Annotated in this window: 169 protein-coding genes and 2 pseudogenes; 82 read left to right on the top strand and 89 right to left on the bottom strand. The window is 63.4% G+C overall.

The genetic code is table 11. From position 1 onward, the window contains the following. Together AC1D1L_RS23905 and AC1D1L_RS23900 are read right to left on the bottom strand one after the other, a co-directional pair. Window positions 1–173, bottom strand: a pseudogene (locus AC1D1L_RS23905) (IS5/IS1182 family transposase); the annotation flags it as partial. A gap of 253 nt (window positions 174–426) precedes the next feature. After that, on the bottom strand, window positions 427–2,031 hold the full coding sequence (locus tag AC1D1L_RS23900; protein ID WP_477343899.1) for an ABC transporter substrate-binding protein: 1,605 nt from the start codon (window positions 2,029–2,031) through the stop codon (window positions 427–429). Between the two features lie 373 nt (window positions 2,032–2,404). Here AC1D1L_RS23900 and AC1D1L_RS23895 point away from each other — a divergent pair, with 373 nt between their 5' ends. Further along, entirely contained in the window at window positions 2,405–3,595 is a 1,191-nt protein-coding gene (locus AC1D1L_RS23895) for a M24 family metallopeptidase (RefSeq protein ID WP_477343898.1), read from the top strand. A gap of 175 nt (window positions 3,596–3,770) precedes the next feature. Here AC1D1L_RS23895 and AC1D1L_RS23890 read toward each other — a convergent pair whose 3' ends face one another. The 3 genes from AC1D1L_RS23890 to AC1D1L_RS23880 are packed head-to-tail and all read right to left on the bottom strand — an operon-like array spanning window position 3,771 to window position 6,249. Then, on the bottom strand, window positions 3,771–4,190 hold the full coding sequence (locus AC1D1L_RS23890) for a cupin domain-containing protein (protein ID WP_477343896.1): 420 nt from the start codon (window positions 4,188–4,190) through the stop codon (window positions 3,771–3,773). Between the two features lie 3 nt (window positions 4,191–4,193). Continuing rightward, the gene (locus AC1D1L_RS23885) at window positions 4,194–5,042 is read right to left on the bottom strand and encodes a phosphoenolpyruvate hydrolase family protein (RefSeq protein ID WP_477343895.1); all 849 of its coding nucleotides are present in this window, start codon (window positions 5,040–5,042) and stop codon (window positions 4,194–4,196) included. Window positions 5,043–5,052: 10 nt separating this feature from the next. After that, entirely contained in the window at window positions 5,053–6,249 is a 1,197-nt protein-coding gene (locus AC1D1L_RS23880) for a Tm-1-like ATP-binding domain-containing protein (RefSeq protein WP_477343894.1), read from the bottom strand. Between the two features lie 113 nt (window positions 6,250–6,362). On the opposite strand from AC1D1L_RS23880, the gene AC1D1L_RS23875 reads away from it, so the two are divergent. From AC1D1L_RS23875 to AC1D1L_RS23845, 7 genes are all read left to right on the top strand, one after another. Continuing rightward, a complete protein-coding gene (locus AC1D1L_RS23875; RefSeq protein ID WP_477343893.1) occupies window positions 6,363–7,046 on the top strand; it encodes a TetR/AcrR family transcriptional regulator in 684 nt (227 codons plus the stop codon). Between the two features lie 356 nt (window positions 7,047–7,402). Then, entirely contained in the window at window positions 7,403–8,719 is a 1,317-nt protein-coding gene (locus AC1D1L_RS23870) for an ABC transporter substrate-binding protein (protein WP_477343892.1), read from the top strand. A 69-nt stretch (window positions 8,720–8,788) separates the two neighbouring features. Further along, window positions 8,789–9,694, top strand: a complete 906-nt coding sequence (locus AC1D1L_RS23865) for a carbohydrate ABC transporter permease (protein WP_477343891.1) — start codon at window positions 8,789–8,791, stop codon at window positions 9,692–9,694. 1 nt (window position 9,695) lies between these two features. Next, the gene (locus AC1D1L_RS23860; protein ID WP_477343890.1) at window positions 9,696–10,655 is read left to right on the top strand and encodes a carbohydrate ABC transporter permease; all 960 of its coding nucleotides are present in this window, start codon (window positions 9,696–9,698) and stop codon (window positions 10,653–10,655) included. Further along, window positions 10,652–10,888 carry a hypothetical protein gene (locus tag AC1D1L_RS23855; protein WP_477343889.1) on the top strand — a complete coding sequence of 79 codons (237 nt, stop codon included), beginning with the start codon at window positions 10,652–10,654 and terminating at the stop codon, window positions 10,886–10,888. Before AC1D1L_RS23860 ends, AC1D1L_RS23855 begins: the two co-directional genes overlap by 4 nt. After that, the gene (locus tag AC1D1L_RS23850) at window positions 10,885–11,988 is read left to right on the top strand and encodes an ABC transporter ATP-binding protein (protein WP_477343888.1); all 1,104 of its coding nucleotides are present in this window, start codon (window positions 10,885–10,887) and stop codon (window positions 11,986–11,988) included. Before AC1D1L_RS23855 ends, AC1D1L_RS23850 begins: the two co-directional genes overlap by 4 nt. After that, window positions 11,988–13,091, top strand: coding sequence for an ABC transporter ATP-binding protein (locus AC1D1L_RS23845; RefSeq protein WP_477343886.1), 1,104 nt, complete (start codon window positions 11,988–11,990; stop codon window positions 13,089–13,091). Before AC1D1L_RS23850 ends, AC1D1L_RS23845 begins: the two co-directional genes overlap by 1 nt. 57 nt (window positions 13,092–13,148) lie before the next feature. Here AC1D1L_RS23845 and AC1D1L_RS23840 read toward each other — a convergent pair whose 3' ends face one another. Further along, window positions 13,149–13,580, bottom strand: a complete 432-nt coding sequence (locus AC1D1L_RS23840; RefSeq protein WP_477343885.1) for a DUF4437 domain-containing protein — start codon at window positions 13,578–13,580, stop codon at window positions 13,149–13,151. 129 nt (window positions 13,581–13,709) lie between these two features. Beyond that, the gene (locus tag AC1D1L_RS23835) at window positions 13,710–14,681 is read right to left on the bottom strand and encodes an AraC family transcriptional regulator (protein ID WP_477343884.1); all 972 of its coding nucleotides are present in this window, start codon (window positions 14,679–14,681) and stop codon (window positions 13,710–13,712) included. Window positions 14,682–14,772: 91 nt separating this feature from the next. Here AC1D1L_RS23835 and AC1D1L_RS23830 point away from each other — a divergent pair, with 91 nt between their 5' ends. Then, window positions 14,773–15,987: an MFS transporter gene (locus AC1D1L_RS23830; RefSeq protein ID WP_477343882.1), complete on the top strand. Its 1,215-nt coding sequence runs from the start codon at window positions 14,773–14,775 to the stop codon at window positions 15,985–15,987. 84 nt (window positions 15,988–16,071) lie between these two features. On the opposite strand, the gene AC1D1L_RS23825 is transcribed toward AC1D1L_RS23830, so the two are convergent. Then, on the bottom strand, window positions 16,072–16,419 hold the full coding sequence (locus AC1D1L_RS23825) for a GFA family protein (protein WP_477343880.1): 348 nt from the start codon (window positions 16,417–16,419) through the stop codon (window positions 16,072–16,074). Window positions 16,420–16,550: 131 nt separating this feature from the next. Here AC1D1L_RS23825 and AC1D1L_RS23820 point away from each other — a divergent pair, with 131 nt between their 5' ends. Next, window positions 16,551–17,849, top strand: a complete 1,299-nt coding sequence (locus tag AC1D1L_RS23820; protein WP_477343879.1) for an amidase — start codon at window positions 16,551–16,553, stop codon at window positions 17,847–17,849. Window positions 17,850–17,855: 6 nt separating this feature from the next. Here AC1D1L_RS23820 and AC1D1L_RS23815 read toward each other — a convergent pair whose 3' ends face one another. The 5 genes from AC1D1L_RS23815 to AC1D1L_RS23795 form a co-directional block, all read right to left on the bottom strand. Continuing rightward, window positions 17,856–18,230, bottom strand: coding sequence for a hypothetical protein (locus AC1D1L_RS23815; RefSeq protein WP_477343878.1), 375 nt, complete (start codon window positions 18,228–18,230; stop codon window positions 17,856–17,858). A gap of 42 nt (window positions 18,231–18,272) precedes the next feature. Next, the gene (locus tag AC1D1L_RS23810) at window positions 18,273–19,253 is read right to left on the bottom strand and encodes an NAD(P)-dependent oxidoreductase (RefSeq protein WP_477343877.1); all 981 of its coding nucleotides are present in this window, start codon (window positions 19,251–19,253) and stop codon (window positions 18,273–18,275) included. 88 nt (window positions 19,254–19,341) lie between these two features. After that, a complete protein-coding gene (locus AC1D1L_RS23805) occupies window positions 19,342–20,058 on the bottom strand; it encodes a FadR/GntR family transcriptional regulator (RefSeq protein ID WP_477343876.1) in 717 nt (238 codons plus the stop codon). A 2-nt stretch (window positions 20,059–20,060) separates the two neighbouring features. After that, window positions 20,061–21,230: a mandelate racemase/muconate lactonizing enzyme family protein gene (locus AC1D1L_RS23800; RefSeq protein ID WP_477343875.1), complete on the bottom strand. Its 1,170-nt coding sequence runs from the start codon at window positions 21,228–21,230 to the stop codon at window positions 20,061–20,063. 56 nt (window positions 21,231–21,286) lie between these two features. Then, window positions 21,287–22,174 carry a sugar phosphate isomerase/epimerase family protein gene (locus AC1D1L_RS23795; RefSeq protein WP_477343874.1) on the bottom strand — a complete coding sequence of 296 codons (888 nt, stop codon included), beginning with the start codon at window positions 22,172–22,174 and terminating at the stop codon, window positions 21,287–21,289. 401 nt (window positions 22,175–22,575) lie between these two features. Here AC1D1L_RS23795 and AC1D1L_RS23790 point away from each other — a divergent pair, with 401 nt between their 5' ends. The 3 genes from AC1D1L_RS23790 to AC1D1L_RS23780 all read left to right on the top strand — a co-directional run bounded on the left by AC1D1L_RS23790 (window position 22,576) and on the right by AC1D1L_RS23780 (window position 26,035). Then, window positions 22,576–23,631 carry a sugar phosphate isomerase/epimerase family protein gene (locus AC1D1L_RS23790; protein WP_477343873.1) on the top strand — a complete coding sequence of 352 codons (1,056 nt, stop codon included), beginning with the start codon at window positions 22,576–22,578 and terminating at the stop codon, window positions 23,629–23,631. A gap of 147 nt (window positions 23,632–23,778) precedes the next feature. Next, window positions 23,779–24,969, top strand: a complete 1,191-nt coding sequence (locus tag AC1D1L_RS23785) for a Gfo/Idh/MocA family protein (RefSeq protein WP_477343871.1) — start codon at window positions 23,779–23,781, stop codon at window positions 24,967–24,969. A gap of 214 nt (window positions 24,970–25,183) precedes the next feature. After that, complete coding sequence (locus AC1D1L_RS23780) at window positions 25,184–26,035, top strand: sugar phosphate isomerase/epimerase family protein (protein ID WP_477343904.1); 852 nt, start codon at window positions 25,184–25,186, stop codon at window positions 26,033–26,035. Between the two features lie 156 nt (window positions 26,036–26,191). Here AC1D1L_RS23780 and phnE (AC1D1L_RS23775) read toward each other — a convergent pair whose 3' ends face one another. The 10 genes from phnE (AC1D1L_RS23775) to AC1D1L_RS23730 form a co-directional block, all read right to left on the bottom strand. Next, window positions 26,192–27,556 carry a phosphonate ABC transporter, permease protein PhnE gene (gene phnE / locus AC1D1L_RS23775; protein WP_477343870.1) on the bottom strand — a complete coding sequence of 455 codons (1,365 nt, stop codon included), beginning with the start codon at window positions 27,554–27,556 and terminating at the stop codon, window positions 26,192–26,194. Between the two features lie 2 nt (window positions 27,557–27,558). Continuing rightward, complete coding sequence (gene phnE, locus AC1D1L_RS23770) at window positions 27,559–28,518, bottom strand: phosphonate ABC transporter, permease protein PhnE (RefSeq protein ID WP_477343869.1); 960 nt, start codon at window positions 28,516–28,518, stop codon at window positions 27,559–27,561. A gap of 55 nt (window positions 28,519–28,573) precedes the next feature. Further along, entirely contained in the window at window positions 28,574–29,482 is a 909-nt protein-coding gene (gene phnD, locus AC1D1L_RS23765; RefSeq protein WP_477343868.1) for a phosphonate ABC transporter substrate-binding protein, read from the bottom strand. 87 nt (window positions 29,483–29,569) lie between these two features. Then, window positions 29,570–30,418 carry a phosphonate ABC transporter ATP-binding protein gene (gene phnC, locus AC1D1L_RS23760; protein ID WP_436261435.1) on the bottom strand — a complete coding sequence of 283 codons (849 nt, stop codon included), beginning with the start codon at window positions 30,416–30,418 and terminating at the stop codon, window positions 29,570–29,572. Window positions 30,419–30,553: 135 nt separating this feature from the next. Next, window positions 30,554–31,264 (bottom strand): DUF1868 domain-containing protein, encoded by a 711-nt coding sequence (locus AC1D1L_RS23755; RefSeq protein ID WP_477343867.1) that lies wholly within the window; start codon window positions 31,262–31,264, stop codon window positions 30,554–30,556. Between the two features lie 67 nt (window positions 31,265–31,331). Further along, window positions 31,332–31,823: an N-acetyltransferase family protein gene (locus AC1D1L_RS23750; protein ID WP_477343903.1), complete on the bottom strand. Its 492-nt coding sequence runs from the start codon at window positions 31,821–31,823 to the stop codon at window positions 31,332–31,334. A gap of 209 nt (window positions 31,824–32,032) precedes the next feature. Then, window positions 32,033–32,650 carry a DapH/DapD/GlmU-related protein gene (locus AC1D1L_RS23745; RefSeq protein ID WP_477343866.1) on the bottom strand — a complete coding sequence of 206 codons (618 nt, stop codon included), beginning with the start codon at window positions 32,648–32,650 and terminating at the stop codon, window positions 32,033–32,035. Then, the gene (phnL, locus tag AC1D1L_RS23740; RefSeq protein WP_477343865.1) at window positions 32,647–33,354 is read right to left on the bottom strand and encodes a phosphonate C-P lyase system protein PhnL; all 708 of its coding nucleotides are present in this window, start codon (window positions 33,352–33,354) and stop codon (window positions 32,647–32,649) included. The genes AC1D1L_RS23745 and phnL overlap by 4 nt, the downstream gene beginning before the upstream one ends. Before the next feature lie 2 nt (window positions 33,355–33,356). Next, window positions 33,357–34,133, bottom strand: a complete 777-nt coding sequence (gene phnK, locus AC1D1L_RS23735) for a phosphonate C-P lyase system protein PhnK (protein ID WP_477287560.1) — start codon at window positions 34,131–34,133, stop codon at window positions 33,357–33,359. Continuing rightward, window positions 34,130–35,011 (bottom strand): alpha-D-ribose 1-methylphosphonate 5-phosphate C-P-lyase PhnJ, encoded by an 882-nt coding sequence (locus AC1D1L_RS23730; RefSeq protein ID WP_477343864.1) that lies wholly within the window; start codon window positions 35,009–35,011, stop codon window positions 34,130–34,132. The genes phnK and AC1D1L_RS23730 overlap by 4 nt, the downstream gene beginning before the upstream one ends. Window positions 35,012–35,076: 65 nt before the next feature. On the opposite strand from AC1D1L_RS23730, the gene AC1D1L_RS23725 reads away from it, so the two are divergent. After that, window positions 35,077–35,295, top strand: a complete 219-nt coding sequence (locus tag AC1D1L_RS23725) for a hypothetical protein (RefSeq protein ID WP_477343863.1) — start codon at window positions 35,077–35,079, stop codon at window positions 35,293–35,295. Between the two features lie 2 nt (window positions 35,296–35,297). Here the strand turns inward: AC1D1L_RS23725 and AC1D1L_RS23720 are convergent, their stop codons facing one another. The 3 genes from AC1D1L_RS23720 to phnG are packed head-to-tail and all read right to left on the bottom strand — an operon-like array spanning window position 35,298 to window position 37,485. Beyond that, complete coding sequence (locus AC1D1L_RS23720) at window positions 35,298–36,410, bottom strand: carbon-phosphorus lyase complex subunit (RefSeq protein WP_477343862.1); 1,113 nt, start codon at window positions 36,408–36,410, stop codon at window positions 35,298–35,300. 2 nt (window positions 36,411–36,412) lie between these two features. Continuing rightward, window positions 36,413–37,024: a phosphonate C-P lyase system protein PhnH gene (phnH, locus tag AC1D1L_RS23715; RefSeq protein ID WP_477343861.1), complete on the bottom strand. Its 612-nt coding sequence runs from the start codon at window positions 37,022–37,024 to the stop codon at window positions 36,413–36,415. Continuing rightward, window positions 37,024–37,485 (bottom strand): phosphonate C-P lyase system protein PhnG, encoded by a 462-nt coding sequence (phnG, locus tag AC1D1L_RS23710; protein WP_477343860.1) that lies wholly within the window; start codon window positions 37,483–37,485, stop codon window positions 37,024–37,026. The genes phnH and phnG overlap by 1 nt, the downstream gene beginning before the upstream one ends. 118 nt (window positions 37,486–37,603) lie before the next feature. Here phnG and phnF point away from each other — a divergent pair, with 118 nt between their 5' ends. Continuing rightward, window positions 37,604–38,353: a phosphonate metabolism transcriptional regulator PhnF gene (phnF, locus tag AC1D1L_RS23705; RefSeq protein ID WP_477343902.1), complete on the top strand. Its 750-nt coding sequence runs from the start codon at window positions 37,604–37,606 to the stop codon at window positions 38,351–38,353. 150 nt (window positions 38,354–38,503) lie between these two features. On the opposite strand, the gene AC1D1L_RS23700 is transcribed toward phnF, so the two are convergent. The 6 genes from AC1D1L_RS23700 to AC1D1L_RS23675 form a co-directional block, all read right to left on the bottom strand. Beyond that, complete coding sequence (locus AC1D1L_RS23700; protein ID WP_477343859.1) at window positions 38,504–39,520, bottom strand: zinc-binding alcohol dehydrogenase family protein; 1,017 nt, start codon at window positions 39,518–39,520, stop codon at window positions 38,504–38,506. Window positions 39,521–39,587: 67 nt separating this feature from the next. Then, window positions 39,588–40,553 carry an ABC transporter permease gene (locus tag AC1D1L_RS23695; protein WP_477343858.1) on the bottom strand — a complete coding sequence of 322 codons (966 nt, stop codon included), beginning with the start codon at window positions 40,551–40,553 and terminating at the stop codon, window positions 39,588–39,590. Beyond that, window positions 40,550–42,103 carry a sugar ABC transporter ATP-binding protein gene (locus AC1D1L_RS23690; protein ID WP_477343857.1) on the bottom strand — a complete coding sequence of 518 codons (1,554 nt, stop codon included), beginning with the start codon at window positions 42,101–42,103 and terminating at the stop codon, window positions 40,550–40,552. Before AC1D1L_RS23690 ends, AC1D1L_RS23695 begins: the two co-directional genes overlap by 4 nt. A 166-nt stretch (window positions 42,104–42,269) precedes the next feature. After that, window positions 42,270–43,262: an ABC transporter substrate-binding protein gene (locus AC1D1L_RS23685; RefSeq protein WP_112562796.1), complete on the bottom strand. Its 993-nt coding sequence runs from the start codon at window positions 43,260–43,262 to the stop codon at window positions 42,270–42,272. A 296-nt stretch (window positions 43,263–43,558) separates the two neighbouring features. After that, a complete protein-coding gene (locus tag AC1D1L_RS23680) occupies window positions 43,559–44,557 on the bottom strand; it encodes an aldo/keto reductase (protein WP_352585626.1) in 999 nt (332 codons plus the stop codon). Between the two features lie 56 nt (window positions 44,558–44,613). Beyond that, window positions 44,614–46,119 carry a UxaA family hydrolase gene (locus AC1D1L_RS23675; protein WP_477343856.1) on the bottom strand — a complete coding sequence of 502 codons (1,506 nt, stop codon included), beginning with the start codon at window positions 46,117–46,119 and terminating at the stop codon, window positions 44,614–44,616. 262 nt (window positions 46,120–46,381) lie between these two features. On the opposite strand from AC1D1L_RS23675, the gene AC1D1L_RS23670 reads away from it, so the two are divergent. The 6 genes from AC1D1L_RS23670 (at window position 46,382) to gndA (ending at window position 52,203) form a co-directional block, all read left to right on the top strand. Further along, a complete protein-coding gene (locus AC1D1L_RS23670) occupies window positions 46,382–47,281 on the top strand; it encodes a GntR family transcriptional regulator (RefSeq protein WP_477343855.1) in 900 nt (299 codons plus the stop codon). Window positions 47,282–47,399: 118 nt separating this feature from the next. Beyond that, window positions 47,400–47,756 (top strand): DUF2946 family protein, encoded by a 357-nt coding sequence (locus AC1D1L_RS23665; RefSeq protein WP_477343854.1) that lies wholly within the window; start codon window positions 47,400–47,402, stop codon window positions 47,754–47,756. 101 nt (window positions 47,757–47,857) lie between these two features. Next, window positions 47,858–48,397 (top strand): copper chaperone PCu(A)C, encoded by a 540-nt coding sequence (locus AC1D1L_RS23660; RefSeq protein ID WP_477343853.1) that lies wholly within the window; start codon window positions 47,858–47,860, stop codon window positions 48,395–48,397. A 37-nt stretch (window positions 48,398–48,434) separates the two neighbouring features. Then, window positions 48,435–48,953, top strand: coding sequence for a YcnI family copper-binding membrane protein (locus AC1D1L_RS23655; RefSeq protein ID WP_477343852.1), 519 nt, complete (start codon window positions 48,435–48,437; stop codon window positions 48,951–48,953). 53 nt (window positions 48,954–49,006) lie between these two features. Beyond that, complete coding sequence (locus AC1D1L_RS23650; RefSeq protein ID WP_477343851.1) at window positions 49,007–50,629, top strand: copper resistance CopC/CopD family protein; 1,623 nt, start codon at window positions 49,007–49,009, stop codon at window positions 50,627–50,629. A gap of 146 nt (window positions 50,630–50,775) precedes the next feature. Then, complete coding sequence (gene gndA / locus AC1D1L_RS23645) at window positions 50,776–52,203, top strand: NADP-dependent phosphogluconate dehydrogenase (protein WP_477343849.1); 1,428 nt, start codon at window positions 50,776–50,778, stop codon at window positions 52,201–52,203. 11 nt (window positions 52,204–52,214) lie between these two features. Here gndA and AC1D1L_RS23640 read toward each other — a convergent pair whose 3' ends face one another. Beyond that, window positions 52,215–53,258 (bottom strand): LacI family transcriptional regulator, encoded by a 1,044-nt coding sequence (locus AC1D1L_RS23640; RefSeq protein WP_477343848.1) that lies wholly within the window; start codon window positions 53,256–53,258, stop codon window positions 52,215–52,217. A gap of 393 nt (window positions 53,259–53,651) precedes the next feature. On the opposite strand from AC1D1L_RS23640, the gene AC1D1L_RS23635 reads away from it, so the two are divergent. The 8 genes from AC1D1L_RS23635 to AC1D1L_RS23600 all read left to right on the top strand — a co-directional run bounded on the left by AC1D1L_RS23635 (window position 53,652) and on the right by AC1D1L_RS23600 (window position 61,703). Next, complete coding sequence (locus AC1D1L_RS23635; protein ID WP_477343846.1) at window positions 53,652–54,890, top strand: ABC transporter substrate-binding protein; 1,239 nt, start codon at window positions 53,652–53,654, stop codon at window positions 54,888–54,890. A gap of 82 nt (window positions 54,891–54,972) precedes the next feature. After that, window positions 54,973–55,866 carry a carbohydrate ABC transporter permease gene (locus AC1D1L_RS23630; RefSeq protein WP_112562776.1) on the top strand — a complete coding sequence of 298 codons (894 nt, stop codon included), beginning with the start codon at window positions 54,973–54,975 and terminating at the stop codon, window positions 55,864–55,866. Beyond that, window positions 55,859–56,794, top strand: coding sequence for a carbohydrate ABC transporter permease (locus AC1D1L_RS23625; RefSeq protein ID WP_477343845.1), 936 nt, complete (start codon window positions 55,859–55,861; stop codon window positions 56,792–56,794). Before AC1D1L_RS23630 ends, AC1D1L_RS23625 begins: the two co-directional genes overlap by 8 nt. 5 nt (window positions 56,795–56,799) lie before the next feature. After that, on the top strand, window positions 56,800–57,894 hold the full coding sequence (locus AC1D1L_RS23620) for an ABC transporter ATP-binding protein (protein WP_112562938.1): 1,095 nt from the start codon (window positions 56,800–56,802) through the stop codon (window positions 57,892–57,894). A 77-nt stretch (window positions 57,895–57,971) separates the two neighbouring features. Next, entirely contained in the window at window positions 57,972–58,718 is a 747-nt protein-coding gene (locus tag AC1D1L_RS23615; RefSeq protein ID WP_477343844.1) for a sugar phosphate isomerase/epimerase family protein, read from the top strand. Window positions 58,719–58,729: 11 nt separating this feature from the next. Next, window positions 58,730–59,872: a Gfo/Idh/MocA family protein gene (locus AC1D1L_RS23610; protein WP_477343843.1), complete on the top strand. Its 1,143-nt coding sequence runs from the start codon at window positions 58,730–58,732 to the stop codon at window positions 59,870–59,872. A 57-nt stretch (window positions 59,873–59,929) separates the two neighbouring features. After that, complete coding sequence (gene mgrA, locus AC1D1L_RS23605) at window positions 59,930–60,976, top strand: L-glyceraldehyde 3-phosphate reductase (protein ID WP_477343842.1); 1,047 nt, start codon at window positions 59,930–59,932, stop codon at window positions 60,974–60,976. A 322-nt stretch (window positions 60,977–61,298) separates the two neighbouring features. Next, complete coding sequence (locus tag AC1D1L_RS23600; protein WP_112562754.1) at window positions 61,299–61,703, top strand: Fur family transcriptional regulator; 405 nt, start codon at window positions 61,299–61,301, stop codon at window positions 61,701–61,703. Window positions 61,704–62,266: 563 nt separating this feature from the next. Here AC1D1L_RS23600 and polA read toward each other — a convergent pair. Then, the gene (gene polA / locus AC1D1L_RS23595; RefSeq protein ID WP_477343841.1) at window positions 62,267–65,215 is read right to left on the bottom strand and encodes a DNA polymerase I; all 2,949 of its coding nucleotides are present in this window, start codon (window positions 65,213–65,215) and stop codon (window positions 62,267–62,269) included. Window positions 65,216–65,654: 439 nt separating this feature from the next. On the opposite strand from polA, the gene AC1D1L_RS23590 reads away from it, so the two are divergent. From AC1D1L_RS23590 to AC1D1L_RS23565, 6 genes are all read left to right on the top strand, one after another. Continuing rightward, window positions 65,655–67,040, top strand: coding sequence for a M20/M25/M40 family metallo-hydrolase (locus tag AC1D1L_RS23590; RefSeq protein WP_477343839.1), 1,386 nt, complete (start codon window positions 65,655–65,657; stop codon window positions 67,038–67,040). Window positions 67,041–67,120: 80 nt separating this feature from the next. Beyond that, entirely contained in the window at window positions 67,121–67,741 is a 621-nt protein-coding gene (locus AC1D1L_RS23585) for a ribonuclease D (RefSeq protein WP_112562932.1), read from the top strand. Between the two features lie 90 nt (window positions 67,742–67,831). Next, window positions 67,832–68,038 carry a hypothetical protein gene (locus AC1D1L_RS23580; RefSeq protein WP_477343838.1) on the top strand — a complete coding sequence of 69 codons (207 nt, stop codon included), beginning with the start codon at window positions 67,832–67,834 and terminating at the stop codon, window positions 68,036–68,038. Between the two features lie 106 nt (window positions 68,039–68,144). Continuing rightward, window positions 68,145–68,399, top strand: a complete 255-nt coding sequence (locus AC1D1L_RS23575; RefSeq protein ID WP_112562748.1) for a GlsB/YeaQ/YmgE family stress response membrane protein — start codon at window positions 68,145–68,147, stop codon at window positions 68,397–68,399. A gap of 79 nt (window positions 68,400–68,478) precedes the next feature. Then, window positions 68,479–68,625: a hypothetical protein gene (locus tag AC1D1L_RS23570; RefSeq protein WP_023686592.1), complete on the top strand. Its 147-nt coding sequence runs from the start codon at window positions 68,479–68,481 to the stop codon at window positions 68,623–68,625. Between the two features lie 168 nt (window positions 68,626–68,793). Next, window positions 68,794–69,174 carry a hypothetical protein gene (locus tag AC1D1L_RS23565; RefSeq protein WP_352585672.1) on the top strand — a complete coding sequence of 127 codons (381 nt, stop codon included), beginning with the start codon at window positions 68,794–68,796 and terminating at the stop codon, window positions 69,172–69,174. 640 nt (window positions 69,175–69,814) lie between these two features. On the opposite strand, the pseudogene AC1D1L_RS23560 reads toward AC1D1L_RS23565, so the two are convergent. From AC1D1L_RS23560 to AC1D1L_RS23545, 4 genes and pseudogenes are all read right to left on the bottom strand, one after another. Beyond that, window positions 69,815–70,024: pseudogene (locus AC1D1L_RS23560) on the bottom strand (hypothetical protein); the annotation flags it as partial. A gap of 36 nt (window positions 70,025–70,060) precedes the next feature. Further along, window positions 70,061–70,513, bottom strand: coding sequence for a thermonuclease family protein (locus AC1D1L_RS23555; protein ID WP_477343837.1), 453 nt, complete (start codon window positions 70,511–70,513; stop codon window positions 70,061–70,063). 113 nt (window positions 70,514–70,626) lie between these two features. Next, window positions 70,627–70,959 carry a hypothetical protein gene (locus AC1D1L_RS23550; protein WP_477343836.1) on the bottom strand — a complete coding sequence of 111 codons (333 nt, stop codon included), beginning with the start codon at window positions 70,957–70,959 and terminating at the stop codon, window positions 70,627–70,629. A 94-nt stretch (window positions 70,960–71,053) separates the two neighbouring features. Next, a complete protein-coding gene (locus AC1D1L_RS23545) occupies window positions 71,054–71,416 on the bottom strand; it encodes a hypothetical protein (protein ID WP_477343835.1) in 363 nt (120 codons plus the stop codon). Window positions 71,417–71,463: 47 nt separating this feature from the next. Here AC1D1L_RS23545 and AC1D1L_RS23540 point away from each other — a divergent pair, with 47 nt between their 5' ends. Continuing rightward, window positions 71,464–73,737 (top strand): transglycosylase domain-containing protein, encoded by a 2,274-nt coding sequence (locus AC1D1L_RS23540; RefSeq protein ID WP_477343834.1) that lies wholly within the window; start codon window positions 71,464–71,466, stop codon window positions 73,735–73,737. Between the two features lie 63 nt (window positions 73,738–73,800). Then, window positions 73,801–74,553 carry an SDR family NAD(P)-dependent oxidoreductase gene (locus AC1D1L_RS23535; RefSeq protein WP_192259182.1) on the top strand — a complete coding sequence of 251 codons (753 nt, stop codon included), beginning with the start codon at window positions 73,801–73,803 and terminating at the stop codon, window positions 74,551–74,553. 9 nt (window positions 74,554–74,562) lie between these two features. Here the strand turns inward: AC1D1L_RS23535 and AC1D1L_RS23530 are convergent, their stop codons facing one another. Further along, window positions 74,563–75,480: a zinc-binding dehydrogenase gene (locus AC1D1L_RS23530; protein ID WP_477343833.1), complete on the bottom strand. Its 918-nt coding sequence runs from the start codon at window positions 75,478–75,480 to the stop codon at window positions 74,563–74,565. Between the two features lie 110 nt (window positions 75,481–75,590). Between AC1D1L_RS23530 and AC1D1L_RS23525 the strand changes: the two genes are divergently transcribed. After that, the gene (locus AC1D1L_RS23525) at window positions 75,591–76,397 is read left to right on the top strand and encodes an AraC family transcriptional regulator (RefSeq protein WP_352585679.1); all 807 of its coding nucleotides are present in this window, start codon (window positions 75,591–75,593) and stop codon (window positions 76,395–76,397) included. A 24-nt stretch (window positions 76,398–76,421) separates the two neighbouring features. Here the strand turns inward: AC1D1L_RS23525 and AC1D1L_RS23520 are convergent, their stop codons facing one another. From AC1D1L_RS23520 to AC1D1L_RS23510, 3 genes are all read right to left on the bottom strand, one after another. Further along, window positions 76,422–78,212: a cation:proton antiporter domain-containing protein gene (locus AC1D1L_RS23520; protein WP_477343832.1), complete on the bottom strand. Its 1,791-nt coding sequence runs from the start codon at window positions 78,210–78,212 to the stop codon at window positions 76,422–76,424. A gap of 207 nt (window positions 78,213–78,419) precedes the next feature. Then, complete coding sequence (locus tag AC1D1L_RS23515) at window positions 78,420–78,869, bottom strand: host attachment family protein (RefSeq protein ID WP_352585682.1); 450 nt, start codon at window positions 78,867–78,869, stop codon at window positions 78,420–78,422. A gap of 221 nt (window positions 78,870–79,090) precedes the next feature. Next, a complete protein-coding gene (locus tag AC1D1L_RS23510; RefSeq protein WP_477343830.1) occupies window positions 79,091–79,291 on the bottom strand; it encodes a hypothetical protein in 201 nt (66 codons plus the stop codon). On the opposite strand from AC1D1L_RS23510, the gene cysG reads away from it, so the two are divergent. The 7 genes from cysG (at window position 79,290) to AC1D1L_RS23475 (ending at window position 86,699) form a co-directional block, all read left to right on the top strand. Next, a complete protein-coding gene (cysG, locus tag AC1D1L_RS23505; protein ID WP_477343829.1) occupies window positions 79,290–80,741 on the top strand; it encodes a siroheme synthase CysG in 1,452 nt (483 codons plus the stop codon). The two genes, AC1D1L_RS23510 and cysG, sit on opposite strands and share 2 nt — an antisense overlap. After that, window positions 80,738–81,031: a DUF2849 domain-containing protein gene (locus tag AC1D1L_RS23500; protein WP_477343827.1), complete on the top strand. Its 294-nt coding sequence runs from the start codon at window positions 80,738–80,740 to the stop codon at window positions 81,029–81,031. The genes cysG and AC1D1L_RS23500 overlap by 4 nt, the downstream gene beginning before the upstream one ends. Window positions 81,032–81,066: 35 nt before the next feature. Continuing rightward, a complete protein-coding gene (locus tag AC1D1L_RS23495; protein WP_112562728.1) occupies window positions 81,067–82,737 on the top strand; it encodes a nitrite/sulfite reductase in 1,671 nt (556 codons plus the stop codon). After that, entirely contained in the window at window positions 82,712–83,476 is a 765-nt protein-coding gene (locus AC1D1L_RS23490) for a phosphoadenylyl-sulfate reductase (RefSeq protein WP_352559683.1), read from the top strand. Before AC1D1L_RS23495 ends, AC1D1L_RS23490 begins: the two co-directional genes overlap by 26 nt. A gap of 170 nt (window positions 83,477–83,646) precedes the next feature. Further along, entirely contained in the window at window positions 83,647–84,180 is a 534-nt protein-coding gene (locus tag AC1D1L_RS23485) for a DUF934 domain-containing protein (protein ID WP_477343826.1), read from the top strand. Window positions 84,181–84,276: 96 nt separating this feature from the next. After that, window positions 84,277–85,884: a GMC family oxidoreductase gene (locus AC1D1L_RS23480; protein ID WP_477343825.1), complete on the top strand. Its 1,608-nt coding sequence runs from the start codon at window positions 84,277–84,279 to the stop codon at window positions 85,882–85,884. Window positions 85,885–86,078: 194 nt separating this feature from the next. Continuing rightward, window positions 86,079–86,699 (top strand): DJ-1/PfpI family protein, encoded by a 621-nt coding sequence (locus tag AC1D1L_RS23475; RefSeq protein ID WP_142868981.1) that lies wholly within the window; start codon window positions 86,079–86,081, stop codon window positions 86,697–86,699. A 48-nt stretch (window positions 86,700–86,747) separates the two neighbouring features. Here the strand turns inward: AC1D1L_RS23475 and AC1D1L_RS23470 are convergent, their stop codons facing one another. Together AC1D1L_RS23470 and AC1D1L_RS23465 are read right to left on the bottom strand one after the other, a co-directional pair. Further along, the gene (locus tag AC1D1L_RS23470; protein WP_477343824.1) at window positions 86,748–87,770 is read right to left on the bottom strand and encodes a fatty acid desaturase; all 1,023 of its coding nucleotides are present in this window, start codon (window positions 87,768–87,770) and stop codon (window positions 86,748–86,750) included. 84 nt (window positions 87,771–87,854) lie between these two features. Then, window positions 87,855–88,055, bottom strand: coding sequence for a hypothetical protein (locus tag AC1D1L_RS23465; RefSeq protein WP_436261394.1), 201 nt, complete (start codon window positions 88,053–88,055; stop codon window positions 87,855–87,857). 239 nt (window positions 88,056–88,294) lie between these two features. Here AC1D1L_RS23465 and grpE point away from each other — a divergent pair, with 239 nt between their 5' ends. Both grpE and AC1D1L_RS23455 read left to right on the top strand, forming a co-directional pair. Beyond that, window positions 88,295–88,924 carry a nucleotide exchange factor GrpE gene (gene grpE, locus AC1D1L_RS23460; RefSeq protein ID WP_112562714.1) on the top strand — a complete coding sequence of 210 codons (630 nt, stop codon included), beginning with the start codon at window positions 88,295–88,297 and terminating at the stop codon, window positions 88,922–88,924. Window positions 88,925–89,024: 100 nt separating this feature from the next. Beyond that, window positions 89,025–89,663, top strand: a complete 639-nt coding sequence (locus AC1D1L_RS23455; RefSeq protein ID WP_477343823.1) for a trimeric intracellular cation channel family protein — start codon at window positions 89,025–89,027, stop codon at window positions 89,661–89,663. A gap of 74 nt (window positions 89,664–89,737) precedes the next feature. On the opposite strand, the gene olsB is transcribed toward AC1D1L_RS23455, so the two are convergent. The 6 genes from olsB to AC1D1L_RS23425 all read right to left on the bottom strand — a co-directional run bounded on the left by olsB (window position 89,738) and on the right by AC1D1L_RS23425 (window position 96,752). Beyond that, complete coding sequence (olsB, locus tag AC1D1L_RS23450) at window positions 89,738–90,613, bottom strand: l-ornithine N(alpha)-acyltransferase (RefSeq protein ID WP_477343901.1); 876 nt, start codon at window positions 90,611–90,613, stop codon at window positions 89,738–89,740. A 175-nt stretch (window positions 90,614–90,788) separates the two neighbouring features. After that, window positions 90,789–93,080 (bottom strand): response regulator, encoded by a 2,292-nt coding sequence (locus AC1D1L_RS23445; RefSeq protein WP_477343822.1) that lies wholly within the window; start codon window positions 93,078–93,080, stop codon window positions 90,789–90,791. Between the two features lie 145 nt (window positions 93,081–93,225). Next, window positions 93,226–94,215: an acrylyl-CoA reductase (NADPH) gene (acuI, locus tag AC1D1L_RS23440; protein ID WP_477343821.1), complete on the bottom strand. Its 990-nt coding sequence runs from the start codon at window positions 94,213–94,215 to the stop codon at window positions 93,226–93,228. An 83-nt stretch (window positions 94,216–94,298) separates the two neighbouring features. Further along, window positions 94,299–94,787 carry a signal peptidase II gene (gene lspA / locus AC1D1L_RS23435; RefSeq protein ID WP_477343820.1) on the bottom strand — a complete coding sequence of 163 codons (489 nt, stop codon included), beginning with the start codon at window positions 94,785–94,787 and terminating at the stop codon, window positions 94,299–94,301. Next, complete coding sequence (locus tag AC1D1L_RS23430) at window positions 94,784–95,641, bottom strand: TrmH family RNA methyltransferase (RefSeq protein WP_477343819.1); 858 nt, start codon at window positions 95,639–95,641, stop codon at window positions 94,784–94,786. The genes lspA and AC1D1L_RS23430 overlap by 4 nt, the downstream gene beginning before the upstream one ends. Before the next feature lie 34 nt (window positions 95,642–95,675). Then, a complete protein-coding gene (locus AC1D1L_RS23425; protein ID WP_477343817.1) occupies window positions 95,676–96,752 on the bottom strand; it encodes an RsmD family RNA methyltransferase in 1,077 nt (358 codons plus the stop codon). Window positions 96,753–96,879: 127 nt separating this feature from the next. Here AC1D1L_RS23425 and AC1D1L_RS23420 point away from each other — a divergent pair, with 127 nt between their 5' ends. The 4 genes from AC1D1L_RS23420 (at window position 96,880) to AC1D1L_RS23405 (ending at window position 99,032) form a co-directional block, all read left to right on the top strand. Further along, on the top strand, window positions 96,880–97,578 hold the full coding sequence (locus AC1D1L_RS23420) for a helix-turn-helix transcriptional regulator (RefSeq protein ID WP_477343816.1): 699 nt from the start codon (window positions 96,880–96,882) through the stop codon (window positions 97,576–97,578). Window positions 97,579–97,669: 91 nt separating this feature from the next. Next, window positions 97,670–98,050, top strand: coding sequence for a VOC family protein (locus AC1D1L_RS23415; protein ID WP_477343815.1), 381 nt, complete (start codon window positions 97,670–97,672; stop codon window positions 98,048–98,050). After that, entirely contained in the window at window positions 98,047–98,481 is a 435-nt protein-coding gene (locus AC1D1L_RS23410; protein ID WP_477343814.1) for an EVE domain-containing protein, read from the top strand. Before AC1D1L_RS23415 ends, AC1D1L_RS23410 begins: the two co-directional genes overlap by 4 nt. Window positions 98,482–98,597: 116 nt before the next feature. Next, a complete protein-coding gene (locus AC1D1L_RS23405; RefSeq protein ID WP_477343813.1) occupies window positions 98,598–99,032 on the top strand; it encodes a VOC family protein in 435 nt (144 codons plus the stop codon). On the opposite strand, the gene lhpI is transcribed toward AC1D1L_RS23405, so the two are convergent. The 4 genes from lhpI to sppA all read right to left on the bottom strand — a co-directional run bounded on the left by lhpI (window position 99,022) and on the right by sppA (window position 101,739). Continuing rightward, window positions 99,022–99,987 (bottom strand): bifunctional Delta(1)-pyrroline-2-carboxylate/Delta(1)-piperideine-2-carboxylate reductase, encoded by a 966-nt coding sequence (gene lhpI / locus AC1D1L_RS23400; RefSeq protein WP_477343812.1) that lies wholly within the window; start codon window positions 99,985–99,987, stop codon window positions 99,022–99,024. The genes AC1D1L_RS23405 and lhpI overlap by 11 nt on opposite strands. Before the next feature lie 31 nt (window positions 99,988–100,018). Beyond that, on the bottom strand, window positions 100,019–100,363 hold the full coding sequence (locus tag AC1D1L_RS23395) for a DUF1049 domain-containing protein (protein ID WP_477343810.1): 345 nt from the start codon (window positions 100,361–100,363) through the stop codon (window positions 100,019–100,021). A gap of 54 nt (window positions 100,364–100,417) precedes the next feature. Further along, window positions 100,418–100,702: an integration host factor subunit beta gene (locus AC1D1L_RS23390; protein WP_006200394.1), complete on the bottom strand. Its 285-nt coding sequence runs from the start codon at window positions 100,700–100,702 to the stop codon at window positions 100,418–100,420. A gap of 80 nt (window positions 100,703–100,782) precedes the next feature. Beyond that, on the bottom strand, window positions 100,783–101,739 hold the full coding sequence (gene sppA, locus AC1D1L_RS23385; protein ID WP_352559668.1) for a signal peptide peptidase SppA: 957 nt from the start codon (window positions 101,737–101,739) through the stop codon (window positions 100,783–100,785). 296 nt (window positions 101,740–102,035) lie between these two features. Here sppA and lptC point away from each other — a divergent pair, with 296 nt between their 5' ends. From lptC to ptsN, 6 genes are all read left to right on the top strand, one after another. Further along, entirely contained in the window at window positions 102,036–102,749 is a 714-nt protein-coding gene (gene lptC / locus AC1D1L_RS23380; protein WP_477343809.1) for an LPS export ABC transporter periplasmic protein LptC, read from the top strand. Continuing rightward, window positions 102,736–103,320: an LptA/OstA family protein gene (locus tag AC1D1L_RS23375; RefSeq protein WP_352559666.1), complete on the top strand. Its 585-nt coding sequence runs from the start codon at window positions 102,736–102,738 to the stop codon at window positions 103,318–103,320. Before lptC ends, AC1D1L_RS23375 begins: the two co-directional genes overlap by 14 nt. Beyond that, window positions 103,317–104,135 (top strand): LPS export ABC transporter ATP-binding protein, encoded by an 819-nt coding sequence (lptB, locus tag AC1D1L_RS23370; protein WP_112562685.1) that lies wholly within the window; start codon window positions 103,317–103,319, stop codon window positions 104,133–104,135. Before AC1D1L_RS23375 ends, lptB begins: the two co-directional genes overlap by 4 nt. Window positions 104,136–104,350: 215 nt before the next feature. Beyond that, on the top strand, window positions 104,351–105,877 hold the full coding sequence (gene rpoN / locus AC1D1L_RS23365) for an RNA polymerase factor sigma-54 (protein WP_477343807.1): 1,527 nt from the start codon (window positions 104,351–104,353) through the stop codon (window positions 105,875–105,877). Window positions 105,878–106,171: 294 nt separating this feature from the next. Beyond that, on the top strand, window positions 106,172–106,756 hold the full coding sequence (hpf, locus tag AC1D1L_RS23360) for a ribosome hibernation-promoting factor, HPF/YfiA family (protein ID WP_112562681.1): 585 nt from the start codon (window positions 106,172–106,174) through the stop codon (window positions 106,754–106,756). A gap of 82 nt (window positions 106,757–106,838) precedes the next feature. Beyond that, window positions 106,839–107,303 (top strand): PTS IIA-like nitrogen regulatory protein PtsN, encoded by a 465-nt coding sequence (gene ptsN, locus AC1D1L_RS23355; RefSeq protein ID WP_006200387.1) that lies wholly within the window; start codon window positions 106,839–106,841, stop codon window positions 107,301–107,303. Window positions 107,304–107,398: 95 nt separating this feature from the next. Here the strand turns inward: ptsN and AC1D1L_RS23350 are convergent, their stop codons facing one another. Then, a complete protein-coding gene (locus tag AC1D1L_RS23350; protein WP_112562677.1) occupies window positions 107,399–107,656 on the bottom strand; it encodes a BQ00720 family protein in 258 nt (85 codons plus the stop codon). 65 nt (window positions 107,657–107,721) lie between these two features. After that, the gene (locus AC1D1L_RS23345) at window positions 107,722–108,147 is read right to left on the bottom strand and encodes an Hsp20 family protein (RefSeq protein WP_023770615.1); all 426 of its coding nucleotides are present in this window, start codon (window positions 108,145–108,147) and stop codon (window positions 107,722–107,724) included. A gap of 143 nt (window positions 108,148–108,290) precedes the next feature. On the opposite strand from AC1D1L_RS23345, the gene AC1D1L_RS23340 reads away from it, so the two are divergent. Further along, entirely contained in the window at window positions 108,291–109,232 is a 942-nt protein-coding gene (locus AC1D1L_RS23340) for a nucleoside hydrolase (RefSeq protein WP_477343806.1), read from the top strand. 61 nt (window positions 109,233–109,293) lie between these two features. Here AC1D1L_RS23340 and AC1D1L_RS23335 read toward each other — a convergent pair whose 3' ends face one another. The 6 genes from AC1D1L_RS23335 to AC1D1L_RS23310 form a co-directional block, all read right to left on the bottom strand. After that, on the bottom strand, window positions 109,294–109,665 hold the full coding sequence (locus AC1D1L_RS23335) for a hypothetical protein (RefSeq protein WP_477343805.1): 372 nt from the start codon (window positions 109,663–109,665) through the stop codon (window positions 109,294–109,296). A 57-nt stretch (window positions 109,666–109,722) separates the two neighbouring features. Further along, the gene (locus AC1D1L_RS23330) at window positions 109,723–109,995 is read right to left on the bottom strand and encodes a hypothetical protein (protein ID WP_477343804.1); all 273 of its coding nucleotides are present in this window, start codon (window positions 109,993–109,995) and stop codon (window positions 109,723–109,725) included. A gap of 149 nt (window positions 109,996–110,144) precedes the next feature. Beyond that, entirely contained in the window at window positions 110,145–110,759 is a 615-nt protein-coding gene (locus AC1D1L_RS23325) for a LysE family translocator (RefSeq protein ID WP_352559662.1), read from the bottom strand. 125 nt (window positions 110,760–110,884) lie between these two features. After that, on the bottom strand, window positions 110,885–112,345 hold the full coding sequence (locus AC1D1L_RS23320) for an amidase (protein ID WP_477343803.1): 1,461 nt from the start codon (window positions 112,343–112,345) through the stop codon (window positions 110,885–110,887). After that, entirely contained in the window at window positions 112,342–113,250 is a 909-nt protein-coding gene (locus AC1D1L_RS23315) for a ribokinase (protein ID WP_477343802.1), read from the bottom strand. Before AC1D1L_RS23315 ends, AC1D1L_RS23320 begins: the two co-directional genes overlap by 4 nt. Window positions 113,251–113,399: 149 nt before the next feature. After that, window positions 113,400–114,305, bottom strand: a complete 906-nt coding sequence (locus AC1D1L_RS23310; RefSeq protein WP_192259147.1) for a methylated-DNA--[protein]-cysteine S-methyltransferase — start codon at window positions 114,303–114,305, stop codon at window positions 113,400–113,402. A gap of 115 nt (window positions 114,306–114,420) precedes the next feature. On the opposite strand from AC1D1L_RS23310, the gene AC1D1L_RS23305 reads away from it, so the two are divergent. Then, window positions 114,421–115,236: a class I SAM-dependent methyltransferase gene (locus tag AC1D1L_RS23305; RefSeq protein WP_477343801.1), complete on the top strand. Its 816-nt coding sequence runs from the start codon at window positions 114,421–114,423 to the stop codon at window positions 115,234–115,236. A gap of 9 nt (window positions 115,237–115,245) precedes the next feature. On the opposite strand, the gene AC1D1L_RS23300 is transcribed toward AC1D1L_RS23305, so the two are convergent. Continuing rightward, entirely contained in the window at window positions 115,246–115,740 is a 495-nt protein-coding gene (locus tag AC1D1L_RS23300; RefSeq protein WP_477343800.1) for a DUF2244 domain-containing protein, read from the bottom strand. 22 nt (window positions 115,741–115,762) lie between these two features. On the opposite strand from AC1D1L_RS23300, the gene nth reads away from it, so the two are divergent. Next, entirely contained in the window at window positions 115,763–116,569 is an 807-nt protein-coding gene (gene nth, locus AC1D1L_RS23295; protein WP_477343799.1) for an endonuclease III, read from the top strand. Here nth and AC1D1L_RS23290 read toward each other — a convergent pair. From AC1D1L_RS23290 to AC1D1L_RS23275, 4 genes are all read right to left on the bottom strand, one after another. Next, window positions 116,566–118,074: a tripartite tricarboxylate transporter permease gene (locus AC1D1L_RS23290; RefSeq protein ID WP_477343798.1), complete on the bottom strand. Its 1,509-nt coding sequence runs from the start codon at window positions 118,072–118,074 to the stop codon at window positions 116,566–116,568. The two genes, nth and AC1D1L_RS23290, sit on opposite strands and share 4 nt — an antisense overlap. A gap of 9 nt (window positions 118,075–118,083) precedes the next feature. Then, window positions 118,084–118,557: a tripartite tricarboxylate transporter TctB family protein gene (locus tag AC1D1L_RS23285; RefSeq protein WP_477343797.1), complete on the bottom strand. Its 474-nt coding sequence runs from the start codon at window positions 118,555–118,557 to the stop codon at window positions 118,084–118,086. Window positions 118,558–118,646: 89 nt separating this feature from the next. Next, complete coding sequence (locus AC1D1L_RS23280; protein WP_477343796.1) at window positions 118,647–119,624, bottom strand: tripartite tricarboxylate transporter substrate-binding protein; 978 nt, start codon at window positions 119,622–119,624, stop codon at window positions 118,647–118,649. Window positions 119,625–119,803: 179 nt separating this feature from the next. Beyond that, on the bottom strand, window positions 119,804–120,259 hold the full coding sequence (locus tag AC1D1L_RS23275) for a DUF2214 family protein (RefSeq protein ID WP_477343795.1): 456 nt from the start codon (window positions 120,257–120,259) through the stop codon (window positions 119,804–119,806). Window positions 120,260–120,504: 245 nt separating this feature from the next. Here AC1D1L_RS23275 and AC1D1L_RS23270 point away from each other — a divergent pair, with 245 nt between their 5' ends. Next, a complete protein-coding gene (locus tag AC1D1L_RS23270) occupies window positions 120,505–121,044 on the top strand; it encodes a GNAT family N-acetyltransferase (protein ID WP_352585757.1) in 540 nt (179 codons plus the stop codon). Window positions 121,045–121,164: 120 nt separating this feature from the next. Then, entirely contained in the window at window positions 121,165–122,265 is a 1,101-nt protein-coding gene (locus AC1D1L_RS23265; protein ID WP_477343793.1) for an OmpA family protein, read from the top strand. Window positions 122,266–122,290: 25 nt separating this feature from the next. On the opposite strand, the gene AC1D1L_RS23260 is transcribed toward AC1D1L_RS23265, so the two are convergent. Both AC1D1L_RS23260 and AC1D1L_RS23255 read right to left on the bottom strand, forming a co-directional pair. Next, a complete protein-coding gene (locus AC1D1L_RS23260) occupies window positions 122,291–124,777 on the bottom strand; it encodes an EAL domain-containing protein (RefSeq protein WP_477343792.1) in 2,487 nt (828 codons plus the stop codon). A 334-nt stretch (window positions 124,778–125,111) separates the two neighbouring features. After that, the gene (locus tag AC1D1L_RS23255) at window positions 125,112–125,864 is read right to left on the bottom strand and encodes an IclR family transcriptional regulator (protein ID WP_477343791.1); all 753 of its coding nucleotides are present in this window, start codon (window positions 125,862–125,864) and stop codon (window positions 125,112–125,114) included. Window positions 125,865–126,169: 305 nt separating this feature from the next. On the opposite strand from AC1D1L_RS23255, the gene AC1D1L_RS23250 reads away from it, so the two are divergent. The 5 genes from AC1D1L_RS23250 to AC1D1L_RS23230 all read left to right on the top strand — a co-directional run bounded on the left by AC1D1L_RS23250 (window position 126,170) and on the right by AC1D1L_RS23230 (window position 131,381). Beyond that, a complete protein-coding gene (locus AC1D1L_RS23250; protein ID WP_142869019.1) occupies window positions 126,170–127,147 on the top strand; it encodes a Bug family tripartite tricarboxylate transporter substrate binding protein in 978 nt (325 codons plus the stop codon). A gap of 127 nt (window positions 127,148–127,274) precedes the next feature. Beyond that, window positions 127,275–127,811: a tripartite tricarboxylate transporter TctB family protein gene (locus tag AC1D1L_RS23245; protein ID WP_477343790.1), complete on the top strand. Its 537-nt coding sequence runs from the start codon at window positions 127,275–127,277 to the stop codon at window positions 127,809–127,811. Window positions 127,812–127,815: 4 nt separating this feature from the next. Next, window positions 127,816–129,339 (top strand): tripartite tricarboxylate transporter permease, encoded by a 1,524-nt coding sequence (locus tag AC1D1L_RS23240; protein ID WP_477343789.1) that lies wholly within the window; start codon window positions 127,816–127,818, stop codon window positions 129,337–129,339. 15 nt (window positions 129,340–129,354) lie between these two features. Next, a complete protein-coding gene (locus tag AC1D1L_RS23235; RefSeq protein ID WP_477343788.1) occupies window positions 129,355–130,533 on the top strand; it encodes a CaiB/BaiF CoA transferase family protein in 1,179 nt (392 codons plus the stop codon). Then, window positions 130,530–131,381 (top strand): citryl-CoA lyase, encoded by an 852-nt coding sequence (locus AC1D1L_RS23230; RefSeq protein ID WP_477343787.1) that lies wholly within the window; start codon window positions 130,530–130,532, stop codon window positions 131,379–131,381. Before AC1D1L_RS23235 ends, AC1D1L_RS23230 begins: the two co-directional genes overlap by 4 nt. Window positions 131,382–131,384: 3 nt before the next feature. Here the strand turns inward: AC1D1L_RS23230 and AC1D1L_RS23225 are convergent, their stop codons facing one another. Both AC1D1L_RS23225 and AC1D1L_RS23220 read right to left on the bottom strand, forming a co-directional pair. Continuing rightward, a complete protein-coding gene (locus AC1D1L_RS23225) occupies window positions 131,385–131,861 on the bottom strand; it encodes an NUDIX hydrolase (RefSeq protein WP_477343786.1) in 477 nt (158 codons plus the stop codon). A gap of 123 nt (window positions 131,862–131,984) precedes the next feature. Continuing rightward, window positions 131,985–132,257 (bottom strand): hypothetical protein, encoded by a 273-nt coding sequence (locus tag AC1D1L_RS23220; protein ID WP_192259130.1) that lies wholly within the window; start codon window positions 132,255–132,257, stop codon window positions 131,985–131,987. A gap of 225 nt (window positions 132,258–132,482) precedes the next feature. On the opposite strand from AC1D1L_RS23220, the gene AC1D1L_RS23215 reads away from it, so the two are divergent. Next, a complete protein-coding gene (locus tag AC1D1L_RS23215; RefSeq protein ID WP_477343785.1) occupies window positions 132,483–133,061 on the top strand; it encodes an invasion associated locus B family protein in 579 nt (192 codons plus the stop codon). A gap of 8 nt (window positions 133,062–133,069) precedes the next feature. On the opposite strand, the gene AC1D1L_RS23210 is transcribed toward AC1D1L_RS23215, so the two are convergent. The 7 genes from AC1D1L_RS23210 to AC1D1L_RS23180 form a co-directional block, all read right to left on the bottom strand. Beyond that, window positions 133,070–133,762 carry a response regulator transcription factor gene (locus AC1D1L_RS23210; RefSeq protein ID WP_192259127.1) on the bottom strand — a complete coding sequence of 231 codons (693 nt, stop codon included), beginning with the start codon at window positions 133,760–133,762 and terminating at the stop codon, window positions 133,070–133,072. Next, window positions 133,759–136,485, bottom strand: coding sequence for a DUF4118 domain-containing protein (locus tag AC1D1L_RS23205; protein WP_477343784.1), 2,727 nt, complete (start codon window positions 136,483–136,485; stop codon window positions 133,759–133,761). The genes AC1D1L_RS23210 and AC1D1L_RS23205 overlap by 4 nt, the downstream gene beginning before the upstream one ends. Before the next feature lie 67 nt (window positions 136,486–136,552). Further along, entirely contained in the window at window positions 136,553–137,116 is a 564-nt protein-coding gene (gene kdpC / locus AC1D1L_RS23200) for a potassium-transporting ATPase subunit KdpC (RefSeq protein WP_112562623.1), read from the bottom strand. Window positions 137,117–137,128: 12 nt separating this feature from the next. Further along, window positions 137,129–139,222 (bottom strand): potassium-transporting ATPase subunit KdpB, encoded by a 2,094-nt coding sequence (kdpB, locus tag AC1D1L_RS23195; protein ID WP_477343783.1) that lies wholly within the window; start codon window positions 139,220–139,222, stop codon window positions 137,129–137,131. Beyond that, window positions 139,219–139,434 (bottom strand): hypothetical protein, encoded by a 216-nt coding sequence (locus AC1D1L_RS23190; RefSeq protein WP_477343782.1) that lies wholly within the window; start codon window positions 139,432–139,434, stop codon window positions 139,219–139,221. Before AC1D1L_RS23190 ends, kdpB begins: the two co-directional genes overlap by 4 nt. A gap of 8 nt (window positions 139,435–139,442) precedes the next feature. Then, entirely contained in the window at window positions 139,443–141,146 is a 1,704-nt protein-coding gene (kdpA, locus tag AC1D1L_RS23185) for a potassium-transporting ATPase subunit KdpA (protein ID WP_477343781.1), read from the bottom strand. A gap of 24 nt (window positions 141,147–141,170) precedes the next feature. Next, a complete protein-coding gene (locus AC1D1L_RS23180; RefSeq protein ID WP_023669708.1) occupies window positions 141,171–141,260 on the bottom strand; it encodes a K(+)-transporting ATPase subunit F in 90 nt (29 codons plus the stop codon). 403 nt (window positions 141,261–141,663) lie between these two features. Here AC1D1L_RS23180 and AC1D1L_RS23175 point away from each other — a divergent pair, with 403 nt between their 5' ends. Continuing rightward, entirely contained in the window at window positions 141,664–143,469 is a 1,806-nt protein-coding gene (locus AC1D1L_RS23175; protein WP_477343780.1) for an NAD(P)-binding domain-containing protein, read from the top strand. 143 nt (window positions 143,470–143,612) lie between these two features. On the opposite strand, the gene AC1D1L_RS23170 is transcribed toward AC1D1L_RS23175, so the two are convergent. Further along, window positions 143,613–144,839, bottom strand: a complete 1,227-nt coding sequence (locus tag AC1D1L_RS23170; protein WP_477343779.1) for an amidohydrolase/deacetylase family metallohydrolase — start codon at window positions 144,837–144,839, stop codon at window positions 143,613–143,615. Window positions 144,840–144,868: 29 nt separating this feature from the next. Then, window positions 144,869–145,234, bottom strand: coding sequence for a RidA family protein (locus AC1D1L_RS23165; RefSeq protein ID WP_112562601.1), 366 nt, complete (start codon window positions 145,232–145,234; stop codon window positions 144,869–144,871). Between the two features lie 187 nt (window positions 145,235–145,421). Here AC1D1L_RS23165 and AC1D1L_RS23160 point away from each other — a divergent pair, with 187 nt between their 5' ends. Continuing rightward, window positions 145,422–145,907, top strand: coding sequence for a hypothetical protein (locus AC1D1L_RS23160; protein WP_477343778.1), 486 nt, complete (start codon window positions 145,422–145,424; stop codon window positions 145,905–145,907). A 43-nt stretch (window positions 145,908–145,950) separates the two neighbouring features. Here AC1D1L_RS23160 and AC1D1L_RS23155 read toward each other — a convergent pair whose 3' ends face one another. Together AC1D1L_RS23155 and AC1D1L_RS23150 are read right to left on the bottom strand one after the other, a co-directional pair. After that, window positions 145,951–146,205, bottom strand: a complete 255-nt coding sequence (locus AC1D1L_RS23155) for a DUF982 domain-containing protein (protein WP_436261350.1) — start codon at window positions 146,203–146,205, stop codon at window positions 145,951–145,953. Between the two features lie 152 nt (window positions 146,206–146,357). Next, window positions 146,358–146,588 carry a hypothetical protein gene (locus tag AC1D1L_RS23150; protein ID WP_477343777.1) on the bottom strand — a complete coding sequence of 77 codons (231 nt, stop codon included), beginning with the start codon at window positions 146,586–146,588 and terminating at the stop codon, window positions 146,358–146,360. Window positions 146,589–146,740: 152 nt separating this feature from the next. Between AC1D1L_RS23150 and AC1D1L_RS23145 the strand changes: the two genes are divergently transcribed. The 3 genes from AC1D1L_RS23145 (at window position 146,741) to AC1D1L_RS23135 (ending at window position 150,116) form a co-directional block, all read left to right on the top strand. Next, complete coding sequence (locus AC1D1L_RS23145) at window positions 146,741–147,382, top strand: glutathione S-transferase family protein (RefSeq protein ID WP_477343776.1); 642 nt, start codon at window positions 146,741–146,743, stop codon at window positions 147,380–147,382. Between the two features lie 136 nt (window positions 147,383–147,518). Further along, window positions 147,519–149,021, top strand: a complete 1,503-nt coding sequence (locus AC1D1L_RS23140) for a helicase HerA domain-containing protein (protein WP_477343774.1) — start codon at window positions 147,519–147,521, stop codon at window positions 149,019–149,021. Between the two features lie 129 nt (window positions 149,022–149,150). After that, window positions 149,151–150,116 carry a hypothetical protein gene (locus AC1D1L_RS23135; protein WP_477343773.1) on the top strand — a complete coding sequence of 322 codons (966 nt, stop codon included), beginning with the start codon at window positions 149,151–149,153 and terminating at the stop codon, window positions 150,114–150,116. 78 nt (window positions 150,117–150,194) lie between these two features. On the opposite strand, the gene AC1D1L_RS23130 is transcribed toward AC1D1L_RS23135, so the two are convergent. After that, window positions 150,195–150,638, bottom strand: coding sequence for an SRPBCC family protein (locus tag AC1D1L_RS23130; RefSeq protein ID WP_477343772.1), 444 nt, complete (start codon window positions 150,636–150,638; stop codon window positions 150,195–150,197). Between the two features lie 408 nt (window positions 150,639–151,046). Between AC1D1L_RS23130 and eglC the strand changes: the two genes are divergently transcribed. The 3 genes from eglC to AC1D1L_RS23115 are packed head-to-tail and all read left to right on the top strand — an operon-like array spanning window position 151,047 to window position 155,570. Further along, a complete protein-coding gene (eglC, locus tag AC1D1L_RS23125; protein WP_477343771.1) occupies window positions 151,047–152,471 on the top strand; it encodes an endo-1,3-1,4-beta-glycanase EglC in 1,425 nt (474 codons plus the stop codon). Next, window positions 152,472–154,244 (top strand): type I secretion system permease/ATPase, encoded by a 1,773-nt coding sequence (locus AC1D1L_RS23120; protein ID WP_477343770.1) that lies wholly within the window; start codon window positions 152,472–152,474, stop codon window positions 154,242–154,244. A gap of 6 nt (window positions 154,245–154,250) precedes the next feature. Beyond that, the gene (locus AC1D1L_RS23115) at window positions 154,251–155,570 is read left to right on the top strand and encodes an HlyD family type I secretion periplasmic adaptor subunit (RefSeq protein WP_477343900.1); all 1,320 of its coding nucleotides are present in this window, start codon (window positions 154,251–154,253) and stop codon (window positions 155,568–155,570) included. Here the strand turns inward: AC1D1L_RS23115 and AC1D1L_RS23110 are convergent. The 3 genes from AC1D1L_RS23110 to AC1D1L_RS23100 form a co-directional block, all read right to left on the bottom strand. Beyond that, window positions 155,557–155,868: a type II toxin-antitoxin system RelE/ParE family toxin gene (locus AC1D1L_RS23110; RefSeq protein WP_477343769.1), complete on the bottom strand. Its 312-nt coding sequence runs from the start codon at window positions 155,866–155,868 to the stop codon at window positions 155,557–155,559. The genes AC1D1L_RS23115 and AC1D1L_RS23110 overlap by 14 nt on opposite strands. Next, window positions 155,865–156,143 carry a type II toxin-antitoxin system ParD family antitoxin gene (locus tag AC1D1L_RS23105; protein ID WP_352585811.1) on the bottom strand — a complete coding sequence of 93 codons (279 nt, stop codon included), beginning with the start codon at window positions 156,141–156,143 and terminating at the stop codon, window positions 155,865–155,867. Before AC1D1L_RS23105 ends, AC1D1L_RS23110 begins: the two co-directional genes overlap by 4 nt. A gap of 92 nt (window positions 156,144–156,235) precedes the next feature. Continuing rightward, on the bottom strand, window positions 156,236–157,225 hold the full coding sequence (locus tag AC1D1L_RS23100) for a GlxA family transcriptional regulator (RefSeq protein WP_477343768.1): 990 nt from the start codon (window positions 157,223–157,225) through the stop codon (window positions 156,236–156,238). Window positions 157,226–157,460: 235 nt separating this feature from the next. Between AC1D1L_RS23100 and AC1D1L_RS23095 the strand changes: the two genes are divergently transcribed. The 4 genes from AC1D1L_RS23095 to AC1D1L_RS23080 all read left to right on the top strand — a co-directional run bounded on the left by AC1D1L_RS23095 (window position 157,461) and on the right by AC1D1L_RS23080 (window position 161,041). After that, the gene (locus AC1D1L_RS23095; RefSeq protein ID WP_477343767.1) at window positions 157,461–158,609 is read left to right on the top strand and encodes an amidohydrolase; all 1,149 of its coding nucleotides are present in this window, start codon (window positions 157,461–157,463) and stop codon (window positions 158,607–158,609) included. Between the two features lie 137 nt (window positions 158,610–158,746). Beyond that, window positions 158,747–159,058 carry a hypothetical protein gene (locus AC1D1L_RS23090; protein WP_477343766.1) on the top strand — a complete coding sequence of 104 codons (312 nt, stop codon included), beginning with the start codon at window positions 158,747–158,749 and terminating at the stop codon, window positions 159,056–159,058. Between the two features lie 196 nt (window positions 159,059–159,254). Beyond that, complete coding sequence (locus tag AC1D1L_RS23085) at window positions 159,255–160,130, top strand: alpha-1,2-fucosyltransferase (protein ID WP_477343765.1); 876 nt, start codon at window positions 159,255–159,257, stop codon at window positions 160,128–160,130. 41 nt (window positions 160,131–160,171) lie between these two features. Further along, complete coding sequence (locus tag AC1D1L_RS23080; protein WP_477343764.1) at window positions 160,172–161,041, top strand: glycosyltransferase family protein; 870 nt, start codon at window positions 160,172–160,174, stop codon at window positions 161,039–161,041. Here AC1D1L_RS23080 and AC1D1L_RS23075 read toward each other — a convergent pair. From AC1D1L_RS23075 to AC1D1L_RS23065, 3 genes are read right to left on the bottom strand one after another with little or no spacing between them, the layout of a single operon-like run. Beyond that, window positions 161,038–161,850: a cytochrome P450 gene (locus AC1D1L_RS23075; RefSeq protein WP_477343763.1), complete on the bottom strand. Its 813-nt coding sequence runs from the start codon at window positions 161,848–161,850 to the stop codon at window positions 161,038–161,040. The genes AC1D1L_RS23080 and AC1D1L_RS23075 overlap by 4 nt on opposite strands. A 47-nt stretch (window positions 161,851–161,897) precedes the next feature. Beyond that, a complete protein-coding gene (locus AC1D1L_RS23070) occupies window positions 161,898–162,239 on the bottom strand; it encodes a hypothetical protein (protein ID WP_477343761.1) in 342 nt (113 codons plus the stop codon). A gap of 13 nt (window positions 162,240–162,252) precedes the next feature. Continuing rightward, on the bottom strand, window positions 162,253–162,921 hold the full coding sequence (locus AC1D1L_RS23065) for a hypothetical protein (protein WP_477343760.1): 669 nt from the start codon (window positions 162,919–162,921) through the stop codon (window positions 162,253–162,255). Between the two features lie 199 nt (window positions 162,922–163,120). Here AC1D1L_RS23065 and AC1D1L_RS23060 point away from each other — a divergent pair, with 199 nt between their 5' ends. Together AC1D1L_RS23060 and AC1D1L_RS23055 are read left to right on the top strand one after the other, a co-directional pair. Then, the gene (locus tag AC1D1L_RS23060; protein ID WP_477343759.1) at window positions 163,121–164,119 is read left to right on the top strand and encodes a hypothetical protein; all 999 of its coding nucleotides are present in this window, start codon (window positions 163,121–163,123) and stop codon (window positions 164,117–164,119) included. Window positions 164,120–164,365: 246 nt separating this feature from the next. Then, a complete protein-coding gene (locus tag AC1D1L_RS23055; RefSeq protein ID WP_477343758.1) occupies window positions 164,366–164,806 on the top strand; it encodes a hypothetical protein in 441 nt (146 codons plus the stop codon). The last annotated feature ends 342 nt before the right edge of the window (window positions 164,807–165,148 follow it).

Genomic DNA, 165,148 nt, shown 5'->3' with positions numbered 1-165,148 from the left:
GAATTGTACGCAGGCCGCCCTGGCCCCGCCGGCGAGCGCAGCCGCGCAAGGATCTTCTCGAAGCGATACCACTTCACCAGCGACGACAGCCGGTCCAGCCGACCACTCCGACCAAGACCCTGTGGCAGCAGAGCCTCCACAAAACTGAACTGACCGCTCGGCTTCGTCGTCATCGCAAAATCCCCGTTTCAAAAACAGGGAATCACATCCATCCAATTTTGCAACAGTCCCACAAGGGGGGAGATCAGCTGTCATCGCTGCCTTCGCCAATCTCCAACGTTGCAGGACTGAGCGGGCGGCAGAAACTGCCAATCTCCCCCCTCGTGGGGGAGATGTCCGGCAGGACAGAGGGGGGCGCGAAGGAACTCTCATCCCTGATGATGAGCACTCGCTCAAACGATGCGCAAGCATCGCGTGCGGATCGCGCTAGCCCGCCAGATACGTGTCCGCCCAGTTCGAAACCGCCCAGCGCGGATTGTTGGCGATATTCCCCACCGTGTCGCGCGCGACGCTGATAAAACTCCACTCCGCAACGTTGATCAGCGGCAGGTCGGCGGCCACCTCCTTCTGGAATTCCTTGTACAGATCGGTGCGCGCTGCGGTGTCGAGCGTTTCCGATGCCTTGGCGATCAGCGCATCGAGCGCATCGTTCTTGTAGCCGCCCTGGTTGGAGAACGGCACGCCGTCCGGAATCCCGCTCTGCACCAGGATGGTGGTCGAGATCGCCGGGTCGCCGCGGAACACTGGCGGGCCGACGGCGAGGTCGAAGGCGTGGTCGGTGTAGACGGCCTTGATGTGCGCGGGCGCATCGTTGTTGACGATCTCGGCGTCGATGCCGATGGCAGCTAGCGCCTGGCGCAGATAGTCGCCGAATTGTTTGGTCTCGTTGAAATAGGGCGCCGGCAGGAGTTTGAGCGCAAAGCGCTTGCCATCATCGGCTTTGGCGTAGCCGGCCTCGTCGAGCAGTGCGTTGGCCTTGGCGACGTCGAACGGATAGGTCGGCACGTCGGCGGTGTAGAATTGCGGATCGTTCTTCGGCACCGGGCCGGTGGCGGTCGCGGCATAGCCGAGGAACACCGTCTTGACGACGAAATCCCTGTCGATGGCATGCGCGATCGCCTGGCGCACCTTCACGTCGGCCAGTTCCTTGCGGCGATGGTTGATCTCGACGACCAGCTGGTAGGTTAGCCCCTCATAGCCCTTGGAGATGACCTTCAGGCCCGGCACTTTGGAGATGCGGTCGAGGTCGGCCAGTGGCACGGCGGAGAAGGCGGCAAGCTGGATCTCTTCGGCCTCGAGCGCGGACGCGGCCGAGGTGCGGTCGGGCAGCACCTGATAGATGATCTCGTCGAGATAGGGCTCGTCCTTGCCCCAGTAGTCCGCGTTCTTCGTGAGCTTGTAATACTGGCCGGCCTTGTACTCGCCGAACTTGAATGGGCCGGTACCGATCGGCGCGTTGTTGGCCGGGTTGTCCTCGATCTTGCCAACCTCGTAAATGTGCTTTGGCACCACGCTCGACAGCGCCGGCAAGGCGTTGCGGATGAGCTGGAACGGAGTCGGCTTGGCGAACTTGAATACGGCGGTGAAGTCGTCCGGGGTATCGACGCTGGCCAGATCCTTGAACACGGTGCGGCCGAGATTTTGCAGCGGCTTCCAGATCTGGAGCGCCGAGAAGGCGACGTCGGCCGACGTGAACGGCTTGCCGTCATGCCATTTGACGCCCTCGCGTAGCTTGAAGGTCACCGACAGCCCATCGGCGGCGCCTTCCCAGGAGAGAGCAAGGCGCGGCTCGAGCCCATCCTTGCCGTCAAACGAGGCTTCGGCCAGCGTCTCGACGATCTTGCTGGAGATGAAGAAAACGCCGTTGGAGGCGACGATCGCCGGATTGAGATTGCGCGGCTCGGAATCGGCGGCGAGCACGAGGCGGCCGCCCTTCTTCGGTGTCTGCGCCCAGCCCAATGTCGGCATGGCGGTGGAGGCCAGCAGCAGGGCCGCCCCCGAAAGCAGCGTGCGTCTAGAAATATCTGACATGATCGAACTCCGTCCTCTCCGCGACCCTGCCGGGTGCACCAATCCCCCTCGGATACCAGCGGGTCCGCCAGCCTCCTTGTAGCGCCGATTATGGGCCTTGTCCGGGGTTTCGCCAGAGACGGAATTGGCGCATCCTTGCTTGGCTTTGAAATTTTCGTCCGCTGGACCAGTTAGAAGAAGTGGCTCCATCCAACTATTCTGGTAGGACCAGATTGGCTGGGTAGCCGACGAATGATGATTTGCTGACTGGCCTGGTGACGCCATTTCCCTGTTTCTGGCTGGACCAGAGTGAGCAAAATGGTGCAGATTTGATCGACAGCCAAGGGATCGGGCGCAGCGCGACCGACGATCCCAAGCAATCAGGGAGAGAAAGATGAACATCGCCCCGGGCAAGAATGCCGTCAGCAATATCCCGTTCGACCAGGTACGGGTCGACCGGCTGATGGAAGAAGCCGGCATCGATGTGCTGCTGGCGACGTCCAAGCACAACACGCAATATCTGCTCGGCGGCTACAAGTTCATCTTCTTTGCCGCCATGGATGCGATCGGCCACAGCCGCTATCTGCCCGTTGTCGTCTACGAAAAGGGCGGGCCGGAGCATGCTGCCTATATCGGCAACCGTATGGAGGGTGCGGAACACCAGAACAATCCGTTCTGGACGCCGACGCTGCATGCCGCCTGCTGGGGCACGCTCGACGCCGCCAATCTTGCGGTGGAGCATATCGGCAAGATCGGCAAGGCCGGCGCGCGCATCGGCATCGAGCCGGCCTTCCTGCCATCGGACGCCTATGCGCTGATCCGCAAGGCGTTGCCGGACGCCAAGCTGATCGATGCGACCGACATGCTGGAGCGCATGCGCGCCATCAAGACCGATGCCGAGCTGGAAAAGTTGCGCATCGCTTCCGAGCTGATCACCGATTCCATGCTGGCGACCATCCAATGGGCGCGCGAAGGCACCACCAAGGCCGATATTATCGAGCATCTGCGGCGCGAGGAAACCAATCGCGGTGCGCATTTCGAATATTGCCTGCTGACGCTCGGCTCCAGCCACAATCGGGCGGCGTCACCGCAGGCGTGGAAGAAGGGCGAGGTGCTGTCGATCGATTCCGGCGGCAATTACCATGGCTATATTGGCGATCTCTGCCGCATGGGCATTCTCGGTGAACCCGATGCCGAACTGGAAGATCTGTTGGCCGAGGTCGAGACGGTGCAGCAGGCGGCCTTCTCCAAGGTCAAGGCAGGCACCATTGGCGGCGACATGATTTCGCATGCCGAGGGGGTGCTGAAGGCCTCCAAGGTTGCGCCCTATACGGATTTCTTCGCCCACGGCATGGGGCTGATCACGCATGAAGCGCCGTTCCTGATGACCAACCATCCGGTGACGTACGAAGGCACTTACGCCGCCAAGCCCCTGGAAAGGAACATGGTGCTGTCGGTGGAGACGACCATGCTCCACCCGACGCGAGGGTTCATCAAGCTGGAGGATACGCTGGCGGTGACGGATACGGGGTATGTGATGTTTGGTGATCGGGCCAGGGGGTGGAATAGGGGTGGGATTTCATAGGGCCGAAAGTAGGCGCCGCCCCTCATCCGCCTGCTGGCACCTTCTCCCCGTAGAGCGGGGAGAAGAGGGCAGCTTCGGCGATTTGCGAAATCGTTGATGACAGCGTCTTTCTCCCCGTCACTATACGGGGAGAAATGTCCGGCAGGACAATGAGGGGCGGCGCTGCCCTATAAGGTTATTTCCCACCCGCCGGAATCAGCCTGAAATCCGGCAGCTCCCGCAGCACCAGCTCCGGCCCGGCCGGCGAATAGACAACAAAGAGCTGCATCGGTCCGTCACCTGTGTTCAGCGTCGAATGAAAGCGGCTCTCAGGGACATAAACGGTGCATCCAGGGCCGACCTTGGCGACGACCGGGTTGCCGTTCTCGTCCTCGACCATCTGCTCGCCATTCCCCGAAATGACGAAGATGATCTCTTCCGCGCCGGGATGATTGTGGCGGGTGTGGCCCTTGCCTGAGGGCAGGTCGACGACGCCGCCGGAAAAGCGCGTCGCGCCATTCACTTCCGGAGCGACCGTCAGCGCCAGCTTGCCCCAGTCGAAGCCGAAGGCGCTGACGTCCTTCGGGTAGACAAACACCTTGCTCTTGTGGGTCATCTCTCATCCCTCCTTCTGGTCGTGCAGCGTGACGGCTTTGAAATCCGCCGTCTGTCTGGCGATCGCGGCTTCGGCCGGCAGCCGCTCCATCGAGCTTGCGCCATAGAAACCATGCAGGCCCTTGCAGCGGTCAAGGATGTAGCGGGCGTCGTCCGGCATTGAGATCGGTCCGCCGTGGCAAAGCAGGATGACATCCTTGCGCACCGAACGCGCGGCATTGGCGATGGCGTCGATCTCGACCACGCAGTCGTCGAGCGACTTCGCCGACGTCGCGCCGATCGAGCCGCCTGTCGTGACCCCCATATGGGCGACGATGATGTCGGCGCCGGCTTTTGTCATGGCGCGGGCCTCGTCGGGGTTGAAGACATAGGGCGTGGTCAGAAGGTCGAGCCTGTGCGCCTCGGCGATCATGTCGACCTCGAGCCCGAAGCCCATGCCGGTTTCCTCGAAGCTCTGCCGCATGCTGCCGTCGAACAGGCCGATGGTGGGGAAATTCTGCACGCCTGAAAAGCCCATCGTCTTCAACTCGGTGAGAAGCAGCGGCATGATGACGAAAGGATCGGTGCCGTTGACGCCGGCCAGCACCGGGGTCTTCTTGACCACCGGCAGCACCTCATAGGCCATTTCCTTGACGATCTCGTTGGCGTTGCCATAGGCAAGCAGACCGGCGGCGGAGCCGCGCCCGGCCATGCGGTAGCGGCCGGAATTGTAGATGATGATGAGGTCGATACCGCCGGCCTCCTCGGCCTTGGCCGACAGGCCGGTGCCGGCGCCGCCGCCGACGATCGGTACGCCGTCGGCGATCATCGCCTTGAACTTCTTCAGTATGTCCTTGCGCGGTATGGCGGCCATGTCTGGGCTCTCACTGTCTGGCGATGTCGAGGAAGGCCGCGGTTGCGGCCCTGGCAAATTGTGGATCGTTGATGTGCAGCGGCAGCCGCGTGACGCGGCGCGTGGCATTCGGCTGGATGGTTCGCTCGATGGCGTCGAACAGGATGGCGTCAGCTTGCGGATCGAAGAAGGCGCCGCCCTCAATGTCGAGCGCCGATACACCTTTTTCCGGGATCAGGAAATGCACCGGTCCCTCGCAACGGCTCAGCTTCTCGCCGATCCATTCGCCGATGCTGCGGCATTCGTCGGCTGTCGTGCGCATCAGCGTGACGTTGGGATTGTGCTCGTAAAACAGCCGGCCGCGATATTTCCCGGGAATGGTCGGTGGCGCCCAGAAATTGACCATGTCGAGCGCGCCGACAGAACCGACATAGGGGAGCTTGGTGCGAGCAACGGCGCCGAAGCGATCTTCCGTCGCCGGCAACACGCCGCCGAACAGCAGGTCGCAGACCTCCGTCGTGGTGATGTCGATGACGCCGGCGAGCAGGCCACTGTCGGCGAGCTTCTCCATCGAGCGGCCACCGGTGCCGGTGGCGTGGAAGACCATGCAGTCGTAGTTTGCCCGGAGCTGGTCGGCGATGGCCGTCACGCAAGGGGTAGTGACGCCGAACATGGTCAGCCCGAGCGCTGGTTTGCCGGTTGCAGCCGGCGCGGGTTTCGACGCCATGCCCGCGATGGCCTGCGCCGCATTGTGCAACACCGTGCGGGAGAGCCGGTTCAGTCCCGCCATATCGGTCACCGAGGGCATCATGATGATGTCGGAGACGTCGACATAGGGCGCTGTGTCGCCGGAGGCGAGCGTCGAGACCATGATCTTTGGGACGCCCAGCGGCAGTGCGCGCATGCCCGATGTGACGATCGAAGTGCCGCCGCCACCGCCAATGCCGATCACGCCGGATATGTCGTCGCGCGACAGGATGAAGCTGGTGAAGGCGGCGCCCATTCCTGCCACCGCGGTACCTCGGTCGTCGATGCCGAGCACGGCGCTAGCTCCGCCCGGGTGATGCGCGGCGACCTCGCTGGCTGGAATATCGACCGGCACGGTGGCGCCGCGCGTGCCGATGTCGACGCGGGCTACCGAACTGCCGGTGGCGGCAATCGTATCGGCCAGGAAGGCAAGTTCTTCGCCCTTGGTGTCGGCTGTGCCCACCACATAGATGCGTTTCATCGCGTTCTCCCGTCGCCGGCTGACCCCGCGTTGAGCCGCCCGCCGCTCACTTGCCCGGCCCTTCGTTGAACGAAGGCCATTGCAATTTTTTGAGACGCGCGTATCGTATTGATATGGATGTCTCACGTCAACAAGCTGCAGCAGGCGACGACGCCAAAGAGGCTGGCGAACGCGGCCCGCGCGCCCGCACGAGGCGGCTGATGCTGGAGACGGCGACGCGGCTGATGCAAGCGGGCGTCACGCCCTCGGTCAGCGAAGTCGCGGAGGCGGCTGAAGTCTCGCGCGCCACCGCTTATCGCTATTTCCCGAGCCAGGCAGCCCTGGTGCATGCCGTGGTCGACGAGGGGCTCGGGCCGATCCTGACCTGGCAATCGGCTTCGAAAGATCCGCAACGCCGCGTTGCCGACTTGTTCGACACGGCCATGCCACGCATCGAGGCTTTCGAGGCAACCTTCAAGGCGGCGCTGAAACTGTCGCTCGACCAGTGGGCGCAGCGCCAGGCAGGCACGCTGGGGGGCGAGCCGCAGTTCACACGCGGTCATCGCGTCCAGCTGCTGAAGGATGCAATTGCGCCGCTCAAGGGGCAGCTGCCGCCGCGCGAATTCAAGCGCCTGGCGCAGGCGCTGTCGATGATGTTCGGCGTCGAAGTGCTGATCGTGCTGAAGGACATATGGGGGCTCGACAGCCGCGGCATGCGGTCGGTCGCGCAATGGGCGGCGTGCGCCCTGGTACGCACGGCAATGGCGGAATCGATGACAGAGGCTGATGCGGTTCGGTCGGCGGCAGCGGCGAAATAGCGCCAATCTGGTTCGACCAGATTTGCGCAACTACTACTGATGTTAACCTGGATGTGGGTACCGCAACAAGGCTCTCCTATATCAAGGAGTAGGAAAATTAAGGTAAAACAGTCAGATACATGAGAAATCCGGTTATGCAAGCTCCGGCTGTGGTCCAAGAAAGAGCTTGACGGCTATCCAAAATTGGTAATACCAGATCAGGACAGAAAAAGCGGATCGAAAGTGAGAGCTGCGGTCCATTTTCCGGCAAAGCGGAGGCTTGGAACCGGAAAGGCGCGATCTCGGGAGGAACTACCAGGCCGGCCCCGTTGCCGGCTCGCATGATACGGTAGAATGCGCACAAGGGAGGAAACATTATGCGCAAGACAATGACCAGCCTGCTTGCTGGTATCGGCTTAGTGCTTGCCTGCGGAACGTCTGTTTACGCGCAGGATAAATCGCTCACCATCTTCTGGGCGGAATGGGATCCGGCCAATTACCTGCAGGAACTCGGCAACGAGTACGAGAAGGAAACCGGCGTCAAGATCACGGTGGAAACCACGCCATGGTCCGACTTCCAGACCAAGGCCTTCACCGAGTTCAACGCCCATGGCGACGCCTACGATATGGTCGTCGGCGACTCGCAATGGCTCGGCGCCGGCTCCACCGGCGGCCACTATGTCGACCTGACCGACTTCTTCAACAAGCACAAGGTTGGCGAAGTGATGGCGCCGGCGACGGTGAAATACTACGCCGAGTATCCAGGTGGCAGCAGCAAGTACTGGGCCATACCGCTTGAAGGCGACGCCGTCGGCTGGTCCTATCGCAAGGACTGGTTCGAGGACCCGAAGGAAAAGGAAGCCTTCAAGGCCAAGTACGGCTACGATCTTGACGTGCCGAAGGATTTCAAGGCGCTGCGCGACATCGCCGAATTCTTCTACCGGCCGGATCAGAAGAAATACGGCATCGCCATCTACACCGACAATTCCTATGACGCGATGGCGATGGGCTTCGAGAACGCGCTGTTCTCCTACGGCGGCGAACTGGGCGACTACAAGACCTACAAGGTTGACGGCATCGTCAACTCCGACAAGGCCATAGCGGCGCTCGACGCCTACAAGGAGCTCTACAAGTTCACGCCTCCGGGCTGGGCCAAGTCGTTCTTCGTCGAGGACAACCAGGCGATCACTGAAAACCTGGCCGCGATGAGCATGAACTACTTCGCGTTCTTCCCCTCGCTGATCAACGAGGCGTCGAACCCGAACGCCAAGAACACCGGCTTCTTCGCAAATCCTCCCGGCCCCGACGGCGACCAGTTCGCAGCGCTCGGCGGTCAGGGCATCTCCATCGTTTCCTACTCCAAGAAGCAGGAAGAGGCGACGAAGTTCCTTGAATGGTTCATCAAGGACGAGACCCAGAAGAAGTGGGCAGCACTCGGCGGCTACACCTGCAGCGCCGCCGTGCTCAAATCGCCTGAATTCCAGAACGCCACGCCGTATAACAAGGCCTTCTACGAGACCATGTTCAAGGTGAAGGACTTCTGGGCAGTGCCGGAATATGCCGAACTGCTGCAGCAGCTCAACCAGCGCGTCTATCCCTACATGATTGGCGGCGAAGGCACCGCCAAGGAAACGCTGGACGCACTTGCAGCCGACTGGAACGCGACGTTCAAGAAGTACGGCCGCGTCCAATAAGCAGCATTTCTCGCGGAGGAGGCATCCGTGCCTCCTCCGTTCTTTTTTTCCGAAACGGGAGCAGGGGTCTTGGCGACCACGATGATCACCACGCTGGACAGGTCCTCGCGAGCCGCCGCACGCGGCCTCAGCGACATGTCGATCCGCAATCTCTTCATCATTCCGACGATCCTGTTCCTGATCGTCTTCAACATTTTCCCGCTGATCTATTCGCTGGGTTACTCCTTCACCGATTTCCGCGCCTCGACCAATGCGCCGGCCAATTTCGTCGGGCTGCAGAATTATCGCGACCTGCTCAACGATCCCTATGTCTGGTCGAATTTCGCCATCACCGCCAAATACGTCATTGTCTCGGTCACCGGCCAGCTGCTGGTCGGCTTCGGCGTGGCGATGCTGCTCAACCGGGATATCCCGCTCAAGGGCCTTATCACCACGCTGCTGCTGCTGCCGATGATGCTGTCGATGGCTGTTGTCGGCCTGTTCTGGAAGCTGCTCTACGACCCATCATGGGGCGTCATCAACTATGCGCTCGGGCTTGGCAATTTCGAGTGGCTGGCAGATCCCAAGATGGCACTCTACGCCGTAGCGCTGACCGACATCTGGATGTGGTCGCCCTTCGTCATGCTGTTGTCGCTGGCCGGTCTGTCGGCCGTGCCGAAGCATCTCTACGAGGCCGCCGCGATCGACCGCGCCGGGCCGTTCTACACCTTCTTCCGCATCACCCTGCCGCTGGTCGCGCCGATCCTGATGATCGCCGTCATCTTCCGCACCATGGAAGCGTTCAAGACCTTCGACCTCGCCTACATCCTGACCAGCCAGCCGACGGCCGAGCTAATCTCGATCCGCCTCTACAAGATGGCGTTCCAGGAATGGCAGACCGGACGCTCCTGCGCCATGGCCTACATCGTGCTGCTCATGGTGTTGGCGATCACCAACATCTACGTGAAGTATCTGAACAAAGTGAAGGAGCGCTAAGATGGCAGCTGTGCGCACTTCTTCCGAGGTCGCCTTCAACCGCGCCGCAATCGTCGTTGTGCTGGTGGTGACGATCATCTTCCTGGCCCCGATCTACTGGATAGCCTCGACGGCGTTCAAGCCGCGCAATCTCGCCACCACGATCCCGCCGACGGTGGTGTTCCAGCCGGAGATATCGCCCTTCGTCAAGCTGTTCACCAAGCGCTCGCAGCTGCGCAGCCCGCCATCGCCGGAAGAGTATGCTGCGGCGCCCTGGTGGGAGCGCGTCGTCTTCGACGGCGGCGAAAAGATCGTGCGCGACGGCAAGGGCGACGTGCAGTGGTCCGGCTATCCGAACCGCTTCCTGAATTCGCTGATCGTCGCCATCACGTCGACGGTGCTCGCGGTCGGCATGGGCACCTTCACCGCCTATGGCTTCTCGCGCTTCAAGGTGAAGGGGGAGGCGGACCTGCTCTTCTTCATCCTGTCGACACGCATGCTGCCGCCGGTGGTCGTCGCCATTCCGATGTTCCTGATGTACCGCGCGGTCGGCCTCAACGATTCCCATATCGGCCTGATCATCCTCTACACCGCGTTCAACCTGTCCTTCTCGGTCTGGCTGATGAAAGGCTTCATGGACGAGATTCCGAAGGAGTATGAGGAAGCAGCCCTGGTCGACGGGTACACGCGCATGGAGGCCTTCTTCAAGATCGTGCTGCCCGAGGCCGCGACCGGCATCGCCGCCACGGCCGTGTTCTGCTTCATCACGGCGTGGAATGAATATGCCTTCGCGCTGATCATGACCAACCGCCGCGCCCAGACGGCACCGCCCTTCATTCCCAGCCAGGTCGGCGCCGGCCTGCCGGACTGGACGGTGATCGCCGCCGGAACGTTCCTGTTCCTGCTGCCGGTCGCAATCTTCACCTTCCTGCTTCGCAACCATTTGCTGCGCGGCATGTCCTTCGGAGCGATCCGCAAATGAGCTTTCGCGCCATCAACCAGAAATATCTCGAACCGGGCTCGCAGATCCTGATGGTGCTCGGCATCATCGCGCTCTGCCAGCCCTGGAACATGCTGCTGCATAGCTATGGCGTGACCATCATTCTGATCGGCCTGATCGGCTTCAACATCACCTCGAAGATCGCGCCGGAAGAGGAAGCCGGCACAGGCCATGGCGCGGACGCGCCGGCGCGAAATCCGGGAGCACCGCATTGACCCAGATCGAGCTTCGCGGCGTCCAGAAATTCTTCGGCGCCGTCCAGGTCATCAAGGACCTCAATCTCAAGATCGACGACAATGAGTTCATCGTGCTGCTCGGCCAGTCCGGCTGCGGCAAGACGACGACGCTGCGCGCCATTGCCGGGCTGGAGACGATCGATGGCGGCGATATCCTCATCGACGGCAAGCCGGTGCAGCATCTCAAGGCCGCCGACCGCGACATCGCCATGGTGTTCCAGTCGTTCTCGCTCTATCCGCATATGAGCGTCTACGAGAATGTTGCTTTCCCACTCAGGGCAACGCGCAAGAGCAAGGCCGAGATCGACCAGGAAGTGCGTTCGGTCGCCAAGACGCTGCAGATCACAGACCTGTTGGGCAAGAAGCCGTCGGCGCTGTCGGGCGGCGACATGCAGCGCGTCGCCATCGGCCGGGCGCTGGTGCGACGCCCGAAGGCGATGCTGATGGACGAACCGATCGGCGCGCTCGACGCCAAGCTGCGCGAGGAGATGCGGGCCGAGATCAAGCGGCTGCATATCAAGCAGGGCTCGACCACCATCTATGTCACGCACGACCAGATCGAGGCGATGAGCCTCGCCGACCGCATCGTCATCATGCATGAGGGCGTGCTGCAGCAGGTCGGCTCGCCGGACGAGGTCTATTCGCGGCCGGCCAATCTGTTCGTGGCGCAGTTCGTCGGCAGCCCGGTGATGAATGTCGCCGATGCGGCGGTCACTGAAACGGCTTCGTCGGCCTCGGTCACCGTCGGCGGCGCTGCCGCCGGTTTCGAATTCCCGCGCGCGCTTTTGTCCAAGCTCAATGGCCATGCCGGCGGCCAGCTGGCGCTTGGCATCCGGCCCGAAGGCGTGCTGGTGCGCCATGAAGCAGCGGAAGGTTTCCTGCCGGTCGAGACGCAGATCGTCGAGCCGCTCGGCTCGTTCGACATTGTCGACCTCAAGGTCGGCTCCAAGATGCTGCGCGCCCGCACCAAGAGCGGCTTCGTCGGCGGCCCCGGCGAAAAGGTCTTCGCCCGGATCGATCCGACGCAGGCGCATTTCTTCGACACGGCAAGCGGCAAGTCGCTTGGAGTGAGGCTCTGATGGCGCATATCCAGCTCAAGAATATCTCGAAGAGCTTCGGCAACCACACGGCGTTGACCGGGCTCAATCTCGAGATCGCCGATGGCGAGTTCTTCGTGCTGCTCGGCGAGACTGGAGCCGGCAAGACGACGACGCTGCGCATGGTCGCCGGCCTCGAAAAGCCGACGGAAGGCCAGGTGTTCATCGACGGCGTCGATGTCGCCGACTGGGGTGCGGCCGAGCGCGACGTGGCGCTGGTGCTGCAGCAATATTCGCTCTACCCGCGCTATACGGTGCGCGAGAACCTCGAATTCCCGCTGAAGCCGAAGATCCGCCGGCTGCCCGATGCCGAGATCAAGGACCGCGTTGCGCGGGCCGCCAAGACACTGCGGATCGAGCATCTTCTCGACCGCAAGACCGATCGCCTCTCAGGCGGCGAAATGCAGCGCGTTTCGATCGGCCGCGCCATCGTGCGCAAGCCGCGCGTGTTCCTGATGGACGAGCCGCTGTCGGCGCTCGACGCCAAGCTGCGCGAGGCGCTACGCACGGAACTGAAGAACCTGCAGATACAGCTCGGCGCCACCTTCCTGTTCGTCACCCATGACCAGATCGAGGCGATGTCGATGGGCGACAAGGTCGGCGTGTTGAACCACGGCCGCATCGTGCAGACCGGCACGCCGCACGAGATCTACAACAATCCGCGCGATACCTATGTGGCGAGCTTCGTCGGCTCGCCGCCGATGAACCTCATCGACGGCCGGCTGGTCAACAATCGCGCGGTGATGGCGCCGATGAATTTCGAGCTGCCGCTTTCAGGGGGAGCCAAGGGTTTTGGAGGGGCGAAAGCGGGCGCGGCGACCGAAGGGCGGCCGCTCGTCTTCGGCATCCGTCCGGAAGACGTCTATCTGGAAAGTGGTGCACCGGTCGAGGCGCGCGTCCACGATGTCGAGAACCATGGCGTGGAAAAGATCCTGACGCTGCGGGTCGGCGACACGACGCTACGCGCCACCGTGCCGGCCAGGACCGATGTGGCGATCGAGCAATCGGTGCGCTTCGCGTGGAATGCGGACAAGGTCGTGCTGTTCGACAAGGGCAGCGGCGTAAGCCTGCGCCACGCCAGCTAGGCTCTCCTGCAGACTTAAGCCGGCGCCAATCCGCTGGCGAAAATCTGCAGGCGCCTTCTATTTCTGGAAATAGGTCTCGTAGGGCGTGTCGTTGATCAGCAGGATCACGCACTCCGTCTCCGACAGGCAGGCGTCGTCATGCATCTCATTGGCCTTCTGGGTCCAGTAGGACCCCGGCGGCAGTTCGACCTTGCTCGCTTCGCCGCCCTCCATCTGCCAATGCGCCCACAATCCCTTGATGACCACCGCACGGTAGTCGGCGGTGTGCGCATGGACCGGTGCGCGCCAGTTGCCGGGAACCTTCAGCAATGTGCCGGCCGGGCCCTTGGCCCGCTCGCCCCACAGCGGCCCAAGGCGATGCGGCTGGTCCGGCACTTCCGCGACATAGGGGATCTTGTCGGCCGGGAGGTAGCTGTCCTCGAGGGCGAAGGCGCGTGCGGGAAAGACGAATAGAATGGCGAGCGCTAGAAACGCAGAACGACTGGACATGGTGGGTTCCTCCGCCTGCCAGACTATGGTGGTTGGGCTCGCGTGCAATGACATGCCGTCCAAAAGATTTGGCAATTTCTCCAGCCCCGCACAGGCTGGCGGGACATCCAGAATCTCAGGAGTGCCATCTCAGGGGTGGATGTCGCCGTCGCCGGTGTTGCGCAGATGGCTCGGCGCTACGCCCATCACCCGCTTGAAGGCGCGGCTGAAGGAAGCTTCCGAATCGTACCCCAGTTTCGCCGCCACCACCGACACTCTCAGGCCGTCGCGGGTGAGCCATTGCCGCGCCTGGTGCATGCGCACGCGCAGCACATATTTGGCCGGCGTTTCGCCGACGACGGTGGCAAAGCGCTGGGCGAAGGCGGAGCGCGAGGCGCCCATCAGCCTTGCCAGCGCCTCGACTGTCCAGTCGCGGTCGGGCTGCAGGTGAATGGCGGCGAGCACCTTGCCGACATCGGGATTGCGCACGGCGGCAATCCAGCCGGAGGCATCGCCGCAGCCATTCTCCACCCAGGAGCGGATGATGGTGGCGGCGAGCACGTCGGCAAGACGCGCCAGAATGCCGCCGGAGCCGACCCGGTCCATCGTCACTTCGCCCGCCATGGCATCGAGCAAATGCTGGATGCCCGGCGCGTTGGTCATGAGCTTATGCGCCTGCATCAGATTGGGCATCATGTCGAGCAGCGGGTGCGAACCGTCGAGGTTGAAATGCATGCTGCCGCAGAACAACAACGTCTTGCAGCCCTCGCAGCCGTTGGAGACGTCGTAGATGTTCTCGCATACCGGTTCGATCGAGTAGCGGCCGATCGGAACGGGCGGCACGCCTGGAGCGCTGGCCAGAATATGCTCGTCGCCGCGCGGGATCAGCAGCGCGTCGCCGACCGACAGTTCGATCCACTCCTTCGACGGCGAGAACAGCCAGCAGCTTTGCTGTCCAATGAAATGGAACCGCGCCGCTTTCTGCGCGGGAAAGGATACGGCCCAGGGCTCGCCAAGCACGCAGCGGCCATAGTCGACACCGTCGAGGCGCAAGCCGCGCAGCATGTCGGTCAGCGGATCGCCGGACGCTGGTAAAGCGGCTTTGGACGAATTGTAGTTCATTTCGGTGTTTCTAACATGGAAACTCCAGACCGTCACTCCCTATGTTGCAGTGCAGCCAAATGTTGCGCCGCAAACAGACCGGAGACTGACCATGGCCGAACCCGCGACGGGCGTCATCGACGCCACAGTTCTCAACCCCGCGGAAGCCGACGAACGAACCGAGCCTGTCTGGGGCGCCGTGGTCTCGCTGGCGCTTGGTGTGTTCGGCCTCGTTACAGCGGAATTCCTGCCCGCCAGCCTGCTGACGCCGATGGCTGCCGATCTCGGCGTCAGCGAAGGCGTGGCCGGGCAGGCGGTAACGGCGACCGCTGTTGTCGGCGCCATTGCGGCGCCCACCATGGCGATCATCACCAGGCGGATGGACCGCCGTCTGGTGATGTGGATGCTGTCGAGCTTCCTTATCGTCTCCAATCTTCTTGCGGCCTTTGCTTCGTCGCTGCCCATGCTGCTCATCGCCCGCGTCATACTCGGCGTGGCGCTCGGCGGCTTCTGGGCGATGTCGGCGGCCATGGCGCTGAGGCTGGTGCCGATGCGGCTGATGCCGCGCGCCATGTCGATCATCCTGACCGGCGTTTCGCTGGCCACCGTCACCGCCGCGCCGGTCGGCGCCTATGTCGGCGACATCTGGGGTTGGCGCACGGCGTTCATGATCGCGACCATCGTCGGCGGCCTGGCGCTGCTGGTGCAGCTGGTCACGATCCCGCGGCTGCCGCCCCTGGGCGTGGCGAGCTTCCGCACCTTGCTCGAAGTGCTGGAGCGGCCGTCGATCCGGGTGGCGCTGCTGGTCGTGCTGTTGGTCGCTTCCGGCCACTTCGCCGGCTTCACCTATGTGCGCCCGTTCCTTGAGAAGGTGCCGCTGCTGCACATCGAAACGATCTCGCTGGTGCTGCTCGCCTACGGCATTGGCGGCTTCTTCGGCAACATCGTCGGCGGCATCGTGGCCGAGCGCAGCCTGAAGGCGGCCGTGGCGCTGGCGCCGCTTCTGATCGCCCTGGCTGCGGCCTCAATGCTGGTCTTCGGCACTTCGCCGACGATAGCTGCCGCTTCGGTTGCGGCCTGGGGCTTTGCCTTCGGCGCGGTTCCGGTCGGGCTGCAGAGCTGGCTGGTGCGGGCGGCTCCCGACCAGGCCGAAAGCGCCGGCGGGCTGATGGTGTCGACCTTCCAGGTGGCGATTGCGCTGGGCGCTGTCTTCGGCGGCCTGCTGGTCGACAATGCCGGTGTGGCCAGCGCCCTCGCCTATTGCGGCGCTGCGACCTTGCTGGCGGCGATCCTGGTGTTCGCGCGCGGCCCGAAAAGCGCTGAGTAATCTAGCCCAAAAACCATCGCTGGCAGCGCCCCGAGGGCCATCGCGGTTTTCGGGCTGCTGTTGTGATGAAGCTATCGATAGGTTTCAGAACGAGCGGCCGTCGAAGTCAAAGATCGACAGGGAGGATGGGTCGATATCGGCGACGCAGTTGATGTTGATATAGGCCCTGCGTTCACTGCCTTCGCGAACATCCTCGGCAAAGGGATGGATGCCGCAGGTGCGGCAGAAGCGATGGGCCATCGCATGATTGCCGAATGTGTAGGTGCCGAGATCATCACCCCAGGCCAGCACGGTCAGGCTGGCATGCGGGATAGCGCATAGAAGCGCGCCCTTGCGCGAGCAGATCGAACAATTGCACCGCACGGCGCCGGTCAGCTCTGCCTTGAATTCGAACGCCACCTTGCCGCAGTGGCAGCTGCCTTTGTACAGCATCAGTCTCTTCCTATCGCTGGCAGGTGCAAAGGCACGCTGGCCGGGTTATCCCTTCCGCAGGCCCAACCGGCCGCTTGAACTCTCTGTGCTTGCTTTAAAGACGTTGCATCCTGGCGGAGTCCGACATCGACATGCAATCAATCCGCGATCATCTCGAAATCATCCTGTCACGTCTTGCCAATCGTGCGGCAGAAGAGAAGGTCTACACCAAGGTCTATGCCGAGGCCGCGCGGGCCGCGGCCAATGCCAGCGATGCCCGCAAACGGGCCGGCGTGAGCCTCGGGCCACTCGACGGCACCATTGTCTCGATCAAGGATCTGTTCGATGTCGCCGGCGAGCCGACCACAGCCGGTTCGCTGATGCTGAAGAGTGCAGCACCTCCCCTGTGGGACGCGGCAATCGTCAACCGGCTGCGGCAGGCCGGCGCTATCATCATCGGCAAGACCAACATGACCGAATTCGCCTTCACCGCGATCGGCGACAACCAGCACTACGGCACACCCGGCAATGCCGCCGACGCGAGCCGCATTCCCGGCGGCTCGTCCTCGGGCGCCGGCGTTTCCGTGGCCGAGGGCACATGCGACATCGCCATCGGCTCCGACACCGGCGGCTCGGTGCGCATCCCGGCATCGCTGAATGGCGTCGTCGGATTCAAGCCGACGGCGCGGCGCGTGCCGCTGACCGGCGCCTATCCCCTGTCCGCGACGCTGGATTCGATCGGGCCGCTCGCGCTGAGCGTCGCTGCCTGCGCGGTCGCCGACGCCGTCATGTCAGGGGACGAACTCCCGCCGCTGCATCTGCCGCTGTCACTTGCCGGCCTCCGCGTTGGCGTCCCGCGCGGTGTGCTGTTCGACGAGACGGAACCGGAGGTGGCGGCAGGCTTCGAGCGATGCTTGCGCGCGCTGGAGCAAAGCGGCGTGCGCGTCCTCGACTTGCCGATCGACGATCTGATTGCCGAGATGTGCACGGCAACCAAACGCGCCTCGATCGCGTCGATGGAAGGTGCCGAGGTTCATGCCGACTGGCTGTTCGTCGGAGCATCGGTTCCGGTGGACCCGCATGTCAGCGGACCGCTTTCGCGGGCACTCGCCATTCATGCCTCGGTCTATATCAGAACCATCCGCCGCCGCGGCGAACTCGCCGCTGCCATGGCCGAACGGCTGGCGTCGACCGACGTGCTCGCTTTGCCGACCGTGCCGATCGTCGCGCCCTCGATCGCCACAATGGCCAGCGACGAAGCGCTGCGCAACAAGGCCGAAGGCCTGCTGCTGCGCAACACGCAGGTCGCCAACCAGTTCGACCTCTGCGCGATCTCGCTGCCGATGCGTGATATGACGTTGCCGGCCGGGCTGATGCTGGTGGCGCGCAACGGCCATGACTATCATTTGCTGCGCATCGCGGCTGAGGTCGAAAGGCTGCTCGGGTCGTGACTGGCGTCAGCGCGCCGCGCAGCGCTTGCGCTCGGTTTTCCTGGAAGCGCGTTCGATGTTGGTAGCGACCAGCATCGGCGGATCGTTCGCCTCACCGCGATGCTGGATCGATCCTCGAACGACGAGCTTTCCTGCATGGAGCTTGTCCGAGAGGTCAGGTGCCGATCTGTCCAGTGGCGGCAATTCGGTGGTGTTGAGAGAAACGCCTTTAATGATCTTGCCGGTGGTCAGATCGAGCGCGTTGCCCGACGGGCAGGGCGCCATCATGCAGACGATCCCATTGCTGCAATAGACATAACTGCTGTCGGCCAGAGCGATCGACGGCAATACCGTGATCGAAGATGTGACGATAGCGAGGAGGGTGGGGCGAAGACTGGACATGGTTCAACGTCCCGGAGAATTGGGGCGAAAGCGCGATACGGTTCACGTGTCTGCCGGAAACCGCCTGCGGTAATGTTCGACCACGTCGGGATTGCGCAGATTGACCGGCAGCCGGTTAGCCAGCACCAGCAAGGTCTCGCCGGCAGCACCCACCCCCATGCGCATCATCGACTGCTCGGTAATGCCCGCCATATGCGGGGTGACGATGACATTGTCGAAACCAATATAGGGGTGATTTGCCGGCAGTGGCTGTGTGGCAAAGACATCGAGCGCGGCGCCGCCAATGCGGTCCTTGCGCAAGGCCTCGATCAGCGCGTCGTCATCGATCACAGGCCCGCGCGAAATGTTGATCAAAAGCGCATCCGGCTTCATGCGGGCGATGCGTTCGCGGTTGATCAGGCCGCGTGTTTCCGGCGTCAGCGGGCAGCACAACACGATGATGTCGCTCTGTTCGACCAGCGCGTCGATCGACAGGAAGCCGATCCTGTCGGGGGCCGGCTGCATGCTGCGCGTCGTCGCCACCACGTTGAGACCGAAGCCGTGCGCAGCGATATGGCCGACCGCCTGGCCGATGGCGCCGAAGCCGATAATGCCGATCGTCTTGCCGGCAAGCTCGCTGGCATGGCTGGCGTGGTCGCGGCCGGCATTCCAGCCCTTGGCGCGCAGGTCGCGGTCGACCGAGCGGAAGCGGCGAAGCAGGGCAAGGGCTGCGAACATCACATATTCGGCGACCGAGCGCGCATTGACCGCCGGCACATTGGCGACTAGCACGCCGGCCGCGGCGGCGGCCTCCATCGGCACCATGTCGAGGCCGGCGCCGTGACGGACTGCTGCCCGAAGCTTCGTTGCGTTTTCGAACAGCGCCGGCGGCAGCGGCGCGCGCACGATGATGACGTCGGCGTTCTTCGCTTCCGCGGTCAGCGTTTCGGCGTCAAGCGCGGAGGCGACGACGAGTTCGCCGGCACCGACCAGCATGGCGGAGGCACGCGGATGCAGCGTGTGCGTCGACAGGATTCTGGGCATGGGGCTCTCGTTCTTAGTCGCAATTCCCAAGGGAAAGCGCTGCGCGCTTTTCCCGGGAAAACCGTTTCACACTTTTCCTGGAATTGCTCTAGACCTTTTCGAGTGTGGCGTTTTTCTGCTCCATGCCCCGGCCCTCGATGATCCCCTTCCAGTAGCTTTCGGCGCCTTGCAGATGGGCGCTCATCAGCGCCTGGGCGAGATTGCCGTCGCGGCGCAGCAGCGCCTCGTAGATCTGGATGTGCTCGGCATGCGAGCGCACGCTACGCTCGGGGTCGTTGAAGTAGATCGGCAGGCGCAGCTCGCCCATCAGATAGTAGACGCTGCAGATATTGTGGAAGACGCCGTTCTTGGTTGCCCGCACGATCTCGAGATGGAATTCGCGGTCCTCCTTGGCGAGGCCTTCGCCGGCGGCGATACGCTCTTCGGACGCTTTCAGGATCTCGCGCAGGTGTTCGAAATTCTCTTCGGTGGCTCGCGAACAGGCGAGTTCGGCGGCCTTGATCTCGTGGATCTTGCGCAGCTCGACGGTCTCGTAAATCTGCACGGGATCGAGCGGCAGGCCAGCGCGTGCGAACAGCGCCAGTGCCTCGACGCTGGCCTGCCTGGTGTCGACATAGATGCCGGATTTGGCGCGACGCTCGACGATGCGCATGGCTTCGAGGATGGCCAGCGCCTCGCGGATCTGGCCGCGGCTGACGCTGAAATGCTCGGCCAGTTCGCGCTCCGAGGGCGTGCGGCCGGTCTCCTTGTCCGAATGGGAGAACAGATAGGCGGCGAGTTCGGCGAGAAGGTTCTTTTCTTTCATCGTCAACTGCGTTGCGCGTGCGCCTCCAGGAACCGCTCCGAAATGGTGAATCCCAGACCGGGCTTTTCAGGGATCGCTATCATACCGTCCTTTGCTTCGACAGTCTCTTCGATAAGATCATGGATCATCGGGTTGGCGCCGAGTGAGTATTCGACGGTGAAGCTAGCCGGCGAAGCAGCGCAGACATGCAGTCCGGCAAAGAAGCAGGGCGCGCCGGCCCACAGATGCGGCGCAAAGCGCAAATTGAAGGCGCTGGCGATGGTGCCGATCTTCATCGCTTCGCTGATGCCGCCGCAAAAGGCCGGATCGGGCTGGAAGATGTCGGCTGATTTCAGCACGGCGAGATCGCGGAAGGCATAGCGCGTCGCTTCGCTTTCGCCAGTGGCGATCGGGATCGAGCCCGAGGCGCGTACTTCTGCCATACCAGCCTTGTCGTCGGCGATGACCGGCTCCTCGAACCAGGCGAGATCGAGATCGGCGGCGAGGTGGATGAAGCGCTTGGCTTCGGCCACCGTATAGGTGCCGTGGGCATCGACCATCAGTTCGACATCGGGGCCGAGCGCCTGCCGGGCGGCACGGACACGGGCGGCGGAAATGTGCGGGGCGCCGTCCATGGCGCCGACGCGCATCTTCAGCGCCTTGAAGCCGCCCTTGGCGATGTACGATTTGAGTTGCTCGCCGATGGCGTCGGCGGCAGCCCAGCCGCCGGAGGCGTAGGCCTGCATGCGGTCGAGCTTGCGGCCGCCGATAAGCCGCCACACGGGCTGGCCCAGCGACTTGCCGAGAATGTCCCACAGCGCGATGTCGACGGCGCTGATCGCCGCTACGCTCATGCCGCGCCGCGCCAGTTGTGGCATGGCGTGGCCGGCATGCGCGGCTGTCTCGTGGCGCACACCGTTGTAGAGCATCTCCCAGATGATGCCGATGTCGGCGGGGTCGCGGCCAATCAGCTGCGGCCCGACCTCATGGTTCAGCATGTGGACCAGCGCACCATAGCTGCCGGCGCTGCCGGCGGCGTTCTTGCCTTCGCCCCAGCCGACCAGCCCGTCATCGGTCTCGATGCGCAGGATGGCGGCGTCGAAGGTCGTCACCTGGCCGAAGTCGCTGCGATGCTGCTTCGCGACTTCGATCGGTATGCGGACCCACCAGGCCTGGACGTTTCTGATGCGCATGGTCATCCCCGGCCCCGCCGCCGCCAGGCGGAAGGGCGCATTCCAAATCGGATCGGCTACTTGATCAGCGGCAATAGCGTTTCGGCGGTGATGCGCATCTGGTCGGTGTAGAATTTCTCCGTCAGCACGCTGGAGCCGTGATCCTGGATGAACTTCAACTGCTCCGGCGAGATGTCGACCGGGTGGCGCTCGACCATGTCGGGATAGGGCGCGGCCGGCGTGCGGTCGACAGGCGCGACGAACTCGTTGGTCAGCGCGCCGTCATAGCCGACTTCCTTCAGCGTCTGCACGATCCGTGGCCAGTCGATCTGGCCGAGGCCCGCGGCGAAGCGGTTGTTGTCGGCAACGTGGAAATCGAACAGGCGTTTGCCGACCTGGCGGATGGCGTCATGGACGTTAAATTCTTCCATGTGGATGTGATAGGCGTCGAGGCAGACGCCGCATTCGGGACTGACCGCATCGGCTAGGGCGAGGGCCTGGGCGCCGCGGTTGAACAGATAGGTTTCGAAGCGGTTGAGCGGCTCGACTGCAATCTTGACGCCGACCTTCTTGGCGTGGGTGAAGCACTCGCGGGTGGCGTCGACCACCCATTTCCATTCCTCTTCCTCGGTACCGTCCGGCACCACCTTGCCGACGGTGGCGGGCACCAGCGTGATGATCTCGCCGTCGAGCTCGCTGATCATGGTCAGCACGTCCTTGACGTACTGCACCGAGCGTTCGCGCTGACCCTGGTCCCTGGCGGCCAGGTTGCGTTCGCCAAGCATCAGCGTCACCGCACCCCAGCAGCGTATGCCGTGTTCTTTCAGCAGCGCGCGGGTCTCCTTGGTCTTGTATTGCTCGGGCTCGCCGGAAATCTCGATCGACTCGTAGCCGAATTTCTTGATGCGCTTCAGCGTCACCTCCAACGGCTCCGCGCGCATCCAGTTGTGCGTCGAAAGATGCATGGTCTATCCTTCCCAGAATTCGTCTGTGCCAGTTCGCCTGCGATGCGCCTCACTGAAGCGCGCCTCATGATTCCTCCCCAAGGCGCTCCAGCATTTTTACGCAAACTGGTTCGACCAATTGGGCCTGAATGGAGGTCTACAGCAATTTTTGTCACGCGGCAAGAACTGCCGCCGTGCGATCGCAAAATCCATTTACTGTATTGATTATGCTTGTATATGTTCCCTATTCCGGGGTGCGCCGGCTGCTGCTCTTGCGAGTCAAATGGCTTGACCCATTTTCGGTATTTGGTAATACCAGAATGGCAAGTCGAGAATGCACATCACAAAAGACCAAAGAGGCTGGCCCTGCTTTCATCAGGCGCTATGCTTGGTCCCTGGAAAAATGAATTGGGAGGATGCCGATGCCGTCGACAATGAAGGGTCCGGGGCTGTTTCTGGCGCAGTTCGCGGGCGATGCCGCGCCATTCAATTCGCTGGCGTCGATCACCAAATGGGCGGCCGGTCTCGGCTACAAGGGCGTGCAGATCCCGACCTGGGACGCACGCCTGTTCGACCTCAAGAAGGCGGCGTCTTCCAAGGCCTATTGCGATGAGGTGAAAGGCATCTGCGCTGACGCCGGCGTCGAGATCACCGAATTGTCGACGCATCTACAGGGGCAGTTGGTGGCGGTGCACCCTGCTTATGATGCGCAGATGGATGGCTTCGCGCCGGCCTCGGTGCACAACAATCCGAAGGCAAGGCAGAAATGGGCGGTCGAGCAGATGAAGTTCGGCGCCAAGGCATCGCGCAATCTCGGACTGAATGCTTCGGTGTCGTTCACCGGCTCTCTGGCTTTCCCTTACCTCTATCCCTTCCCGCAGCGGCCCGCCGGAATGATCGAGGAGGCCTTTGGCGAACTCGGCAAACGCTGGAAGCCGATCCTCGATGTCTATGAGGACAATGGCGTCGATGTCGGCTACGAAATTCACCCCTCTGAGGACGTGTTCGACGGCGCCACCTTCGAGATGTTCCTCGATGCGGTCGGCGGTCACAAACGCTGCAACATCAACTACGATCCGTCGCACTTCCTCTTGCAGCAGCTCGACTATCTCGAATTCATCGACATCTATCACGAGCGCATCAAGGCCTTCCACGTCAAGGACGCCGAGTTCAACCCGACTGGCCGGCAAGGCGTCTATTCCGGCTATCAGAGCTGGACCAACCGCGCCGGCCGCTTCCGCTCGCTCGGCGACGGGCAGGTGGATTTCGGCGGCATCTTTTCCAAGCTGACGCAGTACGATTATGATTCCTGGGCGGTGCTGGAATGGGAGTGCTGCCTGAAGCATCCGGAAGACGGCGCGGCCGAAGGGGCGCCCTTCATCCAGCACCACATCATCCGTGTGACGGAAAGGGCATTCGACGATTTTGCCAGCGGCACCACGGACAAGAAGCTGCTGCGCGCGATGATGGGAATCTAGCGCGATTTCCCCTCCCCCTTGAGGGGAGGGTGGCCCGAAGGGCCGGGTGGGGTCGGTGCATGCCGAGCTCGACCCCGGCGACCCCACCCGATCCGCTGCGCGGATCGACCTCCCCTCAAGGGGGAGGTGAACAACAAGGAGACGAACATGGTCGGCGCATCGAAGTCGGAAACGGGAGGCGGCGGCCCGATCCGCTACGGCATGGTTGGCGGCGGGCAAGGCGCCTTCATCGGCGCTGTGCATCGGATCGCGGCGCGCATGGACAATGACTTCGTGCTGGTCGCTGGAGCGCTCTCGGCGAATGCCGAGCGCGCCAAGGCCTCGGCCGCCGAACTCGGGCTCGACCCCGCACGCAGCTATGGTTCCTACGCCGAGATGGCCAAGGCTGAGGCCAAGCGCGCCGACGGCATCGAGGCGGTGGCGATCGTCACCCCCAACAATGTGCACGTGCCGGCGGCGAAAGCTTTCCTCGAAGCCGGCATCCACGTGATCTGCGACAAGCCGTTGGCGACGACTTTGGCTGAGGCCAAGAAGCTTGCGGCGATAGTCGAAAAGACCGGCAAGGTGTTCGTGCTGACGCACAATTACACCGCCTATCCGATGATCCGGCAGGCGCGCGAGATGGTGGCCAAAGGCCAGCTTGGCGATATCCGCATTGTGCAATCCGAATACCCACAGGATTGGCTGACCGAAGACCTTGCCGCCACCGGCCAGAAGCAGGCGGCGTGGCGCTCCGATCCCAAGCAGGCAGGGGCGGGCGGCGCGCTCGGCGACATCGGCACCCATGCCTACAATCTCGCGCGCTTCGTCTCCGGGCTGGAACTCGATTCACTGTCGGCCGATCTCGACGCTTTCGTGCCGGGGCGGCAACTCGACGACAACGTCAACGTCATGCTGCGCTTCAAACCGGTCGGCAAGACGCATCCGGCCAAAGGCATGATCTGGGCGAGCCAGGTGGCGCCCGGCCACGAGAACGGGCTGAAGCTGCGCATCTACGGCTCGAAGGGCGGGCTGGAATGGGTACAAGCCGACCCGAACTATCTCTGGTACACGCCGTTCGGCCAGCCCAAGCAGTTGCTGACCCGCAATGGCGCCGGCGCGCTGCCGGTCGCCGGCCGCGTCAGCCGCGTGCCGTCGGGCCATCCCGAGGGCTATCTCGAAGGCTTCGCCAACATCTACCAGGAAGCCGCGCGGGCGATCCGGGCTGCACGCAAGAAGGGCGGCAAGCCGGGCAAGGACGTGGTATTCCCGACCATCGAGGATGGCGTCGAAGGCATGGCCTTCATCGAAGCCTGCGTGAAGTCGTCGAAGAAGAATGGGGCGTGGACGAAGCTTTAGGCGGCGCCTCCCCCTCACCCGGATTGCCAGCCGAATTGCGAAGGGCAATTCGGGGCAATCCGACCTCTCCCCGAGGGGAGAGGAAGAGGTGGCGCTGACGTCTAGCTCTTCTCCCCAACGGGGAGAAGGTGGCCGCGAAGCGGCCGGATGAGGGGGCATGGCGCGAAGCTGGCGAAGAGCGAACAGCGCGCCGTCAAAAGGGGAGGGAATGTCGATGAAAATCGGCATGTGCATGTTCTTGTGGACGACCAGCGTCTCGAAGAAGCATGAGGCGCTGCTCAGGGACATCAAGGCGACGGGCTTCGACGGCGTCGAGATCCCGGTCTTTGCTGGCACGCCTGACGACTACAGAAAACTCGGCGAAATGCTCGACCGCATCGGGCTGGAGCGCACGGCTGTGACCGCGATGGGCGATCCGGGGATGAATCTGATCTCGCCGGATGCGGCGACCCGCAAGGCTGGCATCGACTATATGAAATGGGCCATCGACTGCAGCGTGGCACTCGGTTCCGACAAGCTGAGTGGACCGCTGCATTCGACGCTCGGCGCCTTTTCCGGCAATGGGCCGACGGCGGCCGAGAAAAAACGCTCGGTCGCCTCGCAGCGCGCCATTGGCGACCATGCCGGCGAGAGGAACGTCACCATCGGGCTGGAGGCGCTCAACCGTTTCGAGTGCTACCTGCTCAACACGATGGCCGACCTGTCCGAGCACATCGACGCCATCGACCGGCCGCACATAAAGGCGATGTACGATACCTTCCACGCCAATATTGAGGAGGCCGACCCGATCGGCGCCTATACCAAGCACCGGCGGAATGTCGTGCATATCCACATTTCGGAGAACGATCGCGGCGTACCGGGGCGCGGCAACATTCCGTGGAAAGAGACGTTCTCGGCGATCCGCAAGAGCGGCTACGACGACTGGCTGACGATCGAGGCGTTCGGACGCTCGCTGAAGGATCTGGCGGCGGCGACCAAGGTGTGGCGGGATTTTTCGGAGAGCCCGGAGGCGGTTTATCGGGAGGGGTACAGGCATATCCGGGATGGGTGGAAGAGGGCGGCGTAGGGTGTGCCGATATTCAGGTGAGGCCGGCCTGCAAATGGCGGCTTCCTGCGCTTCCGGTGCTCACGTACTTAAGTACGCTCCGCTCCGGTTCTCGGAAACCACCATTTTCGACTCGGCCTGACCTGAATCTCGACACACCCTGAGGCGTTGCACCGATCACCCCTGCTCGGCCTGGATCCGGTTGTAGTCATGGATCGTCCGGCTGAGCCTGCGGCGCAGGAAGTTCGAGATGTTGTCGAAGACGAACACGACAAGCAGCGTCAACAGCACCATGTAAAAGACGTTAGCCCAATTGGAGTTGGTGCGCATCGCTTCCCAGAGTTTCAGGCCGATGCCGCCGGCGCCGACGGCGCCGATGATGGTGGCGCCTCTTGTGTTGGATTCCCACTGGTAGAGCGTCTGGCTGATGAAGACCGGGATCACTTCCGGCATGACGCCGTAGCGCTGCACCAGCAGGCCATTGGCGCCGGTGGACTTGATGCCTTCGCGTGGCTTGTCGTCGATGTTTTCCAGGCTTTCCGAATAGGTTTTGCCGAGCGTGCCGATCTCGGTGAAGAAGATCGCGGCACTGCCAGCGAGCGGTCCGGGGCCGAAGGCGCGGGTGAAGAACAGCGCCCAGATCAGCATGTCGACCGAGCGCATGAAATCGAAGAAGCGCTTGAGTACCTGGCTAAGCAGCCCACTCGGCGTGATGTTGCGGGCGGCGAAGAAGGCCAGCGGAAAGGCGACGAAAGCGCCGAGCAAGGTGCCGAGAAACGCCATGACGATGGTCTGCAGTAGTTTCGTCCAGACGTCGCCGTGCTGCCACTGCGCATTGTTCCAGATGTTGTCGCCCGCCAGCGCGAGGTTCGAGGTGCCGGGCTTCAGTTCGGGTCCTGACCAGATCAGCGAGATCACTTCACCGGCCGATTTGCCGAAGAAGGGCGAGCGCGTGTCGAAGACGAAATTCGCCCAGCCGAGGAAGCGCTTGCGCACCTTCACGCGGTCGACGGTGACGCGCACCTCGCCGACAAAACCCATCTTGGCGACGATCTCGTCGTCATGCGCGGTGATCCAGTCGGGCACCGGTCCTGATATCACCGGCTTGCCGCTGGTCAGCGCGACCGGCACCGTATGGCCATTGGCGACAATCGTCGCGCTGGTTTTGTCGAAGGTGACGGACTTGGCCTTGCCGTCGATCAGGACGGTGAAGGTGCCGTCCGCATTCCGGACGACCCAGTCGGGATTGGGGTTGTCGCCAAGGGCGGAAAAGCGCGGGTATTTCGGCGTGATCTCGGGCTGGTCGAGGCGGAATTCCGGCTGCAGATCGTAGCTGATCCATTGCGACAGGAAGAGCGGCAGGCGCTCCCAATGCGATTCCCGCATCACTTGCGGCAAGTTGAAGAACCACAAGGCGTAAATGAAGTAAAGCACGGTGCCGACGACCAGGAACAGCGGCCAGAAGCGCTGGTGGAACGGGCGATGGAACACGTGCGGATAGCGGTCCTCGATGGCTTTGATCTCGTCGACAGTCATCGCCATAGTCAGGCCCCGCCCATCAGGAAAGCGTGCTCACCCACCAGCTTGCGGCGCAGCCAGGCGGAAAACTGGTCGATGATGAAGATCGTCGTGAACAGGAGCAGCACCAGCGCCAGCGTCTTGGCGCCGAAGCCGCGCGAGATGGAGAGCTTCAACTCTTCGCCGATGCCGCCGCCGCCGACGGCGCCGATGATGGTCGAGGCGCGTACGTTAATTTCGACGCGCAGCAGAGTGTAGGACATGAAATTGGGCAGCACCTGCGGCAGGTCAGCGAAACGCACCCGCTCGAACCAGTTGGCGCCGACCGCTTTCAGGCCTTCCTCGGCGCGCATGTCGATGTTCTCGTTGATCTCGTAGAACAGCTTGCCGAGCGCGCCGATCGAATGCAGGCCAATGGCGATGATGGCGGCGATCGGGCCGGTCGAGACGATGGCCGCGAACAGGCCGGCAATGACGATCTCCGGAAAGGCGCGTAGCAGTTCCATGAAGCGCTTGACGACGAGCCGCAGCGCCGGATGCGGCGTCAGGTTGCGCGCGGCGATGAAAGAAAACGGCACCGCGAAGATGAAGCCGATGAAGGTCGAGACCAGCGCCACGTTGACCGTGGTCAGCATCAGCTCGAAATATTCGGGGATGTAGAAGCCGCCCCAGATGTAGATGCGACCGAGCGGGAAGTTGAATTCCTGGGTGCCGGTGTCATGTGGGGAGGCAATGTCGAACAGCGCCCGCCAGACGTCGTTCCAATCCTTGGGAATCAGCCAGCTGAGGAAATCGAGGATGTGCGGCAGCCGGTCCCAGAAGTGGCCGGCGTTGGCCTCGTCGGCAAACCACATGCTGGAAAGCATCGCGGCAAGCAGCAGGCCGACGCCGAGCACGGTGTAGAGCCGACGCAGCGATGTCTGGCGCCGCCAGGCATCGGCCATCTGATGGGTGACGCCTGAGGGCGCTGTCACGGAAAGGGTCATGATCGGAGATGCAAAAAGGGCGGTGCGCTGAGCACCGCCCCTTTCGATTTCGCCGTTAGCCGCCGATGGCCGCCTTACGGGCTTCGACGATGACGTTGTAGAAGTCGGCCTTGACCGGAACGTAGCCGGTGAAATCGCCGCCTTCGACGCCTTCGAAGCAGGCCTTGTCCTTCTTCGGCAGATCGGTGAAGAACGCGGTCAGCTTGGCGGTCATGTCGTCGCCGAGCGCGGTGCGCACGACCAGCGGGCCGTTCGGGATCAGGCCCGAGCGCCAGACTTCGACGAAGTCGTTGGGGTCGACGGCGCCCTTGGCGACTTCCTTGTGGAAGGTGCCGGAGGTGTAGCCGTTCTTGAAGTCGCCGATGCCCGAGGAATCGTCGACCGCCACGTCGACCTTGCCGTCGCGGACGGCGAGGATGTTGTTCTCATGACCGCCATTGAACTGGGTCGAGGCGAAGTAGGCGTCGTTCGAGGCACCGGTGTCCTTCGGGATCTGGGTCAGCGGGATCAGGTAGCCCGAAGTCGAATCCGGATCGGCGTAGCCGAGCTTCTTGCCTTTGGCCGACTTGATGTCGGTAATACCAGAGGACTTCAGCGCCAGGCCGATCGAATAATAGCCGGTGGCGCCGTCGGTCTGCTGGGTGGTGAGGATCGGGGTGACCGCCTTCGGGTCCTTGATGTAGACGCTGGCGTAACCGGAAGCGCCGAGTTCGGCGAAGTCGAGCGTGCCGCCGAGCAGGCCCTGGATGACGCCGTCATAGTCGGCGGCCGGGAACAGCGACACTTTTTCGAAGCCGAATTCGGTCTTCAGATGGTCGGCCAGGCACTGGTAGTTGCGCAGACGGTCGGTTTCGTTCTCGCCGCCGAGGATGCCGACGCGGAATTCCTTCATGTCGGCCGCATGAGCAGTGCTGGTCGCCATGGCGAGCACCGATACGGCGCTGAAAACCATCTTCCTGAACATTTTATCTCTCCTGTAGGTTCCGGCCCCGCGCCGGCAGCGTTCTTGATTTGACAGATGCCCTTGACGCGGGCTGACGATCCCAGCCGCTCAGTATCCCGGGAATGCCGGCTCGAGCGGGCTGGCGGATGCTTCGATCTTTTGCTTGTAGGCGATGCTGGTCGAGGTGATGGCCTCGGAGATTTCAGCGCCATTGCTGTCGGCGCCGTAGACCTGGCGCACCGCTTCGCGGTTGAGCTCTTCCGGCGCGCCGTCGAAGACGACCTTGCCGGCGGCCATGCCGATGATGCGGTTGCAATAGGCCCGCGCAGTGTCCAGCGTGTGCAGGTTGGTGACGACGGTGATGCCCTCGCGCAGATTGATGTCCTGCAGCGAGTCCATCACCACCTTGGCGTTGAGCGGGTCGAGCGAGGCGATCGGCTCGTCGGCGAGCAGCACCTTGGGCTGCTGCATCATGGCGCGGGCAATGGCGACACGCTGTTGCTGGCCGCCAGACAGCGTGCCGGCGGGCTGAAGTGCGGTGCGGGCGATATCGAGGCGTTCGAGCGCGGCGACCGCCTCGGCGCATTCGGCGCGTGTAAACATGCCGAGCAGGTTGGAAACGGTCGAGCGGTGATTGAGCCGGCCGAGCAGCACATTGGTCAGGACGTCGAGGCGTGGCACAAGGTTGAACTGCTGGAAGATCATGGCGCAATCGCGTTGCCAGCGCCGCAAAGGTGAGCCGCGCAGCTGGGAAACCTCGGCGCCGTCAAAAAAAATCGACCCCTGGCTGGGGTCGATGAGACGGTTGATCATGCGAAGCAGGGTGGACTTGCCGGCGCCGGAACGACCGATGATGCCGACCATCTGGCCCTGCGGGATCGACAGGTCGATGGCGCTGACGGCGGTGTTCTTGCCAAATCGGCGGGACACGCCGCGGATTTCGAGCGTTGCTGACATGGCGTAACTTTCAGTCCGGTCGCAGTTTGAAGGTCTGTTAACCCTCGCTAGCGCAGCCGCATGAACCTGCGGTGTCGGATTGATGTCAGTTTTGTTACCGCCCACAGACCCGTGCTCCGGAGATGGTGCCTGTGGTCAGCCCAGCACCAGCAACTCCTCGAAATGCTTCATGTCCTTGAAGTTGCAGAAGGCCGGCGGCTGCAACTCGATCACCGGCGCCCTGCGGGCGAACTCGGCGAGACTGCCGTCGAAGAAGTCCTGCCAAGCGGCGGCCCTGTCATCGGCGAGGCGCTGGATCTGGTAGGCAAAGGTGATGTGGAAGGCGTAAGCGTCGTGATCGGGGTGGCGGTAGCCGAACGGCACCGACAGCGCGTCGCGCCATGCGCTCATGACGCGCCGGTCCTCCTCCGTCGCGCCGGCAACGGTGAGCCCGGTCGGCACGACTTCGATCACCTCGACCTTGAATGGGCCGCGGCCTCGGAAGCCTTTCAAGCGCTTCAGATAGAGGCTGGTCATGGCGTCGATGCTGGTGTCGAGCGGCACGTCCTGCGGCCAGCAAGGCAGGCGGCGGCGATATTCGATAATGCCCTGGAACAGCGTCATGTGCAGGCTGGAGATGGGCGTGAAGGCCAGCCGGTCGGCATCCGGCATGGCGCGCATGCGCTCGCGCACCTCGATGACCGCTGCTTCCGATGGCGAGCCCTGGACAAGGTGGCTGACCACCGTGTTGCCGGGCTCGAGGAGGAAATTGCCAGCCGCGTCGTAACGGGTGCCGAGATGGGTGGGCGGCGTCGGATTGGCGCCTTCGAAGAAGGAGGCGAGCGAGGGTCTGACTGTGGCGAGCATGGGCGATCTCCTTCGGGAGATGGCGTCCTGTCCGAGTCATGTGTCAAGGGTGTGAAACTGCACGCCTCTACAGCATGCGATGCATCACGAAAGCGTCGATATAGCCCAACCGTGGATGGTCGAATGCTTGCGGGATCGTGCCGACAATGTCGAAGCCCAGCCGAAGCCACAGCTTCACCGCGCGCTCGTTGCTGCTGATGACAAAGTTGAACTGCATGGCGCGGAAGCCGCGCTCGGCAGCGCGTTGCAAGGAATGCTCGCACATCGCAGTGGCGACGCCGCGACCGCTCGAAGCCGCCGACGTGACGTAGCCGCAATTGGCGACATGCGCGCCGCCGCCGCGTTGGTTGGCATGAAGATAATAGCAGCCAATCACATCGCCGGCTTCTTCCGCCACGAACACGTCGTGCCCATCGGAAAACCAGTAGCCCAGCGCTTGGTCGCGATTCCAGTCGCGAGGCAGCGCATAAGTTTGGCCGGCCCGCAGGACGGGTTCGAGAATGGACCAGATCGCATCTGCGTCGGCCGGTGTGGCGGGACGAATGGTCGGCACGGTCAGGAACCCGCGTGGGATGGACTAAAGCCAGATCGCGGCAAGGATGCCGAAAAAGATCAGAACGACAAAGGCTGTCACGATTCCGGGCTTCACGCCAGAGGCCGGAGGTGCGGGAATGTCCCTTCGCAAGGGCTGCATGAAACCCTCAAACATCCCGTATTTTAGCATCAACGCATTTTCCTGAACATCGGCGAAACGCGCAACGGTTGGGGCTAGCCGCCATATTTCTCCAGGAAAGCCTCGGCCGACAGCTCCCGAAAATCATCGAGCGCGGCGCGAAGCTTTGCATGGTTCCAGTCCCACCAGGCGAGCGCCTGGTAGCGCTCGGCGGTGCGGCGATCGAAGCGTTCGCGGATCGGCTTTGCCGGCACACCACCGACGATGGTGTAGGGCGCGACATCCTTCGACACCACCGCGCCGGCGCCGACCGCCGCGCCATCGCCAACGGTGACGCCAGGCAGGATGGTCGAGCCATGGCCGAGCCAGGTGTCGTGGCCGATGGCGACGCGTTTGGCACGGCGCTGGGTGAAGAATTCGGTTTCGTGCTCGGCGTCGTCCCAATAGTCGGAGGCGCGATAGGTGAAGTGGTGCAGCGTCGGCCGCCAGGTCGGGTGATTGGTGGCATTGATGCGCACGTTGGCAGCGATGTTTGAAAACTTGCCGATCGTTGTGCACCAGACGGCGCAGTCCTGCATCATGTAGGAATAGTCGCCAAGGATGCTTTCCGAAACCCGGCTGCGGTCGGCGATTTCGGTCCAGCGGCCAAGGGTCGAATTCTCGACCTGCGCCGTCTCGTGGACCAGCGGCGCTTCCGACAATTTCCTAGTCATGCAGCGATTTTTCCGGCAGCGAAATTGGTCACGTCGATGATGCGGTCGGCCACCGCTTCGCGCACGTCATGGTCGTGGAAAATGCCGAGCAGAGCGACGCCCGCCGCCTTCTTGGCGGCGATGAGTTCGATCACGACGTCGCGGTTCCTGGCGTCGAGCGAGGCGGTCGGCTCGTCGAGCAGCAGGATCGGGTGTTCGGTGATGAAGCCACGAGCGATGTTGACGCGCTGCTGCTCGCCGCCGGAAAACGTCGCCGGCGGCAGCGCCCACAGTTTTTCCGGCAGATTAAGCTGCGCCAGCAAGGCGCGTGCTTTTTCGCGCGCTGTCTCGCGCTCCTCGCCGCGCTCGACCAGCGGTTCGGCGACGACATCGAGGGCGGAGACGCGCGGCACGGTGCGCAGGAACTGGCTGACATAGCCGATCGTTTGCCGGCGCACGGCAAGCACGGTGCGCGGGCTGGCGGCGGCGAGATCGATGAGGCCGGCATCGTGCTGGACGATGATCTGGCCCTCGTCGACGGCATAGTTGCCGTAGAGCATTTTCAGGATCGAGCTCTTGCCGGCGCCGGAGGGGCCGCCGAGCACGGCGCATTCGCCGACCCGGATCGAAAATGAGACGCCGGCGACGACAGGCAGTTTGATGCCGTCGCGCAGATGCATGGTGAAGCTTTTTGCGACATCGGAGACAACCAGGGGGGTCGGCATCGTCACACCTGCAAGATCGAGGAAACGAGCAACTGGGTATAGGGCGCGCGCGGATCGTCGAGCACGCGGTCGGTGAGGCCGCTTTCGACGACGCGCCCGTCCTTCATCACCATCATGCGCTGCGACAAAAGCCGCGCCACGGCGAGGTCGTGGGTGACGACGATGGCGGCGAGACCGAGATCGGTGACGAGGCCGCGCAACAGATCGAGCAGGCGCGCCTGCACCGAAACGTCGAGGCCGCCGGTCGGCTCGTCCATGAACACCAGCCGTGGGCCGGTGACGAGGTTGCGGGCGATCTGCAGGCGCTGGCGCATGCCGCCGGAAAAGGCGCGCGGTTCGTCGTCGATGCGGTCCTCGTCGATCTCGACGCGCGACAGCCAGTCGACGGCAGTGGCGCGGATCTTGCCGTAGTGACGGTCGCCGACCGCCATCAGCCGTTCGCCGACATTGGCGCCGGCCGATACCGTCATGCGCAGGCCATCAGCCGGGTTCTGGTGGACGAATCCCCAGTCGGTGCGCATCAGGAAGCGGCGCTCGGCTTCGCTCATACGGTAGAGCTCGCGGAACTGGCCGTCGCGCATGCGGTAGCTGGCGGTGCCGGAAGAGGGCAGCAGCCGCGTCGACAGGCAGTTGAGCAGCGTCGTCTTGCCGGAGCCGGATTCGCCGACGACGGCCAGGACTTCCCCCGGCCACAGGTCGAAGGTGACGTTCTCGCAGCCGACGCGCGAGCCGTAGAATTTGGACAGTTCCGATACGCGCAGCAGCGGTTCGTCGGTCATTCTGCGGGCTCCATGACTTCTGGGGCAAGGTGGCCGCGATGGCCGTCGGCGCGCCGCTTCTCGCAATGGTCGGTGTCGGAGCAGACGAACATGTGGCCGCCATGGTCGTCGAGGATGACCTCGTCGAGATAGACATTCTCGGCGGCGCACAGCGCGCAAGGCTGGTCGAAGGTCTGCACTTCGAAGGGATGATCCTCGAAGTCGAGGCTGACGACATCGGTGAAGGGCGGCACGGCGTAGATGCGCTTTTCGCGGCCGGCGCCGAACAATTGCAGGGCCGGCGAGCGGTGCATTTTCGGATTGTCGAATTTCGGCGTCGGCGACGGGTCCATGACATAGCGGCCCTCGACCTTGACCGGATAGGCATAGGTGGTGGCGATGCGGCCGTGTTTTGCGATGTCCTCGTAGAGCTTCACATGCATAAGGCCGTATTCCTCCAGCGCATGCATCTTGCGCGTTTCGGTCTCGCGCGGTTCGAGGAAGCGCAGCGGCTCGGGGATCGGCACCTGATAGACCAGAATTTGGCTGGCGCTGAGCGGATGTTCGGGGATGCGGTGGCGGGTCTGGATGATGGTGGCGGTTGCTGTGTCGGTGGTCACGGCGACATTGGCGACCTTCTTGAAGAAGGCGCGGATCGAGACCGCATTGGTGGTGTCGTCGGCGCCCTGGTCGATGACCTTCAGCACGTCATTCGGGCCGATGATCGAGGCGGTGACCTGGACGCCGCCAGTGCCCCAGCCATAGGGCATCGGCATTTCGCGCGAGGCGAACGGCACCTGATAGCCGGGGATGGCGATGCCCTTGAGGATCGCCCGGCGGATCATCCTTTTGGTCTGCTCGTCGAGATAGGCGAAGTTGTAGGTGGCGATGTTGGTCATGGCGATCACATCCACTCCCTGCTATTGAATTGACGCCCAGAAAACGGAAATAAAGGCGAAGTCGTATGGCCCAGACCGGTTGGATACAGATTGCAATTCTGCTTCTGGTGTTCGTCTGCGTGGTCGGTTTTGTTCTTCGGCGCTTGTTTCTGCCTGCTTCCAGAGATGGCGCGCATGTCACAGGCGGAAACGGCAGCTACGTCGGCGGGCATAACAGCCATTCCCATGACGGCGGCAACGGGGATGGCGGCAACGGGGGTGGCGGCAATGGCGGGGGCGACTAGGCTCATTCGGCCGCCTCCCGCTTCTCTTCCACCTTTGCAGGATTCTCACGCGCTTCGTACGCGGCGCGCATGCGGCGTACGAGATCGAGTTCGGCCTGAAAGTCGACATAATGCGGCAGCTTCAGATGCTCGACGAAACCGGTCGCCTGGACATTGTCGGAGTGTGAAATGACGAACTCCTCATCCTGCGCGGCGGCGACAACATCCTCACCGAGTTCGGTGGCACGCAGCGCGCGGTCGCAGAGCGCCATGGCCATCGACTTGCGCTCGCTCTGGCCGAAGACCAGACCATAGCCACGCGTAAATTGCGGCGGTGCCTTGGCCGAGCCCTTGAACTGGTTGACCATCTGACATTCGGTGACGCGGACCGAGCCGAGCGGCACGGCAAAGGGCAGTTCCGGCACGTCGAGCTCCAGCTCGACCTCGCCGATACGGACCTCGCCGACGAACGGGTGGTTGCGGGCATAGCCGCGCTGGGTGGAATAGCCGAGCGCCAGCAGGAAACCCTCATCGCCGCGCGACAGCGCCTGCAGGCGGATGTCGCGCGCCATCGGGAATTCCAGCGGCTCGCGTGTGATGTCGCCGGGGACATGATCCTGCGGCATCTCGCCGTCCGGCTCGATCAGGCCTTCGCGGGCAAGGATCGCCGAGACGCGCGGCATTGCCTCCGCTTCACCAACGCGCTGCAACGGCTCGGCGACATCGGCGCCGGCGGCAAGCTCGGGGTCGAGCAGCCGGTGGGTGTAGTCGAAGGTCGGCCCAAGCAACTGGCCGCCGGGCAAATCCTTGTAGGTCGCCGACACGCGCCGCTCGACCAGCATGGCGCCGGTGTCGATAGGATTGCTGTAGCCGAAGCGCGGCAGCGTCGTGCGATAGGCGCGCACCAGGAAGATCGCCTCGATCATGTCGCCGCGCGCTTGGACGATGGCGAGCGCGGCCAGCTCACGATCGTAAAGCGAGCCTTCGCTCATCACCCGGTCGACGCCGAGCGCCAGCTGCTCGACGATCTGGTCGAGGCGCAGTGCCGGCACCGAACGGTCGCCGCGCCGGCGGTCGGCGAGCAGGCTGTGGGCATTGGCAATTGCGGCTTCACCGCCTTTTACCGCGACATACATTTTTACGCCTCCATCGTCTTGATGCGTGTCGTGCGCGGCAGGCAGGCGACGCCGTCAGGCGCCGCCAGGATGATGTCGACGCCGCGCGGAAAGCGGCTGATGTTCTGCTTCCACTGTTCGACGAAGTGCCGCGGCATCTGCGCCGGCGCGATGGTCGCGGTGGTTTCGATGCCGGGACCTTTGAGCAGCAGCGGCGCGCCAGAGACGAGATTGCCGACCTGCAGGATCAGCGTCGTCGAGCGATCGGGGTAGTCCTGCGTGCCTTGCGAAAAACCGTCGAGCGCCGCCATCTCCGCCGGGTTGGCGATCAAGGCGAAATGCGCATCGGCCGGCGTGTTGGCAAGCGGGGCGCCGGCGTGGAAACCGAGCCAAGCTTTTACCGCGACCGAAGCCTGCAGAGCTGGGTCGAGCCAGAGCGGCGTATCGTGGTCGCAGAGCGCCAGCGCGATGGCGCCGGCGGTGACCGACAGCGGCGCCGGCGGGCGGGCGAAGACCGGCAGAGGCTGCACGCTGCCAGGCCGTGCCATGGCGTCCATGACGGCGCGGAAGACGGTCTGGGCGTTGAACACCGGGTCGGCGAAACCGCCGTCGATTGCTTGTGTTGCGATGTCCATCAGTCTTCTCCGCGCACCATGGTGAAGAAATCCACTTTCGTTGCCGCCGTCTCGGCGCGGCGCTTTTCTCGCGCTTCGCCTTGGGCGGCCCGCAACGGCGCCACCAGCGCTGTCTCGACCGTCTGGCGCTGGGCTGGGTCCTGCCAGAGCGCGTCGGCGATCGCCGCCAGCTTCGCCTTCTTCCGGTCGCGACCGAGCATGTAGCTGTGGCCGACCTGCCCGGTCGGCAGCCGCACGGTGGCGCGGGTGACCGAGGCTTCACCGACATTGAAGGGCGCGCCGCCGCCGCCGATCCGGCCGCGTACGGTGACCAGGCCGGTTTCCGGCCCGCGCAAAAGCTCGGCTTCCGAGGTCAGACCGGCCTCGTCCCAGAGCCGGGCTATATCGTCGCCGCTCGCCTGCGCCAGCGTCGCCATGAGGGCTTTGCGCTCGGCCTGGTCGCGGGCTTCCTGTCCTCGCATGCAGCAACTCCCTGAATGTGTAAAATTTGTCTAGTGATATAGACAACTATACAAATTATACCTATTATCTAACCCGTGTCCATGACGGGTGGATGACATGGGCGTGATCGGGGCAAAAATGGCCGGGCAACAGATGGCGAGAAGCATTGAACGGCGCAGCGGCGTCTCATTGTGGCGGCAGATCGCCGACCAGATCCTGCACTCGATCGCCGCCGGCGATTTTGCCGAGAATGCCGCGCTGCCGCCAGAGGTGGCGCTGGCCGAACGCTACGGCGTCAACCGCCACACGGTGCGCAGCGCCATATCGGCGCTGGTTCAGGAAGGCGTGCTGCGGGCCGAGCAGGGGCGCGGCACCTTCGTATTGTCGCGCAAGCGGCTGTCCTATCCGATCGGTGCCCGCACGCGGTTTTCGACGGGTCTGCAAGGACAGACTTCGGAACGGCACATCGTGTTGCTCACATCAGCGGTCGAACCGGCCAGCCAGCGCGTCGCCGACGGGCTTGGGCTTGTGAGGGGCACTGAGGTGATCCGGCTGGAGACGCGCGGCGAAGCAGACGGCCGGCCGGTGTCGCGCGCTGCCAGCTGGTACGAGGCCAAGCGTTTCGCAGGCATCGATGCCGTGATGGCGGAGACCGGTTCGATCACCGCCTCGCTCCGGCGTTTCGGCGTGGATGATTATCTCAGGCAATCGACGGTGCTGTCGGCACGCCATGCCGATGCCGCCGACCTTGCCGACCTCAACCTGCAGCCGGGGGCCATCGTGCTGGTCGCCGTCGCCGTCAACGTCACGACGGATGGCCGACCGGTCCAGTTCTCCGAAACGCGGTTTCCGGCGGAGCGGGTAGAGCTGAAGCTGTCGGCGCTGTAGGGTGTGCTGATATTCAGGTGAGGCCAGCCTGCAAATGGCGGATACCTGCGCTTCCGGTGCTCACGTACTTCAAGTACGCTCCGCTCCGGTTCTCGGTATCCACCATTTTCGGCACGGCCTGACCTGAATCTCAACACACCCTGTGGCGGCTCATCCGATCTCGATCACAGCTTTGATCAGCCCGGATTTCTCATGCGCCCAGCGGGCGAGATCGTGCGGCGTATCGGCCAGCGTCGTGCGATGGGTGACGAGTTTCGCCAGCGGCACGGCGCCGTTGCGGATGGAGGCGGCGACGTGGTCGAAGTCGGCCTTGAGCGCATTGCGGCTGCCGACCAAGGTCATCTCGCGCTTGTGGAATTCGGGGTCGGAGAAGACGATGTCGTCCTTGACGACGCTGACCAGAACCAGCGTGCCGCCATGCGCGACGTGGGCGAAGGCAGATTGCACGGAGGCGGCGTTGCCGGTGGCGTCGAAAACCACGTCGAAGCCTTCGGCGCCGGTTGCATCGCGCACCAGTTCGGCCGCCGCCTTTTGCGAGCCGTCGAGCGTGGCGAAGCCGAGTTCGCCTTTGGCAAAATCCAGCCGCTCCGTGCTCATGTCGAGCAGGCTGACATCGAGCCCGGCAATGCGGGCGAAGATCGCCGTGCCAAGCCCGATCGGCCCTGCACCGATGACCAGCGTGCGGGCGCCTGGTTCAGCGCGGGCACGGCGCACGGCATGCGCGCCGATCGCGAGAAATTCGACGGCAGCGGCATCGGCCAGCGACAGGCCGTTCGCCGGATAAAGATTCTGCGCCGGCACCAGGATCTGCTCGGCCATGGCGCCGTCGCGATGCACGCCGAGCACTTCGATCCGCACACAGCAATTCGGCTTGCCCTGCCGGCAGGCGATGCATTTGCCGCAAGCGAGGTAGGGGTTGATGATGACGGGCTCGCCGACGGCGAGTTCGACGCCTTCACCGGCCTCGACGATGGTGCCCGACACTTCGTGGCCCATGATGCGGGGGTAGGCAAGGAACGGGTGCTTGCCCTCGAAGATGTGGTAGTCGGTACCGCATATGCCGATATGGCTGACCGCGACCAGCGCCCAGCCGGCAGGTGGTGCGCCTGGTGCGGCGCGGTCTTCCAGGACAAGGTCGCCAGGCGAGCGGCAAACGACGGCTTTCATTCAGCAATTCCAGTGTTCAAAAAAGGCGCCGGTCCGTCGAGCGGGCCGGCGAAAAGGTCAGGGAGGATTATTTGCCGCGACGGCGCAGGCCGTCGAAATAGACGATGATGATGATCAGCGCGCCGGTAATGATGCGCTGCCAGAAGGCGTTGACGTTCAAGAGGTTGGCGCCGTTGTTGATGGTGGCGAGGATGAAGGCGCCAAGCAGCGGCCCGTGCACGGAGCCGACGGCGCCGAACAGCGAGGTGCCGCCGATCACCGAGGAGGCGATCGCCTGCAGTTCCCAGCCCTCGGCCTGGGTCGGGTTGCCGATACCAATGCGGGAGGCCAGCAGCACGCCGACAAAGGCGGCGCACAGGCCCGACAGCGTGTAGGCCATGTAGATCGTGCGCTGGACATTGACGCCCGACAGGCGCGAGGCCTCGGCGTTGGAGCCGACCGAGAACAGATAGCGGCCCCAGCGGCTGTGATGCAGGAAGATGTAAGCCGGAATGCCGACCAGGATCACCATCCAGAACAGATTGGGGACGCCGACGAAGGAGTTGCGCGAGAACTCCTGGAAGGCGTCGTTGTTGATCGAGATCGAGTTGCCGTTGGTCATCAACAGGCCGATGCCGCGCAGCGAGGTGAGCGTCGCCAGCGTGATGATGAAAGGCGGCAGGCCCATTTTGACGATGCCGAAGCCGTGGAACATGCCGATGGCGACGCCGACCAGAAGCGTGATCAGAATGGCGAGGATGACCGGCACGCCGGCGTTGATCAGCATGGCGGCGATGACGGTGGCGAAGCCGACCACGGCGCCGACGGATAGATCGATACCGCCGGTGATGATGACGAAGGTCTGGCCGACCGCCAGGATAGCGATCATCGAGCCCTGGCGCAGCAGGTTCGAGATGTTGTTGGCCGAGGCGAAGCTCTGCGTCGACACCGACAGGATGATCCAAAGCAGAACCAGCAGCGCCAGCAGCGTCAACCCGAACAGGGCGTTGTAGTTGCGCTTCGGCTTTTCGGCGGCAATGGCCTCGGTGCTCATGTCTGACCTCCCTTTTTTTCTTGTTTCTCGGCGAGCGCCTGAGAGAGAATTTCCTCGTGGTCGGCGCTGCGGAACCCGTGCGTGGCCACCAGCTTGCCGCGCCGGAACACATGCAGCGTGTCGGCCAGCTCATAGACTTCGGGCAGGTACGACGAGATCAGGATGATGCCGGCGCCCTTGGACAAAAGCGCGCCGAACAGGCGGTAGATCTCGGCCTTGGTGCCGACATCGACGCCGACCGTCGGCTCGTCGAAGATGAACAGCTTGGCGCCGTGCGCCAGCCATTTGCCGATGACGATCTTCTGCTGGTTGCCGCCCGACAGGCTGGAGGCGAGGGCGCCGCGTGTCGGCGTCTTGATCCGGAGATCGGCGATCTGGCGATCGGCCTCGGCCTTCTCCTTTGCGCCGGAGATCAGCATGTTCCTGGATATGCGCTTGTAGATCGGCAGATTGAGGTTGAGGCCTACGGGCAGGTTCAGGCACAGGCCCTGGTCGCGGCGGCTTTCAGGCGCCAGCGCCATGCCGAGCCTGATCGCGTCGTGCTCGGAGTTGACCTGGACTTCCTTGCCTTCCCAGAGAATCTGGCCGGCCGACTTGCGATGGCGGCCATAGAGCGTGGTGACGAACTCACTACGGCCGGCGCCGATCAGGCCGTAGAGGCCGACGATCTCGCCCGCGCGGACGGTCATCGAGACGTTTTCGAAGCCCTTGCCGGACAGGTTCCTCGCTTCGACGATCATCGCGCCGGGCGTGAAATGCTCCTTGTGGTAGACCTGCTCGATCGAGCGGTTGATCATCATCTTGACCAGCTCGGCGTCGTTGGTCTCAGCGATGTTCCTGGTGCCGACCAGCGTGCCGTCGCGCAGCACCGAGACACGGTCGGCGAGTTCGAACACCTCTTCCATGCGGTGGCTGATGTAGATGATGGTGACGCCTTCGCCCTTGAGGCGGCGGATCAGCTTGAACAGCTGGTCGGCCTCCTTGCGGGTGAGGTAGGCGGTCGGCTCGTCGAAGATCAGGAACTTGGTGCCGCGCACCGTGGCGCGGGCGGCGGCGATCAGCTGCTGCTGGCCGATGGTGAGGTCGCCGAGCACGACATGCGCCGGCAGGTCGAAACCGAGGTCGTCTATGATCTTTTGCGCATCCTTGACCATGGCGCGCTGCTGCAGGATGCCGAAACGGGACTCCTCCTCGCCGAGGAACATGTTGGCGGCGACGGTGAGGTGGCGGCAAAGCACGACTTCCTGGTGCACGGCATTGATGCCGAGCGCCATCGCCTCGTGCGGGGTGGCGAGCGCCGCCGGCTTGCCTTCCCAGATGACGTCGCCGGAGGTGCGCGGCATGACGCCGGTCAGAAGCTTGATCAGGGTGGATTTGCCGGCGCCGTTCTCGCCGACGATGGCATGGATCTCGCCGGACTTGAAGGCGAGGTTGACCGGCTTCAGGGCATGGGTGCCGGGATAGCGTTTTTCCAGGCCCTTGAGTTCGAGGATGGTCCTGCCGGGCTCCAGCGTGGGGGCCGGGTGCAGTTCCTGCGCCGTTGGCGTCATGACAATCCTCCCAGATTGGCCTTGCGATTGGCACGTGGCGTGGCATGGACACGCCTCAAAACAGCCTAGCCCAAGCGCATGGATTTCCAAGCCGTTTGTGGCAGCTTGCGGGATGTTTCCGGGGCGCGCGAGGAGCCCCGGAAACAGTTTTCGAGATGGATGCGGCTCAGAGTTTCGGGTTGAGCAGCGCGTCGATCTTGGGGTCTTTCATGTTGGCCTTGGTCACCAGATTCGCACCGGTGTCGACATTGGCTTCGACCTTCTCGCCCTTCGAGGCGGCGAGTGCGGTCTTGATGCCGTCATAGCCCATCCGGTAGGGGTCCTGGACGACGAGGCCGGAGATGACGCCGTCATTGAGGAACTTGATCAGCTTCTCGTCGCTGTCGAAGCCGATCAGCCCGACCTTACCGGCAAGGTTGTTCTCGGCGATCGCCTGGCCGACGCCCTGCGCCATGATCAGGTTGGACGCGAAGATGCCCTTGAGGTCCGGGTTGGCGGTGATCAGGTCGGTGGCGATGTTGAGGCCGGTGGTGGCCTGGCCGTCGGCATACTTGTCGGCGACCAGTTCAAGGCCTGGATATTTGGCCTTGAGCTGTTCCTTGAAGCCCTGTGCGCGCTGTTCGAGCGAGCCGGCGCCGGGCAGTGCGGTGATCAGCGCAACCTTGCCCTCGACCTTGCCACCATTGGCGGCGCCGATGGCAGCGGCAAGACCGTCAGCTGCGACGCGGCCGCCCTGGACGTTGTCGGTGGTCAGGAACGAGGTGAAGGCCTTGGAGTCGGCGCCGGAGTCGATGCCGATGACCTTGACCTTGGTGGCGGCCTCGTCGATCGGCTTGCCGAGCGCCTTGGCCTCGGTCGGGGCGATGACGACGGCAGCCGGGTTGCCGGCAACCGCGTTCTCGAGGATCGAGATCTGGCCGTTAACGTCCGTCTCAGCCTGGGCGCCGAGTTCCGGCACGTTGACGCCGAGGTCCTTGCCGGCCTTGCGGGCGCCGGCCAGAACGATCTGCCAATAGAAGGACGTGGTGTCCTTGACGATGATCGGAATGGTCACATCCGCCGCCGAAGCCGGCGCCGTGTGCAGCGCACCGGCAAGCATCGAGGCGGCAGCGAGCGCCACGAGTGAACGGCGGTTGAGAATGCTGGTCACAAATTTCATGAGGGTTCCTCCCTAGATCGCCCGGTGAAGGTTACGGAAGCTCCATTCGGATAGGCGCGGCCCAAACAGAACTTTATCAATAAAAAACAGTTACCGCTTTTTGATAGTGCATCGATCCAGCCGACGCAAGCGGTGTTTCATATCGGCCTGCACATGGCTCGGCGGAGAAGCCTCCTTGCCGATCCTCAATGCCACGTCCAGACGCTCCCGATCCTCCTTGATTGCGATGGAATATTAATTCCACCATCTAGTCAATATGGAATGTTCATTCTTTCTTGAGAATCACGTGATCATCGTCATCCGAGTTCCTGAACGACGGTGTAAGGAGCATATTTTGCGAATTCCGTTTGCGGCACCTCGACGTCGAACAGGTCGAGATTGCGTGTCAGATTGGCGGCTTTGGCTGTTCCGGTCAGTACGCTGGCCACGACCGGTTCGTGCAACGGGAACTGCAGCGCGGCCGCCGCCAGCGGATAGCCACCCTCGGTGGCGATTTTCTCCATCGCGCCGACGCGCTCCAAGATGTCCTCCGTCGCCGGCACATAGTCGAAATGCGCGCCATGGACGGGGCCGGTCGCCAGGATGCCGGAGTTGAAGACGCCGCCTATGATCAGCGAAGTCTGCCGCTGCCGGCAGAGCGGCAAAAGGTCGGCCTCAGCCGAGCGATCGAGCAGCGAATAGCGGCTGGCGAGCAGGATGCAGTCGAGCGGGGCTTCGCGCAGCACGTCGAGACAGATTTGCACCTCGTTGACGCCAAGCCCATAGGCGGAAATGACGCCGGACGATTTCAGCTCTTCCAGAGCCTTCAAGCCGCCATCCATCAGCTGGCGAAAATGCACTTTCGTCTTCTCGACACCATGCGTGTAGGTGCCGATGTCGTGAACAAACAGGATGTCTATCCGGTTTAGCCCGAGCCGCGCATAGGAGAACTCCACCGAGCGCATGATGCCGTCATAGGAATAGTCGTAGTCGAGCGCGAAAGGCAGCGGGTCGACATAGGAATGATCGGGAACCTGATCTTCCGGCACGGGGCGAAACAGGCGCCCGACCTTGGTCGACAGAACATAGGAGTCTCGCGGCTTGTAGCGCAGGAAATCGCCGGTCCGCCGTTCCGACAGGCCGAAGCCATAGAAGGGCGCGGTGTCGAAATAGCGCAAGCCGGCTTCCCAAGCGGTCTGCAGCGTCTCCATCGCCGCCTCGCGCGGGCAGGCCCGGTAGAGGCCGCCGATCGCCGCTCCGCCGAAGCTTATCTCGGTGACCTCGAGCGCAGTCGTGCCGATGCGGCGTTTGTCCATCCAAAGCCTCCCCTTGCGGACTCACTTTTGCAGCCCGTAGTTTTTTGGTCAGTGTTTTAGAGTGTTGCGCCGAGGTGCCACGGCACGAATTCGTTGTCGCCGTAGCCGAACGCCTCGCTCTTGGTCTTGCGGCCCGACGCCGTCTCGACGATCAGTTCGAAGAGCTCACGGCCCATGCCGGCGATGGTCTTTTCACCCGAGGCGATGACGCCGCAATTGACGTCCATGTCCTCCTCCATCTGGTGGTACATGGTCGAGTTGGTGGCGACCTTGATCGACGGTGTCGGCCGGCAGCCGAAGCAGGAGCCGCGGCCGGTGGTGAAGACGATGATGTTGGCGCCGCCCGCCACTTGGCCGGTCGCCGAGACCGGGTCGTAGCCGGGCGTGTCCATGAACACCAGGCCGCTGCCGGTGACCTTCTCGGCATAGCCGAAGACGCCGTTGAGCGGCGTCTGGCCGCCCTTGGCGACCGCGCCCAGCGACTTCTCCAGAATGGTGGTCAGGCCGCCGCGCTTGTTGCCGGGCGAAGGGTTGTTGTCGATCGAGGCGCCATGCTTGGCGACATGGTCCTCCCACCATTTGACGAAACCGTCGAGCTTCTTGGCGATCTCCGGCGTTGCCGCGCGATAGGCGAGCAGATGCTCGGCGCCATAGATCTCCGTCGTCTCGGACAGGATGCCGATGCCGCCGACGCCGGCCAGGATGTCGACGGCCGCACCAAGTGCTGGATTGGCCGTGATGCCCGACATGCCGTCGGAGCCACCACATTGCAGGCCGACAACGATCTCGCTGACCGGGATCGGCTCACGCTGCAATGTGCCGACTTCCTCGGCGATCTCGGCGAGCACGCCCATCGCCTTCTCCACCGATTTGCGCGAGCCGCCGGCGTCCTGGATGTTGAAATGGCGTTTTCCGGCCGCCGCACCCTTTTGGCCGTAGAGGGTGAGCTGGTTGACCTCGCAGCCGAGGCCGACCATCAGCACGCCGCCGAAATTCGGATGGCGGGTATAGCCGGCGAGCGTGCGGTGTAGCACCATCATGCCGTCGCCGGTGGCGCTCATGCCGCAGCCCTGGCCGTGGACGATCGGCACGAAACCGTCGATCCCCGGATATTTCGGCAACAGAACGCGGTTGGCCTCGTCGGCAATGGCATGGCAGACGGTGGCCGAGCAATTGACGCTGGCAATGATGCCGATGAAGTTGCGGGTGCCGGCGCGGCCATCGGCGCGGCGGTAGCCCATGAAGGTGCGGGCGCGATCGGCTGCCGTCGCGTGCTCGGCCTCGCTCGGCGGCACCACCGGCAGGCGGCCGCTCTCGAAAACCAGATTGTGCGAATGGACATGCTCGCCGGGTGCGATGTCCTGCGTGGCGCGGCCGATGGCCTGGGCATACTTGACCACCGCCTCGCCGGCGGCGACAGGCTTGATCGCCACCTTGTGGCCAGGCTCGATCAAGGCCGTGGCGACGGCGCCGCCGGGCAGGGCGGTGCCGATCTCGATGCGGCCATTGGCGACCGCGACATTGTCGGCGGGAGACAGAAGAATGCTGTTCGAGGCGTTCACGGGCAGTTTCCTGGGTCTGTTCCTGGGGGGATGCGCGGATTGACACGCGTCTGTTTCCATATAATGTCTTTTATCGGGAAAAAACATTTGTGCGTCAATTGTTTTTTCAGGAGGAGACCATGCATCCGATGGACGCGTGGGTTGTAGAGAGCCGCGTCTGACACGCAAAGCGTTTTGCTTTGCCGGGTCATGCGCTAGGAAACATCTGTGATATCGCGCTTCAAGCCAGCCATAGCAAGCGCCGGCGCGCAACAGGGCAGGGATGTCGAAGAGCAACAACGTCTACAAGGATGCTTACAACAGGGGGCTGCGGCTGCTCGATGAAACGCAGAGCCTGCCGTCGGAGCCGGAGTTAGGCACTCTGCTCGGAGTCAGCCGCACCACCGTGCGCACCATTCTGGCGCGCATGGAAGAGACCGGGCTTATCGCCTGGAACAAGCGCAGCAAGACAGTGCTCAGGGCGCCGAAGCCGGATGATTTCTTCCCGGAGGAGGAGACCGACACGCTGGCACAGATCATCGAGCGCTCGTTCATGCGCAGGCTGCTCGTCGGCGGCGCCGAGGCCGGCATGCAGATCAACGAGCTCGAACTGGCGCGCGAGATCGGCGTCGGCACCACCAGCGTGCGCGAATTCCTGATCCGATTCTCCCGCTTCGGCCTGATCGAGAAGCGGCGCAACAGCCACTGGGTGCTGAAGGGTTTTACGCGCGCCTTCGCGCTCGAACTCACCGAAATCCGCGAGATGTTCGAGATACGCTCGGCGGCGGCCTTTGCGGCGCTGCCGCAAGACAGCCCGGTGTGGGCCGATCTCGACCGCCTGGAGGACGAGCACCGGCTACTGGCCAGCGAGATCGCCACCCGCTTCAACGAATTCTCGGAGCTAGACGAGCGCTTTCACCGGCTGATCCACCGCGCCTCGCACAATCGCTTCATTGTCGATTTCTACGACGTCATCGCCATGATCTTCCACTACCACTACCAGTGGAACAAGGCGCAGGAGCGCGAGCGCAACGAAGTCGCGGTTGGCGAGCATCTCGCCTATATCGCGGCACTGAAATCGCGCGATCTCGGCAAGGTCGATGCCGCCTGCCGCAAACATCTGAAGTCGGCGCGCAACACGTTGCTGACCTCGATTCCGGAAATCGGTCGGATCGCTTCTTAACGCGCCGCGTTGCCGCAGCGATGATTTGGCGATTTTCCGGCCGCGTGGCGCGTGCTAGGTATCTGCCGTTGCTGCGTAAAGAGGCAGGTTTTTGAACATCCGGCGCCAAAGATGGAGCATGACGGCCGCGTTTGTTGCGGCCTGTGTGTTGCTGCTCCAGTCGACGCTCGGCGCCTTTGCCTTCGGCACGGCGCCGGATGCCTCGCAGCTCGACGCCTTCGGCAACGTTATCTGCACACATGAGGGAGCGGTCCAGCTTCCCGGCGGCGATCCACACCAGCAGCATATGCCGGCATGCTGCATGCTTGGCTGCAGCATGGCCTCGGTTGCCTATGCGCCGCCGCCCGGTGTCGGCATAGGGCCGGTCAGCCTGTCCTTCGAAACTGTTTCCTTTGTCGTTCCGATAACCAGGCATCTCGATTTCACACGCGAGCGTTCTCCGGCCAATCCGCGCGCGCCGCCGGTTACGGCCTGAAACTGCGGCATCTCGCGTAACCTGCGCGAGCGACAATCATCCAATGACCGAGATCGTTCGCGACCGGCAACGGCGCGACCTCATATCCATGGAGCTTCCCCATGTCCCGTTTACTTCGTGCCGCCGCGTTGCGCCGCAGCACGCCTTTCTTCCGCACGATCGAGCAGCGTCTCGGCAGCGTGGTCTTCGCCTTCGCGCTGTTGTTCGTCGGCGCACACTCCGTCCTTGCGCATGAGTTCAAGGCCGGCGACATCGAGATCGAGCACCCCTGGTCGCGCGCCACGCCGGCCGGCGCCAAGGTCGCCGGCGGCTATTTCACCATCGTCAACAAGGGCAGCGCGCCGGACCGGCTGCTGTCGATTGCCTCCGACATTTCGGGCAAGGCCGAACTGCACGAAATGGGGGTGAAGGATGGTGTCATGACCATGCGCCCGGTCGACGGTGGCCTGGACATCCCGGCTGGCGGCAAGGTGACGCTGGGACCCGGCGCCTACCACATAATGTTCATGGATCTGAAGCAGCCGCCCAAGGAGGGCCAGATGTTTGCCGCCACGCTGACCTTCGAGAAAGCTGGAGCGGTGACCGTCGAGTTCGCCGTGCAAGCCATAGGCAGCGCACCGCCGCAGGAAGACAACGACTGACCAATTATTGCCAAGCGATTTTTCGAGAGGGACCATCATGAACAGATATCTTTTGCCGGCCGCTGTATTCCTTGTCCTGGGGACAAGTGCCGCCTTCGCCCATATCACGCTTGAAACGCAGGAGGCCGCGGTCGGCTCGATCTACAAGGCCGTGCTGCGGGTGCCGCATGGCTGCGACGGCAAGGCGACGATTGCCGTGCGCGTGCAGATCCCGGAAGGGGTGATCGGGGTGAAGCCGATGCCCAAGCCCGGCTGGACGCTGCAGGTCAAGAACGGCAAATACGAGAAACCCTATCAGCTCTATGGCGAGGCGGTGACGTCGGGCGTCAAGGAGGTCGACTGGAGTGGCGGCAGCCTGCCGGATGAATTTTATGACGAATTCGTCTTCCGCGGCACGCTGGCCGCCGATCTGCCCGCCGGCCAAAAACTCTATTTTCCGGTGGTGCAGGAATGCGATGGCGCCACCACGCGTTGGATAGAGATTCCGGCTGCTGGCCAGGATGAGGATGCGCTGGAAGATCCGGCGCCCGGCCTCAACCTGCTGCCCAAGAAGTGATGCATTGGTGGCGCGCTGCTTCGAAGCGGCGCGCCACTGTTTTGGTGGATGGGATGAGCGTGGCCTGTTTCCAGCGGATAGAACGGACAGTCGGCAGGTGCTTCGGCCTGCTGGCCACGATCCTGCTTCTTGCCGTCCTCGCCACGCCAAACCAGGCCTTTGCCCATGCGGCGCTGATCAAGGCCGACCCGGCCGACGGCGCTGTGCTGGCGCAAGCGCCTACGCAATTTTCGCTGACCTTCAGCGAGCCGGTGTCGCCGCTGGTGCTGACGCTGGTGCGGCCCGACGGTACGCCTGTCGCGCTGACCTCTTTCCGGCTCAGCGACCAGACGGTCGAGATCGACAATCCGCAAAAGCTCGGGCCGGGCACGCATGCCTTGAGCTGGCGGGTGATTTCCGCCGACGGCCATCCGGTCGGCGGCTCGGTGCTGTTTTCCGTCGGCGCGCCAAGCGCGGCGCCGGCAGTGGCGGAAGCTGTCGACATGGATTTGCGGTCGGCGATCTGGACCGGCAAGGTTCTTCTCTACATCGGGCTTTTCCTCGGCGTCGGCGGCACCTTCGCGCTGACATGGCTGGCGCAAGGTGTGCGCTCAGGCCAGCGTTTCGTCATTGCCGCCATCCTCTGCGGCCTGGTCGCAGCACCCCTGTCGCTCGGGTTCCAGGGGCTGGATGCGCTGGGCGCGCCGCTCGCCCGGTTGGCGCAACCGGTGGTCTGGTGGACCGGGCTCGGCACCAGTTTCGGCTGGACGGTGCTGATTTCGCTGGCGGCGCTCGGGCTTGGTCTTTTGTCGCTGGCCGGGCCGCGCGCCGGCGCCAGGCCGCTAGCGCTCGCTGGGCTGGCCGGTGTGGGCGTAGCGCTTGCCGCCAGCGGCCATGCCAGTGCAGCCGAACCGCAATGGCTGACGCGGCCGATGGTGTTCCTGCATGGCGCCGGCATCGCCTTCTGGGCCGGGGCGCTGCTGCCGCTCGGTCTGGCGCTAAACAGCCAATCGGCAGAGGCCGGCGCGTTTCTGCGGCGGTTTTCACGCACGATCATGCCTGTGGTCGCGGTGCTGGCTGTCGCCGGCATCGTGCTCGCAATCATCCAGGTGCAGACACCGGCGGCACTGGTCAGCACGGCCTATGGCCGGCTGCTGCTGATCAAGCTGGCGCTGCTGGTGTTTCTGTTCACGCTGGCAGCGGTCAATCGATGGCGGCTCACCGCCTTGGCCGAGGCCGGAGCGACGGAGGTGCGGCGCCGGCTCAGCCGCTCGATCTCAGTCGAAATGCTGATCGTGCTCCTGATCTTCGGCGTTGCCGCTGGCTGGCGCTTCACGCCGCCGCCACGGGCGTTGGCGATCGCTGCGGCGCAGCCGACATCGACCCATATCCACACGATCAAAGCGATGGCCGACATCGACATCACGCCCGGCCATGCCGGACAGGTTGCTGCCTCCATCGTCATCATGGACGGGGATTTCGGACCGCTCGACGCCAAGGAGGTGACGCTGGTGCTGTCGAAGCCCGATTCCGGCATCGAGCCGATAAAGCGGCCGGCAACCAAACCCGGCGACGGCACCTGGCGGGTCGACAATCTCGTCATCCCGGTACCCGGCCGCTGGACGGCGCGGCTCGATATCCTCGTCTCGGACTTCGAGGTGGTGAAGATCGAGGCGCCTATCGACATCCGGCCGTAAAGCCGGACTGCCATACGGCACCGCGCGAGTTGGGCGCGACAATCCACCCAACACAATTCAGCGAGGCGGTTGACGCGGCGCGAAAGCCCCGTCAATCATCCCCGCAAAACGCGGTCTCAACAAAATCCGAAAACAGGGAAGAAACGATGGAAAAAGCCGAAATCGGCCTGATCGGCCTTGGCACGATGGGCTCCAACCTGGCGCTCAACATTGCCGAGCATGGGCACCGCATCGCCGTCTTCAACCGCACCAAGGCGCGCACCGATGACTTCCTTGAGAGCGCCGGCGCGCTACGGGACAGGGTGGTGCCCTGCTACAGCCTGGAGGAACTCGCCGAAGCCATCCGGCCGCCGCGCCCGATCATCATCATGGTGCTGGCCGGCAAGCCGGTCGACGAACAGATCGAAGCTCTGCGCGGCGTGCTGTCGGCCAATGACATCGTCATCGATGCCGGCAACGCCAATTTCCGCGATACGATGCGGCGCTTTTCCGAATTGTCGGGCTCGGGCCTGACCTTCATCGGCATGGGTGTGTCCGGCGGCGAGGAAGGCGCGCGCCACGGGCCGTCGATCATGGTCGGCGGAACCGAAGAGTCCTGGAAGCGCGTCGAAAGCGTGCTGACCGCGATCTCGGCCAAGTTCAAGGACGAACCGTGCGCTGCCTGGCTCGGCACCGACGGCGCCGGGCATTTCGTCAAAACCATCCACAACGGCATCGAATATGCCGACATGCAGATGATCGCCGAGATCTACGGCATCCTGCGTGACGGTCTCGGCATGGGGCCGAAGGAGATCGGCAAGGTCTTCGAAGACTGGAACAAGGGCCGGCTCGATTCGTACCTGATCGAGATCACCGCCAAGGTGCTGGCCGCCGACGATCCGAAGACCGGCAAGCCGGTGGTCGATATCATCCTCGACCGCGCCGGCCAGAAAGGCACCGGCAAATGGTCGGTCATCGAGGCGCAGCAGCTCGGCATTCCGGCGACGGCGATCGAGGCCGCGGTTGCGGCCCGTGTGCTGTCGTCGATCAAGGATGAGCGCCAGGCAGCCGAAAAGGCCTATGGCAATATCGGCGTGACCAAGATTGCTGGCGACAAGGCCGCTCTTTTGAAGGACCTGGAGCTGGCGCTGCTCGCCGGCAAGATCGCCGCCTATGCGCAAGGGTTCGCGGTGATGAGCGGCGCTTCGAAGGAGTTCAACTGGAACCTGCCGATGCCGACCATCGCCAAGATCTGGCGCGCCGGCTGCATCATCCGCTCGCAGATGCTCGACACGATGGCGGAAGCCTTCGGCTCCGGCGGCGCCTCCACCAACCTTTTGATGGCGCCGGCCTTCATCGCCATGATGCAGGAGGCGCATCCGTCGCTCCGGCGCATCGTCGCCAAGGCATCGGAAGCGGGATCGCCGGTGCCGGCGCTGGCGTCGGCACTCGCCTATTTCGACAGCTATCGCCAGGGCCGCGGCACCTCGAACCTGATCCAGGCGCAGCGCGATTTCTTCGGCGCGCACGGCTTCGAGCGCATCGGCGAGCAGGGGGCTTTCCATGGGCCGTGGGGCAGCGGAGCGGCTGGGTAGCGTCGTGCCAGTCAGCTTTGATAGGCGACCACGTCGCCCGGCTTGACCACGGTCTGCAAAGAGCCGGGTGCCGCGCCGCCTATCCAGCCCAGCACGGCGCGGGCAAGCTCGGTGCCCGCCAGGCGGAAGTCTTCGTTGACGATCAGCAACTCCCGGCGGAACAAATGCAGCAGTTCCGACGACTGTTTCGAAACCACATCGACGTCGCGGCCGAGTTTCAGGCCGGCATCCTCGATGCCGGCGACGACGGCCAGCGTTGCCGCGGCGGCGCTGCTGACGAAGCCGTCCGGCCTGACCTCCCGGCGCATCAGCTGCGCAGTCCGGGTCCTGATCTGATCGATCGACTGGTCGATTGAAACGGTGTTGAACGGCACTTCGCTGGCGTCGACCTCGCCCAGCGCATCGACAAAGCCGTTCACCGTGTGGCCGTAATAGGTGAGCCCCACAGGCGGTGTCACCAGCGCCAGCCGACGCCGGCCGATGCCGGCCAGATGGCGCACCGCCTCGGCTGCGAAGGCGTAATTGTCGAAGTCATGATAGGGGTGGACGAGCCCCATATCGGTGCGGCCATGCGTGGCAAAGGGAATGCCGCGCTCCAGCATGTAGCGGGCGCGTGGGTCATTGGGCTGCGTGCGCGAAATGATGACGCCGTCGGCCGATCCCGTCTCGACCAGATACTTCACCGGATCCAGCGGATCCTGCGAGCGCGAATAGGGCGTGACGATCAGGTGGTAGGGCGTGTCGGCAATGACCTCCGAGACACCGTAGATGATGTCCGAGACAAAGCTCATGATCTCGCGCTCGGTGTTGAGCACGAGGCTGATGACATTGGTCTTGCCGGTCCGCAGGCGCACGCCGGCACGGTTTGGCCGGTAGCCGATCTGCCTGGCGACGAGCTGGACGCGCCGCCTGGTCTCGGCGCCGATCTCGGGCGCATCCTTCAACGCCCGCGAGACGGTGGTGACGCCGAGCCCGGTCATGAAGGCAAGCGTCTTCAACGTCGGCCGCTCATGCGCCGACGCCTCGTCGTCCTTGTCCGTCTGGTCCCTGTCCATTCGTCCCGCCCCGTCAGGCGCATAGCAGCCGCCGGCTCTGCCGACAATCGCTTCCATGACGATGTGGCACGGCAGTTCACTCGTTGAGCGTCAGTATACTGAAACGTTACAGATTGCCAATCTTGCCACTGCAGCCACCCAATTCATGGTGCCGGCAGCGTTTCAGACCGGGCCGAAGCTAAGCGAGAAAACGAGGCCTAGGGTGGATTTCTTGCACTGCAGCATGATTTTGCGGCGCAGCAGCGGATTTTGTTCTGGATTTGCCGGCTTACGCGCAAGGAATTTGTTCGCGCTCCGAAAAAATATCAAACCAGCTTACGGCGAGGGGTTGCGCGCATCGCACAATTGCCGTATCGAAAATCTGTAACGTTTCAGATTCTGGGAGGAACCGAAATGCGCTATAAACTTTTGACCGCTGCTTTTGCCGCGACGGCCGCGTTGCAATTTGCCGGCCCGGCAGCCGCGACCGACCTGGAAGTCACCCATTGGTGGACGTCGGGCGGCGAAGCGGCAGCGGTTGCGGAATTGGCCAAGGCCTTCGATGCTACCGGCAATCACTGGGTCGACGGCGCCATCGCCGGGTCCGGCGGCACGGCGCGGCCGATCATGATCAGCCGCATCACCGGCGGCGATCCGATGGGCGCCACCCAGTTCAATCACGGCCGGCAGGCGGAAGAACTGGTGCAGGCCGGCCTGATGCGCGACCTCACCGATGTCGCCACCAAGGGCAAGTGGACGGAAATCGTGCGGCCGAAGAGCCTGCTCGACAGCTGCACCATCGACGGCAAGATCTATTGCGTACCGGTCAACATCCATTCCTGGCAGTGGCTGTGGCTGTCGAACGAGGCCTTCGAAAAGGCCGGCGTGCCGCTGCCGAAGGACTGGAATGAATTCGTCGCGGCTGCGCCCGCGCTGGAAAAAGCCGGCATCATTCCGCTCGCCGTCGGCGGACAGGCCTGGCAGTCCTCCGGCGCCTTCGACGTGCTGCTGGCGGCCGTGGGCGGCACCGACGCGTTCCTCAAGGTCTACAAGGACAAGGACGCCAAATTCGCCGCCGGACCCGAGATCGCCAAGGTCTTCAAGGCCGCCGACGATGCCCGCAAGATGGCCAAGAACACCAATGTCCAGGACTGGAACCAGGCGACCAATCTGGTCATCACCGGCAAGGCCGGCGGCCAGATCATGGGCGACTGGGCGCAGGGCGAATTCCAGGTTGCCGGCAAGGTCGCCGGCAAGGACTACACCTGCCTGCCGGGCCTCGGTTTGAACGAAGTCATCGCCACCGGCGGCGACGCTTTCTATTTCCCGCTGCTCAAGGATGCCGACAAGTCCAAGGCGCAGGAAGTGCTGGCCGAAACGCTGCTCGATCCCAAGACGCAGGTCGCCTTCAACCTCAAGAAGGGTTCGCTGCCGGTACGCGGCGACGTCGACTTGAACGCCGCCAATGACTGCATGAAGAAGGGCCTCGCCATCCTCGCCAAGGGTGCCGTCATCCCGTGGACGGACCAGTTGATGTCGCAGGACACCCAGAAGCAGAAGGAAGATCTCTTCGCCGAATTCTTCGCCAAGCCGGACATGACGGTGGAAGAGGCGCAGAAGCGCTTCGCCGACCTCATCGCGGCGGCAGACTGACGTTGGAGGCAATCCACCTCGCTCCCGGCCTTGCCACAAGCAGGGCCGGGATCGCAACGCCCTTACCCAGCCGGCTGACGATATGAGCAAGAGCGAACGCCCCAACCCGCTGTTCCGCAACCTCAATGCGAAGGTCGCCTCGATCCCGATGATCCTCACCGCGTCGGTGGTCTTCGTTGGCGGCACGTTGTGGACGGTGCTCTATTCCTTCACCAATTCGAAGCTCTTGCCGCGGCTGAATTTTGTCGGACTCGATCAGTACTACCGGCTGTGGTCGACACCGCGCTGGCTGATCTCGATCGAGAATCTGTTGATCTACGGCGCGATCTCGCTGGTGTTCTCGCTGGTCATCGGCTTCCTGCTTGCCGCACTTCTCGATCAGAAGATCCGCTTCGAGGACACGTTCCGCACTATCTTCCTCTACCCATTCGCGCTTTCCTTCATCGTCACCGGCCTTGTGTGGCAGTGGCTGCTCAATCCGGATTTCGGCATCCAGCATGTGGTGCGGGACCTCGGCTGGACGAGCTTCAGCTTCGACCCGCTCTATAATTCCAGCATCGTCATCTACGGCATTTCGATCGCGGCGCTGTGGCAAGGCACCGGTCTCATCATGTGCCTGATGCTGGCCGGCCTGCGCGGCATTGATGAGGACATATGGAAGGCGGCGCGGGTCGACGGGATTCCAATGTGGAAGACCTATCTGTTCATCGTCATTCCGATGATGCGACCGGTCTTCATCACCACGCTGGTCATCATCGCCTCGGGCATCGTCAAGGTCTACGACCTCGTCGTCGCCCAGACCAGCGGCGGCCCGGGCATCGCCTCCGAAGTGCCGGCGAAGTATGTCTACGACTACATGTTCTTCGCCCAGAATCTCGGCCAGGGCTTTGCCGCCTCGACCATGATGCTGCTCTCGGTGGTGATCGTCGTCGTGCCGTGGGCCTATCTCGAATTTGGAGGCCGGAAGCGTGGCTGACCAGGCCGTCTCCTTGCCCGCCGGCGCGGGTGCCGTCGGGCGCGAAGCCTTGGGGCCGAGCGGACCAAAGCCGCGGCATGTCTTCTCGCGCCGCAACATCTTCCTCTATGGCACGCTGTTCGTGATGGCGGTCTACTATTTGCTGCCGCTCTACGTGATGGTTGTCACTTCGCTCAAGGGCATGCCCGAGATCCGGCTCGGCAACATCTTTTCGCCGCCGCTCGAAATCACCTTCGAGCCGTGGGTCAAGGCGTGGGCGACGGCCTGCACTGGCCTCAATTGCGACGGGCTTTCGCGCGGCTTCTGGAATTCGGTGCGCATCACCATCCCCTCGGTGCTGCTGTCGATCGCGATTGCCTCGGTCAACGGCTATGCGCTCGCCAACTGGCGCTTCAAGGGCGCCGACACGTTCTTCGTCATCCTGATCGTCGGCGCCTTCATCCCCTACCAGGTGATGATCTATCCGATCGTCATCATCCTGCGCGAGATCGGCCTCTATGGCAGCCTGAGCGGGCTGGTGATCGTGCACTCGATCTTCGGCATGCCGATCCTGACGCTGCTGTTCCGCAACTATTTCGCCTCAATGCCGGAAGAGCTGTTCCGGGCGGCGCGTGTCGACGGCGCCGGCTTCTGGGGCATCTTCCTGCGCATCATGGCGCCGATGTCGCTGCCGATCTTCGTCGTCGCCATCATCCTGCAGGTCACCGGCATCTGGAACGACTTCCTGTTCGGCGTCGTCTACACCCGCCCCGACACCTATCCGATGACGGTGCAGCTCAACAACATCGTCAATTCGGTACAAGGCGTGAAGGAGTACAACGTCAACATGGCCGCAACCATCCTGACCGGCCTTGTGCCACTCATCGTCTACTTCATCTCCGGCAAGCTTTTCGTGCGCGGCATCGCCGCCGGCGCGGTGAAAGGGTGATGGCGATGACGGCAGCCAACGGCACCAGCGTTTCGATCCAGGATCTGTCGCTCAATTTCGGCTCTGTGTCAGTGCTGCAGACGCTCAACCTCGATGTCGCCGAGGGCGAGTTCATCGTGCTGCTCGGTCCCTCGGGCTGCGGCAAGTCGACCTTGCTCAACTGCATCGCCGGGCTGCTCGACATTTCCGATGGCCGCATCTTCATCAAGGGCAAGAATGTCACCTGGGAGGAGCCAAAGGACCGCGGCATCGGCATGGTGTTCCAGTCCTATGCGCTCTACCCGCAGATGACGGTGGAGAAGAACCTGTCCTTCGGCCTGCGCGTTGCCGGCGTGCCCAGGGACGAGATCGCCAAGCGCATCGCGCGCGCCGCAGAGATCCTGCAGATCGAGCCGCTGCTGCAGCGCAAGCCGGCGGCATTGTCCGGCGGCCAGCGCCAGCGCGTGGCGATCGGGCGGGCGCTGGTGCGCGACGTCGACGTCTTCCTGTTCGACGAGCCGCTGTCCAATCTAGACGCCAAGCTGCGCTCGGAACTGCGAGTCGAAATCAAGCTTCTGCACCGCAAGCTGCAGAACACGATGATCTACGTCACCCACGACCAGATCGAGGCGATGACGCTGGCCGATCGCATCGCCGTCATGCGCGGCGGCGTCATCCAGCAGCTCGACGCGCCGCAGACGATCTACAACCGGCCGGTCAACCGCTTTGTCGCCGGCTTTCTCGGCTCGCCGGCGATGAATTTCCTCGAAGGGGAACTGGAGGCCGGTCCGACGTTCAAGACGGACGGTGTTTCGGTGCCGCTTGAGCGCTATGCCTTTGACGGTACGGAGCGCCCCACCGGTGCTTGCGTGCTCGGCATCCGGCCCGAACACATCGCCTTCGGTGACGCGGCGAAGTCGATGCCGTTTTCCGCCAGTGGTTCCGTCGAGATCGTCGAGCCGATGGGTTCCGACACGCTGGTGTGGACCAAGCTCGGCGGCCGCAACCTTTCGTTCCGCGTCGAGGCGGAAAGGACGCTGCGCAGCGGCGATCCGGTCCAGTTCGGTTTCGATCCGGCGCGCGCCTCGCTGTTCGACGCGGCGACCGGCAATCGGCTGTAATTTTTGAAAATCATCCCAATCACATCCCCCAAGAACGATCCCTCCAAGACCCACCACCCAAGAAACGGATAAAGACGATGAACTGGTCATTCCAACTCTATAGCGCCCGCAATTTTCTGCCCTGGGACGGCATCCTCAAGATGCTGGGCAAGGTCGGCTACAAGGAAGTCGAAGGCTTCGGCGGCGTCTATGACGACCCCAAGGCGTTCCGCGCCGAGCTCGACAAGAACGGGCTTGCGATGCCGACCGGGCATTTCTCGATCGATGCGCTGGAGAATGATTTCGACGGCGTGCGCAAAACGGCCGACGCGCTCGGCATCACGCTGGTCATCTGCCCCTATCTCATGGCCGAACAGCGGCCGGCCGATGCCGCCGGCTGGCGCGGCTTTGGCGAGCGCCTTGCCAAGGTCGGCGAAACCGCAAAGAAGGCCGGTTACGGCTTTGCCTGGCACAACCATGATTTCGAGTTCAAGAAACTCGCCGACGGCTCGGTGCCGCAGGATCATATTCTGTCGGCCGCGCCCGACATTGGCTGGGAGATGGATGTCGCCTGGGTGATCCGCGGCGGCGTCGATCCGCTGCCGTGGATCGAAAAGCACGGCAAGCGCATCAGCGCCGTCCATGTCAAGGACATGGCCAAAGCAGGCGAAGGGCTTGACGAGGATGGTTGGTCGGATGTCGGCCACGGCACGATTGACTGGGCCGGCCTGATCAAGGCTCTGCGCGCCAAGAGCGCGGCCAAATACTACGTCATGGAACAGGACAACCCCAACGACATCGAGCGCTTCGCCAGCCGCTCGCTCGCTTCCGTCAAGGCTTACTAGGAACAATCATCATGGCAAAGAAACTGGGTATCGGCGTCATCGGCTGCGGCAACATCTCGAAGGCGTATTTCTCGCTGGCGCCGCTGTTTCGCGGCATCGAGATGCGCGCTTGCGCCGACATCAACATGGACGCGGCGAAGGCACGGGCGAAAGAGTTCAAGCTGCGCGCCGAGACTGTCGACGAACTGCTCAAGGACGACGAGATCGACATCATCGTCAACCTGACCATCCCCGCCGTGCACTACGACGTGTCCAAGCAGATCCTCGACGCCGGCAAGCATGTCTATTCGGAAAAGCCGTTCGTGCTGTCGATCAAGGAAGGGCTCGACCTGAAGAGCCGCGCCGAGAAGAAGGGTCTGCGCATCGGCTCGGCCCCGGACACTTTCCTCGGCGGCGCGCACCAGCTGGTGCGCAACCTCATCGACAATGGCACGCTGGGCAGGATCACCAGCGGCACCTGCCACGTCATGGGTCACGGCATGGAGCACTGGCACCCCAATCCGGATTTCTTCTTCCAGCCGGGTGCGGGTCCGGTGCTCGACATCGGACCGTATTACATCACCAACCTGATCCAGTTGATCGGCCCGGTGAAGCAGGTGGCGGCCGTTGCGACGACCCCTGCCAAGGAACGCACCATCAGCTCAAAGCCGCGCGCGGGAGAAAGGATCCCGGTCAACACGCCGACGACCATCCATGGTCTGCTCGAGTTCGAGAATGGCGCGGTGATCACGCTCAACACCAGTTGGGACGTTTGGGCCCACGGTCATGCGCCGATGGAACTCTATGGCGAGGCCGGTACGGTGTATGTGCCGGATCCGAATTTCTTCGGCGGCGACGTGCGCATCACCGAGGCTACCAAGCCGGTGAAGAAACTGCCGAAATGGAAGCATCCGTTCGGCGTGCCGAACGAAATGCACGGGCAGGGCATGATGGCCAATTACCGCACCGCAGGCCTTGCCGACATGGCGCTGGCAATCGCCGAGGGCCGGCCGCACCGCTGCTCGATGGAACTGGCACTGCATGCGGTCGACGTCATGACCGGGCTGTTGCGGTCGGGCGAGACCGGCAAGTTCGTCGCCATGCAGACCACCTGCGAGCGGCCGGCTGCACTCGGCGTCAAGGACGCAAAAGGGCTGTTGGCGAAGAAGAAATGAGGTAGAAGGGTGTCGGCGCGCTCGCGCCGACACCCATTCAATCCAGGATACGTACCCATGCGCTGGCAGCCGGCCGAAAACCGCTATGAGAAAATGGTCTATAACAGGTGCGGGCGATCCGGCCTGAAGCTGCCGGCGATCTCGCTCGGCCTGTGGCACAATTTCGGCAACGACACGCCGCACAAGACCAAGCAGGCGATTGCGCGCAAGGCCTTCGATCTCGGCATCACCCACTTCGATCTCGCCAACAATTACGGCCCGCCGCCCGGCTCGGCGGAAACCGCCTTTGGCGACATCCTTCGCAACGACTTCGCCGGTTATCGAGATGAGCTGATCATATCGACCAAGGCGGGTTACGAGATGTGGGCCGGTCCCTACGGTGAATGGGGCAGCCGCAAATATGTGCTGGCCAGCCTCGACCAGAGCCTCAAGCGGATGGGGCTCGACTATGTCGACATCTTCTACTCGCACCGCTTCGACCCGGATACGCCGCTGGAAGAAACGATGGGCGCGCTCGACCATGCGGTGCGTTCAGGCAAGGCGCTCTATGCCGGCATCTCGTCCTACAATTCGCAGCGCACGCGCGAGGCGGCCGACATATTGAAGCAGCTCGGCACGCCCTGCATCATCCATCAGCCGAGCTATTCGATGCTCAACCGCTGGGTCGAAGAGGATGGGCTGCTCGATACGCTGGAAGGGCTCGGCGTCGGCTCGATCGTGTTCTCGCCGCTGGCGCAAGGCATGCTGACCGACAAATATCTCGGCGGCATCCCCGAGGGCAGCCGCGCTGCCCAAGGCAAGTCGTTGCGGCCCGCCTTCATCAATGACAAGACCATCGCCAACATCAAGGCGCTGAATGCGATCGCCGGCAAGCGTGGCCAGACGCTGGCGCAGATGGCGCTGGCCTGGGTGCTGCGCAAGGGCCGGGTGACCTCGGCTCTGATCGGCGCCAGCCGGCCCGAACAGGTCGAGGACTGCGTCGGTGCGCTCAAGGTGCTCGAGTTCAGCGACGGCGAGCTCGCCGAGATCGACACTTACGCGCGCGAGTCCGACATCAATCTGTGGGCGGCTTCGGCAGAGCGCAAAGGCCCGCCGAGGAAGTAAGCACAGCCGGCAAACGATACGAATCAAAACGGCGGGAGGATCCCGCCGTTTTGCATTTTCATGAGACGATGAACCGTTCTTGCCTCAGGGCTTCTTGGCGGTGCCGAGTGCCGTCAACCGGCGGTGGCGGTGGACGTGTCGATGGCGATAACGGAAACAGTGGCAAAAAGGCTGGTTCATCGCTATCTCAAGGGAATTGAGGCCGCCGCATGACAGAAATGGCGTGCAGGCAGTTCTAAATCAAGGAGATGGAGCATGATGTCGTCCGAAAACCGCTTCACATTTTTCGGCCTCATGCTCTAAACGATCGGAAAGCAGCATCATGGCGGCAAGGGATGTGCTGACGAAGAATCAGCTGAGCGTGCTCGAAAAGCTCGAGGCCGCCAGCGGACCGCTCAGCGCCTATACGCTGCTCGACCAGCTGCGCGAGCGCGGTTTTCGCGCGCCGCTGCAGGTCTACCGCGCGCTCGACAGCCTGGTGAAGTCAGGCTTCGTGCACCGGCTGGAAAGCCTCAACTCCTTCGTCGCCTGCGCCGAACCGCACGACCACAGCCATTCCATGACAGCCTTTGCCATCTGCGACACCTGCGGGCAGGTGACGGAGATGTCGGATCACGATGTCGACCACCGGCTGGATGAGTGGGTGCGCTCGACGGGGTTTGCGGCCAAGAAGGCGGTGATCGAGTTTCGCGGGACGTGTGCGAAGTGCCGGGCTGAAGCCGCCTGAAGGCGTAATTCTGCTAAAACAACATAGCTACATTTGCAAATGTGACGGCAGTCGGAGACGTTCTCACTCTCACGAACACGAAAGACTCACTCGGATCGTTCGAGTCTAAGTATGGTGCTAGCGAGGCGGTTACCTCTTTGACTGAGCTGTCATCATCCATAACGCAGTACCATCGTGAATTTGGTTCGAGGCTGGGTATTAGCTCGCCTTTTTGAGTGGGTGTGCGTAATGCATCGATTATTCGCTTTACCCGATTGTCCAAATCACCGCTGCTTATGACCGCCTGTCGAGGCAGACCTGTCAGTAGTTTGATTTCTAGCCTTACACCTACGCCGACAGCCTCTCCGTAAAATGGTACAAATAGCTGGTCACCGACTGTGCGTAGAAAATTTGGCGCCTGTGCAGCGAAATTTGAATCTTCCCATCTTTTGAGCACCGCAAACGGCTCTTTACCCCACAACGTCTCCAACTGCCGGTGAAAGCTCTTTCGCATACGCCAGACCGCATCGAGACTGCTTGCCTTCGAGGGAATTTGGCCTCGATAGGTAAGGTAAATATCCACCCTAGTGCGCCTCGTCCCAGTTGTTCGCCGCCCGTGCATCGACATGCAGCGGGACCGACATCGAGATTGCCGGCATCGGGGCGTTTTCCATGACACGGCGCACGACGGGGATCGTCGCCTCGACTTCCGCCTCCACCGTCTCGAAGATCAGTTCGTCATGCACCTGTAAGAGCATGCGGGCGGAGAGGCCGGCCTTCTCCAGCGCTTCGTCCATATGCACCATGGCGCGGCGGATGATGTCGGCGGCGGTGCCTTGCAAGCGCGCGTTGATCGAGGCGCGCTCGTTGAAGGCGCGGATCGACGGGTTTGACGACCTGATCTCCGGATAGTGGATGCGGCGGCCGAAGATGGTTTCGACGAAGCCATGTTCGCGCGCATAGGCCTTGGTCGCCTCGATATAGTCGCGGATGCCCGGGAAACGCTCGAAATACTTCTTGATGTAGGCGCCGGCTTCCTCGCGCGGGATCGACAGCTGGTTGGCCAGCCCAAAGGCCGAAATGCCGTAGATGATCCCGAAATTGATCGCCTTGGCGCGGCGGCGCACCTCTGAAGGCATGCCTTCGACCGGCACGGAAAACATTTCCGAGGCGGTGACGGCATGGATGTCGACGCCGTCGGCAAAAGCTTGCGTCAGCTGCGGTATCTCGGCGACATGGGCGAGCACGCGCAATTCAATCTGGCTGTAGTCGGCCGAGACCAGTTTCTGGCCCTTATCGGCGATGAAGGCGGTCCGGATCTTGCGTCCTTCGGCGGTGCGCACCGGGATGTTCTGCAGATTGGGATCTGACGAAGACAGCCGGCCCGTCGTCGTCGCCGCCAGCGCATAGGAGGTGTGCACGCGCTTGGTGTCCGGGTGGATGAAGCCGGGCAGGGCGTCGGTGTAGGTGGATTTCAGCTTGGTCAGCTGGCGCCAATCGACGATCTTGCGCGGCAGTTCGTGGCCTTCGGCGGCAAGGTCTTCCAGAAGCTGCGCGGAGGTCGACCATTGTCCGGTCTTGGTCTTGGAGCCGCCGGGCAGGCCCATGCGGCCAAACAGGATGTCGCCGAGCTGCTTTGGCGAACCGATGTTGATGCGTTCGCCGATAAGCCCGTAGATTTCCTCTTCCAGCCGCGCCGCGCCTTGCGCCAGCTCGCCGGAGAGCCGCGACAGGATCTGGCGGTCGACCGATATGCCGCGTTGTTCCATGCGGGCCAGAACCGGCACCAGCGGCCGCTCCAGCCGCTCATAGACCGAGACCAGGCCCTTGGCGGCCAGCCGCGGCTTCAACACCTGCCACAGCCGCAACGCCACGTCGGCATGGCCTGCGGCGTAGGCGGTCGCCCTGTCGATATCGACCTGCTCGAAACCGACGGAGCTTCTGCCGGAACCGGCGAGATCCTTGAGTGGGGTCGTCGCATGGCCAAGCCATTTGTCGGCAAGCGACGACAAAGTGTGGTGGCCGGTGCCGGCGTCGAGCACATAGGAGATCAGCATGGTGTCGTCGAAGGGCGCGATGTCGATGCCGTGGCGGCTCATCACGACGATGTCGTATTTGGCGTCCTGGGCGATCTTGAGCACCGATTTGTCCTCAAGCAGCGGTTTCAGCAGCGCCAGCGCCTCGCGGACCGGAATCTGGTTCTCCAGCGCGCCGCCGCCGAGCAGGTCGCCTGCGCCGGTTCTGTGGGCGAGCGGCACATAGGCGGCGCGGCCTGGGCCAACCGCCAGGGAGAAACCGATGAGGTCGGCCAGCATCGGGTCCGACGACGTGGTCTCGGTGTCGAAAGCGACGATGCCGGTCTCCTTGGCCTGGGCCAGCCATGTCTTGAGCATTGCCGTGTCGCGGATCGCGACATAGGCGGTCGGGTCGATCCTGGCGGCGGATGCCGCTTCGAGACGAAGTGCAGAAAGCAAAGAAGGGGTATCGCCAGCCTTGGCGGTATCGGCCTTGGCTTCAGCTTGTGCTGCTTCGTTGGCTCCGCCGCCCCGAGCAACTGCTGGTGCGCCCGACCCGACATCGGGGCCATGCGCGGTGTCGGCGCGCTCGACGTTGACAGCGACGGCTTGAACATCGCCGGCTTCGGTGCTGGTCGCCTCGGCCACGCGGCGGGTCAGCGAGGTGAATTCCATGGTCTTGAGGAAGCCGATCAGCTTCGGCCCGTCCGGCGCATGCAGCACGAAATCCTCGAGCCCGTCGGTCACCGGCACGTCGTTCTTCAGCGTCACCAGCTGACGCGAAATGCGCGCCTTGTCGGCATTGGCGATGATGGATTCACGCCTTTTGTCCTGCTTGATCTCGCTGGCACGGGCGAGCAGCCCGTCGAGGTCGCCGAACTGTTCCAGAAGCTGCGCCGCCGTCTTCGGTCCGATGCCGGGCACGCCAGGGACATTGTCGACGGAGTCGCCGGTGAGCGCCTGCAGGTCGATCATCTTTTCCGGCGGCACGCCCCATTTCTCGATGACTTCGGGGATGCCGATCTGGCGATCCTTCATCGGGTCGTACATGCCTACCGTGGGGCCGACCAGTTGCATCAGATCCTTGTCCGAGGAGATGATGGTGGTGTCGCCGCCGGCCTCGCAGGCAAGCTTGCAATAGGTGGCAATGAGGTCGTCGGCCTCGAACCCTTCCATCTCGATGCAGGGCAGATTGAAGGCGATGGTAGCCTGGCGGATCAGGCCGAATTGCGGGATCAGGTCTTCGGGTGGCGCGTTGCGGTTGGCCTTGTATTCCGGGTAGAGCTCGTTGCGGAAGGTTTTCGACGAATAATCGAAAATGACCGCGAAATGCGTCGGCACAATGCCTACATCGGTGTTGCGGGCATCCTGCATCAGTTTCCACAGCATGTTGCAGAAGCCCGAGACGGCGCCGACCGGCAGGCCATCGGATTTGCGCGTCAGCGGTGGCAGTGCGTGATAGGCACGAAAAATGTAGCCGGAGCCGTCGATAAGGAAGAGATGATCGCCTTTTTTCATGCCGGCAGGGATAGCGCGGCAGGGCGGCGCGGTCCATGGCAAAGGCACGCTTCCAACAGGCGTTGCGGCGCCATCCTGACAGAGGCTGCCTGTGAATGCCTCGTTATGGACCTCGGCCGCTCACAACCATGTTACAAAAGTGTAATTTTCGTGCCCTTGAAACGCCACGTTCGAAGACACAGATACATGTCATCGGCAGTTTTCGCCGAGTCCGGAGCAAGGCCCGTCCCCCGCCTATCCCGGACAACTGCGGCAGCCTATCCCCCCTCTCCGGGCTGCCGCAACGTTTCGAGTAAAGGCCGCCGTGGTTCCCCCTCCACCACGGCGGCTCTTTTGCCTTTCAATAAGCAAATTCCAGCCCGTGGTCTAATGATCGCGGGCTTTTCGTTTTGATGCGCTGCCTTTACGGTCCCGGCACCGAAAAGAAAGGCCCGCAATAATGTCCACCATTTCCCCCGTCCTCGACCGTCTCGATAAAAATCTCGACCAGAGCCTGGAGCGCCTGTTCGGCCTGCTCCGCATAAAGTCGATCTCCACCGATTCCGACTATGCCGCCGACTGCCGCAAGGCTGCCGAATGGCTGGTGGCCGACCTCAAGCTGATCGGCTTCGACGCCTCGGTGCGCGATACCCCCGGACACCCTATGGTGGTTGCGCATCATGACGGCCCCGCCGGTTCGCCGCATGTGTTGTTTTACGGCCATTACGACGTGCAGCCGGTCGACCCGATCGAGCTTTGGGAGAGCGATCCGTTCGCGCCGGCGGTCAAGGAGATCGAGCCCGGCCACAAGGTAATCACCGGGCGTGGTTCGGCCGACGACAAGGGGCAATTGATGACCTTCGTCGAGGCCTGTCGCGCCTGGAAGCAGGTGCACGGCAATCTGCCTTGTCGCATCACCATCCTGTTCGAGGGCGAGGAGGAATCCGGCTCGCCGTCGCTGAAGCCGTTCCTCGAGGCCAATGCCGAAGAACTCAAGGCCGACTTCGCGCTCGTCTGCGATACCGGCATGTGGGACCGCGAGACGCCGTCAATCTGCGTGTCGCTGCGCGGCATGGTCGGCGAGGAGATCACGGTGAAGGCTGCCGATCGCGACCTGCATTCGGGTCTTTATGGCGGTGCCGCCGCCAATCCGATCCGCATCCTGGCGAAAATCCTCGCCGACATCCATGACGAGAATGGCCACATCACCATTCCCGGCTTCTATGACGGAGTCGAGGAGACGCCGTCGCAGATCCTGAAATCGTGGGAGACGCTGGGCGAAACCGCCGAGACCTTCCTCGGGCCTATCGGCCTGTCGATCCCATCAGGCGAAAAAGGCCGCTCGGTGCTCGAGCTGACCTGGGCGCGACCGACCGCCGAATTCAACGGCATTATCGGCGGTTATACGGGCAAAGGGTTCAAGACGGTGATCGCGGCGGAGGCGTCGGCGAAAATCTCCTTCCGCCTTGTCCACAAGCAGAATCCCGAGAAGATCCGCGCGGCGTTCCAGAAATTCGTCAGGGAGCGGATTCCTGGGGACTGTTCGGTCGAGTTCCATCCCCATGGCGGTTCGCCGGCGATCCAGCTCTCCTATGACTCGCCGTTCCTGGCCAAGGCCAAGAACGCGCTGTCGGATGAATGGCCGAAGCCGGCGGTAACCACGGGCGGCGGCGGCTCCATTCCCGTCGTCGGTGATTTCCAGACCTATCTCGGCATGGAATCGCTGCTTGTCGGGTTCGGCCTCGACGACGACCGCATCCACTCGCCCAACGAGAAATACGAGCTGACCTCCTTCCACAAGGGCCAGCGCTCCTGGGCGCGCATTCTCGATGCGCTGACGCGCTGAAGCAGCGGGAAACCAGTTTCTGGTTGATTTTTCAGCGGATCGCGGCGAGGACGACCGTAAGCCGCGATCCGGAGAAGACAATGAGCGACATCCGCTTCCACAAGAACGATCTGCCTGACCTGTCCCACTACAATGTCGACGCAGTGGCCATCGACACCGAGACGCTGGGGTTGAACCCGCACCGCGACCGGCTCTGCGTGGTGCAGATCTCGCCGGGCGATGGCTCCGCCGACGTGATCCAGATCGCGCCCGGCCAGAAGAAGGCGCCGAACCTTGTCAGCCTGCTGCGCAACCGCGGCATCACCAAACTGTTCCACTATGGCCGTTTCGACCTCGCGGTGCTCTACAATGCCTTCGGCGTCATGCCGGAGCCGGTGTTCTGCACCAAGATCGCCTCGCGGCTGACCCGCACCTATACCGACCGGCACGGCCTGAAGGACATCTGCTTCGAACTGCTCGGCGTCGGACTTTCCAAGGTGCAGCAATCGTCGGATTGGGCGGCTGAGACCTTGTCGCCCGAACAGCTCGAATATGCCGCGTCCGACGTGCTCTATCTGCACCGGCTGCGCGATGTGCTGGCCGGGCGGTTGGCGCGGGACGGGCGTACCAAGGAAGCCGACGCCTGCTTCCGCTTCCTGCCGACGCGTGCCAAGCTTGATCTGATGGGCTGGGACGAAGAGGATATTTTTGCGCATAGCTGATGGTTCGGGCCCTTCGTTCCGCTGGAACCGGATGGGGGTGGCGGCGTTGTTCTGCGCATTCCGGACGGAAGTGCGACGAGAGGGGATGACATGGCAGACCGAAAGCCGATAGCAACCGCTCCGACGGACGGGTCCAAGGTCACTGTCTTGTGGAAGGACGGCGCTGGTATCGTCAGCGAATCCGTCGGGCAGTACCGCGACGGCGCCTGGTGGGTCTATACCGACAGCGACACCCAGAAAAAGGTCGAGCCGACCAGCTGGCGGCCTGCCTCCAGTGACGATGACGACGATCAGTGAGCCGCTGGCGGGTTGATGTGCTTTCGCATAGCGTGAGGCCGTTGATAATGAGGCCGATTCGGGGCCGTCCGCTCCGCAGCCGCCTCTCATCCTGGAGGGACTCGCCATGGGCATCGAAAGCCTTCTCATCTTCCTGATCATCGGCGCCATTGCCGGCTGGCTCGCCGGCCTCATCGTCTCGGGCTTCGGCTTCGGCCTGATCGGCAACATCGTCGTCGGCATTATCGGCGCCTTGATCGCCGGCTGGCTATTCCCAAGGCTCGGCTTTGCCATCGGCGGCGGCATTCTCGCTGCCATCATCAACGCCACGATCGGCGCCGTTATCCTGCTGGTGCTGGTCAAGGTCCTGAAGCGAGCATGAGGCTCGGATTTTTATCTAACGCAATTCCATGGGAAAGCGCGCGGCGCTTTCCCATGGAACTTTTCCAAAGGAGCGCGCCGTGAAGCAGAATACACTCTACCTTCTCGTCGGCGCGCTCGTTGTCGTGGTCATCGCGCTCGGTGCGTATGTCTATCACGAACAGACCAAGCCAAAAGGCGTCGAGCTCAAGATCGACGACAAGGGCATTTCGATCCAGCAGAATTGAGCCTGCCGTCGACGGCGGCGGGGCGCCGGCTGGCTGCATGTAAAAAGGCATTGGCGAGGTCTCCCGCGATTGCCCCGACATGGAATTCGAATGACGGATCGACGCTTCGGCGCTATGATGTCGATATAGGGCGTTTGGGGTCAACCAACCTATTACTAGGAGGTTGCCATGAAACACCAAACACTGGACCAACTGCATGCAGTGGCCGAGGTCAACACACAGCCGGTAATGAGCCGAACCCAACGTCTCGTACGTTGGGCCGAGCTTCTTGAACGTGAGCCCAGCCGGCTCCTGACCGCGCTCGCCGGGACTGAATACCGTGCCCCGCCGGAGCGCGATGTGATGCGAGGCGATGGCTCGCCGATAGCGGTTGCCTTCACGGACCCCATATTGCACGACGAAGGTCTGAAAGACGATAGCTATGGCGAAGCCAAGCGCTTCTTCGAGTTGACCGACCACCAACTGCACGAGATCGTCTGCTACTGCCATGTCGGCGAGGTTATGCAATCGTCCAGGGCAGCGCTCTCGATTCGTGCGGCGATCGGCTGACGCATGTCCACCAGGTGATTACCTGGTGACGGGTGATTTTGGGGCGCGGTCGAACGCGAAGCTGCGACCATTTGCGATTGCGCCGCAACGCGGAACGTGTCCGCGACTGCCTGGTCGCGGCTGAGAATGGCTCGGGCCGTGGCGCCCGGACAAAATGCCACGCGAGGATTGTTCCTTCGCGGCGGGCGCGACTGCTTGCCAGCGCCAAAGTCAGGGGCTCGAACAGCGCGATCACTGCCGGGGCTCTTGCGGCCCAGTTCTCCGCACTGCCCTGGCCCGCCTACCGCGAGCCGGCCGACGCAGCGAGCATCACCCGCTTCCAAGTGCTTGACGTCGAGAAGAAGTGCACCTCGTGCCACCGGGGGGGGCTTCGTCGGATACGCCAACACTCCGCGCGTCGCAAATCAGAAGCTGGACTACCTGATCAAAACCCTCTCCGACTTTCACGATAACAAGCGCCCGAACATGCCTCGCATGACGGCCTTGGTGCGCAATTTGTCGGCCGACGATATCGCTGCCATGGCTCACTATCTTGCCGGCCTCTGACGATCAGTTCGGGTTCGGCGATCCATCGAATAGGGCCGTCGAAATAGCGATCACTGCGTGACCGCGATTGGTACCTCTTTGCCGACGAACTAAGCTATCCGAGCGCCGGCCATTTCTGGCCGTTTATGGGTTGACGGCCTAGGCCGATCCTATCAATGATGTCGGGCGTGTTGTTGCGCGGGCTGCCGACCTTGCTGTTGATCGGCCACATCGTCATCAGGTCGGACGGGAACGGCTTCATCAGGTCACGCGGATCCGGCTCCGGCCCAAGCCACCGCATGTAATCTTCCGGCGCCAGATGGACAGCGGCGGTTAGCCAAAATGGAAGACCATCTCGAAACTATGGGCGTCCACCCCGTCTATATTCGCCGGGGTCGATAAATTCCCCTGCCCACAAGTTACGTTTGGCACTCCGGGCTTCGCGCTCTTCTGGTAGGTATCGAGGCGCTTGTTTGTCGGCGACCGCCAATCCGTGTTTTACCAGGTCGCGCGCGAGATCGATGCTCCCAACGAAGCAGACGCCGACATCGTCGTCATTGCGGTCCTTGCCTTCGATGGTGCAGGATACATCCCCAGAGGCAATGAGATGGCGAATGTGGTCACGCGCATACCTGCCGCAGGGCCAGATCTTGTCAGCGGCATCAAAACACGGCTGGGAAAGTTCGGGGGCATCGATACCGAGTAACTGAACTCGTTTCTTGTCATGCCACAGCGTGTCGCCGTCATGAGCAAACCAATGCTCTGCTGCGGACACGGGGCCACAGGTCAGCACGAAGGCGAGAGCGAGGGTCAACCTGCACATGGCCGATGGACCGTTTCGAAATTTCCCTTTCCGCGATCACACCATACCCCTATGAAGCTGGCCGGCCAATAGCGGGGAACCGTTGAGCCGGCCAGAGAAAAGGCTCAGTACCGGCAAACCCGAACTCGTTCCAGCACCCGGTGGTGATGGTGCCAGTGCCTCACCCACTTCACGTGGCAATGACGATGATGCCGGTAATAGTAGCGGTGCGGGTAGCGGGCCACGTAGCCGGGATAGCGGGGGCCGTAATAGCGGCCGCCATAGTCGTAAAACGGGCCGCCGCCGTAGAAGGGGCCACCGCCATAGAAGGGGCCACCGCCGAACGGACCAAAGCCGCCGAAGGGACCAAAAAAGCCGATGCCATGTGCATCCGCAGGCACGACCGTGGCTGCGGCGGAGGCGATGGCAATCACCGAAGCAAGTAACAGTTTTCGCATAGCAACCTCCCAGAGGGCCGATCACCCGATAAACGCCCGCAGGAGCAGTATGTTCCCGATCGCTAATATACTCTGCGCGCGGGTGATACCTGCTTCACCCATTCGACGTCTCCATCGGCCACCGCGGTCGGACACCGGCCGGCTGAGCCGTGCGATCGCGCTCTATCCGGTGCCAAAGCCGTTCCTTGATTGCGCGCCCGGTGGCGATAACGGCCTTGCCGACATATTTGCCGTCCCGGGCGAACAGGCCTCGGTCTGCTTGCCGGTCTCGCGCTTGACGCGATGAGGTCGAGATCATCGACATCAGGCCGCCGACCGCTTTGCTGACGCGCGCGTCAAGGGCAGTGAACAGAGCGGTAAACGGCAGCGGTAACGCGCGGTAACGAATTAAGAATTTCGTAAGGAATTTCAACGGCCTGCACGAGCCCTGCTTTAACGCGCCCTTAAACCGCCGCATCTACCCTTCAACCCGAGCGCCATTGGCACCGGGAAGACAGCGCAGGCATGGCGAACCGCAGAGACAGCCGCATCGAGCCCAGTTTCGAGGGACCGCCGCAGGCGCGATCCCAGCCGGGTCTTTCGGTGAGCGAGGAGGACCGCGTCGTGCCGAGCAACCGCAAAGCCTCCGCCAAACGCAAATCGTCGAAGGCGAAGTCGTCGCGCGGCCGGCGCGGCAAACCCCGGCGCGGCCTGTTCGGCGTGATGGCCCGGATGCTCTACTGGTGCTTCGTGCTCTGCATCTGGGGCGGCATCGCAGTGGCCGGCATTGTCGTCTATTACGGCGCCAAGATGCCGGCGGCCACCACCTGGTCGATCCCCGACCGCGCCCCCAACATCAAGATCGTCTCGGTCGACGGCCAGCTGCTTGCCAACAGAGGTATGAGCGGCGGCGAGGCGGTCGGCCTGCACGAAATGTCGCCCTATATTCCCGAGGCCGTCATCGCCATCGAGGACCGCCGCTTCTATTCGCATTTCGGCATCGACCCGATCGGCCTGTCGCGCGCCATGGTGACCAATGTGCTTGGCGGCCATTTCTCGCAAGGCGGCTCGACGCTGACCCAGCAGCTGGCCAAGAACCTGTTCCTGAAGCCCGACCGCACGCTGGAGCGCAAGGTGCAGGAAGTGCTGCTGTCGCTGTGGCTGGAGCACAAGCACACCAAGGACCAGATCCTCGAAATGTACCTCAACCGGGTCTATTTCGGCTCCGGCGCCTATGGCGTCGAGGCGGCCTCGCGCCGCTATTTCGGCAAGAGTGCGCGCGATGTCACGCTTTCGGAGGCGGCCCTTCTCGCCGGCCTGTTGAAGGCGCCGTCGCGGCTGTCGCCGGCACGCGATCCCAAGGCGGCGGAACAGCGCTCGCAGCTGGTGCTCGCCGCCATGCGCGACGAAGGCAAGATCAGCGCCAAGGAACTGACCTCGGCGATGAGCGCGCCGGCAACGCGCGCGCCGTCTTACTGGACCGGCTCGGAAAACTATGTCGCCGACACCATCATGGAAGAACTGCCCGATCTGATCGGTGACGTGCGCAGCGATATCGTCGTCGACACCACGGTCGACCTCAACCTGCAGAAGCTCGCCGAACAGTCGATCCGCCGGCTAATCGACGACAGCGGCAAGAAACTCAATGTCAGCCAGGGCGCGCTTGTGTCGATCGACAATTCCGGCGCGGTGCGCGCCATGGTCGGCGGCTATGACTATTCGACCAGCCAGTTCGACCGCGCCTCGGAAGCGCGCCGCCAGCCGGGCTCGGCATTCAAGCCGTTCGTCTATATGGCCGCGCTCGAGGCCGGCCGCACGCCCGACAGCGTGCGCAACGACGCGCCGATCAAGATCGGCAAGTGGACGCCGGACAATTACGGCGGCAAGTATTTCGGCAAGGTGACGCTGGCGACCGCCTTGGCGAAGTCGCTGAATTCGGTCGCGGCACAGCTGACCATGGAGGTCGGCCCCGACGCGGTGGTCGAGGCGGCACACCGCATGGGCATCCAGTCGGAATTGACGGCCAACACCTCGATCGCGCTCGGCACCTCGGAAGTGACGCCGCTGGAGCTGACATCGGCCTATGTGCCGTTCGCCAATGGCGGCTACAAGCCGGACATCCACTTCATCCGCCGCATCACCACGACCGAAGGCAAGGTGCTCTATGACGACAGTGGTGGCGGTGCGCCGCGCGTCGTCAAACAAGAGATCGTCGGCATGATGAACTCGATGATGACCGGCACGGTCGAGACCGGTACGGCCAAGAAGGCGGCCTTTGCCTGGCCGTCGGCCGGCAAGACCGGCACCAGCCAGAATTCACGCGACGCCTGGTTCGTCGGCTACACCGCAAACCTCACCACCGGCGTGTGGTTCGGCAATGATGACGGCGGCCCGATGAAGAAGGTCACCGGCGGCGCGCTGCCGGCACAGGCCTGGCACGAATTCATGGTCGCCGCGCATGAAGGCGTGCCGGTCCGGCCGCTGCCCGGCACTTGGAAGTCGACGCCGCCCGATACCATCGTCCCAGACGATATTCCGTCAGTCGACAACAACCAGGCGCCGCCGCAGCCCACCGTGGCCGTCGGCCGTTCGGAGCCCGCTGCCGCTCCGGCGCCTGCTGCTGTACCGGCACAAGCGCCGGTGCGCCGTCCGGCCGAAACGGTCGATGCCGACGGCTTCGACATGCCCGGCGACGGCGGCACCACCGCCTCGATCAAGCATCCGGTGCCGCCCGGCAGCGTCGGCGGCCCGACCAAGAAGCGCAAGACGTCGATCCTCGACATTCTCGGCGGCGGCTGAGCGTCAACTCGCCACTCGCCACGCCAACCGCGTTCCGCTACATGTCCCGCTGGAGACAGCGACATGGCCGAGACCGACACCAGAAAAACCATCGTGCTGACCGGCGCTAGCCGCGGCATCGGCCATGCCACGGTCAAGCGCTTTTCGCGTGAGGGCTGGCGGGTCATCACCTGTTCGCGTCAGGCCTTTGCCGAGGACTGCCCGTGGCCGGCCGGTCCGGAAGACCACATCAAGGTCGATCTCGCCGACCAGGAAGATGTCGGCATCGCCGTGTCGGAGATACGCCATCGGCTCGAAGCGCATGGCGGCCAACTGCACGCGCTGGTTAACAATGCCGGCATCTCGCCCAAGCTGAAGGACGGCAACAGCCGGATGAATTCGATCGACACGCCGATGCATGTCTGGCGCGACGTGTTCCAGGTCAATTTTTTCGCACCGATCATGCTGGCGCGGGGCTTGTTCAAGGAACTGGCTGCGGCCAAGGGCTCGATCGTCAACGTCACCTCGATCGCCGGTACCCGCGTGCATCCTTTCGCCGGCACCGCCTATGCGACGTCGAAGGCCGCGCTTGGCTCGCTGACGCGCGAAATGGCGCATGATTTCGGGCCGCACGGCATCCGCGTCAATGCGATTGCTCCCGGCGAGATCGACACCGCGATCCTGTCGCCGGGCACCGACAAGATCGTCGAGACCATCCCGCTCAGGCGCCTTGGCGCCACGGCGGAAGTCGCCGACATCATCTACTTCCTGTGCTCGCAGCAGGCCTCCTATGTGACCGGCTCGGAAATCCACATCAATGGCGGCCAGCACGTCTGAGCGCTGACTTCAGACTATGGTGAGAACCGCCTTGCCGCTGAAGCTGCGCTGTCGCAGGGCGTCCAGGGCTTGCGCTATGTCTGTCCACGGCAGGGTCAGGGACACGCGGGTCTCCAGCCGACCAGCCGCGACCAGAGCGAGCAGCGCGGCGATATCGGCGCCGATGCCTGACCCTGATGTGTAGTAGGCGAAGGTCTGAAGCCGCGCCCCCTCATGGCCGGGAACGAACTGTCTGAAGCCGACCGGCGTCAGTTCGCCGCTGCTCGACCCGAACATGATGATGGTGCCGCCGGGTGCGACGCGGTCGATGGCATGGGCGAGGCTTTGACCGCCGACCGACTCGGTGATGAGCGAGAACGGTCCCTTGGCTAGTTCGATCGAATCGACGACGTCTTGAGCTCCAAGGGCACGAAGATCCTCGGCATGCCGGGCGGCGGCGATGGCGGTCACCACGGCGCCTTGCTCGCGGGCGATCTGGATCTGGAAACGCCCGACCGCACCACTGGCGCCGGTGATCAATACCTGCTGGCCGGCGAGTTCACCGCTATGGCGCAGGGTCCGCAGCGCCGTCGTGCCCGCGACCGGAAGCGTGGCCGCAGAAGCGACGCTGACCTCATCCGGTACGACTGCAAGACGGTCTGTCGGAACGGCGACACGTTCGGCCCAGCCGGCTTCGTCGACCAAAGCCGCAACCCGGGCGCCGACGGCTGGCCCGGAGCCATCGGCAGCTGCCTGTTCGACAATTCCAACCACGTCCTGACCAGGTATCCAGCCATCCGGGCGTATGGTGAGCAGGCGTAATTCGCCGCGGTTCAACGAGGTCGCGTGGACGCAGACAAGCGCTTCGTTGGCGTGAGGCCGAGGGTCCTCGACCTCGGCGAGCCTGAGCCCGGTGGTGCTGTCGGGAGACATAACGAGGGCGCGCATGGGAACCTTCCTGCTGGTTTGTGGACGGCTAGCCACAAACCGGAACCTATCGATTTCCTCGGCCAAAGAATTTAGCTATCATGGCGAATAGTCGCTAAAAGCCGTCAATCATGAGACAGCCTCTACGCTACCCCTGGATCAATTTCGATGTCGATGACGCCGTCGCGCCGGCAATTGCGGTGCGTGTCGACGTCACCGAAACCAAAGCGGAAGTGGCTGCCCATTGGCACCGCAAGGGCCAGCTCGTCTTCGCACTCGGCGGTGGCGTCACATGCCGCGTCCCCAGCGGCCTGTGGATGGTGCCGCCGCATTGCGGGGTGTGGATTCCCGGCAGTATGGAACACAGCAACATCGCGACGGCCAATGCGCGGATTTTCTTCGTCTACATCGAGCCGGGGGCTGCCGATCTGCCGGACCGGTGCTGCACGCTGTCGATTTCGCCGCTGCTGCGCGAACTGATCATCGAGCTGTCGGACTGCGCGCCGGACGATGCAAGGTGCGCCTTCCTGGGAAGCGTCCTGCTTGCCGAACTGCCTGATATGCCGGTTCAGCAGCTGCATCTGCCGATTTCCGCCGAGCCGCGTTTGCAGCGGATCGCCGAAGCGTTGGCGCAGGACCCTGCCGACCGCAGCACGCTGGCGGAATGGGCCAGCCGCGTTGCGCTCTCAGAGAGCAGCCTCGCCCGTCTCGTGGTAAAGGAGACCGGCCTGAGCTTCGGCCGCTGGCGTCAGCAACTGCATTTGATCGTCGCCATACGCGAGCTGGCCGCCGGCGCCAGCGTGCAGCAGGTTTCGGGCGATCTCGGCTATGGCTCCGTCACAGCCTTCATCACCATGTTCAAGAAGGCCCTTGGCAAGCCCCCGGCAAAGTACCTCAGCAGCGTCGCGCAAAATGGCGGCTCTGCATTCGTGGCGTAATCAACGCGCGCCTATGGGCAAACCTCAGGCCGGGGAGGGTTCAATGGCGTCGGGGCGCGGCATCGGCTTTTGCCGCAGCACCTCTTCCACGATGCCGCGGGCGATTTCGCGCTCGCCCATGATGACGGTGTCGGCGCCGAGCCCCTTGAGATGCTCGACCTCGGCGTCGGAATGGGCGCGCGCGATGACATTGATGTCGGGATTGGCGGCGCGTGCCCTGAGCACGATCTGCCCGGCCTCGAAAGCGTTGGGAATGGCAAGGATCAATCGTTTGGCACCTCGCGGATTGGCGGCGGCAAACACGCCTGCGTTGGCCGCATTGCCCGAGACAATTTCGACGCCGTCCTCTCTCAGCCTGGCCAGCGTCTTGTCGGCGTCCTCGATGACCAGGAAGGGCAGCGCCGCCTGTTTCAGCGCGGCACCCACCAGGCTGCCGACACGGCCGTAGCCGATCAGGATGGTATGGCCGGAAAGTGCCGTGCTCGGCGGCTGGCCATCCTCTTTGGCCACGGTGGCGACCGAGGCCACTTGTCCCGGTTGCGTCGCCGGGCCGACCGGATTGGCCTCTTCCGGCGACGCTGCCCTGGCGGCACGCGCGTCCAGCCATGGCTTCATCCAGTCGAGGGCGAGGAACATCAGCGGATTGACGAGGATCGACAGGATGGCGCCGGCCAGGATCAGGTCGCGTCCCTGTTCGGGCAACAGCTTCAGTCCGACGCCGAGCTCGGCCAGGATGAAGGAGAACTCGCCGATCTGGGCAAGACTGGCCGAGATCATCAAGGCGGTCGCCAGCGGATAGCGGAAGGCGATGACGATGACGAAGGCGGCCAGCGACTTGCCGATGACGATGATGGCCAGCGTCGCCAGGATCGGCCAGCCATTGCTCATCAGGCTGAATGGGTCGAACAGCATGCCGACCGAGACGAAGAACAGCACCGAGAAGGCGTCGCGCAGCGGCAGCGATTCTTCGGCCGCGCGGTGGCTGAGTTCGGATTCACTCATGATCATGCCGGCGAAGAAGGCGCCGAGCGCCAGCGAGACGCCGAACAGTTTGGCGGCCCCGAAGGCGACGCCAAGCGCGATCGCCAGCACCGCCAGCCGGAACAGCTCGCGCGAGCCGGTATGGGCGACATAGTGCAGGATCCACGGAATGACCCTGCCGCCGACGACCAGCATGACGACGACGAAGGCGACGACCTTGGCCAGGGTGAGGCCGACGACGCCCCAGATGCCGTAGCTGGCAGGAAGCGATAGCAGGCTTGCATGGTCATCGACCTGCGGCTGGCCGCCAAGCACGCCGGCAAGGGCGGGCAGCAACACCAGCGCCAGCACCATGGCCAGATCCTCGACGATCAGCCAGCCGACGGCGATGCGGCCGCGCTCGGTCTCGATCAGCCGCCGCTCCTGAAGCGCGCGCAACAGCACCACGGTGGACGCGACGGAGAGCGCCAGGCCGAAGACCAGGCCGGCGCCCATCGACCAGCCGAGCATCCAGGCAAGGCCGGCTCCGAGCGCTGTGGCAAAGCCGATCTGGACGATGGCGCCGGGCACGGCGATGGCGCGGACCGACAGCAGGTCCTTCAGCGAGAAATGCAGGCCGACGCCGAACATGAGCAGGATGACGCCGATTTCGGCCAGCTCATTGGCAAGGCCCGCATCGGCGACGAAGCCTGGCGTGTTCGGCCCGACCAGCACGCCGGCGACGAGATAGCCGACCAGCGGCGGGATGCGAAAACGGTTGGCGAGCGCCCCGAAGATGAATGCCAGCCCCAGACCGGCGACGATGGTGGCGATAAGGGGCGTGTCATGCGGCATTGTCTATGGAGCGCCTTTCAAGAACCGTGATGTCGGGTGTGCGCCGCCCGAAGCCGCCGCCTTTTCCAATATGGTGGAGGGTGCGCCGGCGATGCAACCCGCAAGCCGGAAATTGCTGGCCAGAGGTGCTGAAAAACCAAGGGCGCGCGCAGCAGAACCGCTGCGCGCGCCTGATAGCGGATGTCGGATGGGCAACCCGGCTGGGTGTCAGGCCGCTTGCAGCATGGCCTCGATGTCGATCACGGCATGGTTGGTCAATGTCTTTGGTATCTCGGCCTGCACCTTGTCGGTGACTTCCTTGTGCAATTTCTTGCGCATCGTGCCGAGCACCAGGGGTGGCGCAATCAGCACGATGTTGTCGAAGATGCCGTTATGGGCGAACTTGTAAAGTCGGTCGGCGATCTCCTCGGCGAAGCGTTCCTTGCCCTGCCGGTGCCAGTCGGTATCCTCGCCCGTGCTGCGGTTGCCGGATGCGCCGTCATTGTAGCGGCCGGGGCTGTCGCTGCCTTGCTCGCGCGTCGCCGGATTGTCCTGTTTCATCTCCTGGAAGAGCTGCAGGTTCGGGTAGAGATTGTCGCCCTCATTCTTGAGGAACAGCGCTTTCTCGCCATCGGCCACCATGACCAGAAGGCCGTGTTTCAGGTTGATCTTGTTCATTGCGCGCTCCTGCTTGAAGGTTTCAAATCCAGCCGACGATTGTCTGCTTCGGCAGGGTCAGAACGCACGGCGGAGCGGGAACGTTCCACTGTTCGACGGGGGGCCAGCACCTGCCCCTGTCTGCGGCAACTCAACGGCCTCAGCGAAGGGCTGTACCACCGACGGCTTTAATCTACTAAATTGGTAGAATTTAGAAAAAACAATTTTGCGGCTCGGACAACTCAGGGATAAAAGAGCCGCAGAACAAGGCCTGCGGCAGCGGCTTGAATCCGCTCGATGTGCGGATATGGAATATTTTTCTCTTGGCCTTCTGGCTTGCGGAAAACCGATTGCCTCCTGTCAGGGGATGCGCGAGTGGGTTCCTTCAGCTTTTTCACGCCCGCGCGTAAAACTGCCACCTTGTTCCGGAATCTGTTCGTCATGCCGCAGGCCAATCCCAAGCTCAACGCTTTCCCCGTCTTCCTGCGGGTCGAAGGCGAAGCCGTGGCCATCGTCGGCGGCGGCGGCGAGGCTTTGGCCAAGGCGCGGCTGCTCGATCAGTCGAGCGCTGCATTGCGCATCATCGCTGAAACTGCCGACACCGAATTGCTGAGCTTCATCGCCGTGACCGGCGCCATCCACATTGCCGTCCCCTACGATGCAGCGCATCTCGAAGGCGCGGTCATGGTGTTTGCCGCCAGCGGCGATGAGGCGCTCGACCGCCGCGTGGCCGAGGATGCGCGCCGGCTTGGCATTCCGGTCAATGCCGTCGACCGGCCGGAGCTCTGCGATTTCTTCACCCCGGCGCTGGTCAACCGTGCACCGGTCGCCATCGCCATCGGCACCGAGGGTGCTGGGCCTGTGCTGGCGCAGATGCTGCGCAGCCGCATCGACCGCATGCTGGCGCCCTCGCTCGGGCCGCTGGCAACGCTTGCCGCCTCGTTCCGGGGTGCAGCCGAAAAGCTGCTGCCGAAAGGCAATGCGCGCCGTGAGTTCTGGAGCAGTTTTTTCCAGGGCACACCGGCGCGCGCTGTCGAAGCCGGCGAGCTTTCGCAGGCGCACGACGCCGCCGTCGATCTATTGCTGTCGAAGGCGCCGGCTGCAGGCCATATCGCCCTGGTCGGCGCCGGGCCTGGCGCCGAGGATCTTTTGACGCTGAGGGCGCATCGCTTGCTGATGGAAGCCGACGTCATCGTCTATGACGCGCTGGTGCCGGAGGCGATCGTCGCCATGGGTCGCCGCGACGCCGAGCGGCTGCCGGTGGGAAAACGCAAGGGCTGCCACACCAAGAGCCAGGCCGAGATCAACACGCTGCTGGTCGAGCTCGGCCAAGCCGGCAAGCGCGTCGTGCGGCTGAAGTCGGGCGACCCGCTGGTGTTTGGCCGCGCCGGCGAGGAGATGGCGGCACTGCGCGATGCCGGCATCGCCTATGACGTGGTCCCCGGCGTCACCGCCGCTTTCGCTGCCGCCGCCGATTTCGAACTGCCGCTGACGCTGCGTGGCGTGTCTTCGTCGATGGTGTTCACCACCGGGCACGATCTCAAAGGCAATTCGCTGCCGGACTGGGCCAAGCTCGCCATCTCCGGCGCCACCGTCGCCGTCTATATGGGCCGGTCGGTCGCTGCCGAGGTTGCGGGGCGGCTGATCGAGGCCGGCCTGTCGCCGGATACGGCGGTCGCCGTGGTCGAGAATGCCAGCCTGCAGAACCGCCGCCGTTTCCACGGCACGCTGGCCGACCTGCCGTCGCTGGAGGCGCGCGCCGATCTGACCGGCCCGGTGATGACCATCATTGGTGACGCGGTTGCCGGCGCCAACTTTGAACGTTCCGAGCCGCTGGCGGCACATAGTCATGAGAGCGCCGCCAACGCGGCCGCCGCAGAGGTCGAACCATGAAGATATTGACCGCAAACCGCCTCACCGACGGCATCGCTGTCTGGTACGCCGATGGCGGCTGGGCCGAGACGGTGGACCACGCCGATCTCGCCCGTGACAAGGCGGCCGAAGATCGGCTCGAGGCGATCGGCGCCAAGGCCTATACCGACAATGAAGTGGTCGACGTCAACCTGATCGACGCTGAGGTCGTCAATGGCGTCGTCGAGCCGGTGCGGCTGCGCGAAAAGATCCGCGCCGCCGGCCCCACCATCCGCGAAGACCTGGGCAAGCAGGCTGCGCGGGCAGCGTAACAAAATACGGGCGGACGCGCCCTGAAAGACGAAGCATGTACCGTTACGATGAGTTCGACCACGATTTTGTCCAGGCCCGCGTCGCCGAGTTCAGCGACCAGGTCGAGCGCCGGCTGTCCGGCGAGATCACCGAGGACCAGTTCCGGCCGCTCAGGCTGATGAACGGCGTCTATCTGCAGCTGCACGCCTACATGCTACGCATCGCGGTGCCCTATGGCACGCTGAACGGCAAGCAGTTGCGCATGCTCGGCCACATCGCCCGCAAATACGACAAGGGCTACGGCCACTTCACCACGCGCCAGAACATCCAGTTCAACTGGCCGGCGCTGTCGGACATTCCGGCGATCCTGGCCGATCTCGCCAGCGTCGAGATGCACGCCATCCAGACCAGCGGCAATTGCATCCGCAATGTCACCGCCGACCATTTCGCCGGCGCTGCCGCCGACGAAGTCGCCGATCCACGCCCCTATGCCGAGATCCTGCGGCAATGGTCGTCGGTGCATCCGGAATTCTCGTTCCTGCCCAGAAAATTCAAGATCGCGGTGACCGGGGCCGAGCGCGACCGCGCCGCCATCCAGACGCATGACATCGGCCTGCACCTGAAGAAGAATGCCGCCGGCGAGCTTGGCTTTGCGGTCTATGTCGGCGGTGGCCAGGGCCGCACGCCGATGGTGGCGAAGAAGATCCGCGACTTCCTGCCGGAAGCCGATCTTCTGTCCTACTGCACGGCGATCCTGCGCGTTTACAACCTCTATGGCCGCCGCGACAACAAGTACAAGGCGCGCATCAAGATTCTGGTGCACGAGACCGGCGTCGAGGAAATCACCCGCCAGGTCGAGGCCGAATGGCAGGAATTGAAGGACGCCGAGCTGAAACTGCCGGAGGCCGACATCCGCGCCATCGACGCCTATTTCGCGCCACCTCAGCTGGTGGATCGGCCGGAAGGCGACGCGGCGGTCAAGCTTGCACGGTTGGATTCAAAGAGCTTCTCGGACTGGCTCGACCAGAATGTCGTGACGCATCGCCATCCCGACTATGCGGCGGTGACGATTTCGCTGAAGGGCATTGGCGAGGTGCCGGGTGACGCCACCGACAGCCAGATGGAAGCTGTTGCCGACATCGCCGAGAAATACGCCTTCGACGAGCTGCGCGTCAGCCATGAGCAGAACCTCATCCTGCCGCATGTGGCGCGCGCCGATTTGAAGGCGGTCTATGACGCGCTGGTCGATATCGGTCTGGCGACAGCCAATTCCAATCTGATCAGCGATATCATTTCCTGCCCCGGCCTCGACTATTGCGCGCTGGCGACGGCGCGCTCGATCCCGATCGCGCAAGAGATTTCGCTTCGCTTTGCTTCGCTGGAGCGGCAGCGCGAGATCGGCGAATTGAAGCTCAAGATTTCCGGCTGCATCAATGCCTGCGGCCACCACCACGTCGGCCATATCGGCATTCTCGGTGTCGAGAAGAAGGGCTCCGAGCTCTACCAGGTGACACTTGGCGGCTCGGCCGACGAGAACACCTCGGTCGGCGAGATCATCGGCCGCGGCTTCTCTTCGGAAGAGATCACCGACGCCATCGAGCAGATCGTCGACACCTATCTCGGCCTTCGGCTCAGTCCCAGTGAAAGATTCATCGACGCCTACCGCCGTGTCGGTCCCGCGCCGTTCAAGGAGGCGCTCTATGCTGGCGAAACCAAGGCCGCTTGACCGTATCGTCGACGTCGATGACAGCATCGCCGCCAAGGCGGCGGGCTTCGATGCGCTGTACGGACATCTGAAGCCGCTTGAGATCATCGAACGCGCGACCCGCGAGCTTTTTCTTGACGAAATCGCCGCCGTCTCGTCCTTCGGCGCGGATTCGGCGGTGCTGTTGCACATGATCGCCAAGGTCGATCGCACGTTGCCGGTCATCTTCCTCGACACCGGCAAGCATTTCGAGGAAACGCTCGGCTATCGCGACGCACTCGCCGCCGATTTCGGGCTGACCAACATCAGGGTGATCAAGCCGGAAGAGGCAGCGCTCGAACGGATCGATCCGACCGGCAATCTGCACCAGAGCAACACCGATGCCTGCTGCGACGTGCGCAAGGTCGAGCCGCTGGCGCGGGGCGTGGCGCCCTTCCGTGCCTGGTTCACCGGCCGCAAGCGCTTCCAGGCCTCGACGCGGGCGGCATTGCCGGTGTTCGAGGCGGTCGGCCCACGCGTGCGCATCAACCCGTTGGCGCACTGGACGACGTCCGACCAGGCCGACTATATGCGGGCTCATGCGCTGCGCGAAAATCCGCTGGTCGCGTACGGCTATCTGTCGATCGGCTGCTTCCCGTGCACGCAGCCGGTGCAGCCGGGCGAGGATGCGCGCAGCGGCCGCTGGGCCGGTCATGCCAAGACCGAGTGCGGCATCCATCTGTCGGGGTTGGAGAAGTCGCTGACCGACGCTTCCCTTTAGGATATGCCGATATTCAGGTGAGGCCGGTCTGCAAATGGCGGCCTCCTGCGCTTCCGGTGCTCACGTACTTCAAGTACGCTCCGCTCCGGTTCTCGGAAGCCACCATTTTCGACTCGGCCTGACCTGAATCTCAACACATCCTTGGCCTGTTTGAATTTTAGGAATTCTCGATGACTGAACAGACGACACCGGAGACCCGGCTCTGGACCCCGACGGGTTTTCGTGAGGACGAGTGGGCGCATGCCGAAAGCGCCGAGGCGCTTTCGGGCAATGGCCGCTTCATCCTGCCGCTGCAGGCGTTTCTCGGCCTTGATGCCGAAGTGCGGCGTTCGGCCAAGGAGCGGCTTGGCGTCGCGCTGCAGCCCGGCGACCAGCTGGAAAAGATCGTGGATCTGCTCGACCAGCTGTCGCTGGTGGCGCTGGCCTTTCCAGCCTTCAACGACGGCCGCTCCTTCTCCAAGGGTGAGCTGCTGCGCAGCCGTTACCAGTTCGAGGGCGCCGTCCGCGCCACCGGGCAGGTCCTCGTCGACCAGCTGCCGCATATGCTGCGGCTCGGCTTCGACGAGTTCGAAATATCGAACCCAGTGCTGTTGAAGCGGCTTGAAGAAGGCCGTATCGGCGGGCTCGGGCTGTATTACCAGCCGACCGAAGCGTCTGAGCCGAAGGGACCAAAATATTCCTGGCGGCGCGTTCGCAACAGCTGACGCGGCGGTAATTCCACCCGCCTTTACATCGGCTGAAATCAAGCCTTCTCTTGGCTGTCCAGACGGAAACATCCGCGGGACGCCAGGGAGGAAGCCATGGATTTCGACTATGTCATCGCCGGTGGCGGGTCCGCCGGCTGTACGCTTGCCGCACGGCTCTCGGAAGATGCGTCGAAAACCGTCTGCCTGATCGAAGCGGGCGGCGAGGGCAGGAACCTGCTCATCCGGGCGCCGGCAGGCATCATCGCACTGCTGCCCGGCCGGCCGAAGATCAACAATTGGGGATTGCAGACGGTGCCGCAGCAGGGGCTCGGCGGTCGCAAGGGCTACCAGCCGCGCGGCAAGGCGCTCGGTGGCTCCAGCGCCATCAATGCCATGCTCTACACGCGCGGCCACCGTGGCGACTATGACGAATGGGCCGGCCTCGGTTGTCAGGGGTGGTCGTGGAACGAGGTGCTGCCCTATTTCAGGCGTGCCGAAGGCAACCAGCGCGGCGCGGACGCGCTGCATGGCGGCGACGGGCCGCTCAGGGTCGGCGAACAGCAGGAGCCGCGGCCGATCTCAAAAGCCTTTGTCGAGGCTTGTGGCGAAAACCAGATCCGCCGCAATGACGATTTCAACGGGCCGGAACAGGAAGGGGCGGGGCTTTATCAGGTCACACAGTTCTGGGGCGGGGCCAGGAATGGCGAGCGCTGCTCGGCGGCCGCCGCCTATCTGCATCCGGCGATGAACCGGCCGAACCTGACCGTTATAACCGGCGCGCATGCGACCGGCATTGTGCTCCACGGCAAGCGCGCCAGCGGGGTGCGCTATCGCAAGGGCAACAGCGAAGCGGTGGCGAAAGCCAGGCGCGAAGTCATCGTCTGCGGCGGCGCCTTCGGCTCGCCGCAGCTTCTGCTGTTGTCCGGCATTGGCCCGGCGGCCGAACTTGCCATGCACGGGATTCCGGTCATCCACGAACTGCCCGGCGTCGGCAAGAATCTGCAGGACCATCTCGATTTCATCCTGGCCTGGACGTCGAAGAATGCCGACATGATGGGCATCGGCCTGCGCGGTCTGCCTGGCCTCGTCAGGCACATAGTGCGCTGGCGCAGAAACGGCACCGGCATGATTGCCACGCCCTATGCGGAAGGCGGCGCCTTCCTCAAATCCGATCCGGCGATGGACAGGCCCGATCTGCAGCTGCATTTCTGCATCGCCATCGTCGACGATCATGGCCGCAAGCTGCATCTGGGCTACGGCTTTTCTTGCCATGTGTGCGTGCTTCGGCCGCATTCGCGCGGCGAGGTCGGGCTGTCGAGCCCGAACCCGCTGGCGCCGCCGCGCATCGATCCGCGCTTTTTGTCCGACGAACGGGACGGGGACCTGCTGCTCAAGGGGGCCAGGATGATGCGCGGCATATTGGAGGCGCCGGCGCTGGCAAAGTACCGCGACAGGGAGATCTATACCGCCGGCGTTTCCAGTGATGCCGAGCTGATGGCGCATATCCGCGCTCGCGCCGACACGATCTATCACCCCGTCGGCACCTGCAAGATGGGTGTCGATGCGATGGCCGTGGTCGATCCGCAGCTTAAGGTGCGCGGACTACAGGGGCTGCGTGTCGTCGACGCCTCGGTGATGCCGACACTGATCGGCGGCAATACCAATGCGCCGACCATCATGATCGCCGAGAAGGCGGCGGATATGATCAGGGCCGCTGCCTGATTTCTCGCCTCGTGGTCGGACCAACGTTGCTGTTTCTCGCTGGATGCGCTGATGTGCCGTCCAACTCACGTCTAGCAAACTCAATCTGGTCAGACCAATTGTGCGATTTGGGCTTTTCCTTTCGCGAGCCTGCCCTTAGGATAGGGCCATTATTTCGTGATCCGAAATAATGGCCAGCAAGGGAGGAGACCGGCATGGCAGGCAAGAAGATATTGATGCTCGTTGGCGAGTTCAGCGAGGAGTACGAGATTTTCGTCTTTGAACAGGCCATGCATGCGGTTGGCCACACCGTCCACGTCGTCTGTCCCGACAAGAAGGCGGGCGATATATTGAAGACCTCGCTGCATGATTTCGAGGGCCACCAAACCTACACCGAAAAGCTGGGCCACGATTACATCCTGAACAAGACGTTTTCCGAGGTCGATCCGGCGCAATATGATGCCGTCTATGCTGCCGGCGGGCGTGGTCCCGAATATATCCGCATCGACAAAAGGGTGCAGGCGCTGGTCAGGCACTTCCACGAGACCGGCAAGCCGATCTTCACCATCTGCCATGGTGTGCAGATCCTGATCGCGGTCGACGGCGTGGTGCGCGGCCGGGAAGTCGCGGCGCTGCAATATTGCGAGCCGGAGGTGACGCTGGCAGGCGGCATCTACATCGATGTCGCGCCGACCGGCGCCCATGTCGACGGCAATCTGGTGTCGGCCAAGGGCTGGCCCGGCCTTGCCGCCTTCATGCGCGAATGCCTGAAGGTGCTCGGCACCGAGATCCGCGATGGCAAGGCGCTGATGCGCGACGAGCGCAAGGCCGCCTGAGCAGCTTTTGGATAAAATCCCGCCGCGCCTCTGGCGCGGTGGATTACTTCAGGCCATAGCCCGCGCTTCGCGAAACGAGATCAGCTTGCGGCGCTGTTCGTCCCACAGCGCCAGCTTGACGCAGCGCAGGCTGTCGAGCAGCGTGACGCGGCCGATGCCGCGCAGTTCCGGATAGTCGCGCAGCACTTCCTGCAGCCGGTAGCCTGGCACCTTGGCCGAGAGATGGTGGACGTGGTGGACGCCGATATTGCCGGTGAACCAGTTCAGCACCGGCGGCAGGTCGTAATAGGACGAGCCGTGCAACGCGGCATGCTGGAACTCCCACTCTTCGTCTTTCGCCCATTCCGTCTCCTCGAACTGGTGCTGGACGTAGAACAGCCAGATGCCGGCGGAACCGGCGAGGACAACGATGGGCAGATGGACGATCAGGAAAGCGCCGGGGCCGATCCACCAGATGAGGAGGGCTGCGGCAATCGCAATGGCGAGGTTTGTCGTCATCGACGACACCCAGGGCGTCAACCCGCCGCGCATCATGCCGATCGGCAGCCTTTGTTCGAAAATGAACAGCCAGATCGGCCCGAGGCCGAACATCACCAGCGGATGGCGGTAAAGACGATAGGCAAGGCGCCCGCGCCATGACAGGCGCCGGTACTCGGCCAAGGTCAGCGTGCGGATGTCGCCCATGCCGCGTTCATCAAGATTGCCGGCGCTGGCATGGTGCACCGCGTGCGCGCGCCGCCAGCAATCATAAGGCGTCAGCGTCAGCACGCCGAGCGCGCGGCCGATCCAGTCGTCGGCGGTGCGGTTGGCGAAGAAGGAGCCGTGGCCGCAATCGTGCTGGATCATGAAGATCCGCACCAGAAAGCCGGCGGCGGGAAGGATGAGGATCAGGCCCCACCAATGGCCGTAGGAATAGGCGGCCGAAGAGAGCGCCCACAGCGCGGCGAAAGGGATGAGGGTGATGGCCAGTTCTAGGGTACTGCGCCGCCGGTCAGGCTTCTTGTAGCGCGCCAGAATCTTCAACCAGGCGCGCTTGCTGTTGGCGGCCGTCTCGGGGGAAATCATGTTCATCAGGAAGCATAGGCGTGGCTTGCCGTTGCCGCAAGGTACAGCTCACGCAAAATTACTGCGCGTAATTGTCGCGCGATTGCGTCGCTATTGCCGGCGTTGGCCGCCTGCCACGCTGGCTTCTATGCCGTCCAGACGGTCGAGCAGATCCCGAAAATGCTCCGGAATGTCGGCCTCGGTTCGGAATGCCGGCAAGCTACGCAGGAAGCGCTTTGTTGCCTCGGTGCCGAACTGGCGCTTGATATCGGCGGCGAGCTCTTCGCTCCTGTTGCCATTGTTGCCTGTCATTGTCCCAAAATCCTGTCTTGGCTTCGAAACTCCTCCAGCCACGGAATGGTTCCCCCATAGCGGGGTATTGGCAAGCAAAGCCGGCAATCACGGTAAAATTTGAATTAATTTCGAAAGACCTTCGCGATCCGTGCCAAGGTCCTCCAAACGGCCCCAAGCATCGCTTGCCCCTTGATTTTTGGCCGCCAAACCTCGATATCGGGCGCAAATCCAAACCATTCGAATGACGGGAAACGGCGATGAGCGACCAGGCAAAAGACGAACGCGCGCCCGAGGATATCGAAACGGCCGAGGCCGAGCGGACGCAAGGCGGCATCGACGGCGACTATGAAGCGCTGGTGCGGCTGCTGAAGGAAAACGAGGAACTGAAGGATCGCGCGTTGCGCGTCGCGGCCGAGATGGAGAATCTGCGCCGCCGCACCGCCCGCGACGTGCATGACGCGCGCGCCTATGCGGTGGCCAATTTTGCCCGCGACATGCTGTCGGTGTCGGACAATCTGCGCCGCGCGCTCGATGCCATCCCGGCCGAGGCCAAGGCAGCCGGAGATGCCGGCTTCAAGGCGCTGATCGACGGCGTCGAGATCACGGAGCGCGCCATGCTGTCGGCGCTGGAGCGGCACGGGGTGAAGAAGCTTGAGCCGGAAGGCGAGAAGTTCGACCCGAATTTCCACCAGGCGATGTTCGAGGTGCCCAATCCCGATGTGCCAGCCAACACCGTGGTCCAGGTCGTGCAGCCGGGCTATTCGATCGGCGAGCGCGTGCTGCGGCCCGCCATGGTCGGCGTCGCCAAGGGCGGCCCCAAGATCGCGGCAGCCGAGGCGCCTGTCGAACCAGGCCCGGTGAACGAGCAGGCCGAGAAGGATGCGTGAGTAGGGAATAGGCAGTAGGCAGTGGGGGCCGTATCAATCGCCCGGCTTCGTGTTATTGATACTTCCTAATCCCCAATCCCTACTGCCTGATCCCTGCCTCATGCCCTTGAGCGCCATTGACCTCCTCGACTATGCTGGCGTCGCCGTCTTTGCGGCGACCGGGGCGCTGGCGGCTTCGCGCAAGCAGCTCGACATTATCGGCTTCCTGTTCCTGGCCAGCGTCACCGGCATCGGCGGCGGCACGCTGCGTGACGTCATCCTCAACCTGCCCGTCTTTTGGGTCGCCAACTCCGGCTATGTGCTGATCTGCGCGGCGGTTGCGGTGCTGGTCTTCTTCATTGCCCACCGCGTCGAATCCCGCTGGAAATGGCTGCTCTGGCTCGACGCCATCGGATTGGCGGCCTTTTCGGTGATGGGCGCGGCCAAGGGACTGGCGATCACCGGTTCCCCGGTCGTCTCCGTCATTATGGGCGTACTGACCGCAACATTCGGCGGCATCCTGCGCGATCTGCTGGCCGGCGAGCCGTCGGTGCTGCTGAGGCCCGAAATCTACGTCAGCGCGGCGCTGGCGGGCGCCGGCCTCTACACGCTTGGCGATCTTATCGGATTGCCGCCGGTCGCCTCAGACCTTGCCGGCTTTGTCGCGGCTTTCCTGGTGCGTGGCGGCGCGCTCAAATTCGGCTGGACGTTTCCGTCCTACAAGAGCCGGCCGGGACGGCGGCCGGAGGATATTCCGTGAAACGAGCGAATAGCGAGTAGGGAGTAGCGAATAGGGGTTTGAGCGGGGCAATGCTCGCTACATTCTATTAGCTATCATGCCGCAAAGCGCTGCGCTTCGCCGCCATAATAGTTGACGTAGCGGGCGCCGATTTCCTTGACCGGCATCACCACGAACACATCGACGGTGGAGAATTCGCGGTCGATGACGCAGCCGTCGCCGATGCGGGCGCCGACGCGCAGATAGCCCTTGACCAGCGGCGGCATGGCCGCGATCGCCGCCTTGGCGTTTACCGCCTCGATCGGCATCAGGTCCATCGAGCAATAGCGCCCGGACACAGCCCGCACATCCCAGGCTGAGTTGGTGCGGCAGTGATGGGCAAGATAGGTAAGCGCCTCGGCATGCGCCGCCGGCACCGTGCCGTGGAACGAGGCACAGCCGGTCATCACACCGATCTCATAGTGCTTGATATAGGCCCAGATGCCTTGCCACAGCGCCTCGATGGTGCGCTTGGAGCGGTATTCCTTAAGAACGCAGGAGCGGCCGAGCTCAAGGAAGCGCTGTCCGGGATGACGGGCAATCAGCTTCGTCAGCTCGAACTCGCCTTCGGAATAGAAGCCGCCGGCGGTCGCTGCGATTTCTTGCCGCAGCAGCCGATAAGTGCCGACGATGCGGCGATGCTCGGGTCCGGAAATCGAGGTGTCCAGCACCAGCAGATGGTCGCATAGCGGGTCGAAACGGTCGGCGTCGCGCCGATCCTGTGCCTGGAACAGGTCCTTCCTGGCGCCAAGCTCGTCATAAAATACCCGGTAGCGCACTTCCTGCGCGGCAGCGATCTCGGCTTCGTTGCGGGCAAGCCGCACTTCGAGATTACCGATCCGGCCCAGCGGTGCGCCTGTTGCGACGGCATCGGTGTTACGCGCGGCGAGCAAAGCACCGCCTGCGTTGGGCCGAGTGTCACATTCCGGCATAACTGTATGCACGAGTGATTCTCCTTCGAGCCATCCCTCTTGGCACGGGGATACGGTGTAGGTGCAACAGGATTGTGACAGTACCGTGATACGGCGGAGCGGGCAATACTTCGTCGGCTGGCGAAAACCCTCAACCGGCTACCTTACGTGACGGCAGAGAGCACGTTGGGCGGCCTCAGGCGGCCACCTGGCCTTCGACGGCATGGACCAGCGCGTCGGGGTCCAGCGGCTTGGTGACGAAGCCGCTGGCGCCATGGGCAAGCACTGTGTGGCGGGTCTTTTCCTGGCTGTCGGCCGAAAGCACCATGATCGGAACCGGCGGCACGGCCATTTCTTCCTCGTGGCGGCGGATGGCCGCGATTGCGTCCAGCCCGTCCATCACCGGCATGTGCAGATCCATCAGCACCACGTCGAAACGGTGTTTCAGCCCGGCTTCGGTGATTGCCTCGACCGCAGCCTTGCCGTTGCCGACGACTTTGACCCGATGCCCTGCCTTCAAAAGCGTGGCGCGGGCCAGCATGGCGTTGATGTCGTTGTCTTCGGCGATCAGCACCGATAGGCCCTGCTGGCGCCCGCCAACAGCCCGATGCGACGACGCCCCGCTCTTTTCCGGCTTCATGGGCAGGGGCAAAGCAGGGGCATGGCTGGTCAACAGCACACGCATCAGCGTTTCGCCGCGCACCGGCCTTGCCAGGAAGGTGGCGTAGCCGCTGGCGCGGAATTCGCCAAGCATGCCGCGGTCGGTCGGCGCGATCAGCGTGATCGCCTCACAGTCGGCAAAGCCGCTCTGGCGCAGGCGCTTGAGCAGTCTGCCGTCGCTGTCTTCCATGGCGGCGTCGATCAACAGCGCGTCGCAATGTTCGGCGAAAGGCGTCGCCTGGGAAGCGGTCGCGGCCACATCGACGGCGCCGCCATGGGCGCGGATGGCACGGGCGATGGCGTCGGCCTCTACAGCGTTCTTCGACACGATCACGGCGCGCCGGCCGGCGAGGATGTTCTGCCGGTTCTGCGGCGCTTCGGTGGCCCCTGTGGCCGGGATTTCGAAGACGAATTCAGATCCCTCGCCAAGCCGGCTCGACACCGAAATGGCGCCGCCCATGGCCGTCGCCAGTCGTCTCGATATGGCAAGGCCGAGGCCGGCGCCGCCATGGGTGCGGGTCGAGGTGCCGTCGGACTGTTCGAATTCCTCGAAGATGCGCTCCATATCCTCTTCGCGCAGGCCAGGGCCAGTGTCGGCCACGGTGAAGCAGATGCGGTCGCTGGTCTCGGTGCGGGCCCGCGCGACCGAGACCAGCACGCCGCCGGTGTCGGTGAACTTGACCGCGTTGCCGATGAGGTTGAGCAGCACCTGCCTCACTCTTCCCGGATCGGCCATGATCATCTGCGGCACGTCGGGCTCGACATGACAGCCGAGGCCGATGTTCTTGGCGAAGGCTTTCGCCGCCATCAGTTCGATGATGTTGTCGGCAATCTCGCGCAAAGATGTCGGCTGCGGCTCCGGGTCGAAGCGACCGGCTTCGATCTTGGAATAATCGAGCAGGTCCTCGATGAGCGCCAAAAGCGCGCTGGCCGAGGTCGAGACGGCGGCGACATAGGTGCGCTGCTCCGGCGACAGATTGGTGTCGGCCAGTAGCTTGGCCATGCCCATGATGCCGTTCATCGGCGTGCGGATCTCATGGCTGACGGTGGCGAGGAAGCGCGACTTGGCCTGGCTGGCATATTCGGCGCGCTCCCGCGCGGTGATGAGCGAAGATTCGGCACGTTTGCGGGCGGTGATGTCGCGGGCAATCGCCCGGTGCGAAACGGCGCCGCTGTCCTTGTCGCGCACCGACAGTTCGATCCACGAAAACCAGCGCGGACCGTTCGGCGTGCGGATGGAGACGTCGGTGGAACTCAGGCATTCGTGATCCGAAAAGGCGGCGTCGGGAACGACCCCGACATCGATGCCGAGGTCAGCCAGCGTCCTGCCTGCAAGATCGCGCTGATCGGTTCCGACGAGGCTGGCGAAAACCTTGTTGGCATAGACGATGTGGCCGTCGCGGTCGCGGTGGACGACGAGGTCGCCGAGCGCATCGATCAGCCCGCGAAAGCGCTCCTCGCTCTCCTGCATCTCCCACATGCGGTCGGCCAGCGTCTCGATCTCGGCGCGGCTGCGGGCTGCGGTTTCGTCGAGCAGGGCGGTCGCGCGGTGGACGGTGTGGCGGTTGCGCAGGTGCATGGCGACGCCGCCAAGGCCGGTCGCCAGCAGGCCGAGCGTGATGAAGATCGGCGCGCCGGTGAGGTGGGACAGGCCCGCCAGCACGACACTGGCGACAACGGTCAAGAACAGCAGGCCCTCGTGCGTGGCGCGCGGAAAATCCGGCGCCAGCGGCGGTGGGACAACATGCTGCCGCTTCGGCGTCGCCGGGCTCGGCCCGTCGACGCTTTCGGCACGGTTCTTCTCTTTCCTGGCGGACTCCGCGATCATGCGGAAATCCTTGCCAGATAGAGATTATGGAAAAGCGCGGCGGATCGTTCGAATTTTAGCGGTCATGCATTTTTGGCGGTTTTCCGCATCTCATGATCTTTTCCGAAAACCGGATTCCACTTTTCGGGATCATGCTTTGGGAGCCTCACATATCCACCACCACGCGGCCCCTGATCTTGCCGTCGACGATGTCGTGGGCGGCGGCGATGATGCCGTCGAAGCCGATTGTCGTCGACAGGCCGGCAAGTTTCTTGAGGTCGAGATCGGTGCCGATGCGGCGCCATGCTTCCAGGCGCACCGCCTTGGGCGCCATGACCGAATCGATGCCAAGCAGCGAGACGCCACGCAGGATAAACGGGGCGACGCTCGACGGCAGATCCATGCCGCCGGCCAGGCCGCATGCGGCGACCGCGCCTCCGTAGGCGGTCATCGACAGCACATTGGCAAGCGTATGGCTGCCGACGGCATCGATGCCGCCGGCCCAGCGCTCCTTGGCCAGCGGCTTGGCCGGCTGGGAGAGTTCGTCGCGCGAGATCACTTCGGCGGCACCGAGGTCGATCAGATAGGGGCTTTCGGCGTTGCGGCCCGTCGAAGCGATGACATGGTAGCCGAGGCTGGACAGGATCGAGACCGCGACCGAGCCGACGCCGCCGGCCGCACCCGTCACCACCACCGGGCCGCGATCCGGCAGGATGCCGTGCCGCTCCAGCGCCATGACGCACAGCATCGCCGTATAGCCGGCGGTGCCCACCGCCATCGCATCGTGAGCGCTGATGCCGTCGGGCAACGGCACCAGCCAGTCGCCTTTGACACGGGCGCGTCCGGCATAGGCGCCGAAATGCGTTTCGCCGACACCCCAGCCGTTGAGGATGACCTTGTCACCCTTGCGCCAGTCGGCGTGCGACGAGGAGAGAACGGTACCGGCGAAATCAATGCCCGGCACCAGCGGCCAGCGGCGGATCACCGGCGCCTTGCCCGTGATCGCCAGCCCATCCTTGTAGTTGACCGTGGTCGCCTCGACCGCAACGGTGACATCGCCTTCCATCAGATCGGCTTCGCTAAGGTCGACTATCTCGACCGACTGCTTCTTTTCGGCGTCGCGCGAAACGAGGATGGCTTTGAAGGTTTCGGACACTTTTTTCTCCTCGGTAAGGCAAAGTCTCGCCGGACTGTGCGGCGACCGTCCGGCGCGGTCAATTGGTCAAAAGAGGCGGCCGTTCAAGCGTCGGGGCTTTGCGGCTTGGCCTCGCGCCGCCAGCCGATGAACTCGTCGAAGACGACCAGTGCTGCACCCACCGAAATGAAGACATCGGCGAGGTTGAAGATGGCGAAGGACCATACCGGCGTGTGGAACAGTATGTAGTCGATGACATGGCCGTAGACGGCGCGGTCGATCAGATTGCCGATCGCGCCGCCGATGATCAGCGCAAAGCCGGTGCGCGCCAGCACATGGCCGGCCGGCGTGCGCGTCGCCAGGTAAAGCACGAAGGCGACGACGAGAACGGCGATCACGACCAGGCCGGTATCGCCGAAGGACGAGAACATCGAAAAGGCAATGCCGGTGTTGTAGGTGCGGTAGAGCGCCAGGAACGGCAACAGATCGAGCTTTTCCTGAAAGGCGAGGCCGGTCTCGACCAGATGCTTGATCCATTGGTCGAGCGCGATTGCCGCTACCACCAGCAGCGCGTAGGGGGACCATGATTTCACGATTTAGCGTCCTCGGGAGCAAGCTTCAGGGCGCCGCGCCGGATCTCGAACAGCATGACGCCGGTGGCGACCGCCAGGTTGAGTGAATCGGCGCGGCCGGCCTGCGGAATCCGCAGCAGCCGGTCGCAGCTTTCGGCCAGATTGTCGGGCAGGCCCTGCTGTTCGTTGCCCATCATCAGCAGCACCGGCCCCCTGGAGAAATCGACCGAGCGGTAATCAACCGCACCCTTGAGATGGGTACCGACGACAAGGCCTGAGAAGCTGTTTCGCCAGGCCAGGAACGCTTCGGACGTGGCCCTGGTTACCGGCACAGCGAAGATCGAGCCCATGGTGGCGCGCACGGTTTCGACGGAGAAAGGATCGGTGGTCTCGCCGACCAGGATGACTCCTTTGGCGCCGACAGCATCGACGGTGCGGATGACGGTGCCGAGATTGCCGGGGTCGCGCACCCGGTCGAGCGCCACCCAGACATCGCCGTCGTGGGCGCGGACGTCCTTCAACGGCAGAAGTTTCTGCTGAAAGACGCCGACCACCATTTGCGGATTGTCGCGGCGGGTGATGGCGACCAGCACCTTTTCCGACACTTCGAGCACGGTGCCGCCGGCGGCAACCGTGCGCGCCGCTACCTTTTCGACCGCCGCATTGCCACGACCAGCCTTAGCGAAGACCAGCGTCTTGATCGACCAGCCGAGGTCGAGCGCGTCGATGACCAGCTTCAGCCCTTCGGCCATGAAGGCATTCTGCTGGTCGCGGAATTTCTTCTGGGCGAGCGCCTTGATGTCCTTGATCAACGGGTTGGCGAGGCTGGTGACTTCCTTCACCTGCCCCGGCGCGCCGGCGTGCCGCTCATTCATCTATGACTCCCGGGCAGTCAGGTCCCCCGGGCATTCAGGCCACCCAGCGCGAAAAAAGCGATGTCGACAGCGCCCGGCCGGCGGATTGCTCGCGGATGATCAGTTCGCCTGATTCAACCGTGCCGCCCATGCCGGCAAAAGTATCGCGCATCAGGGCGTGGATGGCGAAGAAGGAGGCTCGGATCGAATAGGCGGTCAGCACCACCGCCAGCGGCTTCGGCGCCAGGATCGCGCGGCAAAGGTCGGTCAGGCCAGGCAGGTCCTCGAACAATTGCCAGACCTCGCCCTTGGGGCCGCGACCATAGGCGGGCGGGTCGAACAGGATGATGTCGTAGCGGCTGCCGCGGCGCTCCTCGCGCTCGGCGAATTTCACCGCGTCGTCGACGATCCAGCGGATCGGCTTGCTGCCGAGGCCGGCCATTTCCTGGTTTTCGCGGGCCCAGCCGATCGCCTTCTTCGAGGCATCGACATGGGTGACTTCGGCGCCGGCTCGGGCTGCTACGAGAGAAGCGAGCCCGGTGTAGCCGAACAGGTTCAGCACCTTGACCGGGCGCTTCGCCGCCGCGATCAGGCTGGCCATATGGTCCCAGTGCGAGGCCTGCTCGGGGAAGACGCCGACGTGGCGAAACGAGGTGAAGCGGCCGAGATAATCGATGCTGTCATGCTTCATCGGCCAGGTCTCGCCAAGAGGCATTTTCGGAAAACGCCAGCGGCCGATGCCCTCCTCGTCGGTGTCGCCGGTGAAGATGGCGTCGGCGCGGTCCCAGTCCCTTGCCGGCAAGGCCTTTTGCCAGATCGCCTGGCCTTCGGGCCGCACGATGCGGTAGGGGCCGTATTGTTCGAGTTTTTCGCCGGCGCCACTGTCGAGCAGCGCATAATCCTGATTGGGCGCTACTTCGAGGATCACCGGCAGGCGTTCGGCGGGCAGGGCGCCGTCGCGACGCGCAAGCAGGCGCGGCGCCGGCTTCGGATCAAACCGGTCGTCCGGTTTTGTTTCGTGGCGCTTGGCTTCCGGTCGGACTGGCGCAGCGGCTGGCTGCGGCCGCACGTGTTCGGCCCTGCCCTTTGCGGGCGGACGGTTGTCGCGGCGTTTGTCGCGAAAAGACTTCAAGCAGGAACGTCTCCGGAGGCGGCAGGCCGCTTTTGACATAGGGTCACCGGCTGCGCAAACAAAATGGTCCAACATACGAATCTCCGAGGTAGTGGACCTCGCCTGAGGAAACAGGCAAATCTGGGCGATGTCTCGTTCCGAACGCCTGCTTGACCTGATCCAGATCCTGCGCCGGCATCGCCGGCCGGTCAGCGGCCGCACGATTGCCGGCGAGATGAATGTGTCGATCCGCACGCTCTATCGCGACATCGCCACGCTGCAGGGGCAAGGCGCGCCGATCGAGGGCGAGGCGGGGCTGGGCTATGTGCTGAAGCCCGGCTTCATGCTGCCGCCGCTGATGTTCACCGACGAGGAGATCGAGGCCATTGTGCTCGGATCGCGTTGGGTTGCCAGACAACCGGACAAGCGTCTCTCGGCCGCGGCCGCCGACGCGCTGGCCAAGATCGCCGCGGTGCTGCCGGACGATCTGCGCGAGGACCTCGATGCAAACACACTGCTGGTCGGGCCGCGCGGTGAATTGGTCGAAAGCATCGACCTCGGCGTGGTGCGGCAGGCGATCCGCAACGAGAGAAAACTCGGCTTTCTCTATCGCGATGCCGGCGGCGCCGCGTCCGAACGCATGGTCTGGCCGTTTGCGCTCGGGTTTTTCGACAAGGCGCGGGTGGTGGCGGCCTGGTGCGAGACGCGTCAGGATTTCCGCCACTTTCGCGCCGACCGCATGTCCGATCTCAACACCACCGATATCCGCTATCCACGCCGGCGGCAGGTGCTGCTGAAGGAATGGCGGGCGACATTGGATGCGTCGAAGCGTCAGCCCGGCGCCTGATGCTTCTTTTCGCCTGCTTGTCGATCGCTGCTGCCAGAATCTGACAGTATGGCCGCCTATGCTCCTCCAATCGAAACCTTGGAGAGCAGATATGAACACCCCCAATTTCGTCATCCTCTATGTCGACAGCCCGGAGCGGAGCGGCGCCTTCTATGCCAGCTTGCTTGGGCGCGAGCCGGTTGAGACTTCACCGACCTTTGCGATGTTTGTTCTCGACCAGGGCTTCAAGCTCGGCCTCTGGTCGCGCCATGCCGTTGAGCCGGCGGCCGCCGCGACGGGCGGAGGCGGCGAACTTGTGCTGGCAGTCGAAAGCGCGGCAGTGGTGGACGCCACGCATGCGGGTTGGGCGAGCCGCTGCCTCCCCATCCTGCAGGCGCCCACTGACCTCGATTTCGGCCGCACCTTCGTCGCTCTCGATCCGGACAACCATCGCCTGCGCGTCTATTGGCCGTTCGAAGGAGCTCAGGGATGAGCGCCCATTGGATCGCGGTGGCCTCGGCGCAGCATGTGCGGCGCGGCCGGGCAGCCGGCTTCATGCAGGTCAACCACGGCAAGGCGGCACCGCTGCGCCGCGTCAAGCCCGGCGACGGTGTGGTCTACTACTCGCCGACCACCATTTTGCGCGAGAAGGACGGCCTGCAGGCTTTCACTGCCATAGGCACGGTGCGCGAAGGCGAGCCGTATCAGGGCGATATGGGCGGCGGCTTTACGCCGTTTCGGCGCGACGTTGCATGGTCGAACGGGGCGGAAGCGCCGATCAAGCCGTTGCTCGAACAACTCGACTTCACCAAGGGCAAATCGAACTGGGGCTATCAGCTGCGCTTCGGCCTGTTCGAGATCAGCCAGCACGATTTCCAACTGATCGCGCAGGCGATGGACGTCAAGATCGCCGAGGCGGCATGAGGGTCTTCGGCCTGATTGGCAATGATGACAAGGGCTGCCGACGTCGAGCCGTCAGGAGCCTTGGCGACAACAGTACCATGGTTTGAACCGCTGCAATTTATTCCAAGGAGAATAGTATGGACTTCGTCTCGATCCGCATCATCACCGACCAGATCAAACCTCTGGTGGCATTCTACGAGACGATCACCGGGCTTAGCGCAACCTGGTTCACCGACGATTTCGCCGAGCTGGCAACACCCTCCTGCACGCTGGCGATCGGCAGCACACGCACTCTAGCCCTGTTCGGAACGGATGTGGCGCAGCCGGCCGCCAATCGATCAGCGATCATCGAGTTTCGTGTCAGCGACGTCGATGCGGAGTGCAGCAGGCTGGCGAAAATCATCGGCGGCTTCGTACAGACGCCGACGACAATGCCATGGGGTAACAGATCGCTGCTGCTGCGCGATCCCGATGGCAATCTGGTGAACTTCTTCACTCCGGTCAGCGCGGAAGCAATCCGGAAATTCGATCGCAAGGCTGGCGCCGTAGCGCCGGCCGACGCTACGGCTTGAGGGCGTTGTAGACGGCAATGCCGGCGGCGAGGTCCTCGAGCGCTGCGCCGACAGACTTGAACAGCGTGATCTCACCGGGGCTCTGCCGGCCCTGTTTTTCGCCGCGCGCCAGTTCATGCAGATCGGCGACGATGGCTTCCGATTTCAACACGCCGGAGGCGAGTGGCTGGACGATGTCACCGGCTTCCTTGGTGGCGCCGGCGCGGGTGTCGACATAGATGCGGGCGCGCGTGATCGCATCGTCATCGCTTTCGCGCATGGTCGGCGTGAAGCCGCCGACCAGATCGACATGCGCGCCCGGTTTCAAGAGCGCGCCCTTGACGAGCGGCGTCGTCGTGATGGTCGCCGAGGAGACGATGTCGGCCTGAGCAAGCTCGGCGTCGAGATCGCTAGCGGCTTCAGCGTTGAAACCTTCCTCGCGCAAATCGGCCGCAACCTTTTCGGCATTGGCCGGCGTGCGGTTCCAGATGCGGATGGTCTCGATCGGCCGAACCGCCGAATGCGCCTTGGCCAGGAATGGCGACAGCGCGCCGGCACCGACCACCAGAAGCCGTGAGGCGTCCTCGCGGGCGAGATAGGAGGCGGCGAGCGCCGAGGCGCAAGCGGTGCGCCACTGCGTCAGCCGCTGGCCGTCGATCAGCGCCTCGGGCTCGCCGGTGGCGCCGTTGAGCAAGAGGTAGAGCCCCATGACAGCCGGTTTGCCGATGGCGTTGTTGTCGGGCGATACGGTTACGATCTTGACGCCGATATGACCGCCCGCCGATGTGCCGGCGGCATGGAAGTCGGTCCAGGCCGGCATCAAAAGCAGCGTCGACGTGGCACCGTCGGGCCGCTCGACCCCGTGGTGATGGCGGACGGGCTGCACAGCACCCTCGCGGAAGGCCGCGCGCAATGTCTCGACCAGTCCGGGAAAGCTCAGCGCCTGGTCGACAGCGTCGGCCGAAATGGTCAGCATGCAAAACTCCGCGAAGGTAAAAGCGCCGGCTTCAGGCCGTTGGCTTCGGCAGCGCCGTCCCCGCGGCAGAACCTTGCGGCGCGGCCGGCACGCGGCTGACCGCCTGGCGCAAATTCTCGGCCTCGACGCCGCGCTGGCGCGCCAGCTTGCGGTAGCGGCCCTGCTTGACCCAGGTCGCCAGGCTGCCGACGACCATTCCGATGGCCAGTGCCACGAACAGGAAGATAAACAGCGGCAAGTTCAGCGTCAGCTTCGGATTGCCCGGGTTGAACGGATCGAGCGTGAAGGCGACGAGCTCGCGGTTAGCGACGGCCAGTGCAATGAGGATGACGGCCAGCGGCACGAAGACCACGATAAGTATGAAGCGGTTGAACATAGAGATTCCTTGGGAAAGGCAGGCCTTTGAGAAGGCCGGCGCGTTGGTCCGCGCTTATTTGCCGCCGTTCAGCCTTTCACGCAATTCCTTGCCGGTCTTGAAGAACGGCACCCACTTCTCCTCGACCTCGACGGATTCGCCGGTGCGCGGGTTGCGGCCGGTGCGGGCAGGGCGGTTTTTCACCGAAAAAGCGCCAAAACCGCGCAACTCAACCCGGTTGCCTTCCGCAAGGGCATCAGTGATCTCGTCGAATATCGCCCCCACGATGTTTTCGACGTCGCGCAGGAAAAGATGCGGGTTGCGCGTGGCAATGATCTGCACAAGCTCGGATTTGATCATCAGAAAGGTCCCCGTGAAAGCGCTGCGGTCAAATTATCAGGATGATTTTATTTGTTTTTTTACTCGCCCCAAACGGCAGATCAAGGGTGCCAGACGGAAACGAGACCGTCAAGAAACAAGCGATCGGCGCCGATTTCGTGAAGAACGTCGCTTCCGGTCTCCGACAGACCGAGCGCGCTGCCGACGCTGCGCGCTATTGCTTTCGAGAACAGGAAGCTGCCGCGCCGTTCGGTGTCCTTCCATTCCACCACCTTGAGCTTGGCGTCGACACCCTTGGTCGCCAGCCAGTCGATGGCCACGCTTTCGCCGCCGACGGCGTCGATCAGACCGTTGGCGAGACCCTGGCGGCCGGTGAAGATCGACCCGTCGGCGAGCGCCAATGCCTGGTCGCGGGTCATCTTGCGGCGCTCGGCGACGATGCCGACGAACCAGTCATAGCTGTCGAGGATGAGCTTGCGGACCATGGCGCGCTCGTCTTCATTGGTCGGCTTGAAGGGCGAGGGGGCGGCCTTCAGCGGCGAGGATTTCACCTCTTCGAGCTTGATGCCGACCTTGTCCATCAGGCCGCTGACATCGGGATATTGGATCAGCACGCCGATCGAGCCGACGATCGAGGTCTTACGGGCGACGATGTGGTCGCTGGCGCTGGCGATCATGTAGCCGGCCGATGCGGCCAGCGTGCCGACCTCGGCAACCACCGGCTTGTCGGCGGCGAGCTTGCGCACCTCCTCGTAGATCGATTCGCCGCCGACCGTGGTGCCGCCGGGCGAATCGATAGCCAGAATGACGCCCTTGACCTGCGAGGATGTGCGGATGGTTTCCAGCCGCTTGATCAGTTCCTCGTCCTCGGTGATGGTGCCTTCGATCCTGACCTTGGCGATATGGTTGACCGAGGAGCCGCCGAGATCTTCGCCATAGAACCAGCTTGCAAGTGCAATCACCCCGAGCGCCACGATGGCAATGGCCGCGCCGCGCCAGAAGGTCAGCTTGCGCCGCAAGCGGCGGCGGTCGATCAGGTCGTCGGCTCTCAGTGCCATGGTCTGCCTCATAGTCGGTGAGAAGCGATGCTTTTAAAGCAAGCGTCCGCGCCCGGCTACCTCTTCCTCACGGGCCTGCGACGAAGCGACCGCGCCAGTGGCGGCATTTCAGGAAAAAATGACGCGACGCGTTCGTTTCTGCTATGAAGTGCCGAAATTGTGTCGCCTGATTTCCGTTTGCAAAAACAACGGTCGTCACATTTTTGCGGTTTTCCTCCGCTTGTGCTTGCTTGCGGGGGCCGGCAACCCACCTATAGCAGGTGTTTTGGCGGACAAGGGTTTATTAGAAGACAGTCATGCTAGCTCGATCGGACGAACCGACCAACGCCGATGCGGCCTTGGCGCCCACGGCGCCAGCGGGCACGCGCGGGGACGCCTTCGACCGCGCCCAGCGCCATTCGCGCCGCGTGCGCGTGCTGAAATTCGCAGTGCCGGTGCTTGCCGCTGGAATCGCGGTTGCGTTTCCGGTCTATTCCTATCTTGCGGCGCCGGTCTCGATCTCGATACAGGCCGACGGCACCGCCTTTGCCGACGGCAAGCTGGTGATGGCCAATCCCAAGCTCAACGGCTTCACCAAGGGCAAGCTGCCCTATTCGCTGACGGCGCTGCGCGCCATCCAGGACGTCGGCAAGCAGGACATCATCCAACTCGAAGGCATCCATGCCAAACTGCCGCTGACGGCGGACAATGTGGCGGTCGTCGATGCCAAGCGCGGCATCTATAACCGCAACGCCAACACGATGGACATGACCAGCGACGTCACCGTCACCACCACCGACGGCGTCGCTGCCACGTTCAAATCGGTCTTCCTCGACATGGGCAAAGGCTCTATGAAGACAGGTGATCCGGTCGATGTCAGCCGCAACGGCTCGCGGATCACGGCGGGTTCGATGTCGGTCGAAGAAAATGGCAACGTTGTCGTTTTCGAAAATAAGGTAAGCGTTCACATCGATCCGGCCACTATGAAGGCGGCAGAGGCAAAGAGCGGAGAATCGAATGCGTCCCAGTAATTCGGCACGGCTTGTCGCCGCAGCTTCGGCCTTGCTGTTGCTGGGTGTGGCGCCGTCCTGGGCTCAGTCCAGCGCCAGCAGCCAATCCGGGCTCAAACTGTCGGGCGACCAGCCGATCCAGATCGAGAGCGACAAGCTAGAGGTCCGCCAGGCCGACAGCATGGCGCTGTTCAGCGGCAATGTCACCGTGACGCAAGGGCCGACGCTGCTCAAGGCCGGCAGTATGGAGGTCTACTACGTCAAGGACCCCAACGCCGCCAAGGGTGCCGCCGCCGGCGCTTCGGCGATGACAGGTTCGGCCAACATCGATCACCTGGTGGTCAAGAACAAAGTCTACATCAAGTCGAATGACCAGATCGCCACCGGCGACAATGCCACGTTCGACATGAAGACGCAGGTTCTCGTCCTGTCGGGCAATGAAGTCGTGCTGTCCCAAGGCCCCAATGTGCTCAAGGGCTGCAAGCTCACCGTGCAGATGAAAAGCGGCCTGGCTCAGGTCGATGGCTGCGGCGGGCGAGTCATCATGTCGATGACACCGCCGCCGAAATCTGAGGCGCCGAAGCCCGAATGACTGGCGTATCTTCGCTGCTGACCCGCCTTCCGGGACGGGCGGCCAGCAAACTTGCTGCACCGGCCACAGTCACCGTCGATTCCGCGAAGTTCAAGGGCACCCTGATCGCCAAGGGGCTGACCAAGAGCTACAAGGGCCGCAAGGTGGTCAGCGGCGTCACCATCGGTGTGCGCGCCGGCGAGGCTGTCGGGCTGCTCGGCCCCAACGGCGCCGGCAAGACCACCTGTTTCTACATGGTCACCGGCCTGGTGCCGGTCGACGAAGGCACCATCGAGATCGACGGTTTCGACGTTACCTCGATGCCGATGTATCGTCGCGCCCGGCTCGGCATCGGCTATCTGCCGCAGGAAGCGTCGATCTTCCGCGGCCTCAATGTCGAGCAGAATATTCGCGCCGTGCTCGAGGTGGTCGAGAAGGACCGCAAGGTGCGCGAGCGCAATCTCGACGAACTGCTCGAGGAATTCCACATCAGCCATCTGCGCAAGTCGCCGTCCATGTCGCTTTCCGGCGGCGAGCGGCGGCGCCTGGAAATCGCCCGTGCCCTGGCGACACGGCCGGCCTACATGCTGCTCGACGAGCCCTTCGCCGGCATCGACCCGATTGCGGTCGCCGACATCCAGCAGCTGGTGCGCCATCTGACGGCGCGCGGCATCGGCGTGCTCATCACCGACCACAATGTGCGCGAAACGCTCGGCCTCATCGACCGCGCCTACATCATCCATGCCGGCCAGGTGCTGACGCATGGCCGCGCCGACCAGGTGGTGGCAAACCCCGATGTGCGGCGGCTTTATCTCGGCGAGGGTTTCACGCTCTGAGCGTGAAATTTGTTTCCTGACGCGATTTTTTGCCACCCAGCCGAGCCTTTTTCTTCGATTTTGCGTGAGATAGCGCCCCGGTAGAGGCCTTTTGCCAGCATTTTCCTTGACAAGCAAAAGCTGGGCCAGTTTCTATGGAGGGTCGGAAAAATTCATTTTTCGGCAGCTTCTGATGTGTAGGCTTCCGGGTGCAGAAGGGCGTTTGAAACCGAACCATGGCGCTGGCGGCGAAACTACAGCTACGACAATCCCAGTCGCTGGTGATGACGCCGCAGCTGATGCAGTCGATCAGGCTGCTGCAGCTCACCCATATCGAGCTCGACCACTTCATCGACGACGAGATCGAGCGCAATCCGTTGCTGGAGCGCGCTGAGCCCCAGGATGACGCCGCAAGTGACCAGGTGCAGAAGGGCGACGCCGCGCCTGAGCCTGCCGCCGATGGCGACTGGTTCGAGAGCGAGACGGCGTGGAGCGCCGAAGCAATCTCGGACAAGCTCGACAGCTCGCTGGAGAACCTGTTTCCAGACGATCCCGGCACCAGCGAGCGACTCGGGCCCGACCTGACGGCGCAGTGGAAGTCGGCCACCGGCAATGGTTCGTCCGGCTCGTCCGAAGGCTTCGATGTCGGCGACATGGCTGCTGCCGCCATCACGCTGCGCCAGCATGTCGGCGAGCAGATTGCGCTTGCCTTTGCCGATCCGGCCGCAAGGCTGATCGCCAGCGAACTGGCCGACGGCCTGGACGAGGCCGGCTATCTGCGCGCCGACTTGGCTGACATCGCGAAACGGCTCGGCGCCGATCAGGCCATGGTGGCCAAGGTGCTGGCCGTTTGCCAGACATTCGAGCCGGTCGGCCTGTTTGCGCGCGACCTTGCCGAATGCCTGTCGCTGCAGCTTGCCGTGCGCGATCGCCTCGATCCGGCGATGAAGACGCTGGTCGGCAACCTCGAACTCCTGGCGCGGCGCGATTTCCAGACGCTGAAGCGGCTTTGCGGGGTCGACGAGGAGGATCTCCTCGACATGTTGGCCGAAATCCGCGCGCTGGACCCGCGCCCTGGCATGGCGTTTTCAGGCGGCACCAGCGACGCCATCGTCGCCGATGTCGAAGTCCGCGCCGCCAATGACGGCAGCTGGACGGTCGAGCTCAACGCCGAGACGCTGCCGCGGGTTCTGGTCGACCACATTTATTTCGCCCAGGTCTCGCCGCAGGCCAAGAACCAGGCGGAGAAGGATTTTTTGGCCGAATGCCTGCAGAACGCCAATTGGCTGACGCGCAGCCTCGACCAGCGGGCAAAGACGATCCTGAAAGTGGCGTCGGAAATCGTGCGCCAGCAGGACGCTTTTCTGGTCCATGGCGTGCGTCATCTCAGGCCGCTCAACCTGCGCACGGTGGCCGATGCCATCGGCATGCACGAATCGACCGTCAGCCGGGTGACGGCCAACAAATACATGCTGACGCCGCGCGGCGTATTCGAGCTGCGCTATTTCTTCACCGCTTCGATCGCGGCATCGGGCGGTGGCGACGCGCATTCCTCGGAAGCGGTGCGCGACCGCATCAAGCAGCTGATCGACGAGGAAAAGCCCGCCGACGTGCTGTCCGATGACGCCATCGTCGACATGTTGAAGGAAAGCGGCGTCGATATTGCCAGGCGCACCGTGGCCAAATACCGCGAGGGCATGAACATTCCCTCATCGGTGCAGAGGCGGCGCGAGAAGCGCGCTCTGGCCAGCGCCGGGCGCTAGTTCTGCTTGCCCGACGCGGCTTTTGCTGTGGCTGGATTTCCACAACTCTAGGCCTTCATTGACAAGCCGCAATGAAGTGTCTAGAAGCCCGCCCGCATGAGACGGGCTGAATTGCCCGCATGCGGATGGTCCGTCACGATGAAGGCCACGGGACGGCCAAGAAGGCGGATTGTGATCAACCGGAAAGTTCGGATCTAAAATCGGCGCGAGTTGACGCCGCAAAGCTTGTGCGCACGGACCACGAGTATAAACTCTGGCCAGTTTGAAGCCTGAGCAAGGAAGGTCAGTTTTCAGATGAAGCTGCGCATATCGGGAAAGCACATGGATATCGGCGATGCGTTTCGTACGCGCATCACCGACCGTGTCGGAGAGGCGATCGGAAAATATTTCGACCGCGGTTTTTCAGGGCATGTCACGGTCATCAAGTCGGGTTCGCGTTACTCCGCCGACTGTATGATCCGGCTGGATTCCGGCGCTTCGCTGCAGGCGACCGGGGACGCCCAGGATCCAACGCTTGCCTTCGAGGCGGCTGCGGATCGCCTCGAAACTCGGCTTCGGCGCTACAAGCGCCGGCTGAAGTCGCACAATTCAGGCAACGGAAATGGCGAAATCACCGACATCGCCTATACGGTGATGGCGCCGCTAGCCGACGACGACGAGGAGATTCCGGAGGATTTCGCGCCGGCCATAGTCGCCGAATCAACCATGACGCTGCAGACCATGTCGGTGGCGTCGGCAGTCATCGAGCTCGACACCAAGGAGAGCCCGGTCTTCGTCTTCCGCAACGCCGGAAACGACCACCTCAACATCGTCTATCGGCGGCCGGACGGAAATATCGGCTGGATCGACCCGTCCACGACCAAAGTCGCACAAGGATGACGACAATAGTCGCACAGGGATAAGAACCAGCCGCGCGAGGGGCGAGGACTGGCGACGGCAGTCGAATAAGGGATTTTCAAGCATGGATCTGAGCGATCTTATCAACGTTCCGGCGATCATGCCGGCGTTGAAGGCGAACTCCAAAAAGCAGCTTCTGCAATTGCTGTCCGAGAGAGCGGCGGCGATTTCCGGCATTCCGGAGCGCGAAGTGTTCGACACCATCCTGCAGCGCGAACGGCTGGGCTCCACCGGCGTCGGCAACGGCATCGCCATTCCGCATGGCAAGCTGGCTGGGGTCAAGCGCATCGCCGGCGTCTTTGCCCGGCTGGAGACGCCGGTCGATTTCGAGGCGCTGGACGACCAGCCGGTCGATCTGGTGTTTTTGCTGCTGGCCCCGGAAGGCGCCGGCGCCGATCACCTCAAGGCGCTGTCGCGCATCGCAAGGGTGTTGCGTGACGCCGACACGGTGGCCAAGATCAGGGGCACACGCGATGCGGTCGCCATCCACGCGCTGCTGTCGGACACGCAGGCCTCGCACGCGGCCTGAAGTCTTTTGGGGATTAAGTCGTCCAGGGGCCGCCAGAGGCGGCCCTTTGCATTTCCGATCCTGACAATCGCCATAGTGAATGGCGACGGTGCGCCTTAGTGAATAGCGACAGTGGTCAGGTCGTTTTCCATGGCGCCGGCCAGAGCCCGGTCTTTCGCATCGGAAAGCAGGATCGGCTGGCCGTTGGCGGCAAACAGGGCCCACAGGACCATGCCGGGCGCGATTTCGCCGAGATTGGGGAAGCGGCCGAGCAATTCTTCGCTCGAGACCTTGCGGAGGTAAGCGACCGAGCCTTCGCCGAGATGGGCGAATTCGCCGCTGGTCATGGTGATGGTTTCGTCAGTTCTGGTCATTTCAAAGCCTCCTTGGCGCGTGGACGCCGCTCAAGGCCATCCCGCATGAGAGCCATCGGTAAAGATCAGTCTTTCACCGATATATTTATTTTCCGTACCAGCCGTTCGGACTCCGGCCGATCGAGATCGATCGACAAAAGGCCGTTCTTCAGTTCCGCTGCGATCACCCGCATGCCGTCGGCCAGCACGAAACAGCGCTGGAACTGGCGCGCGGCGATGCCGCGGTGGAGGAATTCGCGCTCGGTGTCGTCGGTCTGACGGCCGCGCACGACCAGCTGGTTTTCCTCCGTGGTGACATCGAGATCGCTTTCGGCGAATCCCGCCACAGCGAGCGTAATGCGCAGCCTTTCGGCGTTGCCGTCGGCACCGCTGAGGCGCTCGATGTTGTAGGGAGGATAGCTGTCACCGGATTTCGCCAATCGTTCCAGGGTCTTTTCCATGGCATCGAAACCCAGGAGAAGCGGGCTGGAGAAGGGCGTCATTCGGCTCATGTTACACTGTCCTCTTTGGAGCGACATAAACTGGAAAAACCCGGATGGCATTTTTCCCGATGGTCTTGATATGGTCCGCGCCGCGGCGAAGTTCAAGCCGTCTAAAACCCCCGCCAAAAGACTCCCCCGCATAAGGAAATGAAATGCCCCAACCCCGCAAGATCATCATCGACACGGATCCCGGCCAGGACGATGCCGTCGCCATATTGCTGGCGCTCGGCAGCGCCGAGCTGGAGATCGTCGGCATCACCGCTGTTGCCGGCAACGTGCCGCTGAAATTGACCGAGAAGAACGCCAGAAAAATCTGCGAACTGGCCGGTCGCCCCGATATCAAGGTCTATGCCGGCGCCATCCGCCCGCTGGCGCGCGAACTCGTCACCGCCGAGGAAGTGCATGGCAAGACCGGCCTCAACGGCCCGCAACTGCCCGACCCGAAGATGAAGCTGCAGCACCAGTATGCGGTCGATTTCATCGTCGAGACGCTGATGAAGGAAGAGGCCGGCACGATCACGCTGTGCGCGCTTGGCCCGCTCACCAATGTCGCGCTGGCGTTGATCCGCGAACCGAAGATCGCGCCGCGCATCAAGGAAATCGTGCTGATGGGCGGCGGTTTCTTCGAAGGCGGCAATGTCACGCCGACCGCGGAATTCAACATCTATGTCGACCCGCAGGCCGCCGACCTGGTGTTCAAATCCGGCATTCCGATCGTCATGATGCCGCTCGACGTCACCCACAAGGCGCTGACCACGGCCAAGCGCACACAGGCCATCCGTCAGCTCGGCACCAGGGTCGGCACGGCGACGGCCGAGATGCTGGAATTCTTCGAGCGCTTCGACGAGGAGAAATACGGCACCGATGGCGGCCCGCTGCACGACCCCTGCGTCATCGCCTATCTGCTGAAGCCGGAGCTGTTCAAGGGCCGCAACTGCAACGTGACGGTGGAAACGGCCTCCGAACTCACCATGGGCATGACCGTGATCGACTGGTGGGGCGTGACCAAGCGGCCGAGGAACGCCATGGTGATGCGCGACATCGACCATGACGCGTTTTTCGCGCTGCTGGTGGAGCGGTTGGCGCGGCTTTAAGCCTGCCTTGATACAGATCGTTCGCCCAGGGGCCTAGCGCCTCTGGGCGATACCTGTGCGCTTATTCGCGAAGCAGGCGGTATGTTTCGGTGTCGTTACGGCGATGCTGCCACTCGATCGAAACCTTGGAGCCAATGGCTCTCGGCACTGTCGTGTTGTCATAGGCAAACACCAGGCCGTCATTTTTATCGAGGCGAATTCCATACAAGTAGCGGAACCCGCTGCCGATCGCGACTTCGGGACTTGCAGGAGCGTTGAGAACGTTGACCACTGTACCGGTCAGGCGCTCGACATTGACGATCGGACTGCTTTGCCTTGCAATCGGAATGCCGATCGCCAGCGCGCAAACGCCCACGACAAGGATTGTGATGAGGATGCCCCTGAGGTTCTCCTGCAGGGTCATCCAGGCAAGGGAATGCCGAGCCTTGGCCATGTGTATCACCTGACAGCAGGGACGCTGTGTTTCATCGGTATCGTGACCGGCGGTCGTTCAATTTGCGAACCTGTAGAAGGTCGAACCATTCTCGCGCGTGACGAGCTCAATGTTTGCGTGAGCGCCGATCAGATGCGGGCGTTCGTCTTCTACAAGAAAAGACGAGCCGTCCTCTGCAGACACCAGATAGATGCCGCGGCCGTGATCCAATTGGACACTTTTGACCGTTGCGTCGATTGGCTCAGCCAAGCGAATCGGGCTGGCATCATTCGCCCATTTGTGCGGATCCGTGGCGAAAAGCGCCGCAAATACGGCAACGATCAGGATCACGCCAGGCGCATTCCTTTTAATTTCAGCAACAGCCCACGGCACCGACATGAATCCCCAACTGCCTATTCATGTGGTGGACAGGAGGCCGACTTTCAATCGGCCTACCTGTTCCGGGAGATTGTGGTTTGCGTCTTGGCTTCTGGCTGCCGTTACTTCGCCTTCGAAAAGGCCAACCACAGGCCGCCGCCGACCAAAAAACTGCCGCTGATCCTCGACATCAGTTTGATGCGGCTGGCCGAGAGCAGGCGGCCGGCGCGGCTGGCGGCGAGCGCGTAGGTCGAATCCGAGACGGCGGCGAAGATCATGGCGGTGAGGCCCATGACGACGATCTGCAGCGTGTAATTGCCCTGAGGGGCGATGAACTGCGGGAAAAAGGCGCCGAAGAAGACCAGCGTCTTGGGGTTGCTCAGCGCCACAGCCAAGCCCTGCAGGAAGAAGCCGCCGCGCGGCTTCCTGGCGGTGCCGTCGGCGTTCAGCGTGCCCTTGGCGCGGAACATCTGCACGCCCATCCAGATCAGGTAGGCGGCGCCGATCAGGCGCACCCATTCGAACCAGTGGCCCATGCCCGATATCAGCGTGTTGAGGCCGATGCCGACAATGGCGATCATCACGGCAAGCCCGGCCTGCGTGCCGGCGACATTGGCGAGCCCGGCGCGCGCGCCGTGGCGGATGCTGTTGGCGATGATCAGCGTCACGGTCGGGCCGGGCACCAGGATGATGACGATGCAGGCAAGGACATAGGCGGCGTAGAGTTCCAGCGACATTGGGATTCCTCGGGGATTTCCTCAGCAGAAAGCGCCTCGCGCGGGCGCGGCAGGGCCTGATCAATGCACGCCGGCGACGCCGGTGCAAGCCGGCAGGAGAGGTCGCCGGCAGCCGCGGGTTGATATCAGGAGGCTCCGGCCTGCCACGGCAGCGTCGCCTCATAGGCCGCGCCGGCCCTGAGCACGGCGAGATCGCCGCGCGGCCGGCCGACCAGCTGCATGCCCATCGGCCTGCCCGCGGCGTCGAAGCCGACCGGCACGTTGAGCGCCGGAGAGCCACCCAGTGTGGCGAAGGCCGAAACCTGCATCCAGCGGTGGTAGCTGTCCATCGCGCGTCCGGCGACCTCCTGCGGCCAGTGGATGCCGACTTCGAAAGGAAAGACCTGCGCCGTCGGCAGCGCGATGAGATCGAAGCGCTCGAACAGCGACAGCAGCGTGCGGTGCCAGGAGGTGCGGACAACCGACGCCGCGCGGACCTGCGGCGCCGTCAGCTGCATGGCGTTCTCTACCTCCCAGACGGCTTCTGGCTTCAGCAGGGCGCGTTTGTGCGGGTCGTCATAATGGACTTTCAGCGCCGAGCCACTGCTCGCCTGGCGCAGTGTCACGAAGGCCTGCCACAGCGCTTCGAAATCGACATCCGGCAGCAAGGGCTCGCTCACGAAGGATGCCTCCGCGAAGCGGCCGAGGGCTGATTCGCACAGATCGAGGATACCGGGCTCTGTCGGCAGGTGACCGCCGAGGCCGCCGAGCCAGCCGATGCGGCCGCTCTTTGCCGGCGTCGCCAACCCTTCGAGGAAGGAGCCAGGCTTGTCCCATGACAGTGGCGCGTGCGGGTGATAGCCCGCCTGCACATCGAGCAGCAGCGCCATGTCACGCACATTACGGCCCATCGGCCCGTCGACGCCCATCTGGGCATGAAATACCTCGACGTCCGGTCCGCCGGGGACAAGGCCTTGCGACGGGCGGAAGCCATAGACATTGTTCCAGGCGGCCGGATTGCGCAGCGAGCCGCCGAAATCGCTACCATCGGCGACAGGAACCATGTCCAGCGCAAGGGCGACCGCGGCGCCGCCGCTCGAGCCGCCGGCGGTGAGCGCCGGATCGAAAGCGTTCAATGTCGGGCCGAACACGTTGTTATAGGTGTTGGATCCCAGCCCGAATTCGGGAACGTTGGTCTTGCCGATGATGATGGCGCCGGCCTTGCGGATGCGCTCGACGAAGAAATCGTCTTCCTGCGGCACGAAATCGGCGAAGATCGGCGAGCCGGAACTGGTTCTTAAGCCGCTGGTCATGGCGAGGTCTTTTATCGCCATCGGCAGGCCGAACAGGGAGCCGGTCTGTCCACTCTGCGCCAGATGGGCATCCGCCGCGTCGGCCTCGCGCAAAATGTCTGCGCGCTCGCGCAGCGACACGATGGCGTTGACCAGCGGGTTCACCGCCTCGATACGGTCGAGGAAGGCCGTGACTACGTCGCGCACGGACAGGCGACGAAGCCTGATCGCCTCGGCAAGGTCGATGGCGGAAAGGCGGCAAATATCGCCGGCCGGCGGCACGGCGTGCTTCGTGGCGGGGCGCATCACTGTCATCCGGCGGCGTTACGCAGGGCGGCATCGACGTCCGCGGCCAGCGGGATGGCCGGCTGGGCGCCGGGCTTCAGGCAGGCGAGCGATCCGGCGGCGGCAGCGCGGGTGAGAGCCTGTTCGAGCGGCAGGCTGGATGCCAGCCCAGCGGCGAGATAGCCGCAAAACGTGTCGCCGGCGCCGACCGTGTCGACCGGGGTGATCTTGAGCGCCGGTACGGTCAGGAAATCGTCCGGCGTTGCGGCCAGCACGCCGTCGCCGCCGAGCGTGACGACAATGGTGCGGCCGGTCTTGCCGGCGAAGTCGCGCATGCGCGCCGGGCGGTCGCGGCCTTTCAGCGACAGCGCCTCGCCGTAAAGGTCGAATTCGGTTTCGTTGGCTACGGCGTAGTCGGCCTTGCCGAGAAAGGAAGCCGCGTCGCCGCGGAAGGGCGCGGTGTTGAGCACGGTGATCGCGCCGGCGGCGCGGGCGGCGTCAAGCGCTGCATCGACCGTCTGCAGCGGGATTTCGTGCTGCAGCAGAACGACGTCGCCCTTACCAAGGAAAGCTTTGGCGAGATCGCCGGGCAACACCGAATCATTGGCGCCCGGCACCACGGCGATCACGTTCTCGCCGTCGGCGCCGACCAGGATCAGCGCCGTGCCGGTGGAAGCGAAGCTCTGGCCGACGCCCGACAGATCGACCTTGCCCGCGACAAGCAGCGCCTGCGCCTCGGTGGCGAAGTTGTCCTTGCCGACGGCGCCGACCATGCGCACCTTGGCGCCGGCGCGCGCCGCGGCCAGCGCCTGGTTGGCGCCCTTGCCGCCGGGCGCGGTGGTGAAACCGGAACCGCGGACCGTTTCACCCGGCGAGGGCAAGCGGTCGACATTGGCGATGAGGTCGAGGTTGATCGAGCCGATAACGATGATCAAGAAAATGCCTCCTGCGGGAATGCGCGGGAAGCTAACCTGTAAGCCGGCGGCTTGCCAGAGCGTGCGGATGTTTTGCTCGACTTCCAAGGGCTCGCAAAAAGAAAAACACCGGCGAAGGGTTTTCGCCGGTGTTGTTTGATGCGGGCGGTTCAGGAAGCGGTCTGGCCTGCTTCCCAACCGAGGATGGCGCGTTTGCGCGTCAGACCCCAATGGTAGCCGGTCAGCGCGCCGGACTTGCCGATCGCCCGATGGCACGGCACGACGAAGGACAGCGGGTTGGCGCCGACTGCCGCGCCGACCGCACGGCTCGCCTTCGGCGCGCCGATCCCGGCGGCGATCGAGGAGTAGGTGCAGGCCCTGCCCATCGGGATCCTGAGCAGCGCGTCCCAGACACGCAGCTGGAAGTCGGTGCCGATCATCACCACGCGCAGCGGCTGGTCGGCGCGCCACAGCGTCGGATCGAAGATGCGCGCGGCATAGGGTTGGGTGGCGCTCATGTCCTCGACATAGGTCGCGTTCGGCCAACGGCCCGACATGTCGGCGAAGGCCGCCCGCTCGCCGCCCGGATCGTTGAAGGCGAGCCCCGCAAGGCCGCGGTCGGTGACCATGATGAGCGCAATGCCGAAGGGCGAGATGTGGTAGCCGTAGCGGATAGTCAGCCCGGCGCCGCGCGTCTTGTAGTCGCCCGGCGACATCGCTTCATGGGTGACGAAGAGATCATGCAGCCGGCCGGGGCCGGACATGCCAAGCTCGAACGATGTTTCCAAGAGCGGCATGCCGGAATCGAGCAGCTTGCGCGCATGGTCGAGAGTGACCGCCTGCAGGAAGGCTTTTGGCGACAGGCCGGCCCAGCGGGTGAACAGCTTTTGCAGGCCGGTCGGCGTCTCGCCGACATCGGCCGCCAAAGCTTCCAGCGAGGGCTGGTCGCGATAGTCGAGGCTGATCTTTTCGATGGCGCGGCGCACGACCTCGTAGTCGCTGCCTTCGGGAGTGATGTCGTGCTGCAGGATCGGCGTCGGTTTCATCTGCGTATTCATGGTCATCTGGGCGTTCATGGCAATATCTCCTTGACCGCGAATATCGGTCTTTGCACGCTCTGCAACCACCCGAAACTTGCCTTGTCGCCGACCGTTCCCAAATAGACACTGCATTGCCAAGCGGGAGATGCCGATGGCCGGCGAAAAGGTAAACCTGACCGGGGCGAGAGAGACCTTGCTGATGACGCTCTACGGCAAGGCGCTGGAGAGCCGGTTGCCGCATTCGCTGCTCAAGGACCGTTTCGCCGATGAGGCTGTGCGCGCCATCGACTATGATTTTTCTCGGCTCAAGGTCGACACCAATCTCGGCATCGGCCTGGCGATCCGTGCCAGGACGTTTGATGTTCGCGTTCAGGACTTCATCGCCAGGAATCCCGGGGCCATCGTGCTGCATCTCGGCAGCGGGCTCGATACGCGTATCTTCCGCGTCGATCCGCCCGATGGCGTGGAGTGGTTCGATGTCGATTTTCCTGACGTCATCGACCTCAGGCGCAAGCTCTACCCGTCCCGGGACAATTATCACCTCGTAGCGTCGTCAGTCACCGAACCGGACTGGTTGACTGAGGTGTCACGCAATCGCCCGGCCGTCGTGGTGATGGAGGGGCTGACGCCCTATCTCCCGGCCGAGGACGGGCCGCGCCTGTTGTCGCGTCTCGTCTCGCATCTTGCCGGCGGCGAGCTGATGTTCGACGCCTACAGCCGATTCGGCCTGAAGATGCTTCGCCTCAATCCGACCATCAGGGCGACCGGCGCCGAGGTCCACTGGGCGATCGACGACCCGCACGAACTGGAGCGCGCCGTTCCGAAGCTGCGCTTCGTCGATGATATCTCGGCCTATAGCGCTGAACGCACAGCTCACATGGGCTGGTCCGCGAAACTGTTCATCGGGCTCTGGAGACACATTCCCGCACTGCGCAAGGTCGGCAGGATTCTGCGCTTCCGTTTCTGAGGCGCCGCTTCAGCGCGTTTTAGCGGTCGCAAGAGCGCGCGAGAACGCGGTGGCAAAACTTTCGCGGGAGTCTGGATCCAGGAACGAGCCGATCGGCACATTCTGCCCCTGTGCTTCCACCGTCATCCTGGTGATACCGATCTCGGCGTGGCGGGCGACGGAAAAGCGCGCCCAGAACGGGTTGAAGCGATGCGCCTCCGATTTGCCCGAGGGCGCGGTCTTGCGGATGTCGAGGCTGGTGCGTGACACCGAGACCTCCTCGCGGGCGCGGGCGGCGCGGTAATTGGCGCGGAAGGCGATGTAGACGGCGACCACGTCGAGCCCGAAGAAGCCGAACACCGGCCAGGCGCCGCGCGACAGGAAAAACGCCCCGGTCACCACCCAACCGAACAGCAGCGCGCCCATCAGGATCAGGAAGCCCGTCCTTCCCAGCGACCGGTGTGGGGTCAACAATGCGTGAAAGAAGGGCTCGTCAGCCTGAAACGAGGCGTTTGTGTCGCTCATGGCGGGATATTATAGGAGGGAAATGGCTAGCCCCAAGTCCAAAGATTGTTCCATGCCCAAAAGTGAACTGCCACCAGGCCGGCGCGACGGCTCGAACGCGAAGCCGCGGCCACGGCCGGCAAGGGTTCGTTCGTTCTACAGCGCCGCCGAAGTGCATGAGATCTTCCGGCGGTTTTCGGTGCAGCGGCCCGAGCCGAAGGGCGAACTCGAGCACGTCAACGCCTTCACGCTGCTGGTGGCGGTGGTGCTGTCGGCGCAGGCGACCGATGCCGGCGTCAACAAGGCGACGCGCGCGCTGTTCAAGGTCGCCGACACGCCGCAAAAGATGCTGGCGCTTGGCGAGGTCAGGGTCGGCGAATACATCAAAGCCATCGGGCTCTGGCGCAACAAGGCCAAGAACGTGATTGCGCTGTCGGAGGCGCTGATCCGCGACTATGGCGGCGAGGTGCCCGGCGAGCGCGATGAGTTGGTCAAGCTGCCGGGGGTCGGGCGCAAGACCGCCAATGTCGTGCTCAACATGGCGTTCGGGCAGCACACGATGGCGGTCGACACGCACATTTTTCGCATCGGCAACCGGCTGGGACTGGCGCCGGGCAAGACGCCGGAACAGGTCGAGCAGGGACTGCTGCGGATCATTCCGGGTGAATATATGCGCCATGCGCATCACTGGCTGATCCTGCATGGCCGCTATGTCTGCAAGGCGCGCAAGCCGGATTGCTCGGCCTGCGTCATCGCCGATATCTGCAAGGCGGCGGAGAAGACCACCGATGTGCCGGCGCCGCTGGTGGAGATCGCGGCGCTCGGCCCCTCCGACGTTCCGGATAACTAGTTCTCCTCCACGAACACCTCTTCGCGCTTCTTCTTGACCGAGGGCAGGAAGACGACGACGAGCACGGCCAATGCCACGAGCAGCAGGCCGGCGCTGATCGGCCGGGTTACGAAGGTCGAGGGGTCGCCGCGCGACAGGATCATGGCGCGGCGCAGGTTTTCCTCCAGCAGCGGTCCGAGCACGAAGCCGAGCAGCAGGGGTGCGGGTTCGCAGCGCAGCTTGGTCAGGACGTAGCCGAGCAGGCCGAAAAAGGCGACGGCATGCAGATCGAAGGCGTTGGTGTTGACGCTGTAAACGCCGATCGAGCAGAACGCCATGATGATCGGGAACAGCACGTAGTAAGGGATCGTCAGCAGCTTCACCCAAAGCCCGATCAGCGGCAGGTTCAGCACGATCAGCATCAGATTGCCGATCCACATCGAGGCGATGATGCCCCAGAACAGTGCCGGCTGCTCGGTCGCGACATTGGGACCGGGCACGATGCCCTGGATGATCATGGCGCCGATCATCAGCGCCATGACCGGGTTGGCCGGAATGCCCAGCGTCAGCATCGGGATGAAGGACGTCTGGGCGCCGGCATTGTTGGCTGATTCCGGCCCGGCGACGCCGGCGATCGCGCCCTTGCCGAATTCCTCCGGGTGTTTCGAGACGCGCTTTTCGACCGTGTAGGAGGCAAAGGCGGCAAGCACCGCGCCGCCGCCGGGCAGGATGCCGAGCGCAGAACCGATGATGGTGCCGCGCACGATAGGTGCCGCCATGGCCTTGAAGTCGTCGCGGGTCGGCATCAGGCCGGACACCTTTTTGATCAGCACCGAGCGCTCGTGCTCGTTTTCGAGGTTGCGCAGGATCTCGGCAACGCCGAACACGCCGACCGCCACCGCGACGAAGTTCAGTCCGTCGGCATATTCGCGAATGCCGAGCGTGAAGCGCGGCGTGCCGGTGTAGATGTCGGTGCCGACAATGCCGAGCAGCAGGCCGAGCACGACCATCGCCATTGCCTTGACGATCGAGCCATGGGCGAGCGCGATGGACGAGACGAGGCCGACGATCATCAGCGAAAAATACTCCGCCGCGCCGAATTGCAGCGCTATCGCCGTCAGCGGCGGAGCAAAGACGGCGACGAGGAAGGTCGACACCGTACCGGCGAAGAACGAACCGATCGCAGCGATGGCGAGCGCCGCCCCGGCGCGGCCGTTGCGGGCCATCTGGTAGCCGTCGATCGCGGTCACAGCCGAGGAGGATTCGCCGGGCATGTTGATGAGGATGGCGGTGGTCGAGCCGCCATACTGGGCACCGTAGTAGATGCCGGCAAGCATGATCAGCGAGGAGACCGGGTCGCCGATCTGGAAGGTGATCGGCAACAGCATGGCAATGGTTGCGGTGGCGCCGATGCCGGGCAGGACGCCGATCAGCGTGCCGAGCAGAACGCCGATCAGGCAGAAACCGAGATTTGCCGGCGTTGTCGCCGTTGAGAAGCCGAGTTCGAGGTTTTTGAGCAGGTCCATCTCACAACCTCACAATGCCGGCCATTGGGGCAGCCAGGGGCCGAAGCGCTGGAACGGCAGCCCGAGCGCGTAGCTGAAGACGAGGACCGAAAACAGCGTCAGACCGGCCGACAGCACAAGCGCGGTCAGCGGCTTCATGCGGCCGCTGGCAAAGGAGGCGATCAGCGCCGTCAGGAAGATCGACGGGACGAAGCCGAGGCCGCGCACCGTCAGGCCAAAGAAGATCGGCGCCGGCAGGATGAACAGCATGCCGCGCCAGGCGATCGGGCCGATCGGTTCGCCCTCGACGCGCACCGCCTGGACCAGGATGATGGCGCCGAGCACGATCAGCACGATCGCCAGCACCAGCGGGAAATAGCCCGGTCCCATGCGGAAGGCCGTGCCGATTTCGAGGCCGAGCGACTGTATGGCGAAAAAGGCGCCGAAAAAGATGAACAGCGCGGCGCACAGGCCGTTTGTCCTGTCGATAGCGAACGGTTTCATGACGGTCCTCCCAGGCCTTCGGGCCTGCCATTGCGAATGGAAACGGGTCGAAGCGAAAACGGGGCGCCGGAAGCGCCCCGCTCAAGCCATCAGTCGGCGTACTGGCCGGCGGCTTCGATGATCGGCTTCCAGCGCGTGATCTCGCCTTCCAGCTTGGCCTTCAGCGCCGCCGGCGTCGCATCGGCTTCGGATGACGGCTTGGTGCCGAGTTCGGCGAAGCGGGCGATGACGTTGGGGTCCTTCAGCGCCACCTGGAGCGACTTCGACAGCCGGTCGGTGATCGCGGCCGGCGTGCCCTTCGGCGCATAGAGGCCGTGCCAGATGCCGACCTGCACTGCGGGCAGGCCACCTTCGATCGTCGTCGGCACGTCCTTCATGACATCGAGGCGTTCCGGCGTGGTGACGGCATAGGCCTTGATCGTACCGCCCTGGATCTGCTTGGTGGTGTTGGTGGTCTGGTCGCACATGATGTCGACCTGGCCGCCAAGAAGGTCGGTCATGGCCGGGCCGGTGCCCTTGTAAGGCACGGTGACCAGCGGCGTGCCGATGGCGCTCATGAACAGCATGCCGCACAGATGCGAGGCCGCCCCGATGCCGGCATTGGCGACGGTGATGGAGTCCTTGTTGGCCTTGGCGTATTCGACCAGCCCTTTGAGATCGGTCGGCTCCAAATCCTTGCGGGCGACGATGGCCATCGGCACCTCGGTGACGAGGCCGACATATTCGAAGGCGTTCAGCGTGTCGTAGGCGAGCTTCCTGTACAGCGTGGCACTTGTCGCCATGCCGATGTGATGGAGGAGCAGCGTGTAGCCGTCAGGGTCGGCGTTGGCGACGCGGCCGGCGCCCAGCGTGCCGCCGGCGCCGCCGACATTCTCGACGATGATCTGCTGGCCGAGATCCTTCGACATGGCTTCGGCGACAAGGCGCGTGACCGTATCGGTCGGACCGCCGGCTGCAAACGGCACGACGACGGTGATGGTGCGCTCGGGATAGGTCTGTGCTAAGGCGGCGAAGGAGTAAAGCGCGACGGCCGCGGCGGCGGCCAGGGCGGCAACAAATTTCCTCATCTTAATTCTCCTCCCAGGATATCAATTTCCAATCGCTGTGCAGGTCCGGCAGCGATGGGGCAACAAAGGCAAGCTAACAGATTGTCGCCTGACGCAAACTGTTAAATACAGCCGTGCGCAACCATGGCGATCAGTGGGAAGTATGCCGGGTGGAGATGGGGTTTCGTGTTGGCGTTGCTTCAATAACCGTAGCCGCGCGCCATCGCCGCTGCAAAGATCGGGATCAGCAGGAAGATGAAGGCTTCGGCGCGCACATAGGTCTTCACCGAGGCGAGTTCGGCCGCCGGCACCTGGAAGCCGGGACCGGCCCTGGCCTGCCGGTTCCAGGAGATGAAGCGGATGGTGGGCACGATGGATAGCAGACCGACGACAGCGAATGCCGCCATCTTGGCCCAGAACATCCAGTTGTAGACGTAGAACTCCCAGCCCTTCAGGCCATAGATGACACGGCCAATGCCGATGATGATGATCAGACTGGCGATGATGCCATAGTGGCGGTCAATGCCGGCAAGCCGTTTGAGCGTGGCGGCGGAGAGGTCGCCGCGGATCAGGACAAATTCGGCGCCGATGATGCCGGCCAGCGAGAACACCAGCAGGTGATGGAAAATGGCAAGCACAAGGTCCGTGGTGTCCATGGCGCGCTCCTCCGTTGGCGGTGTCGAGTCCGGCCCTCACCGGACCGGTCGCGGAAGGTAGCATCGTTCGGCAGAATTCCCAGAGGCAGGCTGCTTCCTGTCCAGTCATCAGTGTCATTGACGCCACATCCTGACCCTAGCTTGATTGATCGAGATGGTTTCCCTGGCCGTACGATGATCCGCCTTGGCCCTTGTTGGCGAGCGTTGGTCTGTTAAGCGACGACCGTCAACGGAGGCAGAGTTTCATGGGCAATCCAAAAGTTGCCGGCGTCCCGGTTCTCGAGACGGAGCGGACCATCCTGCGGGCGCACCGGATCGATGATTTCGACGACTATGCCGTCATGTGGGCCAATCCCGTCACCACCCGCTTCATCAGCGGCAAGCCGCGGACGCGCGAGGAAAGCTGGATGCGATTCCTCAGGCACGCCGGCTTGTGGTCGCTGCTCGGCTACGGCTTCTGGGCGATCGAGGACAAGGCCAGCGGCCGCTTCATCGGCGAGGCCGGGTTTCACGATCTGAAGCGCGATATCGAGCCTTCGCTCGAAGGCATCCCCGAAGCTGGCTGGGCGCTGGCGCCGCAGGCGCATGGCAAGGGTTTTGCCAGCGAAGTCGTCAGGCGGGCGCTGGCCTGGGGCGACGAAACCTTTGCCGGCGCCAGAACCGTCTGCATCATCGATCCGGAAAACACCGGCTCGCTGAACGTCGCGGCAAAATGCGGCTACACCAAAGTGCTGGAAACCACCTATCACGATGGGCCGACCATCCTGCTCGAACGGCGGGTGTGAAGCACTTCATCGACGCAATTGCCTCGTTCTGCAAAAATTGCCATCCTGATCTAGCTACGCAATTCCTGTGGGGAAACCGCTCACACTTTTCCTGGAATTGCTCTTTGGGGGAGGCTGACCATGCGTACGATCAATGCGATACTTGCAAAGCTTTTCTGGGCCGGGCTGCTCATCTTTGCGACCGTGCGACTGGCTGGCGCCGATGCGACGGTGCCGACCGCCGACATCGAGGGTGCCGCCGACAATCATCTGGCCAAGCGCTATGAGGGGTCGTTCATCGTCTCCTACGAAAAATTCGCCTACACCGATTTCACCGTGCCGCTGTCGCCGCTGAAGCCGAGTGCCGATGCGGACGCGCGCGATACGATGAACAATCGCATCTATGCACCGGACAAGATGGCCGAGGTCGAGGGTGCGCTGACCCGCATCGCCTATGTGCTGCCGCCCGAGCGCTCGCCGCTCGAAGTGCTGCGCAACTATCAGGATGTGATCGAGGCCGCCGGCGGCGAAGTCCTGTTCGAATGCAAGAAGGAAGAGTGCGGCGGCGCTGCCGACCGGTCGTCGAGCGGCGGTGGCGGCGACATGAGCCTGATGATGTATTTCTTCCATGAAAGCGACATCAAGGACGCGGCGTTTTCCAATGGCGCCTGTGCAGTAACCACGGGCATCAACGACCAGCGCTTCTTCTCAGCCAAGGTGCCGCAGGATGGCGGCGACGCCTATGTCACTGTGCAGGCCTACTCGCTGATCGATGACCTCTACTGCAAGGAACTCAACGGCCGCACCATCGCCGTCGTTCAGGTGTTGGAGCCGAAGGCACGCGACAAGAAGATGGTGGTCGTCGAGGCCGCCAAGATGGCGGATTCGCTCTCCACCACCGGCTCGATCTCGCTCTACGGCATCTTCTTCGACACCGACAAGTCTGACATCAAGCCGGAATCGGAGCCGACGCTGAAGGAGATCTCGACGCTTTTGACCAACGAGCCCGGCATGGCGGTGATCGTCGTCGGCCACACCGACAATCAGGGCGCTTTCGACTACAATATCGACCTGTCGTCGCGGCGGGCGCAGTCGGTGAAGGCGGCGCTTGTTTCGAAATACGGCATTGACGGCGGGCGGCTGACCGCGGCCGGCGCCGGTATGATGGCGCCCGTCGCCAGCAATGACGACGAAACCGGCCGCGCCAAGAACCGGCGCGTGGTGCTGGTCAAGGCGAACTGACGAAGTCCGGCGACGGCTTTTCTTGTCATCCGGTCTTGCGCAATTTTCGCGCAAGGCCGTTCCAACGATCTTTGTCCCTCCCCTTTGCCGGCCGCGCTGGATTCAGCAGCGTCATGGAGGCCTTGAAAGGTTGCGGCCTGGCTATCGCATAGCCTTGCGCATAGTCGACGCCGATGGTCTTCAGTGCCGCGATGATGCCGTCGCTTTCGACGAATTCGGCAATGGTGCGCTTGCCCATCACCTTGCCGATATGATGGATCATCTCGACCATGGCACGGTCGATCCGATCCTCCAGCATGTCCTTGACGAAGCTGCCGTCGATTTTCAGATAGTCGACGGGCAGGTGTTTCAGGTAGGCGAAGGACGACATGCCGGAGCCGAAATCGTCGAGGGCGAAGCGGCAGCCCAAGCCGCGCAGATCGGCAATGAAGCGCATGGCATTGGCGAGATCGGCGATGGCGCTGGTCTCCGTGATCTCCAGACAAATCATTTTCGGCGGAATGCCATAGGCAAGAAACTGCTCGCGCAGGAAGCCGAGGAAGGTCTCGTCGCCGAAGCTGGCGCCGGAAAGATTGATGGCACAAGTGGTGATGGGAGAGGCCGTTGGATCGGCGAGGCGCGCCGCCAGGACGCCGAAGGTGTTGCGCACGACCCAACGGTCGATCGACGGCATCAACCCATAGCGCTCGGCCGCCGGAATGAAGCTGGCGGGCGAGACGACGAGACCGTCCTCGTCGGTCAGCCGCAGCAGGATCTCGATATGTGCGCCGGCTTCGGCGGCCGCCTCGTTCAGCGGCCAGATCTCCTGGGCATGAAGCGCAAAGCGGTTTTCTTCCAGCGCGGCATGCAGGCGCTGAACCCAGGCCATCTCGCCGAAGCGTTCGCGCAACGCGACATCGCTGTCGCTGTGCAGCTGAACCCGGTTGCGGCCTTTTTCCTTGGCCATGTAACAGGCGACATCCGCAGCCCGCAGGGTCTCTTCAAGCGTGATTTCGGCACTGGTGATCTGGACCATGCCGATGCTGACGCTGCTGTTGAAAGGCCTGGCCTCCCAGGTGAAATGCAGGTCCTGCACGGTTGCACGCAGGCGTTCGGCGATGTCGACAGCGAGATCCGGGTTGCAGTCGAACAGCAGAACGCCGAACTCGTCGCCACCCAGCCGCGCCAGCATGTCGCCCGGTCGCAGCGCATTGCCGAGGAGAATGGAAATCTGCCGCAGCAACTGATCGCCGGCCGCATGACCACACGTATCGTTGACAAGCTTGAACTGATCGAGATCCAGGTACATCAGGGCGTGCTGGCGGGGCTTGTGACGCAATTCAGCGATTTCCGACTCCAGCCGGCTTTCGAAGTCGTGGCGGTTGGCAAGTCCGGTCAATGCATCATGGGAAGCCTGCCAGGAGAGCCGTTCGATGTAGTCCTGCTCGCGAGTCATGTCGTGGAAAGCCAGCACTGCGCCAACCACATGGCCGGAAATGAGCAGTGGCGCGCCGGTCAGCGCCACGGGAATGACCGAGCCGTCTGCGCGCTGCAGCAGTTGCGGGCGGACGTTGGGGCGACGTGGCTCGCCAGCCAGCAGGCGTTCCGCCAACCCGAGTTCCTCGACACCGGTGTCCTTGTCCAGCAAGCGGAATAGCGAGGCGATCGGCTTGCCTCTGGCCATGTGGAGCGAGTGTGCCAGCAGCCGCTCGGCGACGGGGTTCATGTAGTCCACCAGTCCGTCCGCTTGCGTGCTGATGACAGCCTGGCCGATCGAGGCGAGGGTGATCTGGGCGCGCTCGCGTTCTGCGTTGAGGGCGGATTGGAAAGCTCGGCGCTGTGCCAGCAGTTTGCGGGTGCGCCACACGGCGAGCAAGATGAGCAAGGCGGCGGTAGCCAGGTTGGCGAGCGTCAGCACCATCTTGATGAAACGGGATCCCTCGCCGAGGCTGTCGGAGAAGGCCTTAGAAAGGGGACCGATCAGATGGTTAAGTTGATGGATTTGGGCTTTCCAGGTACTGATTTGCGCGGCCGAAACCGGCCCTTCAACAAATCCTTGGTGGATCGTGGTACCGAGCCGATCGATTTCAAGAATCATGCTGTCAGCGGCCGTCCAATGCTGGATGGCAATGTCGAGATAGCTCACCTCGCGGAAGTTCTGGAACAGCCAGATCAATCCCGTCAGATCGTCGGGGTGGTTGCCGCCTTGCAGGAAGCCGGCGCGGGCGGCGCTGATGTCGGGTTCGGGCTGCTCGAGGGCAAGTCGAGCCGAACGATCGGCGAGCGGAACAGCGATGGCTCCGCGATACTCGTTGAAGAATTCTTCCTTGCCGGTTTCGGCATAGAGACTGAGAAAATAGATGGCCTGCTTCTGTCCCTTGGACCAGTGGCTCTCGCCGCCGACATAGGCGCGTACCGCCGAGAGCGTGTAAAGGCTGCCGCTGGCAACCAGAGCCTGGACAAGAACCACGAGGATGAATGGCCAGACCAGCCCGAGAAGACGGGGGCTGGTGTCTGTTGGTGACAGCCTCATCAAGCTTCCATGGGTATAGCCATGACTCCTTGCGAATTGCCTGCCGACCAGATGCTGGCCAAGCGACGCCCCCTCCCAATGTCGCCTATATCCGGCGACGATTGACTGACTAGCCTACCGGCATTAACAGCAAATAAATTCTTTGGATACTTGCTTTCGGATTGGTTCGATTTCTGTAGAATTTGCTTGCGCGGAGTCAGGTGCACAATCTTTCGCAAAAATTGGGTTGTATTCGAGTAAATTACAAGAATACATTCGGTATCGGGAGCTTGCAAGAACGGGTGGAAACCATGCAAACCGCACATGCTTGATCGCGTTGCGGAGCTTGGCCGCACTAGGTGAGGTTGCCTGCCTTCACGCTTGCATGTTCGAGGGCTGATGCATCCTCGCCGAAAGCGCGGGTGGCGCGGGCGGCTGCTTCCAGCAAAGCCGGCGTCATGCGGCGCAGAAAGGCCGTATCGACACGCGTCGATGGACCGGCGAGTGTCAAGGCGCCGAGCAGAACGTGCCCAGGTCCGAACACCGGCGCCGACACGCCCGCCGTCTCCGGGTCGCGGTCGCCGATCGACAGGTAGTAGCAGGTTTGGCGGATGGTCTCGTATGGCTCGCCCTGCTGGCCTGAAAACGCCGCCAGCACGCGGCCGCCCGAGCCGGAAAGCAATGGAAGCAGGTCGCCTTCCCGAATCGTATAGCGGATCGGATGCTTGGATTCGACGCGGTAGAGGCAGGTGCGGGCGTCGCCCGAGCGGACATAGAACGCCACGCTTTCCCAACTGCGCTCGGCGAGATCGCGCATGATCGGCAACAGTATGTCGACCGCCACCACCGAGCGCTGGTAGAGCGCGCCGAGCCGGAAGGTGGCTGGCCCGATGCGGTAGCGGCCATCGTCGAGCCGCTCCAGCAACTGCCCGCGCAGCAACGAGTTCGCCAGCCGCAATATGGTGCTCTTGTAGAGCCCGGTCCGCGCCGCGATTTCGGCCAGGCTGAGCGAGCGGTCGGCGGCGGCGAAAGCGTCGAGAATGGCGATCGCGCGATCGAGCGCGGCAACGCCATCTGCCTGTAACGGCTTGGGTCGCGCCTCGGTCATCTCACGGACAGTCTCATGCCAGTTTACTCGCGCGGACTAGAGCGTTTCGCCGTTTCACGGAAGCGGCGAGCCACTCTATCTCTTTGTTTTTGCCCAGTTCCTGTGGGAAACCGACCACACTTTTCTTAGAATTGCTCTAGGCGGACCGAGGCGATTGTGCCGCACATCTCTTGTTCTGTCTAGTAGAACGCCGTTCCTGTTGACAGAACATATCGAAATCGGCATGAATTTTTGCCGAGCGGGTCTGTTTTCAGGCTACGTTTCTGGCAGGCACCGGAGGAGGTGTCGTGATTTGGAGGAATCCCATGCTGAACAGACGCAGATTTTTGATGAGCACCGCGGCCGCAGGCGCTGCCGGTTTCGTCGCAACGCATTTGACGCCCGCCTTCGCTCAGGATGCACCACAGATCCAGATTTTCGTGCCGGCCGCTCCCGGTGGCGGCTGGGACCAGACCGGGCGCACCATCGACCAGGTGCTGCGCAGTGAAAAACTGATCTCCGGCTCGCAGATCACCAATGTCGGTGGCGCCGGCGGTACGGTCGGCCTGCCGCAATTCATCAGCCAGTGGAAGGGCAAGGGCAATTCGCTGATGGTGGCCGGCATGGTCATGGTCGGCGCCATCATCGCCAACAAATCGGCCAACAACCTGTCCGAAGTGACGCCGATCGCCCGCCTCACCGGCGAGTTCGAGGCGCTGGTGGTGCCGGCGGATTCGCCGTTCAAGACGGCCGGCGATTTCGTCGCGGCGCTCAAGGCAGACCCGACCAAGGTTCCGGTGGCCGGCGGCTCGGCCGGCGGTTCCGACCACATCCTGTTCGGCCTGATCGCAAAGACGGTCGGGGTTCCGGCAACCAACCTCTCCTACGTACCGTTCGCCGGCGGCGGCGAGGCGCTGTCGGCGCTGCTCGGCAACCAGGTTGCGGCTGGCATTTCCGGCTTCGGCGAGTTCTCCGAACAGATCAAGGCAGGCGCGCTTCGGCTGTTGGCGATCTCGGCCGACAAGCGCCAGGACGGCATCGACGCACCGACGATGAAGGAAGCCGGCATCGATGTCGAATTGTTCAACTGGCGCGGCGTCTTTGCACCGCCCGGGGTGTCCGATGCCGACAAGGCGGCGATGGTCACGATGATTGAAACCATGGCCAAGAGCGACGCCTGGGCGACCGAGTGCAAGAACCGCAACTGGACGCCCATCCTTCTGACCGGCGACGACTATGCCAAATTCCTCGCCGACGACACCGCCCGCATCACCGCGATCCTCAAGGACCTCGGCCTCGCCTAAACCTCCAAGGGGGCGGCCAACACCGCCCCCTTCCGACTTTCACCTGCGGCATGGACATATCATGCGGTGGGAGTGAAACTGCGGATGCGGCCGGCGGGAGGATGCCGGCCATATTGGGAGGACATTGATGAGCAGCAGCGACCAGCAGCCGGCGCCCCCGCGCCTTGCCATGCCCGAATTGTTGATCGGTATCGGGCTTCTCGCCTGCGCCGCGGCCGTGGCGTGGCAGACCCTGGCGATCCCGGTGTCGCCGCTCTATTCCAAGGTCGGGCCGACCGTCTTTCCCTACATCACCATGACCGGCATGATCGTGCTTTCGCTGCTGCTCATCCTGGCCGCGGTGCGCGGCGGCTGGCAGCCGCAGGAGGAAAAGGAAACACCGACCGACTGGAAGGCGATGGGCATCGTCGTTGCCGGGCTGGTGGCAAATCTGGTGCTGATCCAGCCGCTCGGCTTCACCGCCGCCTCCGTCATCATGTTCGTGCTCGTCTGTTACGGCTTCGGCAGCAAGCACACGCTGCGTGATGCGCTGACCGGCCTGATCCTGGCGCTGGCCGCCTATTTCGGCTTTGCCCGGGCGCTCGGCGTCAACATCGGCGCCGGCTTCATCGAAAACCAGCTGAACACGGTGATCGACGCGATCATCACCGCAGTGAGGGGCTGACGCCATGGAGACGCTCGGTCATCTCGGTCACGGATTTTCCGTCGCTTTCTCACCCATGAACCTGTTGTGGTGCCTGGTCGGCACCACGCTTGGCACCGCCATCGGCGTGCTGCCCGGCCTTGGGCCGGCGCTGACCATCGCGCTGCTCTTGCCGATCACCTACCAGGTGGCGCCGGAAGCCTCCTTCATCCTGTTCGCCGGCATCTATTACGGCGCCATGTATGGCGGCTCGACGACGTCGATCCTGCTCAACACGCCCGGCGAAAGCGCCACCATCGTCACAGCGCTGGAAGGCAACAGGATGGCCCGTTCCGGCCGTGGCGGCGCGGCCCTGGCGACCTCGGCGATCGGCTCCTTCGTCGCCGGTACCATCGGCACGCTGGGCGTTGCCTTCCTGGCGCCGGTGGTGGTGAAGTTCGCGCTGGCTTTCGGGCCGGCCGAATATTTCTCGCTGATGGTGCTCGCCTTCATCACGGTGTCAGCGGTGCTTGGCTCGTCGTCGGTGCGCGGCCTCACCAGCCTGTTCCTCGGCTTTGTCATCGGCATGATCGGCGTCGACCTGCAGACCGGACAGCCGCGCTTCACCTTCGGCACGAACGAACTGCTCGACGGCGTCGATGTCATCATTGCCGCGGTCGGCCTGTTTGCCGTCGGCGAGACTCTCTACATGGCCTCGCGCCGCTATGCCGGCAAGGACGAGATCGTGCCGCTCAAAGGCTCGCTCTACATGACGTCAGCCGAATGGGGGCGCTCGTGGAAGCCTTGGCTGCGCGGCGCCTTCATCGGCTTCCCGATCGGCGCCATGCCGGCCGGCGGCGCCGAAATTCCGACCTTCCTGTCCTATGCCATCGAAAAGAAGCTGTCGAAGCACAAGGAAGAGTTCGGCACGGTCGGCGCCATCGAAGGCGTCGCCGGACCCGAAGCCGCCAACAATGCCTCGGCCGCCGGCGTGTTGGTGCCGATGCTGACGCTCGGTCTGCCGACCTCGGCAACGGCCGCGATCATGCTGTCGGCCTTCCAGAGCTACGGCATCAATCCGGGACCGCTGCTGTTGACGACGCAGGCCGATCTGGTCTGGGGCCTGATCGCCAGCCTGTTCATCGCCAACGTCATTCTGGTCATCCTCAACCTGCCGCTGATCGGGCTGTGGGTGCGGTTGCTGAAAATTCCGGCGCCGCAGCTCTATGCCGGCATCCTGGTGTTCGCCACCGTCGGCACCTACGGCATCTCGCAATCGCCGATCGACCTCGTCATCCTGTATCTGCTGGGAGCCGCGGGCTTCCTGATGCGGCGCTTCGATTTCCCGACCGCGCCGGTCATTATCGGCATGATCCTGGGGCCGCTCGCCGAAACCCAGTTCCGCCGGGCGATGACGATCTCGAACGGCGACTGGTCGGTGTTCTACACCCACAAGCTGTCGCTGGTACTGCTGATCCTCGCCTTCATCGGGCTGGCCGGTCCGCATATCTGGGCCTTCATTGAGCATAGGCGCCGGCGTGGACCGGAGCATGTGCCGGGCGATGCCTGAGCGATCTGGAGCATCATGACCGATCTGCTTGCCGGCATCCGTGTTCTCGACCTGACCAATGTGCTGGCCGGGCCTTACTGCGCCTACCAGCTGGCGTTGCTCGGCGCCGACGTCATCAAGGTCGAGGCGCCGCAAGGCGGCGATCTGGCGCGCCAACTCGGCGCCTCGCCGGCGCTCAACAAAGCCGGCATGGGCGCATCGTTCCTGGCGCAGAACGCCGGCAAACGATCGGTGGTTCTCGATCTCAAGAGCGAAGCCGATCGCGAGCGTTTCCTCGATCTGGTCGCCTCGGCCGACGCGCTGGTCGAGAATTTTCGTCCCGGCGTGATGGAGCGCCTTGGGCTCGGCTATGAGAAGCTGAAAGAGGTTCGCCCCGGTCTCGTCTATTGCGCCATATCGGGGTTCGGCCAGACCGGGCCGATGCGCGACAATCCGGCCTACGACCAGATCATCCAGGGGCTTTCCGGCATTATGAGCGTCACCGGCACGCCGGAGACCGCACCCTTGCGGGTCGGTTATCCCGTCGCCGACACGTTGGGTGGACTGGTCGGGGCGTTTGCCATTGCCGCAGCACTTGTGAAGCAGAAGACCTCAGGCGAGGGCGCGTTTCTCGATGTCTCGATGCTCGAATGCACGCTGTCGGCGCTCGGCTGGCCGGTGTCCAACTACCTGACGGCCGGGGTCGAGCCAAAGCCAATGGGCAACGAGAACATGACGGCGGCGCCCTCCGGTGCATTCCGCACCGGCGACGGCCTGCTCAACATCGCCGCCAACAAGCAGGAACAGTTCGTCACGCTCTGCCAGCTGATCGGCCAGCCGGGGCTGGCATCGGACCCGCGCTTTGCCGAACGCGAGACCCGCAAGCAGAACCGCGCGGTGCTGAAGGCGCTGATCGAGACGGCTCTGGCCAGCGCCTCGGCCGCCGCCTGGGAAGAAAAGTTCAACCGCGCCGGCGTGCCGGCGGGCCGGGTGCTGACCATCCCGCAGGTGCTGGGCGAGCGCCAGGTGACTGAGCGCGACATGACCACCCGCTTCCGGGGCCTGCCCGGCATGGAGCAGCCGCTAACCGTCGTGCGCGGCGGCTTCATGGTCGATGGCGCGGCACCTTTGCCGGTCCTGCCGCCGCCTGTGCTTGGCGAACACATGGACGAGGTTTTTTCCGCCCTGCCGCCGCGCACCAGGAGAAGCGCGTGAGCGAGCTTGAGAAAAAAACCGGCCGCGAGCGCGGTGAGGAATGGTGGCAGACCGGCATCATCGAGATGAGCCCGGGCACCATCCGGCTGCGCGGCTATGAAATCCAGGATTTGATCGGCCGCGTCAGCTTTCCGGCTGTCATCTGGCTGATGCTGCGCGGCGAACTGCCAAGCGAGGACCAGGCGGCGCTGCTTGGCATTGCGCTGGGTGCAGCCGTCGACCACGGGCCGCAGGCGCCGTCGATCGCCATTGCCCGCATGGCCATCACCTGTGGCGTCGGCATCAACAGCGCCATGGCCTCGGCCGTCAACGTGCTGGGCGACGTGCATGGCGGCGCGGGCGAACAGGCGCTGTCCTTCTACGGCGACATTGCCGTGGCGCTAGACCAGGGCGCGATGCTCAGCGAAGCCGTATCGGCGCGGCTCGATCGCTTCTTCGCCGAGGAGAAGGGCTATGTGCCGGGGTTTGGCCACCGCTTCCATCCGATCGATCCGCGCGCGCCGCGGCTGATCGAGGTGACCCGCGATTTTGCCGCGCGCGGCGTCGTCAGCGGACGCTTCGCCGACATCGCCGAGGCTGTCGAGGCGGAGGTGGCGCGGCGCAAGCGCAAGAAGATACCGCTCAACATCGACGGCGCCACCGCCGTCATCTATGGCGAACTCGGCTTTCCGCCGCCGCTGACGCGCGGCCTGTTCGTGTTGTCGCGCTCGGTCGGCATCCTGGCGCATGCCTGGGAGCAGTCGCAGCAGAGCGACCGCAACAAGGGGCCGCTGCCGCGCGAATGGCTGTGGGCCTATACAGGCACGCCCGTGCGGCCGTTTCCCGCTGAAGGCGACAAGGGCAAGTGAGGCTCAGGCCGGGTCTGGCGCCGCTGGCTGCGTGGTCGCCAGGTTTGCCATCAATGTCGAAAGATCGGGCTCATCGATGAGCAATGCCGCGTCTTGCGGCTTGAGCCAGGCGCGCTGGCGGCTCTTGGCCTCTTGCCAGTTGGCCAGTTCCTCGGACACTTCGAGCAGGTAGACGACGACGTCGACGCGGACGAAACTGTTTTCCAATCGTTTCCAGTAGGAATAGCTGCCGGCCGGCGCCTTGCGGGTCCTGCCGAGCACGCCCGCCTCTTCGCGTGCTTCGATGGTGGCGGCCTTGCGCCCGCTCTTGCCTTTCATCGGCCAGCCCTTGGGCACGATGAAGCGCTTCGTTGTGCGCGACGTCACCAGCATCACTTCGAAATTACCGTCAGCGTCCAGGCGAAAGGGTATGGCGGCGACCTGGCGAATCCGCTCACCTCGCCTTGCCTTGCGCACCGCCTTTTTCTTCGTCGTCGCCATTTGCTGATAACCCGGTCGACGAGCGCACCGCCGCACGCCGCCTGCAAACCCCAAAAAATGCCCGCGAGGCAATGAAGCATTTTTATTAGATAAGTCGACTAAGTAAATCGCAAGCGACCGATATCAACGGCAAACACGCACAATCTGGTTGCCGACGATCTGAATTGGGCAAGCTTGCCTGACGACCGGCACTTCAGGGCGCGGCTGCGGCACGATCCGGCGGTCCTGGTCGCGATATTGCTGCTGCTGTTGCTGGAACTGCTGGCGCTGCAGGCTGTTGCGCAACTGCTGCAGCTCGTTCTGCTGGATCAGCCGGTTTGTGCCGGGATTGACGGCCTGCGCCGAGGCAGATTGCACCATGCCCGGCAGCGTCACCGCCGCCAGCATCGCCGACATCAGAATTGTCGATAGACGAAGCGTCGACATTCGTTCATTCCCGCACAGACATAGCCTTCCTTCTATATAGGGCGTTCGTCCCGATCTGCCATGGTTGCGAAATCGGCGGAGCCAGTGGCGGATGCGACCTGCCCGCACTTGACAGAAAAGATCGATTGAACGCTCTATCGGGCGCGGTCCTTGAGCTCAATGGCGGCTGGCTCGAGGCACAATCGGGAGATATTGATGAAAAGCAGGCAAGTATATTTCGCAGCGCTACTGGGCAGCGTCTGTATTCTCGGCCCGGCGGCGGTCGCCGCGCAGACCAAGACCGACAAGGCAGCACCTGCCGCCGCTGCCGCTGGCCCGACACTGCCTGGCGGCGCGTCGGCGCTGTCCGAAACTCATGGCGAATGGACAGTCAATTGCCAGATAACGGGGACCAATAAGGCCTGCAGCCTGTCGCATCAGCAGTTCAACAAGCAAACCAACCAGCGCCTTCTGGCAATAGAGCTGTCGAGCAAGAGCGGCGAGGACGCGGCCGGAACGCTGGCGCTGCCATTCGGTCTGGCGCTGGCCAAGGGCGTCAGCCTGACCATCGACGACCAGAAGCTGGATGGCAGCCTGCCGTTCAACACCTGCCAGGCCGTCGGTTGCCTGGTGCCGGTGGCGTTCGATGCCAGCGTCATACCACTGCTCAAGGCAGGGACGACGCTGAAGATCGACGCCTTCGCGGCCGACACCGGGCAAGCGGTGAGCTTTACCATCCCGCTCAACGGCTTCGGCGGCGCACTGACCCGGACCGCGGAATTGTCAGCTGACTGAGCGCCCGGTCACTCGACCTCGCGCAGCCGATACCCCACGCCGGTCTCGGTGGTGATGTAGCGCGGCTGGTCGGGCGATTTTTCGATCTTCTGCCGGAGCTGGCGGACATAGACCCTGAGATACTGCACGTCGGTGGAATCGCCCCACACCTGCTTCAGCAGGAAATGGTGGGTGAGAACCTTGCCGGCGTGCTGCACCAGAATACGCAATATGTCGTATTCCTTCGGCGAGAGTTTTACCTCCTTGCCCTCGACCTTGACGATGCGCTTGACTAGGTCGACGCTGAGATCGCCGGTGTGGAAGACCGGTTTCTCGCCCTGCTGCTGGAATTTGTGGCGCAGCGCCACGCGGATGCGGGCGACCAGCTCGTTCATGCCGAACGGTTTGGTGATGTAATCGTCGGCGCCCAGTTCCAGTGCGGCGACGATGCCGGCCTCGTCGGTGCGGCTGGACAGGATGACCACGGGGACGTCGAGCCCGTCGTCGCGCCATTTGCGCAAGAGATCGAGGCCGCCCATGCCGGGCAGGCCGAGATCGAGCAGGATCAGATCCGGCTTTTGCGTATCGACGATCTCGATCGCGGCCCTGGCGTTGGGCGCCTCGCTGACCGCATAGCCCTGGCTGCCGAGGCCGACGCGCAGCAGTTTGCGGATCGGCGGCTCGTCATCGACCACCAATATGCTGACGTTGGAATTTGTCATGCCAGATCACCAGATGTTTGCCCGTCCGCGCTGATGCCGGGCGATTGTGCCGGCCTCGGCATGCGGATGGTGAAGACCGCGCCCGTGCGGTCGCTGCGGTTCGCCGCCGTGATCGTGCCGCCCATCGCCTCGATGAAGCCGCGGCAGATCGACAGGCCGAGCCCGGTGCCGGCCTGGACCTGGTCGCGTTTGCGCACCCGGTAGAAGCTGTCGAAGATCCGCTCCAGGTCGGCGGGTGGAATGCCCGGTCCTTCATCCATGACCTGCAGCACGACGGAGCCATTGTCGACCCAGCCCTGCACGCGGATGGTCGACCCCGGCGGCGCGTATTTTGCGGCATTGTCGAGAAGGTTGAACAGCGCCTGCTCGAACAGGACGGGGTCGAGCTTCAGCATCGGCAGATCGGCCGGAATATCGACTTCGGTCTTGTGTCCGGCAATGATCTTGCGCGCCCGCTGCAAGGCCGACCCGACGACATCGCCGACATAGTGAAGAGCGAAATTCGGCTCCATGGCGCCGGACTCGATCTTGGTCATGTCGAGCAGGTTGGCGATGAAGCGGTTCAGCCGCTCCGATTCGTCGAGCACGGTGGTCAGCAGCTCGGCGCGATCGCTCTCGGGCAATGAGGGCGCGTATTCCCGCAGCGTGCCGGCCGCGCCCATGATGGCCGCAAGCGGCGTCTTCAGATCATGGGAGATCGAGGTCAGCAGCGCCGAGCGCAGCCGGTCGGCCTCGGCCGCCAGATTGGCGCGGTCGACATCGGCGACCAACTGAATGCGCTCGATGGCGACCGCCGCCTGGTCGGCCAGTGCGTCGAGCAGGCGCTGCTGCTCAGGCGTCAGCAGCGGCCCTTGCTTGTCGTTGTCGAGGCCTACGACGCCGATGGCGGTGCGGCCTGTCCGCAAGGGCAGATAGAGGCGCTTGGCGCCGGGCAGCGTGTCGGCGCCACGGCCGGCGGCACGGTTGTGCTCCCAGGCCCAGCGGGCGGCGGCGATGTCGGCCTCGGCCAGTGTGTCGTCGGGTGGATAGCCGGCCTTGACGGTGATCGTGCCATCTTCAGGCAAAAGCAGCACCACGCGCAGCTTCAGCATCGAGGCGATCTGGAAGGCCGTGGCCCACAGCACGTCGTCAAGCGTGCCGGCGCCGGCAAGCTTCTTGGAGAAGAGGTAGATATCCTCCGTCGCCCGGGCGCGTGAGCGGGCAGCGACCGCCTGGCGCTGCACGCGCGCCGTCAGGTTGCTGGCGATGACGGCAACGACAAGGAAGACGGCGAGCGCGACAATGCTCTCCGGATCCCGGATGGTGAGCGTGTAGCGCGGCTCGAGGAAAAAAAAGTTGAAGGCAACGGCGCTGGCCACACAGGCATATAGAGCCGGCCACAGACCACCGGCCACCGCCGATGTCAGCACGCCGATGAGAAAGATGATCGCAAGATTGCGGACGTCGAGAAACTGGTCGAGCAGGGCGGCGAAACCGAGCGAGCCGGCAACGAAGGCCGTCGCCTTGAGATAGGGCCAGACATCGAACTGCCATTGCTCGTCCGCTGCCTTGACGTTCCGCGAGGCCGCCTCGTTGCCGCGCTCGGTTCCCGAAATGACATGGACGCTGATGTCGCCGGCATTGCGGATGAGATCGTAGGTGAGCGAGCCTTCGATCAGCTCGCGCCAGCGCGACCGGGTTGGCCTGCCGATGACGATGTGGGTAAAATTGTTGGCCGTCGCGTGGCGGACGATGTCCTGGGCAACGTTCTGGCCCGGAATGGTCGTCACCTCGGCGCCGAGTTGCTCAGCCAGGCGCAGCAGCGTCGCCAGCCGGTCCTTGTCCTCCTCGGACATGGTGGCCGAACGCGGCGTGTCGACGTGGAGTGCCGTCCACGGAGCGCGCAGCCGGTCGGCCAGCCGGCGCGCATAGCGGATGCGGGAGGCTCCGCCCGGACGCGAGTCTACGCAGACAAGTACCCTTTCGCCGGCCGCCCACGGACCCTGGATGGCATGCGACTGCATGTGGTTGAGCAACTGCTCATCGACGCGCTGGGCGGTGCGGCGCAGCGCCAGTTCGCGAAGCGCCGTCAGATTGCCGGGCGAGAAATAGTTTTCGACCGCGCGTTGGGCGGTGTTGGGGAAATAGACCTTGCCTTCCTTCAACCGCTTGATCAGGTCGTCGGGGGTGAGATCGATGATCTCGATGTCGTCAGCCTGGTCGATGATGGAGTCGGGAACCGTCTCGCGCACTCGTACGCGAGTGATCTGCGCTACGACGTCGTTCAGGCTCTCGACATGCTGGATGTTGAGCGTGGTGTAGACGTCGATGCCGCGGGTCAGGAATTCCTGGACATCGAGATAGCGCTTGGGGTGGCGGCTGCCGGGCGCATTGGTGTGGGCGAGCTCGTCGACAAGCACCAGCGCCGGACGGCGGGCGAGGATGGCGTCGATGTCCATCTCGTCCAGCACGCGGTCCTTGTAGCTGACCTTCTGGCGCGGGATGACCTCGTAGCCTTCGACCAGCGCCTGGGTTTCCTTGCGGCCGTGGGTTTCGACGATGCCGATCACCACGTCGACGCCGTCGGCAAGCCTGGCGCGACCGGCCATTAGCATTTCGTAGGTCTTGCCGACACCGGGGGCGGCACCGAGAAATATCCGCAAACGGCCGCGCTCTTCCCGTTCCGCATGCTCAAGCAGCGCGTCCGGAGAGGGTCTGGTGTCGTTGCTTCTGTCGTCCAGCATCAGGCTCGATCATGAACGGCGCCGGGGATGCTGTCGATCCCCGGCGCTAGGCTTCAAAGACTGTCTCTCACTTGGTATCGTCCAGCGCCAGGTTGAGCGCCAGCACATTGACGACCGGTTCGCCGAGGAAGCCGAGTTCGCGGCCTTCGACATGGCTGTCGACAAGGGCCTTGACCTTAGCTTCGTCGAAGCCCCTGGCCTTGGCCACCCTGGCGACCTGGAAGTAGGCGGCCTCGGGGCTGATGTCGGGGTCGAGGCCGCTGCCGGAGGTCGTCACCAGATCCATCGGCACCGGCTGGTTCGGATTCTCCGCCTTCAGTTTGTCGGCATCGCCCTTGATGCGGTCGATCAGCTTGGGGTTGGTCGGGCCGAGGTTGGAGCCGCTGGAGGCGGCGGCGTTGTAGCCGTCGCCTGCAGCCGAAGGGCGGCCATGGAAATATTTGTCGCCGGCAAAGCCCTGGCCGATCAGCTCGGAACCGATAACCTTGCCGTCCTTTTCGATTAGGCTGCCATTGGCCTGGTGCGGAAACAGCGCCTGGGCGATTCCGGTCATCCCCAGGGGATAGATCAGGCCGGTCAGGACAGTGAAGAAGACGATCATGATGATCGCGGGTCGTATCTGGGTGAGCATGGATGTGTTTCCTTAAGCGAGGCCGAGGCCGGTGACGATCATGTCGATCGCCTTGATGCCGACGAAGGGGACGATGATGCCGCCGAGGCCGTAGACCAGCAGGTTGCGGCTGAGCAGCGCGCCGGCGCCGATCGCGCGATACTTGACGCCTTTCAGCGACAGCGGGATCAGCGCGATGATGATCAGCGCGTTGAAGATGATGGCCGACAGGATGGCGCTTTGCGGTGTCGCCAGATGCATGATGTTGAGCGCCTGCAGCGGGCCGGTGGTTTGTCCCGGCGCGACGTAGAAGACGGCGAACATCGCCGGGATGATGGCGAAGTATTTGGCGACGTCGTTGGCGATCGAGAAGGTCGTCAGTGAGCCACGCGTCATCAGCAGCGCCTTGCCGATCTCGACGATCTCGATCAGCTTGGTCGGGTCAGAGTCGAGGTCGACCATGTTGCCGGCCTCGCGGGCGGCGACCGTGCCGGTGTTCATGGCGACGCCGACATCGGCCTGGGCAAGGGCGGGTGCGTCGTTGGTGCCGTCGCCGCACATGGCGACCAGCTTGCCCTTGGCCTGTTCGTCGCGGATCAGCTTCAGCTTGTCCTCCGGCGTTGCCTGGGCAAGGAAGTCGTCGACGCCGGCTTCCGCCGCGATCGCCGCCGCCGTCATCGGATTGTCGCCGGTGATCATCACGGTGCGGATGCCCATCTTGCGCAGTTCGGCGAAACGCTCGCGAATGCCGCCCTTGACGATGTCCTTGAGGTGGACGACGCCGAGCAGGCGGCCGTCACGCTCGACCGCCAGCGGTGTGCCGCCCGACTTGGCGATCTCATCGGCGATCGTCTGGAGATCCTTGACGGTGTCGCTGCCGGGGCGCACGCCATGGGTGGCCGATGTCGACTGGTTGACATAGGCAAGAACCGAATCGACGGCGCCCTTGCGCACCGACGAGCCATCGACATCGACGCCGCTCATGCGGGTCTGGGCGGTGAAGGGCACGAAGGTGGCATGCAATGTCGCCATGTCACGGGCGCGTATGCCGTATTTCTCCTTGGCCAGCACGACGATCGAGCGTCCCTCAGGCGTCTCGTCGGCGAGCGAAGCGAGCTGCGCCGCATCGGCCAGTTCCTGTTCGGTGACACCCTTGACCGGGCGGAACTCGGTCGCCTGGCGGTTGCCGAGCGTGATGGTGCCGGTCTTGTCGAGCAGCAGGGTGTCGACGTCGCCGGCGGCTTCCACGGCACGACCCGACATGGCCAGCACGTTGAAGCGCACCAGGCGGTCCATGCCGGCAATGCCGATGGCCGACAGCAGGGCGCCGATGGTGGTCGGGATCAAGGTGACAAACAGCGCCACCAACACGGTCACCGAGATATAGCCGCCGGAATAGGAGGCAAAGCTCGGGATCGTCGCGGTGGCGAGCACGAAGATCAGCGTCATGCCGACGAGCAGGATGTTGAGCGCGATTTCATTCGGCGTCTTCTGGCGGGCAGCACCCTCGACCAGCGAGATCATGCGGTCGAGGAAGGTGTGGCCGGAAGCGGCTGATATGCGCACGCGGATCCAGTCGGACAGAACCTGGGTGCCGCCGGTGACCGCCGAACGGTCGCCGCCGGATTCGCGGATGACGGGGGCGGACTCGCCGGTGATCGCCGCTTCGTTGACAGAAGCCACGCCTTCGATCACTTCGCCGTCGGACGGGATGATGTCGCCGGCTTCGACCAGCACGATGTCGCCGACCTTCAGGCTGGTGCCGGGCACCAGCTTGAATTTGGAGCGGTCCTCGCCGGCAAGCAGCTTGGCCTGCGTCTCGGTGCGCGCCTTGCGCAGCGAGTCGGCCTGCGCCTTGCCGCGGCCTTCGGCAACGGCTTCGGCGAAGTTGGCGAACAGCACGGTGAACCACAGCCAGATGATGATCTGCAGGGTGAAGCCGAAATCGCCGCCACCAGTGAAGCGATCCCTGACGAACAGGACCGTGGTCAGCAGTGAGACGATGGCGACGACGAACATTACCGGGTTCTTGATCAAGGTGCGCGGGTCGAGTTTCCTGAAGGCGCCGCCGATGGCGGGCCACAGTATGCGGGCATCCATGATGACCGCGGATTTGGACTGGCTCATTTGGTGGCTCCAGTATCTGGAATGTTGGCCGGCACCGATCGATCGGATGCCGAGAAAAGGTGCGGCGGCCCGTAGGCCAGCAGCCAGATCACGATCATGACTGCCGCGATGCCGAGAAAGGTGGACACGCTGGGGAAGGGAGGGGGAGTTTCCTCTCCCTCGGTGCCGGCTCGCGGCCGGCCCTTCCTGCGCTTGGGGTTGAACCAGGACATCACCAGCCTCAGAAGGTCTGTCCGTTGATGGCAGCCAGGTGCTCGACGATCGGTCCGATCGCCAGTGCCGGGAAGAAGGTCAGGCCGACGACGATCAGAATGACGCCGACGAGCAGGCCGACGAACAGCGGACCATCGGTCGGGAAGGTGCCGGCGGAAGCAGGTACCGTCTTCTTCGCCACCAGCGAGCCTGCAATGGCGAGCGCCGGGATGATGACGAAGAAGCGACCCACCCACATGGTGATGCCAAGCGTGATGTTGTACCAGGGCGTGTTGCCGGAAAGGCCGCCAAAGGCCGAGCCGTTGTTGGCCGCCGCCGAGGTGTAGGCATAGAGAACCTCGGAGAAGCCGTGCGGCCCGCCATTGGCCATGGAGGCCACGGCGCTTGGCAGCACGACCGCGATGGCGGTGAAGGTCAGCATCGCCAGCGGCAGGCACAGGATGGCGAGCATCGCCATCTTGACCTCCTTGGCCTCGATCTTCTTGCCGAGATATTCGGGCGTGCGGCCGACCATCAGGCCGGCAACGAAGACGGCGACGATGATGAACATCATGATGCCGTAGAAGCCGGCGCCGACGCCGCCGACGATGACCTCGCCGAGCTGCATGTTGACCATCGGGATCAAGCCGCCGATCGCGGTGAAGCTGTCATGCATGGCGTTGACCGCGCCGCAGGAGGCGGACGTGGTGATGACGGCGAACAGCGCGGAAAGGGCGATGCCGAAGCGGCTCTCCTTGCCTTCCATGTTGCCGCCGTCGATGCCGAGCGCGTGAACCAGCGGATTGCCTGCGGCTTCGGCCCAGTAGCAGATGGCGACGCCGGCGATGAACAGCACGCCCATTGTGGCCAGGATCGCCCAGCCCTGGCGCTGGTTGCCGACCATGCGACCGAAGACGTTGGTCAGCGCCGCGCCCAGCGCGAAGATCGTCACCATCTGGATCAGGTTGGAGATAGCATCCGGGTTTTCGAAGGGATGCGCGGCATTGGCGTTGAAGAAGCCGCCGCCATTGGTGCCGAGCATCTTGATGGCGACCTGCGAGGCAACGGGGCCGAGCGCCAGCGTCTGCTTGGCGCCTTCCAGCGTGGTGGCGTCGACATATGGCCCGAGCGTCTGCGGCATGCCGAGCCAGACATAGACGAGGGTGAGCATGATGCAGAGCGGCAGCAGGATGTAGAGCGTGCAGCGGGTCATATCGACCCAGAAATTGCCGATCGACTTGACCGAGTGCCGGGCGAAGCCGCGGATCAGCGCCACCGCAATGGCGACGCCGACAGCCGCCGACATGAAGTTCTGCATGGTCAGGCCGGCCATCTGCACAAGATAGGACATCGTGCTTTCGCCGCCGTAATTCTGCCAGTTGGTGTTGGTGACGAAGCTGACGGCGGTGTTGAAGGCGAGGTTGGGTTCGACAGCGGTCATGCCCGCCGGATTGTAAGGCAGCACGCCTTGCAGGCGCTGCAGAAAGTACAGCACCAGGAAGCTGGCGAGACTGAAGAAGATGATGCCTGCCGAATAGGTCGTCCAGTGCTGCTCCTCGCGTTCACTGGTTCCCGATATGCGATAAAGGCCGCGTTCAACCGGGCCAAGTATGGGCGAGAGAAAGGTGCGATCGCCGTTGAAGACGCGATACATGTAGCCGCCGAGCGGCTTCACCAGCAAAACGACGATCCCGCAATAGACGAGGATCTGTATCCATCCGTTGAGAGTCATGAGAATAGCTTTCCGTGCCTTGCGTCAGAAGCGTTCTGGGCGAACGAGTGCGTATGTCAGGTAGACGAGCAGGAACAAGGTCACGCCGCCACCGAGGATGTAATCGACAAGCATGATGTGATCCTTCCGCTTAAAGAGCGTCGCAGGCTTTGATGTAGGCGAGGGAAAGAGCGAAAAACAAAACGTCGATTCCGATGACGACAATGTCCATTGTGTTGGTCCTTGCTTCTGCTGTATTTGGCGCCAGCGACTGGCGAGCCCGAAATTCCATGAAAACGATCCGCCGTACCTCGATCGGCCACGGCGGTCGGAGCGTTTTGCTCGGAATGGAATATGGACCCGATCGCCATAAAGGTTCGAGACGGGCCGCGGAGGAAAGATATAAAATTCCTATAAAGATTTCGCGCCAGCAGGCTCGATTCCGGGTCGCTCAAAAACCGATGTCTTGATATTGCGGCCCCCCTTGCGGCGGCGCCGTCTTTCGAAACAATGAGAGCGCAAAACAAGGGAAGAAAAGATGCTCGACATGGCCCCATCGAAACAGGCGGCGACATGGCTTTCCGCCCTTGCGCGCGCGCTGGAAGCGGACGACATCGAGGCCGCCGCCAACCTGTTCGTCGAGGACTGCTACTGGCGCGATCTTCTGACCTTCACCTGGAACATCACGACCATGGAAGGCCGCGACGCCATCCGTGACATGCTGCAGGCAACGCTGGCGACGGTGAAGCCGTCACACTGGACCTTGTCTGGCGAAGCGACGTCGGACGAGGGCACCGTCGAGGCCTGGTTCAGCTTCGAAACGTCTGTTGCGCGCGGCGAAGGGATCTTGCGCCTCAAGGAGGGCCGCTGTCGGACGCTGTTCACGGCGATGCGCGAGCTCAAGGGGTTCGAGGAACAAAAGGGTCCGGCGCGGCCGCTCGGTATTCGTCACAAGGCCGATCCGGCGCGGGAGACCTGGGCGGAGGTGCGGGCACGCGAGGCGCGCGACCTCGGCGCCACCGTGCAGCCCTACTGCCTGGTCATCGGCGGCGGCCAGGGCGGCATCATGCTCGGCGCGCGGCTGCGGCAGCTCGGCGTGCCCACCATCATCATCGAGAAGAATGCGCGCCCCGGCGATTCCTGGCGCAACCGCTACCGCTCGCTCGTGCTGCATGACCCGGTCTGGTACGACCATCTGCCCTACATTCCATTCCCCGAGAACTGGCCGGTGTTCACGCCCAAGGACAAGATGGGCGACTGGCTGGAAATGTATACCAGGGTGATGGAGCTCAATTACTGGGTCGCCACCAGATGCGTCAGCGCCAGCTATGACGAGGCCGAGCAGGTGTGGACGGTCGTGGTCGACCGCGTCGGCCGGCACATCACGCTGAAGCCGAAGCACGTCGTCTTTGCCACCGGCGCTTACGGGCCACCTCGGAAGATCGCGCTGCCCGGCGCCGAGACTTTCAAGGGCGAGCTCTTGCATTCCAGCCAGTATGCGAGCGGCGAGAAATTCCGCGGCAAAAAGGTCGCGGTCATCGGCGCGGCAAGCTCCGGCCATGACGTCAGCGTCGACCTCTGGGAGAGCGGCGCCGACGTCACCATGATCCAACGTTCACCGACGACGGTGGTGAAGTCCGACACGCTGATGGAAGTCGGTTTCGAAATCTTTTCCGAGAAGGCCCTGGCGCGCGGCATCACCACCGACAAGGCCGACATGATCGTCGCCTCGACGCCGTTCGCGCTGGTGCCCAAGGGCCAGCGGGACCTCTACGAGGTGATCAAGGAACGCGACGCGGCGTTCTACGACCGGCTGCGCGCTTCAGGCTTCGCCATCGATTTCGGCGACGACGAGACCGGGCTGTTGATGAAGGCCTACCGCACCGGCTCCGGCTACTACATCGATGTCGGCGCCTGCGAGTTGATCATCAACGGCGAGATCAAGGTGAAAAGCGGCGTCGGTATCAAATCGCTGACACCGACCGGCATTGCCTTCGACGACGGCAGCGAGTTGGCGGTCGATGCGATCATCTCGTGCACCGGCTATCAGTCGATGAACGAGACGGTGGCGGCGATCGTCTCGCGCGAGGTCGCCGACAAGGTCGGGCCATGCTGGGGCCTCGGCTCCGGCGTCAAGGGCGATCCCGGCCCATGGCAGGGCGAGCTGCGCAACATGTGGAAGCCGACGGCGCAGGAGGCGCTGTGGTTCCACGGCGGCAACCTGGCGCTGTCGCGGTTCTATTCGAAATATGTGGCGCTGCAGATCAAGGCGCGGATGGAGGGGATTGAAACGCCAGTTTATGGGGCGGTGAGTAATGCGGGCGCTGCTGATCTCCCCCCTTGAGGGGGAGATGTCGCCGAAGGCGCCAGAGGGGGTCGCCGCGCGTGGAGCGCTGACCTTCATCCGCCGCAAGCAGATCGCGTCCGGTCGAACCGACCCCCTCTGCCCTGCCGGGCATCTCCCCCACGAGGGGGGAGATTAGCCAATCAGCCACGCCCGAAATGCCGTGCCGCAACCTCAACATGCGTATGCGGCGCATGCGGCTCGAACCTCTCGGTCTCATTGAAATCGGCGGCTTCGTTCGGCCACCAGACACCACCGACAACGATGCCGTCAGAGGTGAGCCGCTGATCGGCGATCAGTGCTGCGCCGACGGCATCGACAAAGGTGAAGCGGCCGGGGCGCAGCCTGAGCACCGCGACATCGCCGACGCCGCCCACTTTCAGCGTGCCGAGCTCCGGCCTGGCGATCGCCTCGGCCGGCCTTTGCGTGGCGGCGCGCAGCACGTCGACCAGCGGCATGCCGAGCGCCATCAGCTTCGACATGCAGACCAGTATGTCGAAGGCGGGACCGTCGACGCAGTAGAGATGGACGTCGCTCGAGATGACGTCGGGCGCCAGGCCTTCGGCCAGCATGGCTTTCGCCACCGCAAAGTCGAACGAGCCCATGCCGTGGCCGATGTCGAAGATAACGCCGCGTTCGCGCGCCAGATACATGTCCGGCCGCACGGCGCCAGAGGCGAAGACCGGTGCGTTGGGGAATGGGCGGAAGCAGTGAGTAAGGATATCGCCCTTGCGCAGGCGCGGCAGCACTTCGGAGCGACCGGGCGGCGGCTCGTCTATATGCGCCATCAGCGGCAGGCCGGCCTGGTCGGCGGCTTCGAGCGCGAGGTCCACCGGCGCAATGCCGCTGGTGCCGCCGGCATGCTTGCCGGAGCGCACTTTTACGCCGACGACGACATCGGCGTGCTCGCGCACCGCCGCCACCGTCTCGCGCGGCTCGCAGAGCCTCAGATCGCTGCATTCGCCGACCGACACCGTCTGCGAAAAGCCGAATATGCCGGCAAAGGAGATGTTGACGTAGGCCAGGATGCGCACCTTCGAGCGCTCGATGACATGGCGGCGAAAGCCGAGGAAATTGCCCGCACCCGCGCTGCCGGCGTCGATGAAGGTCGTGGTGCCGCTCTTGGCCGCCAGGCGGTCGGCATCGACGCCAAGCGAGGTACCGCCCCAATAGACATGGCTGTGCAGATCGGTGAGGCCGGGCGTGACGATGCAATCGCGGGCGTCGACGACCTGCGTGGCGTGCTCGGCATCGATGGCGGCCTCGATGGCCGCGACGCGGCCATTGGCGATGGCTACATCGCGCACGGCGTCCAGGCCGGAGGCCGGATCGATCAGGCGGCCGCCCTTGATCAGGAGATCGAACTGCATCGGCGCCTCCGCTGGTATTTATCTACTGATCAAACCGGCCGGTAGGCGACGGCTTCGACCTCGATCTTGATGTCGATCATCAGCCGCGATTCGACCGTGGTGCGGGCCGGCGGGTTGCTGGGAAAATGTTTGGCGTAGACGGTGTTGAAGGCGCCGAAATCGCGCGCGTCCTCAAGCCAGACCGTGGTCTTGACGACATCGTCCATGGTGCAGCCGGCCAGTGCCAGGGCTGCCTTCACATTCTGCAGCACCTGCTCGGTCTGCTCGGTAATGCCGCCCTTGACTACGATGCGGTCGGCATCGACCGGAACCTGGCCGGAGATGTAGACGAAATCGCCGGCCCGCACCGCCGGCGACAGCGGCACATGGGATGTTCCAAAACACTGCTTGGGCAAGGGAAAACTCCTGTTCAGACTTGGCGGATCACGCCTGCGGTTGCGTTTCAGCCGACCGCTCTACGCCTCTCCCCATGATCCTCATAGGGGGCTTTTGGGAAAGCAAGATTTTTCCAGATGCGTGTTGCTTTATCGGGGGCCGGCCAGCATCTTGCGCCTCGCATTTTCCCGACAGGAGATTTTTTAAATGACCTTCGACAAGAATCCGTTTCCGGAAGGCGATGCCGATCGTTACGCGCTGTGGGAAATGCTGGTGCGGCGCGACATCGACGCCTTCATCGGTCAGGACTGGTCGATGGTTGAGGATGATTTCATCGCCGACAGTTTTTTCGGCATGCATGCGCATTTCCTGAGCGATGCCGACGCCTGGCGGCTGCAATTCCCGAGCCTTGCCGTCTATCGCGACGAGTGGCTGCGCCAGGCCAAGGAGACGGCGGCGACCAAGTTCGCCGAGCCGCTGCGCGAAGCCCTGTTTCGCGTCACCAACATGCGCGACATCGATGTCGATGGCGACCGCGCGGTGCTGCACAAGAAGTTCAACGGTTCGGTGACCAAGGCCGACGGCAGCGTCGACCGGCTGAAGTGGCAGACGCTGTATTTCTGTAGGAAAGTGGCGGGGCGCTGGAAGATTGCCGGCTTCGTCGGCTACATGCCGCATCCCCTCGGAAGCTAAGGCGCGCTGCAGTATTGCAGGGTTTTCCGGACTATTCCCGGAGCTAATGCCGGCCTTCGCGGACGAACACGTTCGCTTCCCGGGCTGCGGCGGTGAAGGCGCGGCGCGCCGTGCCAACCGCTCGGCGCTGCTCCATCGCATCCATCATCGCTTTCAACGCGGAGCGGTATTTTGGCCCACGCTCTTCGTCCGGCCATCCGTCGACCAGCAGGGAGGCTGCCTGGACCGTTCCGGTAACGGTCAGGCCGCTGCCTTCGCTTTCGATGGTCACGGGAACGTCGAATTGTTCATTGCGCATTGACGCTACTCCTGGAACTCAACTCTTTGTTTTGACGCAATTCCCAAGGGAAAGCGCTACGCGCTTTTCCCGGGAAAACCGCTCACACTTTTCCTGGAATTGCTCGACCTTGAAGAAGTCAGAAACGGCGCAATGCTCGTTTCGTTCCAGCGTCACTGCTTGCGGTGGTCGAATACGACCGCCATGGTCTTACCAATTGCCGCCATCACGATCAGTTCGACCAGATCGTCGTCGCTGTCGACGCAGCCTGGATCCATGCGGCGGATTGCGTCGAGCGCCGCCCTGGTCGAGACGGTATCGCCGGCGCGGAATTTGGAAAGCGCAGAGGAAACAAGATTTTGAGCTGTCAGATCGATGACAGGTACGCTTGCTACAACGTTCATTGGCTTCCTCCTGCCAAGAACCCTATCCCACAGGAATGATACGCCGAACGGCGATTTCCGCCAGCGGAATCGTGGTCTGACCAGATTGCGGAGGGGGCACGTTTGCGTGTTTGATAAGGTCGAGCCAACAGCGTCTAGGAACCAGCCCGAACATGAAACTGTACTTCAGCCGCAATCCCAATCCGCGCCTCGCGGTTGCAACGGCGCGTCATCTCAGGGTCGAGGTCGAGTTTGAGTTCGCGGCACCCATGGCGCCGGGGCAGGCCGAGCGGTTCCGACCGCTCAATCCTAATCTTACCCTGCCGACATTGGCATGGCTGGGCGGCAGCCTCTGGGAAGCCGACGCCATAGCCTGCCTGCTGTCGCGCGAGGCGGGTTCGGATTTCTGGCGCAATGGCGACGACCAACCCGACATGATCCGCTGGCTGAGCTGGGGCAAGGAGAATTTCGTCCGGGCCTGCGACACCGTGCATTTCGAGCGCGGCACCAAGCAGCGCTACGGGATTGGCCCGATCGACCAGGGCAAGGTCGAGGAGGGAACGGACGAGTTCCGCAGGGCGGCAGGGATTCTCGAGGCCGAGCTTTCCCGACGGCAGTGGCTGGTCGGCAGCTCACTTTCCTATGCCGATTTTCGCATGGCGACGTTCCTGCCCTTCAACGATGTCGCCGGCCTGCCGCTGGGCGACTATCCCTCCGTCTTGGGCTGGTATCGCAGGCTTGAGGCCATCGACGCCTGGCGCGATCCCTTTGACGGGCTGGATGCGCCGCTTTTGCCGCCGGTGAAGCCGGTCTAGCCAGCTTTTCAACCGACCAGGCCGGCCAAGTGTGGCGCTTTGGCAGCATAGGTGTGGAACACCGGGCCTGTTGCCTCGGCGCGCTCGACGGCTTGCGGTCAGGTTGATAAGCCCTCTCCTCAAGGAGAGTCGTGACATGACCGTAGCCATCGAGATGGGACAGACGACGGCGGGTGCGCCGGCGGCGCTCGACCTTGAGGAGCTGCTGGCGACGCGCCTTCTGGTGCAGGGCAATTCCGGCTCCGGCAAATCGCATCTTTTGCGCCGGCTCTTGGAGCAGAGCGCGCCCTGGGTACAGCAGACCATCATTGATCCCGAAGGCGATTTCGTCTCGCTGGGCGACCATTACGGCCATCTGGTGATCGATGCCGAGGAGCATACGGAGCGCGGCCTGCAGGCGGCCGGCGAGCGGGCGCGCATCCACCGCGTCTCCACCGTGCTCAATCTCGAAGGGCTCGACGCCGAGAACCAGATGCGTCGCGCCGCCGCCTTTCTTGGAGGCCTCTTCGAAGTCGCCCGCGAGCACTGGTACCCGATGCTGGTGGTGGTCGACGAGGCGCAGCTGTTCGCCCCGGCGGTGGCCGGCGAGGTGTCCGATGAAGCGCGCAAGCTCTCGCTCGGCGCCATGACCAATCTGATGTGCCGGGGCCGCAAGCGCGGCCTTGCCGGCATCATCGCCACCCAGCGGCTGGCCAAGCTCGCCAAGAATGTCGCGGCGGAAGCCTCAAATTTCCTCATGGGCCGCACCTTTCTCGACATCGACATGGCGCGCGCGGCCGACCTTCTCGGCATGGAGCGGCGCCAGGCCGAGGCGTTCCGTGACCTGGAGCGGGGGCACTTCATGGCGCTCGGGCCGGCCCTGTCGCGCCGTCCGCTCGGCGTGCGCATAGGCCAGACCGAGACAAGCCCGCGCAACGGAACGCCACGGCTGATGGCGATGCCGGAGGCAGCGCTTGAGGACGCCCGTGCGATCATCCTGGCGGCGCCGCCACCCGAGACGATGCGCGCACCGCGCCGGGTGGCATCGCCCGACCTGCTCGACCAACTGATGGCGGCCAAGTCTGCGGCGTTGGAAATCCGCCCCGAACCGGCGGAACCGGCGATCAGCGCCGAGGATATGGCCGAGCGCCGAGAGCGGGTGGACCGTGTCCTGCGCGCCATCCTGGCGCAGCCCGACGCGGGTTTTCGCGTCATCGGCGTGCTCTACCAGGAGTTCGTGGTCCGCTGCCGCATCGAGGGCCTCGCTTCGGTGGTGCCGGACCTCTCCGAATTCCGCCGCATGCTGACACGCGCCCGCGCCGGGCTCGGCGCTGATATGGCAGGCGATGACGCCTGGCAGGATGTTTCCGTCCGCGCCTCGCTGCTGCCCGAGGACATGCAGGGCGTGTTCATGATGATTGCGCGCGCCGCCAAGGAGGGCTGGCCGTGCCCGAGCGACGCGGCGATCGCGCGCGCCTACGGTTCGCACTCGCTGCGCCGCGCCAGGCGCCTGCTCACCTATATCGAGGAGCAGGGTCTCATCGTCTGCCAGCTCGACGGCACCGGCCGCCGCACGGTGACGCTGGTCGAACTCGCCTGGGCAACGGCGCCCGGCGACCCTAATGCCGCGGAGGCGGAGCAGGGCAGTTTGGCGCTGTGATTGCGGGCGCTTTGGGCAGCCTGGCCTCATCGCCTATGTAGGCGGTTCTGAACAAGATGTGTTTCGCCGATCGGCGCGCGACGAATTATGATTGTTTCTGAGAATCGCAGAACGGTTCGGGCGGGAGGGTTGCGGTTGAAATCTCTGGCTGTCTTTGTCCTCGGCATCCTTGCCGTCGCTGTCATCGCGATCACGGTGTCGGCCCGGTCGTTTGCCGCGCCCTCCGATATACCGGATTGGTTGCAGGCCCATGTCGGCGATGGCGACGGCGAAATCTCTCAAGTGGTGCTGGAACGGGCGCGCGCGCTTTATCAGAAGAAGGTGTCGCAGGGCGCTGTCCACAATGGCTGCTATTTCGCCATGGACGCCACGCGTCCCGGCGATCTCGGCGGCGGTGCGTTGGGGCGGCGCTACTACGTCATCTGCGAAGCCAAACAGTCGTTTCGCGCGATTTCGTCAGGGCATGGCGGGGGCCGCAATCTGAAGGGCGTCGTCGATTTCTCCAACGGGAAACGCTGTGCGAAAAACTTCGGCAATGCCCTGGACTCGTCCTTGACGATGGGCGGCGCCTATATGACCAGCGAGGCAAAGACGTCATTCAAGGGTTTCTATCGCGTCGGCGCGAAGCAGGATCAGATTCTGCAACGCACCTTTATCCAGTTCGACGGCGAGGGTGAGACGGCGAATGCCAGGCAGCGTGTGATCGGCGGCCATGCGGCGCGGCTCTTGCGCGGCATGTGCCTGCGCAAAAAGTCGAACAGTTCCTACGCCGACCATGACGGCTTTGTGCCCTACGGCAAGCTGGTCGATTACGCCGGCGGCCGCAGCAATGGCTGCACCAGCTGGTCGCCGGCCGATGCGGAGCAGATCATTTCGATGGTGAAGGGCAACCCGACGACGCTCTACATTTATCCCGAATCGCGCGACATCGCCGCCGTTGGCAAATCCGGCACCTACTGGAACGCGTCCTGCCTGAAGGCGATCGGCAAGCCGAAATTCTGGCCGCGCCAGCGCCTCGAGCCGATCATCGCGCAATACAAGAAGGACAACCCGCCACCGCCGCCGCAGCCGCTGCCGATCTGCAGCGGGCCGTGAGGCGATGAGAGCTCGGCTCGGCATTGTCGCGGCGCGGGCTGGGCCGCGCCGCCGTCGATTGCGATGGGGTGTGCGGCTCTACTGATTGATCTCGGGTTCCACGAGCTTTGCCAGGTTCCTGAGCGACTCCTGCCAGCCGAGATAGCACGCCTCGGCCGGAATGGCGTCCGGAATGCCCGCCTGCGTGATATTGAGTTCCGTGCCGACCGACACTTTCTTCAAGGTCACGGTCACCACGATCTCGCCGGGCAGATTGGGATCGTCGAACCTGTCGGTGTAGCGCAGGCTTTCGCCGGGAACGAGCTCGAGATATTCACCACCGAAGGCGTGGCTGTCGCCCGTGGTGAAGTTGCGAAACGACATCTTGAAAGTGCCGCCGACTTTCGCATCGAAGTGATGAACCGTGCAGGTAAAACCGTTCGGCGGAAGCCATTTCGCCAGTGCATCGGCTTCAGTGAAGGCACGGTAGACCTTCTCCGGGCTGGTCGTCAGAACGCGGTGCAAACGTACGGTGCTTGGCATGTCTTCGGTATCCTTTGTGGTTTCGTTGGTCGATGCCCCAAGGACGGGTGAACTTCATCCCGTCCGACACAGCCTGTCAAATTTTTTGGGCCGTTTGCTTGCAGCCATCCGTCCCGCGATTTCGAGCCGCCGCTTCGGACGTGCAGCCACGGCGCGACGGAATGCCTGCATCATTGACACTCTGCCTAATATTTTGGCACAAATTTCGCAATATTTATTAAAATTGGCAAAGTCTCTCCTTAAAATTGTATTAGGATCATCTTATTATATTCGGCCTGACTGAGTGACTATCTTCCTCGTGTACTATAGGATGATTCCCAGGATCCATCGATTAATCTAAAAGTTGATCCGAAGTGATCGCTCGAAGGTTGTCGAGCGACCAAGGCGCCACGTGCAAGGAGTGTCCGAATGACCACCGTCCTGAACGCCAAGGGGATTGCCCTTCCCTACACCGGCGCTTCCACCCACTGGTTCTCCGCGGCCGGAGGCGCGCCTTACCTCTACGGCACCTCGGGCAACGATTCCTTCTGGGGCGACACCAGCGTCAAGGTCACCATGTATGGCGGCGCGGGCGACGATTATTACCATCTCTATTCGACGATCAACAAAGCGGTCGAGACCTACGGCGCGGGCGTCGACACGATCGACACCTGGATGAGCTACAAGCTGCCCGCCAATTTCGAAAACCTCGTCGTCACCGGCAGTGGTCACTACGCCTTCGGCAATGCGCTGGACAACATCATCACGGGCGGCTCCGGCAGCCAGACGCTGGACGGCGGCAAAGGAAATGACGTGCTGATCGGCGGCGCCGGCGCTGACACCTTCATCGTCACCAAGGGCAACGGCAGCGACCTGATCTCCGATTTCGACGCAACCGACACCGTGCGCCTCAACGGCTACGCCTTCACTTCGTTCGAGGCCGTCCAGGCCAATATGGTCCAGCTGGGATCGAACGTGCAGCTCAACCTCGGCTCGAGCGAGGTGCTGGTGTTCAACAACACCACGATCGACAAGTTTCAGCCCGCCCAGTTCGAGCTGCCGATCGACAAGACAGGCATGACACTGTCTTTCAACGACGATTTCAACACGCTGAGCCTGTGGAACGGCCAGAGCGGCACCTGGGATTCCAACTTCTGGTGGGGCGCGCCGAACGGCAGCACGTTGACCCAGAACAACGAGCTGCAGTGGTATATCGACGCCAATTACGCGCCAACGAGCTCGGTTCATCCGTTCAGTGTGGCAAGCGGCGTTCTCACCATCACCGCGGCGCAGACGCCGGCGGACATCAAGCCGCTGATCAACAATTACGAATACACCTCCGGGCTCCTGACCACACACGACTCCTTCTCGCAGACCTATGGCTATTTCGAAATGCGGGCCGACCTGCCCGAAAACACCGGGGCCTGGCCGGCTTTCTGGCTGTTGCCGGAAGACGGCTCATGGCCGCCGGAGCTGGACGTCGTGGAAACGTACGGCCAGAACCCGAACCAGCTTCTGATGACCGCGCACACGAATGAGACGGGGCAGCACACCACGGTCGGGTCGACGGTGAATGTCTCGAACACCGATGGCTATCACACCTATGGCCTGTTGTGGACGCCGGACAAGCTGGTCTGGACCTATGATGGCGTACAGGTCTCGGAAGCGGCGACGCCGTCCGATATGAACAAGCCCATGTATATGCTGGTCGACCTTGCGATCGGCGGTCAAGCCGGCGCGCCACCCGACCATCTGGCGACGACCGCCCAGATGAAGATCGACTATATCCGCGCCTACACGCTGGACGATGTGCAGCAAAGCCATCTGAGCGCAACAGGGGAGCACGCGGTCTAGATGTCGCGCGACCGCGCGCCGCTCAGGGATGCGGCCATCCGGCCCGGCCTGCGCCCGGTCTTCCTGCACGCCATCGCCGATATCGGCGTCTTCTCGTTGCTGATCAACATCCTGCTCCTGGTGATCCCGCTCTATCTGCTGCAGGTCTATGACCGGGTGCTGCCTTCCTCCAGCGTCGAGACGCTGATTTATCTCTCGGCCATGGCGGTCGTCGCACTCGCCTTCCTCGGCCTGCTGGATGCGGTCCGCGCCATTTATGCGCAGCGTATTGCGGCTACCGTCGACCAGAAGCTCGGTGCGCAGACATTTTCTGCCTCGCTTGGCGCCAGATATGCCGGCAGCGCGCTGTCGCCGCTGAACGACCTTGCCGCGGCCTGCGCCTTCATCAGGTCACGCGGCGTGGCGGTGCTGTTCGACCTGCCCTTTGCGCCCGTCTTCCTCGCCTTGCTCTATTTCATCCATCCCGTCCTGTTCTGGCTGACGCTCGCCGGCGCCGTGCTTCTGTTTCTTCTCGTCGTGGCCAACCAGCTTGCCATCGGCAGGAACGATGCCATGTCGGCGGAACGCTCTGCCGTGGCCACCCAGGCGGAGCAGGCCTTTGCCCGCAACATGGACACGTTGCGCGCCATGGGCATGGTGCAAAATGCCGCCGCGGTTTGGGGGCGGCACGTGGCCGAAGCGCTGACCCTGCACGACCGTTCCGGAAGCGCCAACGCGATCTTCAGCGCGACATCGCGGTCGCTGCGCATGATGCTGCAGCTGGCGATCCTCGGCGCCGGCGCGTGGCTGGTGCTGCAAGGGCAGATGACCGCCGGCATGATCTTCGCGTCCTCGCTGGTGTCGTCGCGCGCGCTGCAGCCGCTCGACCAATTGATCGGATCCTGGCGGCAGATCGTCGACGCCAGGCGATGCTGGAAGCGGCTGGACGCCGCGCTTGCGGCGCGACCGGCGCAAGCGCGCAAGCTTGCTCTGCCCGATCCGTCCGGTGCGATTTCGGTACAGGATCTTTTCTTCATCGCGCCGAATGCGGCTTTTGGCACGGAGCCCATCCTCAAGCGGCTGAATTTTGCCATCCGCGCCGGCGAAGCGGTGGCGATCGTCGGCCCGAGCGGCGCCGGCAAATCGACGCTGGCGAAACTGCTTGTCGGGGCACTGCAGCCGACCGGCGGCGCGGTCAGGATCGACGGCGCCGACCTGAGGAGCTGGGACGAAACCCAGCTTGGAAGGCATATCGGCTATCTCCCGCAGGAGGTGGAGCTTTTCCCCGGATCGATCGCGCAAAACGTCGCCCGCTTCGACCCCGCTGCCGATGACGCAGCGATCGTCGAAGCGGCCAGGCATGCCGAGGCACATGAATTGGTGCTTACGCTGCGCGATGGCTATCAGACCATGATCGGCCCATCGCATACCGTGCTGTCGGGCGGCGAGCGCCAGCGGATCGGGCTGGCGCGCGCCTTCTACGGCAATCCACGCATGCTGATATTGGACGAGCCCAACGCCCATCTCGACGGCAGTGGCGAAACGGCGCTCGAGGTGATGCTGTCGGCCGCGCGCGGCGCCGGCGTCACGGTGCTGGTGATCACGCATCGCCCGTCGATCGCGGCGGCCTGCGACCGCGTGATGGTGCTTCGCAACGGCGCGATCGAAGCCTTCGGCCCCGCGAGCGAGGTGCTGCGGCAATCGGCGACCGGCAAGGGCGTTGCCGGGAACGCGGTGGTGACGGGCTCGTTCGTGCCGACCGCGCGCCCGCACAGCGTCCGCTTCGGATCATAGACAATGATGCAGCAGAGCAGCCTTGCCTTCGAAAGCCGACCGCGCACCGACTTCCGGCGCACGGCCGTTGTTGGCTACGCGGCCATAGCGCTTTTCGCCGGCTGCTTCGGCTATTGGGCGGCGAGCGCTCCGCTCTCCGGCGCGGTGATCACGTCCGGCACGATCTCGGCGACTGGCGGCAACATCCTCATCCAGCACCCCGAGGGCGGCATCATCGAGCAGTTGCTGGTGCATGAAGGCGACCGCGTGCAACAAAGCGAGCCGCTGGTCCTCCTCGACCGCACGGCGGCCGAGGCCGACCTCAACCGGCTGACCAGACAGTCGATCGCGCTGAGGGCAAGTGCTGCGCGGCTGGAAGCGGAGCGCGACGGATCGGACAGGCTGGCGCCAATCACCGATGCAGCACCCGCGCCGTTCCAGAGCGATTTCGACAATCTGGTGCGCGAACAACAAAAGGAGTTCGACGCCAGGCTCGCCCGGTTCCGGTCCGAGCAGTCGATCCTTGCGCAGCGCGTAGCCATGCATCACGAGTCGGCACTGGGTCTGGACGCGCAGAAACTGGCCATCCAGCAACAGGCCGACATCGTGAAGAAGGAGCTCGGCATCAAGGCCAGGCTGCTCGACAAGGGCCTCACCAACCGCAGCGAATATTCGCAGCTTCTGCGCAGCGAGGCCGATCTGGTCGGCCAGGCCGGCGCGCTGGAGGCGGACCTTGCGGCGACCAAGACGCAGATCGTCGAAGCCCAGGCGCAGGTCGAGCGCGCGACCACGCAACGTGTCGAGGACGCGCTGACCAAGCTCGACGAGGTCCGCACCAAGCTGGCCGACATCGGCGAACAGATCACAGCGGCTGAGGCGGTGCTAGGACGCACGACGATCAAGGCGCCGGCAGCCGGTATCGTGGTGTCGTCGACCTATAATTCCAAGGGCAGCGTGATTGCGCCGGGGCAGAAGATCATGGAGATCCTGCCCACCGCGTCAGGCCTCATCGTCGACGCGAAGCTGCGGCCGAAGGACGTGGATCTGGTTCGCGTCGGCCAGCCGGCGAAACTCAGATTGTCGGCCCTCAACGCGCGCCTCACGCCCGAGGTCCCGGCGACGGTGACCCAAATCTCCGCCGACCGGCTGATCGATGAAACCACGCACGAGGCCTATTTCCGCGCCAGGCTGAAGATCACCGACACGCTGCCGCAGGGGGTGAAGGCCGGGCAGCTTTACCCGGGAACGCCGGTCGAGGCGTTTATCAGCACCGGCGACCGGACCTTCTTCGAATATCTGGCGCGGCCGATGCTGGATTCGTTCGCGCGGGCGTTCAGGGAGCGGTAGGAGCCAGATCGTCCTCCCAGTTGGCGCCACCGTAAAACACCCGGAGAATCACCACCTGATCGTCGCTTATGGCGAAGGCCACAGTCAGCCGCTCGAAACCAACGATGCGAAGCCCCGGCCGCACGTCATCCCTTCGGGTTCCACGTTCCGAGGCGTAGTCAAGACCCAGGCAAAATCGCTCGATCCGCTCGATGTAGCGAATGGCAGTGAGGTTGCCGGACGCATGAGCGACCGCATCGTATATCCATAGCAGGTCCGCCTGGGCTTCCGGCAAAAAGACAACATGCCGGCGCTTCACACGTCCCCCTTGAGGCGGGCGTGATGGGCGCGGATGCTGTCAAAAACCTGGTCGGCCGGGATGGCCTGGGAGGGGTCTGCCTTCCACCTGTCATAGGTCGGCACGACCTCCTCGCGCAGCCAGCGCTCCACGGCGGCGTCGCGTTCCTGCAATGCGCGAAGACCGGCGCGGATCACTTCACTGCTGGTCGCGTATGTGCCCGACTGAACGAGCTGGTCGATAAAAGCGGCCTGCTCGGCCGGCAAACTGAAGGTGCGTTTTTCAGTTGCGGACATGGTTGTGCTCCTATCAGAGTTGGTATGATATTATCATACCGGTGCTGGGATCGCATCTGGAAATCTGACACGGCATAGTTCTGAACATGCGCCTATGGGCCGCTGCTACCGGCAGAGACACCGGACATTCGGCCGGGATGCCTGAGATGGGTTGGCGTGATGCCGGTCTGCTGGCGGAAGACGCGGCTGAAATGGCCAGCATTGGGAAAGCCGCAGCGGTAGGCGATGTCGCCGATCGCCAAGTCGCTCCCTTCCAGCAGCGACTTCGCTTGATGCACGCGCAGCGCAAGATAGGCCGCCATCGGGCCGATGCCGAGCTCGGCGCCGAACAGCCGCTCGAGCTGGCGCCGCGATAAATTCAGCCGGCTCGCGATCTCGGCGACCGACAGCGTCTCCTGGAGATTGCTTTCCATCAGCAGCAGGGCCCGCTTCACGGCGCGGCTCGACGCCGCGGGAAAGAGGTCGCCGACGGGCTGCACGTCCCGGCTCGAGCGGATGCGGTCGAGCACCAGGATCTTGGCGGCTTTTTCCGCCGCCTTGCGGCCGATGAACTGCGAGACGAAATGGCCGGCAAGGTCGGCCGCACCGGTGCCGCCGGCGCAGGTCGAACGGCCGCGGTCGACGGAAAACAGGCTGTCGGCATGGGCGTTCACGTCAGGGAACTGGTTGCGGAAATCCTTGATGTGGAACCAACTCACGGCGGCGCTGTAGCCGTCGAGCAGGCCGTAGCGCGCGAGCACGAAGCTGCCGGTGCAGAGTGCCGTCAGCGGCACGCCCTTTTCGGCGGCCCGCAACAGGAAGGCCTCCTTTTCGGAGCTCAGGCTGCGGTTGGTGTCGAGCAGGCCGCCGACCACGACGACATTGTCGAACTCCTCCGGATTGCCCATCGCCTTGGTCGGCAGCAGTTCGACACCGCAGCTCGCCCGGATCGGCAGGCCGCGTTCGCCGACGATCTCCCAGTCGAACTCGATCCTGCGGCTGCGGTCGCCCTCATCGCCGGCCAGCCGCAGCGTGTCGATGAACAGCGACAGCGGCGACAGCGTGAAGTCGCGAACCAAAAGAAACGCAAACCGCCTGGCCATTGTATTCCCGGAAACCGCTCCTCGGCTGGATTTGGCTATTGTCGCTGATATCTACGGTTTGGCACAGGCGTGCGCGTCATACTCGTCAGGAGCGGCCGCAGGATGTCGGAGATGAGATTGATGACCACAGCGCAACGATGACATACGGATGGACTAGCGGAATTGATCGGCATGGCACGGCGCGAGAAAAACCCTATCGTGTTTGAGTGCCGGCAAGCCAAGCGGAGCCCAGACCATGACCCTGACCAATCGAGACATCGTCGAGCTGACGGCGTGGCGGCGCAAGCTGCACCGGCAGCCGGAAATCTCGAACGAAGAGGAAAGGACGGCCAAGGAAGTCGTCGCCTTCCTCGCCGATACCGGTCCGGACAAGGTGCTGACCGGCCTCGGCGGCCATGGTGTCGCGGCGGTCTATGACAGCGGCAACGCAGGGCCGACAGTGCTGTTCCGCTCGGAGCTCGACGCACTGCCGATCGAGGAGCTTTCGGGCGTCGACCATGCCTCGCAAGTGCCGGGAAAATCGCATATGTGCGGCCATGACGGCCATACCGCGATCCTCGCCGCACTCGGTCGCCAGCTTGGGCGCGAGAGGCCGGCGCGTGGCCGTGTAGTCTTGATGTTCCAGCCGGCGGAGGAGACCGGCAATGGTGCTGCCGGCGTCGTCGCCGATCCGCGCTTTGCCGAGATCGCGCCGGATTTCGCCTTCTCGCTGCACAATCTGCCGGGCGTGCCGTTCGGCGAGGTGCGGCTGAAACCCGGCGTGGTCAACTGCGCCTCGCGCGGCATCCGCATCGTGCTGGAGGGCAAGACCGCGCATTCGTCCATGCCGGAAACCGGCGTGTCGCCGATGCCGGCAATCAGCCAGCTGATGCCCGCGCTGCCGGCGCTCGGGCGCGGCACCTTTGCCGATGACGATTTCAGCATGGTGACCGTCACCCATGCGACGATGGGCGAGGCCGTGTTCGGCATCGCGCCCGCCCACGCCGAGGTCTGGGCGACGCTGCGCACAAGGCGCGACGAGCGCATGGCGGAACTGGTCGCGGCCGCTGAAGTGCTTGCCGCCAGGATCGCGGTCGAGCATCGCCTGTCGGTCCGCTGCGATTACCACGAGATCTTCGTCGCCAGCGTCAATGCACCGGACGCGGTGGAGCATCTCAACCGCGCGCTGGACGAGGAAGGGGTCGCGCGCAGCGAGGAGGCCCTGCCGATGCGCGCTTCGGAAGATTTCGGCATTTTCGGCCACAAGGCGAAGTCGGCGATGTTCTTCCTCGGCGCCGGCGAGCGCACCCCTTCGCTGCACAATCCCGACTATGATTTTCCCGACGACCTGATCCCGATCGGCTCGAAAATCTTCATGCGCACGGCGCGCAAGCTTTTGGGCTGAGCGGCTGTGCGAAATCCGCACGCCGAAGCTGCCTTTTTGCGGCTCGAATCATCCTGTAGTCGCCGCCCTAAATTAGGAGGGGCTTGCGGATGAGGATTGCAGTGGTCGTCGCGTTGACCGCGACAGTGGCAGGATGCGTGAGTTCTCCGGTCCAATACGGAGCCTCGCTGTCGCCGCAGGATCCGAAATGGGCGACGCCGGAATGCCAGCAGGCCCGCACCGATGCCATGAACTACGATGCACGCGAGAAGGGGCAGCCGGGATGGGGCTTCGGCGTGCTGCTTGGGCCGTACAGCATGGGCCTCGTCGCGGCAGCCAAGGAACATCAGCAGCAGCAGCGAAGGCTGCTTGCCCGCCAGGTGCATCTGCAGTGCTCGAGCCTGCCGCTGCCGAAGGGTCTGGATTTCGATCCGCAAATCTACGCACCAAAGCCGGCGAAATATCCGTAGGGCTGGTCCACTATGCCTCAGGGCAGTAGCGCATGGCAGCGCCAGCCCCCTCTCTGGCCGCTGCGCGGCCACAGAGGGGGAGCGCCCTATGCGATTTGCCCTCTGCGGGCAGCTTTCCTGAAACTGTTCTGGACGGAGCGATCCTGAAAGAATATTCGCTCGGCTAACAATGGCCGTCCTTCGCGAAAGGGGTCCAATGCGGCACGTGCCCATCGTGATGCAACCGTTCGGTGGCCTCGCGAACAGAATGTTCCAATACATGTTTTGCCATGCGCTGGCCAAGCGCATACCCGGTGGCTATGTCTGCAACGTAGACTTGCCGGAATGGTCCATTGTCAGGGTGCGGCCGCCTTTGTTGTGGAAATACCGGCTGCTTCGGGTCGATGGCTATCACCGCTACGATCTCGACGGGACTGCCGCGACGTTCCGCGAAAAACGGGCGCGGAGCATCCGCTTCAAGGGCTTTGCGCAAAGGTTGGGCTATTATGACCGGGATGAGGTTTCCCGGCTGTTTGACGGACGCGCGATCGACGCGCCGACCTACGGCGACGATTTTCTCGTCATCCATGTGCGGGCCGGCGACATCCTGGAGGGCTTCCACCGCAACTACTGCCCGATGCCATTCGGGTTCTTTGAGACGCTCATCGGGGATAGCGGGCGCAAACCGGTCTTCGTCGGTCAGACCCATGACGACAACGATTATTGTCGGCGCCTGCGTCGGCGCTTTCCCGATGCTTTATTCACGCCGAAGATGTCGCCATTGACGGATTTCGAGACGCTGCGGCGGGCGAGTCATCTCGTCGCGGGGGTCAGCAGCTTCTCCTGGCTAGCCGGTTGGCTGTCCTCGGCGCGGACGATTGATCTTCCGGTGGCCGGCATCTTAGACCCGCGCGTCAGGCCGGATATCGACCTGCTTCCGGTTGACGACGCACGCTATCGGTTCCACCAGTTCGAGATGGGTGACTGGACGGGCTCTTCCGAACAACTTGCGGCCTTCTATGGCGATGCGATTCCGTTCCGGCGGGTCGAGCCTTGGGCGCTAGCCGAAGGAGCAGGGAAAGCGTTGCGATGAGAATTCCTTTTTCCGTCAGCAGGCCGGTGATCTGCGCGATCATGAAGCTGGAGCAGCCCTATGTGATCGAGTGGGTCGCGTGGCACAAGCTGCACGGCTTCGACCTGATGATCGCCGACAACTGCACCGCGGGACCGCAGACAGCAGTACTTTTGGCGTTGCGTGATGCCGGCTGGATCCGGCTGGTCGACTGGCGACACGATACGGTGCTGCCGCAGCGGCGGGCCTATTCCTATCTTTACTGGCAGGCATTGCTGCACGGGTACCGCTATCTCGGCTTCATGGACGCCGACGAGTTCCTAGAACCCCTCGACGGACCGCCCTGGAGCGGAGCGGAACTGGTCCGTTCGCTGTTGAGCCGGCCCGGCGTACGCAGCGTCGCCTTTCGGTGGGTGAATTTCGGGAGCGACGGCAAGGAGGCCTACGACGACGAACTTGTGACGGTGCGCTTCCAAAGGCGCGGCACTCATGACGCCCCGACCGCGCGCTGGAAGAAGTCGTTTGCCCGCGTCTCGTCGGTCCTGCGCAAGGCGCTGCGGGATCCGAAGCAGTTCATGCCGCACCCGCATGGCTTCCGAATCTCTCTGCGCAGGACACTGGTCGACGGCATGACGCTCGACAAGCACCCGGCCGCCATGCCGATGGAATGGAAGATTGGCTGGATCCGCCACTATGCCGTGAAATCGAGACAGGAATTGATTGACAAGCACGCCCGCGGCGGGGGGTTCACACCTTCGAGCGAGGCGCCGTCGCTCGAAGAGTATGGGGCGTCGAGAGATCAGAACGATATTCTCGATCAGCTCGACGACGCGACGGTCGCCACGTTGCGAGCGAAGGTCGCGGAAATCGTCGGATCGCTCGACCCGGCAGTCATCGACCAGACGCGGCCGCTGTTTGGGCAGCGCGGCTAGTTTAGCACAAGCGGCGCCGTGCTCATGCCGTGAAACGACATCGAAGCGCGGCGCTCGGCATTTGCGGCATTGAGCCGCCAGCCGGGCGCACGGGTGAACAGGGCTTCGATCATTGCCGCGATCTCGATGCGGGCAATATGCTGGCCGAGGCAGACATGCAGGCCGGTGCCGAACGTCATCGACATGGCCGGCCGGCGCGTGAGGTCCAGCCGGTCGCCATCCGGGAAGACGGCATCATCGCGGTTGCCACTGCCGAGCACCGGTACGACCGCTTCACCGGCTGCAATCCTGACCTCGCCGAGGTCGATATCTTCAGCCGCGATGCGGGCAACAGCGTATTGCACCGAGGCGCCATAGCGCAGCAGTTCGGCCGCCGCGCTGCTCCAGTCGACAACGCCGCGCTCGAGCAGCGCACGCTGCTCGAGGAAGCGATCCAGCGCGACGATTGCGTTGCCGAGAGCGTCGACGACGGTTTCCTGTCCGGCAAACAGCATGAAGACGATGTTGGCCACCATGTCCTCGCGCAACCAGCGGCCTTCCGTCACTTCGCGCACCATGCCGGCGACCATTCCGTCCGGCCGGTAGGCGTCGCGAGCCAGCCGCTCCTCGACAAAAGCCCGGCATTGGCGGTAGGCCTCGGCGCTTGCCGGCCCCGGCTGCTCTTTCCGCAAGTCGAAGGCGGTGGCCATACAGCAGGTCATCGATTTCAGTGCCCAGGGGTCCTCGATCTCGATGCCGAGGATTTCCTGCAGCAGCCAGAAGGACACTGGCACGGCGAGACCGGAAACGGCGTCGACGCGACCGTCCACCAGCGCCCGCTCTACCAGGTCGCGGCTCAGCGCACGCAGGCCCTGCGTCAGCGCCTCGATCGCTGGCCGCGAGAAAAGCCGGCCACCGGCCGGCGCAAGGCGCCATGCTGCGGCGGGTCGGAAAGCAGCACCGAGCGGCTGAGCAGAGCCATCGGAGCCTGGTCGACGAGCTTGCAGCGGACCTCCTCATATTTGCCCGGCGGAGCCTGCAGGAGAGCGGGATGCTTCAGCGCGCCCGACACCAGCTCATGGCTGAACACGTAGTGCGCGTCGGCAAGCTCTGGATAGGGCGCGATGCCGCGCGCGATTCCGCCGGCGGCGCGCATGCGGGTAAAATGCGGAAAAGGGTCGTCGCCGAGCGCGAACGGATCGAAATGCGGAGCTGTCATGACGGCTCGCATCTCATTTCCTGAGATCCTTGGCTGAAATGACCCGAAATCCCCCTGATGCTGGGTCCTGCGGGAAGAAATCCGGCATGACATAGAGGAACTCGCATTCAAGGGCGCGATAATGCAGGCGTAGCAGCGGATCCCGGATGATTTCTTCCAGCGGCGGTCTTGTGCCGGTCTCGTTCCAAAGGTCGATGGTGGCGCGGAACCTCGGGTCAGCCTTGACATGGTCATCGCCGTCGGCCGGGGAGCCGGCATAGGACGAGCAGCGGCCATCGCCGATCAGCCAGCGGGCGCCGAGGCGGTGGCCGTGGCGCTCCATCTCCTTCAGCAGCCGGATTGCCGTGTTGGAGCCGCGATGGCTGGGCCGGACGCACAGATTGTAGGCGTAAAGAGCGTGGACCGGCTCGCTGCGCGGCAGCGACGCATAGGCATCGAAATTTGCCGGGAAATCGGCGCGCACCAAGGGGTCCTGGCTGGTCTCGGTAAAGCAGATGGTGCCGGCAAGCACATCGCCGTCGATTGCTCCGAACATGGTATGTCCGAGTGCCAGCCGGTGGCGGATGGTTGTTTCGCTCGCCTGCAGCGGGGCGGCCCAGGCGGCAGCCTCAAGCTCCATCAGCAACGGCATGTCTTCCATGTCTAACTGGCGGATGGGTACCGCAACATTTTCTGAATTCATCTGTCGGCTGCCTCGACTTCTGGCGCTTTAGTGGCACATGGCAGTTTCTTGCCAATGCGGTTTGCAGCTTCACGGAAACGCCAACCAGTTCTATCTCCTGTCTGAGGCAATGCCGAAATGAGAACCATTTCACGGTTTCCCCAAATCTCTCTAATCATCACGGTTCCCCTTTGCAATTACATACGGATAATGGGATCGCATGATATTTTATGTGGCGCATAGCGAGCACGCCTACACCCAGGCAGTGGTGCTTCTTTATCACCGGACCGACCTGCAGGCGTCGCTCCGGCTGGTGCGCTATGAGGATGCCGGGCTGCTGCGCGGTGTTCGCGTCGGCGTGGTCATCTGGTCCGACATGGACCGGCTGACATCAGAGGAATTGAAGCGCGCAGCCGGCATCAGCGCCGAACTGGCAGACGAGACGGACCTGACGCAGCTCAATCACCCGACCGCCAGTCTGCAGCGCTTCGACCTGCTGCGCCTGCTTCACGCCGACGGCAGCAACTCTTTTCGTGTGTTCAGGCCGCACCAGCTAGAAGACCCGATACGCTATCCCGTTTTCATCCGTGACGAGGCGGGCGCCCTTTACGATGAGCCGCCGCTGCTGCACGGCCGCCCGGCGCTGGACGCGGCGATTGCCCGGCTGGACGGCTGCAATCTGGCGCGGCCAATGGTGGTGGAGATGATCGGCACGCCCTGGGCGGACGGCTACTACCGGAAATTCGCGGCCTTTCGGGTCGGCAACACTATCTATGGCCAGCATTGTGCCATGTCGAAATCCTGGTTCGTCAAGAACCCGGTTGGGCAGTTGCTGCCGGCGCATATCGAGGAAATCCGGGACTATATTGCGGCCAATCCGCATGCCGATACGGTCATGCAGGTCTTCGAAAAGGCGCGCATGCAGTATGGACGCATCGACTACACCTTCGTGGACGGCAGGCTGGTGGTGTTCGAGATCAACAGCAACCCCACCGTGCTCAGCGACCCGCCGACGCCGTTCGCCAGCTACGACCCCAAGCCTTTTGCCGACCTTCACGCCGGCGCGCTGCTCGCGCTGCCGCAGGTGAGCGCGCCGGACTCGCTGGCTGCTATCGATGCCGCCCACCGCGCGGCCCTGGCGACGTTGCGGCGCCAATACCAGGTGAGGCGGCTGAAGCTGATGCTGCGGAGGGTGCTTAAGAGGGGTAAAAGAAAATAGCGCTGCCCTAACGCTGCTCAACAATCCGCAGATACGCTACTGTCACGAACGGCAGATCGCCTAAACAGGGGTGCGCTTCGGGTGGCTGGTACCTCCGGCGTGGCAATCGACATATGCAGGCCCTCGTGCTGTGGCGGCTTCTCCTCGCCGGTCTGGAACCAAACCACACGCTAAATTGTTCAAGTTTGATTCGACGCCGACGAGCCCTGCCTGTTGGGTGAGCGGCGCTCTTGTGGAGCTCTCATCATGACCATCTCATCCAGCTTTCGTTCGCTTGCGGTTGCGGCCATCGCCACTGTTGCCGCCAGCGTTGCCAGTGCCGCGCATGCCGATAGCGGCACGATCCGCTTTGCCGTTTACAAGGCGGCCTTCTTCGTCGGCGGCTCCGGCGGCGAGGGCACGCTGACCTTCCATGGCCGCACCTATCCGATCTCGATCGGCGGCGTCTCGGGCGGTTTCGCCTTCGGCGTTTCCAAGACCTATTTCCGCGGCACCGTGCGCCACATCCGCAGGGTCCGCGATGCGACCGGGGTTTACGGTGCGGCGGGCGGTGGCGGCGCGCTCGGCAAGGGCGCGCAGGTGATCGTCATGACCAACGACAAGGGCGCCCAGCTCGAGCTCACGGGCCGGCAGGTGGGGCTGCAGGTGAATGCGGATCTCAGCGGGATGGCGATTTCGTTGAAGTAGGGGGCGGTCTGGGTCAGCAAACTCGCCTGGGGCGATGGCAATCGCGTAGGGCAGCGCCAGCCCCCCTCTCCGTCCCCTACGCGGCCACCTTGTATCTACACGAGAGAGATTTCGTGGGATTGAAGCGATTGAGCCAAGGTCCGGGCGGCCGCCCGGACCTTGGCTTGGCGAAGTCGCCCGTACCACCTGAGGTTACAGCCGCGGGAGAGCTTGGGATCTTCGCCTTCGTCACGCACGACCGAACAGTCGCTTGGTTCCAACCGTACGCACAAGGCAGGTTACCGTGAACAGGATCATTTGTGGAGTTGATGTTTCTAAGGATTGGCTGGACGTGGCTGGACG

The organism is Mesorhizobium sp. P2_D6 (genome assembly GCF_056404315.1).
This window is presented reverse-complemented; position numbering and strand designations above follow the sequence as displayed.

Bases quoted from the DNA above. Each gene is read 5' to 3' on its own strand.
- AC1D1L_RS23900 (WP_477343899.1), bottom strand. From the start codon at position 2,031: ATGTCAGATATTTCTAGACGCACGCTGCTTTCGGGGGCGGCCCTGCTG.
- AC1D1L_RS23895 (WP_477343898.1), top strand. From the start codon at position 2,405: ATGAACATCGCCCCGGGCAAGAATGCCGTCAGCAATATCCCGTTCGAC.
- AC1D1L_RS23890 (WP_477343896.1), bottom strand. From the start codon at position 4,190: ATGACCCACAAGAGCAAGGTGTTTGTCTACCCGAAGGACGTCAGCGCC.
- AC1D1L_RS23885 (WP_477343895.1), bottom strand. From the start codon at position 5,042: ATGGCCGCCATACCGCGCAAGGACATACTGAAGAAGTTCAAGGCGATG.
- AC1D1L_RS23880 (WP_477343894.1), bottom strand. From the start codon at position 6,249: ATGAAACGCATCTATGTGGTGGGCACAGCCGACACCAAGGGCGAAGAA.
- AC1D1L_RS23875 (WP_477343893.1), top strand. From the start codon at position 6,363: ATGGATGTCTCACGTCAACAAGCTGCAGCAGGCGACGACGCCAAAGAG.
- AC1D1L_RS23870 (WP_477343892.1), top strand. From the start codon at position 7,403: ATGCGCAAGACAATGACCAGCCTGCTTGCTGGTATCGGCTTAGTGCTT.
- AC1D1L_RS23860 (WP_477343890.1), top strand. From the start codon at position 9,696: ATGGCAGCTGTGCGCACTTCTTCCGAGGTCGCCTTCAACCGCGCCGCA.
- AC1D1L_RS23855 (WP_477343889.1), top strand. From the start codon at position 10,652: ATGAGCTTTCGCGCCATCAACCAGAAATATCTCGAACCGGGCTCGCAG.
- AC1D1L_RS23845 (WP_477343886.1), top strand. From the start codon at position 11,988: ATGGCGCATATCCAGCTCAAGAATATCTCGAAGAGCTTCGGCAACCAC.
- AC1D1L_RS23840 (WP_477343885.1), bottom strand. From the start codon at position 13,580: ATGTCCAGTCGTTCTGCGTTTCTAGCGCTCGCCATTCTATTCGTCTTT.
- AC1D1L_RS23835 (WP_477343884.1), bottom strand. From the start codon at position 14,681: ATGAACTACAATTCGTCCAAAGCCGCTTTACCAGCGTCCGGCGATCCG.
- AC1D1L_RS23830 (WP_477343882.1), top strand. From the start codon at position 14,773: ATGGCCGAACCCGCGACGGGCGTCATCGACGCCACAGTTCTCAACCCC.
- AC1D1L_RS23825 (WP_477343880.1), bottom strand. From the start codon at position 16,419: ATGCTGTACAAAGGCAGCTGCCACTGCGGCAAGGTGGCGTTCGAATTC.
- AC1D1L_RS23820 (WP_477343879.1), top strand. From the start codon at position 16,551: ATGCAATCAATCCGCGATCATCTCGAAATCATCCTGTCACGTCTTGCC.
- AC1D1L_RS23815 (WP_477343878.1), bottom strand. From the start codon at position 18,230: ATGTCCAGTCTTCGCCCCACCCTCCTCGCTATCGTCACATCTTCGATC.
- AC1D1L_RS23810 (WP_477343877.1), bottom strand. From the start codon at position 19,253: ATGCCCAGAATCCTGTCGACGCACACGCTGCATCCGCGTGCCTCCGCC.
- AC1D1L_RS23805 (WP_477343876.1), bottom strand. From the start codon at position 20,058: ATGAAAGAAAAGAACCTTCTCGCCGAACTCGCCGCCTATCTGTTCTCC.
- AC1D1L_RS23800 (WP_477343875.1), bottom strand. From the start codon at position 21,230: ATGCGCATCAGAAACGTCCAGGCCTGGTGGGTCCGCATACCGATCGAA.
- AC1D1L_RS23795 (WP_477343874.1), bottom strand. From the start codon at position 22,174: ATGCATCTTTCGACGCACAACTGGATGCGCGCGGAGCCGTTGGAGGTG.
- AC1D1L_RS23790 (WP_477343873.1), top strand. From the start codon at position 22,576: ATGCCGTCGACAATGAAGGGTCCGGGGCTGTTTCTGGCGCAGTTCGCG.
- AC1D1L_RS23785 (WP_477343871.1), top strand. From the start codon at position 23,779: ATGGTCGGCGCATCGAAGTCGGAAACGGGAGGCGGCGGCCCGATCCGC.
- AC1D1L_RS23780 (WP_477343904.1), top strand. From the start codon at position 25,184: ATGAAAATCGGCATGTGCATGTTCTTGTGGACGACCAGCGTCTCGAAG.
- phnE (WP_477343870.1), bottom strand. From the start codon at position 27,556: ATGGCGATGACTGTCGACGAGATCAAAGCCATCGAGGACCGCTATCCG.
- phnE (WP_477343869.1), bottom strand. From the start codon at position 28,518: ATGACCCTTTCCGTGACAGCGCCCTCAGGCGTCACCCATCAGATGGCC.
- phnD (WP_477343868.1), bottom strand. From the start codon at position 29,482: ATGTTCAGGAAGATGGTTTTCAGCGCCGTATCGGTGCTCGCCATGGCG.
- phnC (WP_436261435.1), bottom strand. From the start codon at position 30,418: ATGTCAGCAACGCTCGAAATCCGCGGCGTGTCCCGCCGATTTGGCAAG.
- AC1D1L_RS23755 (WP_477343867.1), bottom strand. From the start codon at position 31,264: ATGCTCGCCACAGTCAGACCCTCGCTCGCCTCCTTCTTCGAAGGCGCC.
- AC1D1L_RS23745 (WP_477343866.1), bottom strand. From the start codon at position 32,650: ATGACTAGGAAATTGTCGGAAGCGCCGCTGGTCCACGAGACGGCGCAG.
- phnL (WP_477343865.1), bottom strand. From the start codon at position 33,354: ATGCCGACCCCCCTGGTTGTCTCCGATGTCGCAAAAAGCTTCACCATG.
- phnK (WP_477287560.1), bottom strand. From the start codon at position 34,133: ATGACCGACGAACCGCTGCTGCGCGTATCGGAACTGTCCAAATTCTAC.
- AC1D1L_RS23730 (WP_477343864.1), bottom strand. From the start codon at position 35,011: ATGACCAACATCGCCACCTACAACTTCGCCTATCTCGACGAGCAGACC.
- AC1D1L_RS23725 (WP_477343863.1), top strand. From the start codon at position 35,077: ATGGCCCAGACCGGTTGGATACAGATTGCAATTCTGCTTCTGGTGTTC.
- AC1D1L_RS23720 (WP_477343862.1), bottom strand. From the start codon at position 36,410: ATGTATGTCGCGGTAAAAGGCGGTGAAGCCGCAATTGCCAATGCCCAC.
- phnH (WP_477343861.1), bottom strand. From the start codon at position 37,024: ATGGACATCGCAACACAAGCAATCGACGGCGGTTTCGCCGACCCGGTG.
- phnG (WP_477343860.1), bottom strand. From the start codon at position 37,485: ATGCGAGGACAGGAAGCCCGCGACCAGGCCGAGCGCAAAGCCCTCATG.
- phnF (WP_477343902.1), top strand. From the start codon at position 37,604: ATGGCCGGGCAACAGATGGCGAGAAGCATTGAACGGCGCAGCGGCGTC.
- AC1D1L_RS23700 (WP_477343859.1), bottom strand. From the start codon at position 39,520: ATGAAAGCCGTCGTTTGCCGCTCGCCTGGCGACCTTGTCCTGGAAGAC.
- AC1D1L_RS23695 (WP_477343858.1), bottom strand. From the start codon at position 40,553: ATGAGCACCGAGGCCATTGCCGCCGAAAAGCCGAAGCGCAACTACAAC.
- AC1D1L_RS23690 (WP_477343857.1), bottom strand. From the start codon at position 42,103: ATGACGCCAACGGCGCAGGAACTGCACCCGGCCCCCACGCTGGAGCCC.
- AC1D1L_RS23685 (WP_112562796.1), bottom strand. From the start codon at position 43,262: ATGAAATTTGTGACCAGCATTCTCAACCGCCGTTCACTCGTGGCGCTC.
- AC1D1L_RS23680 (WP_352585626.1), bottom strand. From the start codon at position 44,557: ATGGACAAACGCCGCATCGGCACGACTGCGCTCGAGGTCACCGAGATA.
- AC1D1L_RS23670 (WP_477343855.1), top strand. From the start codon at position 46,382: ATGTCGAAGAGCAACAACGTCTACAAGGATGCTTACAACAGGGGGCTG.
- AC1D1L_RS23665 (WP_477343854.1), top strand. From the start codon at position 47,400: ATGACGGCCGCGTTTGTTGCGGCCTGTGTGTTGCTGCTCCAGTCGACG.
- AC1D1L_RS23660 (WP_477343853.1), top strand. From the start codon at position 47,858: ATGTCCCGTTTACTTCGTGCCGCCGCGTTGCGCCGCAGCACGCCTTTC.
- AC1D1L_RS23655 (WP_477343852.1), top strand. From the start codon at position 48,435: ATGAACAGATATCTTTTGCCGGCCGCTGTATTCCTTGTCCTGGGGACA.
- AC1D1L_RS23650 (WP_477343851.1), top strand. From the start codon at position 49,007: ATGAGCGTGGCCTGTTTCCAGCGGATAGAACGGACAGTCGGCAGGTGC.
- gndA (WP_477343849.1), top strand. From the start codon at position 50,776: ATGGAAAAAGCCGAAATCGGCCTGATCGGCCTTGGCACGATGGGCTCC.
- AC1D1L_RS23640 (WP_477343848.1), bottom strand. From the start codon at position 53,258: ATGGACAGGGACCAGACGGACAAGGACGACGAGGCGTCGGCGCATGAG.
- AC1D1L_RS23635 (WP_477343846.1), top strand. From the start codon at position 53,652: ATGCGCTATAAACTTTTGACCGCTGCTTTTGCCGCGACGGCCGCGTTG.
- AC1D1L_RS23630 (WP_112562776.1), top strand. From the start codon at position 54,973: ATGAGCAAGAGCGAACGCCCCAACCCGCTGTTCCGCAACCTCAATGCG.
- AC1D1L_RS23620 (WP_112562938.1), top strand. From the start codon at position 56,800: ATGACGGCAGCCAACGGCACCAGCGTTTCGATCCAGGATCTGTCGCTC.
- AC1D1L_RS23615 (WP_477343844.1), top strand. From the start codon at position 57,972: ATGAACTGGTCATTCCAACTCTATAGCGCCCGCAATTTTCTGCCCTGG.
- AC1D1L_RS23610 (WP_477343843.1), top strand. From the start codon at position 58,730: ATGGCAAAGAAACTGGGTATCGGCGTCATCGGCTGCGGCAACATCTCG.
- mgrA (WP_477343842.1), top strand. From the start codon at position 59,930: ATGCGCTGGCAGCCGGCCGAAAACCGCTATGAGAAAATGGTCTATAAC.
- AC1D1L_RS23600 (WP_112562754.1), top strand. From the start codon at position 61,299: ATGGCGGCAAGGGATGTGCTGACGAAGAATCAGCTGAGCGTGCTCGAA.
- polA (WP_477343841.1), bottom strand. From the start codon at position 65,215: ATGAAAAAAGGCGATCATCTCTTCCTTATCGACGGCTCCGGCTACATT.
- AC1D1L_RS23590 (WP_477343839.1), top strand. From the start codon at position 65,655: ATGTCCACCATTTCCCCCGTCCTCGACCGTCTCGATAAAAATCTCGAC.
- AC1D1L_RS23585 (WP_112562932.1), top strand. From the start codon at position 67,121: ATGAGCGACATCCGCTTCCACAAGAACGATCTGCCTGACCTGTCCCAC.
- AC1D1L_RS23580 (WP_477343838.1), top strand. From the start codon at position 67,832: ATGGCAGACCGAAAGCCGATAGCAACCGCTCCGACGGACGGGTCCAAG.
- AC1D1L_RS23575 (WP_112562748.1), top strand. From the start codon at position 68,145: ATGGGCATCGAAAGCCTTCTCATCTTCCTGATCATCGGCGCCATTGCC.
- AC1D1L_RS23565 (WP_352585672.1), top strand. From the start codon at position 68,794: ATGAAACACCAAACACTGGACCAACTGCATGCAGTGGCCGAGGTCAAC.
- AC1D1L_RS23550 (WP_477343836.1), bottom strand. From the start codon at position 70,959: ATGCGAAAACTGTTACTTGCTTCGGTGATTGCCATCGCCTCCGCCGCA.
- AC1D1L_RS23545 (WP_477343835.1), bottom strand. From the start codon at position 71,416: ATGCGGCGGTTTAAGGGCGCGTTAAAGCAGGGCTCGTGCAGGCCGTTG.
- AC1D1L_RS23540 (WP_477343834.1), top strand. From the start codon at position 71,464: ATGGCGAACCGCAGAGACAGCCGCATCGAGCCCAGTTTCGAGGGACCG.
- AC1D1L_RS23535 (WP_192259182.1), top strand. From the start codon at position 73,801: ATGGCCGAGACCGACACCAGAAAAACCATCGTGCTGACCGGCGCTAGC.
- AC1D1L_RS23530 (WP_477343833.1), bottom strand. From the start codon at position 75,480: ATGCGCGCCCTCGTTATGTCTCCCGACAGCACCACCGGGCTCAGGCTC.
- AC1D1L_RS23525 (WP_352585679.1), top strand. From the start codon at position 75,591: ATGAGACAGCCTCTACGCTACCCCTGGATCAATTTCGATGTCGATGAC.
- AC1D1L_RS23520 (WP_477343832.1), bottom strand. From the start codon at position 78,212: ATGCCGCATGACACGCCCCTTATCGCCACCATCGTCGCCGGTCTGGGG.
- AC1D1L_RS23515 (WP_352585682.1), bottom strand. From the start codon at position 78,869: ATGAACAAGATCAACCTGAAACACGGCCTTCTGGTCATGGTGGCCGAT.
- cysG (WP_477343829.1), top strand. From the start codon at position 79,290: ATGCCGCAGGCCAATCCCAAGCTCAACGCTTTCCCCGTCTTCCTGCGG.
- AC1D1L_RS23510 (WP_477343830.1), bottom strand. From the start codon at position 79,291: ATGACGAACAGATTCCGGAACAAGGTGGCAGTTTTACGCGCGGGCGTG.
- AC1D1L_RS23500 (WP_477343827.1), top strand. From the start codon at position 80,738: ATGAAGATATTGACCGCAAACCGCCTCACCGACGGCATCGCTGTCTGG.
- AC1D1L_RS23495 (WP_112562728.1), top strand. From the start codon at position 81,067: ATGTACCGTTACGATGAGTTCGACCACGATTTTGTCCAGGCCCGCGTC.
- AC1D1L_RS23490 (WP_352559683.1), top strand. From the start codon at position 82,712: ATGCTGGCGAAACCAAGGCCGCTTGACCGTATCGTCGACGTCGATGAC.
- AC1D1L_RS23485 (WP_477343826.1), top strand. From the start codon at position 83,647: ATGACTGAACAGACGACACCGGAGACCCGGCTCTGGACCCCGACGGGT.
- AC1D1L_RS23480 (WP_477343825.1), top strand. From the start codon at position 84,277: ATGGATTTCGACTATGTCATCGCCGGTGGCGGGTCCGCCGGCTGTACG.
- AC1D1L_RS23475 (WP_142868981.1), top strand. From the start codon at position 86,079: ATGGCAGGCAAGAAGATATTGATGCTCGTTGGCGAGTTCAGCGAGGAG.
- AC1D1L_RS23470 (WP_477343824.1), bottom strand. From the start codon at position 87,770: ATGAACATGATTTCCCCCGAGACGGCCGCCAACAGCAAGCGCGCCTGG.
- AC1D1L_RS23465 (WP_436261394.1), bottom strand. From the start codon at position 88,055: ATGACAGGCAACAATGGCAACAGGAGCGAAGAGCTCGCCGCCGATATC.
- grpE (WP_112562714.1), top strand. From the start codon at position 88,295: ATGAGCGACCAGGCAAAAGACGAACGCGCGCCCGAGGATATCGAAACG.
- AC1D1L_RS23455 (WP_477343823.1), top strand. From the start codon at position 89,025: ATGCCCTTGAGCGCCATTGACCTCCTCGACTATGCTGGCGTCGCCGTC.
- olsB (WP_477343901.1), bottom strand. From the start codon at position 90,613: ATGCCGGAATGTGACACTCGGCCCAACGCAGGCGGTGCTTTGCTCGCC.
- AC1D1L_RS23445 (WP_477343822.1), bottom strand. From the start codon at position 93,080: ATGATCGCGGAGTCCGCCAGGAAAGAGAAGAACCGTGCCGAAAGCGTC.
- AC1D1L_RS23430 (WP_477343819.1), bottom strand. From the start codon at position 95,641: ATGAATGAGCGGCACGCCGGCGCGCCGGGGCAGGTGAAGGAAGTCACC.
- AC1D1L_RS23420 (WP_477343816.1), top strand. From the start codon at position 96,880: ATGTCTCGTTCCGAACGCCTGCTTGACCTGATCCAGATCCTGCGCCGG.
- AC1D1L_RS23415 (WP_477343815.1), top strand. From the start codon at position 97,670: ATGAACACCCCCAATTTCGTCATCCTCTATGTCGACAGCCCGGAGCGG.
- AC1D1L_RS23410 (WP_477343814.1), top strand. From the start codon at position 98,047: ATGAGCGCCCATTGGATCGCGGTGGCCTCGGCGCAGCATGTGCGGCGC.
- AC1D1L_RS23405 (WP_477343813.1), top strand. From the start codon at position 98,598: ATGGACTTCGTCTCGATCCGCATCATCACCGACCAGATCAAACCTCTG.
- lhpI (WP_477343812.1), bottom strand. From the start codon at position 99,987: ATGCTGACCATTTCGGCCGACGCTGTCGACCAGGCGCTGAGCTTTCCC.
- AC1D1L_RS23395 (WP_477343810.1), bottom strand. From the start codon at position 100,363: ATGTTCAACCGCTTCATACTTATCGTGGTCTTCGTGCCGCTGGCCGTC.
- AC1D1L_RS23390 (WP_006200394.1), bottom strand. From the start codon at position 100,702: ATGATCAAATCCGAGCTTGTGCAGATCATTGCCACGCGCAACCCGCAT.
- sppA (WP_352559668.1), bottom strand. From the start codon at position 101,739: ATGGCACTGAGAGCCGACGACCTGATCGACCGCCGCCGCTTGCGGCGC.
- lptC (WP_477343809.1), top strand. From the start codon at position 102,036: ATGCTAGCTCGATCGGACGAACCGACCAACGCCGATGCGGCCTTGGCG.
- AC1D1L_RS23375 (WP_352559666.1), top strand. From the start codon at position 102,736: ATGCGTCCCAGTAATTCGGCACGGCTTGTCGCCGCAGCTTCGGCCTTG.
- lptB (WP_112562685.1), top strand. From the start codon at position 103,317: ATGACTGGCGTATCTTCGCTGCTGACCCGCCTTCCGGGACGGGCGGCC.
- rpoN (WP_477343807.1), top strand. From the start codon at position 104,351: ATGGCGCTGGCGGCGAAACTACAGCTACGACAATCCCAGTCGCTGGTG.
- hpf (WP_112562681.1), top strand. From the start codon at position 106,172: ATGAAGCTGCGCATATCGGGAAAGCACATGGATATCGGCGATGCGTTT.
- ptsN (WP_006200387.1), top strand. From the start codon at position 106,839: ATGGATCTGAGCGATCTTATCAACGTTCCGGCGATCATGCCGGCGTTG.
- AC1D1L_RS23350 (WP_112562677.1), bottom strand. From the start codon at position 107,656: ATGACCAGAACTGACGAAACCATCACCATGACCAGCGGCGAATTCGCC.
- AC1D1L_RS23345 (WP_023770615.1), bottom strand. From the start codon at position 108,147: ATGAGCCGAATGACGCCCTTCTCCAGCCCGCTTCTCCTGGGTTTCGAT.
- AC1D1L_RS23340 (WP_477343806.1), top strand. From the start codon at position 108,291: ATGCCCCAACCCCGCAAGATCATCATCGACACGGATCCCGGCCAGGAC.
- AC1D1L_RS23335 (WP_477343805.1), bottom strand. From the start codon at position 109,665: ATGGCCAAGGCTCGGCATTCCCTTGCCTGGATGACCCTGCAGGAGAAC.
- AC1D1L_RS23325 (WP_352559662.1), bottom strand. From the start codon at position 110,759: ATGTCGCTGGAACTCTACGCCGCCTATGTCCTTGCCTGCATCGTCATC.
- AC1D1L_RS23320 (WP_477343803.1), bottom strand. From the start codon at position 112,345: ATGACAGTGATGCGCCCCGCCACGAAGCACGCCGTGCCGCCGGCCGGC.
- AC1D1L_RS23310 (WP_192259147.1), bottom strand. From the start codon at position 114,305: ATGAACGCCCAGATGACCATGAATACGCAGATGAAACCGACGCCGATC.
- AC1D1L_RS23305 (WP_477343801.1), top strand. From the start codon at position 114,421: ATGGCCGGCGAAAAGGTAAACCTGACCGGGGCGAGAGAGACCTTGCTG.
- AC1D1L_RS23300 (WP_477343800.1), bottom strand. From the start codon at position 115,740: ATGAGCGACACAAACGCCTCGTTTCAGGCTGACGAGCCCTTCTTTCAC.
- nth (WP_477343799.1), top strand. From the start codon at position 115,763: ATGGCTAGCCCCAAGTCCAAAGATTGTTCCATGCCCAAAAGTGAACTG.
- AC1D1L_RS23290 (WP_477343798.1), bottom strand. From the start codon at position 118,074: ATGGACCTGCTCAAAAACCTCGAACTCGGCTTCTCAACGGCGACAACG.
- AC1D1L_RS23285 (WP_477343797.1), bottom strand. From the start codon at position 118,557: ATGAAACCGTTCGCTATCGACAGGACAAACGGCCTGTGCGCCGCGCTG.
- AC1D1L_RS23280 (WP_477343796.1), bottom strand. From the start codon at position 119,624: ATGAGGAAATTTGTTGCCGCCCTGGCCGCCGCCGCGGCCGTCGCGCTT.
- AC1D1L_RS23275 (WP_477343795.1), bottom strand. From the start codon at position 120,259: ATGGACACCACGGACCTTGTGCTTGCCATTTTCCATCACCTGCTGGTG.
- AC1D1L_RS23270 (WP_352585757.1), top strand. From the start codon at position 120,505: ATGGGCAATCCAAAAGTTGCCGGCGTCCCGGTTCTCGAGACGGAGCGG.
- AC1D1L_RS23265 (WP_477343793.1), top strand. From the start codon at position 121,165: ATGCGTACGATCAATGCGATACTTGCAAAGCTTTTCTGGGCCGGGCTG.
- AC1D1L_RS23260 (WP_477343792.1), bottom strand. From the start codon at position 124,777: ATGAGGCTGTCACCAACAGACACCAGCCCCCGTCTTCTCGGGCTGGTC.
- AC1D1L_RS23255 (WP_477343791.1), bottom strand. From the start codon at position 125,864: ATGACCGAGGCGCGACCCAAGCCGTTACAGGCAGATGGCGTTGCCGCG.
- AC1D1L_RS23250 (WP_142869019.1), top strand. From the start codon at position 126,170: ATGCTGAACAGACGCAGATTTTTGATGAGCACCGCGGCCGCAGGCGCT.
- AC1D1L_RS23245 (WP_477343790.1), top strand. From the start codon at position 127,275: ATGAGCAGCAGCGACCAGCAGCCGGCGCCCCCGCGCCTTGCCATGCCC.
- AC1D1L_RS23240 (WP_477343789.1), top strand. From the start codon at position 127,816: ATGGAGACGCTCGGTCATCTCGGTCACGGATTTTCCGTCGCTTTCTCA.
- AC1D1L_RS23235 (WP_477343788.1), top strand. From the start codon at position 129,355: ATGACCGATCTGCTTGCCGGCATCCGTGTTCTCGACCTGACCAATGTG.
- AC1D1L_RS23225 (WP_477343786.1), bottom strand. From the start codon at position 131,861: ATGGCGACGACGAAGAAAAAGGCGGTGCGCAAGGCAAGGCGAGGTGAG.
- AC1D1L_RS23220 (WP_192259130.1), bottom strand. From the start codon at position 132,257: ATGTCGGCGATGCTGGCGGCGGTGACGCTGCCGGGCATGGTGCAATCT.
- AC1D1L_RS23215 (WP_477343785.1), top strand. From the start codon at position 132,483: ATGAAAAGCAGGCAAGTATATTTCGCAGCGCTACTGGGCAGCGTCTGT.
- AC1D1L_RS23210 (WP_192259127.1), bottom strand. From the start codon at position 133,762: ATGACAAATTCCAACGTCAGCATATTGGTGGTCGATGACGAGCCGCCG.
- AC1D1L_RS23205 (WP_477343784.1), bottom strand. From the start codon at position 136,485: ATGCTGGACGACAGAAGCAACGACACCAGACCCTCTCCGGACGCGCTG.
- kdpC (WP_112562623.1), bottom strand. From the start codon at position 137,116: ATGCTCACCCAGATACGACCCGCGATCATCATGATCGTCTTCTTCACT.
- kdpB (WP_477343783.1), bottom strand. From the start codon at position 139,222: ATGAGCCAGTCCAAATCCGCGGTCATCATGGATGCCCGCATACTGTGG.
- AC1D1L_RS23190 (WP_477343782.1), bottom strand. From the start codon at position 139,434: ATGTCCTGGTTCAACCCCAAGCGCAGGAAGGGCCGGCCGCGAGCCGGC.
- kdpA (WP_477343781.1), bottom strand. From the start codon at position 141,146: ATGACTCTCAACGGATGGATACAGATCCTCGTCTATTGCGGGATCGTC.
- AC1D1L_RS23180 (WP_023669708.1), bottom strand. From the start codon at position 141,260: ATGCTTGTCGATTACATCCTCGGTGGCGGCGTGACCTTGTTCCTGCTC.
- AC1D1L_RS23175 (WP_477343780.1), top strand. From the start codon at position 141,664: ATGCTCGACATGGCCCCATCGAAACAGGCGGCGACATGGCTTTCCGCC.
- AC1D1L_RS23170 (WP_477343779.1), bottom strand. From the start codon at position 144,839: ATGCAGTTCGATCTCCTGATCAAGGGCGGCCGCCTGATCGATCCGGCC.
- AC1D1L_RS23160 (WP_477343778.1), top strand. From the start codon at position 145,422: ATGACCTTCGACAAGAATCCGTTTCCGGAAGGCGATGCCGATCGTTAC.
- AC1D1L_RS23155 (WP_436261350.1), bottom strand. From the start codon at position 146,205: ATGCGCAATGAACAATTCGACGTTCCCGTGACCATCGAAAGCGAAGGC.
- AC1D1L_RS23150 (WP_477343777.1), bottom strand. From the start codon at position 146,588: ATGAACGTTGTAGCAAGCGTACCTGTCATCGATCTGACAGCTCAAAAT.
- AC1D1L_RS23145 (WP_477343776.1), top strand. From the start codon at position 146,741: ATGAAACTGTACTTCAGCCGCAATCCCAATCCGCGCCTCGCGGTTGCA.
- AC1D1L_RS23140 (WP_477343774.1), top strand. From the start codon at position 147,519: ATGACCGTAGCCATCGAGATGGGACAGACGACGGCGGGTGCGCCGGCG.
- AC1D1L_RS23130 (WP_477343772.1), bottom strand. From the start codon at position 150,638: ATGCCAAGCACCGTACGTTTGCACCGCGTTCTGACGACCAGCCCGGAG.
- eglC (WP_477343771.1), top strand. From the start codon at position 151,047: ATGACCACCGTCCTGAACGCCAAGGGGATTGCCCTTCCCTACACCGGC.
- AC1D1L_RS23120 (WP_477343770.1), top strand. From the start codon at position 152,472: ATGTCGCGCGACCGCGCGCCGCTCAGGGATGCGGCCATCCGGCCCGGC.
- AC1D1L_RS23115 (WP_477343900.1), top strand. From the start codon at position 154,251: ATGCAGCAGAGCAGCCTTGCCTTCGAAAGCCGACCGCGCACCGACTTC.
- AC1D1L_RS23105 (WP_352585811.1), bottom strand. From the start codon at position 156,143: ATGTCCGCAACTGAAAAACGCACCTTCAGTTTGCCGGCCGAGCAGGCC.
- AC1D1L_RS23100 (WP_477343768.1), bottom strand. From the start codon at position 157,225: ATGGCCAGGCGGTTTGCGTTTCTTTTGGTTCGCGACTTCACGCTGTCG.
- AC1D1L_RS23095 (WP_477343767.1), top strand. From the start codon at position 157,461: ATGACCCTGACCAATCGAGACATCGTCGAGCTGACGGCGTGGCGGCGC.
- AC1D1L_RS23085 (WP_477343765.1), top strand. From the start codon at position 159,255: ATGCGGCACGTGCCCATCGTGATGCAACCGTTCGGTGGCCTCGCGAAC.
- AC1D1L_RS23080 (WP_477343764.1), top strand. From the start codon at position 160,172: ATGAAGCTGGAGCAGCCCTATGTGATCGAGTGGGTCGCGTGGCACAAG.
- AC1D1L_RS23070 (WP_477343761.1), bottom strand. From the start codon at position 162,239: ATGACAGCTCCGCATTTCGATCCGTTCGCGCTCGGCGACGACCCTTTT.
- AC1D1L_RS23065 (WP_477343760.1), bottom strand. From the start codon at position 162,921: ATGAATTCAGAAAATGTTGCGGTACCCATCCGCCAGTTAGACATGGAA.
- AC1D1L_RS23060 (WP_477343759.1), top strand. From the start codon at position 163,121: ATGATATTTTATGTGGCGCATAGCGAGCACGCCTACACCCAGGCAGTG.
- AC1D1L_RS23055 (WP_477343758.1), top strand. From the start codon at position 164,366: ATGACCATCTCATCCAGCTTTCGTTCGCTTGCGGTTGCGGCCATCGCC.